Annotated in this window: 210 protein-coding genes and 1 tRNA gene (2 of these 211 cut by a window edge); 112 read left to right on the top strand and 99 right to left on the bottom strand. The window is 43.1% G+C overall.

Annotated features, from left to right (window positions below; genetic code table 11):
• The 4 genes from QQL36_RS21670 to QQL36_RS21685 all read left to right on the top strand — a co-directional run.
• Window positions 1–1,168, top strand: the 3' portion of a protein-coding gene (locus QQL36_RS21670; protein WP_321566732.1) for a TIM barrel protein. Its footprint begins 107 nt before the window's first position; 1,168 of the gene's 1,275 nt are visible here — the last part of the coding sequence; its start codon lies beyond the left edge, outside the window; its stop codon occupies window positions 1,166–1,168.
• Window positions 1,169–1,290: 122 nt separating this feature from the next.
• Window positions 1,291–2,694, top strand: a complete 1,404-nt coding sequence (locus tag QQL36_RS21675) for an FGGY-family carbohydrate kinase (protein ID WP_321566733.1) — start codon at window positions 1,291–1,293, stop codon at window positions 2,692–2,694.
• Between the two features lie 22 nt (window positions 2,695–2,716).
• Window positions 2,717–3,454: a (Fe-S)-binding protein gene (locus QQL36_RS21680; RefSeq protein ID WP_320572979.1), complete on the top strand. Its 738-nt coding sequence runs from the start codon at window positions 2,717–2,719 to the stop codon at window positions 3,452–3,454.
• An 18-nt stretch (window positions 3,455–3,472) separates the two neighbouring features.
• Window positions 3,473–4,855 (top strand): lactate utilization protein B, encoded by a 1,383-nt coding sequence (locus QQL36_RS21685; protein WP_321566734.1) that lies wholly within the window; start codon window positions 3,473–3,475, stop codon window positions 4,853–4,855.
• 7 nt (window positions 4,856–4,862) lie between these two features.
• On the opposite strand, the gene QQL36_RS21690 is transcribed toward QQL36_RS21685, so the two are convergent.
• On the bottom strand, window positions 4,863–5,900 hold the full coding sequence (locus tag QQL36_RS21690; RefSeq protein ID WP_321566735.1) for an XAC2610-related protein: 1,038 nt from the start codon (window positions 5,898–5,900) through the stop codon (window positions 4,863–4,865).
• A gap of 213 nt (window positions 5,901–6,113) precedes the next feature.
• Between QQL36_RS21690 and QQL36_RS21695 the strand changes: the two genes are divergently transcribed.
• Window positions 6,114–7,175, top strand: a complete 1,062-nt coding sequence (locus QQL36_RS21695; RefSeq protein WP_179091107.1) for a hypothetical protein — start codon at window positions 6,114–6,116, stop codon at window positions 7,173–7,175.
• A 95-nt stretch (window positions 7,176–7,270) separates the two neighbouring features.
• On the opposite strand, the gene QQL36_RS21700 is transcribed toward QQL36_RS21695, so the two are convergent.
• Together QQL36_RS21700 and QQL36_RS21705 are read right to left on the bottom strand one after the other, a co-directional pair.
• Window positions 7,271–8,866 carry a SusD/RagB family nutrient-binding outer membrane lipoprotein gene (locus QQL36_RS21700; RefSeq protein WP_321566736.1) on the bottom strand — a complete coding sequence of 532 codons (1,596 nt, stop codon included), beginning with the start codon at window positions 8,864–8,866 and terminating at the stop codon, window positions 7,271–7,273.
• 5 nt (window positions 8,867–8,871) lie between these two features.
• Window positions 8,872–11,973: a SusC/RagA family TonB-linked outer membrane protein gene (locus QQL36_RS21705; RefSeq protein WP_321566737.1), complete on the bottom strand. Its 3,102-nt coding sequence runs from the start codon at window positions 11,971–11,973 to the stop codon at window positions 8,872–8,874.
• Between the two features lie 495 nt (window positions 11,974–12,468).
• Here QQL36_RS21705 and QQL36_RS21710 point away from each other — a divergent pair, with 495 nt between their 5' ends.
• Window positions 12,469–13,446 carry a 2-hydroxyacid dehydrogenase gene (locus QQL36_RS21710; RefSeq protein WP_321566738.1) on the top strand — a complete coding sequence of 326 codons (978 nt, stop codon included), beginning with the start codon at window positions 12,469–12,471 and terminating at the stop codon, window positions 13,444–13,446.
• Between the two features lie 60 nt (window positions 13,447–13,506).
• On the opposite strand, the gene QQL36_RS21715 is transcribed toward QQL36_RS21710, so the two are convergent.
• From QQL36_RS21715 to QQL36_RS21725, 3 genes are all read right to left on the bottom strand, one after another.
• Window positions 13,507–14,022: a hypothetical protein gene (locus QQL36_RS21715; protein WP_321566739.1), complete on the bottom strand. Its 516-nt coding sequence runs from the start codon at window positions 14,020–14,022 to the stop codon at window positions 13,507–13,509.
• Window positions 14,023–14,036: 14 nt separating this feature from the next.
• Window positions 14,037–15,356 (bottom strand): amidohydrolase, encoded by a 1,320-nt coding sequence (locus tag QQL36_RS21720; protein ID WP_321566740.1) that lies wholly within the window; start codon window positions 15,354–15,356, stop codon window positions 14,037–14,039.
• A 143-nt stretch (window positions 15,357–15,499) separates the two neighbouring features.
• Window positions 15,500–16,315, bottom strand: a complete 816-nt coding sequence (locus QQL36_RS21725; protein ID WP_321566741.1) for an SMI1/KNR4 family protein — start codon at window positions 16,313–16,315, stop codon at window positions 15,500–15,502.
• Between the two features lie 116 nt (window positions 16,316–16,431).
• Between QQL36_RS21725 and QQL36_RS21730 the strand changes: the two genes are divergently transcribed.
• From QQL36_RS21730 to QQL36_RS21740, 3 genes are all read left to right on the top strand, one after another.
• Entirely contained in the window at window positions 16,432–17,001 is a 570-nt protein-coding gene (locus QQL36_RS21730) for a LutC/YkgG family protein (protein WP_321566742.1), read from the top strand.
• 57 nt (window positions 17,002–17,058) lie between these two features.
• Entirely contained in the window at window positions 17,059–17,370 is a 312-nt protein-coding gene (rhaM, locus tag QQL36_RS21735; RefSeq protein ID WP_321566743.1) for an L-rhamnose mutarotase, read from the top strand.
• A gap of 186 nt (window positions 17,371–17,556) precedes the next feature.
• Entirely contained in the window at window positions 17,557–17,883 is a 327-nt protein-coding gene (locus QQL36_RS21740) for a carboxymuconolactone decarboxylase family protein (RefSeq protein WP_321570558.1), read from the top strand.
• A 5-nt stretch (window positions 17,884–17,888) separates the two neighbouring features.
• Here QQL36_RS21740 and QQL36_RS21745 read toward each other — a convergent pair whose 3' ends face one another.
• The 6 genes from QQL36_RS21745 to QQL36_RS21770 form a co-directional block, all read right to left on the bottom strand.
• Window positions 17,889–19,082 (bottom strand): AAA family ATPase, encoded by a 1,194-nt coding sequence (locus QQL36_RS21745; RefSeq protein ID WP_321566744.1) that lies wholly within the window; start codon window positions 19,080–19,082, stop codon window positions 17,889–17,891.
• Between the two features lie 95 nt (window positions 19,083–19,177).
• Window positions 19,178–19,327 (bottom strand): hypothetical protein, encoded by a 150-nt coding sequence (locus QQL36_RS21750; protein WP_179091105.1) that lies wholly within the window; start codon window positions 19,325–19,327, stop codon window positions 19,178–19,180.
• 68 nt (window positions 19,328–19,395) lie between these two features.
• A complete protein-coding gene (locus tag QQL36_RS21755; protein WP_321566745.1) occupies window positions 19,396–19,551 on the bottom strand; it encodes a hypothetical protein in 156 nt (51 codons plus the stop codon).
• 89 nt (window positions 19,552–19,640) lie between these two features.
• Window positions 19,641–20,240 (bottom strand): tetratricopeptide repeat protein, encoded by a 600-nt coding sequence (locus tag QQL36_RS21760; protein ID WP_179091104.1) that lies wholly within the window; start codon window positions 20,238–20,240, stop codon window positions 19,641–19,643.
• Window positions 20,241–20,302: 62 nt separating this feature from the next.
• Complete coding sequence (locus tag QQL36_RS21765; RefSeq protein ID WP_179091103.1) at window positions 20,303–20,485, bottom strand: hypothetical protein; 183 nt, start codon at window positions 20,483–20,485, stop codon at window positions 20,303–20,305.
• Window positions 20,486–20,497: 12 nt separating this feature from the next.
• On the bottom strand, window positions 20,498–21,025 hold the full coding sequence (locus QQL36_RS21770) for a DUF6934 family protein (RefSeq protein WP_321566746.1): 528 nt from the start codon (window positions 21,023–21,025) through the stop codon (window positions 20,498–20,500).
• A 402-nt stretch (window positions 21,026–21,427) separates the two neighbouring features.
• Here QQL36_RS21770 and dinB point away from each other — a divergent pair, with 402 nt between their 5' ends.
• From dinB to QQL36_RS21790, 4 genes are all read left to right on the top strand, one after another.
• Window positions 21,428–22,573, top strand: coding sequence for a DNA polymerase IV (dinB, locus tag QQL36_RS21775; RefSeq protein WP_321566747.1), 1,146 nt, complete (start codon window positions 21,428–21,430; stop codon window positions 22,571–22,573).
• A gap of 11 nt (window positions 22,574–22,584) precedes the next feature.
• The gene (locus QQL36_RS21780) at window positions 22,585–25,515 is read left to right on the top strand and encodes a DNA polymerase III subunit alpha (protein WP_321566748.1); all 2,931 of its coding nucleotides are present in this window, start codon (window positions 22,585–22,587) and stop codon (window positions 25,513–25,515) included.
• A 254-nt stretch (window positions 25,516–25,769) separates the two neighbouring features.
• Complete coding sequence (locus QQL36_RS21785; RefSeq protein WP_321566749.1) at window positions 25,770–26,201, top strand: MarR family winged helix-turn-helix transcriptional regulator; 432 nt, start codon at window positions 25,770–25,772, stop codon at window positions 26,199–26,201.
• 11 nt (window positions 26,202–26,212) lie between these two features.
• Complete coding sequence (locus QQL36_RS21790; protein WP_321566750.1) at window positions 26,213–26,713, top strand: GNAT family N-acetyltransferase; 501 nt, start codon at window positions 26,213–26,215, stop codon at window positions 26,711–26,713.
• A gap of 19 nt (window positions 26,714–26,732) precedes the next feature.
• Here QQL36_RS21790 and QQL36_RS21795 read toward each other — a convergent pair whose 3' ends face one another.
• Together QQL36_RS21795 and QQL36_RS21800 are read right to left on the bottom strand one after the other, a co-directional pair.
• Window positions 26,733–27,059 (bottom strand): DMT family transporter, encoded by a 327-nt coding sequence (locus QQL36_RS21795; protein ID WP_083722822.1) that lies wholly within the window; start codon window positions 27,057–27,059, stop codon window positions 26,733–26,735.
• Window positions 27,060–27,134: 75 nt separating this feature from the next.
• Window positions 27,135–27,560 (bottom strand): Crp/Fnr family transcriptional regulator, encoded by a 426-nt coding sequence (locus tag QQL36_RS21800; protein WP_321566751.1) that lies wholly within the window; start codon window positions 27,558–27,560, stop codon window positions 27,135–27,137.
• Window positions 27,561–27,719: 159 nt separating this feature from the next.
• On the opposite strand from QQL36_RS21800, the gene QQL36_RS21805 reads away from it, so the two are divergent.
• Window positions 27,720–28,325, top strand: coding sequence for an FMN-binding negative transcriptional regulator (locus QQL36_RS21805; protein WP_321566752.1), 606 nt, complete (start codon window positions 27,720–27,722; stop codon window positions 28,323–28,325).
• Window positions 28,326–28,337: 12 nt separating this feature from the next.
• Here the strand turns inward: QQL36_RS21805 and QQL36_RS21810 are convergent, their stop codons facing one another.
• Window positions 28,338–29,354 (bottom strand): GntR family transcriptional regulator, encoded by a 1,017-nt coding sequence (locus tag QQL36_RS21810; protein ID WP_083722819.1) that lies wholly within the window; start codon window positions 29,352–29,354, stop codon window positions 28,338–28,340.
• Window positions 29,355–30,546: 1,192 nt separating this feature from the next.
• Here QQL36_RS21810 and QQL36_RS21815 point away from each other — a divergent pair.
• From QQL36_RS21815 to QQL36_RS21920, 22 genes are all read left to right on the top strand, one after another.
• A complete protein-coding gene (locus QQL36_RS21815) occupies window positions 30,547–30,696 on the top strand; it encodes a hypothetical protein (RefSeq protein ID WP_321566753.1) in 150 nt (49 codons plus the stop codon).
• 195 nt (window positions 30,697–30,891) lie between these two features.
• On the top strand, window positions 30,892–32,823 hold the full coding sequence (locus tag QQL36_RS21820; protein WP_321566754.1) for a nucleoside-diphosphate sugar epimerase/dehydratase: 1,932 nt from the start codon (window positions 30,892–30,894) through the stop codon (window positions 32,821–32,823).
• A 74-nt stretch (window positions 32,824–32,897) separates the two neighbouring features.
• Window positions 32,898–33,734: a polysaccharide biosynthesis/export family protein gene (locus QQL36_RS21825; RefSeq protein ID WP_321566755.1), complete on the top strand. Its 837-nt coding sequence runs from the start codon at window positions 32,898–32,900 to the stop codon at window positions 33,732–33,734.
• Between the two features lie 18 nt (window positions 33,735–33,752).
• Entirely contained in the window at window positions 33,753–36,152 is a 2,400-nt protein-coding gene (locus tag QQL36_RS21830; protein WP_321566756.1) for a polysaccharide biosynthesis tyrosine autokinase, read from the top strand.
• 8 nt (window positions 36,153–36,160) lie between these two features.
• Window positions 36,161–37,159: an NAD-dependent 4,6-dehydratase LegB gene (locus tag QQL36_RS21835; protein ID WP_321566757.1), complete on the top strand. Its 999-nt coding sequence runs from the start codon at window positions 36,161–36,163 to the stop codon at window positions 37,157–37,159.
• On the top strand, window positions 37,156–38,289 hold the full coding sequence (locus QQL36_RS21840; protein WP_321566758.1) for a LegC family aminotransferase: 1,134 nt from the start codon (window positions 37,156–37,158) through the stop codon (window positions 38,287–38,289). Before QQL36_RS21835 ends, QQL36_RS21840 begins: the two co-directional genes overlap by 4 nt.
• Complete coding sequence (locus tag QQL36_RS21845) at window positions 38,282–38,917, top strand: acetyltransferase (RefSeq protein WP_321566759.1); 636 nt, start codon at window positions 38,282–38,284, stop codon at window positions 38,915–38,917. The genes QQL36_RS21840 and QQL36_RS21845 overlap by 8 nt, the downstream gene beginning before the upstream one ends.
• A 2-nt stretch (window positions 38,918–38,919) precedes the next feature.
• Window positions 38,920–39,939, top strand: a complete 1,020-nt coding sequence (gene neuB / locus QQL36_RS21850; RefSeq protein ID WP_321566760.1) for an N-acetylneuraminate synthase — start codon at window positions 38,920–38,922, stop codon at window positions 39,937–39,939.
• Entirely contained in the window at window positions 39,936–41,048 is a 1,113-nt protein-coding gene (neuC, locus tag QQL36_RS21855) for a UDP-N-acetylglucosamine 2-epimerase (RefSeq protein ID WP_321566761.1), read from the top strand. The genes neuB and neuC overlap by 4 nt, the downstream gene beginning before the upstream one ends.
• A 13-nt stretch (window positions 41,049–41,061) precedes the next feature.
• The gene (locus QQL36_RS21860; protein WP_321566762.1) at window positions 41,062–42,108 is read left to right on the top strand and encodes a nucleotidyltransferase family protein; all 1,047 of its coding nucleotides are present in this window, start codon (window positions 41,062–41,064) and stop codon (window positions 42,106–42,108) included.
• Window positions 42,109–42,111: 3 nt separating this feature from the next.
• Window positions 42,112–42,834 (top strand): acylneuraminate cytidylyltransferase family protein, encoded by a 723-nt coding sequence (locus QQL36_RS21865; RefSeq protein ID WP_321566763.1) that lies wholly within the window; start codon window positions 42,112–42,114, stop codon window positions 42,832–42,834.
• Between the two features lie 54 nt (window positions 42,835–42,888).
• Window positions 42,889–44,034: a sialidase family protein gene (locus tag QQL36_RS21870; RefSeq protein WP_321566764.1), complete on the top strand. Its 1,146-nt coding sequence runs from the start codon at window positions 42,889–42,891 to the stop codon at window positions 44,032–44,034.
• Complete coding sequence (locus QQL36_RS21875) at window positions 44,031–45,308, top strand: lipopolysaccharide biosynthesis protein (protein WP_321566765.1); 1,278 nt, start codon at window positions 44,031–44,033, stop codon at window positions 45,306–45,308. The genes QQL36_RS21870 and QQL36_RS21875 overlap by 4 nt, the downstream gene beginning before the upstream one ends.
• Entirely contained in the window at window positions 45,305–46,261 is a 957-nt protein-coding gene (locus QQL36_RS21880) for a hypothetical protein (RefSeq protein WP_321566766.1), read from the top strand. Before QQL36_RS21875 ends, QQL36_RS21880 begins: the two co-directional genes overlap by 4 nt.
• Window positions 46,262–46,268: 7 nt before the next feature.
• Complete coding sequence (locus tag QQL36_RS21885; protein ID WP_321566767.1) at window positions 46,269–47,705, top strand: O-antigen polymerase; 1,437 nt, start codon at window positions 46,269–46,271, stop codon at window positions 47,703–47,705.
• A gap of 10 nt (window positions 47,706–47,715) precedes the next feature.
• Complete coding sequence (locus QQL36_RS21890) at window positions 47,716–49,725, top strand: right-handed parallel beta-helix repeat-containing protein (protein WP_321566768.1); 2,010 nt, start codon at window positions 47,716–47,718, stop codon at window positions 49,723–49,725.
• A gap of 5 nt (window positions 49,726–49,730) precedes the next feature.
• Window positions 49,731–50,810, top strand: coding sequence for a glycosyltransferase family 4 protein (locus QQL36_RS21895; RefSeq protein WP_321566769.1), 1,080 nt, complete (start codon window positions 49,731–49,733; stop codon window positions 50,808–50,810).
• Between the two features lies 1 nt (window position 50,811).
• Window positions 50,812–51,558, top strand: a complete 747-nt coding sequence (locus QQL36_RS21900) for a glycosyltransferase family 2 protein (RefSeq protein WP_321566770.1) — start codon at window positions 50,812–50,814, stop codon at window positions 51,556–51,558.
• Between the two features lie 24 nt (window positions 51,559–51,582).
• A complete protein-coding gene (gene gmd / locus QQL36_RS21905; protein WP_321566771.1) occupies window positions 51,583–52,695 on the top strand; it encodes a GDP-mannose 4,6-dehydratase in 1,113 nt (370 codons plus the stop codon).
• A gap of 11 nt (window positions 52,696–52,706) precedes the next feature.
• Window positions 52,707–53,600, top strand: coding sequence for an NAD-dependent epimerase/dehydratase family protein (locus QQL36_RS21910; RefSeq protein ID WP_321566772.1), 894 nt, complete (start codon window positions 52,707–52,709; stop codon window positions 53,598–53,600).
• A gap of 3 nt (window positions 53,601–53,603) precedes the next feature.
• Window positions 53,604–54,545, top strand: a complete 942-nt coding sequence (locus tag QQL36_RS21915) for a glycosyltransferase family 4 protein (protein ID WP_321566773.1) — start codon at window positions 53,604–53,606, stop codon at window positions 54,543–54,545.
• On the top strand, window positions 54,542–55,081 hold the full coding sequence (locus tag QQL36_RS21920; protein WP_321566774.1) for a hypothetical protein: 540 nt from the start codon (window positions 54,542–54,544) through the stop codon (window positions 55,079–55,081). The genes QQL36_RS21915 and QQL36_RS21920 overlap by 4 nt, the downstream gene beginning before the upstream one ends.
• A 16-nt stretch (window positions 55,082–55,097) precedes the next feature.
• On the opposite strand, the gene QQL36_RS21925 is transcribed toward QQL36_RS21920, so the two are convergent.
• Window positions 55,098–56,060, bottom strand: coding sequence for a FimB/Mfa2 family fimbrial subunit (locus tag QQL36_RS21925; RefSeq protein ID WP_321566775.1), 963 nt, complete (start codon window positions 56,058–56,060; stop codon window positions 55,098–55,100).
• A 211-nt stretch (window positions 56,061–56,271) separates the two neighbouring features.
• Between QQL36_RS21925 and QQL36_RS21930 the strand changes: the two genes are divergently transcribed.
• On the top strand, window positions 56,272–57,846 hold the full coding sequence (locus tag QQL36_RS21930; RefSeq protein WP_321566776.1) for a gliding motility-associated C-terminal domain-containing protein: 1,575 nt from the start codon (window positions 56,272–56,274) through the stop codon (window positions 57,844–57,846).
• On the opposite strand, the gene QQL36_RS21935 is transcribed toward QQL36_RS21930, so the two are convergent.
• Together QQL36_RS21935 and QQL36_RS21940 are read right to left on the bottom strand one after the other, a co-directional pair.
• The gene (locus QQL36_RS21935; protein ID WP_321566777.1) at window positions 57,835–58,497 is read right to left on the bottom strand and encodes a hypothetical protein; all 663 of its coding nucleotides are present in this window, start codon (window positions 58,495–58,497) and stop codon (window positions 57,835–57,837) included. The genes QQL36_RS21930 and QQL36_RS21935 overlap by 12 nt on opposite strands.
• Before the next feature lie 183 nt (window positions 58,498–58,680).
• Window positions 58,681–59,865: an MBOAT family O-acyltransferase gene (locus tag QQL36_RS21940; RefSeq protein WP_415751035.1), complete on the bottom strand. Its 1,185-nt coding sequence runs from the start codon at window positions 59,863–59,865 to the stop codon at window positions 58,681–58,683.
• A 524-nt stretch (window positions 59,866–60,389) separates the two neighbouring features.
• On the opposite strand from QQL36_RS21940, the gene QQL36_RS21945 reads away from it, so the two are divergent.
• The 3 genes from QQL36_RS21945 (at window position 60,390) to QQL36_RS21955 (ending at window position 63,704) form a co-directional block, all read left to right on the top strand.
• Window positions 60,390–61,961 (top strand): IS5 family transposase, encoded by a 1,572-nt coding sequence (locus tag QQL36_RS21945; protein WP_321566779.1) that lies wholly within the window; start codon window positions 60,390–60,392, stop codon window positions 61,959–61,961.
• A 275-nt stretch (window positions 61,962–62,236) separates the two neighbouring features.
• Complete coding sequence (locus QQL36_RS21950; RefSeq protein WP_321566780.1) at window positions 62,237–62,530, top strand: hypothetical protein; 294 nt, start codon at window positions 62,237–62,239, stop codon at window positions 62,528–62,530.
• A 571-nt stretch (window positions 62,531–63,101) separates the two neighbouring features.
• Window positions 63,102–63,704 carry a reverse transcriptase domain-containing protein gene (locus QQL36_RS21955; RefSeq protein WP_321566781.1) on the top strand — a complete coding sequence of 201 codons (603 nt, stop codon included), beginning with the start codon at window positions 63,102–63,104 and terminating at the stop codon, window positions 63,702–63,704.
• 82 nt (window positions 63,705–63,786) lie between these two features.
• On the opposite strand, the gene QQL36_RS21960 is transcribed toward QQL36_RS21955, so the two are convergent.
• A complete protein-coding gene (locus tag QQL36_RS21960) occupies window positions 63,787–65,247 on the bottom strand; it encodes an IS1182 family transposase (protein ID WP_321566782.1) in 1,461 nt (486 codons plus the stop codon).
• Between the two features lie 56 nt (window positions 65,248–65,303).
• Here QQL36_RS21960 and QQL36_RS21965 point away from each other — a divergent pair, with 56 nt between their 5' ends.
• The 3 genes from QQL36_RS21965 to QQL36_RS21975 all read left to right on the top strand — a co-directional run bounded on the left by QQL36_RS21965 (window position 65,304) and on the right by QQL36_RS21975 (window position 67,949).
• Complete coding sequence (locus tag QQL36_RS21965) at window positions 65,304–66,032, top strand: group II intron maturase-specific domain-containing protein (protein WP_321566783.1); 729 nt, start codon at window positions 65,304–65,306, stop codon at window positions 66,030–66,032.
• 303 nt (window positions 66,033–66,335) lie between these two features.
• Entirely contained in the window at window positions 66,336–66,869 is a 534-nt protein-coding gene (locus QQL36_RS21970; protein WP_321566784.1) for a hypothetical protein, read from the top strand.
• A gap of 678 nt (window positions 66,870–67,547) precedes the next feature.
• Window positions 67,548–67,949 (top strand): hypothetical protein, encoded by a 402-nt coding sequence (locus QQL36_RS21975; protein ID WP_321566785.1) that lies wholly within the window; start codon window positions 67,548–67,550, stop codon window positions 67,947–67,949.
• Window positions 67,950–68,707: 758 nt separating this feature from the next.
• Here the strand turns inward: QQL36_RS21975 and QQL36_RS21980 are convergent.
• Window positions 68,708–69,682: a GNAT family N-acetyltransferase gene (locus QQL36_RS21980; RefSeq protein ID WP_321566786.1), complete on the bottom strand. Its 975-nt coding sequence runs from the start codon at window positions 69,680–69,682 to the stop codon at window positions 68,708–68,710.
• 480 nt (window positions 69,683–70,162) lie between these two features.
• On the opposite strand from QQL36_RS21980, the gene QQL36_RS21985 reads away from it, so the two are divergent.
• Window positions 70,163–71,668 (top strand): sigma-54 interaction domain-containing protein, encoded by a 1,506-nt coding sequence (locus QQL36_RS21985; protein WP_321566787.1) that lies wholly within the window; start codon window positions 70,163–70,165, stop codon window positions 71,666–71,668.
• A gap of 3 nt (window positions 71,669–71,671) precedes the next feature.
• Here the strand turns inward: QQL36_RS21985 and QQL36_RS21990 are convergent, their stop codons facing one another.
• From QQL36_RS21990 to QQL36_RS22005, 4 genes are all read right to left on the bottom strand, one after another.
• Window positions 71,672–72,346: a response regulator transcription factor gene (locus QQL36_RS21990; protein WP_143708969.1), complete on the bottom strand. Its 675-nt coding sequence runs from the start codon at window positions 72,344–72,346 to the stop codon at window positions 71,672–71,674.
• Between the two features lie 223 nt (window positions 72,347–72,569).
• A complete protein-coding gene (locus QQL36_RS21995; protein ID WP_321566788.1) occupies window positions 72,570–73,889 on the bottom strand; it encodes a nucleotide sugar dehydrogenase in 1,320 nt (439 codons plus the stop codon).
• A 22-nt stretch (window positions 73,890–73,911) separates the two neighbouring features.
• Entirely contained in the window at window positions 73,912–74,673 is a 762-nt protein-coding gene (locus QQL36_RS22000) for a tyrosine-protein phosphatase (RefSeq protein WP_083726118.1), read from the bottom strand.
• A gap of 9 nt (window positions 74,674–74,682) precedes the next feature.
• Window positions 74,683–75,162 carry a GAF domain-containing protein gene (locus tag QQL36_RS22005; protein WP_083726120.1) on the bottom strand — a complete coding sequence of 160 codons (480 nt, stop codon included), beginning with the start codon at window positions 75,160–75,162 and terminating at the stop codon, window positions 74,683–74,685.
• Window positions 75,163–75,452: 290 nt separating this feature from the next.
• Here QQL36_RS22005 and idi point away from each other — a divergent pair, with 290 nt between their 5' ends.
• Together idi and QQL36_RS22015 are read left to right on the top strand one after the other, a co-directional pair.
• A complete protein-coding gene (idi, locus tag QQL36_RS22010) occupies window positions 75,453–75,968 on the top strand; it encodes an isopentenyl-diphosphate Delta-isomerase (RefSeq protein WP_083726122.1) in 516 nt (171 codons plus the stop codon).
• 181 nt (window positions 75,969–76,149) lie between these two features.
• Window positions 76,150–77,109, top strand: a complete 960-nt coding sequence (locus tag QQL36_RS22015; RefSeq protein WP_143708970.1) for a (-)-gamma-cadinene synthase — start codon at window positions 76,150–76,152, stop codon at window positions 77,107–77,109.
• 27 nt (window positions 77,110–77,136) lie between these two features.
• On the opposite strand, the gene QQL36_RS22020 is transcribed toward QQL36_RS22015, so the two are convergent.
• Window positions 77,137–78,165 (bottom strand): hypothetical protein, encoded by a 1,029-nt coding sequence (locus tag QQL36_RS22020; protein WP_321566789.1) that lies wholly within the window; start codon window positions 78,163–78,165, stop codon window positions 77,137–77,139.
• 107 nt (window positions 78,166–78,272) lie between these two features.
• Between QQL36_RS22020 and QQL36_RS22025 the strand changes: the two genes are divergently transcribed.
• A complete protein-coding gene (locus QQL36_RS22025) occupies window positions 78,273–79,904 on the top strand; it encodes a sodium/sugar symporter (RefSeq protein ID WP_321566790.1) in 1,632 nt (543 codons plus the stop codon).
• A 189-nt stretch (window positions 79,905–80,093) separates the two neighbouring features.
• Window positions 80,094–80,972, top strand: coding sequence for an inositol oxygenase family protein (locus tag QQL36_RS22030; protein ID WP_083726130.1), 879 nt, complete (start codon window positions 80,094–80,096; stop codon window positions 80,970–80,972).
• A gap of 259 nt (window positions 80,973–81,231) precedes the next feature.
• Here QQL36_RS22030 and QQL36_RS22035 read toward each other — a convergent pair whose 3' ends face one another.
• The 7 genes from QQL36_RS22035 to QQL36_RS22065 form a co-directional block, all read right to left on the bottom strand.
• Window positions 81,232–81,732 carry an OmpH family outer membrane protein gene (locus tag QQL36_RS22035; RefSeq protein WP_321566791.1) on the bottom strand — a complete coding sequence of 167 codons (501 nt, stop codon included), beginning with the start codon at window positions 81,730–81,732 and terminating at the stop codon, window positions 81,232–81,234.
• Between the two features lie 308 nt (window positions 81,733–82,040).
• The gene (locus QQL36_RS22040) at window positions 82,041–82,568 is read right to left on the bottom strand and encodes a hypothetical protein (protein WP_321566792.1); all 528 of its coding nucleotides are present in this window, start codon (window positions 82,566–82,568) and stop codon (window positions 82,041–82,043) included.
• 154 nt (window positions 82,569–82,722) lie between these two features.
• The gene (locus QQL36_RS22045; protein ID WP_321566793.1) at window positions 82,723–83,844 is read right to left on the bottom strand and encodes a cytochrome-c peroxidase; all 1,122 of its coding nucleotides are present in this window, start codon (window positions 83,842–83,844) and stop codon (window positions 82,723–82,725) included.
• Between the two features lie 9 nt (window positions 83,845–83,853).
• Window positions 83,854–85,368 (bottom strand): DUF6850 family outer membrane beta-barrel protein, encoded by a 1,515-nt coding sequence (locus QQL36_RS22050; protein ID WP_321566794.1) that lies wholly within the window; start codon window positions 85,366–85,368, stop codon window positions 83,854–83,856.
• Window positions 85,368–86,702, bottom strand: coding sequence for a DUF4876 domain-containing protein (locus QQL36_RS22055; protein ID WP_321566795.1), 1,335 nt, complete (start codon window positions 86,700–86,702; stop codon window positions 85,368–85,370). The genes QQL36_RS22050 and QQL36_RS22055 overlap by 1 nt, the downstream gene beginning before the upstream one ends.
• Window positions 86,703–86,707: 5 nt before the next feature.
• On the bottom strand, window positions 86,708–89,773 hold the full coding sequence (locus QQL36_RS22060; RefSeq protein WP_321566796.1) for a TonB-dependent receptor: 3,066 nt from the start codon (window positions 89,771–89,773) through the stop codon (window positions 86,708–86,710).
• On the bottom strand, window positions 89,754–90,686 hold the full coding sequence (locus QQL36_RS22065) for a FecR family protein (protein ID WP_321566797.1): 933 nt from the start codon (window positions 90,684–90,686) through the stop codon (window positions 89,754–89,756). The genes QQL36_RS22060 and QQL36_RS22065 overlap by 20 nt, the downstream gene beginning before the upstream one ends.
• Window positions 90,687–90,884: 198 nt before the next feature.
• Between QQL36_RS22065 and QQL36_RS22070 the strand changes: the two genes are divergently transcribed.
• A complete protein-coding gene (locus tag QQL36_RS22070; protein ID WP_083726146.1) occupies window positions 90,885–91,439 on the top strand; it encodes an RNA polymerase sigma factor in 555 nt (184 codons plus the stop codon).
• Between the two features lie 113 nt (window positions 91,440–91,552).
• Here the strand turns inward: QQL36_RS22070 and QQL36_RS22075 are convergent, their stop codons facing one another.
• On the bottom strand, window positions 91,553–94,483 hold the full coding sequence (locus QQL36_RS22075) for an FAD-binding and (Fe-S)-binding domain-containing protein (RefSeq protein WP_321566798.1): 2,931 nt from the start codon (window positions 94,481–94,483) through the stop codon (window positions 91,553–91,555).
• 94 nt (window positions 94,484–94,577) lie between these two features.
• Window positions 94,578–96,929 (bottom strand): ABC transporter permease, encoded by a 2,352-nt coding sequence (locus QQL36_RS22080; protein WP_321566799.1) that lies wholly within the window; start codon window positions 96,927–96,929, stop codon window positions 94,578–94,580.
• 170 nt (window positions 96,930–97,099) lie between these two features.
• Here QQL36_RS22080 and QQL36_RS22085 point away from each other — a divergent pair, with 170 nt between their 5' ends.
• On the top strand, window positions 97,100–97,288 hold the full coding sequence (locus QQL36_RS22085; RefSeq protein ID WP_083726152.1) for a hypothetical protein: 189 nt from the start codon (window positions 97,100–97,102) through the stop codon (window positions 97,286–97,288).
• 63 nt (window positions 97,289–97,351) lie between these two features.
• On the opposite strand, the gene QQL36_RS22090 is transcribed toward QQL36_RS22085, so the two are convergent.
• Window positions 97,352–98,257: a DUF72 domain-containing protein gene (locus QQL36_RS22090; RefSeq protein ID WP_321566800.1), complete on the bottom strand. Its 906-nt coding sequence runs from the start codon at window positions 98,255–98,257 to the stop codon at window positions 97,352–97,354.
• Window positions 98,258–98,551: 294 nt separating this feature from the next.
• Between QQL36_RS22090 and QQL36_RS22095 the strand changes: the two genes are divergently transcribed.
• From QQL36_RS22095 to bshC, 6 genes are all read left to right on the top strand, one after another.
• A complete protein-coding gene (locus QQL36_RS22095; RefSeq protein ID WP_083726156.1) occupies window positions 98,552–99,976 on the top strand; it encodes a glycogen synthase in 1,425 nt (474 codons plus the stop codon).
• An 85-nt stretch (window positions 99,977–100,061) separates the two neighbouring features.
• Entirely contained in the window at window positions 100,062–101,333 is a 1,272-nt protein-coding gene (locus QQL36_RS22100) for a glucose-1-phosphate adenylyltransferase (protein ID WP_083726158.1), read from the top strand.
• A 415-nt stretch (window positions 101,334–101,748) separates the two neighbouring features.
• Window positions 101,749–102,831, top strand: a complete 1,083-nt coding sequence (locus tag QQL36_RS22105) for an efflux RND transporter periplasmic adaptor subunit (RefSeq protein ID WP_321566801.1) — start codon at window positions 101,749–101,751, stop codon at window positions 102,829–102,831.
• 21 nt (window positions 102,832–102,852) lie between these two features.
• The gene (locus QQL36_RS22110; RefSeq protein WP_321566802.1) at window positions 102,853–105,918 is read left to right on the top strand and encodes an efflux RND transporter permease subunit; all 3,066 of its coding nucleotides are present in this window, start codon (window positions 102,853–102,855) and stop codon (window positions 105,916–105,918) included.
• 10 nt (window positions 105,919–105,928) lie between these two features.
• Window positions 105,929–107,230 carry a TolC family protein gene (locus QQL36_RS22115; RefSeq protein ID WP_321566803.1) on the top strand — a complete coding sequence of 434 codons (1,302 nt, stop codon included), beginning with the start codon at window positions 105,929–105,931 and terminating at the stop codon, window positions 107,228–107,230.
• A gap of 249 nt (window positions 107,231–107,479) precedes the next feature.
• A complete protein-coding gene (gene bshC, locus QQL36_RS22120; protein ID WP_321566804.1) occupies window positions 107,480–109,075 on the top strand; it encodes a bacillithiol biosynthesis cysteine-adding enzyme BshC in 1,596 nt (531 codons plus the stop codon).
• Between the two features lie 254 nt (window positions 109,076–109,329).
• On the opposite strand, the gene QQL36_RS22125 is transcribed toward bshC, so the two are convergent.
• Both QQL36_RS22125 and QQL36_RS22130 read right to left on the bottom strand, forming a co-directional pair.
• Entirely contained in the window at window positions 109,330–111,564 is a 2,235-nt protein-coding gene (locus QQL36_RS22125) for an FUSC family protein (protein ID WP_321566805.1), read from the bottom strand.
• Window positions 111,565–111,681: 117 nt separating this feature from the next.
• Window positions 111,682–111,828 (bottom strand): hypothetical protein, encoded by a 147-nt coding sequence (locus QQL36_RS22130; protein WP_179091226.1) that lies wholly within the window; start codon window positions 111,826–111,828, stop codon window positions 111,682–111,684.
• A 290-nt stretch (window positions 111,829–112,118) separates the two neighbouring features.
• Here QQL36_RS22130 and smc point away from each other — a divergent pair, with 290 nt between their 5' ends.
• Together smc and QQL36_RS22140 are read left to right on the top strand one after the other, a co-directional pair.
• Window positions 112,119–115,649 (top strand): chromosome segregation protein SMC, encoded by a 3,531-nt coding sequence (smc, locus tag QQL36_RS22135; RefSeq protein ID WP_083726170.1) that lies wholly within the window; start codon window positions 112,119–112,121, stop codon window positions 115,647–115,649.
• A 123-nt stretch (window positions 115,650–115,772) separates the two neighbouring features.
• A complete protein-coding gene (locus QQL36_RS22140) occupies window positions 115,773–116,168 on the top strand; it encodes a DUF4259 domain-containing protein (protein WP_083726172.1) in 396 nt (131 codons plus the stop codon).
• 116 nt (window positions 116,169–116,284) lie between these two features.
• Here the strand turns inward: QQL36_RS22140 and QQL36_RS22145 are convergent, their stop codons facing one another.
• Complete coding sequence (locus tag QQL36_RS22145) at window positions 116,285–117,547, bottom strand: NupC/NupG family nucleoside CNT transporter (protein ID WP_083726174.1); 1,263 nt, start codon at window positions 117,545–117,547, stop codon at window positions 116,285–116,287.
• Between the two features lie 254 nt (window positions 117,548–117,801).
• Between QQL36_RS22145 and QQL36_RS22150 the strand changes: the two genes are divergently transcribed.
• Window positions 117,802–120,267 carry a c-type cytochrome gene (locus QQL36_RS22150; RefSeq protein ID WP_321566806.1) on the top strand — a complete coding sequence of 822 codons (2,466 nt, stop codon included), beginning with the start codon at window positions 117,802–117,804 and terminating at the stop codon, window positions 120,265–120,267.
• A 161-nt stretch (window positions 120,268–120,428) separates the two neighbouring features.
• Here the strand turns inward: QQL36_RS22150 and mqnE are convergent, their stop codons facing one another.
• Window positions 120,429–121,610 carry an aminofutalosine synthase MqnE gene (gene mqnE, locus QQL36_RS22155; protein ID WP_321566807.1) on the bottom strand — a complete coding sequence of 394 codons (1,182 nt, stop codon included), beginning with the start codon at window positions 121,608–121,610 and terminating at the stop codon, window positions 120,429–120,431.
• 2 nt (window positions 121,611–121,612) lie between these two features.
• The gene (locus QQL36_RS22160; RefSeq protein WP_321566808.1) at window positions 121,613–123,763 is read right to left on the bottom strand and encodes a M43 family zinc metalloprotease; all 2,151 of its coding nucleotides are present in this window, start codon (window positions 123,761–123,763) and stop codon (window positions 121,613–121,615) included.
• A 361-nt stretch (window positions 123,764–124,124) separates the two neighbouring features.
• On the opposite strand from QQL36_RS22160, the gene QQL36_RS22165 reads away from it, so the two are divergent.
• The gene (locus QQL36_RS22165; protein WP_321566809.1) at window positions 124,125–125,282 is read left to right on the top strand and encodes an IS110 family transposase; all 1,158 of its coding nucleotides are present in this window, start codon (window positions 124,125–124,127) and stop codon (window positions 125,280–125,282) included.
• Between the two features lie 215 nt (window positions 125,283–125,497).
• Here the strand turns inward: QQL36_RS22165 and trxA are convergent, their stop codons facing one another.
• Window positions 125,498–125,815, bottom strand: coding sequence for a thioredoxin (trxA, locus tag QQL36_RS22170; protein WP_083726181.1), 318 nt, complete (start codon window positions 125,813–125,815; stop codon window positions 125,498–125,500).
• A 266-nt stretch (window positions 125,816–126,081) separates the two neighbouring features.
• Window positions 126,082–129,720 (bottom strand): DNA polymerase III subunit alpha, encoded by a 3,639-nt coding sequence (gene dnaE, locus QQL36_RS22175; RefSeq protein ID WP_321566810.1) that lies wholly within the window; start codon window positions 129,718–129,720, stop codon window positions 126,082–126,084.
• Window positions 129,721–129,874: 154 nt separating this feature from the next.
• Between dnaE and QQL36_RS22180 the strand changes: the two genes are divergently transcribed.
• Together QQL36_RS22180 and QQL36_RS22185 are read left to right on the top strand one after the other, a co-directional pair.
• A complete protein-coding gene (locus QQL36_RS22180) occupies window positions 129,875–130,525 on the top strand; it encodes a C40 family peptidase (RefSeq protein ID WP_321566811.1) in 651 nt (216 codons plus the stop codon).
• Window positions 130,526–130,647: 122 nt separating this feature from the next.
• Window positions 130,648–131,538, top strand: a complete 891-nt coding sequence (locus QQL36_RS22185) for a glycosyltransferase (protein WP_321566812.1) — start codon at window positions 130,648–130,650, stop codon at window positions 131,536–131,538.
• Between the two features lie 49 nt (window positions 131,539–131,587).
• Here QQL36_RS22185 and QQL36_RS22190 read toward each other — a convergent pair whose 3' ends face one another.
• Together QQL36_RS22190 and QQL36_RS22195 are read right to left on the bottom strand one after the other, a co-directional pair.
• Window positions 131,588–134,701 (bottom strand): gliding motility-associated C-terminal domain-containing protein, encoded by a 3,114-nt coding sequence (locus tag QQL36_RS22190; protein WP_321566813.1) that lies wholly within the window; start codon window positions 134,699–134,701, stop codon window positions 131,588–131,590.
• Between the two features lie 327 nt (window positions 134,702–135,028).
• Window positions 135,029–136,528: a lipopolysaccharide biosynthesis protein gene (locus tag QQL36_RS22195; protein WP_321566814.1), complete on the bottom strand. Its 1,500-nt coding sequence runs from the start codon at window positions 136,526–136,528 to the stop codon at window positions 135,029–135,031.
• A 90-nt stretch (window positions 136,529–136,618) separates the two neighbouring features.
• Between QQL36_RS22195 and QQL36_RS22200 the strand changes: the two genes are divergently transcribed.
• Genes QQL36_RS22200 through QQL36_RS22210 form a run of 3 tightly spaced genes read left to right on the top strand, consistent with a single transcriptional unit; the run spans window position 136,619 to window position 139,080 of the window.
• Complete coding sequence (locus QQL36_RS22200) at window positions 136,619–137,638, top strand: glycosyltransferase family 2 protein (protein ID WP_083726191.1); 1,020 nt, start codon at window positions 136,619–136,621, stop codon at window positions 137,636–137,638.
• Window positions 137,639–137,641: 3 nt separating this feature from the next.
• Window positions 137,642–138,646 carry a glycosyltransferase family 2 protein gene (locus QQL36_RS22205; RefSeq protein ID WP_321566815.1) on the top strand — a complete coding sequence of 335 codons (1,005 nt, stop codon included), beginning with the start codon at window positions 137,642–137,644 and terminating at the stop codon, window positions 138,644–138,646.
• Window positions 138,643–139,080: a hypothetical protein gene (locus QQL36_RS22210; protein ID WP_083726195.1), complete on the top strand. Its 438-nt coding sequence runs from the start codon at window positions 138,643–138,645 to the stop codon at window positions 139,078–139,080. Before QQL36_RS22205 ends, QQL36_RS22210 begins: the two co-directional genes overlap by 4 nt.
• 285 nt (window positions 139,081–139,365) lie before the next feature.
• Here the strand turns inward: QQL36_RS22210 and QQL36_RS22215 are convergent, their stop codons facing one another.
• Both QQL36_RS22215 and QQL36_RS22220 read right to left on the bottom strand, forming a co-directional pair.
• On the bottom strand, window positions 139,366–141,834 hold the full coding sequence (locus tag QQL36_RS22215) for a YfhO family protein (protein ID WP_321566816.1): 2,469 nt from the start codon (window positions 141,832–141,834) through the stop codon (window positions 139,366–139,368).
• A 205-nt stretch (window positions 141,835–142,039) separates the two neighbouring features.
• On the bottom strand, window positions 142,040–142,972 hold the full coding sequence (locus tag QQL36_RS22220; RefSeq protein ID WP_083726199.1) for a glycosyltransferase: 933 nt from the start codon (window positions 142,970–142,972) through the stop codon (window positions 142,040–142,042).
• Between the two features lie 106 nt (window positions 142,973–143,078).
• Between QQL36_RS22220 and QQL36_RS22225 the strand changes: the two genes are divergently transcribed.
• The 4 genes from QQL36_RS22225 (at window position 143,079) to QQL36_RS22240 (ending at window position 145,622) form a co-directional block, all read left to right on the top strand.
• On the top strand, window positions 143,079–143,360 hold the full coding sequence (locus tag QQL36_RS22225) for a hypothetical protein (RefSeq protein ID WP_083726201.1): 282 nt from the start codon (window positions 143,079–143,081) through the stop codon (window positions 143,358–143,360).
• Window positions 143,360–144,142 carry a queuosine precursor transporter gene (locus QQL36_RS22230; RefSeq protein WP_083726203.1) on the top strand — a complete coding sequence of 261 codons (783 nt, stop codon included), beginning with the start codon at window positions 143,360–143,362 and terminating at the stop codon, window positions 144,140–144,142. Before QQL36_RS22225 ends, QQL36_RS22230 begins: the two co-directional genes overlap by 1 nt.
• A 478-nt stretch (window positions 144,143–144,620) precedes the next feature.
• Window positions 144,621–145,232 (top strand): superinfection exclusion B family protein, encoded by a 612-nt coding sequence (locus QQL36_RS22235; protein WP_083730208.1) that lies wholly within the window; start codon window positions 144,621–144,623, stop codon window positions 145,230–145,232.
• Between the two features lie 51 nt (window positions 145,233–145,283).
• On the top strand, window positions 145,284–145,622 hold the full coding sequence (locus QQL36_RS22240; RefSeq protein WP_083730207.1) for a hypothetical protein: 339 nt from the start codon (window positions 145,284–145,286) through the stop codon (window positions 145,620–145,622).
• A gap of 158 nt (window positions 145,623–145,780) precedes the next feature.
• On the opposite strand, the gene QQL36_RS22245 is transcribed toward QQL36_RS22240, so the two are convergent.
• The 6 genes from QQL36_RS22245 to QQL36_RS22270 form a co-directional block, all read right to left on the bottom strand.
• Window positions 145,781–146,236 (bottom strand): NUDIX hydrolase, encoded by a 456-nt coding sequence (locus QQL36_RS22245; protein ID WP_235643993.1) that lies wholly within the window; start codon window positions 146,234–146,236, stop codon window positions 145,781–145,783.
• Between the two features lie 312 nt (window positions 146,237–146,548).
• A complete protein-coding gene (locus QQL36_RS22250) occupies window positions 146,549–147,565 on the bottom strand; it encodes an SDR family oxidoreductase (RefSeq protein ID WP_321566817.1) in 1,017 nt (338 codons plus the stop codon).
• Between the two features lie 124 nt (window positions 147,566–147,689).
• Window positions 147,690–148,628: a magnesium transporter CorA family protein gene (locus tag QQL36_RS22255; RefSeq protein WP_083730205.1), complete on the bottom strand. Its 939-nt coding sequence runs from the start codon at window positions 148,626–148,628 to the stop codon at window positions 147,690–147,692.
• A gap of 48 nt (window positions 148,629–148,676) precedes the next feature.
• Entirely contained in the window at window positions 148,677–149,618 is a 942-nt protein-coding gene (locus QQL36_RS22260) for a hypothetical protein (protein ID WP_321566818.1), read from the bottom strand.
• A 49-nt stretch (window positions 149,619–149,667) separates the two neighbouring features.
• Window positions 149,668–150,459: a diaminopimelate epimerase gene (dapF, locus tag QQL36_RS22265; RefSeq protein ID WP_321566819.1), complete on the bottom strand. Its 792-nt coding sequence runs from the start codon at window positions 150,457–150,459 to the stop codon at window positions 149,668–149,670.
• A 263-nt stretch (window positions 150,460–150,722) separates the two neighbouring features.
• A complete protein-coding gene (locus tag QQL36_RS22270) occupies window positions 150,723–151,163 on the bottom strand; it encodes a MarR family winged helix-turn-helix transcriptional regulator (RefSeq protein WP_083730202.1) in 441 nt (146 codons plus the stop codon).
• Between the two features lie 131 nt (window positions 151,164–151,294).
• Between QQL36_RS22270 and QQL36_RS22275 the strand changes: the two genes are divergently transcribed.
• The 5 genes from QQL36_RS22275 to QQL36_RS22295 all read left to right on the top strand — a co-directional run bounded on the left by QQL36_RS22275 (window position 151,295) and on the right by QQL36_RS22295 (window position 157,621).
• A complete protein-coding gene (locus tag QQL36_RS22275; RefSeq protein ID WP_083730201.1) occupies window positions 151,295–151,756 on the top strand; it encodes a TlpA family protein disulfide reductase in 462 nt (153 codons plus the stop codon).
• A gap of 65 nt (window positions 151,757–151,821) precedes the next feature.
• Entirely contained in the window at window positions 151,822–152,115 is a 294-nt protein-coding gene (locus QQL36_RS22280) for a hypothetical protein (RefSeq protein WP_321566820.1), read from the top strand.
• 326 nt (window positions 152,116–152,441) lie between these two features.
• Window positions 152,442–153,059: a hypothetical protein gene (locus tag QQL36_RS22285; RefSeq protein ID WP_321566821.1), complete on the top strand. Its 618-nt coding sequence runs from the start codon at window positions 152,442–152,444 to the stop codon at window positions 153,057–153,059.
• Between the two features lie 142 nt (window positions 153,060–153,201).
• Entirely contained in the window at window positions 153,202–155,301 is a 2,100-nt protein-coding gene (locus QQL36_RS22290; RefSeq protein WP_321566822.1) for a glycoside hydrolase family 97 protein, read from the top strand.
• A 22-nt stretch (window positions 155,302–155,323) separates the two neighbouring features.
• Window positions 155,324–157,621: a GH92 family glycosyl hydrolase gene (locus QQL36_RS22295; RefSeq protein ID WP_321566823.1), complete on the top strand. Its 2,298-nt coding sequence runs from the start codon at window positions 155,324–155,326 to the stop codon at window positions 157,619–157,621.
• 229 nt (window positions 157,622–157,850) lie between these two features.
• Here the strand turns inward: QQL36_RS22295 and QQL36_RS22300 are convergent, their stop codons facing one another.
• The 3 genes from QQL36_RS22300 to QQL36_RS22310 all read right to left on the bottom strand — a co-directional run bounded on the left by QQL36_RS22300 (window position 157,851) and on the right by QQL36_RS22310 (window position 159,767).
• Window positions 157,851–158,744 carry a DMT family transporter gene (locus tag QQL36_RS22300; protein WP_321566824.1) on the bottom strand — a complete coding sequence of 298 codons (894 nt, stop codon included), beginning with the start codon at window positions 158,742–158,744 and terminating at the stop codon, window positions 157,851–157,853.
• A 211-nt stretch (window positions 158,745–158,955) separates the two neighbouring features.
• Window positions 158,956–159,438, bottom strand: coding sequence for a GNAT family N-acetyltransferase (locus tag QQL36_RS22305; RefSeq protein ID WP_083730197.1), 483 nt, complete (start codon window positions 159,436–159,438; stop codon window positions 158,956–158,958).
• Window positions 159,435–159,767 carry a YnfA family protein gene (locus QQL36_RS22310; protein WP_321566825.1) on the bottom strand — a complete coding sequence of 111 codons (333 nt, stop codon included), beginning with the start codon at window positions 159,765–159,767 and terminating at the stop codon, window positions 159,435–159,437. The genes QQL36_RS22305 and QQL36_RS22310 overlap by 4 nt, the downstream gene beginning before the upstream one ends.
• Window positions 159,768–159,890: 123 nt before the next feature.
• On the opposite strand from QQL36_RS22310, the gene QQL36_RS22315 reads away from it, so the two are divergent.
• On the top strand, window positions 159,891–160,034 hold the full coding sequence (locus tag QQL36_RS22315; protein ID WP_321566826.1) for a hypothetical protein: 144 nt from the start codon (window positions 159,891–159,893) through the stop codon (window positions 160,032–160,034).
• A gap of 110 nt (window positions 160,035–160,144) precedes the next feature.
• On the opposite strand, the gene QQL36_RS22320 is transcribed toward QQL36_RS22315, so the two are convergent.
• The 3 genes from QQL36_RS22320 to QQL36_RS22330 all read right to left on the bottom strand — a co-directional run bounded on the left by QQL36_RS22320 (window position 160,145) and on the right by QQL36_RS22330 (window position 163,897).
• Complete coding sequence (locus tag QQL36_RS22320; RefSeq protein WP_321566827.1) at window positions 160,145–161,782, bottom strand: FAD-dependent oxidoreductase; 1,638 nt, start codon at window positions 161,780–161,782, stop codon at window positions 160,145–160,147.
• Between the two features lie 402 nt (window positions 161,783–162,184).
• Entirely contained in the window at window positions 162,185–162,769 is a 585-nt protein-coding gene (locus tag QQL36_RS22325; protein ID WP_321566828.1) for a hypothetical protein, read from the bottom strand.
• Window positions 162,770–162,934: 165 nt separating this feature from the next.
• Window positions 162,935–163,897: an aldo/keto reductase gene (locus QQL36_RS22330; RefSeq protein WP_083729610.1), complete on the bottom strand. Its 963-nt coding sequence runs from the start codon at window positions 163,895–163,897 to the stop codon at window positions 162,935–162,937.
• A 198-nt stretch (window positions 163,898–164,095) separates the two neighbouring features.
• Between QQL36_RS22330 and QQL36_RS22335 the strand changes: the two genes are divergently transcribed.
• From QQL36_RS22335 to QQL36_RS22345, 3 genes are all read left to right on the top strand, one after another.
• Window positions 164,096–164,419: a hypothetical protein gene (locus tag QQL36_RS22335; RefSeq protein ID WP_321566829.1), complete on the top strand. Its 324-nt coding sequence runs from the start codon at window positions 164,096–164,098 to the stop codon at window positions 164,417–164,419.
• 191 nt (window positions 164,420–164,610) lie between these two features.
• On the top strand, window positions 164,611–165,426 hold the full coding sequence (locus QQL36_RS22340) for a hypothetical protein (RefSeq protein ID WP_321566830.1): 816 nt from the start codon (window positions 164,611–164,613) through the stop codon (window positions 165,424–165,426).
• Window positions 165,427–165,558: 132 nt separating this feature from the next.
• A complete protein-coding gene (locus QQL36_RS22345; RefSeq protein ID WP_321566831.1) occupies window positions 165,559–167,493 on the top strand; it encodes a TonB-dependent receptor plug domain-containing protein in 1,935 nt (644 codons plus the stop codon).
• Window positions 167,494–167,750: 257 nt separating this feature from the next.
• On the opposite strand, the gene QQL36_RS22350 is transcribed toward QQL36_RS22345, so the two are convergent.
• Genes QQL36_RS22350 through QQL36_RS22360 form a run of 3 tightly spaced genes read right to left on the bottom strand, consistent with a single transcriptional unit; the run spans window position 167,751 to window position 168,565 of the window.
• Window positions 167,751–167,912, bottom strand: a complete 162-nt coding sequence (locus QQL36_RS22350; protein WP_179091323.1) for a hypothetical protein — start codon at window positions 167,910–167,912, stop codon at window positions 167,751–167,753.
• 35 nt (window positions 167,913–167,947) lie between these two features.
• Window positions 167,948–168,109: a hypothetical protein gene (locus QQL36_RS22355; protein ID WP_179091323.1), complete on the bottom strand. Its 162-nt coding sequence runs from the start codon at window positions 168,107–168,109 to the stop codon at window positions 167,948–167,950.
• Between the two features lie 3 nt (window positions 168,110–168,112).
• Complete coding sequence (locus QQL36_RS22360) at window positions 168,113–168,565, bottom strand: PIN domain-containing protein (protein WP_083729614.1); 453 nt, start codon at window positions 168,563–168,565, stop codon at window positions 168,113–168,115.
• 588 nt (window positions 168,566–169,153) lie between these two features.
• Between QQL36_RS22360 and fabV the strand changes: the two genes are divergently transcribed.
• Entirely contained in the window at window positions 169,154–170,335 is a 1,182-nt protein-coding gene (gene fabV / locus QQL36_RS22365) for an enoyl-ACP reductase FabV (protein ID WP_083729616.1), read from the top strand.
• 212 nt (window positions 170,336–170,547) lie between these two features.
• Here the strand turns inward: fabV and QQL36_RS22370 are convergent, their stop codons facing one another.
• From QQL36_RS22370 to QQL36_RS22385, 4 genes are all read right to left on the bottom strand, one after another.
• Entirely contained in the window at window positions 170,548–171,435 is an 888-nt protein-coding gene (locus QQL36_RS22370) for an NADP-dependent oxidoreductase (protein ID WP_321566832.1), read from the bottom strand.
• Window positions 171,432–172,496 carry an alkene reductase gene (locus QQL36_RS22375; protein ID WP_321566833.1) on the bottom strand — a complete coding sequence of 355 codons (1,065 nt, stop codon included), beginning with the start codon at window positions 172,494–172,496 and terminating at the stop codon, window positions 171,432–171,434. Before QQL36_RS22375 ends, QQL36_RS22370 begins: the two co-directional genes overlap by 4 nt.
• 79 nt (window positions 172,497–172,575) lie before the next feature.
• Entirely contained in the window at window positions 172,576–173,556 is a 981-nt protein-coding gene (locus QQL36_RS22380) for an AraC family transcriptional regulator (protein ID WP_321566834.1), read from the bottom strand.
• A 4-nt stretch (window positions 173,557–173,560) separates the two neighbouring features.
• Window positions 173,561–174,031: a GNAT family N-acetyltransferase gene (locus QQL36_RS22385; RefSeq protein WP_083729620.1), complete on the bottom strand. Its 471-nt coding sequence runs from the start codon at window positions 174,029–174,031 to the stop codon at window positions 173,561–173,563.
• A 63-nt stretch (window positions 174,032–174,094) separates the two neighbouring features.
• Between QQL36_RS22385 and QQL36_RS22390 the strand changes: the two genes are divergently transcribed.
• From QQL36_RS22390 to QQL36_RS22405, 4 genes are all read left to right on the top strand, one after another.
• Window positions 174,095–174,610: a hypothetical protein gene (locus QQL36_RS22390; RefSeq protein WP_321566835.1), complete on the top strand. Its 516-nt coding sequence runs from the start codon at window positions 174,095–174,097 to the stop codon at window positions 174,608–174,610.
• Between the two features lie 74 nt (window positions 174,611–174,684).
• Window positions 174,685–174,888, top strand: coding sequence for a hypothetical protein (locus QQL36_RS22395; RefSeq protein ID WP_143709102.1), 204 nt, complete (start codon window positions 174,685–174,687; stop codon window positions 174,886–174,888).
• Between the two features lie 28 nt (window positions 174,889–174,916).
• The gene (locus QQL36_RS22400) at window positions 174,917–175,240 is read left to right on the top strand and encodes a hypothetical protein (RefSeq protein WP_083729622.1); all 324 of its coding nucleotides are present in this window, start codon (window positions 174,917–174,919) and stop codon (window positions 175,238–175,240) included.
• Window positions 175,241–175,467: 227 nt separating this feature from the next.
• Window positions 175,468–176,088, top strand: coding sequence for an NAD(P)H-dependent oxidoreductase (locus tag QQL36_RS22405; protein ID WP_321566836.1), 621 nt, complete (start codon window positions 175,468–175,470; stop codon window positions 176,086–176,088).
• Between the two features lie 140 nt (window positions 176,089–176,228).
• Here QQL36_RS22405 and QQL36_RS22410 read toward each other — a convergent pair whose 3' ends face one another.
• On the bottom strand, window positions 176,229–176,693 hold the full coding sequence (locus tag QQL36_RS22410; protein ID WP_083729650.1) for an Lrp/AsnC family transcriptional regulator: 465 nt from the start codon (window positions 176,691–176,693) through the stop codon (window positions 176,229–176,231).
• Window positions 176,694–176,850: 157 nt separating this feature from the next.
• On the opposite strand from QQL36_RS22410, the gene QQL36_RS22415 reads away from it, so the two are divergent.
• Window positions 176,851–177,900, top strand: coding sequence for a cysteine synthase family protein (locus tag QQL36_RS22415; RefSeq protein WP_321566837.1), 1,050 nt, complete (start codon window positions 176,851–176,853; stop codon window positions 177,898–177,900).
• Between the two features lie 119 nt (window positions 177,901–178,019).
• Here the strand turns inward: QQL36_RS22415 and QQL36_RS22420 are convergent, their stop codons facing one another.
• Window positions 178,020–178,880 carry a bestrophin family protein gene (locus tag QQL36_RS22420; RefSeq protein ID WP_321566838.1) on the bottom strand — a complete coding sequence of 287 codons (861 nt, stop codon included), beginning with the start codon at window positions 178,878–178,880 and terminating at the stop codon, window positions 178,020–178,022.
• Between the two features lie 267 nt (window positions 178,881–179,147).
• Complete coding sequence (locus tag QQL36_RS22425; protein ID WP_083729628.1) at window positions 179,148–179,996, bottom strand: universal stress protein; 849 nt, start codon at window positions 179,994–179,996, stop codon at window positions 179,148–179,150.
• A 681-nt stretch (window positions 179,997–180,677) separates the two neighbouring features.
• Between QQL36_RS22425 and QQL36_RS22430 the strand changes: the two genes are divergently transcribed.
• Window positions 180,678–181,217 (top strand): hypothetical protein, encoded by a 540-nt coding sequence (locus QQL36_RS22430; RefSeq protein ID WP_321566839.1) that lies wholly within the window; start codon window positions 180,678–180,680, stop codon window positions 181,215–181,217.
• A 6-nt stretch (window positions 181,218–181,223) separates the two neighbouring features.
• On the opposite strand, the gene QQL36_RS22435 is transcribed toward QQL36_RS22430, so the two are convergent.
• On the bottom strand, window positions 181,224–182,114 hold the full coding sequence (locus QQL36_RS22435) for a LysR substrate-binding domain-containing protein (RefSeq protein ID WP_321566840.1): 891 nt from the start codon (window positions 182,112–182,114) through the stop codon (window positions 181,224–181,226).
• A 90-nt stretch (window positions 182,115–182,204) separates the two neighbouring features.
• Between QQL36_RS22435 and QQL36_RS22440 the strand changes: the two genes are divergently transcribed.
• Window positions 182,205–182,762 (top strand): hypothetical protein, encoded by a 558-nt coding sequence (locus tag QQL36_RS22440; protein ID WP_321566841.1) that lies wholly within the window; start codon window positions 182,205–182,207, stop codon window positions 182,760–182,762.
• A 166-nt stretch (window positions 182,763–182,928) separates the two neighbouring features.
• Here QQL36_RS22440 and QQL36_RS22445 read toward each other — a convergent pair whose 3' ends face one another.
• From QQL36_RS22445 to QQL36_RS22475, 7 genes are all read right to left on the bottom strand, one after another.
• Complete coding sequence (locus QQL36_RS22445) at window positions 182,929–184,122, bottom strand: DUF3570 domain-containing protein (protein ID WP_083729631.1); 1,194 nt, start codon at window positions 184,120–184,122, stop codon at window positions 182,929–182,931.
• Between the two features lie 9 nt (window positions 184,123–184,131).
• A complete protein-coding gene (locus QQL36_RS22450; protein WP_083729632.1) occupies window positions 184,132–184,356 on the bottom strand; it encodes a DUF4266 domain-containing protein in 225 nt (74 codons plus the stop codon).
• Window positions 184,353–185,309: an FAD:protein FMN transferase gene (locus QQL36_RS22455; protein WP_083729633.1), complete on the bottom strand. Its 957-nt coding sequence runs from the start codon at window positions 185,307–185,309 to the stop codon at window positions 184,353–184,355. The genes QQL36_RS22450 and QQL36_RS22455 overlap by 4 nt, the downstream gene beginning before the upstream one ends.
• Entirely contained in the window at window positions 185,293–185,736 is a 444-nt protein-coding gene (locus QQL36_RS22460) for a thioredoxin family protein (protein ID WP_083729634.1), read from the bottom strand. Before QQL36_RS22460 ends, QQL36_RS22455 begins: the two co-directional genes overlap by 17 nt.
• A 256-nt stretch (window positions 185,737–185,992) precedes the next feature.
• A complete protein-coding gene (locus tag QQL36_RS22465; protein WP_321566842.1) occupies window positions 185,993–186,922 on the bottom strand; it encodes a helix-turn-helix transcriptional regulator in 930 nt (309 codons plus the stop codon).
• An 89-nt stretch (window positions 186,923–187,011) separates the two neighbouring features.
• Window positions 187,012–187,422, bottom strand: coding sequence for an ester cyclase (locus QQL36_RS22470; RefSeq protein ID WP_083729635.1), 411 nt, complete (start codon window positions 187,420–187,422; stop codon window positions 187,012–187,014).
• A gap of 146 nt (window positions 187,423–187,568) precedes the next feature.
• The gene (locus tag QQL36_RS22475) at window positions 187,569–188,243 is read right to left on the bottom strand and encodes a porin family protein (RefSeq protein WP_083729636.1); all 675 of its coding nucleotides are present in this window, start codon (window positions 188,241–188,243) and stop codon (window positions 187,569–187,571) included.
• A gap of 180 nt (window positions 188,244–188,423) precedes the next feature.
• Here QQL36_RS22475 and QQL36_RS22480 point away from each other — a divergent pair, with 180 nt between their 5' ends.
• On the top strand, window positions 188,424–188,600 hold the full coding sequence (locus QQL36_RS22480) for a hypothetical protein (protein ID WP_179091325.1): 177 nt from the start codon (window positions 188,424–188,426) through the stop codon (window positions 188,598–188,600).
• A gap of 132 nt (window positions 188,601–188,732) precedes the next feature.
• On the opposite strand, the gene QQL36_RS22485 is transcribed toward QQL36_RS22480, so the two are convergent.
• The 3 genes from QQL36_RS22485 to QQL36_RS22495 all read right to left on the bottom strand — a co-directional run bounded on the left by QQL36_RS22485 (window position 188,733) and on the right by QQL36_RS22495 (window position 191,823).
• Window positions 188,733–191,030: a TonB-dependent receptor domain-containing protein gene (locus QQL36_RS22485; RefSeq protein ID WP_321566843.1), complete on the bottom strand. Its 2,298-nt coding sequence runs from the start codon at window positions 191,028–191,030 to the stop codon at window positions 188,733–188,735.
• Between the two features lie 135 nt (window positions 191,031–191,165).
• The gene (locus QQL36_RS22490; protein WP_083729638.1) at window positions 191,166–191,615 is read right to left on the bottom strand and encodes a cupin domain-containing protein; all 450 of its coding nucleotides are present in this window, start codon (window positions 191,613–191,615) and stop codon (window positions 191,166–191,168) included.
• Between the two features lie 40 nt (window positions 191,616–191,655).
• A complete protein-coding gene (locus QQL36_RS22495; RefSeq protein WP_321570576.1) occupies window positions 191,656–191,823 on the bottom strand; it encodes a hypothetical protein in 168 nt (55 codons plus the stop codon).
• Between QQL36_RS22495 and QQL36_RS22500 the strand changes: the two genes are divergently transcribed.
• Window positions 191,782–192,021, top strand: coding sequence for an NAD(P)/FAD-dependent oxidoreductase (locus QQL36_RS22500; protein ID WP_235643974.1), 240 nt, complete (start codon window positions 191,782–191,784; stop codon window positions 192,019–192,021). The genes QQL36_RS22495 and QQL36_RS22500 overlap by 42 nt on opposite strands.
• Window position 192,022: 1 nt before the next feature.
• On the opposite strand, the gene QQL36_RS22505 is transcribed toward QQL36_RS22500, so the two are convergent.
• The gene (locus QQL36_RS22505) at window positions 192,023–192,514 is read right to left on the bottom strand and encodes a sigma 54-interacting transcriptional regulator (RefSeq protein ID WP_321566844.1); all 492 of its coding nucleotides are present in this window, start codon (window positions 192,512–192,514) and stop codon (window positions 192,023–192,025) included.
• Between the two features lie 17 nt (window positions 192,515–192,531).
• Between QQL36_RS22505 and QQL36_RS22510 the strand changes: the two genes are divergently transcribed.
• Both QQL36_RS22510 and QQL36_RS22515 read left to right on the top strand, forming a co-directional pair.
• Window positions 192,532–193,068 carry a transposase gene (locus tag QQL36_RS22510; RefSeq protein WP_321566845.1) on the top strand — a complete coding sequence of 179 codons (537 nt, stop codon included), beginning with the start codon at window positions 192,532–192,534 and terminating at the stop codon, window positions 193,066–193,068.
• Window positions 193,069–193,255: 187 nt separating this feature from the next.
• The gene (locus QQL36_RS22515) at window positions 193,256–193,858 is read left to right on the top strand and encodes an IS3 family transposase (RefSeq protein WP_321566846.1); all 603 of its coding nucleotides are present in this window, start codon (window positions 193,256–193,258) and stop codon (window positions 193,856–193,858) included.
• A 57-nt stretch (window positions 193,859–193,915) separates the two neighbouring features.
• Here QQL36_RS22515 and QQL36_RS22520 read toward each other — a convergent pair whose 3' ends face one another.
• Together QQL36_RS22520 and QQL36_RS22525 are read right to left on the bottom strand one after the other, a co-directional pair.
• The gene (locus QQL36_RS22520) at window positions 193,916–194,668 is read right to left on the bottom strand and encodes a hypothetical protein (RefSeq protein ID WP_083729640.1); all 753 of its coding nucleotides are present in this window, start codon (window positions 194,666–194,668) and stop codon (window positions 193,916–193,918) included.
• 240 nt (window positions 194,669–194,908) lie between these two features.
• Window positions 194,909–196,357 carry a hypothetical protein gene (locus QQL36_RS22525; protein WP_083729641.1) on the bottom strand — a complete coding sequence of 483 codons (1,449 nt, stop codon included), beginning with the start codon at window positions 196,355–196,357 and terminating at the stop codon, window positions 194,909–194,911.
• 234 nt (window positions 196,358–196,591) lie between these two features.
• On the opposite strand from QQL36_RS22525, the gene QQL36_RS22530 reads away from it, so the two are divergent.
• From QQL36_RS22530 to QQL36_RS22540, 3 genes are all read left to right on the top strand, one after another.
• Window positions 196,592–198,979: an ABC transporter permease gene (locus QQL36_RS22530; RefSeq protein ID WP_321566847.1), complete on the top strand. Its 2,388-nt coding sequence runs from the start codon at window positions 196,592–196,594 to the stop codon at window positions 198,977–198,979.
• 179 nt (window positions 198,980–199,158) lie between these two features.
• Window positions 199,159–199,338: a hypothetical protein gene (locus QQL36_RS22535; RefSeq protein ID WP_321566848.1), complete on the top strand. Its 180-nt coding sequence runs from the start codon at window positions 199,159–199,161 to the stop codon at window positions 199,336–199,338.
• On the top strand, window positions 199,332–199,976 hold the full coding sequence (locus QQL36_RS22540) for a 4'-phosphopantetheinyl transferase family protein (protein ID WP_321566849.1): 645 nt from the start codon (window positions 199,332–199,334) through the stop codon (window positions 199,974–199,976). The genes QQL36_RS22535 and QQL36_RS22540 overlap by 7 nt, the downstream gene beginning before the upstream one ends.
• A gap of 160 nt (window positions 199,977–200,136) precedes the next feature.
• On the opposite strand, the gene QQL36_RS22545 is transcribed toward QQL36_RS22540, so the two are convergent.
• The gene (locus tag QQL36_RS22545) at window positions 200,137–201,018 is read right to left on the bottom strand and encodes a nucleoside phosphorylase (RefSeq protein ID WP_083729645.1); all 882 of its coding nucleotides are present in this window, start codon (window positions 201,016–201,018) and stop codon (window positions 200,137–200,139) included.
• A gap of 90 nt (window positions 201,019–201,108) precedes the next feature.
• Between QQL36_RS22545 and QQL36_RS22550 the strand changes: the two genes are divergently transcribed.
• Window positions 201,109–201,179, top strand: a tRNA-Cys gene (locus QQL36_RS22550).
• 171 nt (window positions 201,180–201,350) lie between these two features.
• Here the strand turns inward: QQL36_RS22550 and QQL36_RS22555 are convergent.
• Entirely contained in the window at window positions 201,351–201,839 is a 489-nt protein-coding gene (locus tag QQL36_RS22555) for a hypothetical protein (RefSeq protein ID WP_321566850.1), read from the bottom strand.
• A gap of 10 nt (window positions 201,840–201,849) precedes the next feature.
• Window positions 201,850–202,401, bottom strand: a complete 552-nt coding sequence (locus QQL36_RS22560) for an RNA polymerase sigma factor (protein ID WP_321566851.1) — start codon at window positions 202,399–202,401, stop codon at window positions 201,850–201,852.
• Between the two features lie 223 nt (window positions 202,402–202,624).
• Between QQL36_RS22560 and QQL36_RS22565 the strand changes: the two genes are divergently transcribed.
• The 4 genes from QQL36_RS22565 to QQL36_RS22575 all read left to right on the top strand — a co-directional run bounded on the left by QQL36_RS22565 (window position 202,625) and on the right by QQL36_RS22575 (window position 206,425).
• Window positions 202,625–202,945: a DUF6249 domain-containing protein gene (locus QQL36_RS22565; RefSeq protein ID WP_083729648.1), complete on the top strand. Its 321-nt coding sequence runs from the start codon at window positions 202,625–202,627 to the stop codon at window positions 202,943–202,945.
• A 213-nt stretch (window positions 202,946–203,158) separates the two neighbouring features.
• On the top strand, window positions 203,159–205,549 hold the full coding sequence (locus QQL36_RS22570) for an outer membrane beta-barrel family protein (protein WP_321566852.1): 2,391 nt from the start codon (window positions 203,159–203,161) through the stop codon (window positions 205,547–205,549).
• Window positions 205,550–205,561: 12 nt separating this feature from the next.
• A complete protein-coding gene (locus tag QQL36_RS35745; RefSeq protein WP_415751036.1) occupies window positions 205,562–205,738 on the top strand; it encodes an NAD-dependent epimerase/dehydratase family protein in 177 nt (58 codons plus the stop codon).
• 276 nt (window positions 205,739–206,014) lie between these two features.
• The gene (locus QQL36_RS22575; RefSeq protein ID WP_321566853.1) at window positions 206,015–206,425 is read left to right on the top strand and encodes a transcriptional repressor; all 411 of its coding nucleotides are present in this window, start codon (window positions 206,015–206,017) and stop codon (window positions 206,423–206,425) included.
• Here QQL36_RS22575 and QQL36_RS22580 read toward each other — a convergent pair.
• From QQL36_RS22580 to QQL36_RS22605, 6 genes are all read right to left on the bottom strand, one after another.
• Window positions 206,422–207,372 carry a GTP-binding protein gene (locus QQL36_RS22580; RefSeq protein ID WP_321566854.1) on the bottom strand — a complete coding sequence of 317 codons (951 nt, stop codon included), beginning with the start codon at window positions 207,370–207,372 and terminating at the stop codon, window positions 206,422–206,424. The genes QQL36_RS22575 and QQL36_RS22580 overlap by 4 nt on opposite strands.
• Window positions 207,373–207,375: 3 nt before the next feature.
• Window positions 207,376–207,813 (bottom strand): hypothetical protein, encoded by a 438-nt coding sequence (locus tag QQL36_RS22585; RefSeq protein ID WP_083729998.1) that lies wholly within the window; start codon window positions 207,811–207,813, stop codon window positions 207,376–207,378.
• Window positions 207,806–208,987 (bottom strand): ABC transporter permease, encoded by a 1,182-nt coding sequence (locus tag QQL36_RS22590; protein ID WP_321566855.1) that lies wholly within the window; start codon window positions 208,985–208,987, stop codon window positions 207,806–207,808. Before QQL36_RS22590 ends, QQL36_RS22585 begins: the two co-directional genes overlap by 8 nt.
• A complete protein-coding gene (locus QQL36_RS22595) occupies window positions 208,984–209,616 on the bottom strand; it encodes an ATP-binding cassette domain-containing protein (protein WP_321566856.1) in 633 nt (210 codons plus the stop codon). Before QQL36_RS22595 ends, QQL36_RS22590 begins: the two co-directional genes overlap by 4 nt.
• 135 nt (window positions 209,617–209,751) lie before the next feature.
• Window positions 209,752–210,123: a MerC domain-containing protein gene (locus QQL36_RS22600; RefSeq protein WP_321566857.1), complete on the bottom strand. Its 372-nt coding sequence runs from the start codon at window positions 210,121–210,123 to the stop codon at window positions 209,752–209,754.
• A 16-nt stretch (window positions 210,124–210,139) separates the two neighbouring features.
• The gene (locus QQL36_RS22605) at window positions 210,140–211,507 is read right to left on the bottom strand and encodes an alkaline phosphatase (RefSeq protein WP_321566858.1); all 1,368 of its coding nucleotides are present in this window, start codon (window positions 211,505–211,507) and stop codon (window positions 210,140–210,142) included.
• A gap of 157 nt (window positions 211,508–211,664) precedes the next feature.
• Between QQL36_RS22605 and QQL36_RS22610 the strand changes: the two genes are divergently transcribed.
• Window positions 211,665–211,898 (top strand): hypothetical protein, encoded by a 234-nt coding sequence (locus QQL36_RS22610; protein ID WP_321566859.1) that lies wholly within the window; start codon window positions 211,665–211,667, stop codon window positions 211,896–211,898.
• A gap of 269 nt (window positions 211,899–212,167) precedes the next feature.
• On the top strand, window positions 212,168–212,401 hold the full coding sequence (locus tag QQL36_RS35750) for an outer membrane beta-barrel protein (RefSeq protein ID WP_415751080.1): 234 nt from the start codon (window positions 212,168–212,170) through the stop codon (window positions 212,399–212,401).
• A 145-nt stretch (window positions 212,402–212,546) separates the two neighbouring features.
• Here QQL36_RS35750 and QQL36_RS22615 read toward each other — a convergent pair whose 3' ends face one another.
• From QQL36_RS22615 to QQL36_RS22625, 3 genes are read right to left on the bottom strand one after another with little or no spacing between them, the layout of a single operon-like run.
• Entirely contained in the window at window positions 212,547–213,284 is a 738-nt protein-coding gene (locus tag QQL36_RS22615; protein WP_143709140.1) for a hypothetical protein, read from the bottom strand.
• Between the two features lie 22 nt (window positions 213,285–213,306).
• On the bottom strand, window positions 213,307–213,873 hold the full coding sequence (locus QQL36_RS22620) for a hypothetical protein (RefSeq protein WP_083730005.1): 567 nt from the start codon (window positions 213,871–213,873) through the stop codon (window positions 213,307–213,309).
• A gap of 21 nt (window positions 213,874–213,894) precedes the next feature.
• The gene (locus tag QQL36_RS22625; RefSeq protein ID WP_321566860.1) at window positions 213,895–216,210 is read right to left on the bottom strand and encodes a TonB-dependent receptor; all 2,316 of its coding nucleotides are present in this window, start codon (window positions 216,208–216,210) and stop codon (window positions 213,895–213,897) included.
• A 1,094-nt stretch (window positions 216,211–217,304) separates the two neighbouring features.
• On the opposite strand from QQL36_RS22625, the gene QQL36_RS22630 reads away from it, so the two are divergent.
• The 5 genes from QQL36_RS22630 to QQL36_RS22650 all read left to right on the top strand — a co-directional run bounded on the left by QQL36_RS22630 (window position 217,305) and on the right by QQL36_RS22650 (window position 220,816).
• Window positions 217,305–217,745 carry an Hsp20/alpha crystallin family protein gene (locus tag QQL36_RS22630; RefSeq protein ID WP_083730009.1) on the top strand — a complete coding sequence of 147 codons (441 nt, stop codon included), beginning with the start codon at window positions 217,305–217,307 and terminating at the stop codon, window positions 217,743–217,745.
• A 68-nt stretch (window positions 217,746–217,813) separates the two neighbouring features.
• Window positions 217,814–218,101 carry a hypothetical protein gene (locus QQL36_RS22635; RefSeq protein ID WP_083730010.1) on the top strand — a complete coding sequence of 96 codons (288 nt, stop codon included), beginning with the start codon at window positions 217,814–217,816 and terminating at the stop codon, window positions 218,099–218,101.
• A gap of 300 nt (window positions 218,102–218,401) precedes the next feature.
• Window positions 218,402–218,830 (top strand): hypothetical protein, encoded by a 429-nt coding sequence (locus tag QQL36_RS22640; protein ID WP_083730011.1) that lies wholly within the window; start codon window positions 218,402–218,404, stop codon window positions 218,828–218,830.
• Window positions 218,817–219,176, top strand: coding sequence for an L-rhamnose mutarotase (locus QQL36_RS22645; protein ID WP_083730012.1), 360 nt, complete (start codon window positions 218,817–218,819; stop codon window positions 219,174–219,176). Before QQL36_RS22640 ends, QQL36_RS22645 begins: the two co-directional genes overlap by 14 nt.
• A complete protein-coding gene (locus QQL36_RS22650) occupies window positions 219,173–220,816 on the top strand; it encodes an alpha-L-fucosidase (protein ID WP_321566861.1) in 1,644 nt (547 codons plus the stop codon). The genes QQL36_RS22645 and QQL36_RS22650 overlap by 4 nt, the downstream gene beginning before the upstream one ends.
• A 57-nt stretch (window positions 220,817–220,873) precedes the next feature.
• Here the strand turns inward: QQL36_RS22650 and QQL36_RS22655 are convergent, their stop codons facing one another.
• Window positions 220,874–221,743: an AraC family transcriptional regulator gene (locus QQL36_RS22655; protein ID WP_321566862.1), complete on the bottom strand. Its 870-nt coding sequence runs from the start codon at window positions 221,741–221,743 to the stop codon at window positions 220,874–220,876.
• A 176-nt stretch (window positions 221,744–221,919) separates the two neighbouring features.
• Here QQL36_RS22655 and QQL36_RS22660 point away from each other — a divergent pair, with 176 nt between their 5' ends.
• Window positions 221,920–222,900 carry an aldo/keto reductase gene (locus tag QQL36_RS22660; RefSeq protein WP_321566863.1) on the top strand — a complete coding sequence of 327 codons (981 nt, stop codon included), beginning with the start codon at window positions 221,920–221,922 and terminating at the stop codon, window positions 222,898–222,900.
• Between the two features lie 12 nt (window positions 222,901–222,912).
• Here QQL36_RS22660 and QQL36_RS22665 read toward each other — a convergent pair whose 3' ends face one another.
• From QQL36_RS22665 to QQL36_RS22675, 3 genes are all read right to left on the bottom strand, one after another.
• Window positions 222,913–223,401 (bottom strand): hypothetical protein, encoded by a 489-nt coding sequence (locus QQL36_RS22665; RefSeq protein ID WP_321566864.1) that lies wholly within the window; start codon window positions 223,399–223,401, stop codon window positions 222,913–222,915.
• 169 nt (window positions 223,402–223,570) lie between these two features.
• Complete coding sequence (locus QQL36_RS22670) at window positions 223,571–224,581, bottom strand: hypothetical protein (RefSeq protein WP_083730017.1); 1,011 nt, start codon at window positions 224,579–224,581, stop codon at window positions 223,571–223,573.
• A complete protein-coding gene (locus tag QQL36_RS22675; RefSeq protein WP_083730018.1) occupies window positions 224,559–225,071 on the bottom strand; it encodes an AAA family ATPase in 513 nt (170 codons plus the stop codon). The genes QQL36_RS22670 and QQL36_RS22675 overlap by 23 nt, the downstream gene beginning before the upstream one ends.
• Window positions 225,072–225,389: 318 nt before the next feature.
• On the opposite strand from QQL36_RS22675, the gene QQL36_RS22680 reads away from it, so the two are divergent.
• The 3 genes from QQL36_RS22680 (at window position 225,390) to QQL36_RS22690 (ending at window position 227,404) form a co-directional block, all read left to right on the top strand.
• A complete protein-coding gene (locus QQL36_RS22680; protein WP_083730019.1) occupies window positions 225,390–226,064 on the top strand; it encodes a BON domain-containing protein in 675 nt (224 codons plus the stop codon).
• Window positions 226,065–226,180: 116 nt separating this feature from the next.
• Window positions 226,181–226,987, top strand: a complete 807-nt coding sequence (locus QQL36_RS22685; protein ID WP_321566865.1) for a hypothetical protein — start codon at window positions 226,181–226,183, stop codon at window positions 226,985–226,987.
• Between the two features lie 129 nt (window positions 226,988–227,116).
• On the top strand, window positions 227,117–227,404 hold the full coding sequence (locus tag QQL36_RS22690; RefSeq protein ID WP_083730021.1) for a hypothetical protein: 288 nt from the start codon (window positions 227,117–227,119) through the stop codon (window positions 227,402–227,404).
• Window positions 227,405–227,731: 327 nt separating this feature from the next.
• Here QQL36_RS22690 and QQL36_RS22695 read toward each other — a convergent pair whose 3' ends face one another.
• Window positions 227,732–228,871 carry a PAS domain-containing sensor histidine kinase gene (locus QQL36_RS22695; RefSeq protein ID WP_321566866.1) on the bottom strand — a complete coding sequence of 380 codons (1,140 nt, stop codon included), beginning with the start codon at window positions 228,869–228,871 and terminating at the stop codon, window positions 227,732–227,734.
• Window positions 228,872–229,133: 262 nt separating this feature from the next.
• On the opposite strand from QQL36_RS22695, the gene QQL36_RS22700 reads away from it, so the two are divergent.
• From QQL36_RS22700 to QQL36_RS22710, 3 genes are all read left to right on the top strand, one after another.
• Complete coding sequence (locus QQL36_RS22700; RefSeq protein ID WP_143709141.1) at window positions 229,134–229,595, top strand: pyridoxamine 5'-phosphate oxidase family protein; 462 nt, start codon at window positions 229,134–229,136, stop codon at window positions 229,593–229,595.
• Window positions 229,596–229,616: 21 nt separating this feature from the next.
• Window positions 229,617–230,057 carry a hypothetical protein gene (locus QQL36_RS22705; RefSeq protein WP_321566867.1) on the top strand — a complete coding sequence of 147 codons (441 nt, stop codon included), beginning with the start codon at window positions 229,617–229,619 and terminating at the stop codon, window positions 230,055–230,057.
• Window positions 230,058–230,158: 101 nt separating this feature from the next.
• Window positions 230,159–230,686, top strand: partial view of a response regulator gene (locus tag QQL36_RS22710; protein ID WP_321566868.1) — the 5' portion only. The gene runs 519 nt beyond the window's last position; the window shows 528 of its 1,047 coding nt (coding positions 1–528); its start codon is at window positions 230,159–230,161; the stop codon falls past the right edge of the window.

Here is a 230,686-nt window from a genome sequence, read left to right on the forward strand (position 1 = left end):
TCTTGAAAAACTGGAAGAATTCCAGGTAGCTATTCCGAGTTGGGCCCTTGGCACCGGCGGTACCCGCTTTGGCCGTTTTTCCGGTGGTGGTGAACCGCGTAACCTGGAAGAAAAGATCACTGACATCGGTTTGCTGCATGCCCTGAACCGCAGCAGTGGCGCTGTTTCATTGCATATCCCATGGGATATTCCTGAAAACACAGCAAACATCAAAGCCCTCGCTGCACAATACGACATCCGTTTTGATGCCGTAAATTCAAATACCTTTCAGGATCAGCCCGGACAGGAATATAGCTATAAGTTCGGCTCTCTGCACCATACTGACAAAGGTGTTAGACAACAAGCCGTAGAACACAACATCGAAGTGATCCGCTACGGAATAGAACTTGGCTCTAACGCACTCAGCATCTGGCTGGCTGATGGCTCCTGCTTCCCTGGTCAGCTCAATTTCCGTGGTGCATTTAAACGTACTTACGAAAGTCTCCAGGATATCTATGCAGCACTGCCTGACGACTGGAAAGTTTACATCGAATACAAAGCCTTCGAACCCAATTTCTATAGCACTACTATCGGCGACTGGGGTCAATCCCTTTTATTTGCCAATAAACTAGGTCCGAAAGCCCAGACATTGGTTGACCTGGGACATCACCTCGCGAATGCAAATATCGAGCAGATTGTAGCCCTCCTCCTTATGGAAGGCAAGCTGGCCGGATTCCATTTCAATGACTCCAAGTATGGTGATGACGACCTCACAGTAGGTAGCATCAACCCTTATCAGTTATTCCTCATCTTCAATGAACTGGTAGAAGGTATGGATGCCCGTAGTATGCACCACGCCAGCGACCTTGGCTGGATGATCGATGCTTCTCACAATGTAAAAGATCCGTTAGAAGATCTGCTGCAATCAGTAGAAGCCATCAAGATCGCTTACGCACAGGCGCTACTGGTTGATACCAAAGCACTACAGGCTGCACAGCAGAATAATGATGCAGTAGCCGCACAGGAGATACTGCAACAGGCTTACCGCACAGATGTACGCCCACTGGTTGCACAGGCCCGCCTGAATGCAGGTGGTGTACTGGATCCGATTGCGTTTTACCGCCAGTATAAGGTGAGAGAAAACCTGATCAAAGAGAGAGGATTGAAGACGGTCGCAACAGGCCTGTAATCCTGGCCGGTTATAGACTCAGGATCACCGCCACTTCTAATGCCCATTTACATATTGAGATTGAGATTGAATTTGTCAATGTGCAAAAGGCATATTGACAAATTCTTTTCTAAACAGCAGCCATGAATTGCATCGCTATCTTAGACATCGGTAAGACCAACAAAAAGTTGTTCCTTATCAATGAACAATACCACATCGTCTATGAAAGAGGCATGAGCTTCCCTGAAACCAAAGACGAAGATGGTGACAAATGTGAAGACATCCAACTTCTCACCCAATGGGTGAAAGATAGTCTGAAAGAACTCACCACCCAACCTGCTTTCCACGTCAAAGCCATGAACTTCAGTACATATGGCGCCAGCTTCGTTTACCTCAATGAGAACGGCGAAGTCATTGCCCCTTTGTACAACTACCTCAAATCGTATCCCACACCATTACAAAATACTTTTCACAACAAATACGGTGGGCAGCTGCTGATCTGTAGCGAAACGGCTTCGCCTGCACTCGGTAGCCTGAATTCCGGCTTACAATTGTATCGTATCAAAGAACAACAACCAGAGTTGTACAACCAGATTCGTTATGCCTTACACCTTCCGCAATATGTAAGTTACCTGATCTCTGGCAAGTACATGACTGATATTACAAGCATCGGCTGTCATACCATGCTATGGGATTTCAATCACCAGCAATATCATCACTGGGTAATTCAGGAAGGAATTAGCGACAAACTACCCCCAATCTTCCCGGCAAACGCCGTTACCAGATGCAAAGGAAATGTGGATGCCTCAAACCGACCCATCGATTACGTAGTCGGTGCCGGCCTGCACGACAGTTCCGCAGCGCTTATTCCTTACCTGGAAAGCTTCCAGGAACCCTTTGTACTCATCAGTACAGGTACCTGGTGCATCACCCTGAACCCATTCAATGACCAACCACTAACCCCTGATGAACTGGAACAGGACTGCCTCTGCTACCTTACCTACCAGGGACGCCCTGTAAAGGCTGCCCGTCTCTTTGCTGGTAGTGATCACGAGCAACAAGTTCGCAGGCTGTCAGAATATTATCAAACACCGGTAAATTGCTATCAGCAAATCGCCTTTGACCCCGCTATATTTGCCCATTTGCAGGCAACAGCGGTAAAGGAAGCACCGCTCTCAGGAAAAGACCTGTTACAGGCCTCCCGGTTTGCTCATAGATCATTGTCAGATTTCACGAGTTACGAGATTGCTTATCACCAGCTAATTATGGACCTGATGAAACAACAGCAGCACTCTACTGCGCTTGTGACTACAGGTACAGCGGTGCGACGTATTTTTGTGGACGGTGGTTTTGGTAAAAACCCGGTGTACATGCACATGCTGGCAGCGGCATTTCCTCAGATGGAGGTATTTGCAGCTTCTGTCGCACAGGCAACTGCCATCGGGGCAGCGCTGGCTATTCACCAGCACTGGAATACCCAGCCTCTACCCGGCGATCTGGTTGAAATGAGGCATTATGCAGTGAACAGGGAATTCGCGTACAGGTAGCGCCTTATTTAAACGAACTTACATGAAAGTAGGACTCTTTATACCTTGCTATATTGACCAGTTCTATCCGCAGGTGGGCATCGCCACTTTATCCCTGCTGGAAAAACTTGGTTGCGAGGTAGTATATCCGCAGGGGCAAACCTGTTGCGGACAACCCATGGCAAACTCTGGTTTTGAACACCTCACCGGTGGTTGTAATGAACTATTTGTCAACAACTTTGCAGACTTTGATTACATCGTATCGCCATCGGGTAGTTGTACGCTACATATCAAAGACCATCTGCACGTGCATGACAAAGAAGATGCTGCGACCCATATTCGTCAGCACATCTACGAATTGTCTGAATTCTTGACAGACGTACTCAAGGTCAAAAACCTGACCGCCCGCTTCCCGCATAAAGTTGGTATTCACCAGAGTTGTCACGGACAGCGTGGCCTGCACCTCGCACAGATGACGGAGCTGGTAGCAGCCCCTTATTCCAAACCACAGCAACTTCTGCAAATGGTGGATGGACTGGAACTGATAGAACTGGACCGTAAGGATGAGTGCTGCGGTTTCGGTGGTACCTTCTGCGTATTCGAAGAAGCGGTTTCTGTGAAAATGGGGAAAGACCGTGTAGCTGATCATGAAAAGCATGGTGCCGAATATATCACAGGTAATGATGTCAGCTGTCTCATGCACCTGGAAGGTATTCTCAAAAGACAGCAGAGCAAGGTGAAAGTACTGCACATCGCAGAGATCCTGAATGCTGCTTTTTAAACACCAAAACTGATCTGAATGGAACCAACAACTGCACATAAAGAGCACGCTGAACTGGCGGAGACCTTCAATAAAGACGAAGCGAGAGTAAACTGGCATGATGAGACCTTGTGGTGGGTACGTCAGAAGAGAGATAAAATGGCGTGGTCCCTCCCTGAATGGGAAGACCTGCGTGAAACCGCGTCCCGGATCAAGTTCAATGTACTCGGCAATCTCCATGATTACCTGGTAGAATTTGAAAAGAATGCGCAACTCAACGGTGCGGCCGTTCACTGGGCGGCTGATGCTAAAGAACACAATGAAATCGTACTAAAACTATTACAGGAACAGGGCGTGCAGCGCATGGTAAAAAGTAAATCCATGCTCACGGAAGAGTGTCACCTGAACCCATTTCTGGCAGAACATGGCATTGAAGTGATCGATACGGATCTGGGCGAGCGCATTGTGCAGCTGGCGAAGGAACCTCCCAGTCACATCGTACTGCCTTGTATCCATAAAAAGAAAGAAGAAATCGGAGATCTGTTCCATATTCACTTAGGTACCCCTGCGGGGAATGCGGATCCTAAGTTCCTCACTGCGGCTGCCAGACTACACCTCAGAAAGGAATTTATACAGTCCCGCGCGGCGATCACGGGCGTGAACTTTGCCGTAGCCGAAACAGGGGAGATGGTAGTGTGTACCAACGAAGGGAATGCCGATATGGGCGCTCACCTTGCAGATGTACATATTGCCTGTATGGGGATTGAGAAAATCATCCCGCAGCGTAAACACCTCGGGGTATTTCTGCGTTTGCTGGCGCGTAGTGCTACCGGGCAGCCGATTACAACTTACAGTAGTCATTTCCGGAAACCTGGAGCAGGACAAAAACTGCATATCGTGCTGGTAGATAATGGACGTAGCCGTCAGTTGGGCAGGGAGGAATTCCGTAACTCACTGAAATGTATCCGTTGTGGTGCATGTATGAACACCTGTCCGGTATATCGCCGAAGCGGTGGTCATAGTTATCACAACGCGGTAGCGGGGCCAATCGGGGCGATCCTGGCACCTAACCTGGATATGAAAGAGAATGCGGACCTGCCATTTGCATCTACGCTCTGTGGCTCCTGTTCAAATGTATGTCCGGTGAAGATCAATATTCACGAGCAGCTGTATAAATGGAGACAGGTCATTGTGCAGGAAGGATACGCGACGACTTCCAAGAAAGCAAGTATGCAGATGATGAATATGGTGCTGTCAAGACCGACAGTGTTTAAGACAGCTGGTGGGGTAGGACGCTGGGTAATGCGACATTTCCCTGGCGTGGTGAATAATGGGTTGAACCCATGGTATAAACAAAGAGATATGCCGGAAGCACCGAAACAGTCATTCGCTGATTGGTATAAAAAGAACAAAACGCTTTAGCCTTAGGTTAAAGCGTTTTGTTTAAATTCTTTTTGTCCAGGCCTTTTAAATGATCCAGGTCTCCTTTCACAGTACCTGCAACCCCTTCAAACACGTAATTCTTTCCATCACTTACCACCCTCACACCAATCTTCCCATTCCCCTCGTCGTATATTTCATAGGCCGCATCGTCATTTTTAAAGGCTAATTTCCCATTACTGAGGGTCATGGCACCTCCTACATTCTCCTGCGTCTTTTCGTCGTATATGACCTCCGGATAGGAGAATTCTATACTGCCATCTTTCTGACACAGGGCATAAAACAGGAACTCGCCCTGCGCTGCCTGAAACAATACGACCTGTTTCCCGTTCTTTGCCAGTGTAAATGAGAACAGGGTATCTGCTTCTGAAATATATTGTTTCAAAGTTTGTTCCTCCTTCCCATTCACCCAGGTCTGCTGAGATACTTCTTCGAAGAAAGGTTCTGTATTACTCAAACTTGATTCTTCCACACTCAGTGTCTTTAGCTGTCCATTCTCTACTTTAAACCGGGAAAACTGGTGCCAGCAGCAACCACTCTTCGTCATGGTCTCCAGTACCTTATCTTTCTGGTTGACAACAAACATCCCACAATACTCCTGCGCCAGCCTGGTAAAAGCGTCACTATGCTTAAAACCCACTCCCTGCGCCAGCCAGATCTGGAAAGAAGGCCCGTGGTAACAACTATTTTGTCCATCCATGAGGGCAAAATCCTTCACCCCGTCAAAATTGAAATCCTCATAAATAATCAGGCTTTGCTCCCCATAAGGAGCCTCCATGATATTGGCCTTCACCTGGCCTTCATGCAAATCAAAGGTGAGTTCATCCGACGTTGTGTGCATCAGCTCTTTCTTCGTTGCTCTGTCAAATACCTTTACTGTACCGGCTTTGAACACGTCTGCCGTATCGCGCACCTGCACCAGTCCGTAGTATTTGTTCGAGAAACCATCAATTTTAAAAGAGATAGAATGCTGCGCAAAAGCATTGCTGCATGCCAAAAGTAGAAGAATAAGAGGAGTTGTTTTCATGACAATAAGTTCCACTACAAAGCTAACAACAGTTAGCGAGGTGTGCAAGTTTCTTCTGTAGCCTTCTTTCCACTTCCTGTACCCTCCCGGTACACAGCGGTAGGCGGCACCTCATCCGTGGCAGGGGCCTACCATCTTTCCTTCTCTTACACGGCACGTTCGTTGTATCTCAATACGTTGTTGACCTATCATTCATCCTTTAAATGCTGAACTATGTTATCAGATCATTTAGTTGTAATGCAAAAACACGAAACCCCGCCCTGTGTTTCAATTGTCGTAGCATTAGACGGGGCGCAGGATAGAAAAGCGGCCTTACAACTGGTAAACCAATCCATTGAAGAAACCGCAGCCCACCTCCGTACCGCCTGGCCTGACAAGGCGGAGGCACTGACTAATGCGTTAATTGAACTCTCCGATAGTTATACATACAGCCCTGTAGACAAAGGTATAGGGTTATATGTAGCGCCAAATTATAATACGCTATTCTGCTTCTCCTTCCCGGTGCAGGCAAAAGTGTGCCTTGGGAAAAAATTCGCGTTGCGTGAGCTATTGTACCAGGAACAATACGGTTTTGACTACCTCGTATTGCACCTGGAAGAGAAAAAGGTCCAGCTATATCGTGGTAGGATGGGCCGGCTGGAACAGATGAACGATGCTAACTTCCCATTCAACTTTGATAACGAATACGACTATGGTACAACTACCACAGGCGAAAGAAATAAGGATAAATCTGTGGTAGCAAGTCTGCGTCAGAAGAGTTTCTATAAGGCGGCAGACAAATTGCTGGAAGCTTACCTGCACGGACAGCCTTTGATCTTAACCGGGCCTACTAAAGATATCGGATACTTCGAAGATGTATCCAATCACAAAAAAAATGTCACCGCTTCCGTTCATGGCAATTTCTCCAGTGTGCCATTGAAGACGTTGGAAGACAAAGCATGGCCGGCAGTAAAATCTTTTATTGAAATGCGGGATCAGCAGGTGATCCGTGAACTGGAAGATCGGAATGCGCAGGTGGTAGATGGGATACGGGATGTACTGCGTGCCGCCAGAAATGGACAGGGTAGTAAGCTGTTGATTGAAAAAGATTTCAACCCGGCAGACTTTACCGATGAACTCACAGGTCGTTTAAGAACCCAAAGCCCTGAGACAACTCATACCATTGATGCCGTTGAAGACGCTATGCGCGCAGTGATCGATAAGAACGGGGAAATTATATTTGTAAAAGACGGGGTTTTAGAAGACCATAAACATATCGCATTAATTACACGTTGATTAAATATGCTTGTCCAGGTATGTTTCATTGGGTTAAACATGAGGCAGCGGGAAGAGTGTTCCTGCTGCCTCATGTTTTGTTATTGAACCACTTATTATTGTGCAACATCCCACCACATGCGGGAGGTGTAATTATCTCCACCACTCAGCAAAGCCACGGCTGCATTATAGTTCGTAGCATTCGCTGTTTTCTCACTGGATTGATAAGGGATCCTTCTTGGAATAGTTCCGTTGGTAAAGTTGTTACTATATACCACTGGTGTCAGCTCCGGATATCCTGATCTGCGCCAGTTGATCCATGCTTCAATATGATTGAAAAGCGTACCATCTGTAATCCAGTATTGTTCGTTGATCTGCTTCAGAGAAGCCGTAGTGGAAGTTACATCCAGTGGATGCGCTGTCGTATAGGTTGCTGCGGTAGCTGCAGAAATAGTCGCTTCTGAAGAACTGAAAGTAGCGAGTGACTGCATTGCTGCTGCCACACCATTTGCATAGTGCACAGATGCCGCGCTACCTACACTCCAACCTCTCACAGCTGCTTCTGCCAGCAACAGTTCTGTCTCTGCATAGGTTAAGACAAAGTTAGGACCGCTTTTATCCCTGAAAATGGCGACCGTAGGTCTGGAATAGTTGCCCAACGGTGCTTCATCACTACTACTGCCGGTCGCACCAGGATAGCCCGGAGCATTGCTGATATCTGTCGTACCACCATTCAGATCATACCCATTGGGCATACCCAGCTGTACGCTTGAATCCATATCACCTGCGAGTGACTGATCATTATTGGCTGTCAGCCCTGCTTCCGGGATCTCTCCAATGATAGACAGGCGCGGGTCATTGTTTGTTCGGAGGTAGTCGATGAAAGACTGACTCCATTTCACTTCTCTGAAATCATCTGATACCAGCAGCGAGCTGGCGGTACTATTCGTATAGCCATTTGAATTATCTGCCAGTACAAACGCGTTGTCGTCAATGCTGCTAAAAACCCCACCGGTATATGCTTTCTCTGCGTAGGTCTTAGCCGTGGTCAGGTCCACTTTGGTAAGCCGCATGGCCATTTTCAGCATCAGTGAATAACCCAGTTTTTTCCACTGTGCAATATCCCCATCATAAAATAAGTCAGAAGTGATCTCATCTGCCGAAGCATCCAGTTTCTCCGTCGCACTGTCTACCTGTGCGAGCATGTTGTAGTAAATAGAATCCTGGGTATCATATACGGGCTCTGTGATACCTTCCTTTGCCTGCAAGGCCTGGGAGAAAGGAACATTTCCATAAGAATCCGTCACTCGCTGCAGGATCATATTTTTCATAATCAGACCGATGTAGTAAAGGTTCATTTTCCCTTTCTCTTTTGCAAGGGTCATCATCTCGTACGCATAACTTGCTGCCTGGTAGTCTGCATTCCATGGATTATCCTGGTAAGACACCTGGTTGGTAGAAGCTACATACTTATCACCATTACTATAATAGCCATAAGTGGAAGACAACACCTGTACCCACATACTTTCAAACAACAACTGGTTATACCCCGTATTGGAATAATACCATTCGGAATAGGAGAGCAGGTAGTTTGGATCCAGGGAAGAGGAACTGGTAGCATTAGGATCCGTATTAACTGAATCAAATTTCTTGGTACAACCGTTGACAAACAGTGCAGCTACGGCTGCTATATAGAGGAAACGCTTTCTCATTGTCATTATTTTTTGAATTTGAAGTTTACATTAATACCGTAGGACCTTGTGCTGGGCAAACTGGTTCCTTCGATACCTGCGTAACTGATCGTGGATGAAAAGGCAGCTTCAGGATCAATGTTGTCAGTATGTTTCATTAATACCAGCAGATTGCGTGCTACCAGTGACACATTGATAGCAGAGAAGGGGGTGCGGCTCAATGTTTTTCCGTTCAGGCTGTAGCCCAGTGTTACCTGGCGTAGCTTGATGAAGCTCCCATCCAGCACATGCAGGCGGGATACGTTGACAGCCAGAGCTTGGTAGTACGTCTGGGCTTCTGTCTGACTGGTATTGGTTGTACCATCTTCGTACACACCTTTGGCCGTTACACCGTCTTCGCGACCTTCCAGGGTATTCTTGTTCAGACCACGATACATGGAATAGTAGCTGGTAGCAGACAATACCTTGTTACCAAATTTGCCATCCACGAGGAAGGAGAAATTGAAATGTTTATAACGGAAATCGTTATTGATGCCGCCAAACCATGAAGGCAGCACACTGCCGAAGGCCTTGTAACTACCTCTCTCAGGAATACCGGAAGAGTTTACAACAATGTTACCATTGTCATCATACAGGTAATCGTACGCCATTATCTGTGGACCAGCCATGCCTTTTACCAGTGCTGTGGCTGCATTTCGGGGTCGGTAGGTACCCAGGCTCAGGGTAGTACTGGTACTGTTACTGCCATAAATATCGATGATTTTATTCTTCACATTAGTGGCATTCACAGATACATTCCAGCTGAAATCATCATCTTGAACAGGTGTGCCGGTCAGCAATATTTCCACGCCCTGGTTTTGTGTGGAACCGGTACCGATATACTGGGTGGAATAACCGGAGGCCGTAGAAAGGTTTCCGCTGATGATCTCATTATGCGTCTTACGATGAAAATAAGCCAGGTCTACCCCTAACCTGTTATCAAAGAACTTCACCTCCAGACCGGTTTCTACCTCTTTAAGGGTGTAAGGTTTCAGGTTTGTATTGGGTAATGCACTACTGAAGTTGGCCGTGATATAATCGTTGATACTGTTCTGTTGCGTATAATAAGTCTGGGTGATATAAGCATCAGTAGGCTCGCCACTTGCATTGGCCCAGGAAGCGCGGAACTTACCATAACTCATTTTAGGCACCTTCACCAGTTCTGAGAAGATAAAACTTCCAGACACAGAAGGCACAAAAATGTTCCTGTTGTTAGCCGGCAGGGTAGAATAGGTGTCATAACGACCTGTAGTCGTTAGTGTCAGGAAGTTCTTGTAAGAGAGATCCAGGTTATAATAAGCAGAGTGTGCTTCTTTATTGGTCAGGTCATAGGTCCTGCCATAGGTCACCACATTCGTATAGTTATACAGGTAAGGAATGATGAAGTTGTCGCCGGTTACACCTATGATTTCATCTTTGTACTTTCTCAGTGCGGCACCGAGTGAGAGGTTGAAATCAAAATCATTTTTAATCCTGTGTTTGATGCCTACCAACGCGTCGGTGTTCATTTCCTTGCGGGATTCATTATTCAGGCTGTAGTCACCGCTAACAGTGGTACCATCGCTGGATGACCAATCGTACAGGGTACCCCATGGGGTGATCTGCCGGGTAACGTCACTGATGAAGTCATAGCCGACCCTTGCCTGTGCATAGATCCAGTCAGTAAAGTCATAGCGGGCAGTCATAGCGGAAATGAGGCGGGAGCGGGTAATTTTATTTTTGCTCTGGTTGAGTACGAAGTAAGGGTTGGTGACGTATGTGTCGTCTGTCCAGGCTATTTCCTTCCCATCTGCCGAAGCATCATAACCCGGTGCTAATATAGATTCCCTGATATTACCAGCGAGGAACATGCCATTGTTTGGGTTCAGTGGCCCATCACTCAGGTAGGGCTTATTATTCGATTGTTCGTCGATATAGTTAGCCGCCACTGTCACCTTAAGTTTTTCAGATACTTTCTGATCTACATTAAGGCCGATGGTTTTCCGGTAAAGTGTATTATTGGATAAGATACCTTTATTGTTCATATCTGACAGTGATAAACGGAAGGTACCGTTATCGCCCCCGCCGGAAGCAGATACAGTATTGGTAAAAGTTGTACCGGTACGGTAAAAGTTCTCCAGGTTATTCTTCACAGCTGCATATGCGTAAGTATTGCCATCGAACTGAATGGTCTGTACACCATCCATTTTTTCGCCCCATGCCAGGCGGGTACTGTTTTGCGCGGCAGTAGTGGTAGTCGGTCTTTCACCGCTCTGGCCCTGGCCGTATTCATACTGGAAGTCAGTAAAATTAATTGCTTTATCAGCAGCAAAATTGGAGTTGTATTCTACCTGAAGGGTGTTCTTTTTCCCTGTTTTGGTGGTGATGAGTATCACCCCGTTTGCAGCACGGGAACCGTATAAGGCAGCAGCAGATGCTCCTTTCAATACACTCATACTTTCAATATCATCAGGGTTGATGTTAGATAAACCATCACCATAGTCGGCACCACCCCATTCTGTGGCACTACCACGCTGTGTGTTATCCATTGGAACACCGTTGATCACGAAGAGCGGACTGGAAGCAGAGAAGCTCGCCATACCGCGCAGCAGTATTCTTACAGATCCACCGGGACCACCACTGGTACCGCTTACATTCAAACCAGCTACACGACCTGTAAGGGAATTACCTACGTTGGTTTCACGTGCTTGTGTCATCAGGTCGCCGCCTACTTTAGATACAGAGTAACCTAATTTCTTCGATTCTTTGGTGATACCCAATGCGGTCACCATCACTTCGCCAAGCTGGGTGGAAGACTGATCCAGGACAAGATCTATCATAGATTGATTGGGCGCTACCTGTATGGTTTTGGTACCATAACCTACGAGTGATACTTCCAGTTCCACTGAGCCGGCGGGAATTGGCAAAGTATAAGAGCCATCGGGTTTTGAAAAGGTAGCGTTGTTCTTACCTTTTACTTTGATTGTAACTGCTATAAGGGTCTCTCCGGTTTTGGCGTCTTTGACAGTGCCGGATAACTGTCGGGTTTGTGCAAATACTGTCTGACAAAGCAGCAGTACCATCAAAAGAAGTGATAGCTTCCTCATCATGTGCTAGTTTTTGGTTTATAATAATGACAAGTTTTCAAAAGACTAGCAGTACAGGCAATACAAAGCTGTTGGTAAAGTTTACCAGCAAATTAGATTAAAAGGAATAGGCATAACTTGCCCTTAGGCATTAGCGCATGCCTTGTTTTTCATGTGTTGTTATGTTTGTTAGATTTAAAATGATCCTTTAGCCCATACATTCCCCCGTCAGGCAAAACCTATTCATTGTTAACTGTCTGGTTGTATAAAGTAGTATTATTAGTTTCTCATAATTAAGTCAACAGCTAGTAGCTTGTGGACTGTTACTAAAACGTTAAAGCTAATGTATTGATGTGTCTTTTCATAAAAGTAGAGTAGTATAATCTATGAGTCTGGAACTTCTATCCTTGAATTAGAAATTCTTGTCATCAGATTGGCAAATTTTTATGATATTAGTCAGACGATATAATAGCAGTTATCATCGTAATATTTACTATTGTTTGAATAACTTTGATCAACATGAAGACCGCCTTTTACAGTACACATAAATTTGAAAGGGATTTTTTGTTACAGGCAGCCGGCGACCAGCATGAATTAGTTTTGCTGGAACCGGCACTCTCATTGGCAACAGCACCGCTGGCAGCGGGTTGTGAGGCTGTTTGTATCTTTGTAAACGACGATGGTTCAGCCCCGGTATTAGAAAAACTCGCGGCACTGGGCGTAAAGTATCTCGCGCTTCGCTCCGCAGGGTTTAATCATGTAGACATACAGGTGGCACATGCATTAGGTATGCGCATAGCGCGTGTACCGGAGTATTCACCTTATGCCGTGGCAGAGCATACAGTTGCCTTAATACTGGCACTCAATAGAAAACTTGTCAGGGCACACAACCGTATCAGGGACCTGAACTTCTCATTGGATGGGCTAACCGGTTTTGACCTGCATGGCAAGACAGTCGGTATCATCGGCATGGGAAAGATTGGTAAGATCGTGGGCCAAATCATGCGGGGCTTTGGGTGTAAGATCATTGCTTTTGACAGATACCCGGATCCGTCTTATGAGGCTACTTATCTAAGTATAGATGAGTTGTGCCGGCAGGCGGATATCATTTCGCTGCATGCACCGCTGACACCCGAAACGGAATATATTATCAATAAACAAAGCATTGCCAAAATGAAGAAAGGGGTAATGCTGATCAATACCAGCCGTGGTAGACTGATCAATACACTGGATGTGACGGAGGGATTGAAGTCAGGCCAGATAGGTTATCTGGGACTGGATGTATATGAAGAAGAGAGGGGATTGTTTTTCGAAGATCATTCCAGTGATATCGTACAGGATGATGTGATCTCCCGACTGATCACGTTTGCCAATGTACTGATCACGAGCCATCAGGCATTCCTTACCGACACCGCATTAAAGAATATAGCAGCAACGACGATGTTCAACTTAGATTGTTTTGTGAAAGGAGAGAAAGGAGTAAATGAATTAGGGTAAATAATATCGGTGTAGATGTTTGAGTAAAAAGCCGCCTCTTTCAGGAGACGGCTTTTTAATTTATTTACGTTCATGAATATCCATTCTCAGGAGTTCATCTATAGATTCCTCCATATTGCCGGAATCAACGGCTTCGGCGAACTTTTTCAGTTGTTTCGTCTTTTTGATACCAACACCCTTTTTATAGACATTCACTATTCCCAGAAGCCCTGCTCTGGCACCATCCCTTTGGTTCTTATTATCCTTGTTATTGATGCAAAAGGACGCATAATTTCCCAGGTAGATAGGGTACAGTTGTGGGTTATCTTTCATCAGCTCGATCAAAGGATCACCCAGGTTAATGTTCACATCAGGTGATCCCATTACCCATGTAAGGATAAATGCATTTGTACGCTTACGTAGTTCCAGTTGTTCATTGAGTGGTGTTTCATTCAGCCATTCAGTCGCCTGAAGGAACATGGGTGCTGCTTTCGCATAATCTTCTTTAACTTTCAGTTCAGGGAATTGCGGACTGCTCTGTGCGTTTACAAACAGGACACTCAGCAGCAGAAGGGAGGTAGCAAAAAATGTTTTCATATAGTATAGTGTGTTTACAAAGTACCGGGTGTACTACTATTGGTCACCTTATACAGGGGTTTCTTTTTCGCATAGTCAAATACCAGTTGGCAGAACACTTTAACACCTACATCCAGTTTTGAATCGTCAATAAAGAAATCCGGTGTATGGTGGGCGGCAACTTTTGCAGGATCTGCGCCTGCGGGCATGCCACCAAGGAAAAAGAAAAATGCAGGAGCTTTGTCACCATAAAAGGAAAAGTCTTCAGCACCTGTCGTCCATTCAGTTTCGTTTACATTATCTTTTCCGGCAGCGGCTTCGATAGAAGGGACCATGAGTTTTACTAGTTCGGGATCGTTGTAGGTCACTTTGGTCTTATTTTCAATCACAACATCTGCGGTGGCGCCAGAAGCTTCAGCTATTTTGGTGGCTGTGAGTTTCATTTTCTCATGCACCTGTTTCAGCATTTTGTTATCAAATGTACGAATGGTTCCTTCCATTGTCAATTCTTCAGGAATAATATTGCTTCTTACCCCACCATTTATTTTACCAACAGTGATGACTACGGGGCCTTTGGTCAATTCCGCCTGACGGCTGACGATGGTCTGGAATCCCTGAATGATCTGGGACGCGACTACGATTGGATCGATGCCGTTCCAGGGTTGAGAGCCGTGGGTTTGTTTCCCTTTTACTTTGATGGTGAACCAGTCGCTGGAAGCCATTTCGGCGCCGGATTTATATTTGACCATGCCCACGGGTGTCTGGGAGTTGATGTGCAGGCCGAAAATGGCATCAACTTTTGGATTGTCCATTACACCTTCTTTGATCATGAGTGGGGCGCCGCCTTCTTCGGGAGCAGGAGCACCTTCTTCAGCAGGCTGGAAAATGAATTTTACGGTACCAGGAACGTCTTTTTTCATGGAGGTAAGTACATCGGCGGTGCCCAGCAGGATCGCGATGTGAGAGTCATGACCACAGGCGTGCATAACAGGCACTTGCTGACCTAGGTATTCGGCGGTGTCAAGAGATTTGAAAGGAATATTGGCTCTTTCATAAACCGGGAGGGCATCCATATCGGCGCGGAGGGCTACAACAGGGCCTGGTTTACCACCTTTTAGAATGGCGACAACGCCTGTTTTGCCAACCCCGGTATGCACTTCGAGACCAAGTTTTTTTAAGTGTTCTGCGACGAAAGCGGCTGTTTTGAATTCTCTGTTGGAGAGTTCCGGGTGTTGGTGGATGGCCCGGCGCCAGGTGATGACAGAGTCTTTAATGGAGGACACGTTTTTGTCGAGGGTGGATTGGGCCATAGAAAGCATAGGTGCAAAGGTCAGCAGGATGAACGTCTTTTTCATGAGTCAGCTTAGATTTTGGTGAAGAGTGTGAGTGTACAAAATACAATTAATTTTGGCTTGTGGAATAGGCGGGAGAAAAATACCTTTTCGCGGGGAGGATAAACTAAAAAGCACTTTTGTGGTGGACAAAAGTGCTTTTTAGTTCAGGAAAGGTAATGGTTCAGTGAGTTGATAATCAGACCTGCGTCACGAAAGTTTTGGACCATTTCTTGTCGTTGACCTTCATACTCTTCATTCTCTATCTCCAGGAATACATAATTTTCATCTACTTCAGGGTGCCGGAGAATGCTGGCATTTAAATCATCCCGTTCTGCAGCATGTTCTGGTAAGAATTCTTCCTGATGGTACTTAGGTACTTTATTACCATGTAAATAGATTCGGACATCGTTTTCCCCATGAAAGCCAAAATAATGTAAATCACCAGCGGAAAAATGTGGTCTGATGGGTGTACCTAAAACGGTAGATATTATTCTTACCACCTCCCCAATCGGCGTTGTTGTTTCCACTACAAATATTTCAACCTCTTCAACTATGATTAATTGCTCAAGATATTCACTAAATGTTGGAGCTATTGTTTCCTCTGATTTAATAATACCAGATTCAAGTTCAATATGCACAACAGAAGGTGTATCCGGATCTTTTCGATAATCCAGGCAGAGACACCAGTGAGCAAGTCCATCAAAGGGAATCAGCCCGTGTGGTATTGATGGCAAAAACTCATTGTTTGTAATTGAGTTTTCATTCGGACCGATGCCAAAAATCCTGGTATGGTTGTAATCTTCATCTCTTAAGCCACATCGTATATTCCCTCCATTTTGTTTTTTCATCAACTCAATGTAGGCCGCAGGCAGGCGGTATCCCAATTGCTTTTCAGCAGATTGAACCATTCCCGGAGTAAGTAATGGCTGAACATCGGATAGAGTAATGGGTCTTTCCCATATAGAATTTACATCTTTCATAGTGTGGGTAACATTTAAATGGTTAACAATGTCATATTCAATATAAAGAAATTCTCTAATTTCTCCATTATTTAATTTTCTCCCCGTAATTTGCACCTGTAATTCAAAGACATACCATGAGCAGAGAAAGCATATTATCCGCTGTAAAGCAAAATCAGCCTGAACAGCATCCCCTTCCGGAACTGGAACCCTTTCACCACAGTGAAGCAGGCGATCCTGCGGCATTTACGAAAGTCGTAGCGTTTCTTGGTGGCCAGGTAGTATCCATAAAAATTTATGCCGATATGCTCCCCCTAATAAAAGAACACCCACTGGTAGTTACCACCCACCCTGAATTTTATCCGGATGGTATGCAAAACTGGGAGGAAGGTGAGGGCCGCCAGCTTGAAAAGGTAGACCTGGCCATCATCCAGGGGCGCCTGGGCGTAGCGGAAAATGGCGCTGTATGGGTCACTGACGATGAATTGAAGGTAAGGGCGCTGCCGTTTATTGCGCAGCACCTGGCGATTGTCTTAAAAAGTTCGGAGATCCTACCTACCATGCATGATGCTTATCGCAAAATAGGCGGTCCGGACGCCGGTTTTGGAGTATTTATCGCCGGTCCATCCAAGACCGCAGATATCGAACAATCACTGGTTTTAGGTGCACATGGCGCAAAAAGCCTGACCGTGTTCCTGATAGATTAGAAATATTATACCGTATGCAGGTACATTGCCTGCATACTTTACTTAACCCACCCACGTATGAAAATCGCCTTTAAAATGTACCTCAAACCCGGGTACAAAGAAGAATATCGCCAACGACATGCTGCCATCTGGCCAACGCTGAAACAACTCCTGAAGGAAAATGGTGTCAGCGACTATACCATCTTTCTTGACGAGACTACCAATACCTTATTCGCCGTTCAGCAGCAGTCAGGCGAACAGTCTTCCCAGGAGCTGGGTACTACTGAGGTGGTGAAACGCTGGTGGGCTTATATGGCCGATATTATGGAAACAAACGAAGATCATTCCCCGTTATCCATCCCCCTTGAATCCGTTTTTCATATGGATTAACCTGGACTATTTCCTTTCGGCTAACTGGACTATCCATTCCCTTTCCCATTGCTTTATTTTTGACAAAAAAAGCATGCAAAGACTGGATATCACCAACCTGTTTCCCGAAATTTATGCCGCCATCCGTGGACTGGAAAAAGCGACCAGCGATCTGAAATTACACCTTTACAAAAAGAGTTAATAAAGATCAGGGCATCCCAGCTCAATGGTTGTGCTTTTTGTTTGCATATGCATGTAGAGCTGGTGTTGAAATATGATGAAGCAGCCTATCGCCTCAACCTGATCACTGTATGGAAAGAAGCAAAACATATGTTCTCAGAAGAAGAACAGGTCATACTGGAATTAACAGAACAAATGACCCTGATCCATCAACAGGGTCTCACAGAAAATGTTTATTCAAAAGCAGTGGCATTATTCGGTGAAGAAACCACCGGACAGATGATGATGAGTATCCTCGCTATTAATAGCTGGAACCGGCTGGGAATAGTCCTGCATTGGAATCCGCAGATATAATGAAATCAAAAAAACGGCTGTATCCAGCTTTCAGCCGGTTTTATCATCTTACTATCTTTCTCCACAATACTTCTCATTACACCTTCATTCAATAAATACGCATTTGCCTTTTCGCTTTCCAGCCATAAATTACTATGCATAGTGAGTCCCTCTTTCATGCCTGCATACACCTGGTTATTGATGGTTTGCAACACTGTTGGACTATTAGTGGTCATCACCACCTGATTATCTGAATAATTTGCTGCCAGCGTGATCAAATCTATCATTTGCTGCTGTGCTAACGGATACAAATGTGCTTCCGGTTCATCGATGATTAAAAAATATTCTAACCCTGTCTGCATAATAGTAAACAACTGCATGAGCAGCCATAATGCCTCCTGCTGCCCGGTCGATGCATATGGCATTTCAATAAATGTTCCTTTCTTTTCCAGTTTGATCCGCTCATTTTCTTTCTCATATACATAATCTCCTCTCAGTATTTGCTTTATAAGCTTAATGCCCATCTCCAGACTTTCCCTGTCCACAATATTAAGTGCGGCCTCCTTATTCACCATCTTTTCCAACTGATCAAAATATAAAGGTTTCATGTCCGCTACCTGCTGAATAAAAACTTTCATCGTATTGTCTATCCGCTGATCCAGGTACCTGTCAGAAACCCCATAAGCCATTACTCTGCCCGCAGGTATATACACCGGTATCTTTTCTTTCCCTAACAACTTTGAAATATATCCATCTATCTCCTGGTAGAATTTCTGTTTCGTTTCTTTACTGGCATCAATATACCGCTCAGTTATAAAAGTTCTCAAAGCAGCAAAAATATCCCTGATCTCTACTTCCAGTTTTTCACTAAAGGCTACCTGAATTACGTTCTTTTTCTGAAAAATGGTAATCACCTTATCATCCTCATAATCATATTTCAAAAAGAAGTCACCATAGCGCGGAAGGTTATTCCAGAAGTGGTTAAATTTACCAACTATATGCTCCTTTAATATCACCTCAGGAAGTGGGTCTGCACATAACCCCTCCACCAAATCTGATACTGTTCTAAAAACCTCTTCCCGTAAAGATTTGAAAATATATAGCAGCTTTAAAATCGTACTTTTCCCACTTGCCTGCGGGCCAATCAAAATCATGTAATCCTGTATGTTCAATTCCACTTCTTTTAGTGGACCAAATTTTCTGATTTTTAACTGTTCCATAATTCAATATCCAGATAATTTATCATTCTTTCAAATAATTCGAACAGAATGATCAAATAGAAAAGCCACCTCTCAAAGTGGCTTTTTCCATTTCATTATCTTCTTTGCCTTCTCACCAAAACAGCTGTTACGATCACGGCTATCAACCCCGGCAGCAATCCTGGTAATATCCATTTGATCACATTTACACCCGCAGCCGATACCCTTACAGCATCATCTTTGGAAGGTGCCCTGTATACATCCACAGGAAACTAGACTTCTCCATTATTAAACTGTGCACGCCGCTCCCATAGAACCGCAAAGGCGGTGTTGACTACATCTCCGCTTCTTCTTTCTGCCCTAAGATCTTATAGGCAAAATAGCACAGTGGTTGAAGCTGTGCGTTAAAGATGGTGCGGAATGCTTGTTCGTCGCCCTGCGAGAAGCGCAGGATGATATTTGGATCGTTATAAGGTGTAAGAATTGTCAAGTCAGCCGAAAGTTAGACACACATTTTGCATTCAGCCCAAAATACTATTTTTTAAATTGGTTTTTCAGTCATTATATTGACTACTACATTCATTTATTATAATTCCTTCTTAATTGTCCTAGCGACCTTTTATGCCCCTTTTCCGCTGCTTTTTCAAAATAGTGCTTCGCCCAGCGGTCAGATTGCTTTACTCCATCACCATATTTATAACACAGCCCCAGATTATAAATAGCACTTAAATGGCTACCCCGGGCAGCTTTCCTATACCAGAATACAGCATTTTTATCATTTTTTTTAACCCCGTGTCCCAAAAAGTAACAAATGCCCAGAGCATGTTGCGCCATGAAATCTCCTTTGATAGCAGACCGTGTATACCAGCGAACAGCGGTTTTAAAATCCTGTGCTACGACCTCTCCATTATAATAAAAGAATCCGATATTGAACATCGATTCCATATGTCCCTGTTCTGCAGCTTTCATATACCAGTTAAATGCTTCGGGAATATTCCGGGGAATACCTTTGCCATGATCATAAAGCGTGGCAAGGTAGAACTGGGCACTTTTGTGGCCATTACAGGCAGCAGCATACCAAAGGTCAAAAATAACCTGCCAGTCTTTTTTCCTCCCATGAATATTAAAGGCGAGATGATAGCCTTTGATAAAAGCGCGGTGTTGTTGGGCGTAGGTCATTGGATTAACTTGGAAAATAAAATGCCTCACAAAGGTGAGGCATTTGGAATAAATTGAAAACTTTATTCTGAAATTAATGATGTCCATGTTGCAAATGGGAAAGGACATTTATCATATCCTTCCATTGCTATTGGTAATGGTGCGGCCCAAACGTAATCCGCTTTTTTGCGCATTATAGGAGGACACTGTGATTTTATTCTTACAGTTTTGATCCTCTCATTAGTTGTTGTAGTAGTACTTAACATATTTTCTTGTTTTTAATTTCTCTTTTTTCTAATTACCATAAATCGGTCATAATTGACATCCGGCTGGAATTCTTCCCACTCATTGCCCCGCAATCCGAAAATGTGAAATAGCTCCTCTATTTCCTCTCTATGTGCATTTATGCCCATCTGGTATAATCTTGTCCTTGAAGGAGTACTTCCTTTTGCATGTACATAGACACGGCCTGCATGATCTGTAAAATCAACGACCGTACCCGCAACTGTAGCGAGAATTTTAGCCTTATCTTTATTATTTGAAGTAACATTATCACTGACGCTGTCAGTAACTTCATCATAATCTCCAAATGATAAATTGAATAGGGGCCCATCCCCATCATCAACTTTTTCATATCGTATCTTCTTTTTGATAACCCCTTTTGGCCCCAAACTTTCAAAAGTGAAATTGGCAAAGGTGCTATCGGGACAACAAACATATTTCTCGAAGTGCATACCCAAATTTATTCCTTCCTTTCCGGTTTTTTCTTGTTCATTTTTGTTCATTTTACTTTTCTGAAATTCCATACAACTCAATACCCACAGACTTTCCCATACTACTCACTGTTTTTAAAATCACCTACACGAAACCTCGCTGCACTTTGTCTGAAAATACACCATCAATTCATTTATATATACTCCCCCAAAGTCAAAAAAAACACACACTTCCCAAAAGTGCACTTCCCCAATTTTTCTGCACCAATAATAAAATGATCCCGTAATCAAAAATCCATTTTCATAAGCTAAATTTTACTAAAAAAAAGTAGTGGATCGGCTATATTTATCAACTATTTTCATTCTATGAAACCATCTGCTGTGGCTGATTTCAAAGGAAATTGTATTTTCGGTAAAAATGCTAATTTGTTTAGTTTTTATTACTAAATATAGTAGTAATATTGCGTTGCCGCCTTACCTTAAAATAGAGAAGCTATGAAATTAAATGAGCGATCCATTATTCATCTTGATCTGGATGCATTTTTTGTATCCGTTGAATGTCTGAAGAATGGTGCTTTCAAAGGAAAACCCCTGATCGTAGGAGGGGGAGAGCGGGGAGTAGTCGCAGCCTGCAGTTACGAAGCCCGTGCTTTTGGTGTACACGCTGCCATGCCTATGCGCACTGCCTTGTACCTATGCCCGCAGGCTATCGTTATCAAAGGTGATCATGAAGACTACAGCAACTACTCACGTCAGGTCACGGAAGTGATTGCCCAATCAGTACCGATGTTTGAAAAAGCTTCTATCGATGAATTTTATACCGACCTAACAGGGATGGATAAGTTTCACAGTACTCAAAAATTCAGTAAAGAACTCAAAGCAAAGATTTATAAGGAGACCGGCCTGCCAGTTACATATGCACTGGCATCGAGTAAACTGATTAGTAAGATAGCGACAAATGAAGTAAAACCCGATGGCCAGACAATCATTCCTTTCGGAGAAGAAAAATCATACCTCGCGCCACTGGCCATTGAAAAAATGCCAATGATAGGAGATAAGACTGCAACCTTATTAAGAGAAATGGGTGTAAGTACGATCCGTACATTATCTGAAATTCCCCCCAGTTTGTTAGGTGCCAGATTTGGGAAAAATGGGCTAGAACTGTCAAGGCGTGCAAATGGAATTGATGAAACGCCCGTTGTACCTTATTCTGAACAAAAGAGTATTTCTACACAGGAGACTTTTAATAATGATACAATTGATATAGCATTCCTGAACAGAGAAGTGGTACGCATGACCGAGAAGATCGGTTTTGTACTCCGCCAGCAGAATAATCTGGCGGGGTGTGTAACCGTAAAATTACGGTATGCCAATTTCGATACGGTTACCAAACAGCTGTCTATTTCTTATACCTCCTCTGATCATATACTGTTGCGCACAGCAAAAGAATTGTTTGATAAATTGTATGACCGGCGTATGCTGGTAAGATTGGTAGGCATTCGATTTTCTGATCTCGTACCCGGTAATTATCAGATTAGTTTGTTCGACGATACGCAGGAGATGATTCAATTGTACCATGCAATAGATAGTATTAAGAAGCAGTTTGGCGCGGGTGCATTAGTGCGGGCACGGACACTATGAAGTAATTATTTATGTACCTGAACTGTAAAACATTTTTTTCCTACCGATACGGTACCTTCTCCACAGAAGAACTGGTCGCCGCCGGCGTCGATGCCGGCGCCAACAGCATGGCCATTACCAATATCAACAACACCGCGGATGTATGGGACTTTATGCAACATTGTCACAGTGCCGGTATTCATCCCGTACCCGGCACTGAAATCCGGAACGGTGATCATTTCTGTTATTTATTGCTCGCAAAAAATAATGCAGGCTTCCTGCATATCAATCGTTTTTTGACTGAACACCTGCAGGAAAAAAAGTCTTTCCCTGCAAAGCCTGTCATAGACGATAGCGTATGGGTAATCTATGCCCTCGGCATGGTTTCGCCGGCCAGGTTAGCGCTCAATGAACTCATCGGTGTGCAACCTACCGAAGTTAATAAACTCTTTGGGATTGACTTAGGGGCATATAGTACAAAGTTCGTCGTCAGACAGCCTGTTACTTTTCAGGACCGTACCTTTTACAGCGTACACCGGCTGCTGCGGGCCATCGATAAAAACATCGTACTGAGCAAACAGGAAGATACGCACAAAGCTGCCGTACATGAATACTTCATGCCAATGACAACCATCATGGAGCAGTTTAAACAATACCCACAGATCTTGATGAACACGCTGCGGATAATGGAGTCGTGTGACATACAAATTGATTTTAAAGCTGACAAAAACAAACAGGCATTTACAACTAGCCGGGAAGATGATCGTATTCTGCTGGAAAAGCTTGTTATGGATGGTCTGCCATATCGCTATGGCAGTAAGAATGAGAAAGCCCGGGAGCGCGTATTAAAAGAGTTGAAGATTATCAACGACTTAAAATTTAATGCCTACTTTCTCATTGCCTGGGATGTGCTTCGCTATGCGAGAGACCGGCGGTTCTTTTATGTAGGACGTGGTAGTGGAGCCAATTCGATCGTGGCTTATTGTCTGCAGATCACCGATGTCGATCCGATACAACTGGATTTATATTTTGAGCGTTTCCTCAACCCGTACCGTACTTCTCCTCCTGATTTTGATATTGACTTTTCCTGGAAAGACAGGAATGAGATCATCGACTACATCCTGAAGCGTTATGGTAAAGAGCATGTGGCGCTATTGGGCATGCATACCACCTTCCAGCGCAGAGCGATCATCCGTGAATTAGGAAAGGTGTATGGCTTGCCCAAATCGGAGATAGACCGCTTGTCAAGAGGAGAGTACAATACGAATGATAACAATCACAGGCAGATCATACGCTTTGGCGATCTGATGAAAAATTTCCCGAATCATGTAAGCATACATCCCGGTGGTATGCTGATCAGTGAATTGCCCATTACGCAGTATACCGCATTAGAGATGCCACCGAAGGGATTTTCCACTACACAGATAGATATGCTTGTAGCGGAGAATGTGGGCTTGTTTAAGCTGGATATATTGAGTCAGCGGGGACTGGGGCATATCAAAGACACGATAGAACTGGTGCGTGAGCACCATCATGTAGATATCGATATTCACCAGGTAGAGCAATTCAAAAAGGATCCGCAGTTGGCTGCGCAGATCCGTGATGTGGATACTATTGGATGTTTTTATATAGAGAGTCCTTCCATGAGAGGGGTATTGCGCAAGTTGCGGTGCGATGATTATCTCACACTGGTGGCGGCATCTTCGATTATCCGGCCGGGGGTGGGGAGTTCCGGGATGATGCAACAGTATATCTGGCGGTTTCACAACCCGGATAAGTTTGAGTACCTGCATCCGGTGATGGAAGAATTGCTGGCAGAGACCTATGGTGTGATGGTGTACCAGGAGGATGTGATCAAGGTCGCACATTATTTTGGCGGTCTGGATATGGGAGAGGCGGATATCCTGCGGCGGGCGATGAGTGGAAAGTATAGAGGAAATAAGGAAATGAAGCGACTGGAAGAGCTGTTCTTTCGCAACTGCGAGGAGCGGGGGCATCCTGAAAAGATTGCCAGGGAGGTATGGAGACAGATCGAAAGTTTTGGAGGATACTCATTTAGCAAGGCGCACTCTGCGAGTTTCGCGGGGGAGAGTTACCAGAGCCTATACCTGAAAACGTATTATCCAATTGAGTTCATGGTGGCGGTGATTAATAACTTCGGCGGGTTTTATTCACGGGAGTTATATTTTCAGCAGTTAAAGAAAGCCGGTGCCAATTTACAGGGGCCTTGTGTCAATAATAGCGAATACCTCACAGATATCAGAGACGGGAAGGTATACGTAGGTTTTATTCATATCCAAAACCTCGAACAGAAATTCGCAGAGAAGCTATTGGCAGAACGCATACAAAATGGTCCTTATGTCCATTTGCAGGATTTTATAGAACGTACAGAGGTGGGGATAGAACAATTGAACTTATTCATAAAAGTGGGCGCATTTCGTTTTACAGGGCGAACAAAGAAGCAGTTATTGTGGGAAGGGAATTTCTTGCAGGTGCACATGGATGATCATGTACCGGGACGGCAGGCGTTGTTTGCAGAAGAACCGGTATCGTTTGAGTTACCCATGCTGCCTGATAATCAAAGGGAAGATATGATGAAGGAGATGGAGTTAATGGGGTTTCCGATAGGGAATGTATTTGAGCTGGTGGATGATGATCTGTCGAAGTATCCGCTGGCAGCGACCTTACCGTCTTTATTAGGGCACGAGGTGCTCGTATTGGGATACCTGGTATGTACAAAGGAGACGATGACAAGAGAAAAGCGGGAGTTAATGCATTTCGGTACATTTCTGGATGCGGCAGGAGATTGGCTGGATACAGTACATTTCCCGGAAGCGGCACGGCGGTACCCATTCCAGGGGAGAGGGTTTTATAGGTTGAAAGGAAAGGTGATAGAGGAGTTTGGGGTGTATAGTGTGATGGTGGGTGAGATGGAAAAGGTGGGGATTAAACAGGAGTGGTAGTATAGTAGAACTTCGATTAGGGTTCGATATAGCTTCGTCACCATTTCGCCACCAAAAGGGCATCAAAAGGGCACCAAAAGGGCACTTCAATATCCCAGGGATATACAAGTGACCTTTTAGTGGCGAAATGGTGACGAAATTATATCGAAGCGCTGGTATGGTCAGGTACCGAAAGGACTGGTGATCTCCTTATTAGAAGGGCGTTTTTTACTTTAGTAGACAACGTCCACTAAATATGTTATCTTTACCCTACCATGTTTACCAAAACCATCCAGGAAATTCGCGTATTCAACCGCTTCTATACAGACCTTATCGGCCTGTTAAACAAGCATTTGCTCAACAGTGCTTACTCTCTATCTGAAATCCGTATAATGTACGAGATCCATACAGCCGGAGAAGCCCAGGCTTCCCATATCATGTCTGCAATGGATATAGATAAGAGCTATCTGAGCAGGATCCTGAAAAAACTGGAAAAAGACGGTGTGATTACCAGAAAGGCTTCAGAACAGGATGGGCGTGCTACAGTGTTGTCACTAACCGCAAAAGGGGAGAAGCTGTTTGAAGAACTGACAAAGGCAACAGAAGACCAGATCAGTGGATTGATAACGCATCTGAATACCCAACAACAAGTGGAACTGGTTACGCATATGCAGGCGATCAGAACGATATTACAAGACAATCAATAAACAGGAGAATCATGAATGTAGGAATTAGTTTAGCCGATATCACTATCAGAAATAACTTACAGCCCGGAGACCTGGGTTTTGTGGCCTACATGCATGCGATGCTGTATGCAAAGGAAATGGGGTATGGAATTAATTTTGAAGGATATGTGCTGGATGGTTTGGGAGAGTTTGCGCATCAATATGATCCTACGAAAGATAAAGTCTGGATTTGTGAGCATGAAGGGAAAATAATAGGTTCCCTGGTTGGGTTTCATAGAAACAGTGATATCCAATTCAGGTATTTTATATTCCTGCCGGAATACAGAGGGATTGGATTAGGCAAGCATCTCATGGCAGAATTTATGAATTACGCAAGAGCGTCAGGGTGTAAGAATATTTATTTGTGGACGACCACCGAACAGGCAACGGCAATTTCGTTGTATACGAGATTTGGGTTTAAACAAACAGGAGAGAAGTTTTCGACCGCTTTTGACAAGCCACTCACAGAGTTAAGATTTGATATGACATTATAAAGAATGATCCTGAAAAGGATCATTCTCCCACTATTTTCAATCCAATAATAGAACCAATCAGTAAAGTAATAAATACAATCCGCCAGGTATTCACCGGATCTTTGAATACAAAGATCCCCACTAAAACCGTACATACTGTACCAATCCCTGTCCATACAGTATAGGCTGTGCCAATAGGAATGGTCTGTGCGGCTTTCATCAGCAACCCAAGACTGAAAGCCATGGCTATCACCAGCGCTGTATACCAGCTATAAGCAGTAGACCCGTTGGCAGCCTGTGCTTTTCCTAAGCAAAAGGTAAAGGCTGTCTCTAATAACCCCGCCAGAACTAATATTATCCAATTCATGGTCGCAAAGGTCTGAAGAGAGAGGGAGAATATTTTATACAAATGATAAAAAAGAGGACAATTAACAGGTACCATCTACTGTTTCGTTCTTATCCTGCTCAAACTCACCTGCGTAATTCCAAGATAAGACGCAATGTGTCCCAATGATACCCTTCTGAGCAGTTCCGGGGTATCCTGCATTAGATCTGCATACCTTTCGGCTGCTGTTCTGAACTGCTTGGCTATTAGTCTTACCTCTGTTCTTGCCAGTTCAATCTCCGCCAGTTTTCTTCCCCAATTGGCAATATGAATGTCCTGAAGATAGAGTGTTTCCAGTAAGGCACCATCAAAATGATACAATTCACTATCTTCCAGTAATTCGATATCTTCATAGCTCTTCTCCTTACTCACATAGCTTTTCATTGACAGCACCGGGTCGCCTTCCATACCAAAAAAGAAGGTAATGCTTGTGTCTTCTTTTTCTGTAAAAGCCCGGACAATACCTTTCTTAATAAAATACAAATTATGATCTATCTTATCTGCCCTTCAGGAGGCATTGGATGAATCCGATGTATAATTTCAGTTAAGGTCATAATGATGCAAAAGTAAATATTCTCTGGACTATTACTTATTTCCCCGCTGGCCCCCTGCTGATCGGCTAAAAAATTACACCTTTGCATTATGTATATACCACACGATAATCTCATGGATAACCCTGCTGAAATCCTGTCCTTCATTCAGCGGTATAGCTTTGGAACGATGATAACGAATATTGAAGGTATACCTGTTGCCACCCACCTGCCTTTTCATGCAGAGATGAGAGCGGATCAGCTAATCCTTACCGCACATATTGCGAAGGCAAATAAGCAATGGCAGGCGATAACCGCGCAACAGAATTTAGTTATTTTCTCTGAGCCGCATGCGTATATTTCTCCCACTAATTATGATAGTCTGCAATCGGTTCCTACCTGGAATTATTTGTCTGTGCATGCTTATGGGAAGGCAAATATTATTAATGAAAAGGAAACCGTCATGGCAATGCTGGAAGCAGCAATCAAGGATTATGAACCGGGGTATATGGCACAGTGGAATGAACTGTCGGAGACATTCAGGTACAAAATGGCGAATGGCATTGTCGCTTTTGAAATAGTCGTTACGACATTACAAGGCAAAAAGAAACTCAGTCAGAATAAAACAGATGAAGAAAGAAAAAGAATCATTGCATCATTGAAAAATTCCGGAGATAGTATCGTCACTCAGTTAGGAGAGTACATGGAAAATCCATAGGGGTTTTCAGGCTTACAAACTCCCCCTCATGATTAACCTGAACTCATTCTTCACTACCTCCATCTTTTTTCCTGATATCATTTTCGCTGCTGCCTTGCCCATCTCATCATGGTCTGTGGAAATAACTGTTATACCATCTAATAATATCTCTTTTAAAAGCGTCTCATTGTAGCTAACAATCCCCACATCCTTTCCAATTGACAATCCCTGATTGCGGCAAATTTTCACCAGATTGACCAGGTCCGTTTCCTCAATAATCACATATGCCTGTCCTTTTACGACCGGGGTATCTAACTCGACTCCTTCTATCACCGAATAATTAAAATCATTCATCCTGCAGAAATACTGGAACCCCATTTTAATCTCCTCAGGGTAAGGTGTCATGCCGGGGTTCACATACACCAACCTGTCGTACTTCTTTAATTGAGGTAAAGCATCTGTCAATGAAGCATATATATCCTTCTCAAAATTCTGATATACGATACCATACTTCCCTCTCAACCCGGGGAGGTCCTTATCTAATAATATCAGTTGATCTGCTGGTATCCGCTGTATAATCTCAAGTACTTTTTCCGGCTGCTCATAAAAATGCGGCATGATCACATAATAATCATAGTCACCGATCCGGTTGTTCATCAGGTTCTCGAACAAAGTCACACTGTGATGATGAATATGGAGGTCTACAAATACATTATTTCCTAATGCATGTACAAATGCATTATATAATTGTTTTTTATAGTTGCTGATTTTATTAAATAAGAGTAACACCCGTAAAGGGATGGTGACATCGGTCCGATTTATAAAATACCCTTTACCTTTTACTGATATAATTACTTTCTTATCCCTCAGTTCATTGTACGCCTTCTCCACAGTTCCACGTGATAACAGGTATTCTTCACTTAATTCATTAATAGATGGAATTTGCTGGTCGCGCTTCAATATGCCATCTCTCACGGCTGCCATAATAGAATGTACAATCTGCTGATAAACGGGAATTTTGCTACTGGTATCAAGTTTCAGCCCTTTCATACCTCCAAAATACTAAAACTTCCCTCATGTTGCGTATATATACGTGTATGGCGAAACTATGATATGGTTATATAATATATATATGCTGGTGAACATATTTTGCATAATTATTGTTCTAGTAATGTTATATTGGTCTAGTTGAATAGATCGATTGGACAAACAGGCATTACACACTTCTGGCCATTAATTTTTGATCCTTATGCATGCATTTTCGTTTATATGTAGCCGTAATTGATACTTCAATAGGTGGAAACTACCTATTAACAAATCATTATTGCTTTTTTACCAACGATAGTATTAATTTTGGTGTACAAGCACATGATCACTACAACTACTTTCCCTCCTTAAAAAATTTTAACCATCTGATGTGAAGGCTATCGGTAGAACGGATGTCGTCGTTTTTACCAATAACCACCAGGGTTATATGTACACAACTTACTAATTAAACTATGAATCAGAATCATCAAGCAGCAGTTCCTGAAAGTGCTGCTACCAAAAAAGTACATCGTTGTCCCAGATGTAAAGGGGGAATTCTGGAAGACAGAGTTCCAAGAGGTTTTATCGTTAAATATTTATTGGGGGTATTTCCACTTAGAAGATATATTTGTTACAAATGTTTCAAGAAATCATATGTATGGCATAGGGAATGACTTTTCCCATCTCCTAAAATGCGCCCCCAAAACTTTGATTGTTAATATGGTGAATATATCGAATATATTGCTGCTTTAATAAATTATTTTCAGCTTTTATGAAAACAATCTTCTATAAAAATTGTTATTCAATCTGGAAAGACTATATACTAATTACTTGAATTGGTATATAGTTTGAGTGATTAATCTAACTCCCGATAATTGTGGTGAATGGGAATTTATTCTAAGTAACTTTCTTTAGAGTTTATTTAATCTCCAAACATATATATTCAATTTAGGCGAATGTTTTGACACACTAATATCATAATTTTAATTGCAACCTTTTGAAGCATTCACTTTGTGTTAGGTTGGTAGTGAGTTGCCAAGTGAGGCCGATTGGAATGTGATACGTATAAATACGTATTTTTTTATAGATTAAGTTGCTTCCTATAGTAGGGTCTGCTGAATAAGTATTAAAGTGTTGTTAATTAATATTATATGGCATTATTTTTGATAAAGAAGTGTTTCTGTATTGAAAGATTCGTCTCCAAAACCATGCAGCCATGATACGGTACACACCTGCAAAACAGTTGACATTAGAAGGCTTTTCCACTCCTTTTTCGCAGCAATTATTCAGCAGGGCCTATAATAATCCTTTCGGACTGAGCGGCATGTATTTATTGTTGGTTTTTAATGGTTTGCAACTGATTTAAATATATATTGAGCGTGATGTATGAAATAAAAAAACATCTGATCATAATTACTTATTCTTTACGCAAAAGCTAATATTATGTATTTATTTGCATGCTGTTTATCTCAAATGACATAAACAAGTTATAAGGGTAAGTAATAACGATTGGAATAATTATGAATCACTGATACAGTTTTAACCTTATCTAATTAATTCGATGACTAAGAGATCTTGGATAACCCCGTCCTGGCTGATATTGCTATTAGACCTCGGGTGTTCTATTGTTGCTATGAACCTTGCATATTTGCTAAGGCTCAATTTTAACCTCGAAGATTTTAGCCGCTATTCCATTAAAGATATAATGGCAGTAGTTGTATGTACTAATCTGTTAACGTCGTTGATATTTCGTACCTATACGGGTATCGTTCGTTATACTAGTATGTCCGATATAGGAAGAATTTCCGGCATGGGGCTATTGGGAAGTATTGTATATTTTTCTGTAAATTACGCATCCGTGCACTTCGGCGCGGGCACGATGATTCCATTGTCTGTCATTCTTATCAACTTCTTTATTAGTATTTCCGCTTTACTTTCCTATAGATTAATCATAAAATGGGCGTTTCACTACTATGCACGCTATGGTTCAATTCATAAAACCAAAGCCGTTATTTATAATGCCGGATACTCCGGTTTAATGGTACGCAAAGCAATCAGTGAAGATGCCGCCGGCAATATCCGGATCTGTGGTTTTCTTGATGATAAACTCACACGGGCGGGAAAACGATTGGAAGGGCTACCTATCTTTGGTACCAGCCGCGCTTCCCTTGAGAAACTGGCTACCCACGAAGGTGTGAAGTTACTCCTTATAGTAGAAGAAGCCATCGATACTCAATTATTAAATAACCTCGTCGACCATTGTCTCTCTCTCAATATTAAAGTACAGAAAGTTTTACCGATCAATAAATGGATCAGCTCTGGCTGGAACCCCTCCAAATTACAGGATATCCGTATTGAAGACTTGCTGGACCGTTCTGTTATCAAAATTAATAACGCCCAGGTGCAGAAAGAAGCAGAGGGAAAATCCATCCTCGTTACAGGTGCTGCCGGCTCTATCGGTAGCGAACTTGTAAGACAACTCGTAAAACTGAATCCTTCTGTATTGATCCTTTGCGATAAAGCTGAATCCCCACTGCATGAACTTGAACTTGAATTGCAGGATCAGGTTTCAAATGTGACTATTGTACCTTTTATTGCAAACGTCTGCGATAAAAATCGTATGCAACAATTATTCGAGGTATACGAACCCACCATGGTATACCACGCCGCTGCCTATAAGCACGTGCCCATGATGGAAAAGAACCCTTCTGTAGCTGTCATGAACAATGTACTGGGTACGAAAATCCTCGCCGAACTGTCTGTTGACTTTGGCGTAGAGAAATTCGTAACCGTATCGACCGATAAAGCTGTTAATCCAACCAACGTGATGGGGGCATCCAAAAGGATCGCTGAGATCTTTACCCAGTCTTTCAACCATCACATGCACAAACATTACAAAAAAACAGGCCCTGTATACGGTCATCCGCCTACCCGATTCATTACCACCCGATTCGGGAATGTATTAGGTTCGAATGGAAGTGTTATTCCTCGCTTCAAACAGCAATTAGAGAAAGGAGGACCACTGACTGTAACACATCCTGAGATTACCCGCTATTTTATGACCATCCCCGAAGCTTGCCAGTTGGTGCTGGAAGCCGGAGCAATGGGGCAGGGCGGCGAAATCTTTGTGTTTGATATGGGGCAGCCCGTTAAAATTGCCCACCTGGCCAGAAAAATGATCCTCATGAGCGGTCGCGAACCAGGCAAGGATGTGCAGATTGTGTATACAGGACTTCGTCCAGGAGAAAAACTCTACGAAGAACTACTTAATAATTCTGAGAATACCGTGAGCACTTATCATGAGAAAATCATGATTGCTAAGGTGAGGGAATATGATTTTATTGAAGTAAATCAACGAATTGAAGAACTGATTGCAAGTGCGCACAAGCATTATGTTACGCCTACAGTAGTACTCATGAAACAACTGGTGCCTGAATTTATTAGCAAGAATTCAGCATATGAACAGCTAGACAAAGACAAAATAAAAATCTGACAATAATACCGGAAAACTTGATCGGCAAGAATTTTGCTGTGTCCGGTCATTTGCTATTAAATATTCTAGATATAATGAGGATTTCTACAACCGGGCACCCAAAAGCTGGAATTAGTGTATGTCTATATGCGATGACTTTGTTGCTATTTGCGATCATCAGCTCATGTACTACCACTAAAAACATTACTTACTTTAATGATGTTGCAGATTCAGTAAAGTGGAGATCGATTGAACAGGCGGGTTATGTAACACCGGTAATCCAGCCCGATGATATCTTGCAGGTGAATATTCAGACACTCGACCCATCTGCTACTGCTATGCTCAATCAGCAGTCGTGGCCTACTGGCAGCAGTGCGCAATCCTCAGTGAATAATTCCGCCGTTTCCCCTACTAATGTAAGTGGTTACCTCGTTGATAAAAATGGTTATGTGATCCTGCCCCTACTGGGAAAAGTATCCGTGGTTGGAAAAACGACCGACCAGGTAAGGGATGAAATAAGCACAAAAGCTGCTGAATTTTATAAAGAACCTGTTGTCACTGTTCGATTTGCTAACTTTAAAGTAACTGTTCTTGGTGAGGTCGCTAAGCCCTCCACGTATGTAATGCCCAATGAAAAAATTACCCTTCTGGATGCCATCGGCATGGCCGGAGACCTGACCATCTACGGGAAAAGAGAAAATGTGTTGCTGATCAGGGATAACAATAACAAAAAAGAATTTATTCGTTTTGATCTAAACAACAGTAATACCTTCCAGTCTCCGTATTTTTACCTTCGTCAGGGCGATGTGGTATATGTGGAACCCAGTAAATCAAGGGTTGCCGCTACCGATTCCAGGCAGGTACGCAGAATTACCATTCTTACTTCTCTGCTGACGCTGATGGTGGTTATTATATCCAGGATCAATTTATAAATTTTCTATCTTTTTTATATGCATCATAACGGGAACAATTTTCAGCCAAATCCTATTCCCTCTACAGGTATTAATGAAGAGAGCAGTGAGAATGGCGTGGATCTAAGAAAGCTTATTGACAAATTCATTTCTAATTGGTACCTTTTTTTCATCTTCCTGATCATCTGTATTGCAATGTCGTGGATGTATATCCGCTACACGACACCTGAATATAAAGTGCAGGCCAAGATCCTGATCCAGGACGATAAGAAAGGAGGGGATATACCCGGTAAAGAGATCTTTCAGGAACTACAGCTCTTCTCGAGCAAGAGCAATGTAGACAATGAAGTGGAGATCCTGAAATCCCGTTCCCTTATGCAGCGCGTAGTGCAGGACCTGCAACTTTATACCAGCATTACCGCCGAAGGCCATATTAAACGCAGTGAACTGTATGGCAACTCCCCATTCTATATGACCTGGGTACATCTGAAAGATTCCCTTCGCGCGGTCAAATATACCATCAAACCCGTAGCTGACGTAACTAAATTCTCCCTCACACCCGGCAAATCCAGTAATACCATTACTGCTGCCTGGGGAGATACTATGCACCTGAATGAAGGTGACCTGGTAATGAGAAGAAATGTCAACTATGCATTTGAAGGCACCTATACAATAGATATGACCTCTTTAGATCAGGCAGTGGAAGACTTCCAGCGCATGATCGACGTGTCTATCCCCAATAAACAAGTGAGCACCATTGACCTGAAACTGGATACCAAAGTACCAGTGAAAGGGGAAACCATCCTTAACCGCTTTATCGACGAGTACCTGAAGGCCAGTGTAGACGATAAGAACAGAATAGCAGATAGTACTATTGCATTCATCGATAACAGATTGGTCATAGTAGGGCAGGAGCTGAGCGGCGTGGAAAAAGAAATTCAGAATTTCAAGCAGAGCAACGAACTGACTGACCTGACCGAACAATCTAAATTGCTCGTATCCGGTACAGGCGACTTCCTCAAACAGCTGACCGACCTCCAGGTAAAACTGAGTGTGGTAAAATCACTGGAAGAGTACCTGAACGATGGTAAAAATAGTAAAAGAGTAGTGCCGTCAGCGCTGGTGGTTGAAGATCCTACCTTCGCAGGCATCATTGAGCGCTACAATATGCTGCAACTGGAAAGGGAAAGACAACTGCTGTCCAGCACTGAGTCTAACCCGCTGATCAAAAATATCGATAACCAACTGGCAGGCTTACGTCAGGACCTTTCAACGAACGTAGCTTCTGTTAGAAAAAGTATTGAAGTAAGCATTCAGTCATTACAAACCCATTCAGGCGAACTGTCTCAGAAAATCAGGAAAGTGCCTGCACAGGAACGTATCTTCCTCGACTATTCCAGACAGCAATCCATCAAACAGGAATTATACCTGTTCCTGTTACAGAAACGTGAAGAGACTGCCATTTCCAAGTCATCCAACATGGCTACTGCCAGGGTGATTGACCATGCGAAAACAGTAGCCCGTCCATTCAGACCCAAACGTTCACTCGTGTACCTGATCGGATTTTTACTGGGGCTGGTATTCCCTACTCTGATCATCTATCTGAAAGAATCTCTCAGCACCCGTATCACGCACAAGGCGGATATCACTGGTACTACTACAGTTCCGATCCTTTCTGAGATAGGTCACTTCGAAGGTGGTGAAATGGTCATTGTACAACGTGACTCTGTAACCCCACTGGCAGAACAGTTCCGCGCCGCACGTACAAACCTCCAGTTCGTACTTTCCGGTGCTTCGGACAAGGTGATCCTCATGACTTCCAGTATGAGTGGTGAAGGTAAATCGCTCATCGCTACCAACCTGGCGGCGGTATTATCCATTTCCGGTAAGAAAGTGGTGCTGATGGAACTGGATTTAAGAAAGCCAAAGATTTCCACTTACCTGGGATTGAAAAACTTCTCCGGGTTTAGTACTTATATAATTGGTAAGACCAGCTATGAAGAGCTGATCCAGCCTTCCGGTTTTAATGAAAACTGTTTCGTGATCAGTTCTGGTCCTATTCCACCTAATCCAGCCGAGTTGTTACTCCAGGAAAAGGTAACGCAACTGTTTGAAAGACTGCGCCAGGAGTTTGACTATGTGATCATTGATACTGCACCAATCGGCCTGGTAACAGATGCACAGTTGCTGGCAAGATATGCAGATGCGACTATCTATGTAGTACGACAGAACTATACCTTCAAGCAACAGCTGCAGATCGTAAATGACCTGTATCAGCAACGTAAAATGCCGAAACTGAACATCGTGGTGAACGATGTGCGGAAAGGCGACAGAAATGGTTATGGTTACGGTTACGGATATGGTTATGGCTATGGCTACAACGTGTCTGAAACAGAAAGACCATTATTATCGAAACTGACAAAAAAAATCAGGAAATAAATAAAACAATGGATTTAAAGGGTAAAAAGGTACTTGTAACCGGAGCTGATGGCTTTATTGGTAGTCATCTGGTAGAACGCCTGCTGGATGAAGGATGTAAAGTAAAAGCATTTGTTTATTATAACTCTTTCAACAGCTGGGGATGGCTTGATTCATTCCCAAAAGAGAAATTAGCACAACTCGAGGTATTTGCAGGTGATGTACGTGATCCAAATGGGGTACGTACTGCCATGAAAGATATCGATATTGTCTTTCATCTTGCCGCCCTTATCGCGATCCCTTTTAGCTACCATTCACCTGACTCCTATATCGATACCAATGTAAAAGGTACGCTGAATATTGTGCAGGCGGCCAAAGACCTGGGTACCGCCCGTGTACTGGTTACCAGTACATCGGAAGTGTATGGTACTGCCCAGTATATTCCGATTGACGAGAAACATCCCCGTCAACCTCAATCACCTTACTCTGCTTCCAAGATCGGTGCTGACTGTATTGCAGAATCTTTCTACAGAAGCTTCGACCTGCCGCTCACGATTGTAAGACCATTCAACACCTTTGGTCCACGTCAGTCCGCACGTGCTGTGATACCTACTATCATTACACAGCTGTTGAACGGTAAGGAAGAAATAAAGCTGGGAGACCTGATCCCTACACGTGATTTACTGTTTGTGAAAGATACTGCCAATGGTTTCGTGGAAATCGCGAAGAGCGATAAACTGATCGGCCATGACTGTAATATCGCTACACAATCTGAAATTTCAGTAGGCGATCTGGCACAGGAGCTGATCAACCAGATCAATCCGAATGCAAAAATCATGACTGATAATGAGCGCTTAAGACCTGAGAAATCTGAAGTGTTCCGTTTGTACGGTGCGAATGCAAAGATCCAGGAGTATACAAACTGGAAACAGCAGTATAGCCTGAAAGATGGTCTGGCTGATACGATAGAGTGGTTTAAGGACAAAGAAAATTTAAAGCAGTATAAAGCCGATATATACAATATATGATACCGTTATCTGTGCCAAACCTGGCGGGAAATGAATGGAAATATGTGAAAGATTGCCTGGATACAAACTGGGTATCTTCAGTAGGTAGCTATGTGAATCAGTTCGAAGAAATGTCGGCTGCCTTTACCCATACCAAAAAGGCGATAGCGACCAGCAATGGTACCGCTGCACTACATATCAGTCTGTTACTGGCAGATGTTAAACAGGGAGACCTGGTGGTATGTCCGAATATCACATTTGTAGCACCTGTAAACGTCATCAAATATCTGGGAGCAGATCCTGTATTGATAGATGTGGATGCCTACACCTGGCAGCTGGATGTAAACCTGTTGGAAAGTTTCCTGAGTAATAACTGTGACCTGGAAGATGACGGCGTTTATCACAAAGATAGCGGCAAGAGAGTGAGTGCTATAGTGCCGGTGCATGTACTGGGCAATATGGTGGATATGGAGCAGTTAATGGTTTTATCAAAGAAGTTTAATATCCCGGTTGTGGAAGATGCTACAGAAGCATTGGGTTCTACCTATCACGGTCAGCCAGCTGGTTCTATGGGGCTGTTTGGATGCCTGAGTTATAATGGTAATAAAATTATCACTACCGGTGGAGGTGGCATGATCCTTACGAATGATGAGGAGTTGGGTAAAAAGGCGAAACACCTGACTACACAGGCTAAGTCTGACCCAATGGAATATTTTCATGACGAAGTTGGTTACAACTATCGTCTTGTAAATATTCTGGCGGCGATGGGGGTAGCACAGATGGAACAGCTGCCTGATTTTATCGAAAGGAAAAGAGTCATTGCGGCATTATATAATGAAGGGCTGAAAGATGTACCGGGCTTTATGTCTCAGGTGCTCACAATGGGTGTAGTAGCTAACTGCTGGCTGTATACAGCGGCATTTCCCAACAGCAGGGAATTGTTGCAATTCCTGAATCAGAAAGGTGTTCAGACACGTCCGTTCTGGGTGCCTATGAACAGGCTGCCAGCATTTGCAAATGATATATATTATTCAGAAGCCGATATCAGTAATATGGTATATGAGCAATGTCTGAGTCTTCCGTGTTCGACAAATATTACTGACGACGAAGTGAAGACGGTCATTGCAAAAATAAAGGAGTTCTATGCCTAAGCAGTCCCTAATACTGATAGGAGGCGGTGGGCACTGCAAATCCGTTTTGGAAGTGATCCGTACTTCAGGTAAATGGCACGTAGCAGGCATACTGGACAGAAAAGAATTGATAGGCACAAGTGTACTGGATCAAAAGATCATAGGTACAGATGATGAACTGGATGCGTACATCGCAGCAGGGCATTATTTTTTGATTACCATTGGTCAGATAAAAAGTGCACAACCAAGACAACGTATTTTTGAATCGCTGCTGGCCAAAGGTGCGCCTATCGCAACTGTGATTGCTGATGAAAGAGGGGTATCTTCATATGCCGCGATTGGTGCAGGTACGGTTATTCATCACAGGGTATCCGTGAATGCAGATGTCATGATCGGTCAAAACTGCATCATTAACACGGGCGCAAATGTAGAACACGATTGCCGTATTGGTGATCATACACATATTTCCACTGGTGTATTACTGAATGGTAATGTGGTGGTAGGAGATACCTGCTTGCTGGGCACAGGCAGCATCGTATCGCATGGTGTGCAGATAGCAGCACAAACCATAGTAGGCGCCGGCTCCCTTGTCATCAGGGATATCACCGTTCCCGGTACATATGTAGGTGTTCCCTGCAAAAAAACATAGAGATGAAAAAAGTATTGATCATAGCCGAAGCCGGTGTGAATCATAATGGTAGCATGGAAAATGCTTTCAGACTGATTGAAGCGGCAGCAGTGGCAGGTGCGGATTATGTAAAATTCCAGACTTTCAAAGCCGCAAAACTGGTGAGTAAAACCGCTCAGCAGGCCGAATACCAGGAAAAGAATATGGGTGGTAAATCAACCCAGTTCGAAATGCTGAAAAAGCTGGAAATTACCGAAGAACAGCATTATTTGTTAAAAGCCCACGCGGAGAAAAATAATATCCGCTTCCTCAGCACCGGGTTTGACGAAGAGAGTGTAGATTTCCTGGACAATCTTGGGATAGACTTCTTCAAAGTACCTTCCGGTGAAATCACCAACTATCCCTACCTGAAACATATCGCGGCCAAAAAAAAGCCGGTGATACTGTCTACAGGCATGACTACCCTCGGAGAAATTGAAAATGCAGTGAATGTACTGCTGAATAATGGAATTCCTAAACAGCATATCCAGATCCTGCATTGCAATACAGAGTATCCAACACCCATGAAGGATGTAAACCTGCATGCCATGAACACGATTAAGGTGGCCTTCGGGGTAGGCGTAGGGTATTCTGATCATACCCTGGGTATTGAAATCCCCGTGGCGGCAGTGGCACTGGGTGCTGAAGTGATTGAAAAACACTTTACGCTGGATAAGGAGATGGAAGGACCGGATCACAAAGCTTCTTTAAATCCGGTAGAACTAGAGCAGATGATAAGCGCCATCCGCAATGTGGAACTGGCCATGGCAGGAGACGGTTATAAGCAACCCAGCGAAAGTGAAAAGAAGAATATGGCCGTGGCGAGAAAGAGCATTCACCTGAATAAAGAGCTTGCACAGGGCACGGTGATCACAGAAAAAGATCTGTTGATGATACGCCCGGGTGACGGGATTTCACCATTTGAAATGGATAAAATTGTAGGCCGTAAGGCAGGTAAAGCCTTACAGGCATTTCATAAACTCAGTTGGTCTGATATCGCATGAGAGTAGCTATTTTGACAAGTTCCAGGGCGGATTACGGAATATACAAACCGCTGATCAGGGCATTGTATGCAGATGATTTTTTTCAGACTGCCATCATTGCTTTTGGTACACATTTGTCTGCCTATCATGGGCAGACGGTGAATGCGATTGAGCAGGACGGATACAAAGTGGACTACAGAATAGCTTCGTTGCTGCTAACAGATGATGATGCATCTATCTCTACGGCGATGGGGCTGACCACCATCCGCTTTGCGGATTTCTGGCAGGCACATGCTGCAGAATTTGATATTGTGTTTTGCCTGGGTGACCGCTATGAGATGTGTGCCGCTGTGGTCGCCGGTCTCAGCTTTGGAGTGAAATTTGCACATCTGCATGGTGGCGAAACAACTTTAGGCGCTATTGACAATGTTTTCAGGCATACCATCACTATGGCATCGCATCTGCACTTTGTAGCCACCGATGTGTTTGCTAAAAGAGTATACACCTTATTGGACGATCAGCAGGCCAACGTGACGGTGACCGGCGCCCTGAGCCTGGATAATCTCAGCAGTCTTCCCTTATTGAACATAGGAGAATTCAAAGACAAATGGAATATTGACCTGGATATACCTTCTATTTTGATCACCATCCATCCGGAAACGGTGGGAGCAGGTCAGAATATTATCCATTTACAGGAAGTGCTGGGCGCACTGGAAACACTGGCATCCACGTATCAGCTGGTGATCACAATGCCAAATGCAGATACCAATGGCAGTGTATTTCGCCAGGCATTTCAGACTCTCGGACAAGCTAATTCGGAAAAGATAAAACTGATAGAAAATTTTGGTACCCAAAGCTATTTTTCCTGCATGCAACATGCAAGCATGCTCCTGGGAAATACCAGCAGCGGTATCATAGAAGCAGCCTCTTTTAATAAATATGTTATTAATCTGGGAGACAGGCAGAAAGGCAGACTGGTAGGTAGCAATGTGCTGCATGTACCATTCAGCAAAACTGCTATACTGGAAGCGGTTAACCACGCCGCAAAAGCAGGCCCTTACACAGGTGAGAATATTTATTTCAAGGGCGGAGCGGCAGAAAGGATCATACATACCCTTAAGCAGCTTTAAACCTCAAAAAGTTATGGCAGATTACAAGAAACACCTAATAAATCAGGATGCAACGCTGATGGAAGGACTGGCACGACTAAATGTGCTGGCCAGTGATACGATTTTATTTGTAGTAGATGAAGATGACAAATTAGTTGGCTCACTAACGGATGGAGATATTCGCAGAGGTTTGCTCAGAGGCTTGCAGCTTGATAGCTATGTGCGTGATTTCATTGCCAAACCCCCAAAGATCATTCAAAAAGGGAAGTACACTGTCGAACAGATCATTGAATACAGGAAGAATAATCTGAAGATCATTCCTGTGGTAGACAGCGAAGGCTGTATACAGAATATTGTGAACTTCCGTTACCACCGTTCTTACCTGCCTGTAGATGCCATCATCATGGCCGGCGGCAGGGGAGAGCGCCTGAAACCGTTGACTGATAATACACCTAAACCGTTATTGAAAGTAGGTGATAAACCTATTATCGAATATAATATCGACAGACTCGTGAGCTATGGTATTGACGATATATGGATATCTGTACGTTACCTGGGTGAGCAGATTGAAGAGCACCTGAAAGATGGCAGTGAAAAAGGTGCTACCATCAAATACATATGGGAAGATACCCCGTTAGGTACGATCGGTGCGGTTTCCAAGGTCAGGGAATTAAGCCATGACTATGTGCTGGTGAGTAATTCAGACCTGCTTACTGACCTGAATTACGAAGACTTTTTCCTGGACTTCATTGCCAAAGATGCCATGCTCTCTATAGTGACGATTCCTTACCATGTAGAAGTGCCATATGCAGTGCTGGAAACAGATGAATCTCATGTACGCTCTTTCAAAGAGAAGCCTACCTATACATATTATTCCAATGGAGGTATTTACCTGATGAAAAGGGAATGCCTGCACCTGATACCGGAAGGTGGATTTTTTAATGCTACAGACCTCATGGAAGCATTGATTTCAAGAGGAGATAAGGTGGCATCTTATCCCTTGCATGGTTATTGGCTGGACATTGGGAAACATGAAGATTTCAAAAAAGCACAGGAAGACATTAAATATATTCGATTTTAGTATATGCCGGTATTAGTAACAATATGTGCCCGGGGTGGTTCCAAAGGAGTACCGGGCAAGAATATCAAGCCATTGGGCGGCAGGCCGCTTATTGATTATTCTATTAAAATGGCGCAGAAGTTTGTGGCGAAATACGATGGAGTGATCGCATTGTCTACAGACGATGAAGGTATCATTCGCGTAGCTGCGGAGTGTGGTATTACTACCAATTATAAGCGCCCGGCTGAGCTGGCATCTGATACTGCCGGTAAAGTTGATGCCATTGCCGACCTCTTGTTTTTTGTGGAAGGACAGCGCAATACAAAATTCGAATACCTGCTGGACCTGGATGTAACGTCTCCTTTCCGAACGATGGAAGACCTTGATACAGCTTTCCAGGCTTTCAAAGCGGAGGAAAACGCACTCACTCTATTTTCCGTAAGTAAAGCAGGTCGTAACCCATATTTTAACATGGTGGAACAAAAGGAAAATGGATTCTATGGCGTCGTAAAATCTGCAGGTAGTGGATTTTTGAGCCGTCAGGCATCTCCGCAGGTTTATGATATCAATGGATCCTTTTATTTTTACAGACGCTCATTTTTTGATCTGGGTACAAACAAGGTAATTACAGAAAGGTCTATGATATACGATATGCCTCATATTTGTTTCGATGTGGATCATCAGATCGATTTCGATTTTATGGAGTATCTGGTAAATAACGGGAAGGTTGGCATTGAATTACTTTAACAGGTGAAAACAATACATTATCTCTTACTTATGTTCCGTATATGTTGCGTAATTATGCTAATCGCGCTGGCAGGTTGTAAAAAGTCGGATAATCTGGTAACCTATGACGACCGGCTTAAACTGATTGACAACAACAGCATTGTTGTGGTGAATGACGATGCCGAAGAACAGCGCAAATCAGAAGCACTTGTATTCAAAAAGGATGTGCTTATGGCTAACTCCCAGTTCCCGGGCGGTTTTGGCTACCCGGAGTTACTGATCACCCAGAGTGGCCATTGGATACTGTCAGCCGTAGGTCATTCCGTAGGTCTGATCGATACGGATAGCGCCACGATTGCGTTGGCATCCAGTTACGACCTGGGCGAGACCTGGACCCTTGATTCTACGCTACAGGAAAAGGTGGGTGAAATCAATATTTCCATGCCCAATATGCTGGATGTAGGGAATAATAAAAGAGTTCTGGTGTTCCTGGCTAAGAATTCCTCTTCAGACATAAATTTGTATGTGAAAGCAAGCGATGATGGGGGCGAAACCTGGCAGCCGCTGATAAATATCAATCCGCTTCACGACGGTTACAACGTTATTAGCAATTCCAAACTGATACAATTGAAATCCGGCAGGCTGTTGCTACCGGTTGCATTTGCCCCTGAAATTTATAGGTATTATAATCAAACGACCATGTTCTGTTATTATAGTGACGATTATGGTCTGACCTGGCAAAAAGGTAGAGTCTATGGGGCCAGTGTGCCGCTGCAGGAGCCTTGTGTAACAGAGCTGGGCAACGGTAAACTACTTATGGCCATCAGGAGCACAGCGGGTGGCGTATTGTTCTCCACCAGCAGTGATCAGGGCATTACCTGGTCTGACATATCCAAATCTGCGATAAACACGCCGGAAGCACCGGAAACAGTAGTCTATTCTCCAACCTATAATTGCCTGTTTATGGTATGGAACAATGCCACCTACGATCCGGCAATTTTTGATAAACGGAATCCATTGACACTGGCAGTAAGTTTTGATAATGGCAAAACCTGGGAAAAGAAAATTGATCTTGAAAATACAAATGGCTACTCGTACAGTTATCCTTCTGTGAAGATTGCCGGCAAGCAGCTTATTATTACATACAACAAGTACAATAAGTCAGGAGCTTTGCCCCGCATTGCGCTTGCAAAGGTGGATATAGAAAAATTAATTAAATGAATCTCCGGCAGATCTTACAACACCCTCTTTTGAAAGGAGGCCTGATTTACGCGCTCACAGATGCCATCAACAAAGCAGTACCATTCCTGATATTGCCTTTGCTGACCTTTTATCTAACTCCTTCGGATTATGGAGTGGTGGCTAATTATACTGTGTATACTTCCATCTTATTGGTCTTTGCCGGAATTAACTTGCATGGTACTATTTCTGTGAACTTTTATAAATTCGACAAGGAACAGGTTGCTAGTTATATTTACAACCTTTGTCTTATCCTCACAGTTTCTACCATGATCTGTTTTGTTGCGATTGCTTTAGGAGGGGATCTGATCAGGGGATTTTTGCCGATTAATAATTTTTATCTGCTGATGGGTGTGATGATCACACTCGCACAAGTGATTACACTGTTTAACATGGAGCTGTGGCGGCTCGAAGAAAAGCCACTTAGCTTTGGTGTATACCAGATCACACAGACTTTGCTGAACTTTTTGCTTACGCTGGTATTTGTGATCAGCCTGAAGTATAAGTGGGAGGGTCGTGTATGGGCAATTGCGTTGTCTACATTTGTATACGGAATATTCAGTCTCGGTTTTATCTGGCGCAGGGGATATCTGAAGCCGGTTTATAATAAGGCTTATATCAAAGATGCGCTGAGTTTCGGTTTACCGTTGCTGCCGCATGCCATGAGTATATGGGTAAGAACCGGTATTGACAGAGTTTTCCTGACGAAATTTTATGGTACAGAAGCGACAGGTTTGTATGCTACAGGGTTTCAGTTTGGTTTGTTGTTGTCCTTCATGAACCTGGCTTTTAACAATGCTTACATTCCTTATCTCTACAAAAACCTGGGTAGGGAAAACAATGAACCGCTTAAGCGGAAGCTGGTATTCTTCACCTATGCCTATGGTGTGGTTCAGGTATTGCTTGCCCTGATCCTCATTGTGGTATCTTATTTTATAGTCGATCATTTTCTGTCGAAGAGTTATACCGAAGCCAGGGATTTCATCAGCTGGTCTATGTTTACCCAGGTATTCCAGGGTATGTACCTGATGGTGGCCTGTTATTATTTCTATGCAAAGAAGACAAAGCAGCTGGCGTATATTACGTTTTCTGCTGCGCTGGTGCAGGTAGGTACTTCGTATTATTTTATCCGTCATTATGGGCCTATCGGGGCTGCGTATTCTGCTACAATTATAGCTGTGCTGACATTTGTGGCAGTATTGATATTTTCGAATAAGGTATACAGGATGCCTTGGTTAAAGCCCGCTTTAAAATGAAAGCAGTAAATGTAATTGTCTGTACGAAACCATTACAATGGTTCAATGCGCTGAATATAGATTTTCCCGGGCAGGAAGATCGTATTCTGATTGTGGTAAACTCTTTCAAAGACGCTGTGTTGTTTTATAATAGGGTGAAAGAATATGATGCGACATGGTCGGATGTGATTTTTGGACAAACGAGAGAGGATTCCTTTGCCCTTTTAAAAGAGTTGGCTTCTCAATATACAATTGAGCGGGTGTATGTAGATTGCGATTACGGCAGCATTGGAGGGGCATATGCAAAATTACCTGTACGGAATCTGTATGTGATAGAGGAAGGCCTTGGACCTTATGTAGATAAGGTGAAAAAGGGTACACTTAAACGATTAATCTTTAAGCTGAAAGGCTGGGGTACCTTCCTGGGGGGCAATAGCCATACAAAAGGAATTTACCTGTACAATCATTCCTATTACAGGCATGTGCATAAGGGATATAAGAAAGAAATTCTTTCTTTCCGAACCGATTTCTTTAGTGCGCTGGCAGCCCGCCGGGAATTGCTGGAAAAGGTATCGGGCCTGGAACTGCCTGCTGGCATTCAGGGAGGCAAAAAGGTGGCATTTTATTTGACCGCCTATAGTATTAATCCTGATGTGATTAAATTTCTTACGGAAAATATAAATCAGTACGATAATATTATAATAAAAATACATCCGCATCTGGCCAATAACTTCAGAATTGAAGATCATACGGACAAGATCCCTGCAGAAAAGCTGACGGTGATGTCCAACAGCATACTCGCTGAAATAATCATCAGCCGGCTGGCGGAAGGCAATGAACTAACGGTGGTACACGAAAGCAGTACGACCTGTCTGTATGTGGATGAAAATTCCATGAAGGTGATCAATATGGGCAAGGTGCTACAGGAAGAATTTGGTACATTCAGAAAGATGTACCTGGAAAATTTTGCGTAAAACAGGAATGAAAGAAAGGAAGACATATATACTGGTAGGAATTATTCTCTTACTCTACGTAATAATCATTTTGCTTAATGACAACACGCATGCTGTGTCATTGCTGAATCTGTTGTCGTTTAGTGCGATTGTGTTAATATCGGCTATTGGTGTTTTTGAGGATAAATATCCCTATTCGCTAAAGAAGTTCTTTTGGATTTTCAACCTGGTATTTCTGGGATATATTCCCACCATGCAATACCTAAACAACCGATATCCATGGATAAGCGAGAAGCTGAGTGACGACCTGATATTGAAGGTGAATATCCTGCTGATCATTTGTCTGCTACTGTTCAGATTTTTTTATAAGTATTTCTCCGGGAAAGCGACTACCAATGTGTCACCGGAGAAGGTGGGGGCCGACGTGAGCAATTTGCGTTATTACTGGATTGGGGGCTCCCTGTTCTTTGTATTTTGTGCGCTGATTGTGATTAGATCAGGAGGCCTGGTATTTGTGCGTTCTGATTTAATCAGTGCTACAGTGGATAATGCAGGCAATACTACTGAGAACCTGCTGGTAGACAAAGTAGCGAGGTCCTGGATTTTGATTTATGCTATTATTACAATTCAGTTATTTAAATACAAGCGTATTTCCCTTTTCTGGCTAGTAACTATCCTTGTGGCTACAGTGCTAACCAATTTTCCACTTGCACTGCCCCGCTATCTGGCCGCGACTATCTATATCGGGCTGGCGCTTACATACAGGCGCTGGTTTAATAATCCAAACCTGTTTCCGATTGTAATTATTGCGTCCCTGTTTTATGTATTCCCGATTCTGACGGAAGCACGGCATGATTATTTTTCGGTGGAATATGTAGCAAGCAACTTTTCTGAGATTTCTGCCAAAGCATATAGTACCGGTGACTTCGATGCGTATACTATGTTGTGTAAGACAGTAGAATATACTGATCTGAGAGGAATGGTTTACGGGGAGCAGCTCTCCGGCGTATTGTTATTTTTTGTTCCCCGAAGTTTCTGGCCGGATAAACCCGTCGGAAGCGGGTACTTTATAGGACAGAAAAATGGCTTTTATTTCCTGAATGTGTCCTGTCCTTACCTGGCTGAAGGATACCTGAATTTTGGTATCCCTGGCGTCTTACTAATGGTTTTATTATTTGCACTGATTTTTGCCAGATTGGATAAATTTTATTGGGCAAATGTGAGCCGTGGTATTCAAATGAATTTCTGGATATTGGTTTATCCAACTCTATTAGGCATGTTCTTCTTCATGATGAGAGGAGATCTGTTGTCATCCTACGCCTACACTTTCGGTATGGTGGTGACTGCTTATCTGGTCTATCTTTTGGTGAAGAAGAAAGTCAAAAAGAAAAGATTCAGGGTAGGACGGAATGAAAATTTCATACCTGTCACTAATCAAGAGTTATTCAAATTGTCTTCAAATTAAAACTGTTTGTATGAAACTCCTTAATTGGTTATTGTTAGTAATACTGATTGCATGCCAGGCATCACAGGCAGCAACGGTATATGTATCAGTAAACGGGAATGACAGGAATGCAGGAACTTCCGCATCTGCACCATTGGCTACGGTAAAAGGTGCTGTCGCAAAGATTCAGCAACTTGGTGGCGGTACCATCAATTTTTTGGCTGGCACATACTACTTCGATGCACCGATCAACCTTTCCGGCAATACAAGCATCGTATTTCAACCTTATAACAATGCAAACGTAATTATATCGGGCGCCAGACTGGTGACCGGCAAACTAAGTAAGAAAGGGAATATTAATATCTTCACACCCGATGATCCATCCCTGCTGAGAAAAGGTGAGTTACAGTTATTTGCTGGTGAGCAACGCCTGAAACAGGCAGAATCACCGAATGACGACAACTACTTTTATATCAAAAGTGTTACAGAAGATGCCAATGGTAAGAAAACCGTGAGTCTGGATACCGTTGCCAATAACCTGGGCAGTATATTGAGATCGACTGATGGTACTACTGTAAAGGTGTACACGAAATGGAACTTTACACAATACCCCATTACGTCTGCATCAGACAAGAGTTTTACTTCGACCGGTATGGCCATCTCTAAGTACACGCCCTGGAACTCGGGAACCCGCGTGAAAATTGTCAACACGCTGGCGGCACTGGATGATGATGGTGAATTTTATACGGATGGTAAAACCATTAGCTTTATAGCGTCTGGGACACAGATATATGCACCAACCACCGATGTGTTGTTCAACATTACCGGTAGTGGTATTTCTTTCAAAAACCTGCACTTCAAATATTCAGGTTGTGTACTGCCTGATAAGGGTTTTGATCCCCAGCAGGCAGCGGCAGCATACCAGGCGGCTATCCAGGCGGACAATGCCAGCAACCTTATTTTTGACGGGTGCTCCTTTGAACACTTTGGTTACAATGTGATGTGGTTCAGGAATAATGTTCATCATGTTACTGTGAGCAACTGCCTGTTTAGCGACATGGGTATGGGGGCTGTGAAATCAGGTAATTATACTGCGGTTGGCGATCCTTCGCAGCTAACCTCCGGTATCCGGATTACGAACAATATCATCAAAACGGGTGGCAGATTGAACCCGGCTGCACCAGGCATTACCTCTTTCAATATTAGTGACCTGACCATTTCCAACAATGATATCAGCGATATGTTTTACTCCGGAATTTCTATAGGGTGGACCTGGGGTTTCAAAACTACGCTGAACAAAAATATTATCATCAGCAATAACGTCATTCACGAAATAGGACAGGGCGTGATGGATGACCTAGGTGGTATCTACACCCTGGGACTCAATGCTAATTCTTCTATAACGCACAATGTGGTGTACGATATTCTCTGCTACCGATATGGTGGCTGGGGCATTTACCTCGATCAGGGTTCGTCTGACTTTACTATCCAGAATAATATCGTGTACAACACGAATTCAGGAGGGTTCTTCCTAAGCCAGGGACGTGACAATAAAGTGCACAATAACATATTTGCCAATGGCCGTAGTTACCAGATGAAGATCGGGGCCTTTGATGGCAAGTCTGTAAATAATACCATTACCAAGAATATCATCGTAGGAGATGGGAGTTCCAACTGGCTGGATGGCTATTGGAGCAAAATGGCGATCAACCTGGATAGTAATGTTTACTACTCCAATGTGCAGAATGTGCAAAAGATCTTTGCAAACGGTGACCTGACCTTCTGGCGCAAACTCTCTAACAAAGACAAAAATTCGGTTGTGGTAGCCAATACAAAGGTGGAAGATGAGGATGTGAAAAGTCAGTCATTCGTCAACAGTAATCTGAAACAACAGATAGGATTTAAGAACATCGATGTACAGAACGCAGGTGTGACTGCTGACAACAGTTATAAGAACACTGCTAATATTAAAAGGACCAGTGAGGTATACTGGAAAAGTCTGAACAAGTTTAAGTTTGATCCCAATCAAAACGGGAATTAATTGACATGCATATAGATCCATTACAGGAAAAGAAAAGTTTGATTTTTTTTGGTGAAATGCCCCCCAAAACAATCCATGGAGCCAGTATTTCCAGTGGTATCAATCTGGGCATGCTGCAGGAAGATTTCAATATTGAAATAATAGAGGAATTTGCAGATCTGAAATATCATGGGCGTTTTTCACTAAATAAAAGTTTCGTTTTCCTGGGTGCGATTAAGGAATTGCAGAAGGCACTCGCCCGCAAAGCGTATGATTGTTTTTATGGCGTATTGTATTTTTCGTCATTGGGCATTATAAAGAATTATGTGGCGCTGTCTTTGTATAGAAGAGCGAACCCTGCAGGTAAAACTTACCTGCATATTCATAGAAGTGATTTTAACCGGTTCCATACGTCGAAGCTGAACCGCTTTTTTTTCAGTAAGGTGCAGCGTATGACGGACCGGTTTATTTTATTATCAGCTCAGCAACAGGAAGGTTTTCCTGTTGCTGCTGATAGGAAAGTAGTGTTGTTCAATACGATTGAACAGGATGGGGTGAGCAAGGTGCACAAAGAGCAGCAGCAGGTTTTACGCTGTATCTATATTGCGAATTACATTGAGGAGAAAGGTGTGGGTGAACTGACGCGTGTATTTTGCCAGCTGCCGGCAGCAAGTTATTACCTGGATTGCTATGGCAATGTGACTCAGCCAGCTTACTGGGAAGTGCTCACAGCAGGTATAGCCGGACAGGCGCATATTAAATTACACCCGGCAATTACTGGTGATCAGAAATTCAAAGCCTTGTCAGCTGCAGATGTATTTATTTTCCCCTCTCATAACGAAGGCATGCCGCTTGTATTGCTGGAAGCAATGAGTGTAGGATTGCCGGTGATCACCACTAGTGTAGGATATGTGAATGAACTGTTAGGTGATGATTATTCTTTTTATTGCGAGCCAAAGAATGAAGCCTCCCTGAAAGATTGTATCGAACGATTTAAAAGGTATGAAGATAAAGCAGGATTGTCTGCCATGTTGCGACAACGCTACCAGACTCATTTTTCCAGGCAATCGCACCAACAAAATTTGAAACGTATATTCTCTCTATAATATGAAAGTGAGTATTATAACCGTTGTGTATAACAACGAAAGGTATATTGATCAGGCCATTGAGTCTGTCCTGTCACAAGACTATCCCGATATCGAATATATCGTAAAAGATGGCGGCTCGAAAGATAATACCATGGAAGTGGTGAATAGGTATAAAGACCGGATTGCCAAAATTTCTTCTGAAAGAGACAAGGGTATTTATGATGCCATGAACAGAGGCATCGAAATGACTACCGGCGAGGTAGTTGGTATATTAAATTCGGACGATATTTATTACGATACCCATACCATCAGCAATATAATGCAGGTGTTCAAAGAGAATCATGATGTAGATGCAGTGTATGGCAATATCGTTTACTTCAGGGAGAACGACTTTGATAAAGTGGTGCGTACCTGGAGGACCAAACAGTATGGCAAAAACTTTTTCGAAAGGGGAGAAGTACCTCCGCATCCGGGACTGTTTGTGCGCAAAGCTGTGTATGATAATATAGGCACTTATTACCCCAATTTCAAAATATCATCTGACTACGAGTTCATGCTCAGGGCCTTCCGTGTGAATAATTACAAGCCTTATTTTTTAGATAAGACAATTGTAAAAATGCGCATGGGCGGAGAAAGTACCCGGAGTATTAAAAACATTATGCTGGGCAATCGCGAGATTATGCAGGCCTGGAAGATGAACAAGCTACCTGTACCTGCATTGCTGTACGCATACAGGGTAGCGAAGAAACTGAAGCAGTTGGTATAACAATTTTTAAAATCAATTTAGAAAATGAAAGTAGCACTCATTACAGGGATTACCGGTCAGGATGGTGCATACCTGGCAGAATTACTGTTAAGCAAGAATTACATTGTACATGGTATCAAAAGAAGAAGTTCTCTTTTGAATACTGACAGGATCGACCATCTTTACCAGGACCCTCATGAGCAAAACAGAAATTTTATCCTGCATTATGGTGACCTCACAGATTCGACCAATCTGATCAGGATTATACAAGATGTACAACCTGATGAAATATATAACCTGGGCGCTATGTCTCATGTAAAAGTGAGCTTTGATACTCCTGAATATACTGCCAATGCAGATGGCATTGGCACCCTAAGGATCCTGGAAGCAGTAAGACTCCTTGGACTGACTAAGAAAACAAAGATTTACCAGGCTTCTACTTCTGAGTTGTATGGTCTGGTGCAGGAAGTGCCACAGTCAGAACGTACACCGTTCTATCCACGTAGCCCTTATGCAGTAGCTAAGATGTATGCCTTCTGGATCACGGTGAACTACAGGGAAGCATATGGTATGTATGCCTGCAATGGTATCCTGTTTAATCATGAAAGTCCGCTGAGAGGAGAGACCTTCGTGACAAGGAAAATTACCCGCAGCGTAGCCCGTATTTCTATGGGGCTGGCAGAAAAGCTATACCTGGGGAACCTGGATGCAAAACGAGACTGGGGTCATGCGAAAGACTATGTAGAAGCAATGTGGCGAATATTGCAACAGGAGCAGCCGGAAGATTTTGTAATAGCTACAGGTGTAACCACTACTGTGAGAGACTTCGTAAAGAAAGCATTTGCAGTAGCAGGTATTGAAGTGGAATTCTCAGGTGAAGGGGTGAACGAAATTGGTGTGGTAAAAACGTTGCACAATAAGGATACCAATCTGGAAATTGGTCAGGAAATCGTATGTGTAGATCCACGTTATTTCCGTCCTACAGAAGTAGAGCTGCTGATCGGCGATCCTACCAAGGCACAGACCAAACTGGGATGGACGCCAAAGTACGACCTGGATATGCTGGTAGAAGAAATGGTCGAAGCAGATATCAGCCTGTTTAAGAAAGAGAAGTTACTGAAAGAACATGGTTTTGAGATCATGAATCAATACGAATAGTACAATTTCATATGATTTTATTAACCGGGGCCAGTGGCTTTCTTGGAAAAATTATCAGGGAAGAACTGGCAAAGTCAGACCTTGTACATACACTGGGCAGAGATGCACTGAATGATATCGTCTGCGATCTTTCGAAAGAAAGATTCAGTACGCAGCACGCTTATTCACTGGTGGTACATTGTGCAGGCAAGGCACATTCAGTACCTAAAACAGAGGAAGAAAAGGCGGCATTTTTTCAGGTAAATTATGAGGGAACTGTAAGATTGTGTCAATCACTGAGTGCCAGCGGAAAACCGCCGGCACGCTTTGTTTTTATCAGTACCGTAGCGGTCTATGGGGTAGAGGCAGGAGCAGCTATCAGTGAAACGCATCCCTTAGCTGGCACTACGGCATATGCCCAAAGTAAAGTACAGGCAGAAGCGTTTTTGGCAGAGTGGTGCAAGGTGAATGGTGTGACCCTGTCTATTGTGCGGCTGCCGCTTATAGCAGGGCCAAATCCTCCTGGTAACCTAGGGGCGATGATCAATGGCATCAAAACAGGCCGATACCTGAGTATAAAGGGTGTAAATGCCCGGAAAAGTGTGGTGATGGCGGCAGATGTGGCCACCATTATTCCCCGTATGAGCGAGGTAGGTGGAATTTATAACCTCACGGACAGCTATCATCCTACCTTTCCTGAATTAGAAGCATTGATTGCAGCGCAGACAGGAAAGGGACTCCCATTGGCGATCCCATTGTGGATGGCCAGAATGCTAGGCCGCATAGGTGACCTGGCGGGTAATAAATCACCGATCAATTCCCTGAAACTGGGTAAGATCATATCAACACTTACCTTTGACGACAGCAAAGCGCAAAAAGAGCTGGGCTGGCGCCCCCGCAGGGTATTAGATGAATTCAAAATTTAACAGATGAGTTATTTGGTATTAGCCATTTCATTGTTCCTGCTGATCTTAATATATTTTAAGGTAGCGGATCATTTTAATATTATCGATAAGCCCAACGAGAGAAGTTCGCACAAAGATGTCACTATTAGAGGGGGAGGCGTTATTTATTTATTTGCTGGACTGGCCTTGCTGATCGATGATTTTGCAACCTACTGGCCCTTTGTGGCAGGGTTGATGACGATTGGTGTGATTAGTTTTCTGGACGATGTATTTACGCTGAGCAACAGGATCCGTATTGTGTTTCATATAGCTGCGGTAAGCCTGTTATTTTATTTTCTGGCGGTTTTTACGTTTCATCTTGTATGGGTGATCTGCCTGTATGTGTTGGTGATCGGCATTATTAATGCCTATAATTTTATGGATGGCATTAATGGTATAACCGGTTTATATAGCCTGGTGGTATTGTTATTTTTGCAGTATGTAAATGTGTCACAGGTACATTTTGTGGGTGAGGATATGATCTGGTATCCGGCTATTGCCAGTGTGGTATTTCTTGTATTTAACTTCAGGAAGAAAGCGAAATGTTTTGCAGGAGACGTGGGAAGTGTGACGATCGCATTCTGGATAGCTGGTTTGTTGCTACAACTGATCATTCAGACGGGGAACTATACGTATGTCCTGTTCCTGGCTATTTACGGGGTAGATACGATATTGACCATCATACATCGTTTGTACCTTAAACAAAATATTTTCAAAGCACATCGTTTACATTTTTACCAGATACTGGCAAATGACAGGAAGATTCCTCATTTGTATGTAAGTACTTTGTATGCAGTATTGCAGGCGATTGTATGTGTGATTGTAATATTCAATGGAAGTGTGCTGAGTTTTGCGGGAGTGATCATTCCATTGGTGATTATGTATGTAGCATTGAAACCTAAATTAATGAAACCAGCAACAGTATGAGAGAATACCAGTTATATGGCACAGGTGGGCATGCACGGGTAGTGGCGGAACTGGCAACGATGAATGAATGGACGCTGTGTGCTGCATTTTCAGATAATGCGGAGGGAACGTTCAATGGGGTAAAGATCACTCCTTATGAAACAGGTACATTACCTCTGATCATAGCGATTGGTCATAATGCAACGCGTAAGGAAATAGCGGAGCGGGTACATCCTGTTGCGATTGTATTCGTGCATCAGGCAGCCGTATGTTCACCTTCGCTGGTACCGGGTGCTGGTACGGTGATATTGGCTGGTGCTATCGTACAGGCTAATGTAAAGATCGGTAAGCAATGTATATTAAATATAGGTAGTAAGGTAGATCATGATGCTGTAATTGGTGATTTTGTCCATCTGGGTCCGGGCTGTTATATTGGTGGCGGCGCTACAGTTGGCGAGGGAGCGCTGATTGGACCGGGAGCAGTAGTAATGCGCAATGTGCATGTGCCGGCATGGACAGAGGTACTTCCAAATACGATATTTGAAAAGGCTCCGTGAGGAGCCTTTTTTATACTTAGAAATTGACAAGCGTACTATCATTACTCCACCCAGGATCATTGAGTCCTACATGAACACCCTTACCTTCGCCGGGCAGGTCGGAGAAGAGATTCCCTTTCAGTACTGTTTTTTTGCCGGATTGAATATTTACCTGTGTCACATCTTTTTCAGTGATTGTTCCATAGCTGGCATCCAGCGATCTGATAATGACTGAAATAGTGGCCGGGCTAAGGATCAGTACATACATTTCAATCGCCAGATTGGTAGTGCCATGGAGAGAATCCGGTACAGGGAAGTAGTAAGGAGAATAAAAACCTGCACCACCTGAAAAGGCGGAGCTGGTACCGCTGTATAGTAAGATATTGTTCGCTATTCCGGCATTGACACCTTCCGGAGGTAATGGGTAGGTGGTAGGCTGGATAGAAATATTCTTTACACTGGTAGGGATAGCATCCTGTATCTGAACTTTCAGTTTGGATACCACCCTGTCCATGTTCACGGCAATAGCGATGGAATCAGTAACATCAATACCTGTTTTTTTATAGAAGACATCTCCACCCGGAAAATCAAAGAATGCCAGTTCATCCTGAAAATGGAAAAGGGGATCTCCTCCAATGTAGGTTTCATTTTTGGAACCTACGAGGGCAATAGTATAGTGGCCGGCTGCCAGGGAATCCTGTATCAGGCCAAAACTACTATCGGCTGTGGTTTGGTTAATGCGTTTGACCAGTGTATTGCTGTTGTTATACACGAGATAATAAAGATGCTGAATGTAATCAGCAAGTGAATCTGCCGCATCTTTTGCATTGGTAGATGATTTCTTCCTGCCATCAAAGTCTTCGGATGTTTGTGTAAATCTTTCGATAGCGATCCGGACAGGAAACTTTTGGTCTTTGTTGGGTTGTGTAGTGAAGTTGTCTTTTTTGCAGGCGAAAAGTATGACTGAAATCATCGCACTGCCTAGGAGGATGTTTTTCATTTTTTGGAGTATATAAAATGATTGATAGGGGGTGATACTTGATTAAGAAGTTAAAATTCCTATTTAATACTCAAAAAAAAAAAATAACCTTTTAAATAATTTATTGTTACACATTGCAGTTTATAGAATAAAAAATTTATATTTGATAAAATAATAACTGGTTGTTTCCCGTTTTTCTATCCTATGAGTTAAGGTAAATATTTAGAGTCCTATGAAAGCCTTACAACTGACTGGTAGTGAAGCAATCGTCCACTATAGGATCATAATCTTATGGTTGTTCATATTGTCCACAAGCCATGTGAAAGCACAAATCATATCATTAAAAAACCCTTCATTAGAAGGCACAGCGGGATTAGAAAGAGCAGTACCTCCGGAATGGTCTATCATTGAGGAAACTCCTGATATACAGCCTGGTGTGTATGGAGTTTCAATGTCCGCATCAGATGGTGATACATATGTAGGTATGGTAGCAACTACTTACATCCAGGAGGGTATTACCCAATTATTATCACATCCGCTCGATTCGGGCAAGAGTTACTCGTTGTCATTTGATTTGGCATACACAGCCAGGTATTCATGGACCATTACATATGGTGGTTTTGCTATTTATGGTAGTAGTGAATTTGGCAAGCGGGAAGAATTGTTATGGAGTTCAGGTATATTTACGCATACCGACTGGAAGCAATACCAGGCGGTATTTACACCTTCCAAAGCGTATAACTACCTTATAGTCACTGCATATAAACAGCCTGGAGATTCTGTTAAAAATATCGCTGGAGTATTAGTTGACCATTTCTCGGATATCAGGGAGGTAATACAATTATCATTGTCTTCAGAGAATTCATGCAATGGAGATAATGGTGTAGCTGTGGCAAAGGTGAAGAACACTGATGACGAGTACGCTTATTTATGGAGTACTGGTGATACCTGTAGCAGATTGATTGGGGTGAAAAATGGAGTGTATCACGTGACAGTGAGGGGATTGAAAAAAAAAACCACTACGTATGGAATGGTAAATGTACAGGCATCAGAACTGTCGGGAAAAGTGAACATACATCATGTGAGTTGTAATGGGGTAGATGACGGTATTATTTACGTGGCTACCAGAGGAGGTGTATTACCATATGCATATCACCTGAATGATGCTGCAACCGATCATGCAGATTCGGTATTTTCTCATCTGGCAGCAGGTACATATAAGGTAAAAGTAACGGATGCGGGTGGCTGTACAGCTGTGATAGACAACATAGATCTGAAAGAACCGGAAGCCCTGGTCATAAAGAGCCTGACCTTAACGTCGGAATCCTGTGCCGGTGCCCAGGATGGCAAACTGGTGATTACTGCCGAAGGAGGAACGGCTCCCTACATATATAGTGTACCAGGTTATATAAATGCACAATCTGATAGTGTGTTAAAAAAACTGTCACCGGGTAATTACTCTTATTCGGTAGCAGACAGGCACCAATGTCAGGTGATTGAGGATTTTGAAATAACTAAAGGAGGAAGGGTGTGTGCGGTATATGTACCAACAGCTTTCAGTCCAAATGGAGATGGCGTGAATGATGTATTCCGGGCAGCGGTAAATGATTACGTGACTAATTTCAGCATGCGGGTATTCGGCCGTTGGGGACAACAGATATTTGAGAGCAGGAACCCGGATAATGGATGGGACGGCACTTTTAAGGGTGTTTACCAGGACCCGGGTGCTTACCTGTATGTCATGACCTATACGGATAGTAAAGGCCAGGACATGAAGCAACACGGTACTCTGGTGTTAGTGCGATAGCAGGTAATCCGAGATCTGTAAAGATGAAGTTACATTAGTGTGTATCCTGTCAGAAAAGCCGTTTGTTGGAATTTGCAGGGTGTTCAGGTCATGGAAAGTGAATGTATGTAGTGATTGAATTGTATCGATCAATGCAGGATATTGCGTAAGTTTTTTCAGGTATTCCGGATAGTACGGAGCCAGAAAGAATACCGCCTTATTGTTGTGTTGATTGCAGGTTGCAACAATATTTTGCATACGCTCTATCAGCAATGGCCGGTTACCGAGTGTAGTATCATTGAGAGCCAGTGTTCTGGTTTCTTCAATGAGATTTTCGGAAATGGTGTATTTATTGACCCAGTCTGCATCTGACTTTCTGAGATAATAAATATTCCTGAGAAATAACTCGTTGTTGAGTCGCATCAGATGCAGATATTCGTATTTCGTGTTTTTATATTGTACATGCATGAATGGAGAGTTCCCCATATAGTAAGCATAGTTGTCATCTTCTTTATCTTCCAGCAGACTGGTAATTTCAATTAATAAGTTAGCGTTGCTCTGTTTCGCATTAATATCATTGATTAATGCTTTAATGGTTTGATAATTCATACCATTAAAGCCCAGGTTGATCAGGTCGGCGTGCCTGGATTGGGTAGCATACTGTTCGTTCACAGAGTTGACCGCACGGGAATTACCTAGAATATAAATCTGATGCAGAGGGTGTCTGAAATATCGAGAAAGCCTAAACTCAGATTTGTGATCAAGTATTGTTTTAAGTGCGACATAAACACCTATCTGTGTTACCATCGTGAGTAAAAGCAATATACAAAGACGTTTTATAAAGAGCAACATATATTAGAATTGGAAATAAATAAAGGAATTACCTGAAAAAGTGGAGAACAGTAAGATGTGCACCAGCAGAACGATGTTGATGATGAGTGCCTTTCTGTTCACTTTTTCAAAGTAATTGACAATTAGCAGATCAAGGACCAGTAGCGTGCCAGTGAGATAAAACAGTTTGATCACTGTAAATACGCTGGTGAGTTGTTTATTGTGCAGGGTAAAAATCCGCTGTAGGATATACATAGCGTCGTGCAGTGTTTGTGCACGAAAGAAGATCCAGGTCAGGGTTGTAATGCCAAAGGTAATAAAGATGGCAATCAGGCCTGGAAGTTTAAATTTGAATAGTCGCTGTATAATGAGGTAGATACCATGGAGAGCCCCCCAGATAATAAAGTTATAGCTGGCACCATGCCACAACCCGCCCAGGAGCATGGTAATAAATAAGTTGATATAGGTACGTACGGTGCCTTTGCGATTACCACCCAAAGGAATGTATAAATAATCCCTGAGCCAGCTGGAAAGCGAGATATGCCAGCGTTCCCAAAACTCACTGAAATTTTTGGAAAAGTAAGGTCTGTTGAAGTTTACCTTTAGTTCGATACCGAAGATCCTGCCTAGTCCCTGTGCGATGTCAGTATATCCTGAGAAGTCGCAATAGATCTGGAAAGAATAGAAGATAACGGCGAGTAATATGCTAAGGTCGGATACCATAGGGAGGTTATTAAAAACCGGGTCCACAAAAGTTGCGATGGTATCGGCAATGACCATTTTCTTAAAAAAGCCCTGAGTGATTTGGGAGAGGCCACTGCTCATACGTTCAGCATCTATTTCCCGCTTAGTGGTGAGCTTTGGCAGCATATCCTTTGCGCGGGAAATAGGGCCGGCTACAAGCTGCGGGAAGAAAGTCACAAATGAGGCGTAGGCAACAAAATCGCGTGTAGGCGCCAGTTTATTGTGATAGATATCGATGGTGTACGATAACGAGTGAAAGGTGTAAAATGAGATGCCGATGGGCAATAGAATATTTAATGAACTCAATTGTATATGGGTGAAATCATTAAATGACTGAATAAAGAAATTGAAATATTTAAAGAAGAAGAGAATGCCAATGTTCATAATAACGGCAGTGTTGAGCAGCCGTTTTTTGCTTCCTGGATCCTGCGCGTTATAAATGGCTATACCAAAGTAATAGTCCATGCAGACATTTGCAAGGAGCAGTGTGAGAAAACGATAATCCCAACAGGCATAAAAGAAAAGACTAGCTAGCAGAATAAGGTAATTCTGAAGTTTGAGTTTCCTGGATAGTAGAAAGTATAATGGGAAAAATATCAGTATGAAATATAGAAAGTTGATAGAATTAAAAACCATGAAATTTTAATATGAATATAATTTATTAGGCATAGATCATGCGTCGAAATTACTTTCACGACTGTTAAATAAAAGTTAAAATTTTCTTTTGTGTATTACTTAATGGGTTGAATTACAGTAATTAGTAATGCTTGCTATCTGCGGATGTGATTTTGTAGAATTTTTTCAAGTGGTTAAAATTTATTTTGTATTCTTTAACATGGTTTAGTTATTTAGCGACAAAAATGGCGATATCCCTTTAGTTAGGGTCTGCTGAATAAGTATTAAGATATTGTTAATCAATATTATATGGCTTATTATTTGCTACAGAAGTGCTTATATATTGAGTGATTCATCTCCAAAACCATGCAGCAATGATACGTTACACTCCTTCAAAACAGTTAACATTAGACGGATTTTCTACACCCTTCTCGCAGCAATTATCAACTAGCAATCGATGGGTTATACTGGCTGCAAAGATTCCGTGGGATAAACTGGCGGAGGTGTATTATAAAAAGATGCGGGCAGATTTTGGAGCTCCAACATTGAGTGCCAGGATGGTGATTGGTGCGGTGATCATCAAACATATACTGAACATAGATGATCGGGAGGTAGTAGAGCAAATCACGGAAAATATATATCTGCAATATTTTGTAGGCTTAAGCAGTTTTCAACAGGAGGCTCCCTTTGATGCATCGTTGATGGTAAGTATTAGAAAACGGTTAGGCATAGAAGTTATGTCCAGATTGAATGAGATTATTTTGCAGGAAGCGGGATTAACTAAAGTGAATGAAGAGAAGGTAGCGAATACCGAAGGAAATAGTGATCAGGATGAGAATGGAGGGGATAGAAATAACGATTGCTCGCAGGATCATATGAACAGTGTAAAAGAAAAGCCACCTGAAGCGCTATCAGGAACAGTGATGTTAGATGCGACTGTGTCAGAGCAACAGATCGAATATCCAACAGATATCAAATTACTGAATGAAGGACGCCGTCAATTGGAAGGGATGATAGAGCGGGGATGTCAGGCGGCGGAACTGGTAATGCCGCGGATGTATAGGAAGATAGCCAGGAAGCAATATCTGAATATTGCCAAAAAGAAAAACAAGAGCAAAAGAGATATACGCAGAGGTATCCGGCAGCAACTACAATATGTTAAGCGTGATTTAAAGTATATCAATTGGCTGATAGAATCAGATGCTACTTTTAAGGAGACGTTGAAAATGAAGGACTGGACCTTAATACAAGTGATTCAGGAAATGTATCGTCAGCAGGCAGAGATGTATAAGAAAAGAGAACAAAAAATGTCGGATAGGATTGTAAGTATCTATCAACCGCATGTACGTCCAATGCCTAGAGGTAAAGACCGTGTATCAACAGAGTTTGGGAGCAAGCAACTGGTGATGTTGAAAGATGGTTACACACATATAGAAAAGCTGAGTTGGGACAATTACAATGAAGGTGGATTGCTGATAGCCAGCCTGGAAACATATAAACGCTTGTTTGGTTGCTATCCTGAGCGTGTATTGGCAGATCAGTTGTTCGGCACACGTGAAAACAGACGATTCATGAAGGAAAAAGGGATCCGTTATGTTGGCAAGCCATTGGGTCGACCATCACCGGAGAGTAAGCAGCAAAAGCGATTATTACAAAAGGAGATGCCAGAACGAAATGCGATTGAAGGGAAGTTTGGACAAGGAAAAAATGCATATGGCCTGGGTAAGATCAAGGCCCGTCTAAAGGATACGGCTGAGAGTTGGGTGATGTCTATATACTTTGTCATGAATCTGCTTAAACTGGCAGCTGGTTCTTTGTTGTCAGCACTCCAAATCTATTACTGGCTGGTAACAGAGGGCTATTTGACCATAATGGTAAATAGCCCCGATGCACAATTTATACCCCGATATATGAGACGTCAGAAAGGGGAAATAGCCAGGTGTTAAAATGAAATATAATTGATCGGATAACTTATTCAGCAGACCCTAGTTACCAATTGCCCCAAAATTTTACCAGTATTTTATTGATATCTGCTATACCTAATGATGGCTGCGAATGTTCGTACTAATATTCAATCCCCTTATTGAATGATGCAATCACGATTATTATACTTATGCCTATTGTTTGTGTCACAGCATGCTCAATGCTATAATGAGGGATTGCCTTCCAACTATCAAAAGTGTAAAAATCCAGACCACCTTTTAAAAGTTAAATTAATAGTATGAAGAAATTTTTATTTTGTTTATCCCTTGTGATAGCTTCATTGCCCCTGAAGGCACAAATTTATAATGATAATATGGCGGCTTATTATAATAACTACACGCTTCCGAAAGGTTTAAAGATTAAAACAAACTTACCTTTTACGAATGATACGCATATGCGAACTATCATGCTCGAGGGGTATGTATTCGGTTCGGCGCAGTTGATAGATCTGAAGATCAGTTACTATATTTATAAAGACAGAATTTATTCTTCCAATATCAGTAGCAGTGGTGCATATACGCCACCTATTTAGTGTGTCAGGCATGCCTGTCAGCTGTAGGGTGCAAGTCCCAAACACGCTTTACAGTAGGAAGTGTTAGCTCAAGGCAAGGGTGTCCATCGTGAGATGGAATCTGAAAGAAGCCAGCGGCAAAAGTTCGAGCCTACGAACAGAAACTGGATAAAAGGCGGCGCGTTGAGGGGGATGTTGCTAAAGAAACAAAAGCCCCATACTGTACAGATCAATGCAACGTAAATTCAGAGGCTACATGAACTGAAAGCGGACAGGCTTACCCTGAGAGATCTGTGAATGCGTTGGCAGAGGGAGAAGCGCTTCCCCGCGCGGCAAACTCTTATAGAGATGTATTGAGGCGTTCACAGAAGTCAGCAAAGGCCATATTAGGTCAATTTTTTTTTTGACTGAAGGGCTGCATGTTAAAATAAGAGAAAGACCTGCAATATTCTATAATGAAAGCGATGAAAACAGCCACCTTAAGCGAACTGATTACCTGAAGACGGGCAGTACCTATGATAAGGGTAACCAGAGTTTAGCCTAATTATGGAATAGCAATGAATTCTCCTGTACGAGATTTTTTTTTAGTAAGATGCTGGAAACAATATTAGACAGACGCAATCTTGAGAAAGCCCTCCGGCATGTTATTGCCAATGGAGGAAGCGCTGGTATTGATGGTATGCAGACCGATGAACTTCGTGACTACCTCAATACCAGCTATCAGGTATTGCGTCATTCTATATTGTCGGGGGAATACAAGCCCCTGCCGGTAAAATCCGTATCCATTCCTAAACCCAATGGAGGCACCAGACAACTTGGTATCCCCTGTGTGAAAGACAGACTGATACAACAGGCCATCAGTCAATGGTTGAGTCAGTTCTACGAACCGATATTCTCCAAGTCAAGTTATGGTTTTCGTCCAGGCCGGAGTGCTCATCAGGCAGTTCAGGCAGGATTGGTCCATTTACATGAAGGCAAGGAATGGGTAGTAGAATTGGACCTGGCAAATTTCTTTGATCGTGTAAACCATGATCGTCTCATAAGTTTACTCTCCAGGCAGGTCAGTGATAAGCGGACCTTAAGTCTGATACGTCATTACCTGAACAGTGGTATTCTAACGGACGGGGTATTTACACAAAGAACAGAGGGTACGCTTCAGTGGCTGTTGTACAACCTTAATTTAAAGGCTCAATAACCTGCCCTATTAGGGAAGAGGTTATTGAGCCTTCTTTTTATGGGCAAGGCAGTAAAAAAGATGCTATTACCAATAGGGTCTACTATTGAGCAGTGTATGAGTCAATAAATGAGTATTTCGCACTAGTAAAGGGAAAACGGAGCAATTGCTTGCTTTTTTGTTGTAAAACAGGTGCTTTGATGCGGGGATGAGCCATAACCTTCATTAACTTTTTCAGGTTATAAGCAATAGAGGCCATAATCATACATTTGTTTGCCAGTTTAATTCCTTTAGTATAAACCTGTTTCATCCCGGCAAAATTAATCAGCGTACCTAACACAGGTTCTACAGTGCTACCTCGAAGCCTTGCCATTCTTCTACCTTTTTTGGATTGCATCCGTTGGTGCATCTGGTCGTTAAGCGCTTTACTGACTGAATCTTCTATACTCTTGATCCCAGTAGAACCTGTACAACTTTTTGCCAAAGGACATTGCCTGCAATCCTTTACACTGCTTCTATATATTTTAAGGGGTCTGCCTCTGTCAGTTCTGATACGCCTTAGCGTAAGATAAGCGCCTTGTGGACAGCAGTATCTATCATGTTCCTTTTCGTAAATAAATCCCTCTCGTTCTATTCTGTATCCGCATGGATTGGGAATATAGCCTTCTATATTATTGGCAGCTAATGCCTCTAAAACATTACCACTGCTATATGCAGTGTCTGCAAGGATTTCAGATATGGTTAGTCCATTTTTTTTCAGGTTTTTAATAGTATTATCTAACACCTGCTTAAAACATTGACTGTCCCCTTTATCTGCATGGAAGGCCTGAATGTTGGTTATTACATGGCTGGCTGTATCCACACTTACCTGGCTTAAATAATTTAGCTTGGTGATCTTGCCTGGTTTTACCGACATTCCTGCATCAGGATCAGACTTACTTACATGTGTCTTGTTGGTAGCTTTGACAGTAGCGACAGCCTGTGTGTTTTTTATTTTTTCATCTTTTGAAACAGCAGGAGTACCGGCCATATTTTCTTCAGCAGCTTTTAGCTCCTGCGCGTAGATACCGGCATCCGCCAAGATATCACGTTCAACCATGCTGGACATAGCAGCATTAGCTTTGACGAATACGCTATCTACGGCCTGCCTTCTACCTGAAACCAAGCCATTATCTATGCATTGTTTTAATACCTGTTTAAACAAAATAAGAAATTCATCTTCTCCATAAAGCTGCCGGGTACGGCTAAGGGTAGAATGCCAGGGAAGCTCCTCGTCTATATCATACCCCAGGAAATAAAGTATGTCCAAACGCATACGAGAAGTAGCAATTATACGTCTATCACTAACCTGATTTTCAAGATAGCCTACCAACATTAACTTCATGAAAACTATAGGGTCGATGCTTTTTTGACCCTCTTTGCCATAATACTTTGAGGTAGAACGATATAAATATGAAAAGTCTAATGTGCTTTTAAGCCGCCTGTAGAAATTGTCTTCCGGTATATGATCAGAAAGACTGAATTGCATGAATAGTTTCTCCTGATAACTTTTTTTTCCTTGCATACTCCAATTTAATAAAAGCATGCAAGGAAAAAAAGGTAAGGGCTGACATTTTAGTTGTGCAACAGCCACTTCAGGGCAGCCCTTTTAGTCCAATTCATTCAAACATCATTCTAGATGATCTGGACAAGGAATTGGAGAGAAGAGGCCATTGCTTCGTACGGTTCGCAGATGATATAAGTTTATACTTGTCCAGTGAAACGGCAGCTAAGCGAGTAATGCAAAGTATTACATTATACATTGAAGAAACGCTAAAACTGAAAGTGAACAAAGAAAAGACGAGGATCACGAATCCATTTGACAGTACGTTACTTGGATTTTCATTTTACCAGGTAAAAAGAAAATGGAAAACACGTATATCGAATAAAAGCATATCGCGTGTAAAATCCAAATGTAACGAGATTACCGGACGGAGTAATGGAATGTCAGAGGAAAGCCGAATAGAAAAACTAATGTCATTAATTAACGGATGGGTAAATTACTTTAAAATAGCAGAAGGCGTAAAAGAAAAGATGTTGGCTCTGGATGCCCATGTTCGAGCCAGACTTAGAACATGCTCATGGAAACAATGGAAGCATGGTAAAACTAGACTGAGAAATCTTCGGCAATTAGGTATAAAAGGCCCGGAAGCCTATTATTATGCATATAGTGGTAAAGGATACACTCATATGGCAAGGCAACGTCTGGTTAATATGGCATTATCAAATAGCTATTATCAAAAGAAAGGCTATGTAGGATTTTACGAAACATACCAGAGGATAATAGGGAGGCAAACATCTTTATTCTAATAAACCGCTGTATACCGGTCGGTACGTACAGTGGTGTGAGAGGCGTACCGTGAGCTCATGGCTCACGGCCGTCTACTCGATCGATTATTGCCAATGAAGATGGAAAGGTGGCATTATGGATCGATGATAAACCATATTCGCCAAGAGTCTATGTTCGTGCATTTTCCATGGGACAATCAGAGGATGTGGCCGCCAATTATACGGGTTGGACGATTGTAGACGACTTTCTGGCAACGACAGCTACTGTGGTCTCTTCTATAGCTTATAAAAACCAATTTAGACACAGTTATTCTAGCCGATACTTTGAATGCGACGCTGACCGGCCGCCTGGCCTTAGGTTCGCTGACACCGCGTGTTACGCTGGATGTGGCTACGACAATAGATGATACCACTGCCAGCATGCTTGGCAGACAGGCGTTTGGCAATGGTACTTCTAATGGTACCTATAACAATACCAATAGTGCTCCCTTGTTTGGGCTGGTCCATAAGATTGCAGGCTATATGAATAGCGGTATTGTTTTCAATAAGGGAACAGGTGTAACCGGTGGTTTTATTTCTTTCCTGACCAGTAACGGTACGGAGCGTATGCGGATAGATGCGACAGGAGATGTAGGCATCGGAACAACTACTACAAGTACTTATAAGCTGGCTGTAAATGAGACTATTGGTGCAAAGAAATTACAGGTTACACAAACGGGTTGGGCGGATTTTGTATTTCACAAAGATTATGAATTACCATACCTGAATGAGGTGTCGAAATATATAGATGTACATCAGCATTTACCCGGTATTCCATCTGCAACAGAAGTTGCTGCTAATGGAATTGATGTGGGATAAATGCCCTGCAGGCATTTCCCGGCCCAGTCCATCAAAACAACAGGAAGTATGCATCATAGGCAGCAATGCATGTCTGCCTATGATGCATACTGATCACTGAGATTTGCACAATTGATCATCTTAAAAAGCTTTGGCTCATTATCGACTTTTAATCTGCTAATGAGCCACATCAGCCGGGTCTTACCAATATTTGCACTACCCATTACCAACAATCCTTTTTGAAGATCAGTATTCAAAGCTGCCGTTTCTGTCTCATCCCGTAACACCCATGCCAGAATTTGTCGTACAGCCGTAAACTGATAACGCCTGAAGGTGAAGTCGCGCCAATGCGGGTATTCCCTGATATATCTCTTTGGCCGTAATTCTGAGTACAGGATTGTCCTTTTGTTTCCTCCATTTCATCACAAGGGCGAAGTACAGAGAGATATGATGTTTTTTGATTTTTTATCAGCAATGGAGTGCGCGGTACCTGTTGCTTCACCCGGTTGTCAGTGCATTGTTTATTTAAAAAAAATTAAACATGGCAAACGCAAGTAAGAACATTTTCATGGCAAATCAATCCGGATCTATCGGGAAACAGATGACCCTACCATCCGTAAACAGGGAACTATAAAGAAGATAGGGACATATTCACAAAAAAACAGTGAACAGCAGTAAGCTATCAGAGACCGTTTTGCAATGGCTGTTGGCTATGCTACCGGTGCGATGGCAGATCCGGAAAAGAAAGCATTATACCAGGCAGGGGCAGATGGTTCAAGAACAGCTTCCGCATATAATCTGGCAGTAAAGGATGCGATCAATCCTCCTGAAATGAAAGAGCTGAAGGCATTGAACTACAAAGGGGAAATCGGCGATAAGCTGCCACTGCATGTAAAAGATGTAGTAGAGGTAGCGAGTGTAGAGGTAAGCATTGTAATAGCCGATGGTACACTGGTAGAAACCGGTCAGACCGTGAAATTTTATAAATTTTGCTGGCAGTACACCACGACTGCGGCCAATCATGCCGTAAATGGCAGCAAGGTCAATGTAGTTGCGACAGACCTGGCAGACAATGAAACAGTAGTAGATTTCATAGTATAAGGTTAGTAAGTAATATAGGAATGAAGCCCCCCGGACGATTCTTCATCCGGGTTATTTTATTTTAATGCCATTCCCTGATCAAATGCCTGCACATGGAAGTGCTGGGAGTAAACCCTGCTATCCGGGAAGAGCACGATCTGCCAAAATACCGGCAGGTAGAATTATTTCATATAGTATAGGTTGTGAAAGAAAAATAGTACATACGTATAGCTAGACTTATTGGTAATACAGAATTGTTCAAACTGCACTATATTTTATCAACGATCAGATAAACAGTGAGATAACGGGAAGATTTCTGCAGAAATCACGGTATGTATTTAGTTGTAGTCACCGGTATCCGGGGGGAATCGTATATATATCCTAGTGTGTGCGTACAGATGCAGCAGGATAGGGAAGAGGTGTGAAAATGATGCTGGATAAGGAACTCTGCAATATCCCATTAAAGTGGGATGGAAATGAACGAATGGCAAAAATAATAAAAGAATAATTTCTCGTTAACCAAGGGTTAACAAAATCGTATCGAGTAATGCATTAATATTGCATAACAAACATTGCAAGGGTAGCCCCAGCTACTTGATCTGAAACAAAGGAATTCGGTAACTGGGGTTAACAAACAATGGATGAAAGACCGGCTTTCCATTCATGGTTGGCCGTTTTTTTTTGCCCTAAATTCTCCCAATCAAAAAAGCCCCCCAGAGGAGGGCCCTAAAATACACACTCAAAAGGTTTGGTCAAACCTGGTTTTCCAATGTAAATTCTTATACTGCTATTGAAAGCTGTTGCCGGTAATTCTTTAAGGAATTCTGGATCTGCTGTACAGGAACATGCCATGTCTTAAATCCCGGGTAGGTCTCTGATGTTATTGCTTTGCTTGCAAATAGCACATCTGCCTTACGCCCCATACCTCCCAGATGAAAGTACTGCATGCCTGCAGTTTTCCCCAACCCACCTGCTTCTGCCAATAACAAGTGCAATGGTGCATGTTGTAAGTATTGCTCATGTGTAGCGGCCAGATGCAACTGCATCATGTCATTACAAAACGTGAGTAATACCCCTGCTGCCACCTGCGTACCCTGACATGCCAGTAATAATGTGCTTTCAAAACCACTAGGTCTGAGTATCTGTCTGAACCACGCTTTATCAAAATGAGCGCTTCCTGATTGCAGGTGCATACTATTTCTATAATAAATGTCTGCAAATGTATCCACGTCGTGAATCGATGTCGCCTGCCTTACCGTATATCCCTTTCGCCGGAGTAGTGATACATTGTTGCCGAAGTTTTCGCCATAATTTGCTTCCTGCATACCTGGAGAAAGCGACAGGTCTATCAACAGGCTATCGGCATGCTGTTGCAGGCGCCCTGTGCGCAACGGCTTAAAGGCGGCGTGAATGAGGGGATGCAGCAGGATACTCGACTCTGAGATCTGCTGTTCTTTGAGGTACTGTAAAAACGCAATTTCAAATCGCTCCTGTACGCCATTGTCCAGCACCGCAAAATTCCGGCTGGCCAGAGGACCTGCAAACCCACTGATGTACCTTATACCTTCAGTGCTGCTATTCATTACCACAGGCAACGCGATATAGTCATCACGTTCTTCATAGACCAATAAAACAGGTTCGCCCGGAAATGTACTGTGATAATACCAGGTATGGTTAAAGTCAAATGTATGGGCGTTTCGGATGTAACGATCCCACCGGGTATTGTCATAAATGGACACAGTAATAAAAGACATATTCTCTACTAGTTTTTCAATAAAGCATGTAAAAAAAAATCAATAAGCAAAAGCAACGATTACGCCATTAAATGAGGTGAAAAAATATGAGTTTTAGCAAATGGTTGGTTCTGGGCCGATCAAACACCTGGCGGAACACAACAGTATGGTACTGTTTTTGTAAAAAACAGCCCCTGAGATAGAAAATAATTTTACTATCCCTATGAGAAACCAACTGGAGAGGAGTAATTCCCCAATCATGAATATCACCAAACCATAAGGTGAATACAATCCTCCAACAATTTTCCACCTAAGTGACCCATAAAGACTCAAGGTCTATGCCATTAGATTAATTATCTGTGAATCAATTACATAGTGTAATTCTCACAACCATGCTGGCTCCAATATATTGGAGTTATCCAACTGCATGTCCAAAATGTTGGAGTCTCGCCTGTTCGTGAACGGTCACAAACAGGCCATCTGTTAACGAAAGTTGGGAATATGGAGCTATTCGGGTTGTTAGAATGGTTGGTTCCCAGGGAAACCACGGGTACACAACCGGATCATGATGCTGTGAAAGGGATTAATAGTGAAGCGGAATTAATGGCGTTTATACAGTCTGTACTCAGGCCGTATTTACACACAATTTCGATTTTGATCGGCATGGCCGATGCGGACGGTATGATCACCTGCTGGTGGTTACATGCTGACAATACTTTTGTATTTCCGGGTTTTCCGGATAAGGTCCTTCCTATGTATCTATCCAATCTTACCTCCAATATTTTGGAGCTGCATACCCCAGATCGTAGAGATGCTTTCCAGACCACTTTATTTAAAAGCGGTGTAAAAGAGGCCCTGATACATTCTTTACAATATCAAGATAAAAATTTAGGATTTCTTTGTTTACTCTCTGAAACCAGTAATACATTTTCATCAGCCGTGCAATCTGTAGTGAACAGATCTGCAGGGTTATTTGCCGCTGCATGTCTGCAGGTATTATTGTTACAACTGGCAGAAGAATACCGGCAAAAGGTGACTGGGGCGTTGCCACCGGTCGTGAATAATTCAGGGATGATAGGCGGGAAGGCATTGCAACCTGCATTACATTTAGTGTCTCAGGTTGCGCCTACAAGTGCGACCGTATTGTTAACCGGCGAAACTGGTACCGGGAAGGAGTTATTCGCTGCTGCCATTCACAACGCTTCGCCAAGGAAAAACAATATTATGATAAAGGTCAATTGTGCCGCATTGCCCCCTCAACTGATCGAATCGGAATTATTCGGTCATGAAAAAGGAGCATTTACAGGTGCATTGCAACGCCGGATCGGCAAGTTTGAACTCGCTGATAAAAGCACTTTATTTTTGGATGAAATAGGAGAGTTGCCACTGGAATTGCAGGCGAAATTATTACGCGCCTTGCAGGAAAAAGAAATCGAGCGTCTGGGCGGCAACAATATCATCAAAGTAGATGTTCGCATTGTCGCAGCTACCAATAAAAACCTTGAAGAAGAAGTGGCAAATGGCCGGTTCAGGGAAGATCTGTATTATCGTTTGTGTGTATTCCCTATTCACTTACCACCACTCCGTGAGCGGATAGATGACATCCCTGTTTTGCTCCAGCACTTTGCCGGCAGTGCCGCCCTGCGATATGAGAAAAAAATCAGGGGCATCAACCCTGCCTGTATAGATGCGCTGGTCAGTTACCGCTGGCCGGGCAATATCCGGGAACTGGAAAACCTGGTAGAGAGGGCGGTCATTGCTTCCACTGACTTATATATTATGATCACACCGCCACTCAGCAGAGAGGTGGCGGCATCGTCAGATACTTCACCACCCGCTTCCACATTGGCAGATACCGAAAAAGCAGTGATTATCCAGGCCTTGCAACAATGCAATGGTAAGATCAGAGGCCCGCAGGGCGCAGCAGCAATGCTGGATATTAAACCCACTACCCTGGAGGCCAGGATGAAAAAACTGGGTATTGTAAAAAAGCATGTATTACGATAAGTGTCATCTCATAGCGCCTGCGTAACCGATGGCAAACTTCACGAGCGCGTTAGGGCCTGACAACTGTAATTTCTTGGTGATATTATGCCGGTGATTATCGACGGTCCTGACACTGATGCATTTATAAGATGCGATGTCCCTGCTGCTCATACCTCTGGCAATCATGCTTAGTATTTTAGCCTCTGTTTTACTCAGCCTGTCATTGATGGCGAGTGTGCTTACTTCGGGTAGCATCACATTTTCCTTTATATAATTTCGCGTATCCCTGATGTGATGAAACCTGCTGATACGGGAGTGGATACTTTTAAGTAATTCCTCGCCGGTAAAAGGTGCTACGAGATAATCATCTGCACCGAGGTTCATGCCTTTGCGCATATTTGCGGGCATATTCGGACGGGAAAAGAGAATAAAAGGTATAGGCTTCAGCACTGAATCATTTCTGAGTGTAATCAGGAACTGATACCCTGTGGCGTCCTGCACTATGGCATCGCAGAGAATGAGATCGGGATGATGTTGATGAGCCAATCCTATACCTTCCGTAATAGAACTGGTGCTAAGAAGGGTGTATTGCTCCGTAAGCAATTGCCGGATTTTCCGGGCCATGCCTGCATCGGCGGTAACTAAGAGTATTCGCTGGGTAGCGTAATTAAGCCCAGGGTCGTTGTTAGGTGCGTTCATGGTATATGGTTTTTCCCATACGGTTGATATGAGAATAATCAATCGTTGTTGAATCTAATTAATGGTTTAGGATCGGAATAGAATAATAACAATCTTAGGGAGGCTTTACAGAAAAGATATGGGGTTTTTTGAGTGCGAGACCTCTGTAAAGATATTGAAAAAATCTTAAGAAAAACGCTTCTGCGGTGAGCAGAAGCGTTTGAGATAAATGAGATATAATGCATTATAACCGGCAGTCAACCAGATTTCGGTCAATGCAGGCTTTGGTATCGAAAATTACGCCATTATTGCGTTTGTACTTTTTGAAATCGAAAGTTAAAAATTCTTTGTGTGCAACGGCTATGATAATGCCATCGTAAATTTCATTTTCATTCAATGAAGTAACGATGTCAAGACCATATTCATGTTTTACTTCTTCCGGATCTGCCCATGGATCATAGATCGTCACATCCAGACCGAAATCAATTAATTCATGATAAATATCCACAACCCTGGTATTGCGCACGTCCGGACAATTTTCCTTGAATGTAATACCCATGATCAGAATTTTTGACCCCTTGATCTTATGATCTTTTTCGATCATAAGTTTTACAATCTTGTTCGCTACAAAGTGCCCCATATGGTCATTCACCCTGCGGCCGGATAGGATGACCTGCGGGTGATAACCGAGAGCTTCTGCTTTGTGCGCCAGGTAGTAAGGATCCACCCCAATACAGTGACCTCCCACCAATCCTGGTTTATATTTTAAGAAATTCCATTTTGTACCGGCAGCTTCTATTACATCGTTGGTATCGATACCTACCTTGTCAAAGATGAGGGCCAGTTCATTTACAAATGAAATGTTGATGTCGCGTTGTGCATTCTCAATCGCTTTCGAAGCTTCTGCTACCTTGATACTTGGAGCTTTGTGTGTACCGGCGGTAATAATGCTTGCGTACAATGCATCTACATAAATAGCTATTTCAGGGGTAGAACCACTGGTGACTTTACGAATTTTTGTAAGAGTGTTAACTTTGTCACCCGGATTGATCCTTTCCGGTGAATAGCCTGCGAAGAAATCTTTGTTAAATACAAGACCAGATGTTTTTTCCAGTACAGGTACGCAATCTTCTTCTGTACAGCCGGGGTATACTGTAGATTCGTAGATGACTACATCGCCTGCTTTCAAAATACTGCCAAGCATGGAAGATGCACTGAGAAGTGGCTTGAGATCGGGGGACTTAAATTCATCGATGGGGGTAGGGACTGTGACAATAAAAACATTGTATTGTGACAAATCTTTCTTGTCGGAAGAAAATGTGAGTCCTGTGGGAGCACCTTCTTTTTTTCGGTCCTGGATCACCTGCTTTAATTCATCCAGGTTTGCTTCTTTGGTTCTGTCCTGTCCTTTGCTTAATTCCTTTACACGATCTGAATTGATGTCAAAGCCCAGTACGGGGTACTTTTTCGCAAATTCTATGGCAAGGGGTAAGCCGACATAGCCGAGGCCAATGATGGCGATGCGGCTGTTTTCTGGTACGTGTTGCTGTACAACGGGCTGCATAATTGAAGTAAGGATTAAATAATTAGATAGATTGTGGTACTATTTGTATTGTATTATTTTTGAATGCATAAGTTTCCAGCAATTTCACCAGTTTTTTATCTTTCGCAATTGATTTAATTGCGTGTAGATGCTTGCTATGATGCAAATCGGTCCCGATAAAGTCAATCAATTTATTTTCAATCAGCCATTCCGCAGCTTTCTGTATATGCCTGCCGTAATAACCGGTCAGGGAGAGCAGGTTTACCTGCAGCAGACAACCTCTTTGCTTGAATACTTTGTATTCTTCCAGCTGCGTATGGTAGTAATTATATCTTTCAGGGTGTGCCATTACCGGGCGATAGCCTTGTGCGGCGAGTTCAAAGAGCCATTGATGCAATTGGGGCGGAGCACTCATAAATGAGATTTCCACCAGCACCAGTTCACCATCCAGTGTCATGAGCGGAGCCTTCATCAGGTCTTCAAAAAATTCATCCATGTAGTATTCTGCTGCATGGTGAAACTGCACCGGAATATTTTTTTCAGCCAGTGCTTTTTTTACCTGTTGGTAAGGTTTTCTCAGGGTTTCGACCGAGTTTGGATAACGATCCATCATACAGTGAGGGGTCGTTATCACATGCTGAATACCGAGTGAATGTAAGGTTTCAATAAATTCTATGGACGTGTCGAGGTCTTGCGAACCGTCGTCCACGGCGGGTAACAGGTGTGAATGAATATCAGTGCCAATACCTGCCAGGAAAGGCAGGTTCGTCTCGACATTTTCAGATTTTTTACGGAAGAAAAACATAATGGTAAATTATTCCTCAAAGTTCAGGCCGGAGATTATTTCCTCCAGGTATTGTTGGTCTGTTTCGTCAAAATGTGACAGGTGTTCGCTATCTACATCCAGTACGCCGATCACTTCGCCACGTCGGATGATGGGTAATACGATTTCGGATCGCGAGAGACTCGAGCAGGCAATATGCCCCGGGAATTTTTCAACGTCAGGAACAATGAGGGTAGCGGACTGTGCCCAGCTGGCGCCACATACGCCACGTCCTTTTTTAATGCGGGTGCAGGCTACAGGACCCTGGAAGGGGCCAAGTACCAGTTCATCTCCTTTTATCAGATAAAATCCAACCCAAAACCAGTTAAATTGTTCTTTCAGGGCAGCTACTGTATTAGCGAGGTTCGCCACGAGATCGGGTTCACCTTCGATCAGCGCCTTGATTTGCGGAATGATAGATTGGTATTGGGCTATTTTGTCTCCTTGTACAATGCTTAAATCTTCTGCCATAAGGTGCAAATATAAGGTAAACCGGGGATATGGGCCAGACCAGCCACTACCGTAGTTAAAAGATAAAATGAACAAATAAATGTCGTATATTCAGGGCGTATTTTTAGCCTGACAGCCCGTTCTTCCATTAACGGTGCACCTATTGAAAATCCCACGCAAACAGAACCTTTTAAAAGACAACAAACATGAGAACCATTCATTCGCCGCCACAAGCATGATGCTTGTCATTCAGCATTCAAATTGCCAGTTGTTTATAATGCCAACCGGGTTTTAGTATATTTGTTACGATTATGGAAGCACAGGTAATTCTAGTTAACGAACAGGATGAAGTGACGGGGGTAATGGAGAAGATGGAAGCACATCGGAAAGGACTATTACATAGGGCGTTTTCTGTATTTATCAGGAACGATGCCGGAGACATGCTGTTACATCAGCGTGCACTTGATAAGTATCATTCAGGTGGATTATGGACCAACGCATGCTGTAGCCATCCTATGCCAGGAGAAACAGTTACACAGGCAGCCCACAGACGATTAACAGAAGAAATGGGCTTCGACTGCCCGTTGTCCGAATTGTTTCAGTTTACCTACCGTACAGATTTTGATAATGGTCTGATTGAGCATGAGTATGACCATGTACTCATGGGGACATATAACGGTACAATTAACCCGAACCCACAGGAAGTAAACGACCATCGGTTTATATCCGTAGAAACAATAACCCGGTTGTTGCAGGAACAACCCGCACAGTTTACCAGCTGGTTTAAGCTGGCTTTTCCAAAAGTTATTGAGCATCTGGGCAAATAAGGTTGTCAAAATGCAGTAAGAGAGCAATGGAGCAGTCATTATTAATGACAGCACCGGAGACTCCTTTTCCTGAATGTTTGAGGGTTTGATCATCCGGCGCCTCCGGAAGGTCGGGCCCTTTCTCATTTTTACGCCCTTTATTGCCGCAGATGCATGTACCCACTCAAAATCCTAATTTATTATGCCAACGATCATTATGCCACGGATAGTTTATCCGTTTCCCTCATTTATTAACCAGCATGTAGAAGCTGCACACGCCCAGAACCTGGCCTTTGTTACTCAGTTCGGTCTTGTCAATTCGCCGGAAGGCATTGCTAAATTTAATAAAGCACGCTTTGCATGGCTGGCAGCAAGGGCTTTTCCGTATGCAGCCCTACATGAGCTTTGTGTGATCGCCAACTTTAATACCTGGCTTTTTATGCTCGACGACCAGTGTGATGAAGCACAACTGGGTAAGAAAGCGGTATACCTGGAGAGCGTGACGGACAGTTTTATGCAAATCATACGTAATAATACGCCAGTGGATAGTATCCTCGGCCGCAGTTTTGCAGATATCTGGGACCGCATGCAGGCATTAGGTTCTCCGGGCTGGCAATTACGGTTTATCAGGAGTATGGAAGAATACTTTACTTCCTGCCATTGGGAGGCCGGTAACCGCGCCGCCAATGTTACGCCGACTGTGGCAGAATACGTGACTATGCGCCCTTATACCGGGGCACTGTTTGCAGATGTGGAGGCCATTGAAATCATCGAAAAAGTTTACCTCCCTTCTGAAATTCTGCAACATTTTATTGTGCAGAGATTGGTTTTAGCTTGTAATAATATTGTATGTTGGAGCAACGACATCTTCTCCTGCGCCAAGGAAGCAAAACAGGGTGATGTGCACAACCTCGTGCTTGTATTACGGCATGAGCGGCAGTTATCTCTGCAGGAAGCAGTAGATGAAACTGCACGTATGCACAATGAAGAGGTGAAACTGTTCACAGCACTCGAAAAACTGGTTCCGTCTTTTGGAGAAGTGATGGATAAGGAACTGGAAAGGTTTATCATGATCCTGCGGTCGTGGATCACCGCAAATTATGACTGGAGTTTTTATGATACAGGAAGGTACCAGGTAAGAGAGGTTGAAATCGCGCATTAGTTGAAAGAAAAGGTTGATCCATCAGGATCAGCCTTTTCTTAATCTTCTTTCCAATAGTTTTCCGATCCACCAGAAAGATGCCGCCAGTATGGCGAAAAAGAGTCCTTTGTGGGTACGGTCCCAGAGATATTCAAAATAACGTGTATACATATCCAGTAGTAGGAATAATACAGCCATATCCCTGATCATAGGATCATGTTTTTTGATGCCCCAAAGCTGCGACCCCACACACAGGATCGTAAATCCAATCACCCACCAGAGCAGGTGTATCTGCCTTACCTGCTGCCATTCTTCCCAGTTGGCCGTATTCCCAAAAATTGAAATCAACCACCCCGAAAGCAACAACAATAACCACGCCCCCGTCCAGGTGATATCCTCAATCCGTTTGTAATGTTTATTTTTATAAAAAGCGGCATGGATCAGCATCATCAACCCCGCCAGCAGCACCATCCGGCAAGGTAAGTTCATACCCCAGAAATAGGGCTGACCATGACTGAGAAAATAAGTGAGTTTTACATACGCAGGTATGAGACATAGAAGGGTCGCAGACCACAACAGCCGACTTGACAACACCACGCCGAGTGCACCATAACAGGCCGTAGCGGCTAGCCAAAACACACCGTAGTTCCCATTGAGATAATGAAATGACTTGCCTAAATAGACAACGCTGACTCCTATACTCAGTATAGGCAATAGCCAGAATAATTCCCTGTTGAGTGAGTACACCGGATAGCGTTGTTGCCTGCGGTAACCGTGGATACAAAGGAATACAGTGAGTAGTGCAAATCCCGCAGAGATAATGCCATCGTCCAGCGAGAACTTTAGTCTGAGTACTTCAATCCATTTTTCATCCAGCACCAGTGCGCCGAAAGCCATGAGTGCACATGAAATAGCAGCAATAAAAATATACAGGGTAATCGCCTGCCAGTCCGTAGTGCGGATGTGCCAGGTACCTCGCAGGTTTTGTGCCTGGTCGGGGGTGATAAGGGAATCGGTTTCCCACTGTGAAATGGCTCTTTCAAGCAGATGGGCGTCTTTTTTGTCAACTTCCAGCATATTGGGTAAATATAATATAAAATGAAAAGCCTGCATTAATTCCGTATATTTTCCTTTCTTTGCCCAGTTATAATTTTCCCTAAGGCCAATTAAACAGCTTAGTTGTAATGAAGCATTTACAGCAACTCGATTATATCGTCTTCCTAATTTATTTTGTGATAGTAGCAAGTTACGGCTACTGGATCTACAGTCGCAAGAAGTCTGCCATGGCGAGTTCCAAAGACTTCTTTTTGGCAGAAGGATCATTGACATGGTGGGCTATCGGAGCTTCACTGATCGCGTCCAATATCAGTGCAGAGCACTTTATCGGAATGTCCGGGTCAGGGTTTGCACTGGGATTGGCAATATCCACTTATGAATGGATGAGTGCCGCCACGCTCATTATTGTCGCAGTGTTTTTTATACCCGTGTACCTGAAAAACAGGATTTACACCATGCCACAGTTTTTATTACAGCGGTACAATTCCACGGTGAGTACCATCATGGCTGTGTTCTGGTTGCTGGTGTATGTGTTTGTCAACCTAACTTCTATTATTTATTTAGGTGCACTGGCCATCTCTGCGATATCCGGGATCGATTTTTACTGGTGTATTTTCGGACTGGCGCTATTTGCCGTAGTCGTGACTTTGGGCGGTATGAAGGTGATCGGCTATACGGATGTGATACAGGTGATCGTGCTGATCGTGGGTGGTCTGGCTACGACCTATCTCGCCCTGCACATGGTGAGCAGACATTTTGGATATGGTGATGATATTTTCAAAGGATTGAGCTTAATAAAGGAAAAAGCGGATACGCATTTTCATATGATCTTTCCTTCCACACACCCGTATTATAAAGATCTACCGGGATTGTCCGTGTTGATAGGAGGGATGTGGGTGAATAATTTAAACTACTGGGGATGTAACCAGTATATTATACAGCGTACGCTGGGTGCGGATCTGAAAACAGCGCGCAGCGGTATCCTGTTTGCAGCGTTCCTGAAATTACTGATCCCTGTTATTGCTGTACTGCCGGGCATTGCAGCATATGTATTATACCAGAATGGGGTATTTGGTGCAGAACTGCATGATGCGGCAGGTGCATTAAAACCGGATCAGGCGTATCCTACATTATTGAATTTATTACCGGCAGGTCTGAAAGGGCTGGCATTTGCCGCGCTCACAGCTGCTGTAGTGGCGTCTCTGGCGGGTAAGGCAAATAGTATTTCTACGATCTTCTCACTGGATATCTATCATAAGTTCTTCAAAAAAGATGCGACGGAGAAAGAGCTGGTAAAAGTAGGTCGTTATGTAGTAGTTGTTGCCATGCTCATAGCTGCGATGGTAGCACCAGCACTACGTACACTGGATCAGGCATACCAGTTTATACAGGAGTATGTAGGTTTCATTGCACCTGGTGTACTAGCCATCTTCCTCTTAGGGTTGTACTGGAAAAGAACAACTACAAGAGCTGCCATGGCGGGTGCCTTGCTCACAATTCCATTATCAGCTTTGCTCAAGTTCCTGCCGGTATGGACAGGCGGGGCCTTCCCTGATTTTCCGTTTTTGGATAGAATGAGTATTGTGTTTGGGTTGCTGATAGTAATTATGCTGATCCTGACTTATACAGAGGAAAACAGTAAATACCAGCAGCCGGTGATAATAGTAGATAAGAAATTGTTCAAGGCATCCCCTGCATTTGTAGTGGGGTCCGTTATTATAATGGGTATCCTCACAGCTTTGTATACGGTTTTCTGGTAAAACTATTTTGTTTGTCCTGAATTTCAAAAGCTCAAAAAAAAACCGTTTTGCCGAAGGCAAAACGGTTTTTTTTTGCAAAAAAGCACAAAACACTCTCAAAATCACCCAAAATCATTTGTTGAAATCGATTGTAATTTGTAAATTCAGATTGTTAAGTCTGATTCCACTCTTTTACTTAAATCTACACGTATGAAAGCACATAATTTCTCCGGTGAGGAATTACACCCACTGCAGAGCATAGAACAATGGGAAGATGATGTACTCCTGCGCTACCCGGATGCCGGTGAACCAGCCAAAGCCAAAGAAGAGTTTCGTAATTATGAAAACCCTGGCAGAGACACTGTTCGGGATTTTTACCGCCTTAATCATACCTATCAGACTTATGAGTTTGTGCAGCAGAAGAGGGCAGATTTCCTCCGTTTCAACAGAAAAGAAATGCCTGTATGGGGCGCCATGGAATTCCTGAACACTTTAGTGGACGATTCAGATCCTGACATTGACCTTGACCAGCTGCAACACCTGTTGCAAACCGCAGAGGCGATCCGTGCAGACGGTCACCCTGACTGGTTTGTGCTCACTGGTTTTATCCATGACATGGGCAAAGTATTGTGCCTGTTCGGCGAAGCCCAATGGGCGGTAGTAGGAGATACCTTTCCTGTAGGATGTGCTTTCTCTGATAAGATTGTCTATCCGGAATTTTTCGCACTTAACCCTGATACGAGAGACGAGCGTTATAATTCCAAATATGGTATTTACAGCCCGCACTGCGGTCTGGATAATGTATCCATGAGCTGGGGCCATGATGAATACCTGTACCAGATGACGAAGAATTACCTGCCGGAACCGGCCCTGTACATGATCCGTTATCACTCATTCTATTCACAACACAGGGAACATGCCTACGAGCACCTCATGACCAATCATGATAAAGAAATGTTTGAGTGGGTGAAGAAATTCAATCCATATGATCTGTATAGCAAGAGTCCAAAACCACCGGTTATTTCCGAATTAAAGCCTTATTATGAAGATTTGATTGCGAAGTACCTGCCAGCTACTATTCGCCTGTAAATAACGGTTAGAATAAAGATAAATACCGTAAGTATAGGGCTTAGAATAAAAATACATGCCGCCTGTAAAAAGGCCGGATAAAATAAATGCGGCCGTTTCAGAAATGAAACAGCCGTTTTTTATTCAGACAACTAATGGAAAAAAAATCTTTATTGAGGTGGTTAATCATTTAGTAGGACCCCTCCCGAATTGGGAGGGGCTACTTTGAATACATCTTTCGTTTGTCGTGTGTGGGTTGGGAGCAATGGCGAAAGACCGCTTATTTTATGCCTAATTTTTGTTTGGCTGCCGGCAAAAGATCTTCGCAGGTAGCCGTAATTACAATATCTTTTGAATTATCGAGTACACATACATAACCTTTCTCTGCTGCCAGGTCAGAGATGGCTTTCTTCGCTTTGGCCAGAATCGGAGCCGTCAATTTTGCCTCCCGGTCCGAAAGCTGCTGCTCCATCTTTTGCCGGTATTCTTCAATGTTGTTTTTAGATTGTTCCAGCTCTCTCAATCTCACTTCCCTGATAGCAGGGCTCATTTTCTCCTGCAAACTGTCAAATTCATTGGCTCTCGCCTGGTACGCAACAACCAATGCCTGTCCATCTTTCAGTAATGCCTGTTGATACCGTTGCAGTGAATCATATGCTTTCTGAGCTTCCGGCATACTGATAACTAATTGTTGCATATTTACATAGGCAATTTTCGCCTGTGCAAATGATGTAGAAGAAAAAATGAGCAACAGGATAACGAGCGTAAAAATTTTGCGCATAGGTTTTGTTTGGTTAGAAAAGGATAGCGAAACAACATCTTCATTAGCAATCCCTTCGGATCAAAACTGCAGTGACAGTTGATCCGCTACCGTGATAGCGCTAAGGTGGATAATAGTCTTTTAATAAAAAGTTAAGGTAATGATAAAGGAAAGTTAAGCTGTAGGGGTTGGTATAAATTCTCTTTTTCTTTCTTTAAAATAAGAAAAGCTGCCCGGCTTGCCCCGGACAGCTTTCTGTCTATTTTTGTAACTAAAATATTCACCTTTTGTTTTAACGAGTAAAGTACTTTTTAGTCGTTACAGAAATATTATTCTTTGCTCAAAGTACCAGAATAGCTACCTGTCACAGTTACATTATCATCATATTTCAGATTGTAACTAACAGTATAATCGCTACCAGATTTTTTCACGGTTACTGTACCGCTATTGGGGCTGTACAGTTCCACTTCGTCAGCTGAAGAAACCCAGCTACCATTTACCAGCTTCATGTTAGCTTCCACTTCAGCATAATAAAAGTTCTTTGTCTTGTCATATGACGCATCGCCGGAAGACAGATAAGTGTAGGTAGCACCATCAATCAGTGTGTCAATACCCAGGTCTACATAGTGAACAGTACCAGTATAAGTTTCGCTGTTCAGTGTAGTCAGGTTATCGCTGAAAAATGCAATATCCCCCCAGCCATTACCTTCAGATGCATCGATGGATTCGTAACCATAGTTAGTTACATAGGTTTTGCCATTTACAGTAAAAGATCCTTTGTTGGAGTTGTCATCATCTTTCTTACAGGCAGTAAAGAACAGGGCCGCAAAAGCAGCAGAAAACAGGAGTTTTTTCATGTTTGTTTTGAGTTTCAGTATAGGTTTATAGAATAAATAATTCGGGTTACCACTAAAAGGGTTAATGTTTTTTTATTTGTCCCGGTGCAAAGATATTACACTTTTTCAATTAACAAAATAAAATAATGTGTCCCTTTTTAAAAGGGACACACAATTATTGGGGTAAAACTGGCCTTGCTACATGAATTGGTCGCGTAGATACCGCATTTAAGAAGGCTACTACTGCATTTCTTTCTTCTAATGTTAACTTCAATGGTCGCATGATCACATCTGTTTTCGGGAACATCGGATCATTTTCCAACTCTGGTCTTGGCCTGATCTGCATACCGCTGTTATATAAATTCACGATGCCTTCCAACTCAGGGAAAAGGCCGTTATGCATATAAGGACCTGTGTACGCCACATCTCTCAATGACGGTGTACGGAAACGGCCTACATCATTTGTATCCTTTGAAATCTCATACCTGCCCAGGTCTTCATATTTACGCTTGTAATAAGTAAGACCAATGTTGTGAAACTGCTTATCGGTCAGATAGGTGCCGTGGTGACAATTCATACAACGTGCCTTGGTACGGAACACATGCAGTCCTTTGATCTCCTGATCAGTAAAGGCACTATCTTTCCCTTGCAGGAATAAATCAAACCGACTCTTCCTGCTGCGAATGGTTTTTTCAAATGCCGTCAGCGCGGTGCTGATATGCGACAATGTTACCCTATCCTTGTATACCGTTTTAAACAGAGAATCGTATCCTTTGATGTCCTGCAATTTTGCGGGCAGCAATGCCGTATCCATATCCATCTCATGGTGCGCACTCAATGGCCCGAAGATCTGATTGCCTAAGCTATTCGCCCTGCCATCCCAGAAATAACTACCACCGTAAATAAATACATTCAGCAGCGTCGGTGTATTTCGTGTACCCTGCAAATGATCATTACCTAAGGAAATCCTTCGGCCATCTGTCCAGGCCAGATCCGGCTCGTGACAACTACTACAGGAGATCTGGCTGGAACGCGATAAACGTGGATCGAAGAATAACAACTTCCCTAATTGCACTTCCGGATCTTTCATTCCATCTGCCCAGGCATTCTCTTTTGGCAATGCCTGCATCTCTTCATAGTGTATACCACTATCTATATCAGGCCTTGGCCATTCCGCCACGGGCTTACTATACAGGGTACGCAATGAATCTGCTTCGCTCTTAAAATGATGAACAGTATAACTGTTCAGGGAACATAAAATAATAAAGCTTCCTACTATCAGAATTGACCTTTTCATGTGGGTGTATTAAAAATAAAATTGAATGGCTAGATTTCCGTATGTCCTATCCTTGCCGGGTTTCATGGCTCCATCCAGGATCAGTGCACTTTCTTTGATTGCCTCCGTATATGCTATGGTACCTTTCAGACCTGCGTAAAATCCTTTGAAATGTTTGGTGTATTGTAAGGAGAAACGGCCACCGGCAGTAGTGGCAGCATTGTAATAGTAATTGTATTGTATCACCTGGTGGGTGAAATAGCTAACGTTAATGGAGGTGGTGTAAATAGATGGATGAATGGACTCAGTGTAGTGTAGGGCCAGATCGGCACCCCAGCGATCTTTGTTTTTGTTGGCATGGTTCCAGCCAATATTGGGTTGGATAGTATAATGTTCGTAGCTGACGTGATTGCCAGTCACACCATCCAGACGTTCTTCTGAATTATTATTCAGCTGTAGTCCATAATTGAAAATACGACCTGTATATACCGCACGGAAGGTATAATCCTTTGAACGGTACTGGTAGTTGTTCGCTTTGTAGTTGATTTGGTAATCGCCGCCCTTTTGTGTGTTGTAATCAAACTTCGCTGCCCACTTATTTTTAGACCACAGTGCATGTAGTTCTGTTTTTGTTATATTGTAATACGCGAGTGTATCAAACCCTGCACTGGAAGGGTAGTAATAGAATTGTTTTTCTTTGATGCGTTTTGCGGTCAGGGCAAATGTACCGAATACTTTATCCTTGTATAGTATTGATACACCACCGCCACTTCTGCGGAAGCGGGTGGTGTAATTACGATCCGACAATTTTGGATTGGGCTCTGAGTAGCCATTGATCATGTAGTTGACGTAATTCGCATATACAGTGCTTTCGCTATAAGTCGTATTTTTATATGAAATGTTGACTACTTCTGCCCCATAGCCATAGTAACCATCTATCGTTGCTATTAGCTTTTGTCGCCATGCATACCCGGTACCTGCATTCATATTGAACTGGTAATCCCTGATACTTCCTCTGGGATCATTCACAGAAAAGTGATTGCCGATGCGGTAATCAATACTGGCTACTACCGGCATATGCTCATTGAAGAAACGTCTCTGTCCACCTGCACGGGCTGTATAAATCACTCTGTGATAACTCAGATTGGCTGGTGATCCGAAATAGTAAGGGGTAGAAGTATTGTTCCTGCTCTGATGCGCAAAATGTGTACTGTCCTCAGACGTACGTTGGTAGTCAAATGAACCCCATAGATCAGTTTTGCCAATCACAGTTTTACCTTCCGTATTAAAGCGGAAGGTCTTATCATTTGTGGCATCCTGTGCTGCCATGAACTTACCTGCAATCACGCCGTAATCCAGCCGGGCCGTATTATAAGCCGAGGGCATAAGCAGATGAATAAAGGAAGGAGTGAGCTTCCCTGCCTGATATAACAAATGCCTGGTGGAATCTGCTGCCAATTGCATAGCAGGAATTTCCTGTTGTCCCTGGGCAAGGACAACAGGAAGATAACCTACAGATATAATAAACAGAATTATTTTTTTCATTATTTAAATCCTCTTGGATTAGCAACGTCGAAGTAATCGAAATCTTCAGTAGAGTTATTGGTATCTTTTAAGATAATTCTTCCATTTACTGTTTTCAGTGTTTTACGGATCACTGACTGTGAGGAGTAAGAACCCAGTGGTGCGAATGTATAACCTGCATCAAAGGAAGCACCCAGTTTTTTAGGCACACGGTCTTCTGCTGTATTTGGCTGTATTTCTACGGCATCGATCACATACTTGTTTGGAATCTGGTAATACTTTGTAGCGGTAGATGATGGTGTGCTGATGGTAGGGAAGTTGTACTGAGGCCAATTCTTCACTACCTGTGAGCCATCCACTTTGAAAATTACATACGCATCACGACCGTTATTATCCAGGATCCAGTCACTACCGAAATACTGTAATACTTCCACATTTGGTACACTGATATTGTCTACGTCAGATGACAGTGCGCTGCTGAGGAAAGGGGCATAGTAGGTTTCGAAATCAGCACCGCTTAGATCTACTGTCAGGGAAGGATCTTTTACTGTGATGGTAGTACCATTGGAGCCAGTCCATGGTTCTTTGTGGTTCATCGCTGTTTGTGCGATCACGATGCTTTCACCTGGTTGTACGGGATATGTAGTACCATTGCCAGGTATCATGAGTAGGGTACGGGTGTATACGTAATCGCTATTAGGATTAATGTCTGTAGGCATATTTACAGAATATGTCCAGTCCATCTGACCATTTGCAAGTGTATAGTAAGTGGTGTTGGTGAATGATTGTCTGCCAAACACCTGACCAATGTACATACTGTCAGCATATAATACCTGGTCACTATTGTTATAAATTTCGAAGAACTGATCGCGGTACAGCGCACCATTGGTACGGTGAGAACCGGCATAATAAATTTGTTTGATCACCCATTGACCGGTGGTACCAGCTACGAGTGTCATATTCAGCGTTACATCATTGCCCACAGCGATCGCCGTATTTTTTTCAGCAGCATTGAAGGTGATATCACTGCTGATATAAGTACCGGTGATCTGGTAGTAAGTGGTATCATCGATGGTAATGCTGGCATCAATATCATAAGTACCTGCAGGAATACCTGTGAAGCGTGCAATACCTGAGTCATTGGAAGTTGTGCTCAGCATACTGTTGGTACCGGTGTTTGTAATTTTTACACTCACCCCTTTTATTGGCAGTTCATATCCACTTGAATCGAGGTCATATGCAAGGTTTACGACGAGGTTCACAGGAGTTATGCCAGTAGAAACTGCTTCTTCCTTCTTACAGGAATAAATTGTAGCTATAGTGATCAGCAGGAGTAAGTAAGAGATCTTTTTCATTATCTTTAAATTTTTACAGATAGTTCTGCTCCGAATGTAGGAGCGGTGTTGGGAAATACGTATGAGTTCGAACTGGTTTGATACCAGGGTTGATAATTGAATACATTGTAAACGTTGAAGGCAAACTTGAACCGCTGGCGGATTTCCTTACCCACGCTCATGTGGAAGTTCATGATAGGGTTGGGAGCGCTGTTGGTGTTTGTTTCAGAAGTGGGCATATACAGGTAGCCATACCTTGGATCGTTTTTATCGAATTTTGTGATCGCCACATAGTCGTATCCGATAGTGCGGTAGGCAATGGGGATGCCATTGCTTTCTGCAGTTTTGGTTTTGCTGATAATGGTACATTCAGCTGTGAACTGCACGATCAGACTGATCTTCGGAATATGGGTGACAGATGTAACACGCCCATTGCTGAAAGTCGTAGTACTGTTGGTAGCAGGATACAACCCCATTAGTGCGTAGTCAGATTGAGTGGTAGTTACATCTGAAGGTCTTGTTTTCCAAGTACTGGTCGTAGTTCTATAGTTCGTACTGTTAATACCGCCGCTGATGGTAAAGGAAGTAGCGATGGCCTTTACCTTTGGTGTACTTACGATCAGTTCTATCCCCCGGCTGGTAGATGCCAGAATGTTCTGGAAACTGTATCTGTTCAGCTGGTATTTTTTCATGCTATCTATTGTCACAATTGGTTTGGCGCCTTCCACATAGGTAGCAGTGTAAGCTGGAAGGCTGATCACTTCATAGTTACCGGTGGCAGTGATGCCATTTTTGTTCCATTTGGAATACAGATTGGCGGTGACGTTGAAACCATCTTTTCTGTATTGACCAGATAGCTCCAGTGTTTGGCTTTGTGATGGCTTCAGGTTTTTATTCGTCTGATCATAACGATCCACATAGATCAGGGAATAGCTTTCTGCTTCTTTACCATTATAAGCATTCAATAAAGGGATTTCCTGGAAAGACGGTCCGGGATAGCGTTGTGCCAGTGCCGGCGATTTAAAGGCAATACCATATGCCAGACCAACACGCAGGGTTTTGTTTACTTCATAGTTTGTATTGATACGGGGTGACCCTGTCACTTTCCCATTCTGTATATCCACTCTGCCACCTGCTCTTACGTGCAGATTGCGATCAGACACCCGCATTTTAAATACATCTTCTGCATAAAAGCCGAAGTCCTGCTGGGGTACGATGCGGCTATAATCGTAATAACGCTCACCCATTCCTGGTGTCTGACTGCCACTGGTACTTACATATGCCAGTAGCTGCGGTTTTTCGCCATCTGCCAGTTGCCCCAGGCCTTTGTTCCGGCCATAGTTATAGTTACCCCCGATAGTGAGGAAATGACTGATTGTACCGGTTCTGAATTCATTGCTCATATCCAGGCCGGCAGTCGCTGTAACGGGGCGGCCATCGATGATGTTGGTGCCCCTATAGATGCCGGGTGCATACGATCCTTCATGAATACCGGTAGTGGTAGCTGTCGTATATAGAATATAAGCCTTGTTCACATCGTATTCCTTGTAGGAATACTGGTGCCCTTCACTATATCGGAGATTCAGGGTGATGTTTTTTACAAAGCTGCCATTTACACGATAGTTGGCTTTGTTGGAGATGGAGAAGTTCCAGCTGTCAAAACGTACTTTGGCAGATGATTCATCGTCCGGATCCTTTTTAATCCCATCCAGGTTGCGTCCGTAATCTACGATGGTCGTACTTTTCAGGCGTTTATTTTTGCCATAAAAATTTGTCCATATTACATTGCTGGTCATTCGCTCGTATGCCTTCAGTTTCTCACGATTATCAAAGGTGGAATTGACATAACTAAAGCTGGCATTCATAATACCTGCTTTCGGTGAAAGGCGGAAGCCTTTTGAAAAGCTGGCGCTGGTAGCCTGGTCACGTATTTGTGTACGGAAGTATCCTTTGGAGATCCCCGCCTGTCTTTCAATCACCACTGCACCATCGGTGAGGTCGCCATATCTGGCAGATGCTACCCCGGAGATGACTTCAATACTTTCTATATTATCTGGTGGAATCTGGCGCAGATCCGTACCGCCATAGGTATAATCACCGGTATAAGTCGTAGTGCCAGAACCACTCAAACCCCAGCTGTTGCCAGATGTGATAAAGGATGAAATGCCTACTCCATACGACCCGGGATTACGGGTCTGCATGTTCATGTTATTCGTAATGTTGTTACCATCCATGATGATGGCAACACCAAATGCATTGTTCAGTTCATAGGCACCCTTTCCGTAAGTGGTGGTTTCAAAGTTGGCCCGCAGTTGTATGTTCTGCACATTCTGCAGGGAAGGTGCCTGCATGGTTCTGTTTGGGATTTGGTTCAGCAGATCGTTCAGGCTTAATGCAGGAGTTTGTTCAATCATCTCTCTCGTGATCATTAACGAAGAGTTGGAGCTTCCTTCAAAGGTGCGGTTCGCTGTTACCTCAATATTTTTTAACCGGAGACTCACTTCTTTCATGAAAACAATGGGAAGTATAGTGTCTGTAGCCAGCTGTTCTATCTTGCGCATTTGTTGCTGGTAGCCTACATAAGAAATTTCAAGGGTAAAGGTGCTTATACCGGAGAGGAGCATGGTAAAGTTACCATAGTTGTCAGTCGTAAAGTATTGGTTCAGTTCTTTGATACGTACACTGGCGGCAGGTAGTGCGATGCCATCTTCGGTGAGTACGCGACCGGATACTACATTCCTGCTGGTAGCCGCCACTGGTGCAGGTGGCGGCGGTATGATCCTCTTTTGTGCAGGTGTGGCTGATTTGTATATCACGAGGCGATTGCCCTGCAGGCGAAAGGCCAGACCCGTACCTTTGAGCAGTGTGCTCGCAATGCTTTCGATTGACTGTTTGTCAAACGATCGTACAGGCACTGCGATGTCGTCTGCATCTGTGGGATTGAATGCGATATTCACGCCCGATTGTGCTGAGAGTGCCAGCAGCGCATGATCCAGCTTCCAGCCGTTCTCTGTGCGGAAGGTGATTGTTTGCGCATGGCAGACCGCTGTAATGAGCAGCAGGCAGGCTATTTTAATTACATCCTTTACCATCTAAAATAATTTCGTCCTGTTGGATATTGTATGTGATTCCGTATATCAGATTGAGGTTGTCCAGAATGTCGTGAAGGTTATCACCCGTCGTAAAACTCACGGTGACACGGCATTTCAGGATACCATTGTTTTTAGTATTGAAACGTACGTGATATTGTTCCTGCAGTGACGCTAACAGCTGACTAAGCGTTACATTGTTCAGGGTAAATTTCTGCTCCATCCAGCTGGTGTTTTCAGCGGGAATCAGCGTAGCCCGTTTCGTAGTTTTGTTTACAGACATGCCTTCTCCCTGTTGTAAAAGCTGATCTTTTACTTTTACAACACCACTTGTTACACTTACCTTTTCATCGCGCTGTGCTTTGTAACTACGCACCTGGAAACTGGTGCCGATATCGGCTACTTCCAATCCTGTAGCAGTGGTAACGGTGAATGGATTGTTTACGTCGTGCTGAACTTCGCAGAAAATTTCACCTTCTTTGAGAATGACTTTTCTACCTGCATACTGAATAGTAGTTTTTGCATTCATCCAGATAACAGTACTGTCAGGCAGGGTCAGTTTTTTAACACTGTCCGCAGTGCTGAGAGTGATCATGGAGTCTGGCTGTAGTAGCATATAACTAATAACTGCTACGAACAAAACAGCTGCTGCAATGCTAGCACGCCTGATGATGCGATAGATACGTGCAGGTTTATCAATTTGTCTGCGCAGCGCGTCGGTAGCAAGATTTAACTCTTCGCTGGCGCCCCAGTTATAAATACCGAGTACAATTTCTTTGGCCTGGGCTACAATCTCAGGATGTACATTGCTGATCGTATTCCAATGATGGATAGTCGCTTCGTCTGCTTTGCCAAGGCAGTATTGAATGAAGCTGTCGTCTAGCAGTAATGTTTCTATGTTTAATGGCTGATTCATACTATATAGAGCAGGGAGAATTTTGTTTTTACCCTCATGTTTTTGAGGGAGAAAGAATTTTGTAGCGGGAAACGCCGTGCCATAAGGTGTTTCAGGGGCAATGATCAATTTGGGAAAACTTTAACAGATACATTTTTCCCGAATCCGTAAACGATCCTTTTTTGAATGGGGTAGCTTTGCGGCTTTAATTGCCAACACATGGGAGCCAGGGGAACAGCAGAAATCCGGGCGTTATGGACGGCATTTGTAAATAATCGTAGCGAACAGGATTTTTACGCATTGTACCGTCAGTTTTTCCCTTATTTGTTATCGATAGGATTGAAAATTACGGCTGACAGGGATCTGGTCAAAGATGTATTGAACCAGCAATTCCTGCAGTTGTGGCAGCAGCGCGAAACGTTGCAGGATATTGAATATCCGCTCACTTATGTGACGACGAGTTTCAGGCGGAAATTATTGAAGGAAGAAGGCGCGAATTCGATTGTACAGGAACTGACAGACGAACATTTACAGCTATACACTGAACAATCTCCGGAACAGGCGTCCCTGCATCGGGAAGCTGATATTTTGCTACAACAGAGGATTACAAATGCTATTCAACGTCTTTCGGAGAGAAAACAATTATTGATCCGGTTGAAATATTTTGAAGGATTGTCTTATGCGGAGATAGCGCTGAAAACAGGGCTAGCGGAGCGGACGATTTATAATAAGGTGCATGAAGCGATCAAGGAATTGAGGAAGGAATTGAATTAACTTAGATTGACTTAATTATCCTAAACTAACCAAAACTAAAAAGCTTTTGCCAAAGGCAAAAGCTTTTTAGTTTTGGTTAACGAATCATTCATCACGGCCGAAGGCCGTAAAATCTATTTTAATGCGTCGAATAATATTTCGATTGGATGAAGGGCTTTCTTCCCCGTTCCATCCTTCACCTGATGCCTGCAACTTGTACCCGGCGCCGCTATCAGCGTATCATCCGCCGCACTCCTTACAGCTGGAAATAAAACGAGTTCACCTATCTGCATAGATAAATCATAATGTTCCTCCTCATACCCAAACGACCCCGCCATACCACAACAGCCAGAAGGAATTACCTCCACTGAATACTGTGCCGGCAGTGATAACATATTCTTACTAAACAATGCGGAAGACAACGCCTTTTGCTGACAATGCCCATGCAGTTTTATTTGTTTTTTCTCATCAGTAAACTGTGAAGCTTTAATATTCCCTTTCTCCGCTTCTTTATTCAAAAACTCATCAATCAGAAATACATTTTTCGCCAACGCTTTCGCTGAAGATCTCAATTCCTCCCGCACCAGATCAGGATACTCATCTCTAAAACTTAAAATAGCCGAAGGCTCCACACCCAACAATGGCACATTATCATTTATCACCTCACTAAAGATCCGTACATTCTGCTCTGCAAATACCCTTGCTTTACGCAGCAACCCTTTAGACAACCATGCACGTGCACTTTCCGGATGCTCAATCATCACCACATCATATCCCAGGCGATACAACAACTGCACTGCTTTGATACCAATATGTGTATCATTGAAGTTCGTAAACTCATCACAGAACAAATACACCTTCCTGGTGGCCACTGGCAATCCTGCCTTTATACCCGGCCACTCTTTCTTAAACCAGCGACGGAGGGTAATAGATTGTAACCCCGGCAATGAACGATCTTTCGCAAAACCAGAAGTTTTCTTAATAATATTCCCGGTTACCTTCGTACTGATCATCCAGTTGTAAATGCCCGGTACATACTGTGCCAACCCATTCAGGCGGTTATAATTACTGATCAGCTTTGCTCTAAACGGCACCCCATTCGCATCATAATAATGCTGCAGGAATTCCATTTTCAGTTTCGCCATATCTACATTTGAAGGACATTCAGACTTACAGCCTTTACAAGCCAGACAAAGGTCCAGTACTTCTTTGATCTCTTTATGATCGAAACGGTTTTCTTTATTGGAATGCGTCAGGAACTCACGCAGGATATTCGCCCTTGCACGGGTGGTATCCTTTTCATTGCGCGTAGCCATATAGCTTGGACACATGGTCCCACCACTCAGTTGCGTCTTACGGCAATCGCCGGAACCGTTACACTGCTCTGCGTGTTGCAGAATGGTCTGTTCCGGGAAGTGAAAGACAGTCTGAATAGGCGGTGTTTTTTGCCCTGGTGTATAACGCAACATGCTGTTCATACTCGGCGTATCTACAATCTTATTCGGATTGAAGATGTTCTCCGGATCCCACGTATACTTTACATCTCTGAGCAGCTCATAGTTTTTATCCCCGATCATCTGGCGGATGAACTCACCACGCAAGCGACCATCACCGTGCTCACCACTCAGTGAACCTTTGTATTTCTTTACAAGTGTCGCAATCTCTTCAGCAATTTTACGGAAGAGGGCGTTCCCTTCTTCTGTTTTCAGATTGATGATTGGACGAAGGTGGATCTCACCGCTACCCGCATGTGCATAGTGCACACAGTAGAGATTATTGGCTTTTAAGACCTCGTTAAAGTCGCGGATATAGTCAGGCAGGTCGTAGATGTCGATAGCAGTATCTTCGATCACTGGCACCGCTTTTTCATCACCCGGCAGGTTACTAAGCAAACCAAGACCTGCTTTGCGCAGTGTCCAGATCTTCTTGGAATCAGCACCAAACAGGAGGGGGAAGTGGTAGCCCAGCCCCGCGGCTTTCAGTTCCGCAGTGAGGCGGTCTGAGATCTCTGTGATTTCCTCCCGGGTATCGCGCAGGAATTCCACCACGAGTATCGCGCCGGGATCGCCCTGTACAAAGAAGCGGTTCTTGCTTTGTTCAATATTGTCTTTTGTACACTCGAGTATGTAGTGGTCGATCAGTTCACTGGCGCTGGGTTTATATTGCATGGCAATAATATTCGCACGCAGTGATTCGTCTACGTTATTAAAGTGTACGCAGAGCAGACCTGTCTCTTTTGGAGGCAGGGGCGATACGTTGATTTTAATTTCAGTGAGGAACGCGAGGGTCCCTTCGGAACCGGCAATGAGTTTACAGAAGTTAAAGTCTTCTTTACCGGCAGTGAAGGGTGCAGTTTCCAGCAACATGTCTACAGCATAACCAGTATTTCTGCGCAGGATGCTTGGCTTTGGAAATTCGCGGCGTATTTCTTCCTGGTTGGAGTGGTTACCAAGCAGGGTACGCATTTGTTTATAAACAGCGGTTTCCAGGCTGCCATCGTTCTTTTCACAACGGGCATGAAACTCTTCGGCAGAGATGCTGTTGAACGTCACGTCCGATCCATCGCTGAGAATAGCCTTTACTTCCAGCAGGTGTTCGCGGGTACTGCCATACACAACGGAGTTGGAACCGCAGGAGTTATTGCCCACCATCCCGCCGATCATGGCGCGGTTAGCGGTCGATGTTTCCGGACCGAAGTAGAAGCCGTATGGTTTCAGGAATAGATTGAGTTCATCGCGGATCACGCCGGGCTGAACTCGTACCCAATGTTCTTCTGTATTGATTTCGAGGATTTTGGTGAAGGTGCGCGACACGTCTACTATGATACCGTTTCCGACTACCTGTCCTGCCAGCGAGGTACCTGCCGTTCGCGGAATCAGCGACGTCTTGTTTGCCCTCGCAAATCGGATCAGTGTTTTGATGTCTTCTTCATTGGCTGGAATAGCTACTGCCAATGGCATTTCTCTGTATGCTGAAGCATCTGTGGCGTACAGGGTACGCATGGTGTCATCAGTGTATAACGTTCCGGTAAATTGTCCGGCAAGCTCCCTAAGCTTTTCGCGCATATTAATCTTCCCTTTTCAGAAGGCAAAAGTAAGGTTTAGATTGCTGGAATGCAAATGAGGGATTTTGTTAGATTTTATCTAATTTTTATAAAATTTATTGCAAACTTTTTACAGGGTTGACCATCGCCGCCCTGATAGATTGATAACTCACAGTCAGGAGTGCAATCCCGCAGGCCAGGATCCCTGCGCCCACAAAGATCTCCCAGCTGATCTGGATCCTGTAATCAAAATGTGTGAGCCAGTTACGCATCAGTAAATAGGTAAATGGTGATGCAATTATACCCGCCAGTAATACCAGCCATATAAAGTCTTTGGATAGCAATAGCCAGAGCTGTGGCAGACTGGCGCCTAGTACCTTCCTGATACTGATTTCCTTGGTCCTGCGTTCTGCCATGAACATAGCAAGGCCAAAGAGTCCCAAACCCGAAATCAAAATGGCCAACAGGGCAAAGGCGGCTGCTATACGGCCTACCTGATTTTCCATTTCGAATTTATGGGCGAAATCCTGGTCGGTAAAGCTATAAATGAAGGGGAGGTCTGTATTGTATTTTTCAAAAACAGGCTGAATGGTGTTGAGAGTGTTGGATAAGTCCACCCCCCTTTTCAGGCGCAGCAAAATATTGTTCGCATCATCTCTTTCAAAGAGAATCGCCAGCGGATAGGCAGTCTGATATGGATTGTACAATACAAGATCCTTTACAATACCAATGATGGTGAGTGTGCGGGAACCAGATTGTATCGTCTTTCCAATAGGATCTGTGTACCCGATGGTCTTCAGCGCAGTTTCATTTAAGACCACGGCATTGGAATCTGCCGGCCGGCTGGCTTCAAAAGAACGGCCCTGCAGCAGCTGCATACCCGTTACCTGCTCATAATCCCAATCGCCCATGATCACATCCATTCCAATTTCTGCTTTGGGGTCTTTGCCACTCCATGTGAAATCACTCCACTTGTTATAATTAACCGTCATAGGTTGTGAAGCTCTGGTGACAGCCTCCAGTTTCCCGGTACTTAACAGTTCCTGCTTCAGTGCCGGAAAATTCTTATTTAATGCATCACTGGTGGCCACTGATAAAAGATTATCAGGATTATATCCCAAAGATCGTGTTTGTGCATGCCTGATCTGCTGAAATACAATACCCGTACAAATGATAAGGGAAATACTAATGGCAAACTGGAACACGACTAAGACACGACGTAGCGTTACCGGGTTACGGCCTGTATGCACCGGGCCTTTCAATACCTTCACGGGAATAAAACCAGAAAGGTACCAGGCAGGATAACTACCGGCGAGTAACCCTGTGGCAATACAGATACCTAATGCCATCCACACATGCTGATATGTCAACTGTACATGAGATATACCTACTTGGCCAAGGAAGGGTTGTATGAGCATAATGAAGATGATGGCAAAGATAAATGCAATCAATGCCGTCATCACAGATTCTGTGAGGAACTGTCCGACCAGTTGTGTACGTCCGGAACCGATTGCTTTACGGATACCTACTTCTTTGGCGCGCTTTTCAGACCTTGCCGTACTCAGATTCATAAAATTGATACACGCAATCAGTAGCACAAATATGCCAATGATGGTAAAGAGATGTACATAGGTCATTCTGCCACCGCTTTCTTTCCAATCTCTGAATTCATTGTGCAGGTGCATGTGTGTTAAGGGCTGTATGTCCAGGAACTGGTTATTATGTTCCGGATCATGCAGGTGCACTAACCCACTTATTTTTTTGGAGAAATCCGCCATATTTACACCGGGATGGAGCTCTACTGCATTCCATGCAAAGTTGAATCCCCAGTTGGACCGTGCATTTCTGACGAATTCATACTTCTTTTCCATCAATGAAAAAGGCACGAGAAAATCAAACTGGAATGTTGAATTCGAAGGCACATCAGCCATCACACCGGTCACCTGCAATTCTTCATTGTCTACTTTTACAAATTGGCCCAATGCAGATGCATTTCCAAAATAGGCATGCGCCTGTGACTTCGTCAGAATAATACTGTTCACATCATTCAAAGCTGTATTGATATTGCCTTCAATCAACGGGAAGGAAAACATATGGAGAAAAGCCGGATCAACAAAGAGGCAATTCTTTAAATACTTATTGGTACCATGCACCAGGCTCATTTGCGAAGACTGACTAATCCTCGTAGCTCGCTTTATTTCGGGATAATCATGCTGCATGATATCGTAGATAGGAACGGGCGTGCTGTACTGGGAACCTTTTACATCATTGAATAGGGTGTGTTTCACGAATACCCCTATCCGCTGCCCATTCGCATGAAACTGATCAAAACTCTTTTCATACTGTACCCACATTCCGATAAGGAGGGCGAATGCCATACCCAAAGAAAGCCCTGTAATATTAATAGCAGAAAGCGTCTTGTGCTGTTTAAGGTTGCGCCAGGCAACCCGGCAATAATTCCAGATCATGAAAAAATCAGTCCTACAATGATACCAGTTTGTAAATGATTGTAAATGAATAACTTTCTGTTTTGTAGACTGTTCACTTTTAGCAACTTGTGTCCGGTTGCGAACACTTTGGCTGGCATGGTTTCTGAACGCTCTTAATAAAGAATTTTTAACCCAAAAAATTGTGAGTTATGGAAATTAGAGACAGATCAATCGGTAGTCACGGTTTAGAACAGGGGGGACCCAACCTCGGTAACGATTATAGCCGTGATATAACAAGAGAAGTGACTTCAGGTGATACTGAAAAGATAATACTGCCTAAAAAAAGCAAACATAAAAAAGAACAAAACAAAGGCGATAAAAATCCAAAGCAGCGATAAGATGAGGGCTGCTTAAGCGGGTGAGGCTGTTAAAAAGCATAAGCTTTTTAACAGCCTTCTTATTTAAAATAACGATTGTTGTTTTGGTTGGAATACAGGTTTCGGCATACTGATCCCACACACTTCCTTCATTTTATCTATGAAATAAACAGTCGCATCAATATAACTCAGTTCATCCCCCATATGCATAAAGAAATACAATTCCATTAATCCATTCTTTATCCATTGATCGATTCTGTACACCCAGTCATCCATCCTTTTATAATCCGTCGGGTGTAAACTATTCCCCACGAAGCGGACCATAGACCCCGGGGTGGGCAATTGCATATGCACACAATCCCTTCTACCTGCTGTATCAGTGATCACCGCACCTATTTTTAGTGTTCTTAATGTATCAAAGAGCTCTTTGGTAGTGGCAGGGTTATTAAACCAATCCGGATGTCTGAGTTCTACATACCACTGCAGATCCGTCGGCAGACTTTGCAGATATTTATAAAGGTTATCCCTCCGGGTCGGGCTATAGTTCTCTCCCAATTGCAAAAAGATAGGCCCCAGGTTTTCTTCCAGTGCAAGGATACCTTCAAGGAAGGCGGTCGTCTGATCCTGCGCATTTACAAGATTACTATAGTGACTGATGGACTGCGGCACTTTAGGGCAGAATTTAAAATCCGTCCTGTTTACCCGTTCCTTCCATTTGCCGATTGTATAAGCATCATAGATCTTATAATGAGTAGCATTGAACTCAATACAATTGAAATGATGGGGGTATTGCTCAATATAATTGGCTTCTTTGGTACCCTTGGGGTAAAGGTGGCCAACCCATTCCTTCATTCCCCATCGCGGGCATCCAATATAAATTGCCACATTTGCCGCCGGCTTACCTGGTAATACCAGTTGGTTGTCAGCAGGATCAGGGAGAGTAAAGTCTATATTGCTTAATAATGAATCATTAACGCGACCAAATTGCATAAAACTAATTGGAAATTAATAGCCTTCGAAGATAAGATTTTTCACTATAATCGCTTTTTCAGCATTCCGTGGTTGCCACGCCACAGATCGTGGCGATGAAATTGCCTTATGGTAAAAAATCATTATGAATTGAAAGGCTTTCTACAAGCTCAATAGAAGCGGGTTTGATGGCAGCAGGCTGTACCAGTGGCGGCTATACAAATAATAGAAAGAAAGTTTGGATATTCCTTTGCAATATCCTTTTTCCAAGCTAATTTGATTGCATACAAGCCCTTTATTTATTAACTGACAAGCATGGAAATTTTACACGTTAGCGCGGAATGTTATCCGGTAGCGAAAGTTGGAGGATTAGCCGATGTAGTAGGAGCACTACCAAAGTATCAACACCAGTTAGGGTGTGTTGCCAAGGTAGTGATGCCCGCTTATAAATCCCGCTTTTTTGAACAAAACGAATTTGAGCTCGTGCACCAGGGAGGAACCTGGGTAGGGTTCAACTGGTACCATGTCAATGTATTCCGTGAAAAGAACAATGTATTGGGCTTTGACCTGTACCTGTTAGATATTCCGGGACTACTGGACAAGGAGGGCGTGTATGGTCACTGGAATGATCTGGAACGTTTTCTGGCATTCCAGATCGCAGTGCTGGACTGGCTGAATGAATGGCAGCATCATCCGGACGTCGTGCATTGTCACGATCATCATACTGGGTTTATTCCTTTTATGATGACACATGCTTACAAGTACGAAAGGCTGCGCAATATAGCCACAGTTCTCACCATTCACAATGCACAGTACCAGGGCCAGTTTGGCTGGGATCAGCTATACCGGTTACCGGGTTTTGACCTCTGGAAGGCAGGCCTGGTAGGATGGGAGGGCGCTGTGAACCCACTGGCGGCAGCCATCAAATGTGCATGGAGGGTTACCACCGTTTCACCAGGGTACCTCGAAGAAATGTATAACGGCGCGAATGGACTGGAAAGTCTGCTGCGAAGCGAGCGTCGCAAGTGCAAGGGTATCCTGAATGGTATTGACAACAAGATATGGGATCCTGCTACAGATCCGATGTTACCTGTCCACTATGATGATACTTCCTTCGTAAGCGGGAAGAAAGAAATAAAGCGCCAATTGTGTGAGGAGTTTGGATTTGACCCTGAATTACCCTTGTTCTCCTTCATTGGCCGCCTGGTAGGCGAAAAAGGCGCTGACCTGTTACCAGATATTATTGGTCGTTCACTATATGAGCAACAAAATCAACTCAACTTCCTTGTATTGGGTAGTGGAGAACCGCATACAGAGTGGCGTCTGCACCAGACAAAGAGTACGACTGGTCCAAACTTTAATGTACAATATGGTTATAACGAGGGCTTATCGCATCGGATCTATGCCGGTAGTGATTTCCTGTTAATGCCAAGCAGGGTAGAACCTTGTGGCCTGAACCAGTTATACGCACTGCGTTATGGCACAATGCCTATAGTACGTAGCACAGGTGGCCTTAAAGATACCGTGAAGGATTTTGGAGAACAGGGTGGTTTCGGTATCCGATTTATACAGGCAGAAGTTTGGGATGCCTGTCAGGCTGTGACCCGCGCTGTAGAGCTGTATCGTGATGCACAGGCACTGCAGGAGATCCAGGAATATATTATGCAGATCGATCACTCCTGGGACAGCGCCGCTGCAGAATATGTAAAATTATACGAATCAATAGTAATAAGACCTTAATTGGCACGGAACTTTCCACGTAAGTTTGTAAACGGGACTTTTCATATAGTTATCATTATTTCAACGAAACAAAAGAATAGAATATATGTCTAACGCAGTTATCTCCCTTATCTTAGGAGGCGGTTCAGGTACACGTCTTTATCCGCTCACCCGCAGGCGCTCGAAACCCGCTGTGCCCGTAGCCGGTAAATATAGGCTGGTGGATATTCCCATCTCCAATTGTTTGAATGCGGATATGAACCGCATCTTTGTGCTCACCCAGTTTAACTCCGCGTCACTGAATAAGCATATTAAGAATACATACCACTTTAGCCACTTCAGTAAAGCGTTCGTAGATATCCTGGCGGCAGAACAAACTCCCGATAACCCCACCTGGTACCAGGGTACAGCCGATGCGGTGCGTCAGTGCCTCCATCATATCGAGAACTATGAGTATGACTATGTGCTCATACTATCTGGCGACCAACTGTATCAGATGGATTTCAGGGAGATGCTGCAACATCATATAGAATCACAGGCAGAGGTGACGATCGGTACCATCCCGGTCACCGCTAAAGACGCTTCTGACTTCGGTATATTAAAAACTGATGATAAAGGAACAATTACCTCCTTTACCGAAAAACCGAAACAGGAAGTTCTGGCACCCTGGGCTTCGCCTGTAAGCGATGAGATGCATGCAGAAGGAAGAGAATACCTGGCAAGTATGGGTATCTACATCTTCAGCAGAACCACGCTCAATGAATTGTTGAAAGGGCAGGAGGCTGCCACCGATTTTGGCAAAGAGATCATTCCATACGCCATCAACGCGGATCTGAAAGTAATGAGCTATCAATACACCGGTTACTGGACGGATATTGGAAATATCAGCTCGTTCTGGGAAGCAAACCTGTCATTGACAGATGAGATCCCTCAGTTCAATTTATTTGATGAAGGCAAGATCATCTATTCCCGTGCGCGTATGCTGCCACCGGCAAAGATGAGTGGTACCTTCAACAAGACCATCATTTCAGACGGTACAATTATCTCAGATAGCACCCTGGAACGTTGTGTAGTGGGTATCCGTGCCCGTATTGGCCGTGGTTCAGTGATCACAAACAGCTACATTATGGGTAGCGATTTCTACCAAACCCTCGAAGACCTGGCCAGAGCCAAGGCCAAAGGCCATCCGCCAATGGGGATTGGAGATAACTGTGTGATCAATAATGCGATAATAGATAAGAATGTAAGCATTGGCAACAATGTAAAGATAAATGTAGGCGAGACATTGCCGGATGGTGAGCATGAGCAATATACCGTGAAGGATGGTATTGTGGTGATTAAGAATGGAATGGTATTGCCGGATGGATTTGTGATTTGATCGCATTGGGTTTGAGAGAATTGGTATTTATGGAATCCGGTTTTTGGATTTATGGAGCCGATGGCTAGTTTCAAAAAAAAATCGCTTTTACCGAAGGTAAAAGCGATTTTTTTGGTTTAGCGGCAAAAAAAACTGTTAAAATCGTTTTTAAAACTGACAAGTGGTTTTTATTTCCTTATCTTTGAAAAACCGCAACAGCAAAGACTTTCAGCCCAGGGGAATGTAAAAAAATAATTTCTATTAACAGCGTTAAATACTGTTAAAATATCTCCTTCTTTTATCGGGTCTTACCGCCCGTTCATCTCATTTTTTTGCCTAATCACCGACAGATATTCCATATTCGCCGACATAACACATTCCTCCTTCTCCCGAAATCTACATTTGTTTTTTAGGTACTCAACAAAAAATCAATTTGATGGTCTTGCTGGATCAAAGGGCAATACATATAACAGGCCTCTGTTGTCTGCTGTTATTATCAGTCGCCTGCCATGAAAAAAAGAATAAGGAGGATGCTAAATCTCAGGGAAACCAACCTACCATTGTAGATGTCATTATCGCCGACACCCGTAGTGTAAGCAATAACATCGAGGCAAACGGTACAATCGTTCCTAACGAATACGCCGAACTCCATCCCGAAATTAGTGGCAGGATCACTTTCCTCAATGTTCCCGAAGGCGCCATCGTCGAAAAAGGCACCCTCATTGCCCGCATCAACGATGCCGACCTACAGGCACAACTGGAAAAATCCAAAGTTCTCCTGGATCTCTACGAAAAAACAGAACAACGCGACCGCAAACTCCTGGACATTAACGGTATCAACCAGGCCGACTACGACCTGGCCTTGAACAATGTGAATGGCACCAAAGCCGATATGGCCTACACGCAGGCCCAGATAGACAAAGCCGCCGTCCGTGCCCCCTTTACCGGTACCATTGGCTTACGCCAGGTCAGCATCGGGGCATACGCCACACCAGCGACCCTGATCGCTACTATCCAGTCACCCGACAAAATGCGGATCGACTTCACATTACCTGAGAACTACGCGCACAACCTCAAAAAAGGTGGTGTGGTAGAAGTAGTGAGCGATGCGAACAATGGCACCCGCAAGCAAGCCATCATTATCGCTACCGAACCACAGGTGAGTCAGACGAGCCGCAACGTAAAAGTGCGCGCCCTGCTCTCCGACGGCAAAGGCCGCCCAGGCGCATTTGTAAAAGTATACTTCAATGCCGGTGCGGAATCCAAAGCCATCATGGTCCCTACCAATGCACTCATTCCAAATGATAAGAATAACCAGGTCATACTCGTCAAAGACGGCAAGGCCCACCTCACCACTGTGCAAACCGGCGTGCGGGAAGCCAATAATGTGGAAGTCACCAGCGGCATTGCTGTAGGTGATACCGTCGTGGTGACAGGTGTGCTCTTCGCCCGCCCTGATGCTCCTGTGAAAGTCAGACAAGTGAAGACACTGGAAAAACTCGTGGCTGCACAGCAATAATCACCCAACGGAATTCAACAAATGAATATTTCAGAACTATCATTGAAGCGGCCTGTCCTTGCGACAGTGATGAACCTCCTGATTATACTGTTTGGGGTGATTGGCTACTATTTCCTGGCAGTGAGAGACTATCCTGCCATCGATCCTCCTATTATTACAGTAACCACTTCTTATACAGGTGCGAACCCGGATATCATGGAAAGCCAGATTTCCGAACCCCTGGAAAAACAGATCAACGGTATTCCCGGTATCCGTACCATCTCCTCCAACAGCTCCCTGGGTAGCAGCGTGATCACAGTGGAATTCAACCTGGGTATCGACCTCGAAGCCGCTGCCAGTGACGTGCGTGACAAGGTGAGCCAGGCAACTAAAAGTCTGCCGCTGGACATCGATGCACCTCCGGTAGTCACCAAGTCCGATGCGAACAGTGACCCGATCCTGATCCTCGCCGTACAAAGCCGTACCAAGTCGCTCATGGAACTGAGTGACTATGTCGATAACGTACTGCAGCAACAATTACAGACCATCGACCAGGTAAGCTCTGTGAACATCTTTGGCGATAAAAGCTATGCGATGCGCATCTGGCTCAATGAAGCAAAGATGGATGCTTACAATGTGGCATATAATGATATCAGCACGGCCCTTAGCAATGAAAACGTGCAGTTACCCGCTGGTAAAGTATACGGTAACAACACCGAATTGACCATTAACGCCATTGGTCGTCTCACCACAGAAAAGGATTTCCGTGACCTCATTCTTCGCGAAGACAGTACAGGCATTGTACGTCTCAGTGATGTAGCCCGTGTAGAACTGGGTCCGCAGATAGAAGAACAGGGCTGGAAATACAATGGTGTAAATGCGGTAGGGTTGGCGATCATTCCACAACCGGGAGCGAACAACATCGCTATTGCCGATGAGTTCAAAAAACGTATGGAGTCGATCAAAGAATCCAACAAAGACGATATTGAATTCAGTGTGCTGGTAGATAATACCCGCAATATCAGACAGTCACTGGCCGAAGTAAAGGAAACTCTGATCATTGCATTTGCACTGGTGGTATTAGTGATCTTCTTCTTCTTTAGAAACTGGCTGATCGCCATCCGTCCATTAATAGATATTCCTATCTCCCTGATCGCCACCTTCTTTGTGGTGTATCTCGCGGGCTTTACCATTAATATATTAACGCTGTTGGGTATCGTACTGGCTACGGGCCTCGTGGTGGATGATGGTATTGTGGTTACGGAAAATATCTTCCGAAAACTGGAGCAGGGGATGAGCATTCGTGCGGCTGCGCTGGAAGGAAGTAAAGAGATATTCTTTGCAGTCATTTCAACATCATTGACACTGGCTGTGGTATTTATGCCGGTGATCTTCCTGCAGGGATTTGTGGGCAGGTTATTCCGTGAATTCGGGGTAGTACTGGCCACAGCGGTGTTAATCTCGGCCTTTGTATCCCTTACGATTACGCCGGTATTAAATGTGTACCTGAATAAGAAAGATGCTGGTCATGGCAAGTTCTATGAAAAAACAGAACCTTTCTTCCAGGGTATGGAAAGTGGCTACAAGCGCTGGCTGGAAGCATTTATGAAAGTGCGCTGGGTCGCAGTGGCCATCATTCTGGTGTGTGCAGGTATGATATGGTTGATCTTAGGTAGTATACAAAGTGAGATTGCACCACTGGAAGACAGAAGCAGTATCCGTATGACGGTGAGCTTACCTGAAGGTACGAGCTATAGTTATACCCAGGCAGTGAGTGATAAGATAGCGAATTACCTGTATGACTCAGTGCCGGAAAGAGCCTTCGTGTTTGCAAGAACACCTGCAGGTTCAGTGATCAATAGTTCTCAGCCACGTATTGGTCTGGTACCGCCGGAAGAGCGTGATCGTAGTCAGGCGGAGATTGCCAATGACCTGAACAAGAAGCTGAAGCGCTTTAATGATGCGCGTATCTTCACGATACAGGAGCAGACAATTGCGGTGGGTTCCGGTTCTAAGACCAGTTTACCAATACAGTTTATCCTGCAAAATCAGGATTTAGATAAACTTAAAAAGACGATTCCGTTATTCCTTGAAGAAGCACGTAAAGATCCAACCTTCGCTAACGTAGACGTAGATCTGAAATTTACAAAGCCTACATTGGAAGTAACGTTCGATCGTATGAAGATCAAGGATCTTGGCTTATCTACGAATGATGTGATCTCGGCTATGCAGGCTGCTTTCAGTGGTGGTCGGCTGGCGTATTTCATCATGAACGGCTACCAATATTACGTAATTGCACAGTTGGAAAGAACGGAGAGAAATGAACCTGCGGATATCAGTCATATTTATGTACGCAATGCGAGTGGAGATAAAATTCCATTGGATGCGGTAGTGAAAGTAGTGACCAGTACGAGTCCGGCTACGTTGTATCACTTCAACCGTTTCAAGAGTTCCACCATTTCAGCATCCCTGGCACCGGGTCATACTATTGGTGATGGTATCAAAGCCATGCAGGCGATAGCCGACAGGTTACTGGATCCAACCTTCCATACGGCATTGTCCGGTTCCAGCCGTGACTATGCAGAGAGTTCTTCCAATATCGTATTTGCCTTCCTGCTGGCGTTGGTATTGATCTACCTGGTACTCGCTGCACAGTTTGAAAGCTTTATCGATCCGTTCACCATCATGCTCACGGTGCCGCTGGCATTGGCAGGTGCGTTGTTGAGTCTGTGGGTATTTGGTCAGACATTGAATATCTTCTCCGAAATCGGTATGATCATGTTGATTGGACTGGTGACGAAGAATGGTATCCTGATCGTAGAGTTTACAAACCAGAAGCGTGAGATGGGTATGAGCAAACATGATGCGGTAGTAGAGGCAGCATCACAACGTCTGCGTCCGATCCTCATGACATCGCTGGCTACGGCACTCGGTGCATTGCCACTGGCCATGAGTCTGGGAGCTGCATCGACGAGTCGTGTACCATTGGGCATCGTGGTAGTGGGTGGTATTATGTTCTCACTGATCCTGACCCTGTTCGTGATTCCGGCAATATATACCTTTGTGAGTAGTAAGCACAAGGCACACATACCTGATGTGGCAGAATAAAACAAAATTCATGAAAAGATTCATTATATATCTAACCTTTTTCTCACTTCCGGAGCTGCTGCATGCGCAGCAGCTCACGCTGAAAGATGCTGTGAATATTGCGTTAAATAAAAACCTGGGCATTAAGATCGCGGAGAATAATGTGAAGATTGCGGAGGAAAATAACAACTACGGTATAGCTGGTGGTATGCCTGTAGTCAGCGCCTCCGGCTCCGATGTAGAAGAGCTCACGAGTCTTGAGCAGAAGTACGCAAATGCCGCGAACAACAAATCGAGCAATAACGCCCGCTCTAACCAGCTCTCTGCCAGCTTTGGCGCCACCGTTCCTATTTACAGCGGAAGTAAGATCTCCAATGCCAGCAAGCGCCTGGATGTTGCTGAGTCTATGAGCAATGACTACCTCAAATCCCGTGTTGCGTTCATTACCTATAATGTGATGACAAAATATTACGACATCATTCGTCAGGAGAGCTATGCGGCTACACTGGAACGCTCCCTGGAAGTATCCCGCCAGAAACTGGATATCGTAAAAGCACAACAAAGTGTGGGCGTTGCCAACAATGCAGACCTCTTTCAGGCCCAGGTAGATCTGAATACACAAATGCAAAACCTGCAGGCGCAGCAACTGGTGATCGATCAGGCCAAAACCGATTTACTGACTGTCCTGACCTTAAAACAGGACTCGCTCATTCATATAAAAGACACTATTATCGTAGCCACAGATCTCCAGCTGGCACCCATCCTCCAATCGATGGAGCAACATCCTGACCTGATTGCCGCAGGCAAACAGGTGCAGATCGATCAGTACCTTGAAAGGGAAACGGCTGCATATCGCTATCCTTCTCTGACAGGCAATGCCGGCTATAATTACAATTATACCAAGAACAGTGATGGATTCTCCTTATTGAACCAGAACTATGGTCCATACGTCGGCGTAGGTGTAAACATCCCGATCTTCAATGGCTCCGTTTACAAAAGGAGGCAGGAGATCGCAGGCATCAATACCTCCAATGACAAGTTGATCAGAGATACCCTCGGCATCAACTACACAGGTAATATTATCAAGAGCTGGCAGGCGTATAATAATAACCTGCAGCAATTACAAACTGCCAAAGACAACTACGATCTGTCAGGAAAATTACTGGATCTTGTCTTGCAGCGTTTTCAACTCAAGCAGGCGACGATCATAGATGTCAAAACCGCACAACAAAGCTTCGAAAATGCAGGTTATCTTTTAATAAACGTAAGCTTCGCCGCAAAATCTGCGGAGATCAGGTTGAAATATTACGGGAATCAACTCAGCCAGCCATAACCGCCTTTTCCATAACTGGCTTTTGCCGGCTTACTTTTGCCGTCTCTTGCTTGCCGCCGATACTTGCTTGCCGCCGGTACATGCTGGCTTGCAGCCAACATGTACCGGCCCCCGCGAAAAAGAACGCTTTGACAGAAGGTCAAGGCGTTCTTTTTCGCCCACCTCCCAACTTACCATTCATGAAATATCCCCCGGATTATCCCCCTTTTCCCCTAAATTCGTGCATTCAAAAGATCATTTGAGTGTAGTATGGAGCAACCTGTAAGCAATATAACGTATAGTCAGACGGGGTATTTCAATCAACTAGTAATCGACTTTCTGGCAGATCATCCGCATCTCCGTCCCTTTTACAAACATTCCTCCTTATCCCCTGATTTTGAAGCTGCTATCGCCGCCAAAAAATCCCAACCACAAAACCGTGGGGTATTAGTCACCTCCCTGCAGGAACAATACCACGGCCTTCATATCACTGATCACGTCAAAAACAACATCACCGCCTTAGGCTCGGCGAACACCTTCACCATTACTACCGCTCACCAGCCTAACATCTTCACCGGTTACCTCTATTTTGTATACAAGATCCTGCAAGCCATCAAGCTTGCCAGCCAGTTACAAGACAAGTATCCACAATATAAATTCGTCCCTGTTTACTACATGGGCAGTGAAGACGCCGACCTCGACGAACTCGGCCACATCTACCTCGCCGGCAAAAACATCAACTGGGCCACCTCCCAGCAAGGCGCCGTAGGCCGCATGCAGCCCGAAGGCTTCGCCGATCTCTTCACCACCATCGAGTCCGCCCTTGGTTACGGCCCTTACACCGCCGAACTCATGGACATGATGAAAAAGGCATACCTCGAACACGAAAACATCCAGGAAGCCACCTTATACCTTGTAAATGAACTCTTTGGTCGTTTTGGCCTCGTCGTGCTCGTCCCTGACAGCCCGGCGCTGAAGCGGCTCTACATCCCCGTCATGCGGGATGAGTTACTGCACCAGCACTCCCATAAAATCGTCAACGAGACCCTCACCCGGCTCTCTCAACACTATAAAGTACAGGCCAATCCCCGCGAGATCAACCTGTTCTACCTGACTCCGACCTCCCGCGAACGTATCGTCCAGATAGGAGATACCTGGAAAGTGCTGCACATGCCGGTCGAGTTCACCCGCGACACGTTGGAAAAGGAATTACAGGAACACCCGGAGCGATTCAGCCCGAACGTCATATTAAGAGGTCTCTTCCAGGAAACTATCCTCCCCAACATCGCCTTTATCGGCGGGGGAGGGGAGATCGCCTACTGGATTGAATTACAGGACCTCTTCGCCCATTACAAGGTGCCATTCCCGGTACTGTTATTACGCAACTCCTTCCTGCTGGCAGATATGCCTTCCTTAGCCCGTTTAAACAAACTGGGCCTGGAAGTTCCGGATCTGTTCAGAGATGCAGAATCATTGGTCAACGATTTTGTACAAAAGCATACCAATGCCGCGCTGGTCTTAAAAGATGAATACACCGCGATCGAAAAGCTTTTTGATGAACTGTCCTTAAAAGCAGAAGATATTGATATTACCCTGGTGAAATCAGTAGAATCAGAACGATCCAAAGCGATAAAATCCATTGGTAAACTGGAACACAAGTTCCTCCGTGCAGAGAAAAAGAAATTCGCCTGGCAGACGGACCAGATCCGGGTACTCAAACAAAAGTTATTCCCTGCTAATAGTCTACAGGAGCGTAAAGAGAACTTTATGCCCTGGTATATTCAGCATGGGCCGGGTTTCTTTGATCTGATATTGGAACATCTGGATCCAATCACCGATCAATTTGGGATTATTTATACAGATTAAAATTTACTGAGTAAATCAATCATAAATTTTTTTCAGCTCGCCGCATGTACTTTCTCGCTTTCGGCCGGTACTAGCTAGCTTGTAGCTCATATTTGCTTGCCTCAGGTACCTGCTTACCTCAGGGTACTTGCTCTCTTGCCGCAGGTATTTGCTCGCTTGCCGCAGGTACTTGCTGGCTTACGCCAGCAAGTACCTGCCCCGCGAAAAAAACGCCTGGGCCGAAGGTCCAGGCGTTTTTTTTCGCTAATTATTTGCTAATTATTCTGCTCCAACGTCTTCTTCATATCCTTTAACAAACTCATCACCGCATGTAACTGATCCCTCACCTGCTTCACCTCCAATATCTCCTGCCTCAACACTGTATCCCCCTGCCCATTATTCACCTCCTCCTGCCTCTTCTGATACATCGCCTCCAACTTCATATCCAACGTCTCAAACGCCTCCACAGTCGCCGGCGGCGCCGCCACTTTCTCCCAAGGCCGCTCTAACATTTCCAATATACAACTAAAATACGCCTGCAAATTATTACTCAACAACTTATACTCCGGCTGCTGAAACCTTACCCCATTATGCGTCGTCCCATAATTCGCCAACGCCGCTATATGCGAAACAATCGAATTATTCACCACCACAAAATGATACACCTGCGACCCATTTTTTTGCTTACTCTTCGGCTCTGACAGCATTCGCTGAAACGCCGACATCAGGTTCGCCGCACTCACATTCGAATCCTTCCTCGCCAACTTATAATCATTCACCACAAAAGGCTCCTGCGTATACATATGCATCACCTGCTCAAAATAATTCGCATTGCTCTTCACCATCTTTATCATATGACTCGGCAACGTATTCTTCTCCCAACTCGGCCACAACAACAAATTCGCAAAGAACGCGATCGTTCCCCCAATCGTCGTATCCATTACTCTCCAACCTACATTATAAAAATGTGCAGGATGCAAAAAGTGTAACAGGAATATCACAAACGGCGTCACAAAAAACACACTCAATGTATACTGATGCGTCATAAAACTATACGCTCCCAGAATACACAGTAACATAAATATAAATATCACTGTATTGTTCATCGTAAAGAACAGGATCACCGCCGCAAAGAGCGCCCCTGCCACTGTTCCGTATATCCTTTGATAACTACGGGCTTTCGTAATACTAAAACCTGGTTTCAATATCACCACTATCGTCAGCAATATCCAGTAGATCCTGTCCAGGTGTAATAACTGACCGATTACATACCCCGTCACCGCCGCCAGACTTACGCGCAAGGCATGCCTGAATATATGCGACTGAAAAGTCAGGTTATTAAAGAACGTCTCCGCATCATACTGCCCATGGTTCGTAAAGCTGGATAATTGTAATCTCGGATCAATGATCTCATCCTTCACCCTTTCCAGCCTTGTAAGCCGGTGCAGGTTATAGATTCTTTGCGCCATATCCGCCAGGTTATGCAGGATATTTGACAGCACCAGCAATCGTGACCGCTCTTTTACTGTTGGTAAAGTTTTCCTGATATCATCCACAGCCGTCTGCACTTTTACAATCTCATACCGCAGGTTCGCCTTTGGCAAAGAACGTTGTCCGGCCGCTACTGCTTCGCCTATGATCTTCAACTCGCCTGCAAACTCTAATATCAGTGTATGGAATTTATCCAACACCCCCGCCCCGTCAAATGACTCATGCAAGGCATGGTAATCCGTCTGCGCCGCCATAATCTGCTCCTGCAGGTCCACCATATCGAGGAAGATCAGCACTAATGCCTTATTAATACTGGTCGTACCTTCCTGGTGAGAACGTCTTTTTAATAACAACTCTCTCACCGCCTCCTGTTTCTCACTCACCACCACCTGCTGTGCCAGTACATCTTTATAAATTTTTTCAATTTTATCACCAGCACTCTGCTCATAAAAACGCGCCCTTGCCAGTAAATAATCCGCCGTTTCCGTAATACACTCAGAGAGCATCTGTTGTACACTTAAATAAGGCCGTATCTGCCAGAGCAACAAGGCCAGGAGCCCATACCAAACCGCACCTAATAATATATAGAGGCTGTGAATGACCGCTTCGTAGGGGGGCACCGCCTTTTCCCCCAGTATAGATACCATCACCAGCATACAGGCGATCCCAATATTCCCTCCTCTGTTACCATAAATAAGCAACATAGAGTTCATAAAACAACACGCCAGTATATAAAAGGTCATCAAAACCGGATACGGCATGATGAGCGAGGTAGTAATGGCTGTAAACCAGATGAAACCAATGGCAATTAGCGTCCCGTTTCGCTTATGAATGGCAGTTCCCGGTACATCCGAGAGGGCAGTAGCTAGGGCGCCGAGTGAAATGACGATCCCGAGCGGGAGGTTGCCCAACATTGAGCAGACTACAGAAGGCACGACTACACTGATGGTAGTACGTAAACCGGTACTAAAATGATAGCTGTAGATGAAATTCCTGACTTCCTGGATCCAATGCCGCATGTAGAAATTAATATTTACAAAGATATGAATTCAAAGATTAAACCATTCTGGCTGGAATGGGAACGTCGGTTAAAAAGAAAGGGTTCTTTTCTTTAGGCCATTAAAAAGAGGTTTTTTTCAAAAAAACAGAAATTTTCCAGCTGCTGCAGGCCCATTTAGCTGCCAGATAAATCTTTCCTTCACCACTGCAACTAACTCCTCCTCAATGGCGCCAGCAAAAAGAGCCTTCTTTCCCGCAGCCGCAGGCGATTTATAATTTTTCATAAAATAGAAAAAATCCCTAATTTGTGTCCCCTGTTAGTCTATACCATATCGGCTAACCCATCATTATATTCAACTAAAGCAATGATCTTCAGCAACCTGTCTGAAATTTATACACAACTGTGTATAATTAAATTTCCCCCGACATGTCTATCTATTATAAATTACTGCTTTCTTTGAACAAATAATGACCTGGAAACATAATTGTGCTGTGAATGGTTAAAATCTGATACGACAAATCAGAGAAATCATAGTTATCTTTGACGGCTTAAAAAAAACAAAGAGGAGCAATTGTGCGTTTAAAAACATTAGAAATCAAAGGCTTCAAAAGTTTTGCAGACAAGACTGTCTTACACTTCGACGAAGGTGTAACCGGGGTTATAGGCCCCAACGGCTGTGGCAAAAGTAATATTATCGACTCCATCCGATGGGTTATCGGTGAGCATAAGATCTCCAATCTCCGCTCTGAAAACCAATCTGGCCTGGTGTTCAACGGCTCCAAAACCCGCTCTGCCAGCGGGATGGCTGAAGTAAGCCTCACGTTTGAGAATACCCGCAATGTACTCCCTACTGAGTTTACAACCGTCACTATCACCCGCAAATTCTACAAGAACGGCGATTCCGAATACCGCCTCAATGACGTAGCCTGCCGACTCAAAGACATCCATAATCTCTTTATGGATACTGGTGTTAGTACCGACTCCTACGCCATTATCGAACTCGGAATGGTAGATGATATTATCAAAGATAAAGAGAACTCCCGCCGCCGCATGCTTGAGCAAGCCGCCGGTATCTCCATCTACAAAACCCGTAAAAAAGAAGCAAAATCCAAACTCGACGCCACCGAAGGGGATCTGAACCGTATTGAGGACCTGCTGTTTGAAATCAACAACAACCTCAAAACCCTCGAAGCCCAGGCCCGAAAAGCAGAACGCTTCTACGAAATCAAGAAAGAATACCGCGAAGTCTCTATAGAACTGGCCAAAGCAGCCCTCGAAGGCTTTAATGTCGAATTTAAAGACCTCACCGACCAGCAACAAGCCGAATCAGACAAAAAACTGGCCCTGGAAGCCGACATCACCAAAGATGAAGCCTCCGTCGAAGAAGATAAACTCCACTTCGTAGCCAAAGAACGCGAACTCTCTGTCCTCCAAAAATCCTTCAACGAACTGGTAGCTACCATCCGTACCAAGGAAAACGACAAGAACCTCGCTACACAACAACTCACTTACTTAAAGGAAAGAGAACGCAATATCAGCCACTTCCTCGCCAACGCCGAAGGACAGCTGCAAGGTCTCACCGAATCCATCGCCTTTACCGAAAACCAGGTTACAGAAGAACAGGACGTGTTCGACTCCCTCCAGGATCAACTGGAAGGCCTGCAGGACATGGTCGATGAGAAAAAGGAATCCTTTAACCAAAAGAAACTGGCCCTCGAAACCCTCCGCCGCGACCAGCAACAATGGCAACGCCAGCAGTTCGAGGCAGAGAAAAAAGTGGCCGTAGCCGATACTTCGGTGCAAAACCTGGTACGCAGCATCCAACAGCTGCAGGAAGAAAAAGCCAACCGCCAGCTGCAGATCACGCAACTGGAAGAAGAAAAGGCCTCCCTTCAGGATACCCTGCTGGATAGCAAAGCTGACCTGGAAGATATGGTCGCTTTCCAGGAAGAGACCAAAGGCAAGATCCTCAGCACCCAGGGCGAAATCGAAGGACTCCGAGATAAACTCGTGGATGAAAACCGTACCCTCGATCAGAAAAAGAACGAGTACGACCTGCTGAAATCGCTGGTAGACAGTCTGGAAGGCTACCCCGACAGTATCAAATTCCTCAAGAAAAATACCGACTGGAACAATAAGGCACCTATCCTGAGCGATATCTTCTTCTGTCGTGAAGACTACCGCACCTGCGTGGAGAACCTGCTTGAACCTTACCTGAACTATTATGTAGTCAACAACGCCGCCGAAGCCATTCAGGCCATCAACCTCCTCGATGACAACAAAAAGGGTAAAGCCAACTTCTTTATCCTCGACCAGTTCCATCATCAGGGCGGTCAGCTCTTTACCCCACCCAATACCATCCCGGCACTGGATGTGGTAGAGATCGACGAACGTTACAAAGGTCTCGGCAACTACCTCCTGGGCAAAGTATTCATCGCTGACAATGTAACAGGTATCGAATGGGACCAGCTTGCTGATCAGGATGTACTCGTGATCGAAAAGAGCGGCCGCATCGTGCGTGGTAAATACAACATGAGCGGTGGTAGCGTGGGCGCTTTCGAAGGCAAGAAACTCGGTCGTGCCAAGAACCTCGAAAAACTGGATGAAGAGATCCGTGCACTGGAAACCATCGTAGCTACCCTGCGTGAACAGATACAGGAAAAGCACAACCAGGTACTCGGCTTCAACACACAGCTGAATGAAAACAAGATCAATCAGCAGCGTGAAAAGATCAACCAGCTGAACAACCAGGTGTTTGGTCTCCAGAACAGGATCGAGAACTTCCGTCACCTGATTGATTCCGGCGATAAACGACTGGCCGAAATGCAGCAATCCCTGGAACAGAACCAGGAAAGCATAGCCGGTGTAAGAGAAGAACTGGAAGATCTGAACGAAAAGGTACACGCACTGCACGACAACATTGTCAACGCAGAACGTGCTGCCAGCGACGCAGAGGCCCAGTTCAACCAGGCGAATGTACAGTTCAATAACCAGAACTTACAGCAAACCCGCCAGCAATCCAAAGTAGCGGCCCTGCGCCAGGAACTGGATTTCAAACGCAAACAACTGACCGATCTGCACAACCAGATCACCAGCAATAAATCCCAACTGGAAGACGCCGTGGCCAACATCGCCGCTGCCGAAGACAAACTGGGCACTGCCGAAGATGGTCTCATAGAACTCTTCCGCCGCAAAGAAACAGAGGAGAAGGAACTGAACGAAAAAGACCAGGAATATTATAACTTCCGAAACCAGTTGCAGGAAAAAGAAACCAGTCTTCGTACCCGCACCCGTGCCCGTGAGGAACTGGACCGGCAGCTGACGGTGATCAAAGACAAGGTGAATGAACTGAAGTTACAACTGGCCTCCATGAAGGAGCGTTTAAGTGTAGAATTCAAGGTAAATCTTGACGAAATCATCGACGAACAACGTAGCTCAGTATTGCCGGCAGACGAATTGCAGGGAAGTGCAGAGCGATTGAAAAAGCGGCTGGAAAATATGGGCGAGATCAACCCTACGGCCATTGAAGCCTACCAGGAGATGAAAAAACGTTATGAGTTCATTCTGGAACAAAAGAATGACCTTGTGACCGCCAAAGAATCCCTGATGGCTACCATCCAGGAAGTAGAAGCGACCGCCAACCAGAAATTCCTCGAAACCTTTAACCAGGTGAAGGAAAACTTTGTTAGAGTATTTAAGGCGCTGTTTACAGAAGAAGACCAGTGTGACATGATCCTGAGTGATCCTGAAAACCTGGCAGACACAGGAATTGAAATTATCGCAAAACCGAAAGGAAAGCGTCCGGCAGCCATTACACAGCTGAGTGGGGGAGAGAAGACCCTGACGGCAACGGCACTGCTGTTTGCTATCTACCTGATCAAACCAGCCCCGTTCTGTATATTGGATGAGGTGGATGCGCCGCTGGATGATGCGAATGTTGGGAAGTTTACAAATATGATTCGTAAATTTTCGGATAATTCACAGTTCATCATTGTGACGCATAATAAGCAGACAATGGCATCTGTGGATGTGATTTATGGAGTGACGATGCAGGAACCAGGGGTAAGTAAGCTTGTTCCTGTGGATTTCAGGAGTCTGAATTAGAAGGAGAAATTGAAAGAGTAAGGTCTATTAACTTTCAGATCTATCAACTTTTAGATCTCCTAACTTTTAGATTTCAGATCTCTGCACTAACTTTACGCAACCAAACAAAAAACTTACATAGCTATGGGCACATGGGGTACCAGAAATTTTGAAAATGATGGTTCACTAGACTGGGTATTTGAAATGATTGATGCTAAGGATGGAGGCTTGATCTCTGATACCTTGCAGTTCTCATTGAACAAAGACGGTCTCCTCGACACTTCTGAATGCGAAGACGCATTGGCAGCCGCTGAAACAGTAGCCGCGCTTACTGGTAAACCCAGTGAAGATTATCCTGAAACTCCACTGGAAAAGCTGGATTCTTTAAACGTTCTGGCTACCCTGGCATTGAGAAAACTGGCGGTTTCAGTTATTGAAAAGATCAAGCTGAATTCTGAAATGAAGCAGACATATACAGACAGTGGGGAGGTAGAAGCGTGGTTTGCTGTACAGGATGAGCTGATTAGAAGACTGAGCTAATTACAACCTGCAAAATACCTAATTGAAAGCCTCCTGGATCCTAAATCCAGGAGGCTTTATCTATTTACGGTTAAAGGGAGTTAAATTCCTTAATCGAATATTTTAATTAAATTTTCTTAGATCAAAATCCCTGCTATTGTCGCTGACAAATAAGAAGCGAGCGTACCACAAAACAACGCCTTCATCCCCAACGCTGCCAAATCCCCTCTTCTCTCAGGCGCCAACACACCAATACCCCCGATCTGCATCCCTACACTACTAAAATTAGCAAATCCACAAATCGCCACACTCACAATCAATAACCCCTTAGAAGACACCACTGGTATCGTCTTATCCGTCAAATGCTTAAACGCAATAAACTCATTTACCGTCAGCTTCTGTCCCAGCAAGGTCGCCACATTATTTACATCCCCATTCGGCACACCCATCGCCCACGCCACCGGATAAAACAATTTTCCAAAAATATAATTCAGACTCAAATCAAATCCCGGATTGAAAATATGCCCGATCTTCAGCAACCCCCAGTCCAAAAACGCAATCAAAGCAATAAACCCAATGATCATGGCAATCACATTCATCGCAATCTTAAACCCATCACTTGCACCATGTGAAATCGCATCAATCACATTCACATAATGACTCTTCACATCCAGCTTCACAATCCCCATAGTCTGTGATTCCTCCGTTTCCGGAAACACAATCTTCGAAATCACCAACGCCCCCGGCGCCGCCATCAGACTCGCCGTGATCAGCATTGGTGCCAGGTCCATCCCCGCAGCCAATCCCATATTGGAATACACCACCAGAATACCCCCCGCTATACACGCCAGACTACCACTCATCGATGCCAGCAACTCACTCTTGGTCATATATGGCAAATAAGGACGGATCATTACCTGGGCTTCAATCTGCCCCACAAACGCACTCGCCACATTACTCAACGCCTCCGCACCACTCACACGCATGATCACATTCATCGCCCTGGCTATCACAGCCACAATCCGCTGCATAATACCAAAGTGATAAAATATCGCCACCAGCGAACACACTAAAATGATCGCAGCAGTCACATTGAACGCAAACACAAAACCACTCTGCGCATAATCACTGATCGTATCAGGGGTAGGTTTCACAGCAATACCTGCATACACAAAAGCCACTCCTTCACGGGCAAACTGCTCCAGCTTGCCCATCGCTTTCCCTAATAACTGAAAAAATCTGAAAACCGGTGGTACCTTGAATACCAGCAGGGCAATTATTATCTGCAGGCCAATACCACTCAATACAAGACGGAAATTGATCTTCTTTTTGTTGTTGGAAAATAAGTAAGCAAGTCCCAGGATGAGTAAAATACCAAAAAGGCCCTGAAAACGTCCCATAAGCTAATTTAGATCTAGTAAGGAGCGAAGGTAAAAAACATTAGGGAAATATATAGGGGGATTTTGGTGCTAATTAAGTGGTTTACCCCAATAAAAAAGCTGATTTTGGTTGGGAATGGATGAAGTGGGGAATGAGTGTGATGTATAGAATTTAATTACATGTGATGGGGAGGGGATCCACTTTGCCCCCTATCAAAATTGCGCCTTATAAATATAATTTTATATCTAAATTGTCATTTCAATCGATTACATAAATGAAAAACTGGACACTTTTCCTGGCAGCCGCCTACTGGCTATCCGCCTGTACAAGCCCAGGACCGGCAAAAGACCAACAATCAGATTCCACGGCCATGAGAAAAAAACTCGGCCCATCCCCCGTACTGGATGCTACTACCGCCATCTCACACATGCAGGTGGAAAAAGGACTCGAAGTACAACTCGTAGCGTCGGAACCGTTGATCACAACCCCGGTAGCTATGACCTTCGACGACAAAGGCCGTATGTGGGTAGTCGAAATGATGGGGTACATGCCCGATACCGTAGGTACTGGCGAAGATGTGCCCAACGGCAAAGTGGTGATCTTAGAAGATACCACCCATGATGGCGTTGCCGACACCCGCAAAGTACTCCTGGACTCGTTGATCCTGCCACGTGCTATCTGTCTTGTTCCCGGCGGCTTTTTGCTGGCCGAACCACCTAAACTCTGGTTCGTCCCGGTCAAAAACGACGTAGCCGGCAATCGTGTACTGATCGATGACAAATACACCGAAGGCGGCAACGTAGAGCACCAGCCAAACGGTCTGCTTCGCGCTATGGACAACTGGATCTACAATGCAAAATCGGATAAACGCTACCGCCAGATCAATGGCAAATGGGTAAAACAGGATACCCACTTCCGTGGTCAGTGGGGTGTAAGCCAGGATAACTTTGGCCGTCTTTACTCTAACAATAACTCGGAAAACGTACTCGGCGATTACTTTCCACCCGGCCTTGGCGCCCGCAATCCTAACCAGAAAACAATTGCTGGTTACGACGAGAAGATCGTTCCCGACAACCGTGTCTATCCCATTCACCCGACACCCGGTGTGAACCGTGGTTATATGAAAGGTATCCTCGACGATAGTCTACGCCTGGTAGAAATGACTGCGGCCTGTAGTCCGCTCGTTTACAGGGGGAGCCTCTTAGGCAAAGAATACGACAACAACATTTTCGTCGCTGAGCCTTGCGGTAACCTGATCAAACGCAACATCATCCAGGATAGCGGCTATATTGTAAAAGGTCGTCAGGCCTACCAGAAAAAGGAATTCCTCGCCAGCGATGATGAGCGTTTCCGCCCGGTAAGTCTCTACGACGCACCCGATGGCGCCCTTTATATCGTCGATATGTACCGTGGTATCATCCAGCATAAGACATACCTGACGCCGTATCTCAAGGACGAGATCAAAAGCCGTAACCTCACCAACCCACTCAATTGTGGTCGTATCTACCGCATTGTCCCTGCCGGCGCCAAAATGAAGCCGATGGCACTGGACAATAACCCTGACAAGCTCTTTGCGCTGTTAGAGAATCCCAACGGTTGGATCAGGGATAAGGCACAACAGATGATCATTGATCATCATTATACACAGCTCATTCCACATTTAAAAGAACGCCTGCATCAGGAAGGTAATACCTATGGCGCTATTCATGCTTTATGGACCCTGGAAGGTTTAGGGGCTTTATCATATAATGAAATTGATTTCCTGCTGCACCAGAAAAACCCATATCTGCAGGCAGCAGCTATCTCCGCGCTGCCATCGGTCAAATCTCATGGAGCTACTGCCGGATTAAGATCTGGTTCAACTACCGGCGCTTTAGCATCTCCAGCAGCGACTATCACTTTAAGATCTGGTTCAACTACCGGCGCTTTAGCATCTCCAGCAGCGACTACCACTTTAAGATCTGGTTCAACTACCGGCGCTTTAGCCTCTCCAGCAGCGACTACCACTTTAAGATCTGGTTCAGCTACCACCGCTTTAGCACCTCCGGCAGCTACCGCCACCTTAACATCGTTAGAGAATAATGTATTCCTCGCGCCATACATCGCGTTGGTGTTGCCTTACCTCCCTAACAGTTCCGACCTGCAAACAAAATTGATGACCCACTATGCAAACGACCGTTATGTAGCAGATGCGATCATCAATAATAACGGCGGCAAAGAAACCCAACTCTTATCTCAACTAATAAAAATAAATCCTGATACCACCCTTGCCATGCGTCGTCATCTCGAAGCCATCATCAAAGATATCGAGACACATCGCAAGGCAAAAATCACCGACGCCCTTGTCAAAGAATACCCCAAAGGCGCCAAACTTTTCGCCAATATCTGCCAGACCTGCCACGGAAAAGATGGAGAAGGGATCAAATCACTCGCCCCTCCGCTCAACCAGTCGCAGCTCGTTACCGGCGATAAGAATCGACTGATTTCCATAGTGTTATACGGCCTTACCGGACCTATTGATGTAAATGGAAAACACTACAAAGCACCCGAAATCAGTGCCGATATGCCCGGCATTGGCAGCAATGACGAATTCAATGATCAGGACATCGCCGAAGTGCTCAGCTTCATCAGAAATTGTTGGAGTAACCAGGCACCGAAGGTAACGGAGAAGGATATACAGGAGGTAAGGAAGAAGTATAAAGGCAGACAAAAGCCGTTCACAATAGAAGAACTGAACTAAGCAATATAGCGTCGAATTAAGTAATGAAAGACTCGAATTAACTATCTCTGATTTTATTTGTGGTTGGACGGCAGTCCAACCACAAATAAAATCCCCTCAAAAAAATGGGCTGATTGCGTAGCAATCAGCCCATTTTTTTGCAATTATTTAAAGAAGAAAAACTACTTCGCCATCAATTCCTCATCAGAAAAAACAACATCCGTATAATCCTTAATCTCATTATAAACCGTATCCCTCTCCACCGGCCTTCTTCCTGCCTGCTTAATCAACATCGCCAACTGCGCCGTATTCATACTCGGATTCTGCTCCTCAGCACCCGCCATTGAATAAATCTTCGTCGTATCATCTATCGTCCCATCCAGATCATTCACCCCAAATGACAGCGTCAACTGCGCACTCTGCCTACCCAACATCGGCCAATAAGCCTTCAAATGCGGGAAGTTATCCATATACAAACGAGCTATCGCATACAAACGAAGATCCTCAATCACAGAAACCTCACCCACATGCTCCATCTCATTATCCTTATTCCTAAATTTCAAAGGAATAAACGTATTAAACCCATGCGTCTCATCCTGCAACTGCCTCAATCTCTCCATATGATCCACCCTATGCCAATACTGCTCAATATGCCCATATAGCATAGTCGCATTCGTATGCATGCCTAAATTATGCGCCGCTCTATGAATATTCAACCATCCATCCGCATCCACCTTATCATGACAGATCTGCGCCCGGATCTCCGCATTAAAGATCTCCGCACCTCCGCCTGGCAATGATTGCAATCCGGCATCATGCAGCTTCTTCATCCCTTCTTCCACACTCAGCTTCGCTTTGCGGAACATATAATCCAACTCCACCGCTGTAAACCCTTTCAGATGCAGATCCGGTCTATGCGCCCTGATCTTCTGCAACAGCTCCACAAAGAAATCCAGGTTCATCTTCGGATGCACCCCACCCACAATATGTACTTCCGTCACCGGCTGCCCGTCATACTTCTTCACAATATCCAGCATCTGGTCAATGCTCAGTTCCCAACCCTCTTCCTTATTCTTATAAAGCTTTGAATATGAACAGAATTTACAAGTGAAAATACAAACGTTCGTCGGCTCGATATGGAAGTTCCTGTTGAAATAGGTCTTATCTCCATGCATACGTACCCTCACGAAATTGGCCAGTGCGCCCACATAGCCCAGCTCGCCTTTTTCAAACAGCAGTATGGCCTCATCAGTAGTCAATCGCTCACGCGCGAGCACCTTTTCACCAATGTTCTTCAATGCTTTATCCAGCCTGGAATCCTGCAACAGCGTTTCTACTGCAGGATAATCGTTTTGAGTTATCATCTCTAATTCACTTTTATTATCTTATAAGTCTTTGCCTTACTATTTCGGTAAATTAACTTTACAAAATAAACACCATTTGGCTCATTTACCAAATCAAAAGTGAAACGATTGCTGCCATCGATATTGGAGCCACGCTGTTTAGCGATCAACTGCCCCGAAGTATTATACACCCCAATGAAATCCAGATTGTCCGGCACCTCCAGGAAGGTTACATACACCTGCCCCGAAGTCGGAACCGGCCCTACCGCAATACCCTTTTCCTTCAGGTAAGCCGGGGTAGACCGGGTAATGATATTGATATTATCCAGGTAAATATTGTTCTCCGCATTGCTCACATTTCTGAATACCACCCTGAACTGCCCTTTCTTAATAATCGGCGTCAGGTTGATAGAGTCCCTGCGCCACTGGGCTGCCGTAGGTACAAACTCAGAAGTTTTGGGTGTGGTGGTCGTTACCAGCGTCTTACCCCATTTATTATACAGGGTATCGTAGGTCTGTGAACAGTCGGAAGTGGTCATTACCAGCAGACTATCCCATAAATCATTTGTACTACCATTCACATCGGAGTAAGTAGCCGCCGCCACATCGAAGAAGAGGAAGATGGAATCCACGCCGCTAGGATCGATGGTCGGTGTGCGGATATCGTCTATTTCACCATTTACATCGTAAGCCAGGTTGCGCATCTCAATAGCGTAGTAACTGCTATCGCCACGGGTCACCGCCGTCCTTTCCCAGGTATATGAACCATCCGGGTTAGAGATCTCCCAGCCGGCAGGCGGGAAGGTGGAGCTTTCGAAACCTTCTTTCAGCGGGAAAGTAATATTGTTATAATAGCTTGTAGTCGTCCACGCAGTGTCGTTAGTCGCATCGTTATCAGCCGAGCCATTCGGCAGGGTCGTGAAGGCTTTCAGTATATGCTCGCCTACATCGAGAGTGCTGTTAGCCAGACTCACGGTATCCGTTTTCAAAGCCGCCAGACTACCCGTCCATGCGGTCGTATACACGGTACCATCGTCTACCTGGTAGTTGATATTTACTTTGGTCAGTGTTGTCAAACCAAAGTTTTTCAGGATCACGGAAGGGGTAATGCTCGCATCACACTGTTGGTTGTACGGGGTGATCACGGATTCCACTTCGGCATCCAGTGTTTTCAGATTCAGTGGCGTACAGCCGTCGGAAGTGAGGAGCGAAGCCCTGTCGTCGGTGAGGGTAGCACGGATCACGTCTACCTGTTCTGTAGTAAAAAGTACCAGGCAGGCATCATCTGAATAGTCCATGTAGTTTTCGAACATATACCCCGGATTGGAGGTCGCGCATTGGTCAACCTGTGGCCATGCCGGACAGCCATAAGTGGCCTTTGCCTGTTTAGGGGTATCGTCGATACCGTCATCTGCCGCACAGGCATCTTCATCTCCCCATATGTGACGGAGGTTGAAGTAGTGACCTATTTCGTGGGTGGCAGTACGGCCTTTATTGTAGGGAGAGGCAGCGGTACCCGTAGTACCGAAACCGGTATAATCAATGACAACGCCCTGTTGGTTGTCTGCATATAATCCAGGGAAAGTAGCGACACCCAGGTACCCGCTTTCCAGGTGACATACCCAGATGTTCAGGTATTTAGTGCCATCCCATTGGTCAGCGCCACTGGAACTGGCGAACTTTACGGCCTTGGCAGCTGAAGTAATGCTAAAACTTGATTTTGTAGTAGTTACGCGCTCTATCCCACTTGTTACTTCACCTGATGGTGTACGCTGTGCCAGACAAAACTGGATCTTGGAATCTCCAACCAGTGTTTTCCATACACTCGGCAGAATGCTGGTATCTGTGTTCAAAGCAGCATAGTCCCTGTTCAGTACATCGATCTGTGATTGTACCTGTGCGTCGGTAACGACAGCTGTGTTTTGCAGTACAATGTGAACGACTACAGGAATGGTAACGGTGTTGTATGTAGCGGTCGTTTTGGCCTCTGCTCTGGTTAATTTGATAGCAGAAATCTTTGAGCGGTTGCGTGCTTCAATCTTATCACGTAGTACCTGCAAGGATGGATTTTCCTTGATCTGTTCCTGAACAGCTATTTCGGTGCCACACTGGCGTTGGCCCAATGCAGGTAATGATAGGAAGACGGTTAGGATAAAAAGGGTAAAATTGCGCAAAGTTCAAGTTTGAAAGTTAAAATTAGCGGCTGTTGTCCGAAAATTCGGGGAAAGTTACAATCTTTTGTCACACACTTTAAAGATATTTTTCAAAAATTAGGGAGTCATTTTGAATGTATTCCTAACTATTTATAGGGGGAGATAATTCAAAAAGAGACCCATGATTTCAGGAAAGTCCTTCTGTAACAATTGATTGGCTCTCGACTGTTTGACCGCGATTTTTTCAAATTGTTTAAACGCATTCCTGGTATATTTCGTATTTATGGGATTTTTTGAACAAATACCCAATAAACCTTCATGAAAGAGGGAATTCACCAACGGGGATGAAAGTGGTAAATTGAGGTTGCGAAACTAAATTACCATGTCCCACGTAGTAGAATTCCCTCAGTTATTTGATAGATGTGCAGGTATTGATGTGCACAAGGAAAATGTCGTAGTAACGGTTAAAATTAATCAAAAAGCAGATCAAACACGTACGTTTGGTACGTTTACGGAAGATCTTCAGTCGCTGAAGAGTTGGCTTCAGGCAGAACAGGTCACTCACCTGGCCATGGAAAGTACAGGGGTGTATTGGAAGCCTGTTTTTAATATATTGGAGGATAATTTTAATCTAATGTTAGTTAACGCCCGGCATATCAAGTATGTACCAGGCCACAAAACAGACCGTAAAGATAGTGCATGGATAGCCAAATTATTAGCTAGTGGCTTGCTCAAAGGTAGTTTTATTCCTCCTGCACAAATCAGGGAAATGAGAGAATTATTCCGTTATAAGAAAAAACAAATAGGTTACCGTGTTTCAGAAAGGAACCGGTTACAAAAAATACTTGAAGACGCTAATATTAAGCTTGGTAATGTTGTCAGCGATCTGTTTGGGAAGTCAGGCTGGGCTATTATATGTGCGATCATAGAAGAACAATCAGATCCCACACTACTGGCTGGCTTAGCCAAGGGAAGATTGAAAAATAAAATACCTCAACTCATACAGGCACTGAATGGGAAAATAACAGACCATCACCGCTTTATGCTCCAAACCAGTAAACTGGCGCTGGAAAGTATCCAACAACATATTGATCGCATAGATCGCAGACTGGAACAATACATTCAGTCTCACTCCACCGAGGTGGAATTGTTGGAGACCATTCCAGGTGTAGGCCACGAAACGGTTAAGGGGATTGTCTCAGAAATAGGTTTTGATATGAGTGTTTTCCCTACAGCTGATCATCTGGCTTCATGGGCAGGGGTATGTCCGGGAAATAACGAAAGTGCGGGTAAAAAGAAAAGTAGTCGTGTCACTCAGGGTAACAAAATGCTTAAAACTGTGCTGGTAGAAGCGGCATGGGTAGCAACTAAAGTTAAAACAGGCTGGCTAAAAAATAAATACTACGCAATTGCTGCCAGAAGGGGAAAGAAAAGAGCATTGTTAGCTATTGCTCATAAAATTTTAGTGGCTGTTTACCACATACTTAAAGAAGGACTGCCTTATAAAGAACCCACACCAAGAATAGTAACCACCAATTAGATCGTCTCTTTATTGATTCCTTCGAGATCGAGAATAAAACTGATTAAATCCATCAGGAACCAACGGTTGTTGCCACTGAGCACGTAGAAAAAATTCTTCTTTTACCGATGGATTTATCAAATTATTTATAATATGGACGGGGCCTTACCTTTTTCTCTTTCAGAAAAAAGGGCAGCTCACCAGAGCCGCCCTTTTGCTAAATTTATTTCCAAAGATTACAGGTTCGCCTGAATCTTCTTTTCCAATACTGAACGAGGCGCTGCACCTACTTGCTTATCAACTACCTGACCATTCTTAATGAAAAGGATCGCAGGAATACTTGTAATTCCATAATTGATGGACAACTGAGGATTCTGGTCAACATTTACTTTACCAACATTAACCTTACCAGAGTAATCTTTAGAGAGCTCTTCGATCACTGGACCGATAGCGCGACAAGGACCACACCATTCTGCCCAGAAATCAATTACGCTCAATTTGTCTGAGCTCAACACTTCGTCTTGGAAGTTGGAATCAGTGAATTCTAATGCCATGTTATTAGTATTTATAAAAATTTTTAAAATCCTGTAATTAATTATGCAAGAATCAAACCGGGCGCAAATTACTGCTTTTTTGGCATGTTCTGCAAATCGTTATATCGATTATTTACGATGCAAGTTAAATCATTTTTATTCGCCTACTTATTGATAGTATCTATATAAGTATCAACTTCCGGCGAATTGGTTCTTTTGTCCGCATTATTGGTTATATCTCCGGTCCTGCATTAAAATTCTTTCGTTCAGGAGCTTTAAAAGTTCCTTTACTTCGCCGTTTCTATATACACATCCAGATCAGGCTGTTTCGATAGGAAATGCGCCAGCTCATCATTCATCTCAATATGCTTATTAAACGTATGCATCTTGACGTGCAGATCATTATCCCTATCCACCAACTGTAAGAACAACTCACTCGACCCCGGATATTTATTAATATTATCTACTAAAAAGTCAACCAGATCACGTGTGATGAACTTCGGCATTGTCACTAACCCTACCTTCTTCGTATGCGTCTTCTTCACTTCCTGCAATAACTGTATACTACCTACCTTAAACTCATACTCACTATCATTAAATCGTCTTGCCTTAAATCCTCCATTGATAAACAAACACAATCCCGTTTTCAAATAAGGCGCAAACCGGATAAAGTCCTCACTCCACAGCGCAAACTCAAACTTCCCGCTATAATCTTCCACCGTCATAATGCCAAACTGTCTGTTGTTTCGGGATATACGCTCCTGCGCGCCCGTTACATACACCGCCAGTCTGAAGTTCTTTTCACGGCCTGGCTTACCACCCCCCGGAGCTGTTATCTCCGCTTGATATTCAACCAGTTCCGATACCTTATTCATATTATAGAACCTGCTCTCAAATCGATAATCATCCAGCGGATGCCCGGAAATGTAGATCCCCGTCACCTCTCTCTCATTATTCAGCTTCAGGATCAACGGCCATGGATCACAATTTGGCAGTTTCGGCGGTTCTATCGCCGGCATATCTTCATCGCCAAACAAACTACCAATATTAGAAGACCCTGCGGTTACCTGGTTCCCGAATTTCACAATCTTATCCAAACCCGTCGTCATATCATTCTCCGGCTTAAAGAAATACTGTGCTCTATGCAACGCCGGGAAACAATCAAACGCACCCGACATAGCCAGGGCTTCCAGCGATTTCTTATTTACCGCACGTTGGTTCACACGCTTGATCAGGTCAAAGATATCCTTGAAGGTGCCCTCTTTTTTACGCTCTTCCAGAATGTTCTCTACCGCTGCTTCACCCACACCTTTCAAACCTGCCAGGCCGAAACGGATCTGCCCCATCTTGTTCACCGCAAAACCTTTGAAAGATTCATTCACATCCGGCGGCAATACGTCAATACCCATACGCTTGGCTTCTTCCATGAAGAAGGTGATCTTTTCAATATTGCTCGCACAGTTCAGTACTGCCGCCATGTACTCAGCAGGGTAGTGGGCCTTCAGGTACGCCGTCTGGTACGCCACAAATGCATAACAGGTAGAGTGTGATTTGTTGAACGCATAGGATGCAAATGCTTCCCAGTCCGTCCACACCTTCTCACATATCTTCAGATCATGGCCGTTCTTTTCACAACCGTCCATGAACTGTTTCTTCATTTTGTCCAGTACCGCCTTCTGCTTCTTACCCATGGCTTTACGGAGTACGTCCGCATCACCTTTGGAGAAGTTCGCCAGCTTCTGACTCAGCAACATTACCTGCTCCTGATATACCGAGATACCATAAGTATCACGCATGTATTCCTCCATCTCCGGCAGGTCATACACCGTCTCTTCCAGACCATGTTTACGACGGATGAACAACGGAATGTACTCCAGTGGCCCCGGACGGTACAAGGCGTTCATTGCAATCAGGTCATCAAATCTATCGGGCTTCAACTCACGGAGGTACTTTTGCATACCGGGCGACTCGAACTGGAACGTTGCGTTCGTCTCTCCCTTCTGGTACAACTCGTAAGTACGTGCATCATCCAGCGGAATATCGTCGATAGAGATTACTACCCCGTGGTTCATTTTGATCAGTTCCAGCGCACCCTTGATGATGGTCAGGGTTTTCAGACCCAAAAAGTCCATCTTGATTACACCGGCGCTTTCAATGATACTACCTTCAAACTGGGTTACCAGCAGATCAGAATCCTTCGCTGTAGACACCGGTATCAGGTCGTACAGATCCTTTGGCGCAATGATAATACCTGCCGCATGGATACCTGTATTTCGTACGGACCCTTCCAGTACGCAGGCCTCGCGGAGCACTTCGCCCTGCAGGTCGTCGCCTTTGATGATCTCGCGGAGTTTCCTTACGTTTTCAAGGTCTTCGGGTCCGAGTCCCTCTTTCTCTGCCAGACTCTTCTCACCCTCATCGATCGGGGCATTGAAGATACGGTCCAGCTGTATACCCGGTTTATCGGGCACCATCTTGGCCAGCATATTGGATTCTACCAGTGGCAGGTCCATCACACGGGCCACGTCTTTGATACTCATTTTGGCAGCCATGGTACCATAGGTAATGATCTGCGCTACCTGGTTCTTGCCATATTTGTCTACCACATAGTCAATCACTTTCTGACGGCCTTCATCATCGAAGTCCGTATCAATATCGGGCATGCTCTTACGTTCCGGATTCAGGAAACGCTCAAACAGGAGGTTATACTTGATCGGGTCAATATTGGTGATCCCAATGGAATACGCCACCGCCGATCCCGCTGCTGATCCACGGCCGGGACCGATAAATACCCCCAGATCGCGACCTGCCTTGATAAAGTCAGATACGATGAGGAAGTAACCGGCAAATCCCATGTTCTCAATTACCTGTAGTTCGAAGTTCAGGCGTTCTTCCACTTCTGCCGTGATCTCCGCATACTTCATGCGGGCACCTTCCATGGTCAGGTGGCGCAGGTACTGATCCTGCGTAAAGAAGCCCGGCGGGATCGGGAAGTTTGGGAGCAGGATGTCTTTTTTCAGGTCCAGCAGTTCCACCTTGTCCACGATCTCATTGGTATTGTCAATGGCCTGTGGCAGGTCGTGGAAGAGACGTGACATCTCGTCTGTGGTCTTGAAATAAAACTCGTCGTTATAGAATGCGAAGCGGGTATTTTTCTTACCTCCTTCGTCTTCGTTAAATTCTTTGTTGGTTGGGGTGGATTTTTTCTCACCGGTGTTGATACAAAGCAGGATATCATGTGCGTTCGCATCTTCCTTGTCCACATAGTGGGAGTCGTTGGACGCGATCACTTTTACATTGTATTTCTCTGCAAATTTTAGGAGCACTACATTCACTTTTTCCTGTTCAGGAATACCATGGCGCTGCATTTCTACATAGAAATCTTCCCCAAAGATGTCCAGCCACCATCTAAATTCCTTTTCGCCAGCCTCTTCTCCATGTTTCAGGATGGCGCGGGGCACAGAGGCACCGAGACAACAAGTGGTGGCAATCAGACCTTTATGATATTGGAGAACGAGTTCTTTGTCGATACGGGGATATTTACCGTACAGTCCCTCGATGTACCCGAGTGAGCAAAGTTTGATGAGGTTGCGGTAACCTTCTTCATTCTTGGCGAGTAACACCTGGTGGTTACGGATGTCTTTCTCATCGCGGGTAAAGGCGCGTTTGAACCTGTTTTCTACCACGTAGAATTCACACCCTACGATGGGCTTTACTTTCAGTCGCTTATCTTTTGGATCTTCGGGGTTGAGTCGATGGTTATATGCTTCTGCCACAAACTGGAATACGCCGAACATGTTTCCGTGGTCTGTAATGGCAAGGGCTGGCTGGTTGCTGGCCATTGCTTTTTTATACAGCGACTTTATATCTGCGGCTCCATCCAGCAGGGAGTACTGAGTATGAACGTGTAAGTGGGAGAAATTCATGGCACAAAATTCCGTTTCTTCAGGGACAAAGTTAATTAAAAATTATCCACAGCAGGTGAATGCGCCCGCAGTGGGGCTTCCGGTTTTTTGGTCCACAACACTTTAAAAACAATTATTATTAGTAATTTAGCTCAAATTATAATCAAAAGTACATATGGCAGGAAGAAATGGACTTATTTGGGCGCTCGGTATTTTTCTGTTAACAATCAGTTCGTGTGCTGTTATTAAAAATAATACTACTGCCAAGAAATCCACGACCAACACTTCCAGCCGTTCCCCTGAATTCCTTGATGGTTTTACCACTTCCAGCAATGCAAAGACCACCAGTGTGAGTTATGCAAAAGTGAGTTTCTCCCAGGCCAGCAGTACTTATGTCGAAAACGCCCCTTTGTGGCAATTCAAATATGCACAGCTATTGGATGTACCTGTAGAGACGGTGCTCAATGCCAATTTGTTCTATTTTATAGAAGACTGGTGGGGTACGCCTTATCAGTTAGGCGGAAAAGCCAAGACGGGTATTGATTGCAGTAATTTTGCCAATCAGTTGTTAAACACAGTATTCAGGATCAGTTCTTCCGGCACCTCTTCAGGATTGTACGATAAGTCTAAAAAGGTGAATAACGGCCAGATGAAGGCGGGCGACCTGGTGTTTTTTAAGATCAACCAGGCACAGGTATCTCATGTGGGGGTGTATCTGGATAATTCTAAATTTGTACATGCTTCTACAAGTTCAGGGGTGATGATCAGTGATCTGAATGAAACTTATTGGAAGAAGTATTTTGTCGGCGCAGGAAGAATGAACTAATAATTATCTTTGCGAAATTAAACCAAAAAAACAGACACCTTTTAAACCGACCACCCAGATCGGTATTCTAATTGCTTTATTTTCTACCTACAATTGTTAAAAATTAAATTCGTTACTACTTCATGTTGTCAATCATTATCTGTTCCATTGATCCTGAGCGTGTTCGTACGGTCACTGCAAATATCCATGCTACCATTGGGGTGGAACATGAAGTGATCATCATCAATAATGCAAAAGAGTTAGGAGGAATGGGGGCCGGTTACAACACCGGTGCGGCCCGCGCCCAATATGAGACCATCTGCTTTATGCATGATGACATTGAATTCCTGACGGCCGGCTGGGGCCAAAGTGTACTTTCACATTTTAAATCTGATGCCAGCCTCGGCCTGATCGGTATTGCCGGCAGCCGCTACAAAAGTAAAACCATTTCCGGCTGGTGGACAAACCAGGCTACGGCTGATTGCTGTAATATCTACCAACGTAATCTCAAAGGCAAAGACAGGAAGTTCCTGCTGCGCCCGGCGGGAAAGAACGGGGTGATTGTGCCTGTGAAAAGTCTGGATGGGGTATGGTTGTGTACCCGCAAGCGTATATGGGAGGAGTTTCCGTTTAATACAGCTGATCTGAAAGGGTTTCATTTTTACGACCTGGATATCAGTTTGAGAATATCAGAGAAGTATACCGTGGCTGTAGTGTACGATGTAGACCTTGTGCATTTTTCCAATGGGAATTTTGGGGACGAGTGGGTGAGGGGAGCGATCTTCTTTCATGAAGAGGTGAATAAAGTAGCATTGCCTGTGAGCCTGGATGCGCCTGCTGAAAATGCAGAAGCGCATGTTTGTAAGTCGTGGCTGAGGAGATTAAGGATTGAAAAGATCAGTTGGGAGAATAGGAAGTTGTGGGTGAAGGCGGGGCATGCAATGGATTTCCCGGGTTTATGGGGAACAGTGGCAGGGTTTTATTTCCCGTATGTGAAGCAGGCGAAGATAAAATTGAAGACAATCTTATCATAATAAAAAGCGCGTTTGCTATCAACAAACGCGCTTTTTTATGAATGGAACCTTATCGGATCAATGTTACCGTCCCTTTCTCCATCTGCGGATGCATTTCATCTCCATAAAACGCATACTGTATCACATACACATACGTTCCTATCGGCGCCACCTCACCTTTCAGCTTTCCATCCCATCCACTACTATAATCTTCTGTCGCATACACCAAATTCCCCACTCTGTTAAACACCCGCATATTAAAATACGTAATCCCCAATCCTTTCACTCTGAACACATCATTCTGTCCATCCCCATTTGGCGTAAATGCCGTAGGGATAAACAACTTCTTATAATGTGTCACAGTCACTGTCACAGTATCAGTAGGGATACAATTTAACCCAGTTACTGTACTGACCACATATGTAGTCGTAGAATCTGGCGTCGCTACCGGCGAAGAACAATCCACACAACTCAGCCCATCTTCCGGGGTCCACGCATAATCGGGTGAATTCGTAGCTTTCAGAGTTACTGACTGCCCGATATTAATTGTTGTATCATTATTCCAGATATGCACTGCCGCCACATTATTGTTCTCAATGATCACGGTTGTATCCAGTGTACAATTCTGTGCATCCCTGATCAGGATAGAGTAGGAGCCTGCACTGATATCCGATACCGTATTTTCCGTCATCAACTCACTGCCCCAATAAAACGCATATGGCGATGTACCACCTGAAGGATTTACTTCAATGGTACCATTACCTCTTTCACAGAGTTCATTTGTAAGTGATACACCCGTTTTCAGCGGTGCTGGTGCTGACAATTGAATGCTCACACTGTCTATGCACACGGCATTCCTTATATAGATCTTATAATTCCCCTGTGTAAGGCCCGTTAATACAGGCGTGGTCTGCACAGTCTTGAAAGAATCAATGGTATATTCAAATGGAGCGACACCTTTATTGACCTGTATGGTTATAGACCCATCGGTCGCATCATAACACGTAGGCTTCGTTCCGCTGGCAGTCGCCCGGATGATAGTAGCAGTATGTTCTACTACTGTAAATGCCTGTGCAATTTCACAACCCACAGCATCTACTACCTTTACTGTATAAGTACCCGGATCCAGTTTAGGATACAAAGAATCTTTTCCTTCATTGATACCATTGAAGTAATAGGTATAAGGATACTTACCACCCGTTGGCATCACTTCAATTTGTCCTAAGGCTACACCGCAATCAATATTGGTCACCACGGTATTCGTAAGATCCAGCGGTTTGTTGATAGAGACATGTATGGTATCGCTGCCTTCGCAATAGCCATTGCTCACGGTCACTATATAATCACCGGTATGTGTGGCCATGATGGTGCGTGTCGTCTCGCCGGTATTCCATGAATAAGTTAGTCCTTCGCCTGCATCGAGCGTGACAGATCCTGTACCACAGGTACCGGTATCCTTACCCAGGTTGGGTTTTGCCAGGGCTGTATTTTGCACTACTGTATATGCCTGTGCAATCTCACATCCTATAGCATCGACAACCCGGATGGAATAAGTACCTGAATCCAGATTTTTATACAATGAATCTGAGCCCTGACTGATGCCATCAAAGTAATAGGAATATGGATAAGTACCACCTGTCGGCATTACTTCAATCTGTCCTAAGGTTCCTCCACAATCAACATTGGTCACCACGGTTTTTGAAAGGTCCAATGGTTTGTTGATAGAAACATGTATGGTATCTCTGCCTTCGCAATAGCCATTGCTGACGCTTACTATATAATCCCCTGTTGTTGTCACTACAATAGTACGGGTGGTTGCGCCGGTGTTCCATAAATAAGTCCTGCCTTCGCCGGCATCGAGGGTGACAGTACCGTTACCACAGGTACCTGTATCCTTACCCAGGTTGGGTTTGGGAGGTGCCAGTACGACCACTTCCTTACAGAAAGAGGACTGGGTCGACAAGCTCTCATTTGTGAGCAGGTGAATGCTGTACACACCTGCAGAGTCATATATAATCGGAGAAGGTGGAGTCGCCGATGTAGAAGATGGTGTGCTGGAATTGGAACAGCTGTTAAACTGTAGCCTGAAGATCTTATGCGCATCCGCATCTGTGATCATAGAATACAGGTTGTCGCCATCTCTGAACATGGTAGAAATAGAGTGGGGGAAGGTCAGACCGGAAATAGCCAGTGTAGAACCCGTGATCGCTCCGTCCACGCCATTGGGGAAATCAACTCTCGCTATATCATGACTCACATTATTCACCACCAGACCATAGAAGTTCCCACAGTCATTGATAATTGTAATATCTCTCGGTTGAGTAAGCACGCCACTGGCATTCCCCAGGTCCGTACTTACCGGGGTATTGCCTATAGAGGTGCCAAAGTCCATGCGTACCAGCGTACCTGCATAGGTGTTGGTAACGAATATATAATTTTTATTGTTATATTTAGCAGCATAGATACCGGTTGGAAAGTTGAGTGTACCAGTTACATTGCCTAAATTTTCTGCAGTAGGTGCATTGGTGAAGTTTTGACCGAAGTAAAAGCGAGTCACTGTATTGCTGCTGGCATTTACTGTCAGCCCCCAATAGTCGTCGCCTTCCTTAATGATGGTGAGTTCTGAGGGGTAATTCATGGTAGTACCGATGTTGCCCCAGTTGGTCGAAGTCAGACTGGCCTTGGCAGTACCGAGACTAGAGCCGAAGTCGATCTTCATAATGCGGGCTTTGGAGGTGGTATACCCCCCGACCACAATCAGGTGCCAGCCGTTGTCGTCTTTTACAACCTGGAGGCCTTCAGTATATTCCGGCACATCGCCGTTGAAAGTACCGAGATCTTCGGCAGTAGGTGTGTTTAACAGACTACTACCATAAGTAAGACGTACGATACTGTTATACCCGAAGTTGGAGACAAAACCGTACCAGATACCATTATCCTGCTCAATGGTGATAAAAGTAGGAACGTACAATAAACTTCCCGGATTGCCAAGGTCTGTAAGTGTAGGAGTACCGTATAGGTCATACCCACAAAAGTTCCAGTAATAAGTACTTGCTCCTACGGAAGTGTTAGTAATATTCACTGGGTCATTAATACACACGGTATCAGGAGCAGTGAAATTAGCTTGTCCCGAAACATTCAGCCATACTAACAAACAAAAGCTGAAGATAAATAACTGCTTCATAAATAGGTATAGATTGCTTACAAAGTGCTGTAAATGCACAGACTTGTCCCAAAAAGAGTTAACCTTTTAAGTAAAGGTATAAGTATTTTTTGAAAATTTCGGGTAAATTATCCAGATGGGGGAATCATACAGATGAATGAGGAGCATCCTTATGAGATGAAATTAAAGTACTTTTTTCCAATTTTCGATTCCTCCAATTACCTGATCAACGGAAATAGATAAATTTTCATGGTAACAGGGGGCCAAACGGTGCTACTATGTATATAATTAAAAAGTCGCATCAGCTCTGAACAGACACGACTTTTTCTAAAATAATAATATGCAATCCTAACTACCTGCTAATTGTCTTATACGTTTTTTAATTGTCCCAAACACCTGCATCGCATCCTCCGATACCCTAAACTGCAACAGCAGGAACGCATACACCGCAGTAAACACAGTAGACCTCACAATCAATCCCGTCAGCGGATCTGCCGGATTGATCGTATACGCCACCAACGGATACACCACCAACGGAAGCACCACTGCCCATATCGTTTTCTTTGTAAAAGGTTGTAGATTATATACCTTATACAAAAATACATACCTGATTACATTAAAAATAGTCCTTGAAACCAGTGTTGCCAGCGCGGCTCCGACCATTCCCATATGCTTGATCAGAATATACGTTAATGGCAATGTCATTGTCAACAAGATAATATTTGAATACAACTCAAACTTCCACCTTCTCGAAGTAATAATAATTGCGCTATTCATCCCCGTTCCCAACTCAATTACCTGGTACAAACCTAAATAAAACATCACCGGTTTTCCCAAATGATAAATAGGATCTGGCTTTACCCAGTCCAGCAAATTATCCCAGTTCAACATGATCATCGCAAAAATAAAACTGGATGCAATGAGCAAATTCAACGAAGTCTTCTTATAAATTCTATCAAGTTTCAGAATATCCTTATCCTTCCACGCCTGTGAAATGGGTCCTGCGGCCATGCTGAGCGCTGCCCTGTATGGCACGGTAATAAAGTTCGAAATGTATTGTGTATTAATAAACACCGACGTGAAACTCAACCCCATCATACTCGAAATGATAATCCCATCCATCGTAGTACTCATCAGGGAAATCACATTACTCCCCAGTATAAACAAACTATAAGGCACCATCTTCTTCCACAACCGCTTGGTAAGTTTGCTGATCTTAAACGACATTTTTAATTGTCTTACGCTCAACAGGTAAATGATCAGTGCCGCAAAAATTACAAAGTATTGAAAGCTGAAGAGGTCGGCGTAGAGAGGGAAAGAGATCAACCCGCCGATAAAGAGCACATTCAGTATGGTATTGATCCCCCTGAACAGCACTTCTTTCAGGAAGTTGGCTACATGCCCCTTCTGAATGGTCCAGGTCTGCGCTTCCAGCACCTGGAATAATGTGAGGAACAGTGTGAGCGGGAATACAAGGTAAAAATATTGCACCAGCAGGGGAGCTTTCCCGATGAACTTCTTGATAATAAAGGGTTTCATGAACGTGCTGAAACTCAGGAATATAATCAGGAAGCCAATGAGGGAAAAGATGAATGAGATGGTGACCAACTCACTTTTATTCTCCTTATGAAAGTTCTTGTAGTAAGGGAAAAACTTGACCACGATGGTGTTGGTACCCAGCAGGGCAAAGCTGCTCGAAAGCACCGCAATGTCAAGTAGTACGCGGGTTAAGCCAGTTTGGTCAGGTTGAAAATATTTGGCGTAAAGGTAAGTATTCAGCGCTCCTAATAAGAATCCGGCATAAATGAAAACTGTAGTGATGATACCTTTTTTCCTGATGGTACTCATATATTAAAAGCTCGCTGTGTTTTTTTAAATTGATCTAAAATCCTTTGCTACCAAAAATTAAAGGTATTCATAATTTCGGATTATTATATCTTGCGGTCTGTCAACAAATATGATGCCTTAAGTACAAGGGCTATTTTTAAGGAGAACCTGAACATGAAGAACCCGGAACAGATAAAAGTCTCGATATGTATTCCTGCTTATAAACAGGTGGATTACCTGCGTCGTTTGCTGGACTCACTGACCACACAGACCATGAAGAACATGGAAGTCGTAATTACAGACGATAGTCCAGATCAGGAGGTAGAGCAGTTAGTGAACGAATATGTGCAGGCATTACCCATCCGCTACTATAGAAATGTACCTGCCAGGGGGATGCCGGGCAACTGGAATACCTGCCTTGATCTGGCAAAGGGAGCATATATCAAGATCATGCACGATGACGACTGGTTCATGCATCCACATTCCCTGGAGACCCTCTGCAAGGCGCTCGATGACCATCCCACACACGATTTCGCTTATTCTGCTTACTATAATTACTATCTTTTTACTGGTGAGAAAAAGGAAATGACCTCCCCGGGCTGGTTCAGGAAAGCCTTTGCCAAAGCACCGGTGAATGTATTATTTGATAATCTGGTAGGTCCGCCAAGTGTGGTCATTCATCGTAACAAACCTGCTTATCGTTATGACGAAAAAGTACGCTGGACAGTGGATGTAGACTTCTATATCCGATTGTTGAATGCGCATCCGGGGTTTACGTATATTCCGGAACCATTGTGCTACGTGGGGATGGGGAAGGAGCAGATTACGGAAGAGGTACATGGGGTGAAAGAAGTATTTATCCCTGAATATTTTTATGTGTTGCAGAAGATGGGGGATGGGCCTTTCAGAAGTATATTGGTGTACGACTTTTTCTGGCGCCTGATGAGAAATATGAAAATAAAAGGTGTAATGGATATCCGAAATGCGGGCTATGAAGGACCTTTGCCACTGGTAACAAATTATGTGTTGAGGTGGCAGCGTATCTTCCCTGCGGGATGGTTGAAGTTCGGGCCATTGTCTAAACTGACGATGGGATTTTCTTTTTTGTTTGCACCTAAACCTAAAGCGTAATTCATGCAGCTGTCTGTCATTATTGTAAATTATAATAGCCATGGGCTGATCAATGATTGTATCGATACGATTGTGAGTCAGACAAAGGAGATTAGTTATGAAGTCATCGTAATAGATAATCAGTCGGTTGCAGGTAGTTTAGCGCAGATTGTATCGAGGCATCCGTTTATTAAACCTATTGAAATGGGCTATAACGGCGGATTTTCGAGGGCGAATAATGCGGGGTTGCGGGCGGCTGTCGGAGACTATTTACTGTTACTGAATCCTGATACTTTGATCCTGAATGGAGCCCTGGATAAATGTGTGCAACGCTTCAGCACCAGTGAATTTGCGGCTTGTGGGGTACAGCAGTTGAATGCGGACCATACTACCCAGATCTCTGGTAATTACTTCATGAAAGGTGGGCTGAATCATTTATTGCCTTTACCTTATTGGGGCAAGGTATTAAGATGGGTCGCTTTTAAGATGAAGACGAAGGTACCGAATGTACAACAGGCAAGCAGTGTGCATGAAGTAGATTGGATCAGTGGGGCGTTTTTGATGATAAAGAGAAGTACGTTGGAAAAAGCGGGCTATATGGATGAAGATTTCTTTTTATATGCAGAAGAAGTAGAGTGGTGTAGCAGGATAAAAAGGATCGGTCAACTCGCGATTTTCGGTGATATCAATATTGTCCATTTACAGGGCGAGACGACGGGGGAGGCTTTTGATTCGGCAGACAAAGGTTACCAGGGTTTATTTGACAGGAAGGCCCTGCAGGTAATGCTTTCCAATCATGTGAGAGTACGGAAACAGTTCGGCGTGTTCTGGTTCTTGTTTTTATTGTTGAATTATTCTTTTGCGGTACCGGTGTTCTTTTTTGGTAGCATGATAGAGAACTTATTGAAGGGCCGTAATCCGTTTAAATATATGCCGCAGGTGTGGGGATTGGCGAAGAATGTTTTTGCATTGTGGCAATTCAGTCCGATTATTATAAGGAATAAACCGCATTTTTATAAGGTGTTATGAGAGTGATATTTTTTGTACTGGCTTTAACAGTGGGCGTTTCTTCTGCCTCGGCCCAAACTTCCGTGAAGGTGGTGCATGAATATTATAACAACGTTTATGAAAAGTTCAATGCCGATGTAGTCAGGGTGCTTCATCTTGTAAGGGATACGGTTATGGTAGCACCGACCCTAAAGCAATTTTTTTATATAAGAGCGGATAATGGCAACAAACTCACCCTCGATTATCAGCTTTATGAAGATTCCAGGATTATTTCTGTACAAATCACCGGTCAGACCCGGGATGTGGTTACCTTATATGCCGCCCTTTACGACAGGAAAATAAAAAAGAAGAAACCACCTAAAGGATATGTAATAAAAAACGATGAGTGGGTACGTATTCAAACAGATAATGTAAAAAATACAAGCAAGATAATCATACAGGCAATCATCTATTAGACATAAAAGCATTCATGAAAAAGGGAGTTGAGACTGTAAAATTTCCTGTGTTAATGGCCTATGGTAGTGAATTATCTCAATAGGCCCAAAAACCGGGGAAGGAGTTTACACAAAATATTTTACATTCCCGGAGTTCACCAACAGGAATGAAAACCATTTTCAGGAAAAAAGGAGATCACTTTCGGCGATCTCCTTTTTTATTTGAACTTCTTAATTAAGAAGCTTAATTCAATTTTATTAATTCAGGCTCTTATCTTTAAACTCCTTTCCTCAAGCTCCTTTATTTTAAGCTACTGCTTTCTTCTTCCTAAACTCCATCACCACCGCACCAATCAACAACAACAGCACTATCAGAGAACTAAAGAAACCAATTTGATCCCCTAAATAGTAACTCTTTGGATGGAACTTAAACACAATCTCATGCTTTCCTGCCGGTACTGACAAACCTCTCAGCGCATAATCCACTCTCACATACTCCGTCTCCACACCATCAATATACGCTTTCCAACCCTCTTTATAATACACCTCACTAAACACCGCAAATTGTGGCGTAGCCGCATTGGATGTATAACTGATCTGATCCACATCATTCTTCACCAAAGCAATTGTCGCAGCAGAATCGTACACTGGTTGTGCTTTCACCGCAGCTTTAAAACGCTGATCGATCACCACAGAATCCTTTGTATTCAGATTGTCCAGCGCCTTCATTTCCGCATCTGCATTCGGTACCCACACGATATCTTTTACAAACCATGCATTCCCCAACGCCTGCGGATTCCGCTGCACCACCTGCTGTCCCTGCTGACCCGGAGCAACGATATACTTTGCATTCAGCATATTCAGCACATTGATATTATTCCTGCTGATCTGATTTTCAATCAGATCCTGGTACAATATCAGCTTTGCCGCATGATATCCACCCACTGAATTATGAAAATAAGAAGTCATCGCATCGCTAAACGGATCACCTTTCGTTACATTAAACACCCTGAAATAAGGATCTTTATCTTCCGCAATCTGCTGATCAGCCGGTGAAGGACTGAAGTTACCCTGGTATTTGGATTCCTCTACATAATTATCGGAATTCAGGTAACGGGTATCTACCTGCAGTAAATCAAACAATACCAGTACGATCAGACCACCAGCCAGCCACTGCATCTTGATCTTGTCTTTCAGATAATACCAGATCAGTCCAAATGCCAGCGCAAACAAAATGATCGCTCTGAACACATCACTTCTATAAAGGGATGCTCTGTCCGCATGCAATGCACGCATCAGCTGACCCGCTATATCATCACTACCACCCGCCATCTGCTTGAACTGCTGCGCCATCATCTGATCTGAATTATTAGACCAGCCCAGGGTAACAGACAGTAATAACAGTACGCCTAAGATCACACCCATCACGATGCCTGAACGCTTCAGGTTAGCTACCAGGTCTGCTTTCTTCAAAGTAGGATCCAGCAAAGCCTGCAGGCCCAGCACTGCCAGTATGACCAGTGTCAGCTGTGGGATGATCAGCACCATGCTTGGCGCTCTGAATTTATTGTAGAACGGCAGGTAGTCAAACAGTGCATAGTTAAAGAACGCCAGATTACTACCATAGCTCATGAGCACTGCCAGTATAGAAATCGCGAGGATCCACCATTTATGCCATGACTTGATCAGTCTGAAACTAAAGATCGCGAGGAAGCAGATCACAATACCCAAATACACCGGACCGGAAGTACCCGGTTGTTCACCCCAGTACAGTGGCCATGCTTTGATCATCTGATTGGCCTGTTGGTCAGGTACCCCCAGCGATTTTAGTGTCTTATAGGTCTCGGAACTTTCAGTCAGTTCACCCTGTGAGCTACCACCATACAGGTTTGGTACTACGAACGTAAACGTCTCGAAAATACCATAGCTCCAGCGGAACGCATATTCCTTATCCAGGCCACTGCCTTTGGTATCGGCAGCTTTCTGTGTGAGTTCTGATTTACCACCCCGAATGGTCTCTTTGGAATATTCGTAGGTCGTCCACATAGACATGGTATTCACCGCCATACTCAAACCGGTGGCGGCTATTACCAGCACCCCTGTAATAATGAGGTGTTTATAATCCTTTGCACGAATGGTATATATGGCAAATACAACCCCCAGTACGGCCAGCAGCAACAGGAAGTAGTAAGTTACCTGCATGTGGTTCGAAGCAATGAGGAGGGACATGAACAGTGCGGTGACCGCCACCCCTTTGATGTATTTCTTTTGCGTGAGCATGATAATACCCGCCAGCACAGCAGGCAGGTAACCGATGGCCATCATCTTGGTGTCGTGACCCGCACCTATGATAATGGGGTCATAACTGGAATAGGCATAGGCGACAGCGCCGAGAAGGCCGATCCAGGAGCGTACACCCAGTACCATACAAAGTAGGTAGAAGGAGAGGCCCGCTAAAAAGAAGAAGTTGATCGGCTTAGGCATCCAGAGCGTGAATACTTTTCCGAGGTCGGAAATGTTGAAGGGCTCGCGGCTTTCCAATACGATCTGGTAGGAAGGCATCCCGCCGAACATACTGTTGGTCCAGAGAGGGGCTTCGCCATGGGCAGCTTTGTAATCAAGCGATTGTTTGGCCATGGCCTGCCATTGGATATTATCGCCCTGTGTCAGGACCTGTCCGTCCAGCACTGGTTTACAATAGATGATTGCCAGCAACAGGAGTATCCCGATTGCGATGATATGTGGCAGAAATTTCTTGAACCAATCAGGTTTCATATAGTTATGTACTTGTTTATGAGTGCGTAAAGGTAATATATTATGGAATATATAATAAGTTGGTGATGGTGGGTGGTAAATGGCGGATATTAATCCATGGGTGTACCATTGGGTCTATTCAGTCCATCCGGGAAACTGAATTCATTGCTGGTGATGGATGCCATTAACTGAACAATTCCTGCCCATGCAATCCCTTATTCCTTTATTAATGCGCCTCCGGCAAATGTACCGGTTCCCAGAACCCTTTCAATACATCAATCCTGAACTGAATCACCGGCCATGACTTAGCCGGCTTTCCCTGCAATAAATAATATCCCCCAATCACTACCGAAGCACCTAGCTTAAATAAGTACTCTATCCCTTTCTTAAAAGTCGCCCCGCTACCTTTCTCCTTCATCCTCACCTTTTCCCCACGGCCAATCCCGGAAGCTACCCTGTACATATACTCAGAAGTTAACTTCTTCACTTCCACCACATGATGCACAATTACCGTCGGATCGTACCAGATCACCCCACCTCTCTCAATCAGTTTATAAAAGAACTCCTTTCCTTCACCACCAATCCTCAAAGTCCCTTTGACTCCCGGCAAACTGGTATTAAACCCTTTCACCGCAAAGAAATCCTCCCTTTTCACAATCATATTAGATTCCAATGGATAGCGCCCGTTGTCAAACGGCTTCGTCTCCGGACTATAATCAAAATTCCCCACCAGGGAAGATACATAATGCGACATCCACTTTGGCTCAGCAGGGATATATCTTGGAATAATACGTCCGCCGAGACCGGTGGCATCCGGATGTGTATCAAAGAAAGTTATGATATTCTGCAAATACCCCGGCATGGCCACAGCATCGTCATCCATACAGCAGATCAATTTGCCGGTAGACAATTCCGCCCCGGTATTACGGGCATAGGAAGCACCCTGACGTTTTTCCAGGTGGTAGGAGAGCTGCATATCCGGGTGGGTAGCGATGTATTCCCTTACTTTTTCGGCAGTATTATCCTGGCTATTATTGTCCACCACAATCACCTCATACAGTTTCTTGTCAAGGTCCTGCTGGTATAGGCTATCGATGGCCTGTATAATATAGGCCTCCCTGTTATAAGAGCATATGACTATGGAAATTGCAATTTGCATGGGCAGTTGTGTTTTTTCGAATTCTGATCAGCACAGAATAAACCATGCCAATCACAAATTTTTTTTGAAGAAAGCAAAATAACTGTAATTTATCCGAAATTTCAACATGGACAGGTTACGATTCTTTTTAAAACTGGCTTTTATCTGCAACCTGTTTTTCGTGCTTGCTGAGGTATCCCGATACATTGATATAAAGGATAATTTTGGCGAATTATTGAAATTCGTGCTGCCGATGGGGATGTTTGTGGCGTTTCCGCTGAATCTGATCACTTTGATCATCGCGGTTATTATGCTGATCAGACATAAGCTGAGCGTGGCGCAGCTGCCACCATTCGTATTTATTATAAATCTTCTTATCTTACTTCTTCAATTCTACTTCCTTTTCTGATGATAAACAATTTACTGAAAGATAAGCCGACGAAACTATTCCTGATCTTCTGTAGTTTCTTCGTGGCGAATGCATTGATTGCTGAGTGTATAGGTGGTAAGATCTTCTCTCTTGAAAGGCTTTTAGGCCTGCCTGTACATACTTTCACCATTTTCGGGTATCCTGGGTTGTCATTCAATCTTACCTGTGGGGTGTTGTTATGGCCATTGGAGTTTGTGCTGACGGATGTGGTGAATGAGTATTTCGGGCCGAAGGCTGTAAGAAGGATCTCTTATATTGCTGTGGGGTTAATTTCTTATGCTTTCCTGATGTTTTATATCGCGATCAAGGTACCGGCGGCTGATTGGTGGCTGGGATCCAGCGTACAGGATGGGGTACCGAATATGCAGGATGCATTTGGAAGTATATTCGGTCAGGGCATGTGGATTATCTTTGCGAGTATCATGGCGTTTTTGGTGAGTCAGATTGTGGATGTGACGGTGTTTCATCGTATTAAGAGAGCGACAGGAGAGAAACATGTGTGGCTGAGGGCTACCGGATCTACTATTATTAGTCAGCTGGTGGATAGTTTTATCGTATTATTTATAGCATTCAAAATAGGGAAGGACTGGAGTTGGCAGCAGGTGTTGGCGATTTGTGTGGTGAACTATAGTTATAAGTTTATTATGGCGATTGCGCTAACCCCGTTAATTTACTTTTTAGAAGGACGGGTGGAGAAATATTTGGGTAAGGAGACGACGACCAGGATGAAGGCCGCTGCTATGGGGAAGGAAGAGGCATAAGGAAAGAGGATTGAGGGAAGGTTGGACAGAAACGGGAATAAGGGGAAGAGGTAAAAGGGAAGAGGATTAATGGAAGGTTGGGCGGAAACGGGAATAATGGGAAGAGGTAAAAGGGAAGAGGATTAATGGAAAGTTGGAAGGAAACGGGAATAATGGGAAGAGATATAAGGGAAGAGGATTAAGGAAATGTGTTAGGGAAACGGGAATAAAGTGTAAAAATCACAGTTTAATCGGACAGATATTATAATTTGGTAAGAAGTTTATCTTACACTTATTGTAAAAGATAAATTAATCTATTTCAAAAACTCGTTTCACGAATCAAAGTTTCAAAAACCTCAACTCAGTCGTTTTTTGATTATAAGCTGGTCAATTATTTACCTGTCTATCCAATAATTAATCGGATTTAGCACATTTTAGTAAATTGTAAGTAAATAATCATAATTTCAAAAAACGTTGGATTTCAATTAAAATAATATCGATGGATAAACTTTTAGAAAAACTATTTGATATAAATAAAATTCCTACCAAATTCATTTTCGTTATTTGGTTCAGTTGCACTCTCATTTTATTCGTACCTGCGAAGCTATTGTTAAAACTAAACTTGACCGGCTTTCTAATAGAATATGGGAAATACATTGGAGTTACATTCCTAATAACTACCGCACTACTGTTTATCACATTAATTAATTATTTTTTAGCGTTAAGAAATAAGAAACAGCAAAGCAGACGTATAGAACTGAGAATACTTAAGGAAATAGCACGCTTGAACGTCCACGAACAGGCTGCGTTGAGAGAATTTTATATCCAAAGCAAGGATACTTTGGAAATGCCAATGCTCGATGATACAATAATTGGGTTGCAGAATAAAGGAATCATTTATCAAGCGTCAAACGCGGGGCCGGTTTATGTGCATGGGACATTTTTCTCATATGCTATTACTGATTTTGCTCGTGAGAATTTAACATTTCAGATGTTGGAGCTTTCCGAAAATCCCAGTGAGGAAGATAAGAATAGAATATTCAATGCTAGGCCATACTGGGCTAAAGAGCAAAGTAGGATTGAGCAAAGAAGGAATTCCAGTTGGTTTTAATAACAGGGATCAATTTCAAAAAACGTTCATTTATCCCCTTAATTTATAAAAATGGATGCGAAAAATATTTTCATAGCGTGTAATCACAATTTGAATAAAATTAACTGGGAAATAGTTGATGGTGGAAGTGAATGGCGATATATTGGTGTCGGTGTGGATTATCAAGTTGAAAAAGTGCGGCAGTTACTGAGAACGTATTTTAATAACCCTGAGTTGTACCTGGTCACTAATAGAAGTAATGCTTACACTATAAGCTTAGATAAGGTAGCTGAAACAATAGAACAGGTACTTGAGAGCAGTGATGTAATTGTAAGTGAAATCGATTTTACTACAATGGCGGTATTTAATAGAATAGGTGTCATGAAATTGGGTAGGCGAGATTTTGTGTAAAGGCTTAAAAAAACGTTGGGTTTTAGATACTAATTACCAGCGTTTTTGCAAGGTGAAGTATTAACTATATTTTCAAATTTGTCAGCTGAAGTAGCGACTTTTACAAATAAAGGAAGGGGCGAAGTGCCCCTGCTTACTTCATTTGTAATGTCTGTGCCCTATGGATATTTCGTCTTCACCAAGGTAGCCACCACCTTATCTATCGGCAAATGCACTGCCTCCGCAGAAAAATCTTCCCAATCAATCCACCGGGCAGCTTCTACATCTGTCACACCTTCCGGTACTTCAAAATCAAATGGCTTTGTCAATAAAGGCGCTACAAATGGCGATAGTGGCGTGACAAGGTAATAAATAGAAATAATCTGTGTCTCATTGTCAAACGCAGAGATCTGGAAAAAGTCAGTCGTATACAAATGCTCTACCACAGCAACATCCTGATTCAACTCTTCTTTCCATTCCCTTACAATACATTCCAGCGTTCCTTCGCCAAACTCCATCCCACCACCTGGAAACTTCGTAAAATAATTCCCCTTTATATATTCGTCACTAACCAGTACTTGTTTCTTGTCATTGATCATAATGCCATAAACCCGTACGTTGAACATAGCTGCCATATAAAAAATGTTGTGTAGGGCAAATGTAGGGTAAAAAAATAGTTTGTTTATACAAATGGACCTCTCATGCAGGAAGGGTGTTCTGGAATTATTAGCAAGGATATATACCCTGGCTATAGCATAGCTTTGATATAGAATCGTTATCAAAATGTCACTAAAAGGGCACCTCATTTTCCTGGGGAAATTGAAGTGCCCTTTGGTGATATAATCTGACGGCATTGCACTGAAGCTACATCGAAGAAGCATCGAAGAAGCATCGAAGAAGCATCGAAGAAGTATCGAAGAAGTATCGAAGAAGCATCGACGCAACACCTAAGGCTGCCCCCCACCACCAGCCGCTCCATACACCTGCCCCGTACTAAAACTCGCATCACTCGCCGCCAACTGCACAAAAATCGACCCTAATTCCGCCGGTTGCCCGGGTCTCCCCATCGGAGACTCCTCCCCAAACTTCTTCAACTTCTCCATCGTCTGCCCTCCACATACCTGCAGCGGTGTCCACACAGGCCCTGGTGCCACCCCATTCACCCTGATCCCTTTCTGCGCCAACTGCTTGGCCAGTGATTTCACAAAATTCATCGTTGCCGCCTTCGTTTGCGCATAATCATACAAATGAGGCGAGGGATCATACGCCTGCACAGAAGTTGTGGCAATAATCACCGCCCCTGGCTGCAAATGCGGCAACGCTGCCTTTATAATCCAGAAAGGCGCATAAATATTCGTCTTGATCGTCCAGTCAAACTGCTCAGAAGAAATTTCGAGAATAGACTCATGAGACTGTTGTCTTGCCGCATTACTTACCAAAATATCCAATCCACCTAAAGCATGTACCGCATCTGCCACGAGTTTTTGGCAAAAGCCTTCCTCACGCAAATCACCGGGAATACCCACTCCTTTTCTAACTTCTTTTTTAATCAAAGCCAGCACCTCATCTGCATCCCGCTGCTCATCCGGCAGGTAATTGATCACTACATCCGCGCCTTCGCGCGCATACGCAATCGCTGCCGCACGTCCTATCCCGGAATCACCGCCTGTAATCAATGCTTTACGGCCTGCCAGTCTGCCACTTCCTTTATAAGATTCTTCCCCATGATCCGGTTTCGGTATCATTCTCGAAGCCAATGCCGGCCATGGCTGAGACTGCGGTTGAAAAGGAGGTTTAGGGTATTTATTGAGCGGATTTTCCAATCCGGCAGCATGATTATTCGCCACCGAAGGCGCTAAAGGCATGGAACCTGATCTGGAGATTACCGGGGTAATGGCCATAGCAGCAATGCTGGCGCCCAGTCCGGTTACAACCTGCCGGCGTGTGTAATTATTCTGACCCATATGGCTAAATTTTACAAATCAGGAACAACCCCGATGCCAAACCCATAAACAATTGATCCATATGGCATTATAAAAAAGGCCGCAGAGGATACCCCTGCGGCCTTCTATACACATATTATGGCACCTAAAACCATTTCTTCTTCATAAAGTACCAACTTATGATTACTGAAATAATAATCGAAATCATCACCGGTATATAAAACGCATGTGCATTCCGCTGAAACGGAATATCCACATTCATCCCATAAATACTCGCTACCAGCATAGGAAACGTAAGCACGATCGTAATCGAAGTCAGCCGCTTCATTACAATATTCAGGTTATTCGAAATGATACTTGCAAATGCATCCATAGAACTACCCATGATATTCGTATATACATTCGCCATTTCAAGGGCCTGTGAAGTATCTACGATCAGGTCATGAAGGAACTCCTTCTCATCTTCATTCAACCCGAGAATGTTGGTTCGCTCGAGTTTCATGAGCAACAACTCATTACTCCGCAGTGCCGTTACAAAGTACACTAGACTCTTCTGGATCCGCATGATGTACAGCAGTTCCTCATTTCGGTTACTGTCGTAGAGTTTCTGTTCCAATACATTTCTGCGTTGGTTAATCTCTTTCAGGTAGTCGAGGAAGTTCATCACCACTTTCTCAAAGATCTTCAGCACCATCATATTCCGCTTTTCAGGATGACGGTTATGGAAGGTGTTGAGGAACTTATTGATGGCAGCGTTGTCGAAAGAATTGACTGTCAGGATCTGGTTATGCGTCAGAATGATCACAATAGGAATCGTGATATAATAAGCATCGCTTTCATTGAAAGAATTGTTCTCCGTCGGGGTTTTGATAACGATGAGTTTCACATTATCCTCTATCTCATAGCGGGACCTTTCATCAATATCCAGGGAGTCGGTGAGGAAGTCGAGCGGGATATCCAGCTCTTCAGAGAGTTGTTCAAACTCGGCCTGCTTTAAGGGAGGGGTAATATTCACCCATACTCCATTTTCAGGGGTTTTAATCTCAACCGTCCGTGCGTCTATATTTTTGAAGTATTGGATCATCCGGGCGCAAAGGTAGAATAATTAGTAAGAAAGCATATTGCTTAATTATTAATTAACAGCGTGCTCTGCCAGCCGGGCGGTTTTGTGGCGGGTCAAAAATCGCGGGTAGCGGATTTTGCGGGCGGGTATGGACGGTGGGTTTATTTGTGGGAGGGTGGTGGTTTCTTTTAGAATAGCGGATAGCGGAACGGTACATTCAGCGATGGTGAACGGCTTTTCTGCTAAAAAGGACGTGAGCGGAAGGCTGTTTTCAGGTATTGAAGTTGCTACGGCAAACGAAGCTTGCGGTCCCTTGCCTCCGGATATTGCAGTCTCCTCCAAAATCGCCGGCAGCGAAACCATACATTCATTCAAGCTCAACGTACTCTCCTTTAGCATTGCCACTGTAGACCCTGTCAAACTCACCGTATCCTCCTTCAACATCGCCACTGCAGACCCTGTCAAACTCACCGTATCCTCCTTCAACATTGCCACTGTTGCCCCTGTCAAACTCACAGTATCCTCCTTCAACATCGCCACTGTAGACCCTGTCAAACTCACCGTATCCTCCTTCAACATTGCCACTGTAGACCCTGTCAAACTCACCGTATCCTCCTTCAACATCGCCACTGTAGACCCTGTCAAACTCACCGTATCCTCCTTCAACATTGCCACTGTTGCCCCTGTCAAACTCACCATATCCTCCTTCAACATTGCCACTGTAGACCCTGTCAAACTCACCATATCCTCCTTTAACAATGAAGGTCGTAACTCCTCTTCAAACATCCACGGCACCAACACCGTACATCCAGATATCCCGCTTACAGGACGTAACACCCTCTCCCTCAAAGCCGCAGGCATCAACACAACACACCCAGCCACTTCCTTCTTCAAAAACGAAGGCAGCAGCACCGCACATCCTGATATTTCACCCACCCGGTATAACGACCGCTTTTCCAATACAGAAGGCAACAGCACACTACACCCGGCTATCTCACATAGTCGAATCATTGATTGTTCTTTCAAAAACAAAGGTAAAAGCACCGTACAACCAGCTACTTTATTTAGCCGGTATATCGATCTCTCCTTCAAATACAAGGGTAGCAGGACCACACAACCAGATGTCTTCATAAGCTCGTTCGCCGGTTTTGGTAAAACGTACTTCCAGTCCACCGCCAAGGGTCTGAACAGGAACGGTATAAGTCTTCTCTTCCGTGCCGGAAGTCATCAGTGCAGCAGCAGTAACGCCTGTTCCGCACGAGTAGGTTTCATCTTCCACGCCTCTTTCATAGGTACGAACAAAGATGCCATTATCAGTAGGCTGAACAAAATTTACATTCGTACCCACTGCCTTAAAACGCTCATTATAGCGGATCTGTCTGCCTTCTTCATATACATCAAGGGCTTTCACATTCTCCACGAACTTTACAAAGTGTGGCGAACCGGTATTCAGGTAAAAATAGAGATTGCCCACTTCTACGCCATTCACATCCTGCATTTTCAGGTTTACCCAATCAGTACCTTTCATGGTCGCTTCGTGCGGACCATCAATGGCGATAAACTTCAGCACCTCGCTATTCAATCCCATTTTGCGGGCAAAAGCCACCAGACAACGGCCTCCATTACCACACATACTACTTTCCCGGCCGTCAGCATTGTAATATTTCATACCAAAGTCATAGCCTTCCTGCCTGTTCAATAGCATCAACCCATCTGCACCGATGCCAAAGCGGCGGTCACAGAGAAAATGCACCTGTTCTTCAGTGAGAAAATCATATTGGCCGTTGCGATTGTCCATAATGACGAAGTCATTGCCGGTCCCCTGGTATTTGTAAAAATGTATTGCTGACATAATAAAGCAAATGTAATCATATTGAAGATATTATACAACCGTCTGGAAAGCACAGGTATAGGAATACACTCTTGATTCATGTCTACATTCGGTGGTTGTACAAAATTGTACAACAGAACTAAATATTTAAAAACCAGGGAAATAAGACTATTCCCCTGGTCATATTTATACCTACAACTGTTACACTAGTGTTCCTAGCTAACAAAGCTTTTTAGTGGTGATTTAAACCGTTAAATATTTAACTATATGGGGCAAAAAAAGCATTACCCTTCCTGTAATGTTTTTATAATCGTCTGAAAAATGCCAGTCGCTTTCGTCAGATCGTCTTTTGATACATTTCGTACTGCATCTGCCATCAATTCATTCAGCAATGGTTCCACAATACTGCGCATTTTTTTGCCTTCAGCTGTAAGGACGATGATCTTATTTCTGCGATCGGCGATGTCTTCCCTGCGTTCCAACAATCCTCTTTTAGTCATATTATCCAGCAGGTACACAATACTTACTTTGTCTTTGAAAATAGCGTCCGCGATCTCTTGTTGTTTCACGCCGTCTTTTTTCCAAAGTACGCGCATGACCTGCAGCATCTCAGTGGTAAGTGGAATATTATGTTCCTTGAAAGAGGCACGTATCCGCGCTTTGAAAGCCCCCTTTAATATCCCGAGTGAATCCGTAAAATCTGAAAACGTCTGGTTTTTAGTCATGCGGGGGCTAAGTTAAGGTTTTAATGGTTAAATGTTTAACTTGTTTTTTAGAGAATTACAGCCAGGGCGATCATGCAGAAGAATTGATTTATACCAATTGCAGGATGGCAGATATTCTGTAACTTAACATCATGTCTTTACTACCCGTTTTGTTTTACCTGACCTTCGCTGTCGGCACCGTACAACCCGATGTTGTTTTCAAAGATGAAAATAACAAAGAAATATCCCTGAATGCCCTCAAAGGCAAAGTCGTTTTTATCAACTTCTGGGCTACCTGGTGCGGACCTTGCAAACAGGAGCTGCCCTCTATTCATAAGCTGAAACAGGCATTCAGAGATAATAATAAAATTGTGTTCCTCTTTGTAGACGTAGATGGTGATCTGGGTAAATCAAAAGCTTTTATGAAAAAGCATAAATATGACCTGCCGGTGTTTGCGCCTAAAAGTCCGATACCTTCCAACTTCCTGGGAAATGCAGTGCCCACCACAGTGATCATTGACAAGAAGGGGCGAATGGTTGGCCATATTGAAGGAAGTATGGATTATTCAACCAAAGAGGTGATAAAAGGATTGAAAGATCTGACTGATTCGTAAATTCTTCCTATCGGTAGTGAGGGTACCTGGTACACCTTCAATATATCTCCGGCTATCATTACCTGTTGGCGGTTGGAAGCGAAAGCTTCGCCAGGCATAAGATGATTGATATGGGGAAGGAGCAGGTGTTCTATATGGAGAAGTCGATCAGTGAGGTGGCATATGGAATGATCGCTGCAATCTATCATAAAGCTGTTCCTGCTGCAGATGCGACCTCCCGCAGGCGGGGAATTTCCGAAGCCTTTAAACGGCTTTTATTGCTTTATTTCAGAGAAATGAAAAGCGCTGGCGAATATGCGGCTAAATTAAACATGACCCATTCATCCCTTACTGGCCCCATGCAGTGCAGATATTCCTGATTTCGTTATTGCCGGAAAGATGGATAGATAAAGCTACGAAGGCAGCCATGAAGAAAGAATTATAATCCAGCCCGGCAGAAGACAGGCTGTTTTCCCTTCTAATTATTGTTATTTATACGAGTGGCGAAGGTAGAAGGGAATTCTGTGGAAATTCTGTAGAAATAAAAAAAGACCGCAAACCTGCGATCACATATTTTAATTATTCCCCATATCGCCATACCCATAACTCACCACCCTCGCCAACCTCCACTTCGCACGGGCAATGGAATCATTTGTGCAAAAATATATTGTTTAACTTAACTTGCAGGGATTTTTAACTTTAATGTATGACAAGTCCAATTGAGATTACACCCGCTGTGCAGCAACTGATCAATCGTGTAGGGTCAGAATATGACTACGAAATTATACCTGTACAACCACAGGTAGTGGATAGTGGTCGCATGGTACCCGGGTGGGCGGTATGGTTGAGTGAGTTTATCTGCGAAGCAGCACCAACAGAAGTGTGGGAGAATGAAAATGGCGATTTAATGGCTGTGACACCCCCTCCCGCGCCGATCGCACAAATGATGTTCATTCCTGATGACAATCTTAATGGTGATGAGAAGCATGTACGTGTCAGCGTTAGTAATAACCCACTGGTAGATCACCTGATCGCATTGGCAAATCTGAAAGATTTTCTTGTACAATATGGAACAGTGCTGGAAGATGGTAAAGTGAATTTCAATACCTATACTGGTAATGTATATAACCATTATGATGCCCTGTTCAATAACCTGCTGCTTTTCCTGTCAGAAGGAAAGAAGATAGGGGCTAAGTGCTATTGTGGAAGTATGAAACCATATAGTCAATGTCACGGTAAGAACCTGCCTGCGGCGATTGAAGAAGATATGAAAGCAGTGAAGAAGTTCAATGATTCACTGAAGGAGGACGAAGTGAAGGAATAGCTTTTCCTGGTTCATGTAAGTTGTAAGAGAATACCACTTTTAGGGACTGATCACCATCAGGTTGGGAGGTGATCCCTATTATATATAAGTAAGGAGGGTTGACAATACTTTTAACAGTTATACAAGGTCAATATTTTAAACTATGCGCAGCTTTTATCTATCATGCTTATGTGCGCTTCTATGCGTGCTTTCAGTTAATGCACAGGAGTTGAGATCACCAGATGGAAATTTTATTTTAGCTTTTAAAGTGAACAGTGGGGTGCCTGTTTATACATTACAGTATAAAGGCAAGACCGTGATCAATGAAAGTAAACTGGGATTTGAACTCAGACAACTGGGTTCATTCAGTAAGGACTTTACCATTAAGGGGACTGCTACCAAATCGGAAGACCAGACCTGGCAACCGGTTTGGGGACAACAAAAAGACATCAGGGATTACCACAATGAATTGTTTGTACAGCTTACACAGGCTGCTACAGGCAGAGAGCTGGATATCCGCTTCCGGTTATTCAATGATGGGTTGGGTTTCAGGTATGAATTCCCTGTTCAACCGAACCTGCGCCATCTCAGTATTCAGAATGAGGTGACAGAGTTTAATCTGGCCAAAGATTATAAGGCCTTCTGGCTGCCGGGAGATTATGATACGAATGAGTTTGAAACAGTAACGTCTAAAATCTCAGAGATTCATTCCCTGATTGGCAAGGCGAGAGAACCGATGGCGGCTAATTCTCCTACACCAAATCTGGCGGTGCAGACTCCCCTTATGCTGAAATCAGATGATGGTTTGTATGTAAATATTCATGAAGCCGCATTGGTAGATTTCCCGGCAATGTGTCTGAATGTAGATGACCAGCATTTTATCTTTAGTGCACACCTGACTCCTGATAAACTGGGTAACAGGGGATTTGTGCAGACAGGGAAAACCAGTCCATGGAGAACGGTGATCGTGAGTGATGATGCGCGTCAGATACTGGCGTCTACCCTGATACTGAACCTGAATGTGCCTTGTGCCATTGAAGACCCGAGCTGGATCCATCCTGTGAAGTATGTTGGTGTGTGGTGGGAATACTTTACTGGTGGTGGTTCTACCTGGCAGTATACTGACAATCAGGATATCATCATTGGTAAAACAGATTACAAGACATTAACACCTAATGGACATCATGGCGCTAATACTGCACATGTAAAAGAGATGATTGATTTTGCGGCAACGAATGGTTTTGATGCCGTGCTGGTGGAAGGTTGGAATGAAGGTTGGGAAGATGGTACGGCAAATGCAAAGGAGCATATCTATAGTTTTACGAAAGCATATCCAGACTTTGATGTACAGGAGCTGCACAAATATGCTGCTTCAAAGAATGTGAAGATCATTATGCATCATGAAACGACTTCTTCCGTAACGGATTACGAACGTCAGCTGGAAGATGCATTTCAGTTCATGGTAGATAATGGTTATAATTCCGTGAAGACAGGTTATGTTGGACCTATTCAGCCACATAGCGAATACCACGATGGGCAGTACATGGTGAACCATTATCTGCATGTGGCGCAGCTGGCGGCGAAGTATAAAATAATGGTAGACTCTCACGAGGCGGTGCGTCCGACTGGTTTGTGCCGTACCTGGCCGAACTGGTTAGCACAGGAATCTGCAAGAGGAACTGAGTTCGAATCTTTTGGTGGAAACAGACCGGATCATACCTGTGTGCTGCCATTTACGCGATTGATGGGTGGACCAATGGATTATACACCAGGCATCTTTGAAGGAAACCTGGAGGTGTATGGTAAGAATAAAGCGAAACTGAGCACTACACTGGTAAAACAGCTGGCACTGTACGTAACCATGTATAGCCCGTTGCAGATGGCGGCGGATCTGCCTGCGAATTATAATAAGTTTGCCGATGCATTTCAGTTTATTAAAGATGTAGCGGTTGACTGGGACAATACTTATGTGCTGGAAGCAGAACCCGGAGATTATATCACGATTGCACGGAAGGCCAAGGCAAAAGAAGAGTGGTACATTGGTGGTATTACGGATGAAAATGCACGTGAGGCGGTGATTAAATTTGATTTCTTACCGGCAGGGAAGAAGTATACGGCGACGGTGTATGCAGATGATAAAGATATCAGCTGGAAAGTAAATCCACAGAAGTATACGATTAAGAAAATGGTGGTGACGAATAAGACGGTATTGAAGCAAAAGCTGGCACCGGGTGGAGGTGTGGCGATTAGTGTGAAACCGTAAGGATCTATATAGGAATTAGCATATGAAAAAACTATTTTACCTATCCCTATGCATCTTTGCTGCATGTAAGGGAACCGAACCACTGAAGGAAGACTATACAAAATTCGTAAAGCCCAATATCGGCACCGCTCACAGTCGGTATTTTTTCTACACACCTGCTGCCATTCCCTTTGGTATGGCCAAACTGGCGCCATCGACAAATGGCAGCTATGGGAATAAAGATGGTTGGGAAGCAGTGGGGTATGATGAACGTCATACATCGATAGAAGGCTTCCCTAACTTCCATGAATTTCAGGTAGGCGGTATCGTATTTGCACCTACTACCGGTAAATTACAAACCACTCCCGGCAAGATGGAAGACCCGGAAAGCGGTTACCGATCCAGCTTTGATCATAAAGATGAAAAGGCGACTGCCGGTTATTACAGTGTAATGTTAAAAGATTACGGTATCAAAGCGGAACTGACTGCCACTGCCAGAGTTGGTTTTCACCGGTATACTTTCCCCCAATCCGATTCATCCAATATCATTTTTGATATTGGTCACCGCATGGGCGAAAGCGGCCCTGTTGTTGATGCCGCCGTTACACTCGTAGATGGTAATCATATCGAAGGATATGTCATTACCAAACCTGAATATGTAAAGAAATACCAGGCAGCAGCCACTGTACCTATGTACTTCTCCGCTGTACTGGATAAGGCCCCTGCTGCGTACGGTACCTTTATTGATAGTATCACTACCCCGGGTGCCAAAGAAGTAAAAGGCAAAGGCGCCGGCATCTACCTCACTTACAAAACCACTGCCAATGAACCGATAAATATAAAAGTGGGGTTGTCTTATACTTCTGTTGAAAATGCAAGACTGAACCTGGAAACAGAAGCTAAGGAACTGACCTTTGATCAGGCTTTTAAGCAGGCAAATGCCGCATGGAACGAAAAACTGGGCCGCATTGCTGTTGAAGGCGGAAAGGAGGAAGACAAAGTGAAATTCTACACAGGCCTCTTCCATGCCTTATTAGGCAGAGGATTGGCCAGTGATGTAAACAACGCCTATCCAAAGAATGACGGCACCATTGGAAAGGCAGATCATGCTTTCTATAACACAGATGCCATCTGGGGCGGATACTGGAATCTCACACCTGTATGGGCAATTGCCTATCCTGAATATTACGCAGACTTCATTAAGGGCCAGTTATTAATTTACAAAGAAACCGGTTGGCTGGCTGATGGTCTGGCAGCTGGAAAATATGTATCTGGTGTAGGTACGAACTTTACCGGCTTAGTCATCGCCGCTGCTTATAATATCGGTATCCGCGACTTTGATGTAAACCTCGCCTATGAAGCCGCTTTGAAAAACGAGATCGGTTACGAGGGCAGGGTACCGGGCGCCGGTAAAATGGATGTAGGTGCTTTTGTAAAAAGAGGTTTCTGTCCTTATATTAACAATGACGATCAGTCTACAAGAGAACTAACCACAGCAGGTTCTCAATTCGGCACTTCACACACATTGGAGTATTCTTTCAGCAGTTATGCCGTAGCACAGTTTGCAAAAGCACTGGGCAAGACAAAGGACTACGAACAACTGATGAAACTCTCACAGGGATGGAAACTGCTGTACGACTCAGCTACTAAATTTATACATCCCCGGGATATCAAAGGTGAGTTTATTAAAGACTTCGATCCTGCTGCCCCATGGGTAGGTTTTCAGGAAGGGAATGCATGGCAGTATACTTTCTTTGTGCCACATGAGCCGGAGCAATTAGTGCGTTTAATTGGAAAAGACGTATTTAACCGTCGCCTTGACAGCATCTTTACCATCTCTCAGGAAAACATCTTTGGTGGCGGCAAGGAGATAGATGCCTTTGCTGGTTTGAAAGGATTATATAACCAGGGTAATCAGCCTAACCTGCATATCTCCTGGTTATTCAATTTCTCTGGCAGACCTGATCTGACGCAGAAATGGGTGCGTGCGATCTGTAATGAGTTTTATGGAACAGATGGTATCCATGGATATGGATACGGGCAGGACGAAGATCAGGGTCAAATGGGTGCGTGGTATGTACTGGCAGGTATCGGTCTGTTCGATGTAAAGGGATTGACGGCTCCTGATGCGTCTTTCCAGCTGGCTAGTCCTTTGTTTGACAAGATCACGATCAATGGTGGTAAAAAGCCATTCGTCATCACGGCAGAGAATAACAGTGACAAAAATATCTATATACAGGAAGCGAGTTTGAATGGCAAATCTACTGATAAGATCCCTTATCAGGATGTGGTGAATGGAGGCACACTTCATTTGAAGATGGGTGCACAACCCCGCTATTAGTTTTAATTAAAAGGGGGTGTGTCATACTATTGATACACCCCCTTTTAATTTGGTTATCCCTGATGGAAATAGATAATCATTTATGTGATGCCCAGTGCGTTTATTAATTTTGATACATCCTCTTTTTATTCTGTTATCCCTGATGGAAACAGCGAGTCATTTATGTGATGCCCAGTGCGTTTATTTATTTTTTATACATCTTCTATTCTGTTACCCCTGATGGAAATAGCTAGTCTTTTGTCGGTTCATTTCTATCAGGAACAACCTCTTTTTTTATCTTTATCTCTGAAATGATAGTCGCCCCAAAGATCAGCAAACCACCTACCAACAACCGCACCGACAAACTCTCATCCAATATCAGGAAAGCAAAAAATGCCGCAAACACCGGTTCAAATAAATAGATGATCGCCACCTTTTCCGCACTGATATACCGCTGGGAAATGTTGGAAACAGAATACATAAACGCGGTTGAGAAAAGCGCACAATACACTATTCCCATCCAGAATACATTAGTATCCGGTTGCCAGTTGGCCGAAGTATCCAGCAGTGCGATGATCAATGTCACAATCGTACACGTCGCAAACATGGGCACTATCGTAGGTACTAAATTCCTCCTTGCCGTATATCGTTCTACATTGATCAGGTAAACGGCAAACCCTAATGAGCCTGCTGTAGTATAAACATCTCCTATACTTATTTTGAAATCCCCTTTTAAGGAAATAACAATCGTACCCGCCAATGCCATCAATGCTGCCAGCCATATTTTCAATGCGACCTTTTTTCTGAAAAAAGCCACTTTCATAACAGGCACAATCACTACACAGGTACTGGCTATTAATGAACATTGCGAAGCGGAGGAATATTTCAATCCTAATGTTTGCAGGTGTATACCTACCAACAGTGGTATGGCTAGTTTCATACCCATGACAATATCTTCATTGTTTGTCTCTTTCAGACTTTTAGCGAATACCAGGCAAAGTACAAGGGTAGCCAGCAGAAACCGGTAAAATAAAAACGTATCCGGCGAAAGGTCGCCCACAGCCAGCTTGGTCACAGGGTAGGAGATACCCCAGAATGCACAACCTAAAATTAGTAAAATTAAAAACAGGCTTTTTTTCTCCATTTGACTATTGTAAACTTTTCTTCATCGTAATGTCAATCTGCTCTTCATCGCCGGGTTGAAAGATATGTTCATAGAACGCAACAACCCCAATTTTTTCATAAAAGCCTAATGCACGGTGATTTCGATGCAAATGCAATACGATTAGGTTCGCTTCTTCTACAGAGAAGGAGATTATAAAGAGAGTGAAGATCTTAATGATGAGTATATAGCATTAGAACTTAAATGTCATATCATGCCATATCTCTCCGCCATGTACGGAGTTAGAAATCCCAAGGTTGCTGAACCCAAACTTCTCATAATAAGGCACAAGATATTCCTTGCATGTCAACGTGACACCCACTCTTTCTTCCTCCTTTGCTTTATTTATAAAATGGCGGATCAATTGTCCGGCATACCCCTGCTTCCTGAAATCAGGTGATACGGCAAGGCCAAATATGCTTTGCCATTTCCCCTCTTCATTGTGAAGGTGAGCATCGGCGAACATTTCATCTACAATGGTTTCATTGTCAGTCACCATTCCATTGATGTAACCTACCAGCTGGCCTTCGGTTTCCAATACCCAGAAATGACCGGGGAAAAACTCGAGTCTTTTGATAAATGACTCGCGTGACGCGGCTTCGTTAGAAGGGAAGCATCTGTGTTCAAGTGCGGTGATCGTATCTAAGTCGGTTAGGGTTGCGATTCTAAATTTCATATATTTCTGGGTGCATAAAAGATAATACAAACGCCTATTAATGCAATAATTGCTCCAATAATGTCATACCGGTCTGGTCGGAACCCGTCTATTTTCCAGGCCCATAATAAAGATAAAACAATGAAAATTCCACCATAGGTTGCATAGGTCCTCGCAAAATTGGCTGTCTGTAAAGTCGCGACCATGCCATATAATACCAGAATAATACCTCCTGCAATCCCATACCATAAAGGTTTTCCTTCCCGTATCCAGCGCCAGATCAGGTAGCCACCACCTATTTCGCAGATACCTGCCAGTAAAAAGATGCCTAAAGATTTTAAAACTGCCATTGTACAAATATATCACTATTGTAACTTTAGTGACACAAGTACTCCCTTCCGGATCGTAATATTAGGGGGAAGTATTCACCCAGACAGTTATTTCCGGGGTTAGAGGAAGAACTGTATATCGATATGGAACAATACGGCGAAATCCGTGAAATACCTGCCGGCACAGTCATCCTGCGCAAAGGGCAACCTATCAGGTATACCCTGCTCATTCGGCAGGGTGTAAAGATCTGTCAGGAATACAACGAAGGTAATGAATGGATAAAATAAGAGCGTGTATCAAAAGTAAGATACACGCTCTTTTCATTCGGATACCTGATGGAGCCAGGTTTCCATTTATGCTGTTCTAAGGAGGTTCATTTATTTTTGATACATCCTGCTTAACTTTCATTCACGCAGGTCTTCCATGTCTTGTATCCGCCAGACATATTCCAGACTCTGTTAAACCCATTTTGCAATAACACACGCTGCGCTAAGTATCCTCTTAATCCCGCCTCGCAATAAATATAAATATCTTTATCAATCGGTATAGACGATATCTTATTTCGTATCTCATCCACTGGAATATTAATAGATCCCTTTACATTCCCCATCTCATACTCATCCGCTGTGCGCACATCAATCAATACATCTTCATAGAAATCCAGGTTCTCCAGATCATCCCAGTATATCACCTGCAATCGCTTCAGCAGTATGTTTTCTGCCACCATACCCGCTATATTGATTGGATCCTTTGCAGAAGAATACGGAGGCGCATATGCCTGTTCAAATTCAACCAGATCGTATATGGTCTTCTTTTGCTGGATCAGGGATGAGAAGATATCCAGTCTTTTATCCACCCCATCGTAACCTGCAATCTGCGCACCGAGTAACTGCCCGTCGCGGGGTGAAAAAGTGATCTGAATCGTCATCTGTCTGGAGCCCGGGTAATACCCTGCATGAGATACACCATGTGTCGTGGAGACAATATGCTCTATCTCAGCCGCTTTCAGGTGTTTGGAGGCAATCCCTGTAGCGCCCACTGTCATATCAAAAACCTTTACAATGGCAGTATTGATAGAACCATTGTAACGCTGCACATTATCATGTACCAGGTTGTTCGCACAAATACGTCCCTGTTTACTTGCCGGTCCTGCGAGGAAGGTATTCATAGAAACCCCTGTCACTGGGTTTTCGAACTCGATCACATCACCCACAGCATAGATGTATGGGTCAGATGTTTGCAGGTATTCATTGACAATGACCCCTTTGCCTGTTTTTAAGCCAGCTGCAGTAGCCAGCTGCAGATCTGGTTTTACACCGATTGACAAAATTACCATATCGGCGTTGATCACATCCCTGTTATTCAATACTACTTCATTTTTATTGAATGAAGTCACGGCCGTGTTTAAATGTAAGGTGATACCCTTTTTACGGATATGTTGTTGGATGATCGCCGCAATAGGAAAATCGACTGGCGCGAGTATCTGCGAACCCATTTCAACAATCTCCACCTGTATACCCAGTCCATGGATATTCTCCGCCATTTCCAGACCAATAAACCCTGCCCCTGCAATGACTACTTTTTTAATATTCGCCTGTGAAATATGGGTTTTGATTTTATCTGTATCATTGACATTTCTTAACGTAAAAATGCCTTCGTTATCGATACCGGGCAGGGGAGGGCGTATCGGTTCAGCACCTACGGAGAGAACTAATTTGTCATAAGTCTCCTCGTATTTTTTGCCCGAAGGCTGGTGAAATACTTTCACAGTTTTATTGTGTGGACCAATATCTGTCACAGTAGAATTGACCCGCACATCGATATTAAATCTTTTTGAAAATGAAGTGGCCGTTTGTACAAACAGTTTATTCCTGTCTTTGATCACATCACCGATATAGTAAGGTAGTCCGCAGTTCGCATAGGAAATGTACCCGCCTTTTTCAAAAATAACAATTTCAGCATGTTCATCTAATCTTCTTAACCGGGCGGCAGTTGATGCGCCTCCTGCTACTGCGCCAATAATCAGATACTTCATAAATTAAAATGGTGGTTTTTAATTAAATAGTTTTCATCTGGAGACAAAACTATCTTCCGGCGAAGATGCTGAAAGTAACTTTTGTTACATATGGCTATAATCCTGTTGTCTGATGACCTTTATCAGTATGTGATATTAATCACTGAACAAAATCAGGTTTCCAGATAAGTTTGCCGGAAAAAATTATGATTTACGATTTGCATCAACCCTGGCCATAGTACGTGGCAGGGCATTTATTGGGACTGGCGGTTCTGGTGCTTTTATTGTTGGGAAACAAGCAATTTGGGATTTCGGCTAATCTTCGTCATATAAGTGCCGCCTGTTTTTCTGCAGGAATTGAATTTTTTCAGTACGACAGGAAGAAAGGGAGCTGGAATCTTCCCCCTTTCATGAATGTTTTTATTATTTGATCTGTAGTAACTTTCCATACGCTACTGCTGCCTTATGCACCTGCACCAGCCAGTCTTCCGCCGCATTATCATCTGCCCCATCTGAGATGTATTTCAAACAAAGAAAAGGTATCTTTTCTTTCATCGCAATCATCGCTATCGCATACGATTCCATATCGACCACATTGTAAGCAGTAACGGAATGTCCCATTTCAAAATTATCTCCCGTACCACAAATGCCTTCATTCACTCCATCCATTTTCAACCCGTACTCAAGCAACGGCGGTAACCCTGAAAACGGCGTTTCATACAATTCATATCCCAGGCCTCTTACATCCATATCACGCTGTATAAATTTCGTACAGCAAACTACTTCACCTCTCTGAAAGAAACTGCTTCCTGCAGATCCCAGGTTCACAATCAATGCCGGTCTTTTGATCTGTATCGCTTTCGTCAGTTCGTAAGCTGCATTCACCTTACCAATCCCTGTGATTAATGTATGATGGCTTTCGAATACTTCCGCTGCTTCTGCTGCCAGTGCAAAAGAGAACAATACATTTTCAAGAGGAAAAGAATATTCCTGATTAATTTGAATCATCGGATTTTACCAGTTAGGGCGCAAAGGTACCAATTAGCCCCGTACAATGCAACCCCTTCGAAAGTTTCGCCGTCTGTTCCTTCGGATAGAAGGAACAGACGGCGAATACGTTAAGCGATGTACCGGAATGTTATTTTTACTCATGGGCTACAAAAGTCCGGAGTATTAGCGCTGTAAATACGTACCACCCAATATTGCGCCCGGTGCAAAAGTGCTATTCAGTGTCTCCATTTCCTCCGGCGTAAATACGATTTCCATAGCAGCAAGGTTTTCCGGCAGACGGGATCTTCTGCTCATACTCACCAGTGGCATGATATGATCACCCTGAGCATTCACCCAGGCTATTGCCAGTTGTGTAGGCGTGTACCCTTTTTCTTTTGCTAGTTTTTTTAAGGCTTCTACCTTGTTTAGGTTTTTTACCAGGTTTTCTCCCTGAAAGCGTGGAAAGTGAGTCTGATAACTACCTGCTGGCAATGGGGCCTTCATATCTCCGGTCAGCAGCCCTTCTGCTGTGTTTGCAAAAGCAACCACGCCGATACCTAATTCTTTTGCTGCGGGCAACAGGTTACTTTCTATCTGACGGTCTGCCAGTGAATATCCGATTTCAAGTGCAGTGACAGGATGTATACTATGCGCTTTGCGTAATTGTGCAGTGGTAATTTCTGACACACCAAGATAACGCACCTTTCCTTCTTTGATCAGTTCGGCCACTGTACCAATCACGTCTTCCATAGGTACACTATTGTCAAGTCTGCATGGCTGGTACAGATCAATGGTATCTATACCTAACCGCACCAGGGAATAATTGATGAAATTCCGGATGGCGATAGGGCGTAAGTCCAGCCCTAGCATATGGCCGTTGTCAAAGATAGCGCCGAACTTCACACTGATAAAGGCATCGTCTCTTCTGCCTTTGATCGCTTTGCCCACCAACAGTTCATTGTGGCCTGCACCGTAAAAGTCACCGGTGTTCAGGAAATTAATACCACTGTCCAGTGCCTGTTGGATGGTAGCTACACTTTCCTGTTCGTCATTGGTGGGGCCGCCCCATACAGATGACATACGCATACAGCCTAAGCCAATTTTAGAAACAAGTGGGCCGTTGTTACCCAATGGTATTGTTTTCATGAAGATTGTTTAATTAATAACAAGGGTCAGGTATGAATTGTTATAACCGGATCTGACCACAATCAGTAAAATAATACAATTCACGCATTCTTCCCCCGCATATAATTTGATAATTTTGCAGCAACTATCATCCTCCATTTGAGAAAAGCGGCCGTCATATTAAGTCCTCTCCTGTTTATTATCGTCTTCCTGGGAAGTATGAAGAACTCGATATTATATGCGGTGTATGACTTTGATACAAAGCTATTTGTCGAAGCTTTTTGCGAAAATAAAAATAAGCCGGAGTTACATTGTAATGGTAAATGTCAGCTTGCAAAGATGCAGAAAGAACAGAGAGAAAATGAAACAGAACGCTTATTAAAAGAACTGCAATCAGAGGCATTAGCCTGCCCGATCCCATCCGGTGTTGACTTTGTAAGACAGGAAGTTGTTGAACCCACAGTAAAGGCTTATCCTGTCTTTACACATCCTATATATTCCTATCTCTTTAGCGATCCGCGTAAGAAACCCCCGCAAGCATAAGCTATTTTACTTTCACGACCGTATTTTCCTGCAATAAAATTCATTGACAGGAACTTCATCGTCATGAATTCTTCACTATGAATTTCTTTTCCAAAAACTGAGTGCCTTGTGCATTCTCCATGAATGTGCGGGCTTTTGCAAAAAGACCGTAGATAAGGGCCTATCTATGTATACTATCAAAAACGACAATCATGAACTTACTTAAATCTGCATTCATAGTAATCGCATTTTCCACCTTTTTATCCTGTACTAAAAAAGACGACCCTGTAGTTTCAAACGACCTCGATGGCTTAACACTTGCAACTACGTTAACGAATAATACCCACAAGATAGCACTGTATACTGCAAGTGGAAAATTCCAAACCGGTTACAATGCTATTTATGTTCAGGTAAAAACCACAGCAGGCACCGTTGTAAACAACGCAACCATATCATGGACACCTACCATGCACATGATGGGCATGACCCATTCCTGTCCGGCTTCTGCCATCTCCAAGAACAAAGGCTATCTCGTATTCCAAATGGCTGGTACTGACGATGAATACTGGACACTTACAATAGATTACACAATCGATAATATTGCCTATACCGTCACAGATACCATCGCAGTCTCTGAGTCCTCCAAACGCGTAGTAGAAACCTTCACCGGTAGTGACAATAATACCTACATATTAGCATTGGTCAATCCAACTACCCCCGCTGTGGCTGTCAATGACATCTCTATGGTTTTGTACAAAATGGAATCTATGACCAGTTTCGTCATAGTAGATGGCTACACCATTAAAATAGATCCAAGAATGACCAGCATGGGCAACCACACTTCTCCCAATAATGTGAACCTGACCCAGGGAACAGATAAGATGTATTATGGCAAACTTAGTCTGACGATGACAGGCTACTGGAAAATCAATTTACAACTGCAGGACGCCAGCGAAACGATCGTAAAAGGTGAAGCTGTAACCGATACCAACGAAGGCAGCAGTATCTATTTTGAATTGGAATTCTAAACCATCATAAGAGGTTGTCAAATGGGACCTGATGGCAGGGGGAATTTCATTTACGAAATTCTCCCTGCCATCAGCTAACCGGATTAAGTCAGGTTATAGTTGATACAGCCTCTTATCATACAAACTGATTGTATGCGTAAATTATTTATACTTTGTGTTGCATTATTATACACTAGCACCGCGTATTCACAAACCGACAGCATAAAAACCGATCTGCTCAAAGAAGTCGTGATTATTCACAAACGTTCCATATCCGATAAAACAGATAAACCACTTTCCTCCTTAGATAAATACCTTGAAAACTCCGACATCGTTAACATGGTCAGACGTGGCGCATACGCATGGGAACCTTACCTGAATGGTATGAGTTCCGAACGTAGCGTAGTCACCATCGATGGCATGCGGATCTACGCAGCCTGTACAGACAAGATGGACCCGGTTACTTCCTATGTAGAAACAACCAACCTCTCTACAATAAACGTACATAGCGCCGGCGGCCCTGCCATTTCAGGGACAATGGACCTCGTAAGAAAAAAAGGAACCTTTGGGGAAAAAGAACGTTCCGGTATGGCATTTGCCGGTTTTGAAACCAACGGTAGTCAGCGGGTGATTGGAGGCGCGTTGTCCTTCACACAACCTAAGTTATTCACTAATGTTGATTTCACTTACCGTCATGCCGACAATTACAAAGCCGGTGGCGGAGAAGAGGTGTTATACGCTCAATATACCAAATACAATGTATCCGCCATTGCAGGATACAAGCTCAACGAACATGCTCAACTGGAAGCTTCCCTTATCTACGACCGTGCAGTAAACGTAGGTTATCCTGCACTCACCATGGATGTGAGTCTGGCCAGAGGGATCATTGCATCCGTCGCTTATATTCGTCATGGATGGCAAACTAAAATATACTACAACACCATCAACCATATCATGGATGATAGCAAACGTCCCGTCGTTGCTATCCGCATGGATATGCCCGGTTGGAGTAAGACTGCAGGCTTCTACTCCACATTACAGGGAATAACAAATAATCATCACTGGAAAGCAAACATAAACGGTCATTTCAACAAATCGCTGGCCGATATGACCATGTATTCCAACACAGCAGGCGAGAAAGATATGTACATGCTTACCTGGCCCGGCGTACTTACTTATTATGGAGAGATCTCAGGCGAAGATAATTACACGCTCTCTTCAAAATGGCATGCAACATTGAATGGGGGAGTGGGTATTCAGAACAATGTAGTCGATAACCAACAGGGTTATGAAAGCCTGACAATCTTTTATCCAAACATGGATCGCAGCCGTACCCGTCTTCTCAAAAGACTTTCCACTGGTTTAAATTACGATCACAAAAAATGGCAATACACCATTGCGGCTACCTATGGAGAACGCGCGCCCAGTGTGTCTGAAGGCTATGGATATTATTTATACAATAGTTTTGATCAGTATGATTACATCGGCAACCCCGGGATGAAGAATGAGAAATCTATTAGCGTGAACACCGCTTTGTTATTCCGCACCTCCCGCTTTTCTGTAAAAGTATCCGGCTCTTATTTTCACCTGATGGATTATATTATAGGGAGGCCTGATTCAGGCTTAAGTGCAATGACCATTGGCGCTGCTGGTGTGAAGGTATACGAACAATTGACCTATGCCAATATTTTCAATTGCGCCCTCGATGCGGAATATAAATTTAGTACACACCTTACCTGGACCAATAAAGTAAGTTATCGCAGGGGAGCAGGTGAGCATATAAAGTACCTCCCATTAATACAGCCATTCACCTATAGCTCCGGACTCACATTCCACCACAGATCCTTCTCAGCAGGTATCACAGCCAATGGTACTGCAGCGCAGGATACATACAATCCTGAATTCGGAGAACAGGCTTTGCCCGGGTATACTATTTTTAACCTGTCCGCTTCTTACAAATTTAAATCCCTGCTATTAAAAGCAGGCGCCGAGAATATACTTGATAAAAATTACACCACCTTCGCGGATTGGAATCGTATTCCACGAATGGGGCGTAATATTTTTGTAAATGTAATTTGGAGTTTTTAGGGCTTAAAGGCTCCTTACTAAGTACTTTTGAATATACTGCATTGGCAGCATGGATGATTGGTGGTCTGATGGTTTGCAGAGTGGCATAGAAGTATGGTGGATAGTGGTTTTATGAGAATGGGAGGTGTGAAATTTGTTGAGGATTCCGGTTATTTAGGAAATGATGAGAGTGTTTTAGAACAGAAATTGTAAGGGATAGTTTTCTATAAAAGGAAATAGTGAGCAAACCAATTAGTGTGCTCACTATTTTGATAGATTCATTTTGTATCGCTTATATACAGACTATTTAAAAATCTTAAAGGCGCCGTTTCAAGCCTCGCAAAAATCTTATCCCAGTCATAATCACATTCGGCGGCAATTTCTTCCCGAATTCTTCTTACTTCTGCTACACAATCGTAGCCGGGTATTATTTTACTCATAAACTATGGATTTATCTATTTATTCAATTTAATTTTCATTTTGTATCGCTTATATACAGACTATTTAAAAATCTTAAAGGCGCTGTTTCAAGCCTTGCAAAAATCTTATCCCAGTCATAATCACATTCGGCGGCAATTTCTTCCCGAATTCTTCTTACTTCTGCTACACAGTCGTAGCCTGGAATTATTTTACTCATAAACTATGGATTTAAAATTTCACGGGGTGTCCTTATAATAATAGGTCTATACCCCATGTCTTTGTTAATGGCGTTATAATGTTTGATTTTCCCCAAATTTACCATGTGCTTAAAATTCCAACTGGCAAGAATATCTGCTCCCTGTAAAGTTGCCGTAGCTATATGTATAGCATCAAAGTGGCTATTATAATTCAGAGCCCCTTCTGCTATATACCTTACGGCAAGTATCCTCGCCTTAAGGGACGTTGCTGCAGTGGTTCTGAAAATAAGCGGAACTTTAAATAGCGTATCTCTTACCTCTTCTCTTGCTTTTGATAGTTCATCAAATACAACCTGGGAAACCATCATTTTCTTTTCCCCCTTCCTAAATGCTTCCAGCAATTTATTACTGTACTCCGAAAATTGTTTCACATAACACCCCCCAAACACAGAGGTGTCTACGTAGATAGTCTGCATACAAATTTATTGTTTTTTGGTATATGGTTAACACTTAAAAAATGCCTGAAAACCCCCGACGATAATGGTAGTCAAAAAATGTGGTTAACAGTTACAAAGTTGTAATTTTAATTCTCCTAAATGATTTTCGTATAATTAATTTACTAAAAAAAGTTCGGGAAAAATTATTTCCCTATCAAAAAGTTTGAAACAAAAATATTTCAATAGCTTCATGGCCTGGTATCGTTATTTGAAAGAGTAGCACGACATCACCCAATCACACCCCACCAGCCGCTACAGTTTTAATCCTAATATTATCATTATTCCTTAGCCTGAAATAACATAGCCGTTGCCGCGGGACGCGCATTATTCAGTCCTCCCAATAAAGCAAAGCTCCCAATAAAGCAACCTATCAATAAAACAGTCCTCCCAATAAAACAGTCCTCCCAATAAAACAAAACTCCCGATAATACCCCCCAAATTCTACCTATCATCTCCAATCCCCCGAAGAAATTCCCCCCATTCCCCTTCCAAATCCCCCTCACCCCTTGTAACTTCTCCCCGAAGAGCCTACATTTGCACCAGGAACTGAACCTGATATCAAATTTTATGATCATTGAACCTAAAATGCGTGGCTTTATTTGCCTGACAGCCCACCCTGCTGGTTGTGCTGAAAATGTAAGGAGACAAATAAGCTATGTTAAATCTGAAAAACTCCCCGAGGGCCCCAAAAAGGTACTGGTAATAGGCGCCTCTACCGGTTTCGGGCTTTCGTCCAGAATTACTGCTGCTTTCGGCTGCGGGGCCTCCACAATCGGTGTTTTCTTTGAAAAAGAACCCCAGGAAGGTAAAACTGCAACTGCCGGATATTATAATTCAGTGGCTTTTCATGAGGAAGCCAACCGTGCTGGCATATATGCCCAAAGTATCAATGGTGATGCTTTCTCAAATGAAATTAAGCAACAGACCATTGACTTGATTAAAAAAGATCTGGGAACAGTCGACCTGATTATTTATAGCCTGGCTTCCCCCGTGCGCAAGCATCCGGAAACAGAAGTATTACATCGTTCCGTATTAAAACCTATAAATCAGAGTTACCAGAACAAAACCGTTGATTTCCACACCGGTATTGTAACTAACGTGTCTATTGAACCTGCAACTGGCGACGATATTACCAATACCATCGCCGTAATGGGTGGTGAAGACTGGCAGATGTGGTTAGAAGCTTTGCAGGCTGCAGGTGCGTTGGCACCTGATGTTAAGACCGTTGCCTACTCCTATATCGGCCCTGAACTCACTAACCCGGTGTACCGTCACGGTACCATCGGTAGAGCAAAGGATCACCTGGAAGCAACAGCCGTAAAAATTACAGAACTGTTGAAACCCCTCAATGGTAGCGCAGTTGTATCTGTAAACAAAGCCCTGGTGACCCAGTCCAGTTCTGCAATTCCTGTAGTACCACTGTATATTTCCCTCCTGTATAAACTCATGAAGGAAAAAGGTATTCACGAAGGTACCATCGAACAAATGGCCCGTCTGTTCAAAGATCACCTGTACGCAGGGAACCCGGTTGCCCTCGACAATCAGGGTCGTATCCGTATCGATGACTGGGAACTCCGTCCTGATGTACAGGCCGAAGTAGCTGAGCTGTGGAAAGAAGTATCTACGGAGACCATCTCCCAGATCGGTGACCTGGCTGGTTACAAAGAAGACTTCCTGAACCTGTTTGGATTCAATGTGCCTGGGGTAGATTATACCGCTGAGGTAGATGAGATGGCATTGATCAAATAAGGGCACTATAAAATAATGAAGGCTTGGTAATCAATGGTTACCAAGCCTTTTGTATATGAATATTTTTTAGCCTCCCATAAATCAGGTTATTTTATTTATAGGTCTCCATGAGTGAAATTTGTTCATTATGGAAATCTTATTACAGCTGGGTGGGGTGATACCAGGAGGGAGGGGCGTATTGGCAGATATTGCATCCTGTACCAGGTATAAACTTAGCTGACAACCAAAACTGCTTTCCCCGGTATGCCTCCTTTTTTCACTTCATCATAAGCCTTTTTGTAATCATGCCAGTCATAGGTCTTGCTGATGTGCACCTGTAAACCACTATCTGCCAACAACGCTGGATTAGGTTTCAAAAGCAACAATTTATACCGTCCTCCTGAAAAAAGAGATCCGATCATTTCCTTTGGACCGGGAGATGTATTGACATAAACACCTTTTTTCTTCAGTATCTTTTTCGCTGCCTTGTAATTGATCTTCCCGGAAAAATCGATGACAGCGTCAAACGTTTTGGCGCCGATATTTTGATGCTGGTAGTTAATAACGACATCACTTCCCAACCTGGTTACCAGCTCAACACCAGAAGGCCCCACCACCGAAGTCACGATGCCTCCTGCCTTCTTAGCCAATTGAATCGCTAATGGCCCAATACCGCCTCCGGCGCCGTTAATGAGCACCTCCATACCTGGCTGTAATTTTAGTAATTGATGAAAGATTTGCAAAGCGGCACCACCTGCTACCGGAAGAGCCGCTGCTTCTTCAAAAGAGAGCCCTGATGGCTTAGGTGCAATGTCCTTCGCCTTTACAGCTACGTATTGCGCCAATGCACCTCCTTTAAATATACTGGCGATGCCGAATACTTCATCTCCTTTTTTATAGGTGCCATTACCCTGTTCCACTATCCCTGAAAAGTCGATTCCTACTGATTTTGGAAACTTACTTCCGCTCATTAGTTTCATCTCACCCTGCCATATTTTCCAGTCAAGCGGGTTGATAGAGACCGCTTTTACCTTCACGATGATCTCTCCCTCAGGCATCGGTACCTCTGTCATTTGGAGTACTTCTGTTCCTCCAAAGTGATTGTATGTTATCTTTTTCATAAGCTCAAATAATCCGTGTAACCCACAGGACCGGGGGTATAAAGTGTATTATAATCGGGTTGATGTAAAGGTGCGTTTGCAGCAATTCGTTTTTCTAAATCAGGATTAGCCAGAAAGGCGCGTCCAAAGGCGACGAGGTCGGCAAAGCCTGCATGCAAGGCCTGTTCCGCAGTTTCAGGGGTAAGACCGTTACAAAGAATAATAGTACCATTAAAACCTCCCCTGATAGCATCAAAAGTTTTTTGCGGAATAATAGCTGACATGCCTATATGCAGATAAGCAATATTAGCATTGTTCATCTCTTTTGCCAGCAGTGCATAGGTATCATGTACTTCCTGCTCATCATAAGCAGGCAGATCGCCCAGCGTAGAGTAGGGGGAGAAGCGCACACCAACCTTGTCCGCACCAATAGCTGCGGCTATTGCCTGCACAATCCGGATGGCGAGGCGGGTTCTGTTGGTAATATTCCCTCCCCATTCGTCCGTGCGGTTATTGACATGTGGATTCAGGAACTGTTCTACCAGATATCCATTGGCTCCATGTAGTTCAACCCCATCAAAACCGGCTTCCATCGCATTGCGCGCGGCATGCACAAACTCTTCAATGACTGCTGCTATAGCATCGCTGGTGAGCATTTCAGGTTCAGGGTAAGTTTGTTTCCCTAAAGCATCCGTCCAGATATCGCCCGCTGCTTTAATGGTTGAAGGCCCTACCAAACGGGCGCCAGCAGGCAGATTGGCCGGGTGACCAATACGACCGGTATGCATGAGTTGTACAAATATTTTACTACCTGCTGTATGTACGGCAGTTGTAATCGCCTTCCAGGCTTCCGTTTGTTCATTTGAAAAAATTCCCGGAATCCTTGAATAGCCCAGTGCATCCGGTGAGGGCGCCGTTCCTTCGGTAATGATCAAACCGGCACCGCTTCTTTGTGTATAATAATCCGCCATCAATTGGTTGGGCAAATTATCGATAGCCCGGCTACGTGTCATGGGAGCCATGACCAGGTGATTCTTCAATTGTAAAGCGCCTTTATGATAAGGCATCAGCAATTTGTTCATGTTGTTATCGTGTTTTTGATAACACAAAGTTGCGTCCTCCTGAAAGGTTAAAATAGTTGCTTTTGACAGAAAAATAGTCCTATCCGCCGGTCGCATATTTTTTAGGCTTTAAACCATGGTGCTTTTCAAAAATGCGTCCAAAGTGACTAAGATTGGCAAAACCAAGCTGGTAGCCGGCTTCTGAAACGGACATCCCGCTATGTTTGAGTAGGAATGCGGCTTCTTCCATACGCGCCTGCTGGTAATAGTTATATATCGTATCTCCAAATACCTGTTTGAAGATGTCTTTCATCTTTGTTTCTCCAAACCCTGCCATTTTTGCCAGTTCCGGTAGACTGGGTGGAACAGAAAGGTCCGCAAGAATAGCTGTCCTGATCAATAGGAGCTTTTCTACGTCGTCTTTATGAACAAGGTGATAGTTAACTATCTCCCGCTTTTGCAGCTTCTCAAATACAAGATATAGTAGCTCCTGTACTTTCAACCGGTAATAAAAATTCCCCAGTTCATTATCTTCCCTGGCTTCCGTCACCTGTCTGACGAGCTTATTAATTTCAACAGTCATGCTTTCATAATACAAAAAGCCAGGGGCAGCATTCACTATCGTTTCCACCACATTGTTTGGGTTATTAATACCGAGCAATTCCTTCAAAGCATCTTTCATAATCCCTACAACGATAAAGTGAATATCTGTATTAGCAGGAAAACGGATTTGAGAATGCAGGTCTGTCGAAGCAATTTGTATAGCATAAGCACTGCTTCGTGAAAGCGGATTCGGAGTACCGTCCGTATTCACGCTGGCAGTGGCTTCATTACTATGAAATATAATGCTAACCAGGTCGTTCGGCTCGTCGCTGGCAACTCTGCTCAGAATAATATCCTGGTTGAGTTTATATCTGTGAACGATGAGTTTGAGTCCGGGGGATAAGGAAATTCTTCTGATACTACCAGTACCCATAACAGGAGGGAGGATCAACCGGTCGCCTTCTAAAGGAACGTTGAACTTTTTAGCGAAGTGAGTAAGGAAGTCGAACTGTGGGTTGGGTACAAATTCAAAAAACATAGGACTATATCAATTTGTAAATAAACTCTTCAATTTCCGCCTGCCGTGCATTTGCAAATCCTTTATCGGTGCCGGTTTTAACAAACCCACATTTTTCCAATACGCGCTGTGAACCAATATTGTCAAATGCCGTGCGTCCGTATATCGGTCTGGTATTTATAATGGTTAAAAGCTGCGTTAGTGCTTTTGTCGCTATTCCTTGTGCCCAGTACTTTTTATCCAGCCAATAAGTAATTTCCGCATTTCCTGCCACTTCAAACTGTGCGATACTGCCTGCAATGACACCATCTACGATGATGGTATACATATTGATTGTCGGGTCATTCACGCATTTCCCGTATTTCTGCAGGTAGGCGGTTTTATCTGTCGGATCTTTTGAAGTAAACGCGGCTAAGTAGTTAGCTTCCTGATCCAACTGAAAGAGAAAGAAATGTTCTAAATCGGTAATTACTGTTTTTTGTAAGGTGATTACCATAGCACGGATTTATACGAAGATATTGCAATTTTTGGCAGCGTCTTTGTTATTATAAGTATCACCATGAAAAACCTAATCATCTATATCATATTTTTATTACCCTTGTTCTCCTGCAATAAGAACGGTGCTATCTCATTTCGGGACACGATCACTCAAAAGGAACATGATATATCTGACATGCTGATCAGTAAGAATGGTCTTGAATCCCGTAAACTGGAATACCTGATAGCGGAGGATTTCGATCACGCATTGGCGATTACAGATAGTCAGCAGGTAGTTTTTGATAAGACTATTCAGGAACTACAAATGGTAAATACGGATCAGTTTTCCGGTGGTGATCATCTGAAACAGGCAGCTGTTCCGTATCATATGGCATTGAAGGAATTATATCTTTATCCAAAGAAAGAAATAACCTGGCAGAAGAAGCTGTCCACTGCTACTAAGCAGGATAAAGATTCGCTGCAGCATGAATTGCTGGAAATATATAAGGATAAGCAGGAGTATTATCAAAATGTATATAAAGCGAATGAAGCGTATGTGCTGGCTGTGCAAAGGTTTAATAAGGGACATGGGTTGTGAGGTCGTAACATATTGGCTGCTGCCCGGCTTGTGTTAAACAAAGATGGCATGACAATTATAACTGGAATGAAGGAATGAGTGCATGGATCCCAGGTTTTGGAGATATTTCCGACGAGGATGGATTAAATTTAAGAGAAAATGGTGGTGCCCGTGATTTTAAGCTTCGTGCACTTTGGCATACAACCATTTCAGGAATAATAACAATTCTTCCACTATCTTTATATTATAATAATTTTCATTTCACCCATAGGATGTTGGAAGGTAGATTGTTAATTTAAAGATCCTTATTCATCTAATAAAAAAAGCATGAAAAAACGTATAGGCCCTGTTATTGGCATTCTTATCATACTAATATTATTTATTGCTTATTGGTTTTACAATAATTCATATGTCCTGCTGAAACCAGTACTGACCAAGCCTACTGGAGAACCTATAATTGTTGGATATACTGATGAAATGATCAAAAACTTTCCAGACGTATTAAAACATTATAATGTAGAGTATAAGATAAATGACTCAGGGCATTTCCTTATCAAAGCCAAATACATGAGGGACAGAGACTATATCCTATCTATTACCGAATGTGCTTTGGATAGCAACATGATGCACGAAATTAGAAAACTGAATTAATTAAAGTAACATATTGACATGAACCATGGCAAACGGCCTCATAGAGATATGAGGCCGTTTGCCAAATTAATATCGCCAAAGCCTAAAGTCGATCATTTGTTCCAAAGGTTCTAAGAACAAATCCAATACCATTCACTTCGGGATCCCCTCTCAAAACAATGCTACAACGCATCAGGATCTCCCAATACCTCACATTCCTTTTGTGTACATTCGTCAAAAAAAGGCAAATGAAAATATTGATCATAAACGGCTCTCTCCGTGGTCCAAATGGCAACTCCGCAGCCATCGCAAAGCATGCAGAAAATATGTTGGGTCAACAATCAGTCACACTAACACTATCGGATAAACTCCCCACCATCCGCGAAGTATATAACCTATTGGAAAGCTGCGACGGCTTTCTCGTTATCTCCGGCGTTTACTGGAACAACTGGAGCTCACCGCTACAGCGTTTTATAGAAGTAACGACTGCTTTTGAAAATACCCCTGCCTTTTTTGGCAAGCCAATGGCCTGTGCTGTCACCATGGATTCAGTTGGAGGGATAGAAGTAGCCGCAAGATTACAAGCCGTATTTGGCGGCCTTGGATGCTGGACCCCTCCCTGTTCTACTATCGTATTGTCCCGTGTAGGGCAGGAAGCAATCGCCACGACTACCGGTATGGAAGATGATCTGAATGAAGATGTATGGAGAATAGATGATCTATCAGTCGTGCTGCACAACCTGTTGGCTGCTGCCGGCATGCCGCGTAATAGCTGGAAGGCCTGGCCACATAGAGAATTGCATATTCCTGATGGTCCATGGCCAGGAGAAGGGGTGTTGGATATGGGTACGCCGAGGTTTCTTGAATGAATGGAATGCCTTCCTGCAAAAAGGTAATTAATTCCTGCAAAAAAGGTAATTAATTCAGAAAAAAGTAATTGCTCCGGGGAAAAGTAATTGCTCCTCCATCAAACGGGATAGCCCCTCCCAGCAGGGAATATGAAGTCCCCCTACAACGGATATGCCGTTTCACTCTTCGTCTCTGACAATACAAAAAAGCTCTGCACCGTACTGATATTAGGCAGAGCCGCCAGATTCCTGTAAAAAGTATGATACGCATCCATATCACTCGTTGCCACCCGCAGAATAAAGTCAAAAGTCCCAGTCATCTGAAAACATTCCATCACTTCAGGGAATTTCGCCACCTCCTTCTCAAAAGTGCTCAACGTAGCAGCTGCATGGTCATGTAATAATACATGACTGAAAGCAATCAGCTTCCTGTTTATTTTCTTCCTGTCCAGCAGCGCTACTATTTTCGTAATATAACCGCTTTCTTTCAGCTGCCGGATCCGTTCATGAATCGTAGCCACTGATTTATGTAACTGAGAAGCAATTTCCTTGTTTGTCAGTTCTGCATTCTGCTGCAGTAATCTCAAAATCTGAATATCGATATCGTCTAACTGGCTTTTGTCCATATTAAATTTAATAAAATCCGGACCAGAAGGTGGTGGAAGTAAGAATAACCGGAAAATAATACAATTTTTTTGGATAAAACCAGAAAATTTATGGAATAATTGCCTACCGATTGACATGGTTATAGTTATTTCAGAGCTTTGCTAAAAATTATTCACCATGATGGTGTCTGAAGTGTCAATGGTTGATCAACGATTTAGCGAGCTGTGGAACCTGGTTGGTAACACGCCTATGCTAAAACTGGAATATCTGTATAAAGGCCGTCCTGGCTATATATTCGTAAAGTGTGAACACTATAATCTGACAGGTAGTATCAAGGACCGTATGGCCCTTTATATTATGAAACAGGCCTATATGCAGGGGTTGATCAAACCAGATGATACCATTGTAGAGGCAACCAGTGGCAATACAGGTATTTCATTTTCTGCTATTGGCCGTGCACTGGGGCATAAGGTGATCATTATGATGCCGGATTGGCTCAGCAAAGAACGGCAGGACATTATTAAAAGTTTCGGGGCGACAGTGCGGCTGGTCAGTAAAGAGGAAGGTGGTTTTCTGGGAAGTATTAAGCTGTCAGAAGAATTACAGGAGAGCAGTGATCAATATTTCCTACCCCGTCAGTTTGAGAATGAATATAATACAGCAGCACATGCATTGAGTACCGGTCCTGAAATATGGGAACAGTTAATGCATGCCGGGTTACAACCCGATGCATTCGTGGCGGGCGTAGGTACCGGGGGCACTGTAATGGGAGTGGGCAGATACCTGAAAAGTAAGGATCCGGGTATCAGGGTGCATCCTTTAGAGCCAGCGGAATCGCCTACTTTAAGTACAGGGCATAAAGTGGGGAATCATCGTATTCAGGGCATCTCGGATGAGTTTATTCCTGCCATTGTACGGTTGGATGAGTTGGACGAGGTTGTACAGGCCAATGATGGAGATGCGATCATTGTGGCACAAAAGCTGGCGGCGGAACTGGGACTGGCAGTAGGTATTTCTTCCGGGGCAAATGTGATCGGGGCGATTCGTCTGAAAGAGCAGATGGGAGAAGATGCTGTCGTGGTGACACTGTTATGCGATAGCAATAAGAAATACCTGAGTACGGATCTGGTGAAACCTCAGCCTTCGCAGCCATATTATGTTGCTGAGGTAGTTAGTTTTACGGGGTTCCGTACCATTCCCCGACTGAGCGGATCAATAATTCATTAAACATATACCGAACCAATCATTAATTAGCATAACGGTCTGCACTTTTCTAAGTAGCAGGCCGGTTTTGTATTTTGTAGGGGTAGCAGTATTGACAGACAAATCGACCATCACTGAGGTTTTTACATCAGGTAATAACTCTCTTCCTGCACCTCCTGTACGGGCACCTCTTCGCCAATCATCTCCAGCAAATTCATTTCAATCGTCTGACTAATCGCCGTCATAGGGGTATCTGTAGGCTTATTTTCAAAAGGATCCTGCATGATAATAGCCGTTCTCTCAATCGCAATAAACAACACCGGCACTACAAATACAATAATGATTTCCATCCATTGCGTCCTGTCTTCCAGTCCAAATGGCAGAATTGTCATTAGTACATAGATCAGAAAGTGAATCAACAGACTATAAGATTTTGGGAAAACAGTTTTTTTAATGCGTTCGCATTTACCCATGGCATCGCACAACCTGGCAATCGTGGCATCTATTTGTACCTGCCTGTTAGGGTTCAGTTGCTGTGCAGCAGCCAGCACTTCCGCGTGTTTATTGAGCAAAAAGTTTGGCCAGTTACGGCTATCGGTATTGTATACAGAAAGATACGCCTTTACCTTTTCAGAAAAGGGTAATCCTCTTAATGATTCTGAGAGTGCATAGCACCAGATAATCTGGCGGTGTGCAAATTCATTTACCTCTTCGGGAAGAAATGTTTTTACCTGCCGGATAAGGGTCCGGCTGTCATTGACGATGGCACCCCAGATGAGTCTTGCTTCCCACCAGCGTTCATAAGATTGGGAGGTTCTGAAAGCGAGCAGGAGGGAAACGATGGTGGCGACAAGAGAGGATACTGCAAGAGGAATGGAGATGCGTTGAAGGATACCATAATGGTCCAGAGAGCCGGCGAAGATCGCGTAGAGGGCGATGGCGAGAATATCCCATTTGATGAGGTCGAGGAAGTACGAGATGGAGATCCGTTTGTTCAGTAGCATGAAGGTTGAAACAATCAGAGTGGGAAATTGTTTAGCTGGAAAAATTATCTCTAAATTTTACTATTATTATTAAATGATTGATCTCTATGCCTAAAAGGGGGTATATATGAAAAATTATATCCTTCCAATTTTCCGGCCTCAAAGAAAATATCTCCGAAATTGTCCTGGATTATAACGGCAATTCTACACTTTGATAACGACTACCTGAATTCCTTAAAGCTCATTACAAAATTTAAAAAAAGGGGGAAATAACATTCCCCCCCAACCTCATAAATGACCTGTAGGATGAGTAATAAATACCGGTCCTTTTAAATTACGTATAATATTATCAGCACTGCTGCTGTTAAAAAACCTTGACACCCTGCTGCGACCATATGCTCCAAATGTACTGATCAGCTCCGTTTTTGTATCCAGATATGCCTGTATCGCTATATCTGCCTGACCTGTCAGAATTTTGTAAGTCACATGCGCATCATACGCTTTCAGGTACTCCTGCAATTGCGTTTTTAGCGGTATGGTTTTCTCTCCTTTTTCACAGACATATACTATCTCACAATGCCTGTTTACCAACTCAGGAAACAGCGCCGCAAATGCCTTGATCGCATACATGGAAGAGTAAGTCCCATTATAACAAAAAGCAACGCCATTAGCGGCATTGGGCACCTCCGGCAACACCATTACCGGGCATTGCGCATGGAGAAGCATGTTTTTAACAAAACCTGTTGGATTTGTATCAAACAGGAACGGGAACGAAAGCGCTTTCCCGATAATAAGCAGATCTGCAAAACGGCTTTCTGTCACAACTTCCTCTTCTGCAATACCTTTTATTTTTTTGATAGTACAGGATAGTTCCCTTGCTTTACAATCCTGTTTCAGGGTAAGGTAATTGTCTTCAATGATCTCTTTTCTTTCAATCTCACTCTTCTTCATTGTTTCATAATATTTACCTGAAAATCCTTCAATACTACTGGCCGATAACAGCTGGCCGGCACTTTTGGTGTCTTCCAGTAGCAGCAGTGTCAGGGTATGTTCGTGTAAAGAAGTCACTGTGGCGATAACGTCCAGTTGTTTTGCTGTATAGTTGACAGCATCGATGACGGCAAGTATTTTTTTCATGGCATGAAAGTTTTAAAGGCATTGATAAGAAAGATAGCAATTACGGTTACTACCTTTCTTTCATCGTTTATGATAAAAGCACTTTATTAATTAAACATGGAATTCATTTTATGATCTACCTGAAGTTAGCACAATAATGCTATTGGAATCAATGATAACTATCATTTTCAGGGGTGATGTAAAGTGATGGAAATCATTATTTACCATATCATTGATCATCGTTTTCACTATTAAACAAGGTGTACGATTCATATCGTTGACTAACCCATTACAATCCCCAATATTATTTAAAACAGGGACGTAAGTATGTCTAAGGAATTATCCAGGACAGCTCTTGTCCTGCCTGCCGGCTTCAATGAAAATTTTGAACCCTGGAAAGATTTCTTTGATTTTAATACATTATTGCTACTGTTACGGCTGTAAATATTACAGAAGAGAAAAATCAGTTTAAACTGACAGTTGCTGTACCGGGAATGGACAGAGAAGACTTTCCCCGATGTGATATCGGTGAAGCTTTAATACCATCCCGTTACCATAAGTACATTAAAAGTACATTTCTATATCAAATCGATATTGAGGTGTACATTTAGTGGCGTATTAATACTCAATTAGTAACGGAGATATGCTATAGTTCCAACCTAAGTTGTAATATTAATGCTGTAACCTCAAAAATTGTTTGTTATGGCGCTTGTTAAAGACAACATACTTCTTCAGGTTGTTCGGGGTACGCTCGGCGATCAAATCACGATTTACGAACGTAACGGGCAGATTATTATGGCGAAAAAACGCGGCCCGTCAAAGAAAAAGCCTACAAAGAAACAGCTGGAAGCCAGGTATAAAATGCAGGTAGCTGCGGCGTATGCGCGGGTGATCATCCAGGACCCGGAAATAAAGGCGTATTATAAGTCGCTGGCAGGCCCAGGACAGAATGCTTATAACATGGCCGTAAAGGATGCTTATAAGTCTCCTGAGGTGCAGAATATCCGGTTTGAAGAATCAACTGTGGTCGTGACGGCAAAAGACGAATTTAGGGTAGCAGAAGTGGATGTACGGGTAGTTGATGCTGCGGGTGACATTCTGGAAAGAGGGAAGGCGGTTTTAGGCAGGAATAGCGTAGAGTGGTATTATAAAGCAGCCAGTTTGCCGGTGGGCGGTAAGGTGATCGTTGTAGCGGTCGATTTGCCCGGGAATGAGACCGTCAGGGAGGTGAAACTGGAATAAAAGCTCTTATTTTGGATTGAATTCCTTCGCACAATCTTTCAGGATCTTATTAAACGCCGTCAATGCATGTTTTCTGTAATACTTCGCAGAAAACAAAATAGTCGCATGCCTTTTAAAATCAGCATGACTGATTGGTATCGCCCTTAATGAAGGAAACCCAAATAATGAGCTATTCATTAAAACCGTACACCAGTTTTTAGTGTCGGCCAACTGCAGGAGTGTATTGATATCATTCACTTCTATATCTATATTCAATTGAACTCCTGCTTCTGCCACTACCTTGTCAAATAATTGACGAATACTGAAACCTGCTGATGGCAAAGCCAGTGTCAGTCCCTTGATCTCAGTCAGTTTGATTTTTTTATAATCAGCCATCGGATGGCTTTCATGCGTGATCAATGATAGATGTGCTGTAAATAATCGATGTATTTCCAGTTGCCCGTCATCATTGGTTTCCATAAATGACAACATACAATCCACTGTACCTTTGTCCAGTTTCTGTAACAACTCGTTAGTGGATCCGAATATGATATTCACTACAACCTGAGGGTACATGCTCCTGAAAATGGGCAATGCTTTTACCAGCAATGCAGACAATCCATAAGTGCTGCCAATATTCAGTACCCCGGTTTTCAGGTCTATCAGGTCATTCAAAACCTGCTGCCCTTCCGTTGCCTGCAGCACGGTCTTATAAGCATGAGGCAAAAAGAGATTTCCTGCTTCGGTTAACCGTATCCGTTTTCCCAGTCTGTCGAATAACAAAACCCCCAGCGTATTTTCCAGCTGCTTGATCTGCTGCGAAAGGGTACTTTGTGTAATGTACAGTTCATTGGCCGCATCTGTAAAGTTTTGTAATTCGGCTGCCCGGATAAAGTATTTTAATTGCCTCAGTTCCATAATCGAAAGTTACGATTTACAAAATAGAAAAAATGAGTTTATCGGGATCATTTATTCTACGCAGCTTTGTATCAACAAAAACGAATGATCATGGAAATCACACAAACACCCGAAAATGCATTGTCTGCCTCTGTAGTAAGCGCCATTATCAATGCCCCCATTGAGAAAGTCAATATTGCTGACTGGTTATTAAATTTACCTGATGCGGAATATCAACGTTGTTCAATCAATCACATCGCAGCAGGCGTTTCCGCTACTTTTGACGGAACTCCGATGTCTATTAATGTGGAAACTATTGGGAATGCGCTTGTGGTACAGCATTATGTGGCTACAGTAGCCCAACCGGATTACTGCCGTATGTTGTCTGTTTCTGATACGATCACTGCCAGTGGAAGATCTAAGGTGCAGGTATTGTGGGAGCTTAGAGCAGAACGCATTGACGACCTTACCTGTCGATATACAAATACAATTCATGCTACGGCTACGCCTGAATTTATGGCTTTTATAAAGGAACATGGAATTAGTCTTGCCGCAGCGGCACAGGCAAGGCAGGAGGCATCTGATGCACATAATAGGGAAGAAACACCCAATTTTGCAAAGAGTATTGAGAATAAAGCATTGTATGGACAGTATAATCTGCCTTTCTAATCTGGTTATTGAGTGAGCAACTAATGGCTGGCCATCTGCTGTACCGTTGGCACGCTGTAACTGAGAAGGCTTGCGCTGGAAAACCGGCCTTCTTATAAGAGGTAATTGCTTTGCAGGAAATATCTAACAATAAATGTTTGCGGGTGAACAACTCCACCCGCAAACATTATTTAAACTTCAGATTCAACGAAACAATATTCGCCTGCAACCCATTAGTTTGCGTATAATGCCCATACCTCAATTCCAGCATATTAAAATGCTGCCAGCCAAACACTCCATGTGGTGGTATCATACGTATTCCTGCACCAAAGAAATGACTGTCAAAACCAGACAAATCATAATTGCTGGTATAATACTCATCCGCACTGGTATGCGCCTGATAGGCTGCAAAGTATTTCGTACCCACCTGATGATTATACCTGTAAAAAGGCGTAAGCGAATAAAATGGCGACAACTTCACAGAAGTCTCAAGACTCGCAGTATGCGCGGTGATGTTCCAGTTATCATGGTAATACCGATAATACCCCCGCAGCACTACTTTATCCCCCAGGAAATAGTTTGCCCGTATCCCTAAAGGTATTTTCAGCCTGCTATCTGGTAATTTCTCCACATGCACACTATTATCATTGAAATACACCCTATGAAAAGGTAAGCCAAGATAACCGGATTGATAAATTACATCCATCAAAAACATCAGCTGGAACCGGGAGTTAACAATCTGTGACCATGACACGCTGCCACTATAGGTTTTCCTCCCTGCCGTAGCGTAGTCATCATGTTCTCCATAACTGCCATCTGTTCTCAATTCAATAGGATATATCAGTTTCAGGTTATCCTGGTAGGTTTGCAGTTTAAGCGAGAATTCTCCCATTTTATTATGTGTCTTCTGTGCGAACAACAGGTTTGCACCGATAGACTGATAGTCAAATTCATGAGAGAAAGATACTCCTGCACCTAAGGTCGTCCCATTTTTATTCTCCATTTCCCAGGATACAGATGGGTAAAACCGCGTATCAGCAGATGAGGCAGAAGAAATCGTTTTAGGATCTATTTTGTCAGACGAAGCAGAGGTGTAGTGATCAATTCCCAGTTCTACATTCCAGGTATGCTTACGATCACGTTTGTCATATTTTGAAAGTGTGACCTGTATGGAATTGGATAGATCTGTTAGGTTTTGTGTACCAATACCACCCGTCACCGCTGCATGATCACCATCCTGATGATAGTAGCTGGATATGATATTTACTTCTTCCAGTTGTAATGTCCGGTTTTTGTAGGTGCCGGAATCGGCAGGCGTTTGTGCATGCGCATACAATATACCTGCGAACATTGCCAGTATAGCGAGGTTCAGTTTTTTCATATAGCTTGTTTAGTTACAACCACATCCACCGCCGCTTTTAGCTCCATTAGCCCCGGAGGCACCTTCCCGGTAAGATTCGAAACTCAATTCTGTTTTTTCCACTTTGCGGTTGCCCAGCGTCATCTCACCATCATTCAGGCGATTCTTCTGGTATTCTTTGACGGTTGTACAAGAAGCCAGTAGGGTAGCGGTGATGCTACCCAGCACTATTAGCGTACAGGTTGTTTTAATCATTGAAGTTGGATATTATCTGAAGTAAATATTTTATTCTGGTTGTCGATAATGATACAGGCAATCTGTTTAATCTGGTTAATCATATTCAGGCCGGCCCTGATACCCATGATCATCACGGGGGTGGCCATGGCATCGGCTATTTCAGCATTGGTGCTGATAATGGATACACTTTTGATGCCTGTGACAGGTAGTCCTGTTTTCGGATCAATGGTATGTGAATACTTTTTCCCTTTTATGATTACATATTTTTCATAATTGCCGGAGGTAGCAATTGCCTGATCAGAGATGTTGAGATAAGAGAAGGGATGGAGTGTGCTATCTGGATCTGCAATACCTACGGTCCAGGGGGTGCCATCCGGTTGTGTGCCCCAGGCAGTCAGATCCCCTGCTGCATTGACGATACCGCTGTATACACCTCTCTGGCGCAACAATTGCTTCGCGCATTCTGCGGCATACCCTTTTCCTATACCCCCAAAACCAATACGCATGCCCTTCTTTAGTAGCATGACTTCATTTGTTTCAGGGTTGACCCATATATTCCGGTAATCGATCAGCTTAACCATTTCCCGGGCAGTATCCGGATCGGGTAATGTAGTCATTTGCTGATCGAAATTCCACAGACTTTTATCTACAGATCCGTAACTCAGGTCAAAGGCTCCTTGTGTAATACGGGAGATTTTTGCTGCCCGCAAAATTAATTCGCAGACTTCCCTATCTACTGTTACAGGCTGGATACCGGCATACCGGTTGATCATGGATGTCTGACTTTCTTCATTAAAGGTGGTGAGCAGGCGTTCAATACGACGTATTTCTTCAATGGCAGCATGGATGTGTGCCGAGGCTTTTTGCTCATTTTCGCATACAACCGTCAGCTCGAAACGATTGCCCATGAGTTTCAGTACCTTTCTGTATACCTTTTCTGTCAGGCATACAACATCATTTTCCTGTAGCATGGAAGGTGTTTTTAAGCTGATCGACAAAACCTTCTGGTGTAGTATTGGGAATCCCTTCCCAGGTCTTTAATACCTTGCCATTTTCATCGAGTAACAGTGTGTAAGGAAAATGGCCTTCTGGATTATATTTGTCCGCCAGGCTATCATTTCGCTTTTGTTGTTCCTTACTTAACTGATTCTTTTTTGAACGGGGGAAATCTGCATTAAGTAATACTAATTGCTGATCGGCAAAGGTTAGAAAGGCAGTATTATTAAAAAATTCATTTTTAAGGCGGATACATGGACCACACCAGTCAGATCCCGAAAAGTTTAATAGAATCAGGTGGTGATTGTTCACGGCTGTCTGTCTGGCCTTTTCAAAATCTGTTTCCCACACGGGGGTGGTAAATGTCCATAGGCATGACAATGCAATTAGCAGTACTTTCATATTATTAGTGCCATTTTGCTTCCTTATCTGATGGCAATACGAAGTAAACAGATATGGTGTGAAAAGGTTGTTAAAGTCTTGATTTTAAGGTAATTTTAAGAAATTTATTTTTAGAATATGAGGGATTGTTTTGTAAGCTGTGAATAGCTGACAATCAGGGGGGATTTTGCAAAGGTGAGGGGGAATTCTGTAGAGATTCTGGAAATTCTTTTATATATAGGAGAATAGGAACCCGGTTGGGATGATATTATAATCATTACTGTCTGAACGACTCCCGAAATGCCAGCGGCGACATCCCCGTTTTCACTTTGAAAATTCTACTGAAAGACTGCGGGTGCTCAAACCCCAGTTCATAAGCAATCTCACTAACTGACAATGTTGTTGTTGATATCCGTTCTCTTGCCACTGCAATCAATTTATCCTGAATATGCTGCTGGGTATTCCGCCCTGTTGCTATTGTCAACAATGTACTGAGATAATTACGGGAAAGATGCAATTGGTCGGCGATCTGCTGTACCGTTGGCACGCCGGAACTGAGAAGTTTTGTACTGGAAAACGCTTCTTTCAGCAGATCGTCTAATCGTTCAAGCACCTGGTGATTCGCTATCTTACGTGTCAGGAACTGTCTGTGATAAAAGCGGTCGGCGTAGTTGAGTAAAGCCTCTACATGGTTGATAATAATATGCTGACTAAACTGATCCATATTCGCCTGATATTCCTGCCGGATATTTTGAAGAATGCTTACGATGGTCGCTTCTTCCTTGTCAGATAAGAACAATGCTTCGTTTACTGAATAGTCAAAGTAATCATATCTTTTGATACCTTTTGCCAGTGAGGTATGCCAGAGAAAGTCAGGATGGATCAGGAGCATCCATCCCTTTACTTCATTGCTGTCACCTGCCGCATCCTGCCCCATGCCAAATACCTGTCCGGGAGCCATGAAATAGAGAACGCCTTCGTCAAAATCATAGCGGTGTTGTCCGTATTTCAGATTCAGATTGAAATTCCGTTTGAGCGCGATCACATAAAAGTCAAATACCATGGATTTGGAGACTTCCAGAAACTCTGCATTGACAGCTGTTAATTCCAGCACACTGATCGATGGGTGCATGGGCGGCGGAAATTTTCTGAGTCGATGCAGTTCGCTGATGGAATGGATGCGAACAGGTGATGTGTTTTTCATCATTTAAAGCTATGTAGTTTAACGGCTTTTAAATTTGTTACAGGCAGGAAGGTTCATGTCCTTTCTGTATACCCAGAGGATGCCCATCCCTATCAATGGCCTTTCAACTTCCCTAACGCCATCCCCATATTACTCTGTACCCAATGCTCTGCATACTTTCCATCTTCTATCCTGATAATTTCAATTGCTTCAAAGCTAATCGGCTCACCTGTTGCTGCGATCCCAAATAAATCCCCGCTATGGGTACCGCTAATCAGCTTATGGGTAACCACCAGATCATTCTCTGCAATCTGCCTTAATTTAGTCACTTTTATATTTGATAACCCCGCATGCAGTGCATTCAAAAAGTGATGAAAACTATCTTTTCCATTTGGCATACCCGATTGAGCTGCATGGTTAATCACCTGGTCAGATACGAGTTCATCCATCGCAACAGTGTTATTTTGCTCAATACAAACAGTGTCAAAATGGGAGATGAGTGCCTTGTTTTTTTCTACATTCATGATTGTGATATTTGATTACAAAGGTCCGGTTCAGCCAGTAGAGGGACATAACCGGATGTAAGGAGTTTGTAACCGGATGTATGAATGTAATAAAAACAACAAAGGCGGTCTCACCTGAGACCGCCTTTGTTTACAATAGCTATTTATTAGAAACCGCCGAAGCTAATTCCCACTGTATATGCCTTTACAGCATAAGTATTATTGGATTTGAATATATTGTTCAGTGCATAAGTGCCAAACAAGGCATAGTTGCCCCAACCAATCCTCGCTGTACCTGCAAACCGGATGGTATTAAACCAGTACTTGCTGCTTTCCACTTCTGTAACGTTGTGGCCTGTCTGGTTATTGACTAAACGTGTATGTGCATTCAGCAGATAACCGGTTTTTACACCTACAGCCACTTTGAAACCTTTGTTGAGATTGTCCTGGCGTTGATGGAAACGCAGTTCCAACGGAATTTCAAGGTAAGTAGTCGCCATCTTGGAATGCTTGTAATTATCTGATGCCGTTCTGGATGGTGATGTCGTATTGGTGATATCGATCTTTTCTTTACTAAAGTAATAATGATCAGAACCTATTCCCAAACCGGCACCGAGACTGAATTTACTTTCGCTCAAAGGAATATCATACATGAGCGCGACATTGAGGGTTCTGTTAAAGCCCATATGAAGGGAAGAGGCACCGGTACCGTTCATATTCACATAACCAGCCTGGATAACCAGGTAATCTGCTGATTTCGCAACAGCACTCTTCAGTGAGCTTTGGGCGAAGGTTGTGTATGAAATACTGAGTAACCCAAATGCTAAGATGATTTTCTTCATGTTTAAGTATTAGTCGATTGTATTTGCCTCAAGCAGGTGTTTGAGACGCCGAAGATAGAATTTATTGAAGAGTTAACCAATAGGTGCCCTCAACCCGGGAAGAAATCTCTGGTTAGCGGCGACAAATGTTCATGCTGCACCAGTGTATTGGTCGGGGTAACCCCCAATTTTGTAGATAAAATGCGTGGTCCGACAGAATGGATTTTCAGGATTTGTAGTATGGATGGGTCCAGTAAGCCCCAATTGGGTAAGGCCATCCGCATTTCTGCAAAAACCGGCGCATGGCTTGCAGGACATGGCATACATGATGATGGTTTTGCCGAAAGATCTGCCGGACAGTACATTTTAGGAAATTGATATAGAAATGTTAAAATTTATCAACTTGCAAAAATTAAGGGCTTTGAGCGTCCTTTCGGTAAGTGCTATGTATTGGCAAAGGATAATTAAAGGTATTATGGCAGCTATCCTTTGCTATAAAGAAAATTATCCTTACATGGCAGGCGGGTTATTTAAATAATCCTCCCCATGCTCCTTCTCTTTCTTGAATTGCAGCTTTCCAAACTTGTAGGTCATACTGATCCCGAATGAACGATAAGGCACCATACGCAGGTAAGTACCTGTGTAGTTCGATGTACTGAGCGTTGTGAGCTGACGGATGTACTGATTAAAAGGATTTGTGGCTGTCAGACCAATGCTGGCGTTCTTGTGCCAGAATAGCTTTCTGAAAGCCACTGTATAATTGATTACCTGCGGTACACGTCCCTGAATGCTGTTCCAGGCAGAACGATATTCGCCAAAGGCTTCGGCTACGAGGTCTTTTGGGAAGGAATAGGCCGCGTTTACATTCAGGCGCCAGCTGAGACCATCGGTTTTATTGCCATTATCCAGGTGATTCACCACGTGCTTGTTGATCACCATCAGGTTCTCCCGGATATTCAGGTGCTTTGTAAGGGGCAGAGAGCTGGTGAGGATCAGGCCTGTATTGTATTCTTCACCTATGTTTTGGCGGGTGGTGACGGTAACATCTTTATAAATTGAATCACCAACCGCGTAGGTAGCATAGTAGGCGGTATAGGTCTTGAGGTCATTGGTATTGATCCTTTCCATAATTCCTACATAAATGTTGCCCCCTGATTTGAAATTGCGGCTATAACCCAGTTCTGTATTATTGCCTATTTCTGGTTTCAGGTAAGGATTCCCCATGGTAATATTGTAAGGATCGCTCAAATTGACAAAGGGGTTTAGTTCCTTGTCAGGGCGTTCTATACGGCGGGTGAAGGCCAGTTTGATGCTTTGATCTTCGCCTATTTTACGCGAGATATTTACAGCAGGCAGGAATTCACCATAAGAAGGGATATTGCCCATGACGATAGTGGTGTATTCATACCGGCCACCGGCTACCACATCATAGTTATGGAAGAGAGAGAACTTAGCAGAAATATATGCGGCGTAGATGTTCATTTTGTAGTCGAATACATATGACTGCGTTGTATCCGGGATAGAAGTGGCTGTGTTGTTGAAATGATGGAGGATCACTTTGGCGCCACTTTCGAAGGATAAGTGCTGATTAACCTGGTGCGAATAATCTACGGAGAAGTTATGTTGTAAGTCAAGACCGGGGGTCCAGCTATGTGTTTCACCCTGTACAAAACTGGTATATGGACTACCGCTACTGCCACTGTAGAGGAAGTAGAGATCTCTGCCTTCTTTTTTAAATTGTTTGCGATAGCCAAGGTTCCAGTCCAGAGAGCCGGTGTGGTTACGGGTATCGGAGGTGAAGTAGATATCACCGGGTTGCTGGTAAGTGCTGGCAATGGAGCGGTTACCGAAGTAACTATAGGAAAGACCACCGGTCAGGTTGCCATAGTCAAAGCCAAAGCCTGTCTGGTAGCCTTTTCTGCTAAAGTCGGTATTTGTTTCCTGCGTCATCTTCGTTTTAGTATCGAAGGTGTAGCGGGTGCGGGTAGAAGGGGTGTGGGACGTGAGTTGTTCGTTGCCGCTGAAGAATACATTCATCCCGAATTTATTCTTCCTGAAGTTCAGGTTTACAGCGCCGTTTTCCAGCCGGGTGCCTGCGCTGAGGGAGACGTTGCCATTCATACCCTGCATAGGGTTGTCTTTCAGGATGATGTTGATGATGCCGCCTGTGCCCTGTGCATCGTACTTTGCACCGGGGCTGGTGATGGCTTCAATGCTTTTGATCTGACTGGCGGGAATGGCGGCCAGAGCGTCGGCCAGACTGTTGCCAAACATGGAAGAGGGTTTCCCATTGATGAGGAAACGGATGTTTGAATTACCCTGTAGTTCTACATTGCCATCGATATCGACAGTGACCTGTGGTACCTTTTTGAGTACATCGGTGGCCACGCCGCCCTGTGAGGTGATGTCTGTAGCTACGTTGTAAACGATGCGGTCGGTTTTGTTTTCGATAGTAGGGGCGCGGGAAGTGACCACTACCTCATTGAGGGATTTGCCGCCAGCGACCATGTATATAGTGCCCAGATCCAGGGGAGCATTGATGCCTTTTAGTTCCTGACGGGTATAGCCGATGAAATCAATGGTCAGGTTATATTTCCCTTTTTTCAGGTTGTTGACTTCAAAGGCTCCCTGGTCGTTGGCGACGGTGCCATTGATGGTTTTACCAGTGGTTGGGTCATTTATAATAATGGTGGCGTAGGCTACTGGTTGGTGATTGTCTTTGTTCTGGACAAGGCCTTTTATTTTATTTTGTCCTGATGAATAAGTCCATTCTAATAGTAAGATTGCTAAGACCAGCGATAACTTCATATGCACATTTTGAATTTGCTGGGGCAAACTTAGAGGGGTATTCTGTAGAGATACTGTATTGTTTGAAAATTGTTAAATTGACAGGTTTTATTTTGGTTTCAGTCCCAAAGGTGCTACTATAGTAAGGATGGCGACCTATTTTTCCCAATAATCCGGCGGCAGCAGCACTTGCCCATATTTATTCGAAATGGCTTCCAGTTTGCTGATATCTCCGTGGGTGGCCTCCGCTTCTTCAAAAAACTCATCCAATCCGCCGGGAACGACTGTGCACCAGAGGCGGGCTAATTTATCCGATTTGTTTTTAAAGTTATGTACTGCTCCGCCTTTGGGAATGACGATTGTGGTTCCTGTAGCAGCGGTCACAGTGCCATTTGCAGTGGTAAATTCGACTTCTCCTTCCAGTACATGGAATGATTCATGGAAGTCTTTATGCGCATGTGGGTTAGGGCCTCCACCGGGAGGAACGACCATTTCTATGACTGCATATTCATGGTTGGTATCCTTGCTGGAGATAACGATACGGTAGCTACCGCCCATGATGGAGAGCGTTTTGCCGGATTGGGGGGAGATGAGTGTAGGTTCCATATTATATAAAGAAGGTATGAACAATTTTATGTAAGCTATGTTATTTTATCCGTGTTTCCTCAGGATTCATTACACAATATAATAACCAAAACATGTCCACACTACATGCAATCGCATCCGTAGCGATGGTTATCTGCGACAACGTCATGGTGATAACTGGCTGGCGGTGGGTGATGCCGCGTTTGCGTATGACCCGGTTTCTTCGCATGGCATTATTTCAGCGATGGAAAGCGGATATTATGCCGGACATGCAATTGCAGATCATTTGAATGTTAATCCTGATGCATTGAATGCGTACGATTATGTGATCAGTCAGGCTTTTTCAGTGTATATGGACATGCATGCTGCCCACTATGCGATGGAAGGCCGTTGGCGTGATCGTACATTTTGGGCAAGGAGAGGGTAGCTTATTGCATGTATTCTTTTTTTATGCCCAGTTTTTTCATTTTTGATTTTAATGTAGATGGTGGCAGATTGAGTATTTCGGCAGCAGCACCCGGGCCCCATATTCTGCCATTGCATTTTTTTAATATGGTGATGATATAATCCCTTTCATTTTCGGCGATGGTTTTTATCACTGATTCTTCCGTGTGTTTTTTTTTCTGTTGTTCAAGGAAGAGGGTACCGGTGTCAGCTCTTTCAAAAATGCCGGTTCTCTTTTCATGGGCGCCGGTAAATGCACCTTTTTCGTGACCGAATAATTCTGATTCGATCAGGGATGCCGGTAATGCAGCGCAGTTGAGTTTTATAAATGGCTTTCCTTTCCGGAGAGATAGGTTATGGATGCTACTGGCAATCTTTTCTTTGCCAGTGCCGGTTTCGCCTAATATTAATACGGGAGGTACCCGAATAAAACGAGGCCGTATCTTATAATGGCCTGCCCCCAAAAAGTTAGACACTTTTTGGGGGCTTTTTTATGAAGTACAGTATTAAAGAAAAACTGAAAGCAGTAAAAAGTGTGCTTTCAGGAAAAGAGACCACCTTATCAGCAGGTCGCAAGCTAGACGCAGGCGAAAAAACGGTTCGGCGATGGGTTAATCACTACAGAGAACGTGGTGTTACCGGTTTAAAGCTTCATAACGGCAGTTATGATGGGAACTTTAAAGTCCGGGTTGTTCAGTATATGTTGAAAAACCATTTATCTTGCATGCAGACTGCCATACAGTTTGGTATACCAGGTGATGGTACAATTTCAAAATGGTTAAGCAGATACGAAGCACTAGGAGCTGAAGGCTTATTCAAAGATGGTAGAGGAAGAAAGCGATCAATAATGGCAAAGAAAACCAAAAAGGTCAATAAGAAAATAACTGGATCTGTAGAAGATCGCCTCGCAGCACTGCAAGCGGAGAATGAATATTTGCGCGCAGAAAATGCATTTTTAAAAAAGTTGGACGCCTTAATTCAGGAAGATCAATCCGCCCAAAACAAGCGGCAAAAGCCATCAGAGAGTTAAGGCAAGAATACAAGCTGCAATTATTATTAAAAGCGGCGAGGATGGCACGTAGTACTTTCTACTATTATTTGAAGCAACTTGATCAACCTGATAAATATGCTTCATTAAAATCAGCAGTAATATATATATATATATATATATATATAAGACATAAAGGTAGATATGGCTACAGGCGGATAAGACAGTATTGAAGATTATGAAAATGTGCGGACTTAAAAGTCTCATAAGAAGGAAAAAATATAAATCGTACAAAGGACAACAGGGGAAAATAGCCAGCAATCTGCTCAATCGAAATTTTAAAGCATCCAGGCCCTACAAGAAGCTAGTAACCGATGTAACAGAATTTGCGGTAGATGGAGCTAAACTTTACCTTTCCCCCATTATGGATCTATATAATGGTGAAATTATAAGCTATAATCTCTCTGAGCGGCCAGATTTTGCACAAATAATGGATATGCTTCACAAAGCATTTGTTAGGATCCCTGAGAAGGCCAGGCCAATTTTACACTCAGATCAGGGATGGCAGTATCAAATGAGGCTTTACCAGGGCTACCTTAAAGGTAAAAAAGTAAAAATAAGTATGTCCAGAAAGGGCAACTGCCTGGATAACGCAGCAATGGAGAGTTTCTTTAGTATATTGAAATCAGAATTATTCTACACGAGAAAGTTTGATTCAATATCAACACTGAAACGAGAAATAATAAAGTTTATAGACTATTATAATAATGACAGAATCAAATTAAAACTAAACGGCTTGAGTCCTGTCAACTACCGAACTCAAGCCGCTTAATTAAAATCTAAAGTGTCTAAACTTTTGGGTGCACGTCATTTTGATACGGCCTCTCCATTAGAATTTAATATTCAGTTTCTGTGAAACGAGCTTGTCATCTTTATAATATTCGAAAAACCATTCCCCGTTTTTTCTAAATACAATTCCTTTTGCTACACCATCATCGGCAATAAAATTATCCGGTTGTGAGGTTTTGAGTAAGGTCATAATTTTTTTAGGAGAGGTATCGATTAATTGGTAACCGTTGGCGTTAGCCTGCGCGTATAATACGTCTTTATTTTCAGCGAGGGTAGCAGGTGTGGCGGCAGTGAGCACGGGAGCAGTGGTAGCAGTAGTAGCTGTTGGTGCAGGTACTGTACTGGCCGCTATTGGTGCTGCGGTGCTATCATATTTATATTTTGCATTATTCAGCGATACAAAGGCATTTCTTACTGCTTCCATATAGGCGGCCAGCCATTCTTTCTCCCTACTTTTGCCTTCTTCACTTTTATAAACAATATTGCCCTGACAATCTTTTAATATCAGGGTGATGCCGGTGGCTAAGAATTTCTTCTTTTCTATAAGGTCTGCTTTCAGTGCATTACATTTATTGTTGGCAATATCTGCAGGCAATGCATCATCGGCCATGTAAGTCTCGAATCCTATGCCTTCCAGCAATGATTTGGTAAGTATGTTTATTCCATACTGATTTTCCGTTTTAAAGATATCAAAGCGCTCAGGCACCAATACGTATTTGTAATTATTGATGGTGGTTTGAGAACGGGCTGTAATGGCAAAGGTCATTGCCAGCAACAAGGTCATTAGTTTCATATATATTGATTCTTAGGACGAATATAAACAAAAGGTGCGTGACATAAACAGGTTCCTGAAGAGGTTGCCGTTTTCCTGATCCTCATGGGTGAATACTTTTCACAGTTTTTATATGAGAATTTCCCGGCTGGTATCTTATTTGAATGAACGAAATACGATGGAATTGTAAAAGGATGGTGTGTTGATTGACCCGGGGGGAGCCTTGATGGCAGAATTTTTATTGTAGGAGTCAGGTAATGCTTAATGAAGCATTACCTTATTTTCAAATTGGATGAATGCGCTGTCCAGTTGTCCGAGTTTCCGCTCCTTTATATCCGGTTGTAAGAAGCTGTAAACAATGCTGTTTCTTACTATTGCTTTGATATCATTATAATGTAGCGAAGGGTACCTGCTGGCCAGCAAAATATATTGCTCCGTTAAGTCAGTGCGTAGTACACCTGCATCGTCCGTGCTGATGACGATGGGTACTTTGTGTGAATGATAAAACAGTATAGGATGTTGGTCATTTTTTACATGCAGGATAAATTCATTGCTGCTCAGGTTGATCTCTACCGCTACTTTCCGCTCACGCATTACGTCCAGCAGTGGAATAGACGCAGCTTCATGAGCGATGTCTACACCATGTCCAATGCGTTGCGCACCTGCTATTAGCACAGCCTGGGAGATGTGATAACGGAGTAGTTCCGGACGCACCATTCCCGCAGCCAGCTCACCGGCATGCAATGAATACCTGATGTGAGGAAAGTGTCGGTGCAGGTGAGCAAACATGAGCATATGCAGACTATAATCCCGCATGGATATCACACCATCCTCCGGAGAAACCAGGTTCACGCCTACAATCAGAGAGTCCATGCTGGCGGCCTGAAAGGCGATCAGCAGTTTTCGGTATACGGTTAATGGTTGTTCGTTCCGGTTGCCATGTAGTTGATAACGTAGCATAAATACGCTATCGTCAATGGCGGCCTGCTGGTGGAGCAGGTCCTGGTGGTAACAGAATTTTTTGGCAGTATTGGTGATACCTGCTTTTAGCAGTGCGGCATATACCTGATTGAGTATATTAAATACGTTGGTACTATCTGATAATGAGGCGCCGGTCAATGATTTTTCCCATGCCTGTCCTGCGGGTAGGCGGATAGCGGTGTCCGGGGCACCCAGCATAGTTTCGATATAGGTTACATTTTCGGCGAGGGCGCGTTGTTTAAACTCCTGCATGCCTGTTTTCATATCATATCTTGCCACTGCACCAAATCTGGAAAAAGTAGAGAAGAAGTGCTGATCACTGGGACCGGCAGCGGCATCATAGTCTTTGATGGATGCTTTGCGCAGAAATGCCTGTTTGAGGGAGTCAAACCGGGATTCAGTACTTAGGGTGGCAAAGTGTATCCAGGGGGCTTTGTGCAGGGCGCCTGCGGTGTCTACTTCTATGGTATAGGGTTGCATCCAGCCGTTACTTTCCGTTAATACGTTCCAGTAAGTTTCCCCGAATATGGCCCCGGAGAAATGATGGTGCAGATCTGCTCCTTTGGGCATGCCTGTTAGAAATGCAGCCAGTGAAGATGGATCATGACGGATCTGCTCAAAATAGTCATTGACATCTTCGGTGTTCCGGTGTTGTTGTGAGCCATCCGTGAAGGCCGTGATAGCAAGGATGCAGGAGAGTAAAAAGTGGTGTTTGCGCATGATGATCATATCAGTAATTTAGTTAAAAACCATTACCGCTTTACAAATAAGCAACTTTATTCTTATTTGAGAGGGTTAAATTTTAAAATTAATGTTCAAATCCGAACATTTCGGTTAACCGAAACCGGACACATTATATTATATCTTACTTTTAATAAACTGACCTTCAGATTAGATACAGAATGGCATCTTATTTAGTTAATAGGGGTGTAAACCAGTAATTGGCGAAATTAAAAAACAGGTATGCTTACAAGTTATCTCAGGATTGCCTGGCGCAATCTTCGGAAAAATACGCTTTTCGCTGTCATCAACATCGTAGGATTGGCAGTAGGCTTACTATGTGCCATGTTGATCATTTTCCATGTAAAGGAGGAGCTGCGTTATGATAAAGGATATTCTAAAGCAGACCGGCTTTTCAGGTTAACGATGGAGGGATTGGGAGAAGATACCCGGCAGTGGGCGGCTACTGCGCCTACCATCGGTTTGCAGATGGCGGAGGATATTCCGGAGATAGAAACGGTTACCCGTTTTTACCGTCCTTACCCCAGCCAGATCCTCAGTTATGCAAACAATAAGCGGTTTGAGGAAAAAGGTGGTTTCTTTGCAGACGCCAGTGTTACAAGTACTTTTGACCTTCACTTCGTGGAAGGGGATGCAGCTACTGCGCTTACAGCAACAGATGCTATCGTGATCACCGAAGAAATGGCGCACAGGTATTTTGGTCAGGAAGATCCACTAGGCAAAGTGATCATGGATGAGGTGGGGCAATTGCCGCTAAAGGTAACGGGGGTGGTAAGCAAACCTGCTTTTCCTACCCATTTAAGGTTTGACTATTTGTTGTCAATGAACACCATTCACCATTACATAGACCAGCATTCGCTGGAAAGACGTACCTGGAATGCTTTTTATACCTATGTATTGCTGAACGATCGTAAATCGCTAAGTAGTGTAAATGCAAAACTACCCCATTTTATGGTGCAGTATTATATGGGTGGTGGCGAAACGGAACAGGAGGTGCGGGCCGGCCGAAAGCTCCATCTCTTCCCTATTACCGATATACATCTGTACTCTAATATGGAGAAAGAGCTTAGTCCTAACGGCAGTATTACCTATGTTTATATTTTTTCTATAGCTGCGTTGTTTATATTGTTGATAGCGGCGGTGAACTTTATAAATATCTCCACGGCGCAGGCATTTCACCGGATGAAGGAAATTGGGTTGCGGAAGGTGATTGGGGCTTCACGGGCACAGTTGCTGCGGCAGTTTATTGGCGAATCATTTATTGTGACGCTGGCAGCTGCTTTATTGGCGGTGTTATTATTTGCTATTGTCCTGCCTTTCTATAACAACTTAAGTGGAAAGCAACTGCGTATTGAGCAGCTATTTACGCTCTTTAATATGGGGATTATATTGCTGTTGGTAGTGGTGATAGGTTTATTGGCCAGTGCATATCCTGCGTGGTTTGTAACGGGTTTTAAACCAGTGCCGGCCCTGAAGGGAAAACGTGATGTCGCCTCGCCTGTGTATTCAGTGAGGAAGGGGTTGATCATTTTTCAATTTGCGATTTCTGTGTTCATGATTTTTAGTGCAGTGGTGATGTACAGACAGATGCAGCTTTTTCACAATAAACAACTGGGTTTTGATAAGGAACAGCAAATAGCCATGACTATGTATGGTAATATGTGGGAACAGGCAGGGGCATTGGTGCAGGATGTACAGCATTACTCCGGTATCGCTAATTATGCAATGGTTTCTACGCTGCCGGGAGAGCGGTTTTCGATACAGACTTTTTATCCTTTAAGTGCGCCTAAGGAGGCAGAGCAACCTTCAATCCGTGCGATGTGGGCAAATGAAACTTTGCTGGCGACACTGAATATACCATTATTAGCCGGCAGGGATTTTTCAGATAGTAAAAACCATGAGTTTATTCTTAATGAAGCTGCTGTGAAGAACCTGGGATTTAAAGATCCTATAGGCAAAGCTTATGTGCTGGATGGAGATACTGGTAATGTAGTGGGGATTATAAAGGATTTCAACTTTGCTTCGCTACATGCAGCAATAGAACCGTTGGTGATAGCGTATAAGCCTTTCATTAATAATTATCTGATCGTAAAGACAAGGCCTGGGCAAACAACGCAGACGTTACGTTTTTTGGAGTCGAGAATAAGGACGTTGTCGCCTGCGGCGGTATTTACTTATACATTTGTAGATGATAAGCTGAATCAGTTGTATTTTTCGGAGGAGCGGATGATGCAGTTATTCAAGGTATTTTCTTTCTTTGCGATCTTTGCATCCTGTTTGGGATTGTTTGGTGTATCTGCTTATGCGTCACAATTGCGGATTAAAGAAGTAGGAGTACGAAAGGTGTTGGGTGCGTCTGTCTATAATGTGACCATGCTGCTATCTGGCAACTTTATGAGGTTGGTGCTGATTGCGACATTGCTTTCGTTGCCGTTGGCATGGTGGACGATGAACAGATGGCTGAATGGGTTTGCTTATAGGGTAGATATTGATGTATGGGTGTTTGTTTTGTCAGGGATATTGGCGATGGTGGTGGCGATGGTGACGGTGGGAGGGCAGGCGATGAAAGCGGCATTGATGGATCCGGTGCGGAGTTTGAAGATGGAGTGATGGCTGAATAGCAGAAGGATCTGATTTTGCAAATAAATAAATATATTTATAGAAGAAAGCCCATAAAACCATTGTAAATTCAGCATCAAACGATTGAGCGTTTAGTTAAGGCATTATGCCAGGCAGTCGGGATTTCTGAAAGTATACAATTTCTTTGAATCAAAAGGTTGAAGTGCGAAGTGGAATATAGTGAGCACATTGCTCATGAAGTGTTGGCAGTAATTTGGGAAAAGGTTTCATTGTTGATTGACTGGGTGTATAAGCAACCAGGAGAAGCAATTAAAGAAGCTGATGTATCGACAGCTTTTGAGTTGCAGGTAAAAATTTTTGTAGATATTGATTTCGATTTCTCATGGTAGTTTTATATGCTTTCATAGAAGAGGAAAGGCACTCCTATTTATTAAATAAGTATGCCGGAAGGTTCAATGAAGAGTTGAATACAAGGATACAGAAATACAGGAGATGGCAGGATGCCCAGCTTTCTTTGCTGGGACGGGTACTTTTGACATATGGATTGAAACATTATTTCGATCTGCATGAATTTGAAATTGGTCGTACTTCGGATCATAAGCCGTTTTTGGTAAATGAGGATACCTGTTTTAATATATCTCATGCTGGTAACCTGGTAATTTGTTGTATTGATAAATTTCCTATGGGTATTGATGTAGAATATTCAGATCCTGCCACAAATTACATGGACTTCAGGTCACAGATGACGCAAGGTGAATTTGACAGAATACATCATTCGGAAGATAAGATCAGTAGTTTTTTTACATATTGGGTGGAAAAAGAAGCGGTGATCAAAGCGCATGGAAAGGGATTGTTCATTCCATTACAATCCTTTGAAGTGTTGCACGATCAAACCATTGTTGAGAAGGAGAAATTCTATCTGAAAAAAATTACCATACATGACGAATATCAATGTTGCATCGCTTCAGGCAGAGATATCAGGCAACAGGAAATTTATATAGAAAAAATTAATTTGGCTCAATTATAAAATGAGCATATTCATTTGCTCTAAAGGAGCCAGGTACACATGTACAAATCTGCGTAGTTAACTACATAAATGCAAAATTTATGAAGTTGGAGTGATGATATGAATTGTACTTAGGGTTTGAATTGTACCCAGGGATTGTTTGCCCCTGGGTACGGTTCTTTTATAACTTTTCGATGATACCCAAAGATTTTTGGATCAACGTTTCCACAGCAGCACCGCCATCTTTAGAAAACTCCTTCTTCACTCTGTTTGCCACGATTGCACTGATAGACAGGCAATCATGTCCTAAGATTCTACCCATTCCATAGATGCCGGATGTTTCCATTTCGAAGTTAGAAATGAAATATTCTCCTTCTTTAAAGGCTGTCAGCTGGTCCAGCAGGTCAGGATGGGAGAGTTTACCTCTTAATGCACGACCCTGTGGCGCATAAAATCCCGGGCAGGTAATAGTGATCCCGGCATGGTACCCATCTTTAAATTGAGATGCAAGGGCCTCAGAAGCGCTAAAAAGCGTTGGATTGGCGCTTCCGGGCAGTATAGCCACTTGTTTGCCAAAAGCGGCTAAAAGGCCCTTTTCCGCGTCAGTATTCTCAAACAGGTACCAGGGCAGGAGGTTATCCAAACCCAGCCCATGAGAAGATACCACAAAGCTATCCACGGGCACACTTGCCTGCAGGGATCCGGAGGTACCCAACCGGATCACTTTCAGGGCGGTCAGCTCACTTTTTACCGTTCTGGAGGCAAAATCTATATTTACGAGGGCATCCAGTTCGTTCAGTACGATATCGATATTATCGGTACCGATACCTGTAGATACCACAGAAATTCTTTTTTTACCGATGTAACCGGTATGGGTAACAAACTCCCGGTGCTGACGGCTCACCTCTATTTTGTCAAAGTGTTTGCTTACTACTTCAACCCTGTCCGGGTCGCCGACGGTGATGATGGTATCGGCTAATTCCTCTGGTCTCACATCAAGATGATACACGGCTCCACGGCTATTGAGGATCAGTTCTGATTCGGCAATTCTATTATTTTCCATGAAAAAATTATATTAAGTTTGAAAAATATTTGGCAAATATCAGGAATTTACTACTTTTGCAATCCCAATATTCGATGGGCACAAAAAAAAGGTATCGTGGCCGAGCGGCTAGGCTGAGCTCTGCAAAAGCTCCTACAGCGGTTCGAATCCGCTCGATACCTCTGGTTAAAGGATCGCACTATTGCGATCCTTTTTTATTTGTATTTATTGATTTCAGCAGTATATGCATCCCCTGGACAATCACCTGAATGACTCCTACTCTGATTGCTAATTCATTATATAAGCACCTGACAGACAGGTTTATGCCAGCAGCATTCTATCCTGCACATTCATCATCCGCCAGCTTGTCGGTGGCTGGGGTGAAATAATCTGTTCCTGGAACGGCCTATCAGGAAGTCGATGACCAGGAACATAAAGATGGCGAAAAGTATGGGTAAAAGAATAAAGTATCCACTTTGTATGTTATTGAACAAAGTGACATAAGTTTCGCTGATGTGGCTGGTTTTTTTAAGAGAGTAGTGATTGGTTCTATCATGAATGATAGCGAAAAAGATTACACCAGTGAGGCATGCGGCGATGGCCCACCAGATTTTTTTGCTGATAATGGGTTGTATTTTCTTTTGAAGAAGATTATCCATTGTTTTTTCTGTAAAACGCAGGGTAACTTTCTCCGTTGGAAGGTTATGAAGCAGGTGGAGGAGAGGATCCGTATCTGCGGCCAGCTCCTGAATACCCTTCGTTACCCTTATTGTAAAATCAGAACCTGGTTGATCAGGCCCGATGGATTGTATGAGTCGTTTTAACTGTTCTTCTTTGTTCATAAAGCGTAGATTAAATTAAACCGGATAATTTTTGTTCTAGTTTTTTCCTGGCACGGAATAACTGTACTTTGATATTGGCTGTTGACTGCCCGGTAATTTCATTAATCTCTTTGATGGAGTTTTCGTTCATATAATACAGTGTGATCAATATAGCTTCATTGGCTGGAAGTTCATTAATTGCCCTGTTAATGTATTTTGATTTTTCCTCCTGTTGCATTTTTTCCAGTTTATGCGGCTGATCGTCAAATCGGTTGTAATATTCATCAGGAGGCTGTTTGCTAACCGGTATTGTTTTTCTTTGTCTGATGTGGGCTAAACAGGTTCTATATACAATTGTATAAAGCCAGGTGGAGAATTTGGCACCTCCCTTGAACGATCTGATGGCTTCATAAGCTTTTATGAAGCTTTCCTGGGCGGCATCTTCTGCCTCGGCAGGATCCTGGATCATTTTTAGAGAAATGGTATAAGCCATATTTTTGTACTTATCTACGAGAAAAGCATATGCCTTAGAATCGCCATCTTGTATTCTCCGGATATATTCCTGCTCTTCTATATGAGTCATGCAGATATAGCGGTTTTCTTATAAGAGAGTAGTTTCCCATCAGTGGTTACAAAAATTGTCCTTAAAATATTTTTCAAGTTTATTTTTGGTGTAAATAATAGAATATCAATTGATTGTGATGGTTGTATGGTTGGTGAGATGAAGAATTTTTTTAAAAACCTTTAAATCTTGTAACCCATGTTCACTGAATCGACTCTTACTTGCGAAGTAAAACTAGTAAAAGATGGACGAAATTACAAGAGATTGCCTCGTTTCTATAGCAGCCTTTGCCGCAATATTCGGAATAGCTTACATATACCTTGTTTCCCGCCACCGGGAACGTATTACTATGTTGGAAAGGGGAGTAGATCCTAAATCTTTTCAAAAGGAGGAACAACCCCTGAAATACGGCATGATGTCAATTGGGATAGCAATAGGTACAGTGGCCGGTGGAATTTTAAAGATGAATGGTGTGGAGAGAAACACCAGTTATATTTCAATGATATTTTTATTTAGTGGGATCAGTTTAGTGATTTACCATCTACTTACCAGAACAAGGAAGTAATCTTAATATTTTTCACATTCAACCTTTTTGCGAAAACCCCGACTCTTTCCAGGTTTTTAGCCTGTCCATAATCATTTTATTGTAGACCTGTTTTTTTAAAAAACAGTTATGCGGGTCATTGCCTGCCCCAGACCCTTATTTTTTGCCCATATGAAACAAAAATTAGTTAATCAGATTGTTTTATTAATTTTTTTATTACTACCATGTACAACAATGCTTGCGCAGAATACGCCAGGGCAGGGTGGTGTAAAGGGAATAGTCGTGGATGCAAATAATCACGCCGGTGCTGCATTTGTTGCTGTAAGAGTAAAGCAGGCAGATGGCACAGTGGTAAAAGTAGGTGTATCTGGGCCTGATGGAAAATTCCTGATTAAGGGTATAAATAGAACAGGTAATTATGCGGTTACATTCTCTGCCATGAACTACCAGGCGAAGTCTGTTGACTTCCAGTTTAAAGATAGCAGTGTAGCAGAGGTAGTGATGGATACTGTTTATTTGGAACCGCAGCATGTGCAGTTGAAAGAAGTGGGTATCGTAGCAGACAAGCCGATTGTGAAACAAAAATCGGGCATGATCTCCTACGATATGCAGGCGGATCCTGACAGTAAATCCAGCAACGTGCTAATGATGGTAAGGAAGATCCCTTATCTCTCGCTGGATGCGAATGAAAATATCACGTTGAAAGGTAATTCTGATTTCAAGGTATTGATCAATGGAAAGTCTTCAGGTATGTTTGAGCATGATCTGAAGAATATATTGAAGACGATGCCTGCTTCCTCCATTGCACGTATCGATGTATATACAATCCCTCCGGCACGTTTTGATGCGGAAGGTGCCGGTGGTATAATTAATATTGTCACTATACCTAAAGTGAAAGATGAATACAAGGGAACTATCAGTATTTCAGATAAAGGACCTGTAGGAGGGCCTGGTGCTGGAGGATCGTTTACCCTGAAGAAGGATAAATTTGGCTTTTCAACTTTTATGGGTGGCAACTTTTTTAATAACCCTATAACAGATAATGTAACAGAGAGGACCACACTGGTAGAAACGCCTACGATTCTGACACAAAGCAGCAAAGAAAAGGGGAATGGCCGGACTGGTTACGTAGGAGTTGAATTGAGCTACGAAATTGATAGTGTGAAACTGGTGACTGGTAAATTTAATATCAATGGTAATCACCAGGAGAATAATAAGTATATTGAATCAAGACAAACGACTGGAGGTGCTCCTTCACAGGAATATAACCTGGCCAATTCTGTAAATAATTCCAGTAATGGGATGGACGCTGGTATTGACTATCAGATCAGTGGTAGAAAAAACGAAGGCAGCAGGTTGACCTTTTCTTACAAGTACAGTACCGCCAGCGGTTATCCGGAAAATAGCGGAGATATAAGTGACACGCTTAACTTCAATATGGCCGATTATATGCAGAAGAATGATCAGCAAACAAGGGAGCATACAGCACAGGTCGATTATGTATATCCAAAGAACAACCTAACAATAGAAGCGGGTGTGAAAGGGATCTTCAGGGATTACAAAAGCGAATATAAATACTATGCGTATGATGAATCCAGCAAGGGATTTGAGTTGCAAGCAGATCTGTCAGACCTGTTCAACTACAATCAGACGGTACTCGCAGCTTACAATTCTTACATTTATAATGTGAAGAGCTGGAACTTCCAGGGAGGATTTAGAGTGGAGAAAACGAACATAGATGCGAATTTCCTTGGGGGTACAAAAAAGGTAAAGCAGGATTATGTCAGCTTCTTTCCGAATGTAAGTATTAATAAAGGATTTAAAAATAACCATAGTCTGAATGTGGGCTTTACCCAGCGAATGAAACGTCCGGGTATGAACCGACTAAATCCATTTGTGGATCGTCAGGACCCTGGTTTTGTTTTCACCGGCAATCCCGGGTTAAAACCAGTTATAGTCAATTCTGTGTCTGTGGGTTACAACATCCCCGGGAAGATTAACTTTACAGGCGGGGCAGATTACACCTGGCTGCGGAAAGTTGATCTCCCAATCACTACCTACGATTCATTGACAAATATTACCACCAGTACTTTTGCAAATACCGGTAATATAAAAGGGTTGAGTGCATTTGTATATGCGGCTTACAATGTTACCGGGCATTTTAGTACGAGTGTAAATGGGGATGTTATTTATTTTTGGATTGATGGGCTGGAGAATGGTACTATCATAAAGAATGAACTGCTAACTTATGCAGTTAACCTTACGCTGTCTTATAGTTTCAAGCATAGATGGCGTGCAAGGGCTGATGGGAATCTGCTCAGTAAAAATCCTACAGGATTCCAGGGTACATCAAATGGATTGCTGGCTACCTCATTTGGATTGAGCAAGGATTTATTGCATGGTAAGCTAACTATTGATGCTGGCATCAATAATCCATTTAATAAATATAGACAAAGCCGTACATATACTACCGGCACTAATTTTTATCAGACATCCAACAACAGGGTTTATTACCGGCTTGTAATGTTGACCGTAAATTACAATTTTGGTAAGATGACGGGTAATATTAAAAAGAGTAAAACGACCATTCGAAACAACGACCTGTCAAATGGTAAGGGGATGTAAAATATATGACTGATGAAAATTCTGGTAACCGGGGGATACGGCTTTATAGGTAAGGATTTAATTAAGTTGCTATTAAAAGATCCCGATAATGTAGTTATCTGTATTGATGACCTAAGTGGTAGCGGTGATTTGATAGTAGAGGAGTATATAAGTGTTAAGTTCCGTTTTATCCAGGTGAGTACCTCTTGAATAAAACGGTTATTAGTAATATAGGTAAGGTTGAAATAGAATGTACAATAGAATCTCCAATAAACTTCCTGCTGAATATTAGATTTCCATACGTTAAACAGAAAGTTGTCTGATTTAACCAGATTAGTTATAGATTGAATTGAAATAGCTCATGAGAGAAAGATTGATCCACTCCAATTTATTAATGATTTATTAAAGACACCTTCGGGGCCGATTTTGATATTCAAGGAACAGCGTATTTAAAAAAAAACAGTAAATTGCATCTTTGATGCAATTATGGCGAGGAATAAAAATACGACTTTAGCTGAAATGCTCCTGTCGGATGGTGGCTTAAAGGTTACTCCAACAAGAAAGGCTATCCTCGAAATTATCCTGAGGAATGGATATTCAATGACTAATAAGGAAATAAACTGTTCATTGAAAAATAAAATGAGCCGGTCTATTATTTACCGGACTTTGCAGCTGTTTGTAGAGCGGAGGGTACTTTGTATTTCCCCTTTGTGTGGCAGAAGTCTGCAATATTGTATCGCTTTGCATAATAGTAGTATCCTGCATTTTCAGTGCGAAAAATGCAGGACTATTACCGTTTCCGATGCTGGTGTACTGATTCCCAATACAATACAGGATGGAAATATCGTAAGACAGGTATTTTATAGGGTGAAGGGCCTTTGTCAGAACTGTTGCTAGTAGAGTGCGTGAGACAGCAATTGTTCAAATCCTTTCATTTTAAGATTTTTCCCGATAAATACTATTTTACTTCTTCTGATTTCTCCTTCCTGCCATTGATTACCGGGGGCCATGGCCAGGTACTCTGCCACCGACTGTAAGATATATTTTTCATTTTCGCCAAACCCGTAAACAATTCCTTTTACACGATAAATATCTTTGGCCTGTACTGCCATGAATACCATCATTGTATGCTGTAGTTTAGGAATGTCAAAAGGCTTGTCAAAAGTCAACGTAAGTGAGGATAAACTATGGTGATGTTTTTCTGTCTTGGTTTCCTGCCCGTTATAATGTTCATTTTGTTTCCTAATATAATCCATCATTTCCTTGTGAGGAAAATGATCTTTTGTTCCGGATAATATGATTGCAAATGGATTTATTTCCTTTAGTAAGTTATGTATACCTGCCAGTTCTTCGTCAGACACCAGGTCTGTTTTTGAAATAAGCAGGATATCACTGAAGCTGATTTGTTTCCGGGCTTCTTCGGTAGTAGCCAGTTCGTATGAAATATTTCTTGCGTCTACCAGGCAGATCACCCGTTGCAACTGGTAGTAACGGGTTACGACGGGATCAATTAGAAATGGTAGGGCTACAGAAGAGGGATCGGCTATTCCTGTGGTCTCAATGATCAGTTCTTCAAAAGCGGAGGCTTTATTAGAAAGATCAATTAAGAGAGCCACAAGATCTTCATTAAGATTGCAGCATAGGCAGCCGCTGCTCATCTCGAAGATATTATCTGATATATCCATCACTAGTTCTCCATCTATGGATTCCTTTCCGAATTCGTTTTCAATGATAGCGTATTTACCTCTTTTCTCAGCTATGAGCAATTCGTTTAGAAAGGTGGTCTTTCCTGCACCTAAAAATCCTGTGATAATTGTGACCGGTTTAGGCTGTATTTGTTTCATAAATTAATTTACCTCCTCTGATAATTCTAAAACGTAATAAAATTCATTGATGTCAGTGGCATTCAATCTTAGCTTGCCTCTAAATTTTTTGTAGTCATCTATGTCATAACCGGTATTCCTTTTTTTAAGTTTTACGGTAATGATAGATGCGGGGCTGCCACCGCCACAGAAGTAACAGCTGGCATATGGGTTGGCGGATAGTGCAAGTGATGCCCCGGTTTTATCTACTGGTATGACAAAGCCTGTGATTTCCACCAGTTTCCCATCCAGATTTTTTACATTCTGGGGGAATTTTGGAAAGAGCATATACCCTTTTATGTCATTCAGATATTTCTCTTCATATTTAATATTCAGCAGTGTGAACCAGCTTGCCTTTAGTGGCTTTTCCTGCTCTGCAACTGGATGGATGGTAAGCAGTATTGTTAGCAACATTTTATTCATGGGCAAGGGTTTTTGAAATGTTCAGTTGAAATGCTTTTACTGTTGGTAATGCAGCCGCTACAATTCCCAGCAGGATAGTTGCCAGCAGCAGGTACCATTCTTCAGGTAATACCGTCGTTGTAAATACATTAATATGGTACTTTGGCCCGGCATATTTATTTAACATCCATAAGCCGGAACGGCTTAACATAATACCTGTGACAAATCCGATAATAACCATGATTAGTCCCTCACACAATAGGAACCAGCTAATAAGCCAACGACTGCTACCCATAGCCCGGGCAAGGGCTAGTTCGTACTTACGCTCTTTCAGCCTGGAATAAAGGGCAATGAAAACACTGATACCTGATAGCAATACAATCGCAAGTGCGATGATTTGTAATGTTTTAATACCAATGCCCATAAGGGTAAACAAGCGTTTTATTTCCAGCTGTGGAATAGCTGCCTGCATGGGCGTTGTTTCATTTACCATGCGTGGCAGTGAAATCATGGCAAGCGGACTTCTGTATTTTATCAATAAAGCTGTAATCTGTTTTTCGACATGGTTGTGATCGTCATCATGGTGTTCATGAATTTTCCAGACGGAAGCAATATTTGTCAGGATCAGGTTGTCTACCACACTATTATTTTCTGCCATGATCCCGGTTACTTTATATTTAAATTCAGCATGAGCATGACCTGTATTCCCTAGTCCATGCATCCCCACAAAAGAATCTCCGGTTTTTAGCCCTGTATGTGTTGCCACCTGACTGCCAATGACAGCTTCCATGGTAGTAGTAAAGATTTGACCTTCCCTAAACCGGCAGTTGTATTTCTTCAGGTAATTGCTGTCTGTACCTACTATTCTGAACGATTGATAGGAATCACCATATGCCAGTGGGATGGCCTGTTTAATGATGGTAAGGTTTGATAGTTTATCCGCATCTGCCAGAGAAATATTGCCAACCGGAGCATCTACCTGGTAGACAGCAGATAGCACTAATTGTAAAGGACTGCCTTTGGCTCCTACCACCATGTCAATATCCTGCAGGTCATTATCCATTTTTGTTTCCAGCTGATGCTGGGTAACCAGCAACATAGAGATGATACCAGTGCCACACGTGAGCAGTAATAAACTAAGCAGAGTAGATAGCGGATGATGGACAAGGTTTCTGAAAATGATTTTTGCAGTCATCTGGCAAGATATACCTGGTTTGAAAAATGTTGTTTCAATCTTGCATCGTGAGAGACTACGATAAGAGTAGCCTGGCTAATCATGGCCTGTTCCTGTAATAATTGCACGACGCGGGTGGTATTGTCATCATCAAGGCTGCTGGTAGGTTCATCGGCCAGTAATAGTTGCGGGTTGTTGATCAATGCCCTGGCAATTGATACCCGTTGCTGTTCTCCATTACTTAGTTCTGAAGGCCGTTTGTGCAGAAGGTGCACTATCTGTAGCCTTTCTGCCAGTAAAACTGCTCTGCCGGTATCTGCGGTAGCCCGTGTAAAGAACCTGGGTAAGAGGATATTGTCTATTACATTCAAGGCACTCATAAAGTGAGAAGACTGATAAACAATGCCAATATGCCGGCCTCTGAATTTGTCCAGTTTTTTATCGCGTAATAGGGTAGTATCCGTACTATCAATTATTAGCTGACCGCCTGCAGGCCTTAGCAGACAGCCGAGTAAATGAAGGAGTGTCGTCTTGCCTGTTCCCGATTTACCTGTTATAAGAACGGGAGAATCCTTATTGCAGGTGATATCAGGGTAATTGAATACCGTTTCTGTGTTATATGCGAATTGCAGCTGAAGTGCCCTGAGCATTTTTGTATATTATTTTAAATTTTACCGATCCCGGTGTAAACAACATTTTCTTTAGATCAGAGGGAGGTCTGCATCCACAGGTTGTACGCAGGTTTAATATGATGTAAATGAATATTACTATGAGCAGCCATTTTCTTATTTGTGCCGGCATTGTTTGACATTCTTAAGATGGGCAATGATTATTAGAAGGCTGCCTGCCAGCTTACACAATATGTCAGTATATTCGGAGGGAACAAGATTTCCTACAATCATAAGAATAAGACCCGTCACAAATAATATTATTAATACCGTATTATGATGTTTTTTATAACCGTTAAATAATGCCCATGATCCGGCACTCATAGAAATCAGGATCGTAGTGGTTTCGAGATATATATTGTCAAGGAACTCGATGCCAAACAATGTTAGTGTAGTAAACAAAACAGGTAGTAACACGCAATGTATGGCACATGCAAAGGACGCAGCAATGCCGATGGCATCCCATCTGCTCCTGTAATCAGTATTCATAAACATTTTCCATTTTTTAGTTGTTCTTTATACCGGTAGCCTGCAGCATCAGGTAGTGCAAATCTGTATTTTTAATAAATGGTTTAATTAGGTCCCGCCCGGGGCCATAAATAGCCAGTTCTACATAGTCGGCAGAATGATCCATTGCGCCCCAGCCTATAGACGTATAGCTTGATTGTATAGCGGCCAGTTGCCTGAAAGGAAGTTTGCGGGGGTTGTACACTCCAGCCTCGTCCAGTTGTTCATAATGTACCAATATTGATGCTGCCTCTTCTTTTGTAATAGCGATTCCTTGTGCGGCCTCAATCCTTTCAATTAGTTGGGCAGGTGTAAAGGATTTGTTTACAACATTTAATATCCATTCATTTGTGTAACGGTAATGTTGCAATTTGTCAAACTGCTGATTGGCATTGTCACCATAGAATAAGCCTGGATTAGAATTGCCATGATCGGTAGTGATGATGACCATGGTATTTCCATCCTTAGATGCAAAATCGATGGCAACCTTAATGGCATTGTCAAATGCTATCTGATCATAGATAAGTGCACCGGCATCGTTGGCATGTGCAGCCCAGTCTACTTTTCCTCCCTCTATTTGCAGGACAAATCCTTGTTTGTTTTTGTTAAGTAACTCAATTGCGGTTTTGGACATTTCTGCAAGAGTGGGTATGTTTTGCTGTAAAGTGATATCCTGTATATGATCCAGTGCATATGGTAAACCGTTTTCATTGAATATACCCAATGCAGGTGTCTTATTAAGTTGCAGCATCTGATCACGGTTTTTCACTACTGTATACCCTGTAGCTTCATAACGGGCTAAGAGACCAGGTGGGAAATATTCACGTCCGCCACCCATCATGACATCAAATTTCAATGGAAGATATTGTTCAGCTATCTCATGCATGTCACCCCGGCTTGCATTAGTAACGCTAAAACCTGCGGGAGTAGCATGTGTAATTGGAACGGTAGTTACACAACCAACAGCTTTACCGGCAGCTTTAAATTTTTGTAAAATGGGGGTATGATGGGTACCATCTTCACTCACATTCAGTTTTCCATTTTTAACTCTGACACCTCCTCCCCAGGCAGAACTGGCGGCTGCAGAATCTGTAATGAGTGAGCTGAGGGAGGCGGTATCCATTAATGCCCTTGATACTTTTTCTTCTTCATATAGGCTCAACCAATGGCTTTGCCTGCCTTCTTTACGTTGCAAAAGCAGACTGGCCAAATTCAGAGTACCTATACTCATACCATCGCTCACCATAAAGATGATATTCCTGGCAGTTTTAGGAGGGTAATTTTTCGCCTGCAACTTATGTATAGGGAAAAAGCTACTACCGAGCAGTGTGATGGAAGTATTTCTAAAAAAGTCTCTTCTTCTCATGACAGTATTATTTGTGTGCAACAATGTTGCAAAAGTACTGTTTAGTTTGTTTATTCGCAACTAAGTTGCAATAAAATAATTGAATGCCCGCAAAAGAATGGATTTAATATGGAATACAACTATTACCCCTGTTTTTTGAAACAATTAAACTGCTGATATGAAATTCCTTATGCCAGGGAGACATATCATGATTGATGGAAAAATAATCTACCTTAGTGGGCAACAGTTATCGAATTTGTTGAACGGCAAGTCATCAGATTATTTAGGCCACATACAGACAATCAATAAACCTGGAGCAGAATTACATGTAGCGGGTATTGCAGGCCAGATAAATATTATTACAAAGAAGAACAGCGTGCAGGGAAAATGGATAGTGCTTCGTCGCAATTAATCACCCAGAATGCCATCTTTTCTTATAAGAATCGCTGGGATCTGTTGTTAATAAGTCCCATTCAGTTCATTAGGGGATGGAGGATGGAACCTTCCACAAAGATTAGTTATACGTCTTACCCGATAAGTGGATTCCTGGCAAGTCAATTATCATCAGTCCTTATTTTACATGAGTATTTCTATTTACCTGGACAAATTATTGCCAAGTTAACTTTCCAATAAACATCTCCTGAGTTATACGATATTTAAAGAACTTGTTCCCAATTTTCACTGGATGGAGGTTTTAAGAAATCACTTCTGCAGGGAAAACTGGATTTGAAAGTTTCATTTTCGGATTTGTTTCACACAAACCGGATGTTCAGGAAGTCATTGAGTAAGTTGGTCGAAAATGAACGTCGAAATGCATCAGATTCAAGGTGGATAGCTTTTACTTTTCAATACCAGATGGGCGGTAAGCTGAGTGCAGGAAAGGTACGCTCGTCAGAGGAACTGAGGCGCTTTTAAGATGTTATAAAAAAGCCCGGCAGGACTGCCAGGCTTTATTGCGTATATTATATCTGATTGATGCGATCAACTACCTTGTTTATGCTAGACGATCTTTAGCGTATTTTTCATCAGTTGATCTTTTCCTCTATTACGTGATCGGGCATTAAAGGCTGTAAAACACCCCAATATTACCTTGTATACCAGCTATTGCTTCGTTGTATTTATCAATTTTCCTTCCCGCATTTACATTTCTGTTTTCATTGACTACCTTGAAGTTTGGTTTAGCATAGTTGTAGTTAGCTCCAATCAACACACCAAAATGTTGGGTGATTGCATACTTCAGATTGAAACCTCCTTCCAGTCCCAATACACTGGCTGTAGACTTTTTTTGAATGAGTTGATTGCCTATGCCGTCTTCCAGGTAAACTTCATTTCCCGGAAGGGTGGCATGGGTTAATCCAGCCAGTGCGTGGATATCCAGACTTAATTTACCAAAGGAGAAATTATAATATGGGCCGATGAGAAAATTTAAATTCTGGTTTTGTCCTTTAATGTATACAGTTGAGCTATCTATATCAAAATCTTCTTTATAACCTTCTGCCATTCCCTGCGAATTGTTAAATCCATAATGTGTGTAAAAGAAATGACCGCCAATTCCCCAGTTAGAGTTTTTGAAAAAACAGGCACCGGTAATACCTAAATTGAAACCTGTTTTTGCAAAACCAGATTGACTATTGTAGTAATCACCTTTAGCATAATTGCCACCTACGGTAGATAAACCGCCTGTAACGGCAATAAAGCTTTTACCCCCGGTTTTAGTGGGTTTTTTATCCTGTGCATCTGACAAAATGGATATGCTTAAAAGGCTCAATATTGAAAAGCCGTAAATTATTTTCTTCATAGTTTACAAGTAAATTTTGAAATCATTGAATATTAATAGTGAAGTTTACATCTGCATCAGTTGAACCAGGTTGGCATGTACCATCTTTTACATTTGGTTGATGTCTTAATTGTACATTTAGTTCTCCTGTTCCAGCAGCGCCGGTAGTAAACAGGTCAGTGAGACCTACCTCTAATGCCGGGGTGTTTGTATCCTTATCTGTACGTGCTACAGTAAGGTTAAGACTGGGAGAAGAAGTAAAGCATATCAGGTGGTAATTCTCCCTTTCTTTGATTTCTTCAGTTACGTCTCCGATAGGAGTAGTCGTACGGTCCTGAAATAATACCTCAACATTATATTTATTGTCGGCTTTTAGGTTCAGTACCGGTGTATTGATACTGTCAGGAGGATTTGAAATAAGCGTAGTGTCTGTCCAATAAGCATATTGAACGTCTGTTGCATCATTCGCATTTGTTACTTTTAAACCAACAGTAGTCAGAAACTCATTTCCCGGAACAGGTGGTGCTACGGCTGTCTCATCTTTTTTACAGGAATTCATAAGGGTTGCAAATGCTACCATCAATGATGCAGTGATCAGGATTTTTTTCATACTTATTGAATTTGGATTTAATTAAAATGTAAGTTTGGTTCGCAGTATAAAACTGATACCTAAATCGTCGGCGTAATACCTGAACCTGTTCAGGTAATCCCGGTAAGCTACGTTGGTAAGATTGTCTACAGAGAAGCTGATGTCCAGCAAATTTTTGTGAAGTGGCAGTTGAGTGCTCATAGAATAATTGAGCAGTCCATACGCGGCTGGTGGTGCTGCATAATCACTATTTGGTGGCACCCTTGTTTGTCTGGCGGTATAAACATATTGTAGGGTAATAAAATTCTGTTTGAATTTGCTGCGGTTGGGTATTTGATATTTTAAGGTGTTATCGAATTTGTCAGCAGGCATGAAAATGAGGTAGTCATGAATAGTTTTATTATACCCTCGTACAATAGCAGTTTTCGAAATAATGGCCAGCGGCGCTAATAGCTGGTAATTTATTTCTGCATCCAAACCTCTTAGTCTGACATTCGCTTGTGTGTACTGAAAGACCGGATAAGTGCCGCTTACAAGGGTAATACCTGTGAGAGAAGGTTTGGCATAGATGTAGTTATTAATTTCATTGTCATACAGGTTGAGTTGAACAAGCAATTTTTGGCCAGTGTATTTAAAACTTATATTGTTATTGATAGAACGCTCCGACTGCAAGGTAGAATCACCAATCTCGTATGATGCAGCACTTAAATGAATCCCTTTAATGTATAATTCACTTACACTCGGAGCTCTCCAGGCGCTGCCTGTATTTGCACTGACAGAAAGATCAGGGGTAATCTGGAAGGTAGCTCCGGCGCTCCCGGTTAAGTTATTATATGTATGAGTTTGTGTATAGACAGTAAGGGAGTTGTCATTGCGTCTATATACTCTCAGCCAGCGGTAATCGTATCTTAGGCCGGCTTCAAATGTCCACTTGTCTCTGTTGTATTTTTCAATTCCAAATATACCGCTTCCATAGTTCCTGAAGTTAGGAATTAGGTAACGGATGCCTTTAAATACATTGCCCTGTGTGATTCCGCTTATACCATAGGAACCGGAAAAATGTTTTTTCTCTGGGGTATGATAAATCAGGTCAACCGTGTGGGTCTTGATTTTGAAGCTCACCTGTGGCGCGTTTAATACTGCCGGATCATCGCTGTAAGGAAGGTCAACGTCATATTCATTCCTGAGGTCGGACTGACGGGCAAAAGTTAATTCTGCACGACTATTGTTTTTAAACCTGTAGTAGCTATTTAGTTTTAATAGGTCATGTATTACCTGCTGATAGCTTCGGTTTATTTTATATGAAAAATAGGAGGGGGTAATTGGTTTTGGGCGGGCAAATGCGGCGTAAAGATCATCGAGGTTGCCGACATGAGAGCCGTCAAAGATGCCCATTTTGCTTTGATAGCTGCTATAATAAGCAAACATGCCAAAATTGGCCTTGTGATACCCGATGGTCGCTGAATAATCATGTTCATCAATTCCTGAATTACCAAGGTAATATGTTGCAGTTTTAAAATTACCAGCCCTTTTCAAAGTACCCTGAACACGCCACTGAATCCCTTCCCATTTATTATACCCTGCACCATTCAGTAACCCCGAGATGGCCCCCATTCGGCTATTAGATGCGCCCACCAGGTTTGCTTCGCCTTTCAACCTATCATTAACTAGCGTAGGGGGATCCAGTAAAATCACACCAGCAATGGCATCCGAACCATACCTCAGACTAGCTGCGCCTTCGATAATAGTCATGTTGCCGGCGATGAACGGATCTATTTCCGGAGCATGCTCACTGCCCCATTGCTGTCCTTCCTGTCTGATACCATTATTGAGAATGAGTACCCTGTTGCTATGCAGCCCATGAATAACAGGTTTGGAAATACCCGGCCCTGTTTGAATACTGTTTAATCCGGGAATATTTTTCAGACTTTCCCCCAGCGTTTTACCAGCGGATTGAAAAAGTTGCTTTTTGTCTAGCTCAATCAGATTGAGGGTCGTTAAGTCATGAATTTTATTGGCATTGATTACCACTTCTTTAAGATCACCCTCCATGTGGTGATAGGTAAAATTGAGAGTGGTGTTATTGTTGATATAAATAGTCCTCTGTAGAAAAATAACTGAGTCAGCAGCACAGGTAATGGTATATGTACCTTTACATACTGAATCGATATCATAGTACCCGTTTGTATCTGTGATAGAAGATTGTCCATTACTGAGTGTAATACTTGCATGAACAACGGGTTTCTGGTTGTTGTTCAGAATATTTCCAATAATATGAAAATTGCATACTTGTCCTGATGTGTGGCTGGTGACCATTAAAAGCAGGATCTTGATTACCAGCCATGTCTTTTGTTTCATAAGACACCTCTAATTACTGTTTGTTTTGCAATAATGTTGCAAATATAGTTTAAGATTGAATGTGCAACAGGGTTGCATTATGGGTGGTTTATTACCGGGTTGACCGGTAAATGGTATTATATCTGTGCAGATAGTTTTGTACTAATGATTCTTCCCATGTTATAGATACCATAATGGCTGTTAGGAGATTAGCTGTAGTATTCAAAGATCATTATACAAGTGATAGGAGCACCTTATTAAAGAATGTTTAGGATAGTACTACAGCGAATGCTTATAACAGGAGATACCTTTATCCCGACGCGTTTGGTTTTAATGCCAGTATGGAAAAAGGATTTAAGAGGTACAAAAAGCAGCTGTTTACCATCGGATATCAGTATCATCATATCCAGGAAGAACTGATGACAAATACACAGTACAATAACAGTCTGATGGGGAGCATAAACTGCAGGCAGATTATTCTCATCCTCTTAAGAACTGGTAGATGGAGTCGGGCATTAAATGAATAGGCCGGATTAGCCATGCAACCTATGATACGACAGACAATGCCGGGTTTGGGTATAGCCAGCACATCTAGGCTGCTTATCATTAATGGCAGCTCCATTCTAAATTAATGAATGTAAAAGCCGTCGTAAGACTGAAATATGCAGTGTTGCAGCAAGGCCATTATTGCAATTTGATTGTCAAAAAATTTAGTATATAACCGGTGGTTGTTATCAGTAGAAATAGCTACGAATGAGGAGGTTCCTGTCTTAATTTGCATCCGTTTTATCATGTTGTACTTACAATTCGCGAATACAGAATTCATTGGGATTAAGACGAACTGTCAGTTACTGGCGGTGATGGGCCTAACATGTAAAACTTGCACAAATTGATGCAGGCGATTTTACATAATATGATTCGAGCAATTTTGCCACCAGTGATTGGTGTGGGCTTGAAAATGCTAAGAAAAAATGACACGAAATGCTGTCATCTTTTCCTGTTGAATGACAAATTGTAATGAATGAGGATAAATTTTTTCTGGCTGGTACGGCCTTTGATGTCGTCTTTGATATAAGCTCTTTATACTATTGTTTAACAATTAAAAAGAAGGTTTTATGACACTCGTTAAAAGATCCAATGGAAGTTTATTACCATTCTTTGATGATTTCTTTAGCCGGGAACTTTTTAACTGGAGCAACAGTAATTTTTCTTCTACCAGTATGACAGTTCCAGCAGTGAACATTCGGGAAAATGATCACAGTTTTGAAGTTGAAGTGGCTGCTCCCGGTATGGAAAAAAAGGATTTCAAAATTACGCTGGAGGGTAATACCCTTACCATTTCAGCTTCCAGGGAAAATCAATATTCCCATGAGAATGATCCTTATACTCACAGGGAGTTTAGCTACCAGATGTTTCAACGCAGCTTTGAACTACCTAAAGATGTGGTGGATCAAAATCACATTGAGGCAAAGTATGAAAACGGGCTCCTAAAACTCGTTGTTCCTAAAACGGAATCGGCCAGGAAAAAAACGCCTCGTTTAATAGAAATTCAATAACCGGTTATTGTTTTATCCTATGTTGGCACCTGCTTAAAAAGCGGGTGCCAACGATTTTCGTGACAATTATGAAAGCATCCTATATCATAGAGGTAAGTATCAAAACCATTCGGGGTTATACCGCATTCTGCCATTACCAATTAGGGAGTATTCCCAACGATGCAGAAAGAATCTTTGCATGTATGAAAGGAGCTCCGGTCAATGCTAATGGAGATGCCCCTTTCCAGATAAATTTAATATGGCAAAGCAGCATAAAAACGGTTACACTTGCCACGCAGTTCTGCACATTGGCCGAATTGAAGGAGAATAGCCACTATATTTCACGCGAAGTATTTAAATTATTAAACCTCGAATAAATACTTATTGCACCTAAGAAGGCTTAAACAGCCATATCTCATTACCTATATTTGACCTCAATATTTTTTAAATAGGCTATAGTTTCCAAAATTGTCCATCCTTATATGTTATACCATCCTGGTTATTACTGAATGTCGGAAAAGTATAAAACAAAACTAGTTTTGTACAATACTGGTTATTAAAGAAAATCTCAAATTTGATACAGCGTGAATTTATAGTGATTGTTACGAAGTACTAAAGCTTAATATTTCTTTATAATCCAGGAATTCTTATCACCTGTATTAAATGAATTTTTTGTTATGAAAAAAACACTGATGTGTGGATTGTCATCCACTACATGGCCTGCCTTTTTGTTTCTATTCCTTACCTTCCTGAATTTTGTGGAATTCGGACAAAATTTGTATTCAATTATCGGTAAAGTTTTAACTTCTGAAAATCGCCCTGTGCCAGGGGAAACTATTAAAGAAAAGGGTACAAAGGAGGAGGTATGGAATTTTGTGGAGACTGAGCTGAAAGCGGCGTATCCGGTGCTATCTGCGCCCCGGCCTACTGAAAATGGACGTATGACAGCAGGGGCGGCCCTGGCAATTTTAGGTAGGTTGCAGATGGCGGAGAAGAAATGGAGTGAAGCTGACATTAGACCGGAAACTGCAAAAGAAAGTCATGTCAGTAATATAAATCCTCAAAATTTACCTAGTTTTATTTCAAAGAGTCATGACACAATTTAAAAGATATTGTCTTGCATTGGATCTGAAAGACGATCCGCAAATGATGAGTGAATATGAGGACTGGCATAAGCCGTCAAATTCCTGGCGTGAAATTACCGATAGTATAATGGATGCAGGTGTCGTCAGTATGCAGATTTATCGGGTGTTTAATCGCTTATTCATGATTATGGAAGTAGATCATACTTTTAGTTTTGAGCGTAAAAAAGAAATGGATCATGCAAATGAAAAAGTGCGGAAATGGGAAGAAATAATGGATAAGTATCAGCAGTTATTACCGGGAACTACTCCCGGAACAAAGTGGGTGTTGATGGAAAAAATTTATGATCTAAATAATATCAGCCAATGAATAGAAGAAATTTAATCAAACAAATTGGCATAGCAGGCGCTGCTATGCTGTTGCCCGGAAGGTTACAGGCTTTTTCTGAAAGTAGAGAAGGGATGATAAAAGGTCCTTTTCAGCCTACATGGTCCTCGCTGGAAAAGTTCCGCACGCCTGAGTGGTTTCGCGATGCAAAGTTTGGTATATGGGCACATTGGGGACCGCAATGCCAGGCTGAGAGTGGAGATTGGTATGCACGTCATATGTACATAGAAGGACACAGGCAGTATAATATTCATTTGAAAAAATACGGACATCCTTCCAAATTTGGTTTCAAGGATGTAATCAACGAATGGAAAGCCGAAAGCTGGAATCCCGATGCGCTTGTTGCGCTTTATAAAAAGGCCGGAGCTAAATATTTTATTGCACTCGCCAACCATCACGATAACCTGGACCTATACGACAGTAAGTATCAGCCGGTCTGGAACAGTCTGAAGGTTGGACCTAAAAAGGACCTGGTTGGCGGATGGGTAAAAGCAGCAAAAAACCAGGGATTACATTTTGGGGTAAGCGTACACGCTGCGCATACCTGGAGCTGGATGGAAACTGCACAAAGGGCAGATAAACAAGGGGCATATGCCGGTATCCCTTATGACGGGAAGCTCAGTAAAAAGGAAGGGAAAGGCACCTGGTGGGAAGGATTGGATCCGCAGGACCTCTATGCCCAGAATCATCCTTTGAGTGAAAATAGTTACGACAATGGCATGATTCATCGCCAGTGGGGCTGGGGGAATGGGGTTTGCCCTCCCTCACCGGCATATTGTGAAAAATTTTATAACCGGACTGTGGATCTTATTGACAAGTATGATCCTGATCTGATTTATTTTGATGATACAGCACTGCCGCTATGGCCGGCGAGCGATGCTGGATTACGTATAGCAGCTCATTATTACAACCGGAGTCTGAAAACGCGGAAGTCACTTGAAGTGGTTATAAACGGGAAAATCCTGGATGAACAGCAGCGCAAATGTATGGTTTGGGATATTGAACGGGGGCAAAGTAATAGTATAGAACCCTTACCGTGGCAAACAGACACATGTATAGGAGATTGGCATTACGACAGGGAGATCTTCGAAAGGAAGGGCTATAAAAGCTCCAAAATGGTTATTCAGATGTTGGTTGACATAGTCAGTAAAAACGGGAACCTGTTATTGAATATTCCGGTAAGGGGAAATGGTACCATCGATGAAGAGGAACGGAAGATCGTGGAGGAAATAGGAGAGTGGATGTCTGCAAATGGTGAAAGTATTTATGGCACCAGACCCTGGAAAGTATTTGGCGAAGGACCGGCATTAGAAAATGCGGCACCGTTAAGTGCACAGGGTTTTAATGAAGGGAAGGGGCGACCCTATACTGATAAGGATATAAGGTTTGTATCTAAGGGTGATACCCTGTATGCAACGGTGATGGAATGGCCGGATAATGGCCGGATAATGATTAAAACGCTTGCTACAGGCAGTGCCCACTACCCCGGTACCATTAGCAGAATCTCATTACCCGGAAATAGTTCGTCTTTAAAATTCAACCGCAGTTCGAACGGATTAGAAGTAGAATTACCTGAACGATCAGGTTTACTGTCTTATGCCCTGCCGCTGAAAATAAACTAATACGTTTAAGTGGAAGTAAATCCTGCTAAGCTTTTCGAAAGCTGGCAGGATTTTTTATTATATGTTATAAGCATGGCTATCTCTGTAAACCCCGGGTGTTTGTCCTGTCGTGCATTTAAAAACCCGGGCAAAATAGCTTAAGCTTTCAAATCCTGTTTGTTCAGCGATTTCCGCAAATGAAAAATTGGATGTTAGAATTAAGAACTGTGCACGTTCTATACGTTTTTGCTGAATAAACTGAAGCGGACGCTGGCCGGTATGCTGATAAAAAGATCTGGAAAAGTGATCTGTGCTTAGGTTGGCCCGGGCAGCCAGTTCTTCTACAGAAATATTTCCGGATAAATTAGTCTGTATATGATTGATTGCTTCCATAATTCTGGAAGGAATCGGGTTTTTGTTTTCATTGGCAAAATCCTTACAGTTTAGAAACCTGGATAATAAGATTTGTATTAATCCCTGCGTTTCCAGGATAGTCGATATGTTCAACCGGGAGTTGGCTTCCTGGAAACCTTTCAGTATATTACTTTTTTCATAGACTTTAGGGTTGTCAGATTTCCGGAGATCTCTGCCCGGATTTATAGCAATGAGCCTTTTGAATAGTTCTATATCAGCAACAGTTGCTTCGGTTTGTAGTAGTTTTCTACTTGCTGCAAAAAGGGAACTTCCATCCGACGATTCCTCTATAAAATGAATGTAATATTGGCTGAGGTTGGAAAGGCATGTCTGGTTGAACATAGTAAAGCTCGGTATGAGATATAGGTTCCCCTTTTCTAGTGTAATTTGTTTTTCAGGATTTGAAAGATGTCCAATACCATCATCTATGAGATATAAACGGTAAAACGGACTGATCACATTGAGATAGTTCCAACTCTCATTCAATTGTACATAGTCTGTATTCAGTAATGAGAATGTAAATCGGTTCCTCATAACGGTGGCAATTTGTAGGTTGGTTTGAAATGGGAAACTACATAAAATTTCTTTAATTACATTTATTAAACAGGCCGGAATTTTATATACAAATGTCGTTTTTGTATAACAGAAATTTGCCTGAATGTATTCATATTTGAATGGGATGTAAACCAGACATTTAAAATCAACCGTACATGCTTCAACTGTCAGAAGTCATAATGGGGACCAGTGGCCTTGGAAATTTATACCAGGAATTGTCCCAACCAACAAAGACTGCAATTGTAAAGGAATTTATCACACATTCAGCAGCTCCACCTGCATTTGATTCTGCCGGGAAATATGGCGCCGGGCTTGCACTTGAATGCCTTGGTCAGGCACTTCATGAATTAGCGGTTTCTCCGGATGATGTCATTATCAGCAACAAACTGGGATGGTTAAGAGTTCCATTGGAACATGCTGAACCTACCTTTGAACCAGGTGTATGGAAAAATCTTCAATATGATGCCATACAACGGATAGGGTATGAAGGTATAATGGAGTGTTATGAACAGGGTAACCAACTGTTGGGAAATTACAAAGCCAATTTTGTTTCCGTTCATGATCCAGATGAGTATTTGGCTAAGGCTATCGACAAATCACATGAAGAAAATCTTTATAACGATATTTTATTAGCCTATAAAGCATTGAATGATTTGAAAAAGATTGGCCAGGTAAGGGCGATAGGTGTTGGCGCAAAGGATTGGCGGTTTATAAAGCGCTTATCAGGTGATGTGCAATTGGATTGGGTGATGTTTGCAAACAGTTATACTATATATGATCATCCTGTTGAACTGGCCCTTTTAATGCATGATCTTCAAAGCCGTGGGATATTTGTAATTAATTCTGCTGTGTTTAATGGAGGATTTTTGACAGGAGGAGATTATTACAATTATAAACCCGTAGATAAGGAGGATGAGTACGGACAGGCATTGCTCACCTGGCGTGCACGCTTTTTTGCTGTTTGTTCAAAGTACGATCTAAGTCCTGCGACAGCTTGTATCCGTTTTGGTTTGTCTGCTCCGGGAGTGAAGAGTATAGCATTGAATACTAGCAGGCCAGAGCAGGTTGCAAAGAATTTGATGATGACGAAAGCGGAAATTCCTCAGGCGTTCTGGAAGGAGATTCTATTGTTATAATTTAAATTTGGCTTAACTTGATATTTTCAGATTCTGATAATTTCTTAAGTTTTCTATATTCATGTTCAGTCTTTCTTTTTCAATGAAGTGATCCGCACCTGATGCCATCGTCCTTTCTCTGTTTTTTGCACGGCCATAAACAATAACATGTGCGCCATGTGCTTTGGCAATTTGTAATCCAAATAAAGCGACGCCGCCGGTGGCAGGAATTAATACGGTGTCGCCAGCACGTACACGCGCCCGTTCCGCCAGTGCAAACCAGGCTGTAAGGTCGTCACAGGGGAGGGTACTGGCTTCAGCTGTTGTTAAGGTAACAGGCGCATGTACCAACCATTCTTCAGACATCACCACATATTGCGCCAATACACCTGGATAAAAACCGCCGGGTGTACGATAGGAGGGCGTGCGGGCATTGCCTGGTCGCAGACCATCTGTCCAGTCAGGCGTATTTCTCAAGGTTAGCAGGTTTCGCCCGATACCATCCATTTGCCATGCGCTCATTATTTTTGGTGTTTTGTTGATCAGGATAATAATTCGTGATATTGAATGAATAAATATTGAAAATGACACTGTATTGAAATAATTTCGGATGCTGATTCATAATTTTGAATCTGGCTGGATTCCTTTACAGAAGTAGGCTTTGCAGATAGAATTCTTTATCCGGGTTTGTTTACATAATATCACCTTTAAAGTAATTATCCATTAACCTGAGATATCTGACAGTTTGGGATAAATAATCATTTTTGGTTGTTTCATTTTCCGCACTGGCCGCCCTGAGGCTGTTCACCTTTGCCCTTACGTTTGCACGGTAACCTTTATAATATCTAAATAGTTTTAGTTCTTTAGAAGATTTAACAGCGGGAAAGAATTCGTTATAATTACTGACAAACAGCTCAGAGAGATCCTGTCTTCCAGCTGCATCCAGGTCCATACATAGAAATGCATTTTCATTTAGTATATCTATCTGCCTGAAACTATCATTAAATTCTATGCAATCAAAAGGCTGTGGATCTGGCAACAAAAAAATGTTTTTTGTATGGAGGTCACCATGGCAGTCCCGGAAACAACCATTCTTAATTCTTTCTGTCAGATAGGAGGCATTTTCCCTGATAAAGAAATCAGAAAAGTGTATAGCTTTATCAATAATAAGGGAATCGGGCTTCCCGAGGTTTTCACTTAAGAATTCTTTTTCATTTTTAAGATCATTAAATTGTTCCTGCAATTCAAAGGGATCTATCCCATATACTTTAGTAGTATTTTTATGAAAATATGCTATTTTCTCTGCCAGTTTGTGAATTTGCTCCGAAGTAACTTTATTTTTAGATAGTAATATATCCATTTGAAGATCTCCATCCAGCTTCATCATTTTTACAGCATAATCAATTATTTCTCCTTCATCCCCGCCCAAATTATAATAGCCGGATTTGACGCGGATGGGTTGTACATCAAGATATATATTTTCGGTGAGTCGATTATTGAGCGTGATTTCCTGCTCACAATAATATTTTCTTTTTTCACATGTCGAGAAATCAAGGAAGGAAAAGCGAACGGGTTTCTTGATTTTATAGGCATTAGTAGCTGCTAAGATCACCCATGAAATATGGGTTTCTATGAGTTTGGGCTGCTCTTGTGCATGCATACTTATATCAGCTAGTAATTTATTGATCTGCTCCCTGGTCATGGTTTGATCTTATATATTTTAATGCTGAATCGAGCATTTCACCTATATTATTGTTTGTCGAAACGAGGGTCAGGTGAGGTACATGTATGGGTTCATATTGCGCTTTTAATTGTTGATACACATGAAAGTTAGCCTCACTGTCGGCTCTTTTTTGCCCCAATCTCTCTTTTATAAGCGATTCTGCTGCAGTTACTTCAATAAGGCGGATCTGGCTCTCCGGACCGGCTTCCAGGATGAACTTTTCCCGGAGGCTATCCCTGTAAAATGTAGCATCCAGTACTATGTCTCTTTCTGCCTGGATGGCTGCCACCATTCTGTTACACATTTCGTCATATACGCTTTCTTTCTCCTTGACGGAGTAAGTGCGGTTAGGTATCATCTTTTTCCTGATACGATCGCTACTGGCATAGGCAGCCTGCAGTTCATCAGCCAAACGTACTGCCAGGTAGCTTTTTCCTGATCCAGGCAATCCTGTGACGATGATTACCATACTGAATAATTTTTGTAGTCCGATTGAAAGGTAATTTAAATATCATTTCCATTTTTATTTCAGGAAAATAAATGCAATAAGTAAAATGACAATGCAGGAATAAAATAGACATTCTCCTGTTTTAGTGTCTAAAGTAATATCAATTTATATAGGTGGAAATGATGCTTACTATAGTTTTTTCACTCATTGCTCATACCGGTTGTTTTTCGGGTGATGAATGTCATTATTCAGCATGATCTTTCTTAATATTTGGGAGCCACACATATTTTAACTTTAATATGAAAGTTGGATATTCTTTAACCCTAAAAACAACGAATAGTGAGAAGTGATTATATATTGCAACAAAATATCCTGGATGAATTTTTGTGGGAACCATCCCTGGAAGCTGCTGAAATAGGGGTGTCTGTTAAAAATGGAATTGTAACCTTAAGCGGTACAGTGGATAGTTTCAGTAAAAAGAACTCAGCAGAACGTGCGGTTAAAAGAATTAAGGATGTTAAGGCCGTAGCAATGGCTATAGAAGTAGTTTATCCCAGCAGTAGCAGGAAAACAGACGCTGAGATTGCAAAGGCTGCTGTAGATGCATTGGCATGGAACAGCCTGGTTCCAAAAGATCAGGTCCGCATTGAAGTAGAAAATGGATATATCACCCTGGAAGGGGAAGTAGAATGGCAATATCAGCGGAATGCTGCAAAAGATGTTGTTAAAGACCTGCAGGGAGTGAAAGGGATTGCTAATTTGATTGTTGTAAAACCAATATCGTCTTTTTTCCTGGTAAAGAACAATATTTTAAAAGCATTGCACCGGATGGCCAATATTGACGCCCACAATATTCAGGTTTTAACCCTGGATAATACGATCATCCTCAATGGAACAGTGCGCTCCTGGCGGGAGCTGGAACAGGTAGAACATGTAGTTTGGTCTACTCCTGGAGTTTCAGCTGTTATCAATGATCTAGAAGTAGAGTATTATGATACCGCTGCGATCAGATAATGTCTATTGTTTTTCGGCTGTTACCCTTTTTGCCGCTTCTTCCGAAACTACAAATTTGCATGCTGACTTTCCGGAAATGACGGGTTGTTAATTTACATACCTAAACTATTTTAATCATGAAAAAGGTATTGGCGATTTTTGATGGCGGACAATATTCTGATGGTGTGATGGAGCTGTCTCAGCATATTAATGACAACCAGCCCATCCTGTTGGTAGGAAGCTTTCTTCCCGGAATTGATTTTACAGGTATGTCTGAAATGTATGGTTTCGGTGCACTAGATATTCCTGTTCATATACGGGTAGACGAAGAAACAGTGGACGAGAATATTGAGCGCTTCAAAAACTATTGTATACATCATCATATCGAGTACAGGGTACACAAAGACTTATCTTTGGATGCATATCCCATATTTAAGAAGGAGAGTAGATTTGCTGATCTTCTCTTAATTGGGTCGCAGGAGTTTTTGGGACAATTGGCATTGAACATACCTGCAGAAAATTTGCGCGATGCCCTTCATGATGCAGAATGCCCTGTAATAGTGGTGCCCGAATATAAAAAAGAGCCTGAAAATATAGTACTGGCTTATGATGGTACTGCGTCATCTGTATTTGCCATAAAAATGTTCTGTTATCTATTTCCGGAGTTATGTAATAAAACTACGATTCTTTTGCATATAAATAGTAATGGGACTATGCCGTCTTCCTCTGCTATTCAGTTATTACTGAGTGCGCATTATCCCAACTTCCAGGAGCTTGTAATGGAAACGATGCAGCTTTTTGAAGACTACATAATGAAGGTCCCTTCTCCAATACTCATAACCGGTGGATTTGGCCGTTCCGGTATATCTTCTGCATTCAGGTCCAGCTTTGCCAATAAGGCAATGTCATTATTCAGGTTCCCTATATTTATCGCCCATTTGTGAGCCTTTGCTTAATGCGGGCAGAATCTTCTGCTTTCTTTCAGCGGTTAGTGACGATAATAAAACCTATAAATGTCATTTCATAATTGAATTTATTTTTCTAATTTACTTTTATATAGACATATTCATTAGGTGTTTTTTACAGCGCTGGTCAATAGTATTGATCAGTTGGTGTTTGCTTATGATGGCATGGCCGATTCTATGTATGCCATTAAGCAGTTTACCTATCTGTTTCCGGAACTGCGGGATACAAGAATTGTGGTTGTTAGTATTAATCCTGCTAAAATTGAGACAGAAGAGCGATCTAAGTTTCGTGAATGGCTTCATAGCGTATTTTTTGGTTGGTGGCGATTCAAGGGCTACATTGACGGAGGCATTGCTTCAAAGACAGAAAGCATTTTTCATTATTGGCGCTTATGATAGAAACAGGTTGTCATCTTTTTTTAGCTCAAGTCATGCTACGAATTTTCTGAAACTAACAAGTGCGCCGGTATTTATAGCTCATTCCTGACACTGGGTTGTCTGTTGTCAATATTTAAACAATCATATGATCAGGAGTGGGTAACTGATAATTGTGCTGCGCAATAGCATATTTAAATTTGGAGGGGAGGAGTGTAGCGGGTAAAAAAGGAATCAGGCTGATTGCAATGATTAAATTCATAAATGGGCCTGCAAAAATTATATTGCCTTAAAATATTTAGTTGTCCCAGGATATTTATTCCTGCGTTGTAATTAAATTAATGTTTATTATTCCAGAAAACAATCAAATCTAACAACAAACGTAGTCCCTTTTCCTTCCTCACTTTCAAAAGAAATAGTTCCTTTAAGCAATTTTACATAACTGGCTATAATACTCAGCCCTAATCCAGTTCCCTGAATATTACCAGAATTGGATGCCCTGAAAAAGCGGTCAAATATATTTGCCTGGGATGCTAAAGGAATACCAATGCCCTGATCCACCACCTTAATTTCAAATTCGGTGTCCGTACATTGGCTATACATATAAATATTCTTTTGCTTAGGTGAAAATTTAATTGCGTTTGACAACAGATTGGTGATTATATGCCTTAAGAGTACTGTATCTGTATATATAGTAAGTCCTCCTGTATGCGTGTAAATAATCTGCTGTTCGGGACTGGTAAGTGGGCTGATCTCTTCACAGATGTTAGTGAGGTAATCTTCAATTGCTACTTCTTTAATGGTGGGTGTGATCTTTCCTTCTTCGATTTTTTCAATAGATAGGAAGTTGTTCAGAATACCGGTTAATAAACTGACTGCGTTTTTTATTTTATTGATATGTTTTTCCTGTTGATCAAAATTACCTCTCTGTCCATATTGCGATATAAGATAAGACGACGAAAGAATTGCACTGAGAGGAATACGGAATTCATGCGAGGCCATCGAGACAAACTTTGTCTTTAGCTCATTTAGCTGTATTTCCCGCGAGAGATTCACTTCCATAATCAGATCTTTTGCTTTTGCTTCAAGTAATTCGGCTTCTGCTTTTTTGCGCAGGGTGATATCGTTTACAAAGGCTGTTATATATTTTTTCCCATGCTGCTGATATGGACTGAGGCTTACTTCAACCGAAAATATTTCCCCGCTTTTTTTTATTGCCTCAAACTCTGAGCCATGTCCCATCTGCCTGTTATCGGGTTTTTTCATGTAATGGCTCCTCCTGGCAGTATGGCTGGCATGATACCTTTGCGGTATGAGTACTTCGATTTTCTGGTTTTCCAGTTGGTGGTTTTCATACCCGAACATTTTCAATAAAAATGGATTGGCCTTTATAATATATCCATCTTCATCTGTTACCATGATCCCGACAGATGCATGATTGAATAGCGCATTCAAATCTAATTCCGGAGCAGAACTAAATACATTCATAAATGTGTGGTGTTTTTTTTATGCAGGCTTGTCTTGAAGGAAAATAGATTATAGGTGATAAGACTGATTTATTATCAATTGAAATACAACCTATTATATGTATTAAAGATGAGGGATTCGCGCAAATCCTCTCGTCATCGCTAAAATAGAATTTTTTTTTGATTTTCATCCGAATGGATGAAATATTATCATCCCTTCCCATGACCAATATCAATGTTATTTGCAAAGAATCAGCTTAACTTATGACAATAACCATAGGTATATGATAGGAAAATTGTCAGATCAGCAAATGCACACCATCCTGCAGCAGAACATGATGGGGCGTATAGGTTGCAGCAGCAATTCAAGGGTTTTGGTGGTTCCTGTATGTTATGCTTACAATGGGAAGGCCATCATAGCCCATTCTGCAGAGGGGATGAAGATTAATATGATGCGTAATAATCCGGAGGTTTGTTTTGAGGTAGATGTGATAAACAGTATAACCAATTGGCAGAGCGTTATTATTTGGGGGCAGTACCAGGAAATCCTCGATGAAAAAGAAAGGTTTTATTCAATCAAGTACCTTATGAGCAGGTTATTACAATTTACCGAAGCCGAAAAGGTACATCATAGTACGGCAATCGTCGGAGAGGAAGAAAACGGTCATTTTAATGCTAATATCCGGCCAGTGGTTTATCGCATCTCAATTGAAGAAATGACTGGCAGATTTGAGCAGGGAGATTGATGGGATCTTAAGTTCACTATTATGAGAGGTAATTTGTTTTCACTCGCATTCCTGGTTTCCAATGCCGGGGCAATATTAATTTTATTGATTAGTATCTGGTATAAAAGAGCCGGTAGGATCATTATTGCATTATTATTCCTGATCGCCGCGCTGGTGAACGCATGGCAGGCCACATTTAAACCAGATGTCTACAATGTTTATGAATTAATAGCTGCCCTGCCAGTATATGAATATTTAATAGCAGAGGTATTGTTAATACATATCACTTTATATATAATATTGTTAATGATCATCCAACTGGTTATAGGTATAGGTATTTTGTATAACAGGAAAACGGCTTTGGTCGCTGGAATAGTTTATTTGTTAGCCCTGGCTCCCCTGGGAGCAGGATCATCATTTCCCTGTACAGTTATTCTGGCCATTGCTGTAATCCTACTTTTAAAGAGGGGAAAGCAAATTTGAAGATCCTGCCAATAAAATTTTTATATACGGTTGATTTTTAGTAAATTAAGGTGTCTTTCGATTTATATGCACCATATTTACCGTTGTAACTCCGTTCCCCTATGGCTACAATACTCGTTATTGAAGATAACCAGGCTATACGAGAAAATATCATTGAGATACTTGAAATGGCAAATTATAAAGTTTTAGAAGCCGGCGATGGAAAAAAAGGATTAACGCTTGCAGAAACGCAACATCCGGATCTCATCGTGTGCGACCTGGCATTGCCTATCCTGGATGGCTATGTAGTCTTACAAATGTTAAACAGAAGCGATACACCCTGTAAGGTGCCTTTTATTTTTCTGACAGCAAGGGCTGAAAGATCAGAAATACGTAAAGGTATGGACATGGGAGCTGATGATTACATCACCAAGCCGTTTACCCCGTCAGAGTTGTTAAGTGCCATTGAATGCCAGCTAAAAAAATCGGCCCACACCAGGCATCATGTAGTAGCAATGCCACCAGTCATTTCCAATACAATGGAAGAAGAACCCTTTAAAGCCCTCATCAAAGACCGTAATATCAAAACGTTTAAAAATAAACAAATTATTTACCAGGAAGGAAACCACCCTTCCTATCTTTATTTTATT

Origin of the sequence: Chitinophaga sp. LS1, from assembly GCF_034274695.1 — a bacterium.
Classification (GTDB): domain Bacteria; phylum Bacteroidota; class Bacteroidia; order Chitinophagales; family Chitinophagaceae; genus Chitinophaga.

Excerpts from the sequence above, each read along its gene's own strand:
- QQL36_RS21675 (WP_321566733.1), top strand. The coding sequence starts at position 1,291 with ATGAATTGCATCGCTATCTTAGACATCGGTAAGACCAACAAAAAGTTG.
- QQL36_RS21680 (WP_320572979.1), top strand. The coding sequence starts at position 2,717 with ATGAAAGTAGGACTCTTTATACCTTGCTATATTGACCAGTTCTATCCG.
- QQL36_RS21685 (WP_321566734.1), top strand. The coding sequence starts at position 3,473 with ATGGAACCAACAACTGCACATAAAGAGCACGCTGAACTGGCGGAGACC.
- QQL36_RS21690 (WP_321566735.1), bottom strand. The coding sequence starts at position 5,900 with ATGAAAACAACTCCTCTTATTCTTCTACTTTTGGCATGCAGCAATGCT.
- QQL36_RS21695 (WP_179091107.1), top strand. The coding sequence starts at position 6,114 with ATGTTATCAGATCATTTAGTTGTAATGCAAAAACACGAAACCCCGCCC.
- QQL36_RS21700 (WP_321566736.1), bottom strand. The coding sequence starts at position 8,866 with ATGAGAAAGCGTTTCCTCTATATAGCAGCCGTAGCTGCACTGTTTGTC.
- QQL36_RS21705 (WP_321566737.1), bottom strand. The coding sequence starts at position 11,973 with ATGATGAGGAAGCTATCACTTCTTTTGATGGTACTGCTGCTTTGTCAG.
- QQL36_RS21710 (WP_321566738.1), top strand. The coding sequence starts at position 12,469 with ATGAAGACCGCCTTTTACAGTACACATAAATTTGAAAGGGATTTTTTG.
- QQL36_RS21715 (WP_321566739.1), bottom strand. The coding sequence starts at position 14,022 with ATGAAAACATTTTTTGCTACCTCCCTTCTGCTGCTGAGTGTCCTGTTT.
- QQL36_RS21720 (WP_321566740.1), bottom strand. The coding sequence starts at position 15,356 with ATGAAAAAGACGTTCATCCTGCTGACCTTTGCACCTATGCTTTCTATG.
- QQL36_RS21725 (WP_321566741.1), bottom strand. The coding sequence starts at position 16,315 with ATGAAAGATGTAAATTCTATATGGGAAAGACCCATTACTCTATCCGAT.
- QQL36_RS21730 (WP_321566742.1), top strand. The coding sequence starts at position 16,432 with ATGAGCAGAGAAAGCATATTATCCGCTGTAAAGCAAAATCAGCCTGAA.
- rhaM (WP_321566743.1), top strand. The coding sequence starts at position 17,059 with ATGAAAATCGCCTTTAAAATGTACCTCAAACCCGGGTACAAAGAAGAA.
- QQL36_RS21745 (WP_321566744.1), bottom strand. The coding sequence starts at position 19,082 with ATGGAACAGTTAAAAATCAGAAAATTTGGTCCACTAAAAGAAGTGGAA.
- QQL36_RS21760 (WP_179091104.1), bottom strand. The coding sequence starts at position 20,240 with ATGACCTACGCCCAACAACACCGCGCTTTTATCAAAGGCTATCATCTC.
- QQL36_RS21765 (WP_179091103.1), bottom strand. The coding sequence starts at position 20,485 with ATGTTAAGTACTACTACAACAACTAATGAGAGGATCAAAACTGTAAGA.
- QQL36_RS21770 (WP_321566746.1), bottom strand. The coding sequence starts at position 21,025 with ATGGAATTTCAGAAAAGTAAAATGAACAAAAATGAACAAGAAAAAACC.
- dinB (WP_321566747.1), top strand. The coding sequence starts at position 21,428 with ATGAAATTAAATGAGCGATCCATTATTCATCTTGATCTGGATGCATTT.
- QQL36_RS21780 (WP_321566748.1), top strand. The coding sequence starts at position 22,585 with ATGTACCTGAACTGTAAAACATTTTTTTCCTACCGATACGGTACCTTC.
- QQL36_RS21785 (WP_321566749.1), top strand. The coding sequence starts at position 25,770 with ATGTTTACCAAAACCATCCAGGAAATTCGCGTATTCAACCGCTTCTAT.
- QQL36_RS21790 (WP_321566750.1), top strand. The coding sequence starts at position 26,213 with ATGAATGTAGGAATTAGTTTAGCCGATATCACTATCAGAAATAACTTA.
- QQL36_RS21795 (WP_083722822.1), bottom strand. The coding sequence starts at position 27,059 with ATGAATTGGATAATATTAGTTCTGGCGGGGTTATTAGAGACAGCCTTT.
- QQL36_RS21805 (WP_321566752.1), top strand. The coding sequence starts at position 27,720 with ATGTATATACCACACGATAATCTCATGGATAACCCTGCTGAAATCCTG.
- QQL36_RS21810 (WP_083722819.1), bottom strand. The coding sequence starts at position 29,354 with ATGAAAGGGCTGAAACTTGATACCAGTAGCAAAATTCCCGTTTATCAG.
- QQL36_RS21815 (WP_321566753.1), top strand. The coding sequence starts at position 30,547 with ATGATACGGTACACACCTGCAAAACAGTTGACATTAGAAGGCTTTTCC.
- QQL36_RS21820 (WP_321566754.1), top strand. The coding sequence starts at position 30,892 with ATGACTAAGAGATCTTGGATAACCCCGTCCTGGCTGATATTGCTATTA.
- QQL36_RS21825 (WP_321566755.1), top strand. The coding sequence starts at position 32,898 with ATGAGGATTTCTACAACCGGGCACCCAAAAGCTGGAATTAGTGTATGT.
- QQL36_RS21830 (WP_321566756.1), top strand. The coding sequence starts at position 33,753 with ATGCATCATAACGGGAACAATTTTCAGCCAAATCCTATTCCCTCTACA.
- QQL36_RS21835 (WP_321566757.1), top strand. The coding sequence starts at position 36,161 with ATGGATTTAAAGGGTAAAAAGGTACTTGTAACCGGAGCTGATGGCTTT.
- QQL36_RS21840 (WP_321566758.1), top strand. The coding sequence starts at position 37,156 with ATGATACCGTTATCTGTGCCAAACCTGGCGGGAAATGAATGGAAATAT.
- QQL36_RS21845 (WP_321566759.1), top strand. The coding sequence starts at position 38,282 with ATGCCTAAGCAGTCCCTAATACTGATAGGAGGCGGTGGGCACTGCAAA.
- neuB (WP_321566760.1), top strand. The coding sequence starts at position 38,920 with ATGAAAAAAGTATTGATCATAGCCGAAGCCGGTGTGAATCATAATGGT.
- neuC (WP_321566761.1), top strand. The coding sequence starts at position 39,936 with ATGAGAGTAGCTATTTTGACAAGTTCCAGGGCGGATTACGGAATATAC.
- QQL36_RS21860 (WP_321566762.1), top strand. The coding sequence starts at position 41,062 with ATGGCAGATTACAAGAAACACCTAATAAATCAGGATGCAACGCTGATG.
- QQL36_RS21865 (WP_321566763.1), top strand. The coding sequence starts at position 42,112 with ATGCCGGTATTAGTAACAATATGTGCCCGGGGTGGTTCCAAAGGAGTA.
- QQL36_RS21870 (WP_321566764.1), top strand. The coding sequence starts at position 42,889 with ATGCTAATCGCGCTGGCAGGTTGTAAAAAGTCGGATAATCTGGTAACC.
- QQL36_RS21875 (WP_321566765.1), top strand. The coding sequence starts at position 44,031 with ATGAATCTCCGGCAGATCTTACAACACCCTCTTTTGAAAGGAGGCCTG.
- QQL36_RS21880 (WP_321566766.1), top strand. The coding sequence starts at position 45,305 with ATGAAAGCAGTAAATGTAATTGTCTGTACGAAACCATTACAATGGTTC.
- QQL36_RS21885 (WP_321566767.1), top strand. The coding sequence starts at position 46,269 with ATGAAAGAAAGGAAGACATATATACTGGTAGGAATTATTCTCTTACTC.
- QQL36_RS21890 (WP_321566768.1), top strand. The coding sequence starts at position 47,716 with ATGAAACTCCTTAATTGGTTATTGTTAGTAATACTGATTGCATGCCAG.
- QQL36_RS21895 (WP_321566769.1), top strand. The coding sequence starts at position 49,731 with ATGCATATAGATCCATTACAGGAAAAGAAAAGTTTGATTTTTTTTGGT.
- QQL36_RS21900 (WP_321566770.1), top strand. The coding sequence starts at position 50,812 with ATGAAAGTGAGTATTATAACCGTTGTGTATAACAACGAAAGGTATATT.
- gmd (WP_321566771.1), top strand. The coding sequence starts at position 51,583 with ATGAAAGTAGCACTCATTACAGGGATTACCGGTCAGGATGGTGCATAC.
- QQL36_RS21910 (WP_321566772.1), top strand. The coding sequence starts at position 52,707 with ATGATTTTATTAACCGGGGCCAGTGGCTTTCTTGGAAAAATTATCAGG.
- QQL36_RS21915 (WP_321566773.1), top strand. The coding sequence starts at position 53,604 with ATGAGTTATTTGGTATTAGCCATTTCATTGTTCCTGCTGATCTTAATA.
- QQL36_RS21920 (WP_321566774.1), top strand. The coding sequence starts at position 54,542 with ATGAGAGAATACCAGTTATATGGCACAGGTGGGCATGCACGGGTAGTG.
- QQL36_RS21925 (WP_321566775.1), bottom strand. The coding sequence starts at position 56,060 with ATGAAAAACATCCTCCTAGGCAGTGCGATGATTTCAGTCATACTTTTC.
- QQL36_RS21930 (WP_321566776.1), top strand. The coding sequence starts at position 56,272 with ATGAAAGCCTTACAACTGACTGGTAGTGAAGCAATCGTCCACTATAGG.
- QQL36_RS21940 (WP_415751035.1), bottom strand. The coding sequence starts at position 59,865 with ATGGACTATTACTTTGGTATAGCCATTTATAACGCGCAGGATCCAGGA.
- QQL36_RS21945 (WP_321566779.1), top strand. The coding sequence starts at position 60,390 with ATGATACGTTACACTCCTTCAAAACAGTTAACATTAGACGGATTTTCT.
- QQL36_RS21950 (WP_321566780.1), top strand. The coding sequence starts at position 62,237 with ATGAAGAAATTTTTATTTTGTTTATCCCTTGTGATAGCTTCATTGCCC.
- QQL36_RS21955 (WP_321566781.1), top strand. The coding sequence starts at position 63,102 with ATGCTGGAAACAATATTAGACAGACGCAATCTTGAGAAAGCCCTCCGG.
- QQL36_RS21960 (WP_321566782.1), bottom strand. The coding sequence starts at position 65,247 with ATGCAAGGAAAAAAAAGTTATCAGGAGAAACTATTCATGCAATTCAGT.
- QQL36_RS21975 (WP_321566785.1), top strand. The coding sequence starts at position 67,548 with ATGGCTGTTGGCTATGCTACCGGTGCGATGGCAGATCCGGAAAAGAAA.
- QQL36_RS21980 (WP_321566786.1), bottom strand. The coding sequence starts at position 69,682 with ATGTCTTTTATTACTGTGTCCATTTATGACAATACCCGGTGGGATCGT.
- QQL36_RS21985 (WP_321566787.1), top strand. The coding sequence starts at position 70,163 with ATGGAGCTATTCGGGTTGTTAGAATGGTTGGTTCCCAGGGAAACCACG.
- QQL36_RS21990 (WP_143708969.1), bottom strand. The coding sequence starts at position 72,346 with ATGAACGCACCTAACAACGACCCTGGGCTTAATTACGCTACCCAGCGA.
- QQL36_RS21995 (WP_321566788.1), bottom strand. The coding sequence starts at position 73,889 with ATGCAGCCCGTTGTACAGCAACACGTACCAGAAAACAGCCGCATCGCC.
- QQL36_RS22000 (WP_083726118.1), bottom strand. The coding sequence starts at position 74,673 with ATGTTTTTCTTCCGTAAAAAATCTGAAAATGTCGAGACGAACCTGCCT.
- QQL36_RS22005 (WP_083726120.1), bottom strand. The coding sequence starts at position 75,162 with ATGGCAGAAGATTTAAGCATTGTACAAGGAGACAAAATAGCCCAATAC.
- idi (WP_083726122.1), top strand. The coding sequence starts at position 75,453 with ATGGAAGCACAGGTAATTCTAGTTAACGAACAGGATGAAGTGACGGGG.
- QQL36_RS22015 (WP_143708970.1), top strand. The coding sequence starts at position 76,150 with ATGCCAACGATCATTATGCCACGGATAGTTTATCCGTTTCCCTCATTT.
- QQL36_RS22020 (WP_321566789.1), bottom strand. The coding sequence starts at position 78,165 with ATGCTGGAAGTTGACAAAAAAGACGCCCATCTGCTTGAAAGAGCCATT.
- QQL36_RS22025 (WP_321566790.1), top strand. The coding sequence starts at position 78,273 with ATGAAGCATTTACAGCAACTCGATTATATCGTCTTCCTAATTTATTTT.
- QQL36_RS22030 (WP_083726130.1), top strand. The coding sequence starts at position 80,094 with ATGAAAGCACATAATTTCTCCGGTGAGGAATTACACCCACTGCAGAGC.
- QQL36_RS22035 (WP_321566791.1), bottom strand. The coding sequence starts at position 81,732 with ATGCGCAAAATTTTTACGCTCGTTATCCTGTTGCTCATTTTTTCTTCT.
- QQL36_RS22040 (WP_321566792.1), bottom strand. The coding sequence starts at position 82,568 with ATGAAAAAACTCCTGTTTTCTGCTGCTTTTGCGGCCCTGTTCTTTACT.
- QQL36_RS22045 (WP_321566793.1), bottom strand. The coding sequence starts at position 83,844 with ATGAAAAGGTCAATTCTGATAGTAGGAAGCTTTATTATTTTATGTTCC.
- QQL36_RS22050 (WP_321566794.1), bottom strand. The coding sequence starts at position 85,368 with ATGAAAAAAATAATTCTGTTTATTATATCTGTAGGTTATCTTCCTGTT.
- QQL36_RS22055 (WP_321566795.1), bottom strand. The coding sequence starts at position 86,702 with ATGAAAAAGATCTCTTACTTACTCCTGCTGATCACTATAGCTACAATT.
- QQL36_RS22060 (WP_321566796.1), bottom strand. The coding sequence starts at position 89,773 with ATGGTAAAGGATGTAATTAAAATAGCCTGCCTGCTGCTCATTACAGCG.
- QQL36_RS22065 (WP_321566797.1), bottom strand. The coding sequence starts at position 90,686 with ATGAATCAGCCATTAAACATAGAAACATTACTGCTAGACGACAGCTTC.
- QQL36_RS22070 (WP_083726146.1), top strand. The coding sequence starts at position 90,885 with ATGGGAGCCAGGGGAACAGCAGAAATCCGGGCGTTATGGACGGCATTT.
- QQL36_RS22075 (WP_321566798.1), bottom strand. The coding sequence starts at position 94,483 with ATGCGCGAAAAGCTTAGGGAGCTTGCCGGACAATTTACCGGAACGTTA.
- QQL36_RS22080 (WP_321566799.1), bottom strand. The coding sequence starts at position 96,929 with ATGATCTGGAATTATTGCCGGGTTGCCTGGCGCAACCTTAAACAGCAC.
- QQL36_RS22085 (WP_083726152.1), top strand. The coding sequence starts at position 97,100 with ATGGAAATTAGAGACAGATCAATCGGTAGTCACGGTTTAGAACAGGGG.
- QQL36_RS22090 (WP_321566800.1), bottom strand. The coding sequence starts at position 98,257 with ATGCAATTTGGTCGCGTTAATGATTCATTATTAAGCAATATAGACTTT.
- QQL36_RS22095 (WP_083726156.1), top strand. The coding sequence starts at position 98,552 with ATGGAAATTTTACACGTTAGCGCGGAATGTTATCCGGTAGCGAAAGTT.
- QQL36_RS22100 (WP_083726158.1), top strand. The coding sequence starts at position 100,062 with ATGTCTAACGCAGTTATCTCCCTTATCTTAGGAGGCGGTTCAGGTACA.
- QQL36_RS22105 (WP_321566801.1), top strand. The coding sequence starts at position 101,749 with ATGGTCTTGCTGGATCAAAGGGCAATACATATAACAGGCCTCTGTTGT.
- QQL36_RS22110 (WP_321566802.1), top strand. The coding sequence starts at position 102,853 with ATGAATATTTCAGAACTATCATTGAAGCGGCCTGTCCTTGCGACAGTG.
- QQL36_RS22115 (WP_321566803.1), top strand. The coding sequence starts at position 105,929 with ATGAAAAGATTCATTATATATCTAACCTTTTTCTCACTTCCGGAGCTG.
- bshC (WP_321566804.1), top strand. The coding sequence starts at position 107,480 with ATGGAGCAACCTGTAAGCAATATAACGTATAGTCAGACGGGGTATTTC.
- QQL36_RS22125 (WP_321566805.1), bottom strand. The coding sequence starts at position 111,564 with ATGCGGCATTGGATCCAGGAAGTCAGGAATTTCATCTACAGCTATCAT.
- QQL36_RS22130 (WP_179091226.1), bottom strand. The coding sequence starts at position 111,828 with ATGAAAAATTATAAATCGCCTGCGGCTGCGGGAAAGAAGGCTCTTTTT.
- QQL36_RS22140 (WP_083726172.1), top strand. The coding sequence starts at position 115,773 with ATGGGCACATGGGGTACCAGAAATTTTGAAAATGATGGTTCACTAGAC.
- QQL36_RS22145 (WP_083726174.1), bottom strand. The coding sequence starts at position 117,547 with ATGGGACGTTTTCAGGGCCTTTTTGGTATTTTACTCATCCTGGGACTT.
- QQL36_RS22150 (WP_321566806.1), top strand. The coding sequence starts at position 117,802 with ATGAAAAACTGGACACTTTTCCTGGCAGCCGCCTACTGGCTATCCGCC.
- mqnE (WP_321566807.1), bottom strand. The coding sequence starts at position 121,610 with ATGATAACTCAAAACGATTATCCTGCAGTAGAAACGCTGTTGCAGGAT.
- QQL36_RS22165 (WP_321566809.1), top strand. The coding sequence starts at position 124,125 with ATGTCCCACGTAGTAGAATTCCCTCAGTTATTTGATAGATGTGCAGGT.
- trxA (WP_083726181.1), bottom strand. The coding sequence starts at position 125,815 with ATGGCATTAGAATTCACTGATTCCAACTTCCAAGACGAAGTGTTGAGC.
- dnaE (WP_321566810.1), bottom strand. The coding sequence starts at position 129,720 with ATGAATTTCTCCCACTTACACGTTCATACTCAGTACTCCCTGCTGGAT.
- QQL36_RS22180 (WP_321566811.1), top strand. The coding sequence starts at position 129,875 with ATGGCAGGAAGAAATGGACTTATTTGGGCGCTCGGTATTTTTCTGTTA.
- QQL36_RS22185 (WP_321566812.1), top strand. The coding sequence starts at position 130,648 with ATGTTGTCAATCATTATCTGTTCCATTGATCCTGAGCGTGTTCGTACG.
- QQL36_RS22190 (WP_321566813.1), bottom strand. The coding sequence starts at position 134,701 with ATGAAGCAGTTATTTATCTTCAGCTTTTGTTTGTTAGTATGGCTGAAT.
- QQL36_RS22195 (WP_321566814.1), bottom strand. The coding sequence starts at position 136,528 with ATGAGTACCATCAGGAAAAAAGGTATCATCACTACAGTTTTCATTTAT.
- QQL36_RS22205 (WP_321566815.1), top strand. The coding sequence starts at position 137,642 with ATGCAGCTGTCTGTCATTATTGTAAATTATAATAGCCATGGGCTGATC.
- QQL36_RS22210 (WP_083726195.1), top strand. The coding sequence starts at position 138,643 with ATGAGAGTGATATTTTTTGTACTGGCTTTAACAGTGGGCGTTTCTTCT.
- QQL36_RS22215 (WP_321566816.1), bottom strand. The coding sequence starts at position 141,834 with ATGAAACCTGATTGGTTCAAGAAATTTCTGCCACATATCATCGCAATC.
- QQL36_RS22220 (WP_083726199.1), bottom strand. The coding sequence starts at position 142,972 with ATGCAAATTGCAATTTCCATAGTCATATGCTCTTATAACAGGGAGGCC.
- QQL36_RS22225 (WP_083726201.1), top strand. The coding sequence starts at position 143,079 with ATGGACAGGTTACGATTCTTTTTAAAACTGGCTTTTATCTGCAACCTG.
- QQL36_RS22230 (WP_083726203.1), top strand. The coding sequence starts at position 143,360 with ATGATAAACAATTTACTGAAAGATAAGCCGACGAAACTATTCCTGATC.
- QQL36_RS22235 (WP_083730208.1), top strand. The coding sequence starts at position 144,621 with ATGGATAAACTTTTAGAAAAACTATTTGATATAAATAAAATTCCTACC.
- QQL36_RS22240 (WP_083730207.1), top strand. The coding sequence starts at position 145,284 with ATGGATGCGAAAAATATTTTCATAGCGTGTAATCACAATTTGAATAAA.
- QQL36_RS22245 (WP_235643993.1), bottom strand. The coding sequence starts at position 146,236 with ATGGCAGCTATGTTCAACGTACGGGTTTATGGCATTATGATCAATGAC.
- QQL36_RS22250 (WP_321566817.1), bottom strand. The coding sequence starts at position 147,565 with ATGGGTCAGAATAATTACACACGCCGGCAGGTTGTAACCGGACTGGGC.
- QQL36_RS22255 (WP_083730205.1), bottom strand. The coding sequence starts at position 148,628 with ATGATCCAATACTTCAAAAATATAGACGCACGGACGGTTGAGATTAAA.
- QQL36_RS22260 (WP_321566818.1), bottom strand. The coding sequence starts at position 149,618 with ATGATTCGACTATGTGAGATAGCCGGGTGTAGTGTGCTGTTGCCTTCT.
- dapF (WP_321566819.1), bottom strand. The coding sequence starts at position 150,459 with ATGTCAGCAATACATTTTTACAAATACCAGGGGACCGGCAATGACTTC.
- QQL36_RS22270 (WP_083730202.1), bottom strand. The coding sequence starts at position 151,163 with ATGACTAAAAACCAGACGTTTTCAGATTTTACGGATTCACTCGGGATA.
- QQL36_RS22275 (WP_083730201.1), top strand. The coding sequence starts at position 151,295 with ATGTCTTTACTACCCGTTTTGTTTTACCTGACCTTCGCTGTCGGCACC.
- QQL36_RS22285 (WP_321566821.1), top strand. The coding sequence starts at position 152,442 with ATGACAAGTCCAATTGAGATTACACCCGCTGTGCAGCAACTGATCAAT.
- QQL36_RS22290 (WP_321566822.1), top strand. The coding sequence starts at position 153,202 with ATGCGCAGCTTTTATCTATCATGCTTATGTGCGCTTCTATGCGTGCTT.
- QQL36_RS22295 (WP_321566823.1), top strand. The coding sequence starts at position 155,324 with ATGAAAAAACTATTTTACCTATCCCTATGCATCTTTGCTGCATGTAAG.
- QQL36_RS22300 (WP_321566824.1), bottom strand. The coding sequence starts at position 158,744 with ATGGAGAAAAAAAGCCTGTTTTTAATTTTACTAATTTTAGGTTGTGCA.
- QQL36_RS22305 (WP_083730197.1), bottom strand. The coding sequence starts at position 159,438 with ATGAAATTTAGAATCGCAACCCTAACCGACTTAGATACGATCACCGCA.
- QQL36_RS22310 (WP_321566825.1), bottom strand. The coding sequence starts at position 159,767 with ATGGCAGTTTTAAAATCTTTAGGCATCTTTTTACTGGCAGGTATCTGC.
- QQL36_RS22315 (WP_321566826.1), top strand. The coding sequence starts at position 159,891 with ATGGAACAATACGGCGAAATCCGTGAAATACCTGCCGGCACAGTCATC.
- QQL36_RS22320 (WP_321566827.1), bottom strand. The coding sequence starts at position 161,782 with ATGAAGTATCTGATTATTGGCGCAGTAGCAGGAGGCGCATCAACTGCC.
- QQL36_RS22325 (WP_321566828.1), bottom strand. The coding sequence starts at position 162,769 with ATGATTCAAATTAATCAGGAATATTCTTTTCCTCTTGAAAATGTATTG.
- QQL36_RS22330 (WP_083729610.1), bottom strand. The coding sequence starts at position 163,897 with ATGAAAACAATACCATTGGGTAACAACGGCCCACTTGTTTCTAAAATT.
- QQL36_RS22335 (WP_321566829.1), top strand. The coding sequence starts at position 164,096 with ATGAAGAACTCGATATTATATGCGGTGTATGACTTTGATACAAAGCTA.
- QQL36_RS22340 (WP_321566830.1), top strand. The coding sequence starts at position 164,611 with ATGAACTTACTTAAATCTGCATTCATAGTAATCGCATTTTCCACCTTT.
- QQL36_RS22345 (WP_321566831.1), top strand. The coding sequence starts at position 165,559 with ATGCGTAAATTATTTATACTTTGTGTTGCATTATTATACACTAGCACC.
- QQL36_RS22350 (WP_179091323.1), bottom strand. The coding sequence starts at position 167,912 with ATGAGTAAAATAATACCCGGCTACGATTGTGTAGCAGAAGTAAGAAGA.
- QQL36_RS22355 (WP_179091323.1), bottom strand. The coding sequence starts at position 168,109 with ATGAGTAAAATAATTCCAGGCTACGACTGTGTAGCAGAAGTAAGAAGA.
- QQL36_RS22360 (WP_083729614.1), bottom strand. The coding sequence starts at position 168,565 with ATGCAGACTATCTACGTAGACACCTCTGTGTTTGGGGGGTGTTATGTG.
- fabV (WP_083729616.1), top strand. The coding sequence starts at position 169,154 with ATGATCATTGAACCTAAAATGCGTGGCTTTATTTGCCTGACAGCCCAC.
- QQL36_RS22370 (WP_321566832.1), bottom strand. The coding sequence starts at position 171,435 with ATGAAAAAGATAACATACAATCACTTTGGAGGAACAGAAGTACTCCAA.
- QQL36_RS22375 (WP_321566833.1), bottom strand. The coding sequence starts at position 172,496 with ATGAACAAATTGCTGATGCCTTATCATAAAGGCGCTTTACAATTGAAG.
- QQL36_RS22380 (WP_321566834.1), bottom strand. The coding sequence starts at position 173,556 with ATGTTTTTTGAATTTGTACCCAACCCACAGTTCGACTTCCTTACTCAC.
- QQL36_RS22385 (WP_083729620.1), bottom strand. The coding sequence starts at position 174,031 with ATGGTAATCACCTTACAAAAAACAGTAATTACCGATTTAGAACATTTC.
- QQL36_RS22390 (WP_321566835.1), top strand. The coding sequence starts at position 174,095 with ATGAAAAACCTAATCATCTATATCATATTTTTATTACCCTTGTTCTCC.
- QQL36_RS22395 (WP_143709102.1), top strand. The coding sequence starts at position 174,685 with ATGAGTGCATGGATCCCAGGTTTTGGAGATATTTCCGACGAGGATGGA.
- QQL36_RS22400 (WP_083729622.1), top strand. The coding sequence starts at position 174,917 with ATGAAAAAACGTATAGGCCCTGTTATTGGCATTCTTATCATACTAATA.
- QQL36_RS22405 (WP_321566836.1), top strand. The coding sequence starts at position 175,468 with ATGAAAATATTGATCATAAACGGCTCTCTCCGTGGTCCAAATGGCAAC.
- QQL36_RS22410 (WP_083729650.1), bottom strand. The coding sequence starts at position 176,693 with ATGGACAAAAGCCAGTTAGACGATATCGATATTCAGATTTTGAGATTA.
- QQL36_RS22415 (WP_321566837.1), top strand. The coding sequence starts at position 176,851 with ATGATGGTGTCTGAAGTGTCAATGGTTGATCAACGATTTAGCGAGCTG.
- QQL36_RS22420 (WP_321566838.1), bottom strand. The coding sequence starts at position 178,880 with ATGCTACTGAACAAACGGATCTCCATCTCGTACTTCCTCGACCTCATC.
- QQL36_RS22425 (WP_083729628.1), bottom strand. The coding sequence starts at position 179,996 with ATGAAAAAAATACTTGCCGTCATCGATGCTGTCAACTATACAGCAAAA.
- QQL36_RS22430 (WP_321566839.1), top strand. The coding sequence starts at position 180,678 with ATGGCGCTTGTTAAAGACAACATACTTCTTCAGGTTGTTCGGGGTACG.
- QQL36_RS22435 (WP_321566840.1), bottom strand. The coding sequence starts at position 182,114 with ATGGAACTGAGGCAATTAAAATACTTTATCCGGGCAGCCGAATTACAA.
- QQL36_RS22440 (WP_321566841.1), top strand. The coding sequence starts at position 182,205 with ATGGAAATCACACAAACACCCGAAAATGCATTGTCTGCCTCTGTAGTA.
- QQL36_RS22445 (WP_083729631.1), bottom strand. The coding sequence starts at position 184,122 with ATGAAAAAACTGAACCTCGCTATACTGGCAATGTTCGCAGGTATATTG.
- QQL36_RS22450 (WP_083729632.1), bottom strand. The coding sequence starts at position 184,356 with ATGATTAAAACAACCTGTACGCTAATAGTGCTGGGTAGCATCACCGCT.
- QQL36_RS22455 (WP_083729633.1), bottom strand. The coding sequence starts at position 185,309 with ATGCTACAGGAAAATGATGTTGTATGCCTGACAGAAAAGGTATACAGA.
- QQL36_RS22460 (WP_083729634.1), bottom strand. The coding sequence starts at position 185,736 with ATGAAAGTACTGCTAATTGCATTGTCATGCCTATGGACATTTACCACC.
- QQL36_RS22465 (WP_321566842.1), bottom strand. The coding sequence starts at position 186,922 with ATGATGAAAAACACATCACCTGTTCGCATCCATTCCATCAGCGAACTG.
- QQL36_RS22470 (WP_083729635.1), bottom strand. The coding sequence starts at position 187,422 with ATGAATGTAGAAAAAAACAAGGCACTCATCTCCCATTTTGACACTGTT.
- QQL36_RS22475 (WP_083729636.1), bottom strand. The coding sequence starts at position 188,243 with ATGAAGAAAATCATCTTAGCATTTGGGTTACTCAGTATTTCATACACA.
- QQL36_RS22480 (WP_179091325.1), top strand. The coding sequence starts at position 188,424 with ATGCGTGGTCCGACAGAATGGATTTTCAGGATTTGTAGTATGGATGGG.
- QQL36_RS22485 (WP_321566843.1), bottom strand. The coding sequence starts at position 191,030 with ATGAAGTTATCGCTGGTCTTAGCAATCTTACTATTAGAATGGACTTAT.
- QQL36_RS22490 (WP_083729638.1), bottom strand. The coding sequence starts at position 191,615 with ATGGAACCTACACTCATCTCCCCCCAATCCGGCAAAACGCTCTCCATC.
- QQL36_RS22495 (WP_321570576.1), bottom strand. The coding sequence starts at position 191,823 with ATGCGAAGAAACCGGGTCATACGCAAACGCGGCATCACCCACCGCCAG.
- QQL36_RS22510 (WP_321566845.1), top strand. The coding sequence starts at position 192,532 with ATGAAGTACAGTATTAAAGAAAAACTGAAAGCAGTAAAAAGTGTGCTT.
- QQL36_RS22520 (WP_083729640.1), bottom strand. The coding sequence starts at position 194,668 with ATGAAACTAATGACCTTGTTGCTGGCAATGACCTTTGCCATTACAGCC.
- QQL36_RS22525 (WP_083729641.1), bottom strand. The coding sequence starts at position 196,357 with ATGATCATCATGCGCAAACACCACTTTTTACTCTCCTGCATCCTTGCT.
- QQL36_RS22530 (WP_321566847.1), top strand. The coding sequence starts at position 196,592 with ATGCTTACAAGTTATCTCAGGATTGCCTGGCGCAATCTTCGGAAAAAT.
- QQL36_RS22540 (WP_321566849.1), top strand. The coding sequence starts at position 199,332 with ATGGTAGTTTTATATGCTTTCATAGAAGAGGAAAGGCACTCCTATTTA.
- QQL36_RS22545 (WP_083729645.1), bottom strand. The coding sequence starts at position 201,018 with ATGGAAAATAATAGAATTGCCGAATCAGAACTGATCCTCAATAGCCGT.
- QQL36_RS22555 (WP_321566850.1), bottom strand. The coding sequence starts at position 201,839 with ATGAACAAAGAAGAACAGTTAAAACGACTCATACAATCCATCGGGCCT.
- QQL36_RS22560 (WP_321566851.1), bottom strand. The coding sequence starts at position 202,401 with ATGACTCATATAGAAGAGCAGGAATATATCCGGAGAATACAAGATGGC.
- QQL36_RS22565 (WP_083729648.1), top strand. The coding sequence starts at position 202,625 with ATGGACGAAATTACAAGAGATTGCCTCGTTTCTATAGCAGCCTTTGCC.
- QQL36_RS22570 (WP_321566852.1), top strand. The coding sequence starts at position 203,159 with ATGCTTGCGCAGAATACGCCAGGGCAGGGTGGTGTAAAGGGAATAGTC.
- QQL36_RS35745 (WP_415751036.1), top strand. The coding sequence starts at position 205,562 with ATGAAAATTCTGGTAACCGGGGGATACGGCTTTATAGGTAAGGATTTA.
- QQL36_RS22575 (WP_321566853.1), top strand. The coding sequence starts at position 206,015 with ATGGCGAGGAATAAAAATACGACTTTAGCTGAAATGCTCCTGTCGGAT.
- QQL36_RS22580 (WP_321566854.1), bottom strand. The coding sequence starts at position 207,372 with ATGAAACAAATACAGCCTAAACCGGTCACAATTATCACAGGATTTTTA.
- QQL36_RS22585 (WP_083729998.1), bottom strand. The coding sequence starts at position 207,813 with ATGAATAAAATGTTGCTAACAATACTGCTTACCATCCATCCAGTTGCA.
- QQL36_RS22590 (WP_321566855.1), bottom strand. The coding sequence starts at position 208,987 with ATGACTGCAAAAATCATTTTCAGAAACCTTGTCCATCATCCGCTATCT.
- QQL36_RS22595 (WP_321566856.1), bottom strand. The coding sequence starts at position 209,616 with ATGCTCAGGGCACTTCAGCTGCAATTCGCATATAACACAGAAACGGTA.
- QQL36_RS22600 (WP_321566857.1), bottom strand. The coding sequence starts at position 210,123 with ATGAATACTGATTACAGGAGCAGATGGGATGCCATCGGCATTGCTGCG.
- QQL36_RS22605 (WP_321566858.1), bottom strand. The coding sequence starts at position 211,507 with ATGAGAAGAAGAGACTTTTTTAGAAATACTTCCATCACACTGCTCGGT.
- QQL36_RS22610 (WP_321566859.1), top strand. The coding sequence starts at position 211,665 with ATGAAATTCCTTATGCCAGGGAGACATATCATGATTGATGGAAAAATA.
- QQL36_RS22615 (WP_143709140.1), bottom strand. The coding sequence starts at position 213,284 with ATGAAGAAAATAATTTACGGCTTTTCAATATTGAGCCTTTTAAGCATA.
- QQL36_RS22620 (WP_083730005.1), bottom strand. The coding sequence starts at position 213,873 with ATGAAAAAAATCCTGATCACTGCATCATTGATGGTAGCATTTGCAACC.
- QQL36_RS22625 (WP_321566860.1), bottom strand. The coding sequence starts at position 216,210 with ATGAAACAAAAGACATGGCTGGTAATCAAGATCCTGCTTTTAATGGTC.
- QQL36_RS22630 (WP_083730009.1), top strand. The coding sequence starts at position 217,305 with ATGACACTCGTTAAAAGATCCAATGGAAGTTTATTACCATTCTTTGAT.
- QQL36_RS22635 (WP_083730010.1), top strand. The coding sequence starts at position 217,814 with ATGAAAGCATCCTATATCATAGAGGTAAGTATCAAAACCATTCGGGGT.
- QQL36_RS22640 (WP_083730011.1), top strand. The coding sequence starts at position 218,402 with ATGAAAAAAACACTGATGTGTGGATTGTCATCCACTACATGGCCTGCC.
- QQL36_RS22645 (WP_083730012.1), top strand. The coding sequence starts at position 218,817 with ATGACACAATTTAAAAGATATTGTCTTGCATTGGATCTGAAAGACGAT.
- QQL36_RS22650 (WP_321566861.1), top strand. The coding sequence starts at position 219,173 with ATGAATAGAAGAAATTTAATCAAACAAATTGGCATAGCAGGCGCTGCT.
- QQL36_RS22655 (WP_321566862.1), bottom strand. The coding sequence starts at position 221,743 with ATGAGGAACCGATTTACATTCTCATTACTGAATACAGACTATGTACAA.
- QQL36_RS22660 (WP_321566863.1), top strand. The coding sequence starts at position 221,920 with ATGCTTCAACTGTCAGAAGTCATAATGGGGACCAGTGGCCTTGGAAAT.
- QQL36_RS22665 (WP_321566864.1), bottom strand. The coding sequence starts at position 223,401 with ATGAGCGCATGGCAAATGGATGGTATCGGGCGAAACCTGCTAACCTTG.
- QQL36_RS22670 (WP_083730017.1), bottom strand. The coding sequence starts at position 224,581 with ATGACCAGGGAGCAGATCAATAAATTACTAGCTGATATAAGTATGCAT.
- QQL36_RS22675 (WP_083730018.1), bottom strand. The coding sequence starts at position 225,071 with ATGGTAATCATCGTCACAGGATTGCCTGGATCAGGAAAAAGCTACCTG.
- QQL36_RS22685 (WP_321566865.1), top strand. The coding sequence starts at position 226,181 with ATGAAAAAGGTATTGGCGATTTTTGATGGCGGACAATATTCTGATGGT.
- QQL36_RS22695 (WP_321566866.1), bottom strand. The coding sequence starts at position 228,871 with ATGAATGTATTTAGTTCTGCTCCGGAATTAGATTTGAATGCGCTATTC.
- QQL36_RS22700 (WP_143709141.1), top strand. The coding sequence starts at position 229,134 with ATGATAGGAAAATTGTCAGATCAGCAAATGCACACCATCCTGCAGCAG.
- QQL36_RS22705 (WP_321566867.1), top strand. The coding sequence starts at position 229,617 with ATGAGAGGTAATTTGTTTTCACTCGCATTCCTGGTTTCCAATGCCGGG.